Origin of the sequence: Maritimibacter harenae (assembly GCF_009882975.1) — a bacterium.
Classification (GTDB): Bacteria; Pseudomonadota; Alphaproteobacteria; order Rhodobacterales; family Rhodobacteraceae; genus Maritimibacter; species Maritimibacter harenae.
Genome location: NZ_WTUX01000011.1, coordinates 237,356 through 458,133, shown reverse-complemented (window position 1 = coordinate 458,133; position 220,778 = coordinate 237,356). Strand labels below are relative to the sequence as shown.

Sequence of the window (220,778 nt, the reverse complement as noted above, 5' to 3'; positions counted from 1 at the left end):
GTGGCGCAGGAACAGAAAGAGCGGCACGGTGCACACGATGAAGCCCGCGAGCCGCACCTCGGGGTCGCGGGTGAACTTGACCATCTCCGCGCCCTGCCCTTCGCGCGAGAACGACAGGCGCGAGACCGCGAAGATCAGGAACACCGCGATCATCACCTCGCCGCCATAGCCGCCGCTGCCGCCCGACGGGCCGCCCACCGGCGTGATGCCGGAGGTCGACATGGTCGACATGGCGTGACAGATCGCCACGAAGGGCGTCTCGCCCACCAGGATCTGCCCGAGCCAGAGCATCGCCGTGAGCCCCGCGTAGATCGGCAGGAGACCGACCGCGTAGGTGCGCACCCGCGACGACAGGTCGGCCACCTTCTCGATCTGGGTGATCTGCGCGCCCGCGGTCGCGATCCGGCGCGCGCGCACCTCGAAGCCGCCAAGCGCCATCGGCGCGAGCACGGCGATGGCGCTCACCCACATGATGAGCCCGCCGATCCACCCCACCGTGGCGCGCCACAGGTGGATCGAGGGGGCGAGCCGCCCGGGCTCGGGAAAGAGCGTGGCCCCCGTGGTCGTGAGCGCCGAGACCATTTCCACGTAGGCGTTGAGGAACGTCGTGTTGCGCACGGCCTGCTGGAACGGGATCGCAAGCAGCAGCGGCAGCACCACGAAGATGAAGAAAAGCCCAGCGATATGGCGGCGCGGCCGGTCGGCGCGCGTGCGCCCGGCCATCGCGACCGCAAGGAGCAGCGCGAGGATCGCGGACAGGAGCGCCCAGAGAAAGAACGTGCCCGCCACCCAGCTGTCCCCGATGGCCAAGGCATGGGCGCCCGGCAACAACATCGCGAGCGCGGACAGGCCGATCACTATGACCAGGAGGGGAAGCTTGGCGAGCGCGTCCAGCACGGGTCGCGATCCGGCCTAGAAGTAGTCGATCGAGACCTGAAGCAGGCGCTCGACCTCGGGCACGTCGCCGGACATCGCGAACATCACGACCACGTCGTCTTCGTCGATCCGCGTCGAGCCCTCGGGTTTGACGTAGGTGTCGCCCTTCAGGATACCGCCGACCAGAACGCCCTCGGGGAAGTCGATATCGCGGATGCGCTGGCCCGCGATGGGGCTCGTGGACAGAACCTGCGCCTCGATCACCTCGGCCTCGGCGTCGCCCACCGAATAGACGCCGCGCACCCGCCCGTGGCGGATGTGGCGCAGGATCGAGGACACGGTGGTCTGGCGCGGGTTGATGTAGGCGTCGATCCCGAGCGGGTCCATCAGGGGCACGAGCGACGGGTCGTTCACCAGGCAGATCGACATCGGGCAACCCATGTTGTGGGCGCGCACGGCGGCCAGCATGTTGACCTTGTCGTCCGAGGTCACGGCGAGCACCGCATCGGCACGCCCGATCCCGGCCTCTTTCAGAATCTCCCGGTCCATACCGTTGCCGTGCAGAACCACGGTCCGCTCCAGTGCGTCCGCCGCGCGTTCGGCCACGGCACGGTCGAGCTCGATGATCTTGGCGCGCACCCGGTCGGTCCGCGTCTCCAGCGCCTCGGCCACCGCAAGGCCCACGTTGCCCCCGCCCAGGATCACCACGCGGTCCTGCCGGCGCACCTGCTTGCCGAAGATCTCCAGAGTGCGGTTCACGTCCTTGGTTTCCGAGAAGACGTAGATCTGGTCACCCGGGAAGAGCTGGTCGTTGGGCTCCGGTGCGAAGAGCGTGCCCTCGCGGCGCACGCCCACGACGAGAGCGGACAGGGTCGAGAACAGGTCGGTGAGCTGGCGCAGCGGCGTATTCACCACCGGACAGTCTTCCTCCAGCGCGATGCCCAGAAGCGTCGCGCGGTCATTCAGGAACCGTTCCGTGTCGAAGGCCGTCGGAGCCTGGAGGCGGCGCAGCGCAGCCTCGGCCACTTCCCGTTCGGGGCTGATGACGACGTCGATCGGCAGGTGATCCTGCCGGTAGAGATCACGGTAGATCGCGTTGAGGTAGCTCTGCGCGCGCAGGCGCGCGATCTTGCGCGGCACGGCGAAGACCGAGTGGGCCACCTGGCAGGTGACCATGTTGACCTCGTCCGAGTGGGTCGCCGCGATCACCATGTCGGCATCGCGCGCCCCCGCGTTGTCAAGCACGTCGGGGTATGAGGCGAAGCCGGTAATCCCCTGAACATCCAGTGTTTCCGTCGCGCGGGCGACGAGATCGGGATTGTTGTCGACGACCGTGACGTCGTTCTTTTCCCCCGACAGGTGGCGCGCGATCTGCCAGCCGACCTGACCTGCGCCGCATATGATGACCTTCATACCGTCTTTCCCGGTTGCCGTCCGTCAACCCTTGGCAGCATTGCGCGGGCCCGTCAATCAGGAGGCCTCGGCATCCTCGTCCGAGACGTAAGCCACCCGCGCGCCCGACTTGTTGCCGGTCACGATACCCAGCGACTTGAGCTTGCGGTGGAGCGCGGAGCGCTCCATCCCGACGAAGTTCGCGGTGCGCGAGATGTTGCCCCCGAAGCGGTTGATCTGCGTCATCAGGTATTCGCGTTCGAACGCCTCGCGCGCCTCGCGCAGCGGCAGGGTCGCAAGCGCCGTGGGCAGGACGATCCCACCACCCGGCCCGACGCCGCCGTCGCCGCCTTCCGCACCCGGAAGCTCCGTCGCCTCGATCGGTCCGGTGCCATCGCCCAGGATCAGCACCCGTTCGACCATGTTCTTGAGCTGGCGCACGTTGCCCGGCCACGTCATGGATTGCAGCACCGCGACCGCCTCGTCCGACATGTCGCGCAGCGGCAGCCCCTGCGTGGCGTTGAAGACCTTCACGAAATGCCCGACGAGCGCCGGAATGTCCTCGCGCCGGTCGGCCAGCGGTGGCACGTTGATCGGCACCACGTTGAGGCGATGGTAGAGTTCTTCGCGGAAACGCTTGGCCTCGATCTCGGCCATGAGATCGCGGGTCGTCGACGAGATCACGCGCACGTCCACCTCGATCTTGTCGCCGCCACCGACGCGGGTGAAGCTCTGTTCGACCAGAACGCGCAGGATCTTGGACTGCGTGCCGGGCGGCATGTCGGCCACCTCGTCGAAGTAGATGACGCCCCCGTTGGCCTGTTCGAGAAGCCCTTCCTCGACGCCGCGTTCGCTGCTTTCGCGCCCGAAGAGCACCTCTTCCATCTGGTCGGGCTCGACGGCCGCCGAATTGACGATGACGAAGGGCGCGCCCGCACGGTCCGATCCGGCGTGGATCGTGCGCGCGGCCAGCTCCTTGCCGGATCCCGCAGGCCCCGTGAGAAGCACCCGGCCGTTCGAGCGCATGACCTTTTCGAGGTTCGATTTCAAGGACTTGAACGCCGCGCTTTGCCCGATCATCTCAACCGGCCCGCTGCCCTGGCGCTTGAGCTCCACGTTTTCGCGGCGCAGGCGCGAGGTCTCCATCGCGCGCCCGATCACGACCATGAGCTGGTCGATGTTGAAGGGCTTCTCGATGAAGTCGTAGGCGCCCTGCTTGATGGCCGCGACCGCGATCTCGATGTTGCCGTGGCCCGAAATGATGACCACCGGCACCTCCGGGTGCTCACGCTTCACGGCCTTCAGGATGTCGATCCCGTCCATCGAGCTGTCCTTGAGCCAGATGTCGAGGATCATCAGCGCCGGCGGCTGGCTGGAGACCTCCGCCATCGCCTCGTCCGACGTGCCCGCCTTGCGGGTGGTGTAGCCTTCGTCTTCGAGAATGTCCGCGATCAATTCGCGGATGTCGCGTTCGTCGTCAACGATCAGAATATCGGTCATGGGGTCCTCAATCTGGTCATTCCGCCGCGCGGGATGCGCCCGCCGCGGTCGGTACAGGTAATGTGATGACAGCCATCGCGCCGCGATGACCCGTGCCGAAATCCGGCGCGTCGGTGAGGACAAGGCTGCCGCCGTGCTCCTCGATGATCTTCTTCACGATGGGCAGGCCCAGCCCGGTGCCCTTGTCGCGCGTCGTCACGTAAGGCTCGAAGAGCCGCGCGCGGTCCTCCGGCAGGCCGATACCGTTGTCCGCGATGGTGATGCGCGCCTCTTCTTCGTCCACCGACAGGGCGACGCGGATTTCGGGACGGAACCCCTCCGGCGCACCTTTTTCACGAAGACTTTCAATGGCTTCACCCGCATTTTTCATGAGGTTGGTGAACGCCTGCCCGATCATCGTCTCATCGAGCTCGGCCTCGACCGCCTCGGTGGTGATGTCGGCGGTGAAGGTCACGCCGTCCTGCCCGGCCTCCTGCAGGGTCACGGAATCACGCAGCAGCTTGGCTAGGTTGGTGGGCCGCTTCTCGGGTTCCGGCATGCGCGCGAATTTCGAGAACTCGTCCACGATGCGGCGCAGGTCCTCGGTCTGGCGGATGATCACGCCGGTGAGGCTTTCGAGGTCGGCCGCCGCCGCGTCGTCCATCTGGCGCCCGAACTTGCGGTTGATGCGTTCGGCCGAAAGCTTGATCGGGGTGAGCGGGTTCTTGATCTCGTGCGCGATCCGGCGCGCAACGTCCCCCCAGGCCGCAAGGCGTTGGGCGGAGACAAGGTCGGTCACGTCGTCGAAGGCGATCACGAACCCCTCGAGTTCGCCGTCGTCCGAATACCGGCGTGCGATGCGCACCAGAAGCCGCTCGCCCTTGCCCATCCGGGTCAGCCCCAGTTCTTCCTGCACCTGGCTGCGCGCCTCGTTGCGCAGGCGGTCGAAGAGCGGGCCGAACTCCGGCACAAGAAGCGAGAGCGGCACGTTGGACGGATCCGGCCCCGCGAGGTCCAGAAGCTTCGCCGCCGCGCGGTTGAGGAAGGTCACCTTTCCTTCCGCGTCGAGCCCCACGACCCCCGCCGTGACCGAGGACAGCACGCTGTCGAAGAGCCGGCGGCGCGTCTCGATCTGGTCGGCGGAATGCACCAGGGTGTCGCGCTGCGCCTTGAGCTGGCGGGTCATCGCGTTGAACTGGCGGCCCAGCGTGGCGATCTCGTCGTCGCCGTCCTCTTCCAGAACCTGGACATCCAGGTCCCCTTCGCCCACCCGCTGCGCGGCGCCCGCGAGCCGGCCCACGGGGCGCGACAGGCGTTCGGCGAACCACATGCCGAGCCAGGTCGCGGCCAGGATCAGGATCGCGGCGAAGCCGAGATAGACGAGGCCGAACTCGAACAGCACGCGGCCGCGCTGGTTCTCCAGCTGTTGGTAGAAGCGCACGGTTTCCTGCGTTTCGTCGAGAAGGCTCAGAACCTCTCCGTCGACGGTGCGCGAGACGTAGAGAAGGTGATCGGGAAAATCCTCGAGCCGCACGAGCGCGCGGAACTCGTTGATGTCCCAATCCTCGATCACGACCGTCTCGCCGTTCATCGCGCGCTCGATCTCGGCCTGGCTGGGTTCTTCGTAATCGAAGAGGTAGGAGCGTTCGCCCCTCACCCGGATCTCTCCGTCGCTGTCGATCACGAAGGCTTCGCGCAGGCCGCGCTGGATCTGGGTCTGCGCCGATTGCAGCGCCTGACGGAGCTGGGCGCCGGTCAGGAACCGGTTGGCTGCACGCGCGAGGTCGAGATAGGCCGCGAGCGCATCCGCATCCTCGATCAGCCCCTGCCGGTGCTCCTGCTCATAGGCCTCGGCGGCCTCGAGCGAGTTGCCGACCACCCGGCTCACCCGGTCGGAAAACCAGCCCTCGAGCCCGACGTTCACCGTGAGCACGGCGAAGACTGCGACGAGCACGGTGGGAATGAGCGCGATGATCGCGAAGACGCCGGTCAGGCGCAGGTGCAGGCGGGAGCCGGCCGACTTCTTGCGCCGCGCGGCCACCATCCGCATGACGCCGGAGAGCACCAGCGCGGCCACGGCCAGCACGTAGACGAAATCGGCAAGCAGAATCAGGCGGAGCGCGTTGCTGGTCGCCCCCTGGTCGAGGGGGCCGAGCACAAGGTAGGTCGCAACGGCGAGGACGGGGCCGAGGATGACCACGCCGATCGTCGCGAAAGACTGCATCCGCCGCAGCCGACGCAGCCGGGCGAGCCGGTCCCAGGTCCATTTTCGCTTTGCGCCACGCGGGGCCATCGCTTCACTGCTCCGAAATCGGGCAGGACCTTGAACTGGTCCACTTCGCCCGTCCCGCGCCGGGACTGTGCCCGAATGGACACCAGGACCGCCGCGGCTGTGGCAGTTTTACATCAACTTGCGCCGCCGTGTCACCTCGATTCCCAATTCGGTAATCTTCTTTCGCAGTGTGTTCCGGTTGATGCCCAGCAGGTCGGCGCATTTCGCCTGGTTGCCTCCGGTGGCATCGAGCGCGATCTCGATCAGCGGAACCTCGATTTCCTTGAGCACACGCTGGTAGAGGCCGGGGGGCGGCAGCGTGCCGCCGTGCAGGTCGAAATACCGGCGCAGATGGCGCGCGACCGACGACGACAACTTCTCGCCCTCGTCCGCGGCCGGCACGGGACCGCCGGCAGGCGCGCCCAGCGTCGCCTCGACCTCCGCCCGGCTGATCTCCGCCTCGGACCCCGTGACCATGAGCCGCTGCACGGTATTCTCCAGCTGGCGCACGTTGCCCGGCCACGGATAGGCGCGCAGGACCTCGGTCGCTTCCTTCGACAGCACGCGCGGGGTCATCCCGTCACGCTCGGCGCGCGCCAGGAAATGCTCGGCGAGCGAGGGGATGTCCTCGAGCCGCTCGCGCAGCGCGGGCACCGGGATCGTGACACCCCCGAGGCGGTAGTAAAGATCCTGGCGGAACCCGCCCTCCTTGATGCGCCCCGACAGGTCGCCCTGCGACGTGGCAATGATGCGCGGCGCCGGGTCGGTGAGGCTGTCGAGCATCCGGGTGATCCGCGCCTGCGCCTCGAGGTCGAGATCGCCGATCTCGTCGAACAGCACCGTGCCCTGCCCGGCCTTCGACAGCACGCGGCTCGGTCCGTCGATGGGTGTCAGGTCGTCCGGTGTCACCACCACGAACGGCAGGTTGCGCCGATCCGAGAAGTCGTGGATCGCCCGCGCGATCAGGCTTTTACCGGTGCCGCTTTCGCCGGTGATCAGCACCGGAAGCTCGGTGTTCATCACCCGCGCGACAAGCCGGTAGAGCGATTGCATCGCCGGTGTGTGACCCACGAGCGGCAGGTCGCTGCCCCCTTCGGGCGCCTCGTTGCGCGGGGCCGGCGCGCGGCGTTTCTGTTCCAGCGCGCGCGCGGCGCGTTTCATCAGGTCCGGAAGGTCGAAGGGTTTCGGCAGGTAGTCGAACGCCTCCGCCTCGGCCGCCTGGATCGCGGTCATGATCGTGTTCTGCGCCGAGATCACGATGACCGGCAGATCGGGCCGCATCTCGGCAATCTCCGGCAGCGCGTCGAGCCCGTTGCCGTCGGGCATCATCACGTCCGAGATCACCAGGTCCCCGCGCCCCTCCTCGACCCAGCGCTTGAGCGTCACGAGCGAAGACGTGGCGTGCACCCGGCAGCCTGCCCGCGTGAGCGCCTGGGTCAGAACCGTGCGGATCGTGCGGTCGTCGTCCGCGACCAGAACCGTGCCGTCCATTGGGCCTTACTCCTTCTCTTTCGGGGCGACCGGGAGCGAGATCCGGAACACCGTCTTGCCGGGGACCGAATCCACCGACACCCAACCGTCGTGGTCGGAAATGATTTTCGACACGAGCGCGAGACCGAGCCCCGTCCCGTTCTCCCGGCCGGACACGAAGGGCTCGAAGATCTGGTCGATGATCTCCGGCGGGATGCCCGGGCCGTTGTCGATGATCTCGACCTGCAGCGGCAGCTGGTTGCCCGTGCCGTCCGACCGGCGCAGGCGCAGGCCGTGGTCGTAGAACGTACGGATGCGGATCGTGCCGCCGTCGTCATCGGCCACCTGGGCCGCGTTCTTGAAGAGGTTGAGGAAGACCTGCATCAACTGGTCCGGGTCCACGTAGGTGGGCGGCAGCGAGGGGTCGTAATCCTCGGTGATCTTCATCTTGGCCGCGAACCCGAGCTCCGCCGACTTCTGCGCGCGGTCCAGAAGGTCGTGCACGTTGACCTCTTTCTTCTCCGGCGGGCGCAGGTTGCCGAACTGTTCGACTTGTTCGAGAAGCGCGACGATCCGGCGGCTTTCGGCCACGATCAGGTCGGTGAGTTCGAGATCCTCGGACGAGAGGTTCATCGACAAGAGCTGAGCGGCCCCGGTGATGCCCGCCAGCGGATTCTTGATCTCGTGGGCCAGCATCTCGGCCATGCCGATGGCCGAGCGCGCGGCGGATTTCACGCCCTGCGCCTTGCCCATCCGGTCGGCCAGCTTGCGCGGTTCCATCAGCATCAGGAGCTTCTCGCGCGCGTGCATGATCGGGGAGAGCTGGATGTTGCACTCGGCCGGCGCGCGGCTGCCGGTGCCCACGTCGACCGAGTTGATGAACATCGCACCCTGGTCGCGGCGCACCCGCTCGAATGCGCCTTCCATGTTGGTGGCGATCGCCAGCTGGTCGAGGATCGGCTTGCCCACGAGGCTCTTGGTGGAGGCGTTCAGGAACGCCTCGGCCGCCGAGTTCGCGTCCTCGATCACGTCGTTCCCGTCGATGATGAGCGCCGGCACGGGCAGCGAGTTCCACAGCGTGTCCGTGTCCATCAGGCGGCCTCCTCAACGGGGTCGAGCGCATGGGGGATGAGGTCGATGACGCGCGCCGGATCGGGCTCCGACAGCACGCGCTTGCGCATGTCGGGAGGCGTGCCCGCCTCGTCCATGTACCAGCCCAGGTGCTTGCGGATCACGCGCTTGCCCAGGTCATCGCCGTAGAAACGCAGGGACGCCTCGTAATGTCCGCGCACCATGTCGGCCAGGTCGTCACCCTCGGGGATCACCGGCGCCGCGTGGCCGTGCAGCGCCGCCGCGATCTCGGCGATGAGCCAGGGGCGCCCGCCGGTGCCGCGCCCGACCATGACGCCGTCGGCACCCGAGGCGGCGAGCGCGGCGCGCGCATCATCGACCGAGCAGATGTCGCCGTTGGCGACCACCGGGATCGACACGGCCTCTTTCACCGCCCGGATCGCGGCCCAGTCGGCGCAGCCCTTGTAGAACTGGCAGCGGGTGCGGCCGTGGATCGTGATCATGCGGATGCCCGCCCCTTCGGCGCGCCGCGCAAGCTCGGGCGCGTTCATCAGGTCGTCGTCCCAACCCAGCCGCGTCTTCAGCGTCACCGGCACGTCGACCGCTTCGACGACCGCTTCGATCAGCGACAGCGCCAGCGGCAGGTCGCGCAGAAGTGCAGAGCCGGACAGCCCGCCCACCACCTTCTTGGCAGGACAGCCCATGTTGATGTCGATCATGCGCGCGCCGTTCGCCTCGACCATCCGCGCGGCTTCCCCGATCCAGTAGGGATCGCGGCCGGCAAGCTGGACCGAGGTATTGGCAAGCCCGATGCCCAGTTCCGCGCGCTCGCGCGTGCCGGGCTTGGCCTGCACCATTTCCTGGCTCGCGACCATCTCGGACACGACCAGCCCGGCCCCGAAGGAGGAGACGAGGTCGCGGAACGGCAGATCGGTGATGCCCGCCATGGGCGCGAGGAAGACGGGCGGGTCCAACGTCAGGTTGTCGGCGAGGCGAATGGCCACTGCTTAATCCTTGTGCATTTGCCCTCGATATAGGACGCACTGGAAAAGAGCGCAAATAAGTGGCGCCCGCGACGGTGCGAAATCACTGTTTGCCTGCTTTTTGTGCAGTTTCGCGGACAGGGAAGCCCGCCATTGTCCTCCAATCGGGCAAAGCGTAAACGATCTTCATGGATATCGCAGCCATCATCGTCGCCGCCGGACGCGGCACCCGCGCGGGCGGTGACGTGCCCAAGCAGTGGCGCATGCTCGCCGGACGCCGGGTCGCCGACTGGACGCTCGCCGCCTTCGCCGCGCACCCCCGCGTGGGCCGGATCGTGGTGGTGCTGCACCCCGACGACCTGGGCCAGGCGGATGCCTTCGAGTCGTGCCTGATCGCCACCGGTGGCGCGAGCCGCCATGCGAGCGTGGCCGCCGGGCTCGAGGCGCTGGCGGGCGATCCGCCGGACAAGGTGCTGATTCATGACGTGGCGCGCCCGCTGGTGACGCCCGCGATCCTCGACGGCGTGATCGACGCGCTCGACCATGCCGCGGGCGCCGCCCCGGCCCTTGCCGTGACCGATGCGCTCTGGACCGGGGCCGAGGGCCGCGTCACCGGCACGCAGGACCGCACCGGGCTTTTCCGCGCCCAGACCCCGCAGGGCTTCCGCTTCAAGGCCTACCGCGACGCCCACCGCGCCCATCCCGGCGAGGCCGCGGATGACGTTGAGGTCGCCCGCGCGGCCGGGCTTGACGTTGCCATCGTCGCGGGCGACGAACGCAACCTGAAAATCACCGGCCCGGACGACTTCGCCCGCGCCGAGCAGCTTATGGGAGGCCGCGTGGACATACGCACCGGCACGGGATTCGACGTGCACGCCTTCACCGACGGTGACGCCGTGACGCTTTGCGGCGTGACGGTGGCGCATGACCGCGCGCTCAAGGGCCATTCCGACGCCGATGTCGGAATGCACGCGCTGACCGACGCGATCTACGGCGCGCTGGCCGACGGCGACATCGGCCAGCATTTCCCGCCGTCCGATCCAAAATGGAAGGGCGCGGCCAGCGACATCTTCCTGCACCACGCCATCGAGCTCGCAGGGTCCAAAGGCTATACGCTGTCGAATTGCGACGTGACGCTGATCTGCGAACGCCCCAAGATCGGGCCCCACGCCGGCGCCATGCGCGCCGAGCTTGCCCGGATCATGAACGTCGACCCGGACCGGGTGAGCGTGAAGGCGACCACGTCCGAACGGCTCGGCTTCACCGGGCGCGAAGAAGGCATCGCGGCGCAGGCCGTGGCCACGCTGGTGCGCCCATGAGCCGGATCATCGCCACCTTCCTCTTCGTGGGCTACCTCCGCCCCGCCCCCGGCACCTGGGGCTCGCTCGCGGCCCTGCCGCTGATCTGGGCGCTGCACCAGCTGGGCGGCCCGTGGCTCGTCCTTGCCGGGATCGTCGCGCTCTTCGCGGTGGGCACATGGGCCACGGCGGACGTCATCCGCGACGGCGACGACCACGACCCCTCCGAGATCGTCATCGACGAGGTGGTGGGCCAGGCGCTTGCCATCCTGCCCGTCTCGGTCGGCGCCTACGGGGTCGGCGTGGACGTGCTGAAACTCTACCCGGGCTGGATCCTTGGCTTCGCGCTCTTCCGGCTCTTCGACATCTGGAAACCGTGGCTCGTGGGCTGGGCCGACCGGCGCGGCGGCGCGTTGGGCGTGATGCTCGACGACGTGATCGCGGGCATCTTCGCGGGCATCGGGGTGATCGCGCTCGCCGCCCTCGCCCACCTGATCGTGATGGTGTGACAATGGGACCTGCGGCCGTTCTCGACCTCTACCGCGCCAAGGGCTGGACCATCGCCACGGCCGAAAGCTGCACCGGCGGCATGGTGGGCGCCGCGCTCACCGACATCGCCGGGTCCTCGGACGTGTTCGAGCGCGGCTTCGTCACCTATTCCAACGCGGCCAAGACCGAAATGCTCGGGGTCGGTGCCGACACGCTTCAAGCCCACGGCGCGGTCTCGGAAGAGGTCGCACGCGAAATGGCCGAGGGGGCGCTCACCCATTCGCCGGCCCAGGTCGCCGTGTCGATCACCGGGATCGCGGGCCCCGGCGGGTCCGAGCACAAGCCCGAGGGCCGCGTCTGCTTCGCCATCGCGGGCCAGGGCGCGACACTCACCGAGACCGTCGACTTCGGCGCGCTGGGGCGCACCAAGGTGCGCCGGGCGGCCACCGATCACGCCATCGCGCTCCTCGCGATCCGCGCCAGCGCCTGAGTTCGCAAACTGCCGCTTTTTGGGGCAGCTTTCCGGAATCCGCGCCCATTTAATGTCCCGTTCGGGAACTGCGCGCTTTTTGCGCAAGCCGCACAGCCCGTAGGCTTGCGCCCTGCCCTGAGCCCCCTAAACCCCGCCCAACCATTCAAGAGGAGGGGAACATGAACGGGGCAGATACAGCCTGGATCATCGTCGCGACCGCACTCGTGCTTTTCATGACACTGCCGGGGCTCGCGCTTTTCTACGGGGGCCTCGTGCGCGCACGCAACGTGCTCTCGGTCTTCATGCATGTCTACGCGATCGCCGCCTTGATGAGCATCCTGTGGCTCGCCTTCGGCTATACCATCGCGTTCGGCGACGCGAATTCCGTCTGGGGCGGACTGGGCAAGATGTTCCTCATCGGCATCGACGCCGAGACGCTGGCGGGCACCCTGCCCGAGGTTCTCTTCTTCGCCTTCCAGATGACATTCGCGATCATCACCCCGGCGCTTATCGTCGGCGCCTACGTGGAGCGCATCGGCTTCGGCTTCGTGCTCACCTTCTCGGGCCTCTGGATGCTCCTGTGCTACGCGCCGGTGGTCCACTGGATCTGGGGCGGCGGCTTCCTGTCCGACGGCGGCATTTTCGGTGAGATCGGCGCGCGCGACTTCGCGGGCGGCATCGTGGTGCACCAGACCGCCGGTCTCGCCGCGATCCTGATCTCGGTCTTCCTCGGCCCGCGCCGCGACCAGAAGAAACCGCCGCATTCGCCCGGTTTCGTGATGATCGGCGCCTCGATGCTCTGGGTCGGCTGGTTCGGCTTCAACGGCGGCTCGCAGCTTGCCGCCGATGGCGGGGCCGCGATGGCGATCACCGTGACGCACATCTCGGCCGCGGCCGCATCGCTCACCTGGGCGCTGTGGGAGAAGATCAAGTTCGGCCGCGCCTCGCTCGTGGGCATCGTGACGGGGACCATCGCGGGCCTCGCATCGATCACCCCGGCCTCCGGTTTCGTCGGCCCCCTCGAGGCGCTGGTGATCGGCGGCGTCGCGGGCATCCTGTGCCAGGAAGCGGTGAACTTCATCCGCAACCGCCTGAAAATCGACGACACGCTCGACGTCTTCGCGGTGCACGGCGTGGGCGGCATCTTCGGCACGATCATGATCGCCGTCTTCGGCGCCGGAAGCTGGGCCGCGCAGCTGGGCTCGCTCGCCATCGTCGGCGTCTTCACGGTGGTCGTCACCTACGTGCTGATCAAGGCGATCTCGCTCGTCACCCACCTGCGCGTGGATGCCGAGACCGAGACGAACGGCCTCGACCTCACCGTCCACGGCGAACGGGCCTACGACATCGTCTCGTAAGAGCCGCACGACCGGTCAGGCGCCGCTCCCCGCCCGGGGGGCGGCGCTTTTCATGTCTGCCGTGCCGAGACCTTGAGCCAGATCCCGTCGCGCCCGCGCACGGTCAGGTGCGCCACCGGCACCGCCGGTTTGTCGGCCACCAGATCGAACCGGCAGGCGCGCACCAGCATGGCAAGGAGCAGCGGCCCCTCCACCATCGCGAACCCGGCCCCGGTGCAGACCCGCGGACCCGCCGAGAACGGCATGTAGGCCTCGCGCAGGCAACGCTTGCCGTTCTCGCCCGCAAACCGCCCCGGGTCGAAATCGTCGGGCCGCTCCCAGAGCCGTTCGTGCCGGTGCTGGTGCCAGGGGCTGAGCACGATGGGGCTGCCGGGCTTCACGTCGCGGTCGCGGAATTGCTCCGGGCAACGCGCCTCGCGTACCATCATCGGGACCGGCGGGTAGAGCCGGAGCGCCTCCCGGAACACGTCGCGCGCCACGGTGAGCTTCGAGACCACGGCGAAGTCCGGCCGTTCGCCCAGCTCGGCCGCCTCTTCGGCGACCCGCTCCTGCCACTCGGGAAACATGGCAAGAAGGTAGAGCGTCCAGGCCAGCGCCGAGGCCGAAGTCTCATGACCCGCGAGAAAGAAGATCGCGACCTGGTCCACCATCTCCTCGGTGTCGAACCCCGCGCCCGTCACCGGGTCGCGCGTCGTCATGATCTTGGTGGCAAGGTCGTCGGGCGCGGTGCCCGCCGCGATCGCCGCCTGCCGGTCCGCGGTCAGCCGGGTGATCAGCGTCCGGATCTCGCGCGCCGTGCGCCGGGTCGAGCGCCGGTGAAAGCGTGGAAACCACGCGGGCAGCGGCAGAAGCGCGCCCAGGTTCAGAAGCGGCTGCGCACGCTGGTGATCACGGAACCTGTCGAAGACCTGCCGGGCGATGTCGTCCTCGATCGGGATCGAGAACAACGTGCGGAAGATCACGTCCGCCGCGGCGTGCGACGTCTCGGGCTCCACGTCGAGCGTATCGCCATCGCGCGCGGCCATGCGCGCCGCCGCCGCCTCGCCCGCCGCCCACATCGCCGGGAAGGTGTCGCGCAATCGCCCTCCCTCGAACGCCGGGTCGATGATGCGGCGCTGCCGCTTCCAGGTCTCGCCGTTGGTCAGGAACACGGAATTGCCCAGGAGCGGCGCCAGCCCCTCGCGCGCCCGCGCCGATTTCGGGAAATCGTCGGGCCGCTCCTTCAACACCAGCTTCGTGAGGGCCGGGTCGTTGCACAGGTAGGAGCTGAAGAAGGGCGTGCGGAACTCGGCCATCCAGGCCCGGTAGAGCCGTGCGGGCTGGGCCGACAGGATGTCGCGGCGGAACAGCCGCAGGTAGCGGCGCAGGCTCACCCGGTCCGGGCGCGGCGTGGGCTTCGGCGGCCGGGTCATGGCGCCGTGTCGGTGTATTTCGACGCCGCCCGGGTGATCCGGCTCTTCGAAGCCCGGCGGCCCGCGAAACGCGCGGCCAGCGTCTTCGGCCCCGCCGTGATGCGGAAATAGTCGTAATCTCCCGGCCGGTCGAAGGCGCACAGGTACTGGAAATGCAGCCGGAAGAACCGCCACCGGAGTGCCGCCCACCGCTCGGGGCTCAGGGTCTGCGTGAAGGCGGCCGAGATCACCAGCGGCCAGCGTTGCCCCTCGGGCGCCACGCCGGAGACCGCCACGGGGTCACAGAGCGCGAAGGCGCAGCCGTCACCGGGGGCCGTCACGTCGAGCCAGAAGATCCGGTCGCTCACCGAAAGCGCGCGCAGGTCGCGCCGCAACCGGCCCGCGTCGGGCAGGAAGGACACCATCGGCACCACCTGCCCCAACGTGAGAAACCCCAGCGCGGGCCCCGTCTCCGGAATGCGACCCGCGCGCGCCAGGTCGGCCAGCACGGACACGCCGATATGCGCGCCGGAGGAATGGCCCACCACGAGCACCTCGTCCACGTCGCCGCGCAGAGCCTGCGCGATCGCGTCCGCGAAGTCGGCCATCCGCGCCTCGAGCTCGGGCGGATTGGCCCCGCGTGAGCGCGCCGAATAGGCGTAGTCGTGCATCAGGTAGTAGACGAAAAGCCTGTTGTCGATCCGGCGGAACGCGCGCAGCACGACGACGGCCACCGTCACGAACGCGGCCCAGAAAACCGCCAGCCCCAAGGCAGGCAGGACCAACGCCACGGCCCAGGCCAGAAGCGCACCCGACGCCCAGCCCAGGAGCCCCGCGACCAGTGCCTGCACGATCAGCATCCCGACCGGGTAGAGCGCCGCAATCACCGGCCCCTTGCGCAGCCGCATGAGCCGGCCGAGCGTGCCCGTGGCGATATAGGTCCAGGCGGTGCGCGCCATCAGCAGGTAGGTCTGCGCGATCCCCAGTTCCATCGAACCGCGCACGATGTCCGACCAGACGAGCACGTCGAACTCCGCCTCGACCTTGCCGCCCTCGATCGCGCCCGTGACCTGCCACCCGTAGGTGCCACCGCCCTGCCGACCGCGCAGCGCGACCTCGTAGCCCGAGATCTCCGCCTGCGCCGCCCCTTCGGCGCGGTAGAGCTCGCGGTAGCGCCGCGGATGAATCGGGTCATAGCCGGGGATGTAGAATACCCGGCGCCGCCTGACCTCCTGTCCCTGCCCGTCTGCCATCTCGTCCTGCCCTTCGACGAAAGCCTACAGGCAATTTCGGGCAACATTAAGCAAACACTGGGGCCACCCGGCCCTTCATCGTTCCGCAAATACTTCGGGGGGTTCGGGGGGCTGGCCCCCCGACGGGTCGCCGCGCCCCCGGCGCGGCGACAGCGCTCAGCCCAGGACCGCGAGACCGGGGAAGGTCTCGAGCAGCCAGTAGGAGAAGGCCGAGAAGCCGCCGGTCAGCATCAACAGCCCGATGGTCCACAGCAGCAGCCCCATGATCCGCTCGATCCGGTCCATGTGCCGCTTCATCCAGCCCATGAGCCCGCCCAGGCGCGGCAGGAAGGCCGCGACCAGCAGGAAGGGGATGCCCAGGCCCGCGGCATAGACGGCGAGCAGGAAGGTGCCCCGCGCCACGTTCGCCTCCGAGGCCGCGAGCGACAGGATCGCACCCAGCTGCGGGCCGATGCAGGGGGTCCAGCCGAAGGCGAAGGCGAGGCCCAGGAGGTAGGCGCCGAAGGCCGAGCCCCCCTGGTCGCCCGCGTCGAGCCGCGCCTCGCGGTTGAGGAAGGGAATGGTGAAGATGCCAAGGAAATGCGCGCCGAAGACCATCACCACGATGCCGGCCACCGCGTTGAACACGGTCTGGTTCTGCAAAAAGAACGCCCCGAAGGCCGAGGCCGCGAATCCCATGAACAGGAACACCGTCGACAGGCCCAGCACGAAGAAGACCGCGGAAAGCGTCGCCTTGCGTGCCGCCTCCCGTCCGGCGGAAAGCTCGGTGACGGAAACCCCGGACATGTAGGCCAGGTACGGCGGCACGATCGGCAGCACGCAGGGGCTGAGGAAACTCAGAAGGCCCGCGGCCAGCGCGATGAAAAGCGCGGGCAGAAGGCTCGCGTCGATGAGGTCTATCCCGAACATGTCTTCCCTCTAACGCGGGGCGCGCGCAGGGTCACGTGCCAAAGCGTCACATCCGGGCGATGGACATGTAACACGCGGCGCGCTACTGGCCTGTCCCATGGATTTCGACGTTGAGATCGACGCGATCGGGCTTCTGTGCCCGTGGCCTGTGCTGAAGGCGGGCAAGGCGCTGCGCGGCATGCGCGCGGGCCAGGTGCTGCGCCTCGCGGCGACCGACCCGGTGGCGGTGGTCGACGTGCCGCATTTCTGCGCCGAGCAGGGCCACGACCTGGTCGCGACCGCCGAACAAGCGGGCGCGACCCTGTATTTCATCCGCAAGGGCTGAGCGCCCCCTGTCTCAGGTCCAGTGGGCCTCGATGTGGTCGGCGGCCCCGGCCTCCACGGCCATGTCGTACATCATCTTGGCGTCGACCACGGCCGCGATGGTGCCGTCGGGGTTGTAGCCCACGATGGGCCCGTGCGTGATCGCGAACATGACGCAGCCGTTGGGGCTGTCGGGCTTGTGGATCGCGGCCGGCTCTTCGCGGATGTAGTCGCCCTTCTTGCCGACATCGTCATCGTAGCCGAAGCCGCCCTCGAGGATCACGCCCTGCACGCCCCCGATGTGGCCGTGCGGCGGTGCCTCGGTGCCCGGGTCCACCTTGAGAAAGAGCGTGAACCCGCCCGAGCGCACGTCCACGTCCATGAGCCGGAAATGGGTGCCCTCCATCACCCAGGGGTTCCACGGAATGGTCTCCGGGTCGATGAAACCCGGGCGCTCGTGCTTGGTGATCGTCAGCGTGGCATAGTCGCCGGTGTTCGCATGGTCGTCCATGTCGTCCTCCCTTGTGTGCCCCACTACGCTAGGGCGCGGCCCGTGCCCGGTCTTGAACGTGATTGCCAAACAGGAACGGCGTTGCGATGATCTGCGCATGGAGGAGGAGGTCGCTCAGGCCCGGCTGGCGCCCGTCGAGGCGATGCGGCAGGTGTGGCACATGGACACGCGCTGGGAATTCGGCGCGGCCAACGGCATTTGCGGCGTGGTCTGGGACTGCGCGCGGCCCGACCTGCGCCACCTGCCCTCGAACCTGCCCGACGACCTGCTCGTCGTCTCGCTCCACCGCACGCCCGTGGATTGCGTCGAGGTCCGGCTCGACGGTGCGCCCTGCCACAACGGGCGCCTCGCGGCCGGCTCCTGGATGGTGGTGCCCTCCTCCGGCGCGCCCGAGGCGCTGACCGAGGGGGTGTTCTCGCTTCTCCATCTCTACGTCTCGCGCGGCCTTCTGCGCGACGTGGCGGCGGAGTACGACATCGACCTTTCGCCCGCCCGCATGGACGAATGCCGCACCGGCCGGTTCGATCAGCACACGCTGGCGGCCACCTGCCAGCGCATCGACAGCGGGGCCGCGATCGAGAGCGACGCGCTGGCGCGACTGTCGCGCGACCGGATGGCGCAGGCGCTGGTCGCCGACATGGTTGCGCTCTTCGCCGAGGACGCAGGCGCCCCGAGCGGACCCGAAACCCTGACCGGGCCGCGCGCACGGCGTGTCGAGGCGCTGGTCGCCGCGCGGTTGGGCGAAGCGATCACGCTCGACGACATGGCCGGCGCCGCCGGACTGTCCCGGTCGCATTTCCTGCGGGCCTACAAGGCCCGGTTCGGCGAGACGCCGATGGCGCGGCTGCGTCACCTGCGGCTGGAGCGCGCGATGACGCTGCTGAGAACAACGGACGCATCCATCGGGGAGATCGCGCTGGCCACGGGCTTCGCCGACCAGAGCCACCTGTCGCGCCACTTCAAGCGCCTCTACGGACGCCCGCCCGGCGCGATCCGCTCCGAGATCCGCGCGACGCGCCGCTAGCGCACCTCGCGCATCGCACGAGCCTCCTCGCCCAAACACTTGGAATTATGGAGAAATTTTCAGCTCCCTCGCCCCGAGTACGATGGACTTTGGCGCGGACCCACGAAAGAAAATGGGGCGCCCGCAGGCGCCCCAGTTTCGCTGATAGGGCTCGTCATTGTACCGCCCGGTTTGTTTTCTGCCTGCGGCCCTATCCGCGTCAGGGGCGAGCGCACCCGCCCCGTGTCTCTATGCTCTCTTGCGAAGTGCCGGCACCTCGCCCTCGGTCAGGAAGTAGGCCACCCCCTGCGCAAGGTCGAATTCCCGCACCACCATCGTGATCTCCTCGCCCGCGTCCGTGACGAAGGTAAGCGGCCCGTCGGTCTCGATCCCGATCATCGCGGGGGGCACGCGGAACGCGCCCGACCCGTGGGTTTCACCACCCCCGACGGTGAGCAGGATCCGCAGGTCCATCCGGTCGGTCTGGCGACCGTCGATCCGGAACGACCCGCGGAAATCTCTCAGCTCCATCGCCCGCTCCTCAGCTGCAGCCGCTCGTCGAGCCGCAGGTGTTGCACTTCATGCAGGTGCCGTTGCGCACCAGCGTGTAGTTGCCGCACTCGCCGCAGGCTTCGCCCTCATAGCCCTGCATCCGGGCCTTGGCGCGCGCGTCCATCGGCGCGACCGATCCGGTGGCGGTCGTGGTCGAGGCCGGCTCGGCGACCATCGTGCCGCCCGCCATGTTGCCCGCCGTCTCGGGCACCAGGGTGCTGAGCGCGCTCATCGGGTCGGTTCCGGTGGCTTCCGCCCCGCCCTGCAGCACCACCAGCTCCTGCGGCAGACGCTTGCGCAGGTAGCCGGTCGAGGAGACCTGCTTGAGCACCTCGAGCGACCGGTTCGCGGCGCTCTCGGACATCTCGCGCACGTTGGCCACGCCCTCGTCCTGTCCGCGCCCGATGTCGTCGAAGGCGGCGCCTTCGGGCTTCACGTGGGCCAGGTCCGTCCGGTCGAGGTAGCTCACCGCCAGCTCGCGGAAGATGTAGTCGAGGATCGAGGTCGCGTTCTTGATCGAGTCGTTGCCCTGGACCATGCCGGCGGGCTCGAACTTGGTGAAGGTGAACGCGTCCACGAACTCCTCGAGCGGCACGCCGTACTGGAGCCCCACGGACACGGCGATGGCGAAGTTGTTCATCATCGCGCGGAAGCCCGCGCCTTCCTTGTGCATGTCGATGAAGATCTCGCCCAGCGTGCCGTCGCCGTATTCGCCGGTGCGCAGGTAGACCTTGTGACCGCCGACGACCGCCTTCTGGGTGTAGCCCTTGCGGCGCTCCGGCATCTTCTCGCGGCCCGCACGCGCCACTTCCTTGATGACCACCTTTTCGATGATCTTCTCGGCCAGCACTTCCGCCTTTTCCTGCGGCGTGCCGGTGGCGAGCACCTCTTCGGCCTCCTCGTCGTCCTCGACGAGGGCGGCGGCGAGCGGCTGGCTCAGCTTGGAGCCGTCACGGTAGAGCGCGTTGGCCTTGATGCCGAGCGACCAGGACAGTTCGTAGGCGCGCTGGCAATCCTCGATGGTGGCATCGTTGGGCATGTTGATCGTCTTGGAGATCGCGCCCGAGATGAAGCTCTGCGCCGCGGCCATCATGTAGATGTGCGCATCGGTCGACAGGAAGCGCTTGCCCTTCTTGCCGCAGGGGTTGGCGCAGTCGAACACGTGGTAGTGCTCTTCCTTCAGGTGCGGCGCGCCTTCCAGCGTCATGGTGCCCAGGACGTGGTCGTTGGCCGCGTCGATGTCGCCCTTCGAGAAGCCCAGGTGCTTGAGCATGTCGAAGGTCGGGTCGTTGAGCTGCGCGTCGGTGAGACCGAGGTCGTCCTTGCAGAACTCTTCGCCCAGCGACCACTGGTTGAACAGGAAGCGGATGTCGAAGGCCGAGGCGAGGCCCTTCTCCAGCTTCTGGATCTCGGCATTGCCGAAGCCCTTGTTCATCAGCGACTGGGTGTTGATCCCCGGCGCATTGCCCAGGCTGCCGTGGCCCACCGCGTAGGCGATGATTTCCTCGATCTGGGCCGAGGAATAGCCGAGCTTCTCGAGCGCTGCCGGAACTGAGCGGTTGATGATCTTGAAGTAGCCGCCACCGGCGAGCTTCTTGAACTTCACCAGCGCGAAGTCCGGCTCGATGCCCGTCGTGTCGCAATCCATCACCAGGCCGATCGTGCCGGTGGGCGCGATGACCGAGACCTGCGCGTTGCGGTAGCCGTGCTTCTCACCCAGCGCCAGCGCCTCGTCCCAGCTCGACATCGCGATGTCGACGAGCTTGGGGTCCGGGCAGTTGGCGTGGTCGAGCGGCACCGGCTTGATGTCCAGCCCTTCGTAGCCGTCCGCCGCGCCGTAGGCCGCGGTGCGGTGGTTGCGGATCACGCGCAGCATGTGATCGGCGTTGCGCTTGTAACCGTCGAAGGCGCCGAGCTCGCCGGCCATCTCGGCCGAGGTGGCATAGGCCACGCCCGACAGGATCGCGGTCAGCGCGCCGGTGAGCGCCCGGCCCTCCTTGGAGTCGTAGCCGAAGCCCATGTTCATCAGCAGGCCGCCGATGTTGGCGTAGCCCAGGCCCAGCGTGCGGAAGTCGTAGGAGAGCTGCGCGATCTCCTTGGACGGGAACTGCGCCATCATGACCGAGATTTCCAGCGTCACGGTCCACAGGCGGGTGGCGTGCATGTATTCCTCGGCCTGGAACTCGCCGTCCTTGAGGAAGGACAGCAGGTTCATCGAGGCCAGGTTACAGGCGGTGTCGTCCAGGAACATGTACTCCGAGCACGGGTTGGAACCGCGGATCGGGCCGTCTTCCGGGCAGGTGTGCCAGGCGTTGACGGTGTCGTGGTACTGGATGCCCGGATCGGCACAGGCCCAGGCGGCGTGCCCGATGGTTTCCCACAGGTCGCGCGCCTTGATGGTCTTGGCGACGGAGCCGTCGGTGCGCCGGATCAGCTCCCAGTCGGCATCTTCCTCGACCGCCTTCAGGAAGGCGTCGGTGACGCGCACGGAGTTGTTCGAGTTCTGACCCGAAACCGAGGCGTAGGCTTCCGAGTCCCAGTCGGTGTCGTAGGTGGGAAACTCAATGGACGCATAGCCTTGGCGGGCGTAGTCGAGAACGCGCTTGATGTAGGTCTCCGGGATCGCGACCTTCTTGGCGGCGCGCACGGCTTCCTTCAGCTGCGGGTTCTCCTTCGGGTCGGTGGCCGCGGCAATGTCGCCGTCCCAGCCGTGGATCGCGGTGAAGATGTCGTTGAGGTGACGCTCGTGCATCTTCGAGCCGGCCACCAGCGAGGCGACCTTCTGCTCTTCCTTGACCTTCCAGTTGATGTATTCCTCGACGTCCGGGTGATCGGCGTCGACGATGACCATCTTGGCCGCGCGCCGCGTGGTGCCGCCCGACTTGATCGCCCCGGCCGCCCGGTCGCCGATCTTGAGGAAGCCCATGAGGCCCGACGACTTGCCGCCGCCCGAGAGCTTCTCGCCCTCGGCGCGCAGGCTCGAGAAGTTGGTGCCGGTGCCGGAGCCGTACTTAAACAGGCGCGCTTCGCGGACCCAGAGGTCCATGATGCCGCCGTCACCCACCAGGTCGTCGCCGACCGACTGGATGAAGCAGGCGTGCGGCTGCGGGTGCTCGTAGGCGGAGGCCGACTTGGTCAGCTCCTTCGTTTCGTGATCGACGTAGTAGTGGCCCTGGCTCGGCCCGTCGATGCCGTAGGCCCAGTGCAGGCCGGTGTTGAACCACTGGGGCGAGTTCGGCGCGGTCATCTGGCGGGCCAGCATGTAGCGCATTTCGTCGTAGTAGGCGCGCGCGTCCTCCTCGGTCGAGAAGTAGCCACCCTTCCAGCCCCAGTAGGCCCAGGCGCCGGCGAGCCGGTCGAACACCTGCTTGGACGAGGTCTCGCCGCCGATGCGCTCGTCCTCGGGGAGTTTGGCGAGCGCTTTCTCGTCGGCCACGTGGCGCCACAGGAATTCCGGCACGCCGTCTTCCTTGACGGGCTTGAGCGCGGCGGGGACGCCGGCCTTGCGGAAGTACTTCTGCGCGATGACGTCGGAGGCCACCTGGCTCCAGCTTTCGGGGATTTCGATGTCGTCCAGCTTGAACACGATCGTGCCGTCCGGATTGCGGATCTCGGAAGTCGTGCGCGTGAACGCGATCGTGTCGTACGCGTCTTTACCTGCCTCGGTGAACTTGCGGTCGATCTTCATTTTGGCCCCTACGTCTAATTCGCCCGGTATTCGTGCGGGCCCCTGCTCACGCGGGCCCGCGGTTCAATTCGTGCTGGTGGGGGCGACGGAGACAAAAACCCGCCCGATCGGCCAAACGAGTTGCCCGACAGGACACGCGGTCCCTGGATTGGGGTCCGAACTGTGGTTAACTATCCCTACCTGTCGACCGCCACTATATGTTGTGGCTTCCCGACCAGCACCAACAAAGTGACGCGTGAACCCATATCGGTCAACGGGATTTCAGGCCCCCGAACGCTGTTTTTTCCGTTGACAGGTGCACCCCCGAGTCGCCCCCCGGGAATGGACGATTCCGTCCGAGAAAAAAGGGCACGTTTTTTCAGGCTTTTCCGTCATCAAACTGTCAAAGAGGTTGAGACGCGGCCGACGCGCGGGGGCCCGGGCGGGGTTATGGCCCGAAAGACACAGTCCAGACCCCGATGTTCGAATCCGGATCGAATCGCACAAATTTCGCGCCGAACGCGCACCACATATATTGGGTTCGGAGGGGCACGCTCACCACATCTGGATGAGATTTGGCGTGATGGTCGGGGCGGCGAGATTCGAACTCACGACCTTCTGTACCCAAAACAGACGCGCTACCAGGCTGCGCTACGCCCCGACGAGGGCCTCTCTACAAAGAGCGGCGGATGATGGAAAGTCCTATTGCGCGGCGCAGGGCCAGGCGGCCTCATCCCCGAAGGCGGGATGGCGCATCTCCGCCCCCGCCTCAATCCCGATAGCCCCGGCCAGCCCGCCGCGGATTTCGAGCACGGCGAGGATGTCATCGCCGCCCCGGATCGGGGTCAGGTCGCCGGGCACGGCGTTGGCATGGACGGTGTCGACCACCCCGTCGGGCCCCACGAAGATCATGTCGAGTGGAATGAGCGTGTTCTTCATCCAGAACGAGGCCACGCGCGGCGCATCGTAGACGAAGAGCATCCCCTGCCCGGACGGCAGGCTTTCGCGGAACATCAGCCCCTTGGCGCGCTCCGCATCATCATCGGCGATCTCGACCCCGAACCGCGCGGTCCCGAAGTCGCCGCGGATGTCGACCCGTGCTTCGTCGCAGACTTGCGCGACGGCGGGTCCGGCCAACACCAGGGCCAGGACGAAACTCGTTACTTTCAAGATCACTCTCCGTTCAATGCCGCGTCCCACGCGGTCACCAATAACGCCATGCGCCCGCGTTCGCCATCGGCTGCGCGCAGGCCGATCGCCTCGCCCGCCTGGAGGTCGGCCAGTCCGGAACGGCGCAGCACCTCGATGTGGATGAACACGTCCTCGGGACGACCGAAGGCATTGGCGAAGCCGAACCCCTTTGTCTTGTCGAACCACTTCACCCGGGCAGGCTCCAATGGGTCGGCGCGAGTCAGGTCCAGGTCCTCGGTGAAATTCGACATGACGGGCACGTCTTCGACGGGCGCCGCGATACGCAGCACCTCGACCGCCTGCATCCCGCGCGGGGTGGTCTGGACGACCACCTCGATCTCCGCGCGATCCGCGACCGATCCCTGTCCGAAATTCCGCAGCACGTTCGCGTGTAGCAGAATATCCGGACCTCCGTTTTCCGCCACGACGAACCCGAACCCCTTTGCGGGGTCAAACCACTTGACGAAGCCACGCTGTACACACCGGTCCGACGTCCCCTGATCGTCAGTCATTCGAACGCCTTCATGGACAACATTCATCCACAAGTCTTACCGATCATGCCTTTTCACACAAGGCACGATGACCCGTCCGTCACAAGAACGTCAGCAACAACCGGCTCAGGGATAGAGGCGCTGGACCGACCACGGGTCCGTCAGCTTCTCGCGCGTCCAGCGGAAGCGGTCGTGAAGGCGGAACGCGCCGTCGGCCCAGAACTCGATTTCGAGCGGCCGAATGCGGTAGCCGCCCCAGAACGGCGGACGCTCCGGGTGGGTGCCGTGACGGGCAGTGACGCGCGCTACCTCGGCCATGAGCGTGGCCCGGCTTTCGAGCGGCTGGCTCTGGTGCGACGCCCAGGCCCCCAGCCGGCTCTTGAGAGAGCGCGATTCGTAGTAGGCGTCCGCCTCCGGCCCCGCGGCCCGTTCCACGAGCCCGCGCACGCGCACCTGCCGGCGCAGGCTTTTCCAGTGCATCACGAAGGCCGCGCCGCCGGCCGCGTCGATTTCCTGCGCCTTCACGGAGCCGTAGTTGGTGTAGAAGACGAACCCGTCGGGCTCGATGTCCTTGAGAAGCACCATCCGCACGTTGGGCAGGCCGTTCGCGTCCACCGTGGACAGCGCGATGGCGTTCGGGTCGTTGGGCTCGCTCGCTTCCGCCTCGGCCAGCCAGGCCCGCGTGATGGCGAACGGGTCGTCGCCCGCGAAAAGTTCACCCCTGTCCGACATCCTGCCCCCGTCCTGTCTGCGTGTCGATCGCGCCCGTCTTGCGGGCAGAGCGCCCGGTCAGCAGGCTTGAAGCGCCCTTGGCAATCTCATAAACGGGGCTAACACGATTTCCAAGGGACGGGGAACAGGCAATGGCGGCTGGATTGATGGAAGGCAAGCGCGGGCTGATCATGGGGCTCGCGAACGACAAGTCCATCGCCTGGGGGATCGCCCGGGCCTGTGCGGAGGCGGGCGCAGAGCTCGCCTTTTCCTACCAGGGCGAGCAGATGAAGAAGCGCGTGCTGCCGCTGGCCGAGCAGCTGGGTTCGAGCTTCGTGGTGCCCTGCGACGTGAGCGAGGAGGAGTCGATCGACGCGCTCTTCGCCAAGCTCGAAGAGGAATGGGGCACGATCGACTTCATCGTCCACGCCATCGGCTTCTCCGACAAGTCGCAGCTGCGCGGCCGCTACGCCGACACGACGCGCGACAATTTCACCATGACGATGGACATCTCGGTCTATTCCTTCACCGCCGTGGCGCGCCGGGCGGCCGCCCTCATGCCCAACGGCGGCTCGATGGTGACGCTCACCTACTACGGCGCCGAACAGGTCATGCCGCACTACAACGTCATGGGTGTCGCCAAGGCCGCGCTCGAGGCCTCGGTGCGCTACCTGGCCGAGGATTTCGGCAAGGACGGCATCCGCGTGAACGCGATCTCCGCCGGCCCGATCCGCACGCTCGCCGCCTCCGGCATCGGCGATTTCCGCTACATCCTGAAGTGGAACGAACTGAACTCGCCGCTCCGGCGCAACGTGACGACCGACGACGTGGGCAAATCGGCGCTCTACCTTCTGTCCGACCTGGGCTCGGGCGTGACGGGCGAGACGCACCATGTCGACGCGGGCTACCACGTGGTCGGCATGAAGGCCGTGGACGCCCCCGACATCGACGCCACCAACTGACGGACAGGACCCCCAGACACATGATCGACAACCAACTGCCGCACGAAAAAGGGTTCCACGTGAGCTGGGACCAGCTGCACCGCGACAGCCGGGCGCTGGCCTGGCGGCTGGACGGACAGGGGCCCGAAGACGGCGGCTGGACGGCAGTGGTCGCGATCACGCGCGGCGGGCTCGCCCCGGCGATGATCATCGCGCGCGAACTGGACATCCGCATGGTCGATACGATCAGCGTGAAAAGCTACAACCACCAGACCCAGACCGAGCCACAGGTCATCAAGTCGCCGGACATGGACGTGGTCGGCGACGGCACCGGGGTTCTGGTCATCGACGACCTGGTGGACACCGGCAAGACCCTAGAGGTCGTGCGCGCGCTGATGCCGAAGGCCCATTTCGCCACCGTCTATGCCAAGCCCAAGGGCAAGCCGATGGTGGAAAGCTACATCACGGAAGTGAGCCAGGACACCTGGATCTTCTTCCCCTGGGACATGGCGCTGCAATACGTCGAGCCCTACCGCGGAACGGACTGAGCGCGGGCTCAGAAATAGAATTTCGCGTTTTGCTTCAGGCGCTTAGCCGATCTTCTTCAGACCCGACCTGAACCGGCGCATGTTGTGCTGGTAATGCTCGGCCGAGGCGATGAGGCCCTGCTTCGCCGCCTCGTCCAGCTCGCGCACCACCTTGCCCGGCGCGCCCAGAACCATCGCACCGTCCGGGATCTCCTTGCCTTCGGTGACCAGCGCGCCCGCCCCGATCAGGCAGCCCTTGCCGATCTTCGCGCCGTTGAGGATCGTGGCCCCCATCCCGATGAGCGACCCGTCCCCCACGGCACAGCCGTGCAACATCGCCTTGTGACCGACGGTCACGTTCTCGCCCAGCGTGAGCGGAAAGCCCGGGTCGGTGTGGAAGACGCAGTTCTCCTGCACGTTGGAGCCGCGCCCCACGGTCAGCCGTTCGTTGTCCCCGCGCAGGGTGCAGCCGAACCAGACGCTCGCCCCCTCCTCGAGCTTCACGTCGCCGATGAGGTTCGCGTCCGGGGCGACCCAGGTGTCTTCGTGGATCGTCGGAGAAATCCCGTCGAGTTCGTAGATCATGTGTCGGCCTCTTCGAATTCGGTCTGCAGGCGGCGGATGAAGGGAAAGAGGTCCGGCTGCTGCGCCTGGCGCAGGCGCTCGGCCTCGATGATGGTCTTGAGCTTCTCGAAGGTGACGTCGAGGTCGTCGTTGACCAGCACGTAATCATAGCCGTGCCAGTGGCTGATCTCGTCCCAGCTCTTCTGCATCCGCTTGGTGATCGTCTCGGGCGTGTCCTTGCCCCGGCTCACGAGCCGGCGGTGCAGCTCCGCGATCGAGGGCGGGAGCACGAAGATCGACAGGACGTGGTCCTTGAGCGCCGACATCTTGATCTGCTCGGCGCCCTGCCAGTCGATGTCGAAAAGCACGTCGCGCCCCGCCTCGATCGCCTCGCGCACGGGTTCTTCGGGCGAACCGTAGAAATGGCCGAAGACATGGGCATGTTCGAGCATCTTGCCGTCGTTCACGAGCGCGCGGAACGAGGCGTCGTCCATGAAGCGGTAATCCTTGCCATCCACCTCGCCCTCGCGCGGGGCGCGCGTGGTGGCGGAGACGGAAAAGGCCAGCGTCGGATCCCAGTCCATCAGCCTGTGCGCCAGCGTGGATTTCCCCGCACCCGAGGGCGAGGACAGGATGATGAGAAGACCGCGACGCTGCATGGGAACCACCTTATTCGATATTCTGAACCTGCTCACGCATCTGGTCGATCAGCGCCTTGAGGTCCAGCCCAATCCGCGTGAGCGGCTGGAACCCGGCCTTGGAGCACAGCGTATTGGCCTCGCGGTTGAACTCCTGCATCAGGAAATCCAACTTGCGGCCGCGCGGTTCGTCCCCCGCCAACAGGCTGCGCGCCTGGTCCACGTGCGCCGCCAGGCGGTCGAGCTCTTCGCGCACGTCCGATTTCACGGCGATCAGGGCGAGCTCCTGCTCGACCCGGTCGGCGTCGATCCCGTCGGTGTTGTCCGTGACCCGCGCGAGCGCGGCGCGCAGCGTTTCGCGCTGTGCCTCGCCGCGCGCCTCCATCAGGCCTTCGGCCTGTTCCACGAGCGATGCGAGCTCGGCGAGCTGGGCTTCTATCACCTCGCGCAGTGCCTGCCCTTCATGGGCGCGCATGTCGTTGAAGGCGGCAAGGAGCCCCGGCAGGTCGGCGATCAGCGCCTTGGCCAGCGGCGCGGTATCCGCATCGCCCTGCGCCGTGTCGATCACCCCGCGCATGGAGGCGATCTCGGCCGCCGACACATGCGCCAGCGGCAGCCCGTTGCGCGCGGCGGTCGCGTTGATCTCGGCCAGCATGCGAACGGCGTGCTCGAGGGCCGCGGGGTTCACCGCGACGTTGCCCTCGTCGGTTTCGCGCGACACGCGCAGCGACACGGTCACGTTGCCGCGCGCCACCGCGTCGGACACCGCCTTGCGCACGGCCGGTTCCAGTCCCTCGATCCAGTCCGGCACACGAATGCGCATGTCGAGCCCGCGGGCGTTCACCGACCGGATGTCCCAGCTCCAGCTCCACGGCGCCAGTTCACCCTTGAGCGTCGCGAATCCCGTCATGGAGTTGCTCAAGCGTTAACCCTTTCTTCAGGTTTTTCGCCAAATTCGCATCGAATGTGGCAGATTAAGAACTCGTTAAGGAACATCGCTCATTCGTTAACAGGGGTTTCCGTGCTGGGCAACAAAGCCGGACCAAGGGGGTTGGCATGAACATCGGGCATGATGAGCCGTCCAACGTCATTCCGCTTGCGACAAGCCGGGCCGAAATGCGGTTTCCGGCCATCGCGCGGGTTGAGACGTACTGGGAGGCGCTGCGCGATGGTCGCAGGATGCCCGCGCGCGCCGAAGTCGATCCGCGCGGCATCGCGGATGTGCTCGAATACGCCTGCATCCTCGAGACCGTCGCCCCCGGCGTGGCGCGGATGCGGATTGCCGGGATGCATCTCAACGACCTCATGGGCATGGACGTGCGCGGCATGCCGGTCAGCGCGATGTTCCTGCCGGCAACGCGGGCCGACCTGGAGGGCGTGCTCGACGCCGTTCTTGATAGCCCCGCGAAGGCCCACCTGACTCTTGGCACCGACAGCAGCACCACCTTGCCTCGGCTGTCGGCGCAGATGCTGCTTTTGCCGCTCAGGGATGACCGGGGCCGGCCGACGCGCATTCTCGGCGCGCTCCAGTCACGCGGCACCATCGGGCGCGGACCGCGCCGGTTTCGCTGCCTCGACGAGGCGATCGAGCCGATCCGCGCGGCGCAGGAAACGACCTATCCCTTGCCCGAGGACGTGCCCCCCGCGCCTGTCGCGGCGGCCGAGGACCAGGCGCCCTTCGTTCCGCATCTCAGGCTGGTCCACGACGCGGACGATTGACCCTGCCAACGGAAAAACCCCGGACCAGCGGCCCGGGGCTTTCATCGTTCCGGCTTGGATCGGCGTCAGGCCGTGGCGGCCGCCGCGTCCGAGCGGCCCCGGTTCGACAGCTCCTCGGCCACGAGGAATGCGAGTTCCAGCGACTGCGAGGCGTTGAGGCGCGGGTCGCAGGCGGTGTGGTAGCGGTCCGACAGGTTCTCGTCCGTCACGGCGCGCAGGCCGCCCGTGCACTCGGTCACGTCCTGGCCGGTCATCTCGAAATGCACGCCGCCGGGGATCGTGCCCTGGTCGCGGTGGACCGCGAAGAATTCCTGCACTTCCGCCAGCACGCGCTCGAACGGACGGGTCTTGTAGCCCGAATCCGACTTGATCGTGTTGCCGTGCATCGGGTCGCAGGACCATACCACGTTGGCGCCCTCGGATTTCACCGTCTCGATGAGGCGCGGCAGGTGTTCGGCCACGTTGCCCGCGCCGAAGCGCGCGATGAGCGTGAGGCGCCCGGCCTCGTTCTCCGGGTTCAGCTTGGACATCAGCACCTTGAGGTCTTCCGTATCCATGCTGGGGCCGCACTTGAGCCCGATCGGGTTGAGCACGCCGCGGGCGAACTCCACATGCGCGCCGTCGGGCTGACGGGTGCGATCGCCGATCCAGATCATGTGGCCTGAGCCCGCGACCCACTGGCCGGAGGTCGAATCGAGCCGCGCGAGCGCTTCTTCGTATTCGAGCAGGAGCGCCTCGTGCGAGGTGTAGAAATCCACGGTGGACAGTTCGTGGTTCACGTCGGACGTCAGGCCCGCGGCCCCCATGAAGTCGAGCGCGTCCTGGATCCGGTTGGCCAGGTCGCGGTATTTCTCGGCCTCGTCGCTTTCCGTGAACCCGAGCGTCCAGGAATGGACCCGGTGAATGTCCGCGAAACCACCCGTGGAAAAGGCGCGCAGCAGGTTCAGCGTCGCGGCCGACTGGGTGTAGGCCTGAAGCATCTTGCGCGGGTCCGGGATGCGGGCGCTTTCGGAGAAGTCGAGCTCGTTGATGATGTCGCCGCGGTAGCTGGGCAGCTCGACGCCGCCCACCGTCTCGGTCGGGGCCGAGCGCGGCTTGGCGAACTGGCCCGCCATGCGGCCGACCTTCACCACCGGCACCTTCGCGCCGTAGGTGAGCACCATCGCCATCTGTAGCATGACCTTGAACGTGTCGCGGATATTGTCGGCGGAGAACTCCGAGAAGCTTTCGGCACAATCACCGCCCTGGAGCAGGAACCCCTCGCCGCGCGACACCGCGCCGAGTTCGGCCTTCAGGCGCCGGGCCTCGCCCGCAAAGACGAGCGGCGGATACTTCGAAAGCTGCGCCTCCACCTCGGCCAGACCGGCCGCATCGGTGTAGTCCGGCATCTGCACCCGCGGTTTCGCGCGCCAGGCCGATTTGCTCCATTCCGTCATCTTTCTCTCCATCGCTCGGTGTCCCGGGCTTCATGTTAGCGTCACCATGTCCGGGAAACAGGGGCGGTATAGCTGCCGGGGCCAAGGTTGGCAAAACAAACTTGCCCCGGATCGCTTGCCGCCACTGGGCAAAAATGCTCCAAATGCGTCAACCAGCGGACCCCGCGTAAAGTCAGAGGCTTCCATGCCCGCACCGTCCCCCGAAAAGGCCCTTTCCCGGCGCTTCGTTTTCGTCCTGATGCCGGAGTTCACGCTCCTGAGTTTCGCAGGCGCGCTCGACGCGCTTCGGCTCGCCAACCGGCAGCTCGGATTCGAGGCCTATTCCTGGCGCCTGCTGGGCGAAGGCGGCGGCACGGCCGAATGTTCGGCAGGCTCGCGTTTCCAGCTCGACGGGGATCTCGAGGACCTGCACCATGACGACACGGTGATCCTGTGCGCGGGCACCAATGTCAGCCGTCACGCGACGCCCAAGCTGATCTCATGGCTCCGGCGCGAAGCGCGACGCGGCGTGACGATCGCGGGGCTTTGCACCGCCGCCCAGGTGCTGGCCAGGGCCGGGCTTCTCGACGGCAAGCGCGCAACGATCCACTGGGAGAACCACGACGGCTTCCTCGAGGATTTCCCGGAGATCGACCTCACCAAGTCGGTCTACGTGATCGACGGCAAGGTGATCACCACCGCGGGTGGCACGGCCTCGATGGACCTCATGCTGAACCTGCTCGCGCGCGACCACGGTTCCGAGGTCGCCAACGCGGTGGCCGACCAGCAGATCTACACCTCGATCCGCACCGACCGCGACACGCAGCGCCTGTCGGTGCCCACCCGCATCGGGGTGCGTCACCCCAAGCTCGCCGCAGTGATCCAGAAGATGGAATCGCATATCGAGGACCCGATCAGCCCGGCGACGCTGGCGCAGGAGGTGGGGCTCTCGACCCGGCAGCTCGAACGGCTGTTCCGCCGCTACCTCAACCGCTCGCCCAAGCGCTACTACATGGAACTGCGCCTGTCGCGGGCGCGCAATTTGCTGATGCAGACCGACATGAACGTGATCAACGTGGCGTTGGCCTGTGGCTTCACGAGCCCCTCGCACTTCTCGAAATGCTACCGCACCCAGTACGGCACGACGCCCTACCGCGAACGGGGCAGCCAGCCGGGCGAGAAGGCGACCGGCTGAGGCTCACTCGGCCGGGGCGAGCCGGTAGATCGCGCCCCGATCCTCGGAGATGAACCAGATCGCGCCGTCCGGCGCCTCGATCACGTCGCGGACGCGGGCCGTTTCGCGGGTGCGGATGCGTTCTTCCGTCCAGTCCGACGGATCGAGCACCGAGAGGTAGTCGAACTTGAGCGATCCCACGAAGAAATGCCCCTCCCACTCCGGGATCATTTCCCCGGAGTGGATCGCCATGCCCGACGGCGCGATCGACGGGTCCCAGTAGTATTCCGGCTGCGCCATGCCCGGAGCCTCGGTCCCCTGCCCGATCTTCGAGCCGTCGTAGTTCGTGCCATAGGAGATTTCCGGCCAGCCGTAGTTCGTGCCGGGTTCGATCCGGTTGATCTCGTCCCCGCCGCGCGCGCCGTGTTCGACGGTCCAGAGCTGGCCCGCGTTGTCCAGCGCTGCGCCCTGCGGGTTGCGATGACCGTAGGACCAGATCTCGGGCAGCGCGTCCTCGCGCTCCGCGAAGGGGTTATCGTCCGGCACCGATCCGTCGCGGTTCACGCGCACCACTGTGCCGTTGTGGTGGTCGAGCGCCTGGGCGAGCGGTGCCCGGCCCCGTTCGCCCACCGTGACGAAAAGCGTGCCGTCGGGTGCCTCGACCACCCGGGAGCCATAGTGGCGCGTGGTGTTGCCGCCCTCGCGCATCTCGAAGAGAAGCCGAACATCGGTGAGCGCGTCACCCGCCTCGTTCAGCCGGGCCGCCCCCAGCGCGGTGCCCGCGCCGCCGGGCTGCGCCTTCGAATAGGTGAAGAAGATCTCGCGGCTGTTAGCGAAATCGCGTGCCACGGTCACATCGAGCAGCCCGCCCTGCCCCTGGGCCACCACCTCGGGCACGCCGGATACCTCGATGCGCGCGCCGTCGGGACCGTAATGCCAAAGCCGTCCGCCGATCTCCGTGACCACGAAGCCGCCCCCGGGCAGCACGTCGACCGCCCATGGACCATCCAGGTCGTCCGTGATCTCCGTGATCGACATGGGCCCGGCGTTGGTCTCGACCGTCGCGGCCGCGAGGGGCGCCGCGACGAGGCACAGGAGGGCGGCGAGGCGGGGGGCTGTGAGCGCTTGTTTCATGGACCCGAGGATGCGGTCCACCACGCGCCGCGGCAATCGTCCCCACGCGAACGTGACTTGGCGTCAGGCAGGCACCGGGCCCGGATTGCCGGCCTTGCCCCCCTTTTCATTCCCGCAAACCGCGCTAGGGTACGGATCAGGACAACGTTCCAACAGGGAGATTACCAATGAAAAAACTTCTACTTGCATCCGCCGCGACCGCGCTGGTCGCCTCGGCTGCGTCGGCTGAAAGCCACATGTCGGAGGTCAAGTTCGGCATCCTTCTCGGCTTCACCGGCCCGATCGAATCGCTCACGCCGATGATGGCCGACAGCGCCGAGCTCGCCCTGAGCGAGGTCAACGAGTCCGGCAACTTCCTCGAAGGCGTGACCCTGTCGGCCGTACGCGGCGACACCACCTGCGTGGACGCCTCGGCCGCGACCGCCGCCGCCGAACAGCTGGTTTCCGAAGGCGCGATCGCCATCATGGGCGCGGCCTGCTCGGGCGCCTCGACCGCCGTGCTCGCCAACGTGGCGATGCCGAACGGCGTGCCGATGATCTCGCCCTCCTCGACCTCGCCGGCTCTGTCGACGGTCGAAGACAACGACCTGTTCTTCCGCACCGCGCCGTCCGATGCCCGCCAGGGTGAGGTTCTCGCCCAGGTCCTGATGGACAAGGGCGTGGAATCGGTCGCCGTGACCTACACCAACAACGACTACGGCAAGGGTTTCTCGGATGCCTTCGCGGCCTCCTACGAGGGCATGGGCGGCTCCATCACCGCCAACGTCCCGCACGAGGACGACAAGGGCGACTACTCGGCCGAAGTCGGCTCGCTCGCCTCGGCCGGCGGCGACGCGCTCGTCGTGCTGGGCTACGCGGACTCCGGCGGCAAGGGCGTGATCCAGTCGGCTCTCGACACCGGCGCTTTCGACACCTTCGTCATGGGTGACGGCATGTACGCCGACTCGCTCGTCGCCGATCTCGGCAGCAGCATGGTCGGCTCCTACGGCACCGTGCCGTGGTCCGAAGGCGAAGGGGCGGACGCGTTCGCCGAGATCACCTCGGCGGCCGGCATCAACGGCGAAAGCTCGTTCACCCGCGAGAGCTACGACGCGATGGCGCTGCTCGCGATGGCCGCGATGGCCGGTGGCGAAGCCACGTCGGAAGCGATCGCCGCCAACATCATGGACGTGGCCAACGCGCCGGGCGAGAAGATCCTGCCGGGCGAACTGGGCAAGGCGCTCGAAATCCTCGCTGACGGTGGTGACGTGGACTACGTCGGCGCCACGGGCGTCGAGCTGGTCGGCCCGGGTGAAGCCGCGGGCTCGTACCGCGAGTACGAGATCACCGAGGACGGCTACGAGACCGTTCAGTTCCGGTGATATCCGCCATCACGGATTGACAAGAACGCGGCCCGGGGGCATTCCCCCGGGCTGCACACTATCGGGGCGTCCGGACAGTCTTGGGGGATTTCGCGTGATCACGGTCGACAACCTGCACAAGCATTTCGGCGGCTTTCACGCCGTGGACGGGGCCAGCCTGACGATCGAGGCCGGCTCGATCACCGGGCTGATCGGCCCGAACGGCGCCGGGAAGACGACGCTCTTCAACGTCATCGCCGGGGTGCTCGACCCCACCTCGGGCCGCGTGACGATGGAAGGCGAGGACATCACCGGCCTTCCGCCGCACGAGCTTTTCCACAAGGGCCTTCTGCGCACGTTCCAGATCGCGCATGAATTCGGCTCCATGACCTGCCGCGAGAACCTGATGATGGTTCCCGGGGACCAGGCCGGCGAACGGCTCTGGGATACCTGGTTCGGCCGCAAGCGGATCGCCGAACAGGAGCGCGCGCTGCGCGCCAAGGCCGACGAGGTGATGGAGTTCCTCACCATCGAGCATATCGCCGACGAACGCGCCGCGCAGGTGTCGGGCGGGCAGAAGAAGCTGCTGGAACTGGGCCGCACCATGATGGTCGACGCGAAGATCGTCTTCCTCGACGAGGTCGGCGCGGGCGTGAACCGCACGCTTCTCTACACCATCGCCGACGCGATCAAGCGCCTCAACGAGGAGCGCGGCTATACCTTCGTCGTCATCGAGCACGACATGGATTTCATCGAGCGCCTGTGCGACCCGGTCATCTGCATGGCCGAGGGCAAGGTGCTCGCCGAGGGCACGCTGTCCGAGATCAAGGCCAACGAGCACGTGATCGAGGCATATCTGGGCACGGGCCTCAAGAACAAGGAGCAGGTGGGCGCATGAGCGACGCGTACGGCGACCGCGGCAACAAGGACCGCTCGATCACCAAGGAAAGCAAGGCGTCGATGCAGCCGGGCCCGCAGCACGGCGAGGCGCACCCGGCCCCCGGTGGCCCCTTCCTGATCGGCGACACGATGACCGGCGGCTACGGCAGCGGCCCCGACATCCTGCATGAATGCACCATCGCCGTGGACGAAGGCGAGATCGCGGTGATCGTCGGCCCCAACGGCGCGGGCAAGTCGACCGCCATGAAGGCGCTCTTCGGCATGCTCGACGTGCGCGCGGGCCACGTGCGGCTCGCGGGCCAGGACATCACCGAGCTCACGCCCCAGGACCGCGTGAAACAGGGCATGGGCTTCGTACCCCAGACGCAGAACATCTTCACGTCGATGACGGTGGAAGAGAACCTCGAGATGGGGGCCTTCATCCGCACCGACGACATCCGCCCGACGATGGAGCAGGTCTACGACCTGTTCCCGATCCTGAAGGAAAAGCGCTACCAGGCGGCCGGCGAGCTGTCCGGCGGCCAGCGCCAGCAGGTCGCCGTGGGCCGCGCGCTCATGACGCGTCCCAAGGTCCTGATGCTCGACGAGCCCACCGCGGGCGTGTCGCCCATCGTGATGGACGAGCTCTTCGATCGGATCATCGAGGTCGCGCGCACCGGCCTTCCGGTCCTCATGGTCGAGCAGAACGCGCGCCAGGCGCTCGAGATCGCCGACAAGGGCTACGTGCTCGTGCAGGGCCGCAACGCGCATACCGGCACCGGCAAGGAGCTTCTCGCCGATCCCGAAGTGCGCCAGAGCTTCCTGGGGGGCTGAGGATGCGAACCGCGCTCCTCCCGTTCGCGCTCGCCGCGCCGATCACCGCCCAGGCCGAGGGCGCGAAGCTCGCGCTCGATTGCACGGGCCCGGACGGCGCGACCCACAGCTTCCTTTTCGCCCCCGTCGAGACCGATGACACCGGCATGGGGCTGGTCACCGTGGGCGACGACGCCACGCCGGGGATCGCGGGCGGCTTCTTCGGCCCCTGGAGCTGGATCCGGGACGAGGTGAAATACACGCTCATGGTCGATGGCGATGCCACCGACGCGGGCGTCCCGATGCTTCTTCACGCGCTCGACACGACATCGGCGCCCTTCACATCAACCCTTGAAAACATGACCTGCGAGGCCCCGTTTTGATCGATGTGCTGAACGCGATCGTCGCGTTTTTGAATTTCGTCTTCATCCCGGCCGCCGCCTATGGCAGCCAGCTCGCCCTGGGCGCGCTCGGGGTCACGCTGATCTACGGGATCCTGCGGTTCTCGAACTTCGCCCACGGCGACACGATGTCCTTCGGGACGATGGTGGTGATCCTGTTCACATGGGCATTCCAGAGCTGGGGCATCAGCCTTGGTCCCCTGCCCGTCGCGCTGCTCGCGCTCCCGCTGGGCATCGTGATCACCGCGTTGATGGTGCTGGCGTCGGACAAGGTGGTCTATTCCTATTACCGGCGGGTGAAGGCCAAGCCCATCGTGCTCGTCATGGCGTCGATCGGCGTCATGTTCGTGCTGAACGGGGTCGTGCGCCTGATCATCGGTCCCAGCGACCAGCGCTTCGCGGACGGCGAGCGCTTCATCATCAACGCGCGTGAATTCAAGGAATGGTCGGGGCTGGCCGAAGGGCTCGCGCTCAAGACGACGCAGGGGATCACGGTTGTCACCGCGGCCATCGTCGTGGCGATCCTGTTCTGGTTCCTCAACCGCACCCGCACCGGCAAGTCGATGCGCGCCTATTCGGACAACGAGGATCTGGCGCTCCTGTCGGGCATCAATCCCGAGCGCGTCGTGATGATCACCTGGATCATCGTGGCCGCCCTCGCGACCATCGCGGGCACGCTCTACGGGCTCGACAAGGTGTTCAAGCCCTTCACCTACTTCCAGCTCCTGCTGCCGATCTTCGCCGCCGCCATCGTGGGCGGGCTGGGCTCGCCGCTGGGGGCCATCGCGGGCGGTTTCGTGATCGCCTTTTCCGAGGTCATGGTCACCTATGCCTGGAAGAAGGTCGTCACCTACCTCGTGCCGGAGAACCTCGAGCCCTCCGGCCTGCTGCAGCTTCTGTCGACCGACTACAAGTTCGCGGTTTCGTTCGCGATCCTGGTGATCGTGCTTCTGTTCCGGCCAACGGGTCTTTTCCGGGGGAAATCGGTATGAGTGTGAACTGGCGCAACATCGGCCTCTTTGCCCTGATGGCCGTCCTGATCCTGGGCACGGGGATGCTGCAAAGCTGGAACCTGGCGCTCACGATCGTGAACATGGGCCTCGTCTCGGCGATCATGGCGCTCGGCGTGAACATGCAATGGGGCTATGCCGGCCTCTTCAACGTCGGTGTGATGGGCTTCATCGGCCTGGGCGGCCTCGCGGTCGTCATCACCTCGGTCCCGCCGGTGGGCGAGGCCTGGCAGGCCGGCGGCCTGCAGGTGATCTTCGCGCTCCTCGTGGGGATCGGCGTGATCCTGGGCGGCGTCCAGATCTACAAGCGCATGGCGCCCGGACGGATGCGCACGCTCGCGCTGATCGCCTTCCTCGTGGCAGGCTTCTTCATCTACCGCGCGCTGTTCGACCCGGCCGTCGACTCGATCGAGGCGGTGAACCCCGCGTCGACCGGCTTCCTCGGCGGGCTCGGCCTGCCGGTGGTGCTGGCCTGGCCGATGGGCGGGCTGCTGGCCGCCGCGGCGGCCTGGGCGATCGGCAAGACCGCGCTGGGGCTGCGCTCGGACTACCTCGCCATCGCGACGCTGGGGATTTCGGAAATCGTCATCGCCATGCTCAAGAACGAGGAATGGCTGGGCCGCGGCGTGAAGAACGTGGTCGGCCTGCCCCGGCCGGTGCCCTACGAGATCGACCTGCAGCAATCGGAAAGCTTCGTCACCTGGGCGCAGAACTGGGGCTTCGACCCGGTCACCATGTCCTCGGTCGTGGTCAAGCTGGGCTACGCGGGCTTCTTCGTCGTGGTCCTGCTGATCCTCATCTGGATGTCCGAGATGGCGCTCAAGTCGCCCTGGGGCCGGATGATGCGCGCGATCCGCGACAACGAAGTCGCTGCCGAGGCGATGGGCAAGGACGTGACGCGCCGCCACCTTCAGGTGTTCATCATCGGCTCGGCCGTCGTGGGCCTGGGCGGCGCGATGATGACCACGCTCGACGGCCAGCTCACCCCGGCCTCCTACCAGCCGCTGCGCTACACCTTCCTCGTATGGGTGATGGTGATCGTCGGCGGCTCCGGCAACAACTGGGGCGCGGTGCTGGGCGGTTTCCTGATCTGGTTCTGCTGGGTGCAGGTGGAGCCGCTGGGCGGCGTTCTGATGGAGACCATCACCTCCGGCATGCCCGACGGTGACCTGAAGGATCACCTGCTCGACTCCGCCGCGCACATGCGTCTGCTCACGATGGGGCTCATCATGCTCCTGGTCCTGAGATTCAGCCCACGCGGGCTGATCCCGGAAAAATGACGCCGGTCGCGCTCCCGGTCCTGATCCTGGCGGCGGGCGCGTCGTCGCGGATGGGTGGGCGTGACAAGCTGATGGAAGAGGTCGACGGCGTTCCGCTCCTGCGCGACAGGATCGAGGCGGCGCTGGCCACCGGGCAGCCGGTGCTGGTCACCCTGCCGCCGCGCGAAGCCGCACCGGCCCGCTGGGACCTGATCGACGCGCTGCCGATCGCGGCCGTCGAGGTGCCGGACGCGGACCAGGGCATGGCCCGCTCGCTCGCCGCCGGGATCACGGCGCTGCCGGAGGGCGCGATGGCGGTGATGGTGGTCTTGGCCGACATGCCGGACGTAACCACCGACGACATGCGCCGCGTGCTTGCCGAATTCGACGGGGACATGATCCTGCGGGGCGCCACGGCGGACGGGAAGCTGGGCCACCCGGTCGTGTTCCCGGCGCGCGACTTCGCGGCGCTGCGGTCACTGGAAGGGGACGAAGGGGCGCGCACGCTCATCGAGGACAACCAGGACCGGATCCGACCGATCAGCCTGCCCTATGCCCATGCACGCACGGACCTCGATACACCTGAAGATTGGAAAAACTGGCGCGCGGGCCAGCCAAGCTGAACCGTCGGCTCAGGCGGCGTCCATCATGCGCGCTTCGCGGGCGTCCAGCGTCATGCGCGGCGTGATGTAGTTCGCTTCACCGTTCTCGTAACGCAGGCGCGGCAGGCATTCGGTGATGTCCGCCCATTGCTCGGGAAACCCGATGCGCATGGCCCACATGTCCGGCGCAAAGCTTTCCACCCAGATGCCGTTCGCGCGCACCAGTTCGTGCGTGTCGAGCAGCACGTGACGGAAGCGCATGACCGAGCGCGGGACGACGTCGACACCATCGAGGTGCGTCAGGTCGCCGATGGCCGCGATCACCTCGTCGGTGCCGAAGTAGAGTTCGTTGAGCGGGTTGCGCACGAGCACGCGGTGTCCGGCGTTCAGGACGACGTTGCCAGCATCGGGATCGGTCCCGAGCGCGCCGGCCTTCACCCGAACGGGGCCGCGCGGCGAGCCGTCCTCGGCCGCGTCGCCGTCGTAGACTTCCATGCTCTCGCCAACCCAGCGCACCGGCACCAGCCCGTGGTCGCGGGTGATGATCTTGTCCCCCGGCTCCAGATCCCGTGCCAGCACGCTGCCGCGCGCGGTGTCGATCACCACGGACGGCGCGAAGCCGGTGGTCGAAAAGGTAGACAGGGGTGATGTGCTGCGGCCGTCCCGGGCCTCGGTCAGGCCAAGGCCCAGATCCGTGTCGCTGTCTGCGGCAGGAGAGCGGAAATACAGCATGGGGCGTCCTTGGGTTGAGGAACGGGTCAGGGGGTATTCTTTTGATCCACGCTACCCGCGAATGGTGCCCGAAATATGATGCAAAATGGGAAAATTATGCGGGACTACCCTTGGGGAAACCCCTTGTTTCACAGGGCACACGGCGCGGCTCGCCACGCTTTTGCCGCATTTTCGCCCGAATTACGCCCCGCTCGCGGCAGTCTCCGAACAGGGCGATCAAACGGAATTTTCCTTTTGTTTTCAATATATAATGCGCCTACTTGACGCTCATTGATCACGTTTAGGCACCAATACCGACGGTGTCCCGTTGCCAGACGCGCAACGCGAACCGGGCGGGCGCCCACGGGCGTAGCCTGCACCGCGACAATGGCCCCCGCGACAAGAACAACCCCGCGGCGCTGCCACGGGGTTGTCCGTTGAACCCTGAAACGACGAACTTGTTAACAATGCTCGACCGCGATCCGACATGGACCGGGGGCAGCCCCTCCCCTTTCAGGTTAGGCGCCGGCCGGGGCCTCCCTTCCCCGGCCGACCGCTGCCTCAGCCGCGAAGCATTTTCGCTTCGTGCTTTTTCAGGATCCGACGCGCGGCAGTGAAATCATCGATCCCCTCGCGCGTTTCCAGTTCGGGGAACAGCTCGAACAGCTCCTGGCGCTGCGCGTTGCCGATCCCCTTCAGCGAGTAGTCGCCCGGCTGGAAGCTCTCCGACCACGTGCCGTCCGACAGCACGACCTCGTGGTGATCGAACAGGAAGTGGATGTAGGTCACGTCCCGGACGTCGACGGTCTGGACGCCCTTGTTGTCCACCAGGTGCTTGGCAGACGCCAGGACCTCGCGCTCGTCGAAGTAGAGCGCGGTGCGGTCGTTGGCGACCAGCATCCGGTGGTTGGGCGACACGAGCATGTCGCGCTCGGGCAGGTTGTTGCCCAGGCTGCCGGCCTTGATCAGCACCGGCTTGAGATGCTGGTGGCGGTTGAGGAGCTTCCAGTCCATCGTCTTGTGACCGATCCAGCGGATCGCCTGGATGCCGTTGTCACGGGTGATGATCCGGTCGCCCTCGCGCAGCTCTTCCACCGGCACTTCGCCCTTCGGCGTCGCGATCAGCGTGCCGGGTGTGAAGCAGGGCACCACGTCCTCGATGTTGACGAAGCGCATCGTGCCCGTGGATTCGCCGGCCGCGTTGAAGAACTCGACGTAGCCGTTTTCCTCGTTGTCGGCATCCTTGGTGATCTCGAGGCGCCCGTCCTCGGGCCGCGAGCCGCGCAGGTCCAGCGTATCCCAGTCGTCGCCACCCTCGCCGCCGTCGACGAAGTCGTCCGGGTTGACGTTGATGAAGAGGTCCCGATCGTCGCCACCGAACGCCTCGTCGGCCCCGGCCCCGCCGTCGATGAGATCCTGGCCCTTGTTGCCGTAGAGGACATCGTCCCCTTCGCCGCCGTAGATCTCGTCGTCGTCGATCCCGCCATCGATGAAGTCGTTGCCGGCATCGCCGTAGAGCACGTCATCGTCGTCCTGGCCGTAGATCACGTCGTTGCCGTCGCCGCCGTGGATCACGTCGATGCCGTTGTTCGGCCGCGGGTCCAGGAAGGACGGGATCGGGCTGGTCGGATCGTTGGCGTCCGCGTCGCCGTAATCGTCAACCGGGTAGGCGTCGTCCTCGAGGTTGAGGATGTCCGGCGTCGAGGGGCCGAGTCCGCCGTAGATCTCGTCGTTGCCCGCGCCGCCATCGATGGTGTCCGAACCGTGGCCGCCGATGATGTAATCGTCGCCCTCGTTGCCTTCGATGTCGTCGTCGTCGAGGCCACCGTCGATGTTGTCGTTGCCGGTCCCGCCCTTGATGATGTCCGCGTCGTCGCCGGTGCGGATGAGGTCATCCCCCGCGCCGCCATCGACCACGTCCTTGTCGTTGTCGGGATCGTCGTCCACCGGCACGAGCTGCGCCGGGGTGAGCGGGCTGAACGGCCAGTTGTCGACCGTCTCGCCGGGGGCGAAGCCGTAATCGGAAGCCTCTGTGGCCGCCGAGGTGTCGATGACGTCGTTGCCGTCGCCACCGCTTACCGTGTCCGACCCGTTGCCGCCGTAGATTTCATCGTCGCCGGCTTCGCCGAAGACCACGTCGTCCCCGTCGCCGGCGTAGACCTCGTCATCGCCCTCCCCGGCGTGGATCGTGTCGTCGCCGCCGTAGGCCTCGATGATGTCGTCGTCTTCGGCCTTGCCCGGGAAGATGTTGTCCCCGGCGTCGACCATGTCGCCCTCCGGATCACCTGTGTAGGTGGTGTCGATGTCGTCGTCGCCGGCCGTGCCCTCGACGATGCCGTCGTTGACCAGCACGGTGACGGTCGCCGTGTCGGTCAGCCCGTCCTCGTCCTCGATCGTGTAGTCGATGGTCACGTAGCCATCCACCGTGGGCGTATAGGTCAGCGTGCCGTCCGAGTTGACCACGACGGAGCCTTCCGACGCGGTCGCATCGGTGACCACGAGGTTGGCGTCGTCGCCGTCCGGGTCGCTGTCGTTGGCGAGCACCGGGATCACGACCGAGGCGTTGATCGGCGTCTTCGCGGTGTCGTCACGGGCCACCGGCGGCTGATCCTCGCCGCCGCCGTCCGGGCGCACCACGATGGTGACGGTCGCGGTGTCCGTGCCGCCGTTGCCATCGGTGATCGTGTAGTCGAACGTGTCGGTGCCTTCGAAATCGGTATCCGGCGCGTAGGTGTAGGTACCGTCCCCGTTGTCGGTGAGCGAGCCGTTCGTCGGCGTGCCGATCGTCGTGACCGTGAGCGTGTCCCCGTCGGCATCGGTGTCGTTCACCCTGGGATCGAAGGTCACGGGCGTGTCCGCGTCGGTGACGCGCACGTCATCCTCCGCATCCGGGTCGTCGTTCACCGGGGCCACGTCGATCGTCACCGTGGCCGTGTCGGTCGCCCCCTGGGCGTCCTCGACCGTGTAGGTGAAGGTGTCGGTGCCGCTGAAGTCCGGGTTCGGCATGTATTTCACCGTGCCGTCGGCCAGGAGCGTCGCCGTGCCGTTGGCGGGCGTGCCGACCGAGATCACGTCGAAGTCGTCGCCCTCGGGGTCGGAGTCGTTGGCGCGCAGGTCCACGATCAGCGTCGTGTCCTCGTCGATGCCATAGCTGTCATCGACCGCGTCGACCGAGTTGGGCGCGCCCATGTCGACCGAGACGGTGACCGTCGCCGTGTCCGTCGCCCCGCGATCGTCCTCGATCGTGTAGGTGAAGCTGTCGGTCCCGGTGTAGCCCGCGTCGGGCGTGTAGGTGAACGTCCCGTCGCCATTGTCCACGACCGTGCCGTTGGACGGGTCGGTGTTCGCGATCACGCCGAAGCTGTCGCCGTCCGGGTCCGTATCGTTGGCCAGCACGTTCACGACCACGTCGGTGTCCTGGGTGGTCGTCGCCGTGTCGTTGATCGCATCGACGGTGTTCACGCCGTCGGCCGTCACCTCGACCGTCACGGTGGCGGTATCGGTCGCGCCCTGATCGTCCTGGATCGTGTAGGTGAACTGGTCGGTGCCGGTGAAGCCCTCGTCGGCCGTGTAGGTGAAGGTGCCGTCCCCGTTGTCGGTCACCGAGCCGTTGGACGGATCGGTGTTCGAGACCACGCTGAACGTGTCACCCTGCGGGTCCGTATCGTTGGCCAGCACGTCGATGACGACCGGGTCGGTCTCGACCGTCTCGTCGCTGTCGTTGCGCGCGACGACCGAGTTCATGCCGCCGTCGCCGTTCACCACCACCGTGACGGTCGCCGTGTCGGTGCCGCCGTTGCCGTCGGTGATCGAGTATTCGAACGTGTCGGTCCCGACGAAGTCCTCGTCCGGATCGTAGGTCACGGTGCCGTCGCCGTTGTCGACCACGGTGCCGAAGCTCGGCGTGGTGACATCGGTCACGGTCAGCGTGTCGCCGTCCGCATCCTTGTCGTTGGCGATCACGTCGATCACAAGCGGATCGGTGCTGTCGGTGACGCGCACGTCGTCTTCCGCGTCCGGCCGATCGTTCACCGGCTCCATCGACAGGGTCACGGTGGCGGTATCTGTCGCCCCGTTCTCGTCGGTCACGGTGTAGGTGAAGCTGTCGGTGCCGGTGTAATCCGGGTTCGGCTTGTAGGTCACCGTCCCGTCCGCGTTCAGCGTCGCGGTGCCGTTCGACGGGGTGCCGACCGAGGTGACCTCGAAATCGTCGCCCTCTGGGTCCGAGTCGTTCGCGGTCAGGTCCACGATCAGCGTCGTATCCTCGTCGATCTCGTAATTGTCGTCGACCGCGTTCACCGTGTTGGGGGTCTCGCCCTCGTTCACGACGACCGTGACGGTCGCCGTGTCGGTGCCGCCGTTTCCATCGCTCACCGTGTAGGTGAAGGTGTCGGTCCCGGTGAAGCCGCCGTCGGGCGTGTAGGTGAAGGTTCCGTCACCGTTGTCCGTGACGCTCCCGTTCGACGGGTCGCTGTTGTCGATGACGGTCAGCGTGTCGTTGTCCGGGTCGCTGTCGTTGGCGAGCAGGTCGATCTCGACCGCGTTGTCCTCGGTCGTGGTCGCGGTGTCGTCCACCGCGTCCGGGTCCTCGTTGTAATTGCCGAAGATGACCTCTTCGATCTCCTCGAACTCCATTTCGCCGGTGACATTGCCGTCGCCGTCGAGGAATTCGATCGTGCCGGAGATGGAGTCGCCGTCCGCGTCGTTCGTGACGGTGCCGTCCTTGAAGCGCGCCGGGCCGCTGTCGGACAGGTCGAGCGTGTCGAAGTCGTCGCCCTCGGTGTTGCCGTGGACGTAGTCGCCATCGTTGCCGCCGATGAACGTGTCGCGATCCGCGCCGCCATAGGCGGTGTCCACGCCCTCGCCGCCGATGATCGTGTCATTGCCGCCTTCGCCGTAGATCAGGTCGTCACCGGTGCCGCCGAGGATCGTGTCATCGCCGTCCGGGCCGGCTTCGCAATCGTCGCCGTCGGTGGTGTAGACCAGGTTGTCGAGCGCGGCGGAGCCCTCGAGCGTCACCGTCATCTTCGTCACGCCGGAGACGCCGATGGTCTGCACGAGCTGCGCCTCGGGCGCGGTCGGGCCCGAAGAGATCGCGGGCGCCACCACGTTGCCGTCGGCATCGTAGAACTCGATGATTGCCGGGCCCTCGTCGTTGTCGAGGAAGGTCAGGCTGTCGACGGTCACGGGGCCGTCGAATTCGAAGACCAGCGTGCCGCCGCCCTGGTTGTCGTCCGGATCGCTGGAATCGCCGTCCTCCGACAGGATGAGCACGTTGCCCAGGTTGTCCGTCGCCAGGTCCTCGTCGCCGCCCGTCGCGTTGTCGGTGTCGAAGATCATCGCCGGGTTGGCGCCCGACGTGCTCGAGATGGTGAGCCCGTCATACTGGTTCGACACCAGGTCGCCGGAGGACAGGTCGTTGAAATCGATCGTGATCGTCTCGGGCGTGCCGCCGCCGGGCCCGCCATTGTCACCGTAGAGGATGTCGTCGTCCGCGCCGCCGTCGATGTAGTCGTCGCCGCCTTCGCCGTAGATCGTGTCCTCGCCGTCGCCGCCGAGAAGCACGTCGTTGCCGGCGTTCGAGGTGACTTCGCAGCCATCGCCGCCCACGTCGCCCTCGCGCGTTTCGCTGTCGCCGCGGATCAGGTCGTCGCCCGCGCCACCCTCGGCGTAGTCGTCGCCCGCGCCGGCGTAGACCTCGTCGTCGCCCGCGCCCGCATAGATTTCGTCATCGCCGCCCATCGCGTAGACGATGTCGTCGTCCCCCACCTCGCCGGGCAGGAGCGCATCATCGTTGTCGATGAAGTCGCCGTCCGGATCGCCATCGTAGGATTCGTCGATCACGTCGCCGTCGTCATCGTTCTGCACGATCCCGTCGGGGACGGTCTCGCAGGCATCCGGTGCGTTGAAGCCCAGGTCCGTGACCAGGATCTTGCCGCTTTCCGGCGCGTCCGAGCCGTTGTCGTGCAGGATGACCAGCTTCACGATCGGGCCGGCGATGTGGACCGTCACGTTGTCGCCGTCGGTGCCGCAGTAGGCGTCCGGGTTGCCGTCGCCCTCGACCGAATTACCGTCCACCTCGTGCGCCCAGGTCGTGTCGAAGGTGACCGGAACCAGGTTGCCCTGCGCGTCGTAGGCCAGGATCGTGATCTTGTCGTCGAAATCGCCCGACCCGCCGCTGATGCTGCTGTCGACGTCCTCGATCTGGAAGTTCACGTCCGTCACGCCGGTGTCGAAGGTGATTTCCGTGCGCGCCTCTTCGGACCCGTTGTCGCGGCTTTCGAGCTTGCCGCCGGTGAGCGAGAATTCCTGCCCCGCCCCGTTCTGCGGGGTCGAGACGGTGACCTCCACGTCCCCGTCCGCGGTGGACGAGACAAGGGTTGCGGACCCGTCCGAACCGGTGAGATCCCAGTCGAGAAGATAATCACCGGTCGGTTGCCAGGTGGTTTGGCTGTAGTTGGTCATTTCAGTATTCCCCTTGCTCAAATCCGCGGCGGGCGTGGCAGGCCGTCGGCGCGTTGATGTTCGCGGCAGTGCCGAAACCATTAAAATGTCGGAGACTCGGGAAACGCGGGCCGGGTGAACCGGCACGCGTTGCGCGGGCGATCAAAATCACTTCCGTCAAAGACAGCATTGTCTTCTATGTCCCCTTACCAATGGCGTTCCTACCCGCCCAAGCGACGTGCGACATCGCGGAGCCACGGATTGAACCGCACACCCTTGGCCACCCTGCCGTAATGGGGAAAGATCAGGCCCTTTCGGAACCTGGCAGGACCTGACGTGTGTGACGAAACCCCCCGATCCCGCACGCGCGTCCGCCCTGCTCGCTGACCGTCGAAGGACGATCGGCGCACACCTTCACCCCACGGCGAACCGTGGATTTCGTGTGCGGCCGCCCCCGTGGCCTTGCAGACATCGCCCCCCAGTTGGGCTTCTTGACGGTAGCCCCAACCCCGTGACCGAAAAAGGGAATTCTCACGCGGCTTTCACGGAGCATTGGACGAAACGGTGAATGCAGCTCTCGGCGGCGTGATCGAGGCAGAGCGGCGCGCGGGACCGTTGTTTCCCGTTGCGCACAAAATTCTACCTTCACGTGTGGGGGCAGCCGGCGCGGCATACCCCACTTTTCACAGTGATTGTTGAAATTCGGGCCATCCCGCACAGGAACCGCACCCGCCCGATTGTTTCACTTTTCGCAACACTTGGAGCCCCGCGGCGCGTCGACGGGAAGGATTTCCGGCCCTTGCACGGGCCATGCCAGCCGAACGTGCGAAAGTTTACAACTGGTTATCAATCCGCGGATTCCGCGGCCACCTATTCGGATTCGTTGCCCACCCGAACGGCAGTGGGCCGAATCAAGGCCCGGGAAACGGGCATCCGCGCGACCAAATGGCACGCACGGCCCGCGCGCGCAGGTTGCATCGGGGATCAAGGCGTGGGTGGTGCCCGAGGTCGGACTCGAACCGACACGGTATTGCTACCGGGGGATTTTGAATCCCCTGCGTCTACCATTCCGCCACTCGGGCACAGCGTTTCCTGTAGCCGCGCCGGGCGATGCCGTCAACGCCGCGCGGACTTGCGCGACACAAGCGCTTGTGACGGCGCCCGGTCCGGGCTTCGACTTGACCGTCGCGGCGTTTTCGGTGCTTGTGGCCCCGAGACGGGAAACAGGCCATGCTGAAGAAACTTTACGACTGGACCTTGGGGCTGGCGCGCTCGCCCTACGCGATGTGGGGGCTGGCCTTCGTGGCTTTCGTGGAGAGCTCGGTCTTCCCGATCCCGCCCGACATCCTGATGATCCCGATGATCATCGCCATGCCGCACCGCGCCTTCCTGATCGCGACCGTGGCCCTGGCCTCATCGGTCGCGGGCGGGGCTCTGGGGTACGTGATCGGCTGGGGGCTGTTCGAGAGCGTCGGGCGCCCCGTGCTCGAGTTCTACCACATGACCGACAAGTTCGGCGCCTTCGCCGAACGCTACAACGAGTTCGGACCCTGGGCCGTCCTGATCGCGGGCGTCACGCCCTTCCCCTACAAGGTCATCACCATCCTGTCGGGCTCCACCGGGCTCAACTTCTGGGTCTTCATGGTGGCCTCCCTGATCGCGCGCGGGCTGCGCTTCTACGTCGTGGCCGCGCTTCTTTGGAAATTCGGCGAACCGATCCGCGACTTCATCGAACGGCGCCTTGGCCTCATGTTCGTGCTGTTCGTGATCCTGCTGATCGGCGGCTTCTACGCGGTGAAATACCTATGACGCTTACGTTCCGACACTACGTCCTGATCGCGGCCGGCGGGTCGCTCGCGCTCCTGGCCGGGGCCTTCGTGTTCCAGGCCCTCGGCTACGCGCCCTGCAAGCTGTGCTACTGGCAGCGCTACCCGCATGCCGTGGCCATCGCCATCGGGCTTGTCGCGCTCGCGGTCCCGCGCCGTTTCCTGGCCTGGCTCGGTGCGATTGCGGCCGCGACCACCGGGGCCATCGGGATCTATCACTCCGGCGTGGAGCGAATGCTCTGGGAAGGTCCGTCGAGCTGTACGGGCGGCTCCACCTCCGGCTTGTCGACCGACCAGCTGCTGGACCAGATCATGACCGCGCCGCTCATCCGCTGCGACGAGATCCCGTGGGAGATGTTCGGGGTGACGATGGCGAACCTGAACGCCGTGTTCTCGCTCGGCCTCGCGGTGATCTGGGTGCTGGCTGCCCGGCGCCTGGCGCGGGGCTGATCCCGAAAGGGCCCGGCGCCCCGTCCGGTCCCGGACGACATCACCGAGGCAAGGATCAGCCGCGTCTGCGGAAGATCTGGCGCAGCATGCCGTGGAACATCTGCACGTCCGCGCGGGTGAGCTGGAGACGGCTCCACGCGTTGCGCAGCACGAGCTTCATGCCGGGCGCCTTGTCCTCGGGGAAGAAGTAGCCCACCTCGTCGAGCCGTTCCTCGTAATGGCGGGCGAGCGCCTCGACCTCCACCTGCGTGGCGAACTCGGTCTTGGCGAGGTTCACGACCTCGGGCGCCGCGTCGATCGTCTGGCGGCCGTATTCGTAGGCGGTGAGCAGCACCGACTGGGCGAGGTTCAGCGATGCGAACTCCGGATTCACCGGCACCGTGATGATCGCGTTGGCGCGCGCCACGTCATCGTTCTCGAGTCCCGCGCGTTCGGGACCGAAGAGCACCGCCACGCGCTTGCCCTCTTCGCGCATCGCCCGCGCTTCGGCCATCGCGCGTTCCGGCGTACGCACGGGCTTGGCAAGCTCGCGCGAACGCGCGGTGGTGGCATAGACGTAATCGCAATCCTCGAGCGCGGCAGGCAGGTCGTCATAGACCGCGGCCCCGTCCAGCACCCGCCCCGCGCCCGAGGCCATCGCTACGGCCTTGGGATTGGGCCAGCCGTCACGCGGGCCCACCACGCGCATCCGCTCGAGCCCGAAGTTCAGCATCGCGCGCGCGGCCGCGCCGATGTTCTCGCCCATCTGGGGCCTGACCAGCACGAAGGCGGGCTGCGGTCCGGTGTGATCGTCGTCCAACATGGCGGCCCTGTTACTCCGCCCGGCGCGGGCGGGCAAGCGGGGAGCGCATCACCGCGACATAGCCTTTTGGCCCAAAGACTTGTAGAAGACCGCGACTCGCAACCGAGGACGTGCCATGGCCGACACAGACCTGCCCCAGCTTTATCTCGTCACCCCGCCGAAGGTGGAGCTTTCGAGCTTCCCCGACCAGCTCGCCCGCGCGCTGGACGCGGTCGAGATCGCCTGCCTGCGGCTGGAGCTCGCCACGCGCGACGAGGACGAGATCGCGCGCGCCGCTGATGCCTGCCGCGAGGTGGCCCATGCCCGCGACATCGCCATCGTGATCGCCGATCACGTGCTGATGGTGGAACGGCTCGGACTCGACGGGGTGCATTTCACCGACGGCGCCCGCCAGGTGCGCAAGACGCGCGCCGACCTGGGCGGGGACGCGATCGTGGGGGCGTTCTGCGGCACCTCGCGTCACGACGGGATGACTGCCGGCGAACAGGGCGCGGATTACGTGTCCTTCGGCCCGGTGGGCGAGAGCAACCTGGGCGACGGCAGCGTGGCCGAGCGGGACCTTTTCGCCTGGTGGAGCGAAATGATCGAGGTGCCGGTGGTGGCCGAAGGCGGGCTGACCGCGGCGCTGGTGGCCGACCTAGCGCCGGTCACGGATTTCTTCTCGCTGCGCGATGAGATCTGGTCCGCCGAGAACCCGGTCGCCACGCTGGAACGCCTCGCGGCCGCGCGCGGTTAATCCGCCAGCGCCGCCTCGACCGGCCCGCGCACGGCCGCCTCGCAATAGGCGGCAAGCGCCTTGCGATCCTTGAAATCGGCGACCCGCACGGGCGCGTGGAACACGACCTCGGCGGTGCCCTGCGGCATCGTGCCCAGCACGGCCATGAGGTGCGGGCCCAGGTCCATGTCGCCCCACCAGCCGTAGAAACGCGGATCATGCCCCTCGGGCGCGTGGTAGAGGATGGTGACAGGCTGCACCTTCATCACGTCGCGCAGGCTGTCGTCGAAATAGGCAGCGAAGAGCGTGGTCTTGAACGGTACCACCCGCTGTCCGTCGGTCGATGTGCCCTCGGGAAAGAACATCAGCTTGTGGCCGGACTGCAGGTGGCCCAGGAACAGGTCGATCTGGGCGCGTGCCTCGCGCCGGTCGCGCTTGATGAAGACGGTTCCGGCCAGCCGGACCACGATGCCCACGCCGGGCCAGCGCGATACCTCGTCCTTGGCGACGAAGGTCACGCGCATGAGGGAATTCAGCACCAGGATGTCGAGCCACGAGACATGGTTCGACACCAGCGCCCCGCCGCCGCGCATCGGCCGGCCGCGTTGCTTCAGCCGCACCCCGGTGATGAGAAGCGCGGTGCGCAGGGTGAGACGGTTGAGCCCGGGCGACACGGGGCGAAACAGCGGCCCGCCGGCCCGTTCGATCAGCCGCACGATCCCGACGACGATCACCGCGAGGACGAGCACAAGTACGATACCGATGGCGCGCAGTGTGGCCAGGACCCGGGCCCCCGGCCCGATCCGCAGGTCCGGCTTGGGCCGGTCGTCATCCCAGGTCGCGCTCACCCGCGCCCCTCCCGCAGGGCGAGCTTTTCATAGGTCGCGCGCTGTTTCGGGGGCACCTGGTGCAGGTCCACGATGATGCAGACATCGACCGTGTTGAACGCGTGGTCGATGAACGCGCCCTCGCCGATCTTGCCGTTGAGCCGCAGGTAGGCCCGGATCAGGGGCGGCATCTCGCGCATGGCGGCGCGCGGGTCGATCCGGTCCGCCGGCATCCGGTCGGCCGAGGTGAAATGCGCGGGCAGCACGCGGGTGCGCAGCTCCTCGGGCGCGAGATGGGAATGATGCAGGTGCGACAGGGGCAGCGCGATGGCATCCGGATCGGTGCCGTGAAAGCTCGCCACCCCGAACAGGATGTCGATCTCCAGCGCGTCGGAATACTTCATCAGCCCCACCCAGAGCTGCGACAGGGCCGAGCCGCCACGGTAATCGGCGTGAACGCAAGAGCGCCCGAGTTCGAGCAGCTTGCGCCCCGAGGTCTTGAGCGCGGTGAGGTCGAATTCCGTCTCGGTGTAGTAGTTGCCGAAGGCGGCCGCCTGGTCCTCGCGCATCACGCGGTAGGCGCCCACCGCCTGGTCGCCCGCGGGCCGGTTCCGGTCGTAGAGGATCAGGTGATCGCAGAACGGGTCATAAGCATCGCATTCCAGCCGCGCGGCATGGTCCACGTTCGCGCCGTCGGCCCCGAGCTCTTCCACGAACACCGTGTAGCGCAGCCGCTGCGCGTCGCGAATGTCGTCGTCGGTCTCGGCGATCCGCAACTCGTAGCATGGACTGCTCTTTGGCATGGGTCGGACCCGCTCCTGACTTTTTCGCGGTTCTAGGGGGCCGTGCGTCGATTGGCAACAACGGCGCACTTCCGATCTCCCTTCGGTTGTGTTATGCATCAGTCTACACGTATCGCGGTCATTCGTCGTCGAAGACCGGCATGATTTCGACCTGTGAGACATCGATGACCTTCTTGCCTGCCTCCCGGAAATTCACCGTGACCTTGCCCCCGATGTTGGACTGGACCTGGCCGGTGCCCCAGTCGGGCTGGCTGGGCAGGCGCACGAGCATGCCGGGTTCGAGCAGGGAAGCAATCGGGTCCATGATGGAACTCCTCGGTCAAGGTCCGGGTCGGTGAGCCGCGACGACGATCTCGTCGCCCTGGTCGGCTCGCGGATTTGCCACGATCTGGTGAGCCCGTTGGGCGCGATCGGCAATGGGGTGGAGCTTATGACGCTGACCGGGGGCGAGGAAACCCCGGAGTTGGACCTGGTGCAGGAAAGCCTCGCCAACGCCCGTGCACGCATCCGGTTCTTCCGCATCGCCTTCGGCGCCGCACCGCCCGAAGCCGTGGTACGCCGGGCCGAACTGGCCGAAGCGCTCGCGGCCGGCGAACGGCGCGCCGCGCTCGATTGGCCCCTGCCCGACCACCTCCCGCGCATGGAGGCGAAGCTCGCCCTCCTCGCGCTCGCTTGCCTGGACGCGGCCATGCCCTTCGGCGGAACCGTTCGCGTCACCACCTCGGAGTGCCTCGAGATCACCGGCACGGCCGAGAGGCTCCGGCTCGACGAGGCCGCCTGGCGCCTGCTCGACACCCCGCACGCCCCGGCCACGCCCGACACCGTGCAATTCGCACTCCTGCCACGCGCCGCCGCGGCCGCGGGTCGGACCCTCGGCATCACGCGTGACCCGGGCCGCATCCGCATGCGGCTCTGACCTTCATCGTTCCGGAAATACTTCGGGGAGGTGTGGAGGGGCAGCGCCCCTCCACCTGCCGCGCGGGGTCCGCCCGCGCAACCTGCGTTCAGGTCCGCGTCGTCCCGTCACCCTCGACGATATACTTGAACGAGGTCAGCTGCTCGGCGCCCACCGGCCCCCGCGCGTGCATCTTGCCGGTGGCGATCCCGATCTCGGCGCCCATCCCGAATTCGCCGCCATCGGCGAACTGGGTCGAGGCGTTGCGCATCAGGATCGCGCTGTCGATCCGCTCGAAGAAGCGCGCGGCGGCCGCATCGTCCTCGGTCATGATCGCATCGGTGTGGGAGGACGAATAGGTCCGGATATGGTCGATCGCCGCGTCGAGATCGTCGACGACCTTCGCCGCGATGATGGAATCGAGGTACTCGGTCCCCCAATCGGCCTCCGTCGCCGGCACGCTCCCGGCAAGCCCCTCGCCCGCGCGCACCTCGACACCTGCCGCCGTGAGCGCATCGATCACCGCCTGGCCGAGCTCCAACGCGTCGCGGTGGATCAGCAGGCATTCGGCGGCACCGCAGATGCCGGTGCGCCGGGTCTTGGCGTTCAGCACCACGTCCATCGTCTTCTGCGGATCGGCCGCCTTGTCGATGTAGATGTGCACGATGCCCTCGAGATGGGCGAAGACCGGCACACGGGCCTCGCGCTGGACGAGCCCGACGAGCCCCTTGCCACCGCGCGGCACGATCACGTCGACGTAGTCGGTCATGGTGAGCAATTCGCGCACCGCGTCCCGGTCGCGGGTGGGGACGAGCTGGATCGCGTCCGCGGGCAGGCCCGCGGCCTTCAGCCCTTCGACGAGGCAGCCATGGATCGCGCCGGAGGAGTGGAAGCTCTCCGAGCCCCCGCGCAGGATGACTGCGTTGCCGGATTTCAGGCACAGCGCCCCCGCATCCGCCGTCACGTTCGGGCGGCTCTCGTAGATCACGCCGATCACCCCCAGGGGTGTGCGCACGCGCTTGATGTGCAGCCCCGTCGGGCGGTCCCATTCCGCCATCACGGCGCCCACGGGATCGTCCTGCGCGGCCACGGCGCGCAGCCCGTCGCAGATGCCCTGGATGCGCGTCTCGTCAAGCATGAGCCGGTCCATCATCGCCGGGCTCAGGCCCTTGTCGCGCCCGAAGTCGAGATCCTTGGCATTGGCCGCGATGATCTCGTCCCGGCGCGCCCACACGGCGTCCGCAGCCGCCTCGAGCGCGCGGGTCTTGGCTTCCGATGGCGCGAAGGCCAGCTCCTGAGCGGCCGCCTTGGCCTTCCGGCCCAGGTCCTGCATCAGCTCGTGGATGGTCTCAGCGTCTTTCATCGGTGCCTCCATTTCGGGTGCGCGAGTGATACGCCCAAGGCGGTGCGCCGTCAAAACCTGATGTGCGGAGCGGTGCACAAATCGCGCAGGGTCGCCATGCGGCGCGGCGGCCCTCGGGAACTCTAGAATCCTAGAATCCTAGAATCCTAGAATCCTAGAATCCTAGAATCCTAGAATCCTAGAATCCTAGAAAAGTGGAGCCACGGACCCGCAGCACAAACAAGCACTTGGCTCGCCCGGCCACCCGGAATTCACCCTTTGGCAACCATGTCCGGCGCCCGCTCAGAGCGCCATGTCATCCCGGTGGATGAGTGCCGCGCGCCCCGGGTACCCCAGCGTCGCCTCGATCTGGTCCGATCGTTTGCCGACGAGTTGCCGGGCCTCCTCGGACGTGTAGCGGCTGAGCCCTGCCCCGATATGCGCCCCTTTGGGCCCCAGGATCTCGACCGGATCGCCGCGCCCGAAGCGCCCCGTGACCGCCGTCACCCCGGCCGGCAGCAGCGACTTCCCGCGCCCCAGCGCCGCCTGGGCCCCGGCGTCGAGCGTCACGGCGCCTTTCGGCTTCATCGACCCGATCCAGTGCTTGCGCGCGGCCTTCGGATCCTCGCGCGCCACGAAGAGCGTGGCCCTGGCCCCGGCCTCGAGTGCGGAGAGCGGCGAGACGGGGCTGCCCTCGGTGATGATCAGCGAACAGCCCGCCGCCATCGCGGTCTGGGCGGCCATGAGCTTTGTCTTCATCCCGCCCTTCGACAGGCCGGTGCCCGCATCGCCCGCCATCGCCATCATTTCCGGCGTGATCTCCTCGATCACCGGGTAATGCGTGGCCGTGGGGTCGAGCTTGGGGTTGCCGGAATAGAACCCGTCGACGTCCGACAGGAGCACGGTCATGTCCGCACCGATCGTCACCGCCACCTGGGCGGCCAGCCGGTCATTGTCGCCGTACCGGATCTCGTCGGTGGCCACCGTATCGTTCTCGTTCACGATCGGCACCACGCCGAAGGTCAGAAGCTGCTCCAGCGTGGCGCGCGAATTGAGGTAACGGCGCCGGTCGGCGCTGTCCTCGAGCGTGACCAGCACCTGCGCGGTGGTGATCCCCTTGGGTGCCAGCACCTCTTCATAGGCACGCGCGAGCCGGATCTGCCCGACGGCCGCGGCCGCCTGCGATTGCTCGAGCGCGAGCCCGCCGGCCGGCAGGCCCAGCACGCCGCGCCCCAGCGCGATCGAGCCGGAGGACACCAGCACCACGTCCGTCCCGCGCGCCTTCAGCCGTGCCACGTCTTCGGCGAGCCCCATGAGCCAGTCCGAGCGCAGCGCGCCCGTCGCGCCGTCCACCAGGAGCGCCGAGCCGATCTTCACGACCAGCCGACGCGCATCCGACAGCTTCAGGGTTGCCAAGGCGCCTGCTCCTCGTCCGCCTCGTCGGCCTTCTTGCGCCGGTAGCGGTCCGCCCCGATCTCGGCCTTGAGCGCGCGCAGAACCTGCGTGACCCCCTCCTTCGCGACCCCCGACATCTCGTAGATCGTGCCGCCCGAGGCTTCCTCGAGCGCCGCGCGCTTCTCGGCGCGCTCCTCGTCCAGAAGCGCATCGACCTTGTTCAGCACGGTCACGCGCGGCTTGCCCGCAAGGATGCCGCCATAGGCCTCGAGCTCGTGAACGATGGTCTCGTAATCGGCGACCACGTCCTCGGCGGTGCCGTCGACGAGGTGCAGAAGCACCGCGCAGCGCTCCACGTGGCCCAGGAACTGGTCGCCCAGCCCCCGCCCCTCGTGCGCGCCCTCGATGAGGCCCGGGATGTCGGCCACCACGAATTCGACATTGTCGACGCCCACGACACCCAGGTTCGGAACCAGCGTGGTGAAGGGATAATCCGCAATCTTCGGCCGCGCGTTGGACGTGGCGGCGAGGAACGTGGATTTGCCCGCGTTGGGCAGGCCCAGCAGGCCCACGTCCGCGATCAGCTTCAGGCGCAGCCAGATCGTGCGCTCGATCCCCGGCTGGCCGGGGTTGGCATGGCGCGGGGCCTGGTTGGTGGCGGTCTTGAAGTGCAGGTTACCGAAGCCGCCGTTACCGCCACGCGCGAGCACGAGCCGTTCGCCCACCTCGGTGAGGTCCGCGATCACGGTTTCCTCGTCCTCGTCGAGCACCTCGGTGCCCACGGGCACGCGCAGGACGATGTCCTCGCCCGAGCGGCCGGTGCGCTGGCTGCCCTGCCCCGGCTGGCCGTTCTTGGCAAAGAAATGCTGCTGGTAGCGGAAGTCGATGAGGGTGTTCAGCCCGTCCACGACCTCGATCACCACGTCGCCGCCGCGCCCGCCGTCGCCGCCGTCGGGGCCGCCGTATTCGATGAACTTCTCGCGTCGGAACGAGATGCACCCGTTCCCGCCGCTTCCGGACCGGACATAGACTTTGGCGAGATCGAGGAATTTCATGGCTCTGGCTTTCGTTCGCTTTGGGGTTGCCTAGAGCGGATTCGCGGCGCGCTCAAGTCGCAAGACGGCGACCGGGCATGCCGGTCGCCGAAGGGGTCAGGGCCGCAGGCGCTTCAGCGCATGCGGCGGGAATAGGTCCACGTCGGCACCGTGGCGTTGCGCGCAAGGCAGAATGCCTCGCTGTCGCCGACATAGGCGAAGCCCGCGTTGGTGAGCACCCGGGCGCTCGCCGGGTTGTCCTGGAAGACCTCGGCGAAGAGCGTGTCGTTGCCCATCGGGTTGGCCTGCACCAGCGCCTGCACGGCTTCCGAGGCGAGCCCGGTGTTCCAGAACGGCGGCGCGACCCAGTAGCCCAGCTGGGACTGGTTGCGGTCCATCCGGGTCAGGCTGATGACGCCCAGCACCTCGTGCCCGCCGTCGCCGCCCTCGACCGTGGAGCCGTCCATGATCCAGACGTCCTCGATCCGGTCCGCCTTCATCGCGCGGCGCACGAAATCCTCTGTCACGCCGGGCGGCAGCGGGTGCGGGATCGAGCGGGTTTCCTCGGCCACGCGCCGGTCGCCGGAGTAATGGGCCAGAAGACCCACGTCCGAGCCCTTGGGCGGTCGCAGGATGAACCGCTCGGTCTCGATCACTGCCTGGTTCGTGTCGAATGCTTGTTCGGCCGTCATTCGCTTCCCTCCTCGAAAGCGCGGGTCCCCTTGCGCCGGCACATCGGCCACGTGGCTCGGACCCGATCTGGTCAGGGCTTCGGCGCAATCCTCCCCCACGCCGAAAAAGACGAAGGGGGACCGGCCGCGCCGATCCCCCTCTATCTTGCATTGCCGGGTATCGGCTTACTCTGCGGCCTCCGCCATCGGGAGTACCGATACGAAGGTGCGGCCCTTGAGGCCCTTGGCGAAGGTCACGCGGCCTTCGGCAGTCGCGAAGATCGTGTGATCGCGGCCCATGCCGACGCCTTCGCCCGGCCAAACCTTGGTGCCGCGCTGACGCACGATGATGTTGCCCGGAATGACTTCCTGGCCACCGAATTTCTTGACGCCAAGGCGACGACCGGCTGAGTCGCGGCCGTTACGGGAGCTACCACCAGCTTTTTTGTGTGCCATTTCGCTCTCTCCTTACTTCGCCAGTTTCGCGGCTTCTTCCACCCATTCGGGCTTCACGTTGACCGCGTCGAAGGTTTCGGGGTCCACTTTCGCCAGAGCGGCGAAGGTGGTGATGCCGGCCTCGACCAGCTTCTTCTGCATCGCCGGGCCCACGCCGTTGATCTGCGTCAGGTCGTCGGCAGCGCCCGCGTCGGCTTTCGGCGCGGCGGCCTCGGCCTTGGCTTCGGTTTTCTTCGGGGCGGCGGCCTTCTTGGCCGGCTTCGCCGCAGCCGGTGCACCGGCGACGGAGCCCGCGCCCACGGCGGCCTTGACGCCCGACTTGTCGGCGCCCTTCTCGAGGATGTCGGTCACGCGGAGCAGCGTGAGCTGCTGGCGGTGGCCCTTCGTGCGCTGCGAACCGTGCTTCCGGCGGCGCTTGACGAAGTGGATGACCTTCTCACCCTTGATCTGGTCGATGACCTCGGCCTGCACACCGGCACCTTCCACGAGCGGGGTGCCAAGGGTCGTGCCGACCATCAGGACATCGTTGAACTGAACTTTTTCACCGGCTTCAGCCGCAAGCTTCTCCACACGGAGCACGTCGCCCGCCTGGACCTTGTATTGCTTGCCACCGGTCTTCATGACCGCAAACATATGGTCTTCCTTCGTTTCCCGCGTTCTGTGGCCCCGACCCTGCCGGCGTTGGCGGGGTGTCCCCCGGCCTCGAACAGCGCGCCCTGTCACGGGCGTCATTACATGGATTTTGCCCCGCGAAAGGGAATCCCCTCCGCAAGAGCCGCGTATATCGGGGTATTCGCCCTGCAAGTCAAGGAAAACAATGCCGGGAAATGGCCCCGGCGCCGGGTTTCTCACGGCTCTGCACGCGGCTTTGACCCGCATGAGCGAAAACGCCACGTCCCCCTTGCCCGTCCCCGCGATCCGGGGAAGTCTCCGGCCCGAGGGAGGACCGGATGAGCACACAGACACAGAAGAACATTTCGCGCGCCGGGCGCAACACGATCGCGGACGCGCTGACCCGGGCCGCGCGCCGCTACGGCAGCCGCACGGCGCTTCATTTCGCGGACCGCGCCTGGACGTTCGAGGAAATCCACGAGGGCGCCGGGCGCATCGCCGCGCGGCTCCTGGACGAAGGACTCGCCCCGGGCGACCGGGTGGCCGCCTACGGGCGCAACTCGGACGCCTACCTGCTCCTCTACCTCGCCTGCTGCCGGGGCGGGTTCATCCACGTGCCGATCAACTATGCGCTGGTGGGGCGTGAGCTTGGCTATATCCTCGACAATTGCGGGGCGGACGCATTGTTCGTCGACCCCGCGCTGCGCGAAATGGCCGACCCGGTGCTGGCGGAGATGGAGGGCCCGCGCGTCGTGGGTTCCACCCATTCGGGCGACGGGCTCGACATCCTCACGGTCGCACGCGACGCGGGCCAGGCGGTGCCCGGCGACCTGGGCGAAGGGATCGACCCCGAGGACCTGGTCCAGCTTCTTTACACCTCCGGCACCACCGCCGCCCCCAAGGGCGCGATGATGAGCCACCGGGCGCTGCTGGCGGAATACACGAGCTGCATCGTCGAGCTTGAGCTGTCGTCCAGGGACCGCGCCCTCGCGGGGCTGCCTCTGTACCATTCCGCCCAGATGCATGTCTTCACGGTGCCGCAGTTCCTGGTCGGTGCGACGACGTGGCTGATCGAGGCCCCGGCGCCCGAGCATTGCCTCGGCCTGATGGAACGCGAGGGCATCACCTCGTTCTTCGCGCCGCCGACGGTCTGGATCAGTTTCCTGCGCAGCCCCGCCTTCGACGCGCACGACCTGTCGAGCCTCGAATACATCTACTACGGCGCCTCGATCATGCCGGTGCCGGTCCTGCACGAACTGCGCGAGCGCCTTCCGGGCGCGCGCCCCTTCAACTGTTACGGGCAGAGCGAGATCGGGCCGCTGGCCACCGTGCTCTACCCGCATGAGCACGACGCGCGCCCGGCGTCCTGCGGGCGGCCAATCTACAACGTGGAAACCCGGCTCGTGGACGAGGAGATGAACGACGTGGCTCCGGGCGAGCAAGGCGAGATCGTCCACCGCTCCCCGCAGCTCCTGTCGGGCTACTGGGACAAGGCCGAGGCGACGGAAGAGGCCTTCGCCGGCGGCTGGTTCCATTCGGGCGACGTGGGCGTGATGGACGAGGCGGGCTACATCACCGTGGTCGACCGCACGAAGGACATCATCAAGACCGGCGGCACGATGGTCGCCAGTCGCGAGGTCGAGGAAGTTCTCTTCACCCACCCGGCGGTGAGCGAGGTGGCGGTGATCGCCCTGCCCCATCCGAAATGGGTGGAGGCGGTTACGGCCGTGGTCGTGCTGCGCGAGGGCGCGCAGGCGAGCGAGGACGACATCCTGGACTTCGCAAAGGGCGAACTCGCCGCCTTCAAACGGCCCAAGCGGGTGCTCTTCGCCGACGAGCTGCCGCGCAACACCGCCGGCAAGATTCTCAAGCGAAGCCTGCGCGACATGCACGAAGACCTCTACGCCTGACGGGCGGGCGCCTCAGATATCGGTCTGGGGCGCCACGTCGGCCAGGCGGGTGGCGAGCTCGGCATAACGCTCGCCCATGATCTCGTTCTGGATGCCGTTCAGGATCTCGTAGACCTGCTGCATCTCCGGCGCTTCAAGCGCCTCGCGGTAGGCCACGATCTCGGAATCCTCGAAATCGCGGTAGACGTAGGCGGCGGCGAGCACCGAGCTCGTTTCGATGGATTGCTCGAGCCTGTCGGACTGGCGGTTGAGAATCTCGCGCAGCTCGCTTTCGGAGAAGCGGATATCCGAGGCACCCGCGTTCGCCGAGGCCATCAGGTAGCGCACCTGGACCTCGATGATCGCGCGCGCCGATTGCTCGGGCCCGCCGATCGCCTCGTTCATCAGCCGGTACTCGTTCAGCCGCGCCGGGTTTTCGTCGACGAGCTCCGTGACGATCAGCTCTCCCTCGGCCAACTGTTCGTCGCCGGCCACGCCCTGCGCGGCATTCTCGGCGGCGACCAGCCGCTGGCCCAGGGGCGAGCCGTAGAACGCGATACCGTGGTCGACCAACTCCTGCGGCATGATGGCTTCCATCATGTCGAGCGTCTGGTCGATCATCGCCTCGGGCTCGAACACCTCTTCGGCGAGGCGTTCCCATTGGTAGCCGAACTGGTCCGGATCCGCCCCGGCGATTCCCGGCCCGTTCATCGCCGACTCCTGCATCGAGGTGATGGCGACGTCGAACCCGGTCACCTCGAGGAATTCGCGCGAGGTGTCGCGGTCCGCCGCGACGAGCGCGGCGCCGAAACACAGGGCGGCCACGGCGACCGCGCCGCCGGTCATGAGACGTTGGAAGGTCATGCGATGCTGTCCTTTCCGGTTATGGCAACACCCCGAACTCTATGCTTTCGAAGGCTGCCCCACAAGGAACGCTCCCGTGACCGGCCGGGCACCGGCGAAGGGGCGCCTGCAATTTCTTCAAACGATGGGTTGCACCCGCCCGCGGCTTCCACTAAATCGCCCGTCGACCCCCGCGGAGAGGTGCCGGAGTGGTCGAACGGGGCGGTCTCGAAAACCGTTGATCCTTCACGGGATCCCAGGGTTCGAATCCCTGTCTCTCCGCCACTAAGTCCCCCGCACGATTGCGCGAGTTCGGCCCCGACGGCTGGACATCCGGCCCGAACGCCCCACATCTGGCGCAAAACCGGAGGACACTATGGCGAAATACGAAAAGAACCCCGACGTCGTGGCCGCGCTGGACGAGATGTCCTACTACGTCACCCAGCAATCGGGCACCGAACGGCCGGGCACGGGCAAGTATCTCGACAACAAGGATCGCGGGATCTACGTCGACATCGTCTCCGGCGAGCCGCTTTTCGCGTCATCCGACAAGTACGAGTCGGGGTGCGGCTGGCCGAGCTTCACCAAGCCCATCGAACCCGCCCACGTGACCGAGCTTCAGGACCGCTCCCACGGGATGATCCGCACCGAGGTGCGCTCGGCCCACGGCGACAGCCACCTGGGTCACGTCTTCCCCGACGGCCCGCCCGACCGCGGGGGGCTGCGCTACTGCATCAACTCCGCCGCCCTGCGCTTCATCCCCCTCGAGGAGATGGAGGCCGAGGGCTACGGCGCCTATACCGACCAGGTCGAGTAAGACAAAGCACGCGACGCGGGGGCGCTGCCCCCGCACCCCCGGCGTATTTCCGGAAAGATGAAAGGGTCAGCCGCGAAAGCCCGTGGCGACCACGAATTTCTCGGAGGAATCCGAGCGCGACGCGGGCGGCTTCATGTTCACGACCTTGGTGAACTTCTGCTTGAGCAGTTTCTGAAGGTCGCCTTCGGCCCCGCCCGCGAGCACCTTGGCCACGAAGGTGCCGCCCTCTTCGAGCACGTCGAAGGCGAAATGGGCCGCGGTTTCACAGAGTGCGACGATGCGCAGGTGGTCGGTCTGCTTGTGGCCCGAAGACGCCGCGGCCATGTCGGACATCACCACGTCGGCCTTGCCGCCGAGCCAGCCCTTCACCTTCTCGTCGGCGTCATCCTCCATGAAGTCGAGCTGGTAGGCCTCGGCGCCCGCCACCGGCTCGACCTCCTGCAGGTCGACGCCCAGCACCGTGCCGATCGCCTTGCCCTTCTTCTCGCCGAGCGCGTTGACGCGTTTCACCGCGACCTGGAGCCAGCCGCCCGGCGCGCAGCCCAGGTCCACGACGCGCGCGCCGGGGACGAGGAAGCGGAACTTGTCGTCGATCTCCAAGATCTTGAACGCCGCCCGCCCGCGGTAGCCCTCGTCGCGGGCCCGCTTCACGTAGGGGTCGTTGAGCTGCCGTTCGAGCCAACGGGTCGAGGAGAGCTTGCGCCCCCGCGCCGTCTTCACCTTCACGCGAAGGTCGCGCTGGCCCCGTCCGGAGCTGCCTTTGTTGCCGGGTTTCTTCGCCATGACCTCAGATCGAGTCTTCCAATACGCCGTCGGACGACATCTGCGCGTAGAGGAGCCCCTCGCGCAACCCCCGGTCTGCCACGGAAAGCCGATCGGTGGGCCAGACGCGCAATAGCGCCTGCAGGATCGCGGCGCCCGACATGATGAGCGCCTGGCGGTCCTTGCCGATGCGCGGGTCGCGCCGCCGCCCCTCGGGCCCGGCCGCCAGGTAGCCGCGGATCACCGTGTCGATCTGGTCCGTGGTCATACGCAGGCCGTCGACCTTGTTGCGGTCGTAACGGCGCAGGCCCAGGTGGGTGGCCGCGACCGTCGTGACGGTGCCGGAGGTGCCGATGATCTGGAACCCCTCGCGCGCCTGTTCCTTGTGGAACGGGCTGAATTCGCCGAGTTGTTCCTCGAAATACCAGCTCATGAGCGCGAAGCGCGCGCTGTCGTCGTCCACGTCGTCGAATTGCTCGCGCAGCGTGGCCACGCCCAGCGGCACCGAGATCCAGTCGACCACCCGCGCCACGGGGAACGGCCCGGGGTCGCCCGCGAAGCCCGCGTGGAGCCGCATGATGGACTTCTGCCGGTCCTGGGGCGGGACCTTGGACAGGTCGAGCCAGACCAGTTCGGTCGAGCCGCCGCCGATGTCCACCACGAGCAGCTGCTCGGTCTTCTTCGACACCAGCGGCGCGCAGGAGATGACCGCGAGCCGGGCTTCTTCCTCGGGCTTGATGATCTCGAGCCCGAGGCCCGTTTCGCGTTCGACGAAGCGCATGAAATCGCGGGAATTGGCCGCCCGCCGGCAGGCCTCGGTCGCAACCAGCCGCATGCGGCTCACGTCATGTTTCTGCAGCTTGCGCTGGCAGATCCGGAGCGCCTGCACGGTGCGCGCCATCGAGGCGCGCGACAGCCGCCCGGACCCGCCGAGGCCCTGGCCCAGCTGGACAGACTTCGAGAAGCTGTCGACCACGTGAAACTGATTGCCCTTGGGTTGGGCGATCAGCATGCGACAACTGTTGGTGCCGAGATCCAGCGCGGCATAGAGGCTGTCTGGATCCGGCTTGACCGGCGCGGGGGGCTCAACCGCCTTGGGGAACGCGCCCGCACCTTTCGGACGCCTGGGCGCCATGAGACACGCCCTCCATTTCGAGTTGCTTCAAAGGTAGTGCCGCCCCGGTGATCTGGCAAGCTCTGTCGGATGCGAAGATGATCATGCGAAACTTTCATCTCGGCAGGCTGGCCCGGCGCACGATGGGCCGCTATCACGCGCGAAGATGTCGCAATCCGGCCCGCATGGGCCTCCGAATGCGATATGGGAGGTCAAACGGAGGGCACATGGCTCAGGTTACCATCGTCTACTGGCGCGACATCCCCGCGCAGGTCATCGTCGGCCGCGGCCGCAAGGCGGCCAAGCAGCCCCTGCCCGAGCGCTTCGAGCAGGCGATCGACCGGGCCGCGATGACCACGGGCCTGTCGGGTACCGACGCCTACCTCGCCGAATGGCGGCGCGCGGCGCCCTACGAGGTGGAGGGCGAGGACCGGGCCGTGGCCGAGGCGGAAGCCGCCCGCATCGACGCGGAATACGACAAGGATCGCCTCAAGGCATTGATTTCAAACGGAGGCCGCGCCTGAGACGCGGACAGGAAAAGGACAGACCATGACACGTACCGTGCTCGAGAGCGCCACCAAGACCGTCACGATCGGCTTCGACGAGCCGTTCTGCGTGATCGGCGAACGCATCAACCCCACGGGGCGCAAGAAGCTCGCCGCCGAGCTGGAGGCGGGAGATTACTCGACCGTCGAGCGCGACGCGGTGGCGCAGGTGGCCTGCGGGGCGACCGTGCTCGACGTGAACGCGGGCGTCGTCTACAACTCCAACCCCAACCCGAACGAGACCGAGCCGCCGCTGATGACGGCGATCCTGGAGCTCGTGCAGGGGCTGGTGGACGTGCCGCTCTGCATCGACTCCTCCGTGCCCGCCGCCCTCGAGGCCGGCCTCAAGGTCACAAAGGGCCGCCCGCTGGTGAACTCGGTCACCGGCGAGGAGGAGCGGCTCGATTTCGTCCTGCCGCTCATCGCGAAATACAACGTGCCGGTGGTGGCGATCTCGAACGATGACACGGGGATCTCCGAGGACCCGGACGTGCGCTTCGCGGTGGCCAAGAAGATCGTGGAACGGGCCGCCGACTTCGGCATCCCGGCGCATGACATCGTGGTCGACCCGCTGGTCATGCCGATCGGCGCGATGGCGACCGCCGGCAAACAGGTCTTCACGCTGGTGCGCCGCCTGCGCGACGAGCTGGGCGTGAACACCACCTGCGGCGCCTCGAACATCTCCTTCGGCCTGCCCAACCGGCACGGGATCAACAACGCCTTCCTGCCGATGGCCGCCGCCGCCGGGATGACCTCGGCGATCATGAACCCGCTCGCCCTGCCCGTTCCGCAGGCAAAGATCGCCGAGAAGAAGGCCGAGGTGGAGGCCGCCGGGATCGTCCTGCCCGAAGGGATGGACGACGAGACCTTCGTCACGCTCTTCGGACTGGGGTCCACGAAGTACAAGCCGGGCAAGGAGATGGAAGCGATCCGCGCGGCCAACATGCTGCTCGACAACGACCCGCACGGCGCGGAGTGGATCAAATTCAACTCCGCCAACCAGGGCGCCGCGGGCGCGGCCGGCGGGCGGCGCGGCGGGCGCAACCGGCGCCGCGGCTGATGGCAGCCGGTGCGCGCCCCGGGCGCGCACCGGTCCTGCGCCGTCCCGCTTCCGGCAGGCCGGCGCCAAGCGCGGGTGCGCGCACCTGCACCCCCGGCGTATTTCGCGAAAGATGTAAGGGGCTGCGGCCTTCAGCCGAACCCGTGGCCGGGGTCGCCCGGGGCGGTGCGGATGAGGCGAGAGGTCTGCACGGCGGCCTGCCGGTGGACCATCGCGTCGCGGTAGACCGGGTCCTTGATCATCTCGACGAAGGCGTCGACCGAGGGGTATTCGGCGATGAAGCAGAAATCCCACTGCTCGTCCGACGGGCCGATCAGCATGAACTCCATCGTGCCGGACCAGACGATCCGCCCGCCCACGCGCGTGAACACGGGCGCGCTGTCGCGGCCGTAGGCGTGATAGGCCTCGACCCCCGGGCAGGTGCGCCCGTCCGGGTAGGTGGCCGTGTCCTTCACCTTCACGAGGTTGAGCATGTGGATCGGGCCATCGCGGTCGATGGCGCGGAACTGGGCGAAAGCGTCGCCCTCGAAGCCGGTGTAGTCGGTCATGGTGTCCTCCCTGCTCCGACCCTAGCACCGGGCAGGAAAAAGGCCGCCCCGGAAGGCGGCCTTTCACGCAACGTCATGCGGGGACGGCTCACGCGTCGTCGAGCGCGTCCACGGCTTTCTGGAGCTCTTCCTTCGAGACTTCCTTCTCGGTCACGTCGGCCTTCTCGGCGATGTGGTCGACCACCTTGTCCTCGAACAGCGGCGCCTGGATCTGCTGGCGCATCTGCGGGTTCTGCTGGACGAAGTCGAAGAACTGGCGCTCCTGCCCCGGGTACTGGCGCGCCTGGTTCATCACCGCCTGGGTGAACTCGGCGTCCGTCACCTCGACCTCGGCCTTCTGGCCGATGTCGGCCAGCAGCAGGCCCAGGCGCACGCGGCGCTCGGCGAGCTTGCGGGCGTCGTCCGTCACCTCGATCTCGGGGTGATCGTGGCCTTCTACGTCGGGGTTCTCCTCGTGCCACAGCTGGTGGGCGATCTGCTTGGCCTCGGCGTCGACGAGCGAGGGCGGCAGGTCGAAGGAGACCTTGCCGTCGAGCTCGTCCAGCAGGCCGCGCTTCATCACCTGGCGGGCGGCGCCGTTGTACTCGGCCTCGAGCCGCTCGGTGACCTGCTCCTTCAGCGCGTCGAGGTTCTCGGCGCCGTATTTCTGGGCGAGGTCGTCGTCGATCTCGGCCGGCTTCGGCTCCTTCACTTCCTTGATGGTGCAGGAGAAGACGGCTTCCTTGCCCGCGAGGTTCTCGGCGCCGTATTCCTCGGGGAAGGTCACGGTGACGTCCTTTTCTTCACCCGCCTTCACGCCGACGAGCTGCTCCTCGAAGCCGGGGATGAACTGGCCCGAACCCAGCACGAGCGGGAAATCCTCGGCCGCACCGCCCTCGAACGCCTCGCCGTCCACGCGGCCGACGAAATCGAGCACGACCTGGTCGCCGTCCTTGGCCTTGGAACCCTTCTTGCGGTCCTCGAAGTTCTGGGCGTTCTCGGCGAGGCTCTGAAGCGCTTCCTGCACTTCTTCGTCCGAGGCCTTGACGACCATCTTCTCGAGCTTGAGATCGGACAGGTCGATGTCGGGGATCTCCGGCAGCGCCTCGTAGGACATCTCGACCTCGACGTCGTCACCCTCTTTCCAGTCCTCGTTGGTCATCTTGACCTCGGGCTGCATCGCGGGGCGGTCGCCGGTCTGCTCGAAGTGGTCGTTCATGGCGCCGTCGACGGCTTCCTGCATGGCCTCGCCCATCAGGCGCTGGCCGAACTGCTTCTTCAGGAGCGCCATCGGCACCTTGCCCTTGCGAAAGCCCTTCATTTCGACTTCGGGCTGGGCCTCGGCCAGTTTCTCGTTCACCTTCGCGTCCAGATCGGAGGCAGGCACCACGATCTTGTAGCCGCGCTTGAGGCCTTCGTTCAGGGTCTCGGTAACGCTCATTTTCGCTTCCTTCATACGGGGTCGAGGGCGCGCGAAACGCACCCCGGCAAATTTTCACGCCCTTCTATTTGCGCGATGGCGTCGGTGCAAGCGCTTTGCCGGGGATTTCCGGCCCAGCGGCACGCGATGGCCCGATGCGAGCGCTCACCCCGCCCCGAGACGGCGCGCGACCGCAGCGCGCAGGCGCGGCCGGGTGCGACGTTCGACGGCGACATGGACGCTGGCCGCGATCGCGCCGATGCACAGGAGCGCGAGCATCACCGCCATAGTGTCCGGCAGGCGCGCAGCGAAGAGATCGCTGAGCGTGAGCCCCACGACCTGGTGGACGAGGTAGAGCGGGTAGCTCACCCCGCCGGCGAAAATCGCCGCGCGCGCCATCTTACGCGATCCACGCGACATCGGCAGGAAAACGGCGAGACCGACCAGCGCGAAGCAGCCGGACGGGATGAGGCCGCCGACCCAGACCGGAGAGCGGACCCCGTCCTGCAAGTCGATGATGGCCATGCCGTACCATGTCCCGATGCCCGCACAGTAGAGATGCAGCGCGGCCACGGCGACCGCGAAGGCGCTGACCCCCCGGGTGCGGACATGGCGCAGGAGCACCCCGAGGGCGAAGTAGCTGGCATGCGGAAACAGGAGCCAGCCCAACCACGGATCGCCCAGCCCGAAAAGCGCAAGCGACGTCGCGGATACGGAGAAGACCGTGAGCAGAAGCAGCAGGCGGTGGGACACGCCCAGGAGCAGCAGGACGAGAACCAGCAGGTAGAAGCGCAGCTCCACCACGATCGACCAGTAGGCCGGGTCGATCTGCCCGATCCCCGCGACCAGCGGCACGAAAAGCCAGTCGGCCACCAGGTTGATCGCCCCCGGCACGGCCTGCATGTCGTCGCGCGCGAGGATCGCCAGGAAGGTGAGCGAGGCACAGAGCACCAGCGCAGGGTAGAGCCGCGATACGCGGCTCGCCACGAAGTCCGCCGCGCTCCGGCCCACCATCGAAAACGCGATGACGTAGCCGCTGATGATGAAGAACGCCTCGACGCCGAACCGGCCATACATCAGCCAGTCGGGCCCCATCGGGCCCGCCCCAGCGACGCCGCGCAGCGGCAGGTACCAGAAGAAGTGATACACCACCACGCCCGCGGCGAGGAGCAGCCTGAGCCATTCGATCGACAGGTTCTTGCCCGAAGGGGCCACCATCCGTTCGCGCTCCCCCTCGAGAGTCATCGCGGCAGCCGCGCCGCGGTCGGTGGAGTGATCGTGGTCGGGACATGGTGCGGGTGAGAGGACTCGAACCTCCACGCCTCGCGGCGCCAGAACCTAAATCTGGTGCGTCTACCAGTTCCGCCACACCCGCACGATGGCCGATTTAGCACCACGGGCGGACGGTGGCGAGGGGAGAAAGGCGCCCGAACAACAAATTCCTTGGTGATTTGGGCCCCGAACGGGTATGCTGGGACAAAATAAAAAGCAGGCAACCAGAGCAGGTTAACCAATGACCCAGATCATGTCGCGGGTCGCGCCGGGCCAGTCCGTGCGCGTCACGATCCCCTTGTGCCCGTCCGGGCTTGGCATCGGCACACAGGTGATGACCACGGACGGGGCCATTCCCGTCGAATTCCTCTGCCCCGGCGACGGGATCGTCACCCGCGACGCGGGCGTCATGCGGCTGAAGGACATCGCGGTGCGCACGCTCCCGATGGCGCAGCTGGTGCGCGTGCGGCCCTCCGTGCTCGACGAGCTCGGCGACGGGCGCGACATCGTGCTGGCGGCGCGCCAGAAGCTCCTGATCCGGGACTGGCGGGCGCGGGCGATGTTCGGCACCCGGGCCGCCCTGGTCGAGGCCCGGCGCATGGCCGACGGGGCCTACGTCACCCGGCTGGGCGGGCGCGCGCCGATGCGGGTCTTCCAGCTGACCTTCGCGGATGGACGGCACCTCGTGCAGATCGGCGGCGGGCTGACCGTCACCTCGGCCAAGATCGACAAAAGCGCATCCGTTTCAAAGGGTTGACGCCCTGCCCTGATGCGAGGGTCGCCTCGGCCAGCCGGGGCGTCACACCAGCGGCAGCTGGGTGGTGAACTTGATCTCCTCCATCGACAGCAGCGCGGTCACGTTGAAGATCTTCACCTCGGAAATCAGCGCCTGGTAGAACTCGTCGTAGGCGCGGGCATTGGCCACGCGCACCTTGAGGATGTAGTCGATCTCGCCGGCCAGCCGGTGCGCCTCGAGCACCTCGGGACGGGCCCGCAGCGTGCGCAGGAACCGGTCCTGCCAATCGGCCTCGTGTTCGGACGTGCGGATCAGCACGAAGAAGCACGCCTCGAACCCCAGCTTCTCGGCGTCCACGATCACGGTCTGCGCGCCGATCACGCCCGCCTCCCGCATCTTGCGAATCCTGTTCCAGACCGGGGTCTTCGAAGACCCCACCTTGCCCGCGATCACGTCCAACGACTGGCTCGCGTCGGCCTGCAATTCGTTGAGGATCTTCCGGTCTATGTCATCCAGCCGTAACGCCATCCTGTTAGCCTCCGTTCACGCAGACAGATTATCCGGTTCGGCGGGAAGAGTGGAACGTTTTTCCTTATTTCCCCGGCCACCTAGCCCGGTTTCGGGACAATGTCCTATATCTATGCCCAACGAAAGCCAAGTCGAGAAGAGGCAAGAACAATGGCCAAACGCTTCCAGCCCGGGATCGTCAGCGCGAACGACCTCCTGTCGGGCGCCGTGATCTATCTCGCCGAGAACGGCAACTGGGTCTCGACCATGTCCGAGGCCGAATTCATCACCGACGCGGACCGCGCCGAGGAGCGCCTGAGCTTCGCCGAGCGCCAGCCGGAAATCGCCGTGGGCCCGTACATCGCCCCCGCCGACAACACCGACGCCGGCCCGGTTCCGAACCATTTCCGCGAAACCTTCCGTGCCCAGGGCCCCTCGGCCCCGGCGCGCAAATCCTGGGGCGGCGCCAATGCTTGATGCACAGACCAACGTCACCCGCACCTATCTCGACCGCCGGGTCGAGGAGTTCCGCGCGCAGGTGAACCGCCGCATCGACGGCTCTCTCACCGAGGACGAGTTCCGCCCGCTGCGCCTGATGAACGGGCTCTACCTGCAACTGCACGCCTACATGCTGCGCGTGGCGATCCCCTATGGCACGCTGAATCCCGACCAGCTGGACGTGCTGGCAGAGATCTCGGAGCGCTGGGACCGCGGTTACGGCCACTTCACGACGCGCCAGAACCTCCAGTACAACTGGCCCAAGCTGCCGGACGTGCCGGACATGCTCGCCCGCCTGGCCGACGTGAACCTCCACGCGATCCAGACCTCGGGCAACACGATCCGCAACGTGACCGCCGATCCGCTGGCCGGCGCCCATGCCGACGAGCTTCTGGACCCGCGCCCGGTGGCCGAGCTGATCCGGATCTGGTCGACCGACCATCCGGAGTACCAGTTCCTCGGCCGCAAGTTCAAAATCGCCGTCACCGGGTCGCCCGCCGACCGCGCCGTGACCAAGGCACATGACCTCGCGGTGCGCATCGTCGAGCGCGATGGAGAGATCGGGTACCAGATCCTCGTGGGCGGCGGCCTGGGCCGCACGCCGGTCGTGGGCCGCGTGATCCGGGATTTCCTGCCGCAGGCGGACCTGCTGCCCTACCTCGAAGCGGTGCTGAGCGTCTACAACCTCGCCGGCCGGCGCGACAACAAGTACAAGGCGCGCATCAAGATCACGGTGAACGAGATGGGGCTCGAGGAATTCTCGGCCCGCGTCGACGAAGCCTTCGCCCGCATCCGTCCCGAATTCACCGGCGCCGACCAGGACCTGCTGGCCGAGCTTCAGGCCGGGTTCGAGCCGCCGGCGCTCGAGGCGCGCGACACGGCCGCCTTCGACGCCGCCCTGGCCGAGGATCCGGTCTTCCGCAGCTGGGCCGACATCAACCTGCGCCCGCATTTCCGCGACGACCACGCGATCGCGATGATCTCGCTCAAGCCGCATGGCGGCGTGCCGGGTGACGCGAGCGCGGACCAGATGCGCATCGTGGCCGACCTCGCGCGCATCTACGGCAACGACGAAATCCGCGTGACGCAGGAGCAGAACCTGGTTCTGCCCCATGTCGCCAAGGCGGACCTGCCGGCGGTCTTCGGGGTGCTGAAGGCCCACGGGCTGGCCACCGCGAACGCGGGGCTCGCCTCCGACATCATCGCCTGCCCCGGCATGGATTACTGCGCGCTGGCGACCGCCCGCTCGATCCCGATCGCCCAGCAGATCGCCGAGGCGCTGGCCGACTACGAGGTCGAGGTGGGCGAGATGGCCATCAAGATCTCCGGCTGCATCAACGCCTGCGGTCACCATCACCTGGGCGACATCGGAATCCTCGGCCTCGACCGGGCCGGCGTGGAGAACTACCAGATCACGCTGGGCGGCGACGCCGGGTCCGACATGAAGATCGGCGAGAAGACCGGCCCGGGCTTCGGCTACGACGAGGTCGTGGGCGCGGTCGAACGCCTGATCCACGCCTACCTGGACCTGCGCGAGGACGGCGAACGGTTCCGCGACACGATCGCGCGCACCGGGGCCGAGCCCTTCAAATCCGCGCTCTACGACGAAGAGGCGAACCGAGATGCCGCTTGAAGCCTACAAGGTGCCCCGCCCCGAGGATATCGCAGCCACGCTGAATGACGGCTTCGACGACAAGGACGCGCCGGGCCTGCTGAAACACGCGCTGACCGAGTATGGCAATATCGCGCTGGTGTCGTCCTTCGGGACGGAATCGGTGGTGCTGTTGCACATGATCTCGAAGATCGACCGGAACGCGCCGGTCCTGTTCCTCGAAACCGGGATGCTCTTCCCGGAAACGCTGGAGTACCAGCGTACGCTGGCGGGCGAGCTGGGGCTCACCAACATCCAGGTCGTACGCCCGGCGGCCGAGGACCTGGCCGCGCGCGACCCCCGGGGCGTGCTGCACCAGACCGACACCGATGGATGCTGCGACATCCGCAAGGTGCTCCCGCTCGAGCGCGCGCTGACGCCGTTCGCGGGCTGGATCACCGGACGCAAGCGCATCCACGGCGGTCAGCGCAAGGCGCTGGACCTGGCCGAGGTCGAGGGGCCGCGGCTCAAGATCAACCCGCTGGCGCATTGGACCGGCGAAGAGGTGCGTGGCTACATGGACTTCTTCGAGCTGCCCAAGCACCCGCTCGTGACCCAGGGCTATGCCTCGGTCGGCTGCGCGCCCTGCACCTCGCCCACGAAGGCGGGCGAAGACCCCCGTGCCGGACGCTGGCGCGGGCAGGACAAGGAAGAATGCGGCATTCATTTCATCGACGGAAAGGTGGTGCGCGGATGACGACCCTCGTGACCGACACGGGCTTCGGCCCCGACGATTTCACCGGCGGCTTCGTGGCGCTGGAAGGCATCTCCGCGGGCGCGGGCTGCGACGATTGCGGGATCGACGTGTCCCCCTCGGACGACCTCAACGCCCACCGCGAGCTTCTGCTGGCCGCCCCGGCGATCCGCATCTCCTTCGGCTCCTTCGCCGACGGGCGCGGCTTCACCACGGCCAAGTCGCTCCGGCTCATGGGCTACACCGGCCGCCTGCGCGCCGGTGCCGGGCTCATCGCGGACCAATACGCAATGGCGCGCCGCGCGGGCTTCGACGAGGTCGAGATCACCGAGGACCTCGCGCGCCGTCAGCCGGAGGAGCAATGGCTCTTCCGCGCCGATTGGCAATCCTACGACCATCAGTCGCGCCTGCGTGGGTAGCCCCGCGCCGCGACCTCCTGTATACGCCAGATCAGAGGACGGGGGCCGTGGCCCCTGTGAATGTTCATGAATGACCAGGCCCCCGTGACCGAAGCACAGAAAATCCGCCCCGTTCCCACCCTGCCCGACGCCCAGACCGTGACCGAGGTCAAGCACTGGACCGACCGGCTGTTCTCGTTCCGCGTGACCCGGCCCGCATCCCTGCGCTTCCGCTCGGGCGAATTCGTCATGATCGGGCTGATGGGCGATCCGGACCCCAAGACCGGCAAGCAGAAGCCGCTTCTGCGGGCCTATTCCATCGCCTCGCCCTCCTGGGACGAAGAGCTCGAGTTCTACTCGATCAAGGTGCAGGACGGCCCGCTCACCTCGAAGCTCCAGCACATCCAGCCGGGTGACGAGATCATCCTGCGCCCCAAGCCCGTGGGCACGCTGGTGCATGACGCCCTGCTGCCCGGCAAGCGCGTGTGGTTCTTCGCCACCGGCACCGGCATCGCCCCCTTCGCCTCGCTCCTGCGCGACCCGCAGACCTACGAGGATTACGAGGAGGTCATCATCACGCACACCTGCCGCGAAGCGGGCGAACTGCAATACGGCGCCGAGCTGATTGAGAACATCAAGTCGGACGAACTGCTGCGCGAGCTGATCGGGGACGAGAACCTCGCCAAGCTGCGTTATTACCCGACCACCACCCGCGAGGAGAGCCCCAAGATGGGCCGGATCACCGACCTGATCCGCTCGGGCGAGCTCTACAAGGACCTGGGCGTCGAGCCGCTGTCGCCGGAAACCGACCGCGCGATGATCTGCGGCAACCTGGCGTTCAACTTGGAACTCAAGGAATTGCTGGAAGAGGCCGGGCTCGAAGAAGGTGCCAATTCGGACCCGAAACACTACGTGGTCGAGAAGGCCTTCCTCGACTGAACGGGGCCCACACCCCTGGATTTGAACGCCGCCGCAGCTTCTGCGGCGGCGTTTCGCTTTACTCGTTCATCGCCGCTTCGATATCCGCGATCACGTCCGGTACGAGGCTGTCGTCGCGCGACGCGGCTTCGATCTTGGCCTTGAGCGAGGCTTTCTGAACCTCGTCGAGGTCGGACTCCTCGATCCGTTCGGCGACCACCTCCGCATCGAAGGTTTCCGGCGTCAGGTAGTAGTCGAGCGGTCGATCCTCTGCCGCCATGTCGCTTTCGGCCGCATCCTCCATCGTCTGGGCGGCCTCTTCGGTGCCCGCTTCGACCGCGTCGGCCCCGTCCTCGGCCATCTGGCCCAAGTCCTCGGCGGCCTGGTCGAGCGCCTCGCCGGCGGCCGCTGCGGCCTCTTCCGTGCTCTCGGCCATCGATTCCACGGTCTCGCTCGCCTGGTCGGCCATCTCGCCGGCGGCCCGGTCCATGTCCTCGGCGGCGGCATCGAGATCCTCGGCGGCCGCGTCCATGTCGGCCTCCGCCTCCGCGGACATGTCGGCCTCGGCCGTGTCCGCCTCGGTCGCGGCCGCGTCCGCGTCTTCCTCGACGCCGTCCATCGTGTCGGACACCGCGTCGCCCACGTCCGAGGCCGCTTCGCTCGCGTCGTCGAGCGCCGCCTCGGGGTCGCCGTCATTTATGAAAAGATAATATCCACCGACCGCCAGAACGGCGATCACGATGATTGCCAATACTCCGCGCATGTCATTCTCCCAGTTGTGGCGGGGCAACACGCCCCTCTCCATGATAAGGGGACCTGTCCGGAAAACTTCAACCATAACGCCGATTTGGCCCGAACACGGCAGATATTGGCTTGAAAGCACCCCGGGCGGGCTTTACGTTCCGGAGCCAAACTTCCAAGCCAACAACCGAAGGAATGCAACCATAGCTCGCAGACCCCACAACGCGCCCCCGACGCGCGATACCGGCCCCCGTGTTAACGAAAAGATCCGGGCCCCTGAAATCCGGCTGATCGGCGCAGAAGGCGAAAACGTCGGCGTCGTCACCCCCGAACGCGGGCGTGAACTGGCCGAACAGGCCGGCCTCGACCTGGTCGAGATCTCGCCCAACGCGACACCGCCGGTCTGCAAGATCATGGATTTCGGCAAGTTCAAGTACGAACAGCAGAAGCGGGAATCCGAGGCGAAGAAGAAACAGAAGACCATCGAGGTCAAAGAGGTCAAGTTCCGGCCGAACACCGACGTGCACGACTACGAAGTGAAGATGAAGAACGTCGTGAAGTTCCTCGAGAAGGGCGACAAGGTGAAGGTCACGCTGCGGTTCCGCGGCCGCGAGATGGCCCACCAGAACCTGGGCCGCGAGCTGCTCGAGCGCGTGGCGGAGGACGTCAAGGAACTGGGCAAGGTCGAGAACATGCCCAAGATGGAAGGCCGCCAGATGGTCATGATGATCGGGCCGCTGACCAAGTGATCCGCGCCCCAGCGCGCAAACGAAAGCCCCGCCGGTTCGGCGGGGCTTTTTTGATGTCCGCGGGTTATTCCGCCTCGCCGGAGAGCCCGGCGTAGCGGATCCGCGTCAGGTCGGCCATGTCGCGGCTCCAGGTCGTGATGTCGCGCTGCGAGAACTTCGACAGCGCGTCATGCCCGCAGGCCCGCGCCAGCGCCTGCATGAGCTGCGTGCTCGCCCCGAAGAAGGTGGCAAGCCGGGTGGCCCCGACCTCGACGTCGAGCCGCTTGCGCAGGTGCTCTTTCTGGGTCGCGACCCCGCTGGGGCAGTTGTTGGTGTGGCACATGCGTGCCGCCACGCAGCCCACCGCCTGGATCGCGGTATTGCCGAGCGCGATCGCGTCCGCCCCCAGCGCCAGGGCCTTCACGAAATCCTCCGGCATGCGCAGCCCGCCTGTGATGACGAGCGAGACGTCGCGCCCGGCGCGCCGGTCGAGATGCGCCCGCGCCCGCGCCAGCGCCGGGATCGTGGGGATCGAGATGTGGTTGCGGAACGCCAGCGGAGCCGCGCCGGTGCCGCCCCCGCGCCCGTCGAGGATGATGTAATCCGCCCCCGCTTCGAGCGCGAAGTCGATGTCGTCCTCGATGTGGTTGGCCGAGAGCTTGAACCCGATCGGGATGCCGCCCGTGCGTTCGCGCACCTCGTCGGCGAGCTTCGCGAAATCCGCGGGCGTCTCGAGATCCGGGAAGGCCGCCGGCGAAACGGCGTCCTCGCCTTCCTTCAGTCCGCGCACCTCGGCGATCTTGTCGGTGACCTTGTTGGCCGGAAGGTGGCCCCCGATGCCGGTCTTGGCCGCCTGCCCGCCCTTGAAGTGGAAGGCCTGCACCTTCTCCACGATCTCCGGGCGCCAACCGAACTTGCCCGAGGCGAGCTCGTAGAAGTAACGCGAGTTCTCCGCCTGCTCCTCGGGCAGCATGCCGCCCTCGCCCGAACAGATGCCCGTCCCGGCGGCCTCGGCCCCCTTGGCGAGCGCGATCTTGGCCTCGGGCGACAGCGCACCGAAGCTCATGTCTGTCACGAAGAGCGGGATCGACAGGGTGAGCGGTTTCTTCGCCTGCGGGCCGATCACGGTTTCGGTGTCGACCTCCGCATCGTCCATCAGCGGCCTGCGCGCCACCTGTGCGGGCAGAAGAAGGATGTCGTCCCACTTGGGCAGCTGGTCGCGCGGCACGCCCATCGCGTCCATCTCGCCATGCGCGCCGGCAAGCCCGTTCTTCGCGATCTCGTGGATGCGCGCGACGTTGGGCTCCTCCGGCGTCGCCTCGGCCTCGGGCGCTTCGTTCCGGTCTTCTTCGTCCGGCACGGGGGACGGATCCCCCACCTTCCGGTCGTCGCCGATCTTGGAATGGGTGCCGTCGCAATAGGGCTGATCATGGGTCGCCTTGCAGCGGCAGAGATAGGCGGTCCCGCTTTCCTCGGCGGTGAACTTCACCGGCGTGATCCCGGTGCCCTTGTGGGAGCCGTCGCAGAACGGCTGGTTCGAGGAGCGTCCGCATCGGCACCAAAGGTAGGTTTCGCCTTCTTCGAGCTCGACACCGGCGGGCGACTTGGCGGCGATGATGGGGACCTCGTCCTTGGCCATCTGGATCTCCTTTCCTTTTGTCCGTTCTAACAGCTTACGCACAAAAAGGGCGCGAAGATCATCTCTTCGCGCCCAATCTCTTTGTTTTTCAGCCGCTTATTGCAGGAGCGGCGTGATGTTGCGCACGTTGGCGCGGCGGTTGGCACGCTCGGGCCCGGTGGTCATGACCTTGAGCTCGCTCTCGCCGTAGCCTTGCGTGATCAGGTTTTCGGGCGGCACGTCGAAGTACTCGGTCAGCGCCAGCGCCACGCTTTCGGCGCGCCGGTCCGACAGGGCGAGGTTGTAGGCCGCGCTGCCGACGGTGTCGGTGTGACCTTCGACGAGGAAGACCGCGTCGGGCCGCTCCTCGATCACCTCTCGGATCGCCTGGCCAAGGGCCGTGAGCTCTTCCGCCTGGCTCGCCGTGATGACGGCCGAGCCGGTGTTGAAGGTGATGTTGTCGACCTCGATCACCGGGGCCAGATCACGCACGCCGGAATACTGGCGCACCTGGCGCAGCGAATAGGTGCGGCCCGGATCACGGTCCATCGACGCAAGCAGCGCCTGGCGCAGCGCGCGTTCGTCCGACGTGTCGGTTTCGATGTCTTGGATCGGCTCGTAATCCGCCACGTCTTCGCGGCTCACCGGTTCAGCGGTCTGCGTGTCGTCGAAGAGCACGTAGCGGTCGCCGTTCGGCAGCACGCGCGTCCGCTTGAGAACGGTGCCGTCCGCCGCCCGGATGGTCACGATGCGCACGCCGTTTTCACGTTCGACCACGGTGCGGGTCGAACCGTCATCGTAGCTCTTGGTCGAGACGACCGAGCCGGGGCGGCGCAGGATCTCGTCATCGTTCTTGAGCACGCTGTAGCTGCCATCGGGGTTCTGGACCACGATGCGATCACCGGTGTTCGACACGATCTCGTCGCCATTGGCGAGAATGGTGCCCACGGCAATACCGCCAAGGCCGGCCAGGACCAGCTTCTCGAAGTCGGTCAGCTGACGGTTGAAGCCGGTGTTGTTCTCGCCGTCACCCGCTTCGCGCGTCTCCGCCTGGGCTTCAGCTTCGGCTTCGCCGGTGACGGTGACTTCGGTTTCGAACTCTTCGTTCGAGGAGCGCGCCTCGGCTTCGGTGACGCGTTCGACGGTCACGTTCTCGCCTTCCGGCATTTCCTCTTCGACGGTGACCTCGGCATCGGCGGCCGCGGCGGCTTCCGGTGCTTCGTCCTCGGTCGGCTCGTCCGGCATCGCCGGCGCCTGAGCGGTTTCAGCCGAGGTTTCCGCCTCGACCCGCTCGCCCGCGGTCATCTCTTCCTCGGTCTCGCCGTCAAGCGCGTCGGCGAGGTCCTCGGTCGTCTCTTCGACGGCATCGGCCGCGGTCTGGTTGTCTTCCTCTTCGGTCACCTCGGCTTCCGCGGCAGCTTCGGCTTCGGCCTCGGCGGCAGCTTCGGCTTCAGCCTGCGCTTCGGCTTCGGCTTGCGCGTCGGCTTCGGCGTTCGCCTCGGCCTCTTCAGCGGCTTCTTCCGGGAGCGTGTCCGCAAGGTCCTCGGCCGTCTCTTCGGTGGCCTCGGCCGCGTCTTCGGCGGTGTCCTCGACCTGCTCTTCGGCCGTATCGGCGGCTTCCTCGGCGGTCTCTGCGGTCTCATCGACCTGTTCCTCGGCCGCATCGGCAGCGTCTTCGGCAGTCTCTTCCGTCTCGTCGACCTGTTCCTCGGCCGCGTCACCGATCGCGTCGACGGTTTCCTCGACCTGCTCGGCGGCATTCTCGCCGGTTTCGGTCAGGTCTTCGGCAAGGTTCTCGACCAGGCCGTCCTCATCGTCGTCGCTGGCCTCGGCGTTCGCGTCGGCATTGGCATTGGCCTCGGCATTCGCGTTCGCTTCGCCCTGCGCGTTGTCCCGGGCGTTCTCGTTCGCGTTCTCACTGGGCCCCTGGCCATTGCCCTGGCCGTTGCCTTGCGCCTCTTCCTGCTCGCCGTCTTCACCCGGCAGCAGCGTTTCGCGGGCCAGCTCCACGGCGTTCTCGACCCGCGTGCCGTCTTCGGTCACGCAGGGAAACGGGCCGGTGACACCGCATTCCTCGAGGTTCTCCTCCTCGTTCTGGGCAAACACCGGCGGCGTCATAAGCGCGGTGCACAGCGCCAGGACCGAGGTCGATTTCATCGCGTTTTTCAGCATCGAACAGATCTCCAATTTCCGCCCATTCTTTGGGCAACGTTGGTCGCAGAACGCCCCGCCGGCGCTCCCGGTTCCGACCACAAGGAGAAATGCACGCGGGGCGGGTATCCTCCCCGCCAATCGCGCAGCACCGCAATCCAAAGAAAAACCGCGCCCCCGAAGGGACGCGGCCAGGAGGATAGGGTCTGGCGGGGCTCAGCCGGCCTTGGCCACCGCTCGCTTGGTGATCACGCCCACGAGGTGGGCCCGGTATTCCGGGCTTCCGTGCAGGTCGCCGATCATGTCGTCGGCGGGCAGCGTGAGCCCGTCGACCGCGTCGGGCGAGAAGTTGCCGTCCAGCGCCTTTTCCGCCTCGCTCCAGCGGAACACGCCGCCCTCGGAGGCGCCCGTCACCGCCACGCGCACGCCGTCAGCGGTCTTGGCCACGAACACGCCCACCAGCGCGAAGCGCGACGCGGGCTGCTCGAATTTCACGTAGGCCGCCTTCTCGGGGATCGGGAACTTGACCGCGGTCACGATCTCGCCCTCGTCCAGCGCCGTCTCGAACAGGCCGGTGAAGAAGTCGTCGGCCCCGATTTCGCGGTTGTTGGTCACGATCGTCGCGCCCGACCCGAGCGCGGCCGCGGGGTAGCAGGCCGAGGGGTCGTTGTTGGCGATCGAACCGCCGATGGTGCCGCGATTGCGCACGTGCGGGTCGCCGATATGGCCGGCCAGGTCCGACAGCGCCGGGTAGGAGCCGTCCCGCGCGACCGCTGCGTGGGTGGTCGCCGCCCCGATGGAGAGCGTGCCGCCCTCGTTCTTGATGCCCTTGAGCTCCTCGATCCCGGACAGGGAAACGAGGGTCGAGGGCATGGCGAGCCGCTGTTTCAGCGTCGGGATCAGGGTCTGCCCGCCCGAGAGCGGCTGGGCGTCTTCTTCGCCCAGGGCCTTGATCGCATCGGCCAGCGAGGTCGGCCGTGTCAGTTCGAATGCGTACATAGCGCGTCCTCCTTACTGGTTCATCGCGGCCCAGACCCGCGACGGGCTGAGCGGCATGTCGATGTGAGTCACGTCCTTGCCGGCGCGCTGGAGCGCGTCGACCACGGCATTGACCACCGCCGGCGGCGAGCCGATGGCCCCGGCCTCGCCGCAGCCCTTCACCCCGAGCGGGTTGTGGGTGCACGGCGTCTGGCAGGAATGGTCCACGTCGTAATACGGCACGTCATCGGCGCGCGGCATGGCGTAATCCATGTAGGAGCCGGTGAGAAGCTGGCCGTCCTCGTCGTAGGCGCAGCCCTCGAGCAGCGCCTGCCCGATGCCCTGGGCAAGCCCCCCGTGCACCTGCCCCTCGACGATCATCGGGTTCACCACGTTGCCGAAGTCGTCGGCGGCGGCGAAGCGTTCGATCGTGACCTTGCCGGTCTCGGGGTCCACCTCGACCTCGCAGGCATAGGCGCCCGCCGGGTAGGTGAAGTTGGCCGGATCGTAGAAGGCCGTTTCCTCGAGACCCGGCTCGATCTCCTCGAGCGGGTAGTTGTGCGGCACGTAGGCGGCGAGCGTCACGTCGCCCCAGGCGACCGACTTGTCGGTGCCCGCCACACTGAACGCGCCGTCCTTGAGCTCGATGTCCCCTTCCGAGGCTTCGAGCAGGTGCGCCGCGATCTTCTTGGCCTTGTTGATGATCTTCTCGGTCGCCCGCACCATCGCCGAGCCGCCGACCGCGAGGGAGCGCGAGCCGTAGGTGCCCATGCCCATCGGGGTGTTGGCGGTGTCGCCGTGGACGATCTCGACCATCGAGGGGTCGATCCCGATCATTTCCGCGATCACCTGCGGGAAGGCGGTCTCGTGCCCCTGCCCGTGGCTGTGCGAACCGGTCATCACGGTGAGCCCGCCGGTGGCGTTCACCCGCACGGTGGCGCTTTCGTAAAGCCCCGCCCGCGCGCCGAGCTGACCGACGAGGTTCGACGGCGCGATGCCGCAGGCCTCGATGTAGCAGTTCACGCCCAGACCACGCAGCTTGCCGTTCTTCTTGGACTCCGCCAGACGCGCCTCGAAGCCGGACAGGTCGGCGATCTCGGACAGCTTGTCCATCGTGGCGTTGTAGTCGCCGGTGTCGTATTCCACCGCGACCGGCGTGGCATAGGGGAACTCCGTGACGAAGTTCTGCCGGCGCAGGTCGATCGGGTCGACGCCCAGCTCGCGCGCCGCCTTGTCGATCACGCGCTCCAGCTGGTAGGTCGCCTCGGGCCGCCCGGCGCCCCGGTAGGCGTCCACCGGCACCGTGTTGGTGAAGACGGCCTTCACGTTCACGTAGATGAGCGGCGTCTTGTAGTTGCCGGCCATCAGCGTGCCGTGAAGCCACGTCGGCACCGACGGCGCGAAGGTGGAGAGATACGCCCCCATGTTCGCGAAGGTTTCCGTGCGCAGCGCGGTGAAGTTGTTGTCGCCGTCGAGCGCCAGTTCGATGGTCGTGACGTGGTCACGGCCGTGGGCGTCGGACATGAAGGCTTCCGAGCGGCTCGAGGTCCATTTCACCGGGCGCTTGAGCTGCTTGGCCGCGAAGGTGCAGAACGCTTCCTCGGCGTAGTGGAAGATCTTGGTGCCGAAACCGCCGCCCACGTCCGGTGCGACCACGCGCAGCTTGTGCTCCGGGATGCCCAGCACGAAGGCGCCCATCAGGAGCCGGATCACGTGCGGGTTCTGGCTGGTGGTGTAGAGCGTGGAGTTGTCGCCGGCCGGGTCGTAATCCCCGATCGCGACGCGCGGCTCCATCGGGTTGGCCACCAGACGGTTGTTCTTGAGCTCCAGCCGGGTGACATGGGCGGCCTTTTCGAACGCCTCGTCCACGGCGGCCTTGTTCTCCTCCACGAAGCCCCAGTCGTAGCAGAGGTTCGACGTCAGGTCGTCATGGACCTTCGGCGCGCCCTCTTCGACGGCTTTCTTCATGTCGACCACGGCCGGCAGATCCTCGATGTCGACCTCGATGGCCTCGGCCGCATCACGCGCCTGGTCCGGCGTCTCGGCCACGACCGCAGCGATCGGGTCGCCCACGTGGCGCACCTTGCCCTGGGCCAGCACCGGGTGGGCGGGCTCCTGCATCGGCTGACCGTGCTTGTCGGTCACCTGCCAGCCGCAGGGGATGCTGCCGACGCCTTCGAAATCGGCCCCGGTGAAGATCCGCACGACGCCGGGCATCTTCGCGGCCTCCTCGGTGTTCACCGACTTGAGCCGTCCATGCGCCACGTTGGAGCGCAGGAAATGAACATAGGCCTGGCCGGGCCGGTTGAGATCGTCCGTGTAGCGGCCGGTCCCCGTCAGGAACCGAATGTCCTCGCGGCGCTTCATCGGTGCGCCGATACCTCCATCTGCTGGCATGTCTATCCTCCCTGGATATGTGCTGGCTTGGGCCTGCTTATTCGGCGGCGATGCGGCTCACGTCCTGCCCGGACGCCGCCATGATCGCCTTGACGATGTTGTGGTAGCCCGTGCAGCGGCACAGGTTGCCCGACAGGTAACCGCGCACCTCCTCCTCGGTGGGCGTCGGGTTCTCCTTCAGAAGCGCGGCCGCGGTCATCACCATGCCCGGGGTGCAGAAGCCGCACTGAAGCCCGTGATGGTCCTGGAACGCCTGCTGGATCGTCGACAGCGACCCGTCGTCGTTGGCCATGCCCTCGATCGTCGTGACCTCGGCCCCGTCGGCTTCCAGCGCGAACATGTTGCAGCTTTTGACCGACTCGCCGTTCACGTGAAGCGTGCAGGCCCCGCATTGCGCGGTGTCGCAGCCCACGTGCGTGCCTGTCAGCCCCGCCTGTTCGCGGATGAACGACGACAGCAACGTGCGGCCCTCGACCGTGCCGGACACGGACCGCCCATTGATCGTCATGGTTACGTTCGTCATGTGATCCTCCCTTGTTCTGTCTTTCAGTAGAGCACCGGACGGGGCGCCTGGGAAGCACCGCTCCGCGTGTCGTTTGGCCCCGAGTAGGCAAGATTCCGTGAGCACCGGCTATAGTCCTTTGGTGTCACCCCGCCCTTGGCTGCTTGCGCGTCGGGATTTCCTTGAGCAGCCCGCCCACACCCATCCGGCCGATCTCGGTCCGGTCGGGCGGGTGGCCGGCGGCAAGCCGTTCGAGCACCCAGTCCGCGCCGTTGAGCGCGGGCGAGCGCGCACAGCCGGGAAGGCCGATCACCGGGCGCCCGTCGCCCAGCGTGCCGTAGAACAGCAGGTTGCCGGGGTCGACCGGCATGCCGAAGCGCGTGACCTGCCCTCCCGCAAGGCGCACCGCGTCCGGCCCCACGTCGCGCGGGTCGGAGGTGGCCGAGGCGGTGAGGATCAGGACCATCGCACCGATGGCACGCCCGATCGCCTCTGCCACCGCGTCCGCATCATGGGCCACGCGTTCGGTCGCACGAAGCTGCATCCCGAGCGCGTCGAGCCGCCCTTCGATGGCCTTCAGACCCTTGCCGGTCTCTTCGCTCGACCCGGCGTCATGGGTCGTCACGATGAGCGTCGCGTCGGGCGTCACCACCGGCGCCAGTGTCACTGCGCCACGCCCGATCTCGGCCGCCTTTTCCACCGAGGCGCGCGGCGCCCCGTAGGAGATGACCTTGACCGTGCCGACCATGCCCCCCTCGCCCATCCGGTGCCACGCCGGCACCGTGGCGAGCGTCACCATCTCGTCGACCGCGTTGACGGCGTGCAGCCGCTCCACGTCGAGACGGGCAAGACCGACGCCGGTCGCGTGGATGTTGACCCGGCCGGTGAAGGGCTTGGAGAGCCGGAGGCCCTGCCCCCCCTCGACCAGCGCCCGGGCCAGCATCAGTGCCGCCTCGTCCTCGCCCATGTCGTCGGGACCGAGCCGCGCGACGGTCACGCGGGTGATCCCGGCCGCCTCCAGGCGCGCGACCTCGTCGGGCGAAAGGACGCGACCCTTCTTGAGCTTGCCGTCGGGCAGCGCGACGGAATGGGCCAGCACCGCCCCGGCCGCCTGCGTCACGGGGACCGCGCCGAACTCCATCAGCCCTGCCTCAACGCCTGCGTGACCTGCGCCATGACCGAAATCGCGATCTCGGCGGGCGACTTCGACCCGATATCGAGCCCGACGGGCGCATGGATGCGCGCGATCTGCTTTTCGGTATAGCCGCGCTCCTTCAGCCGATCGACGCGCTTGGCGTGCGTGCGGGTGGAGCCGAGGCAGCCAAGGTAGAAGCATTCGGAGGCCAGCGCCGCCTCGATCGCCGGATCGTCGATCTTGGGGTCGTGCGACAGCGTGACGACGGCGGTGCGCGCGTCGAGCCCGACCTCGGGCAACACCTCGTCCGGGTAATCCTCGCGGATGTCCTCGCCGGGGAAACGGTGATCCTGCGCGAAGGCGCCGCGCGGGTCGATGATCAGCGGGTCATAGCCCGCGAGCCGCGCCATCGGGACCAACGCCTGGGCGATGTGGACGGCCCCCACCACGACCATGCGCAGCGGCGGGTTGTGGATCGCGACGAAGGTTTCCTCGTCTTCCTCGAACCCGGAGCGGTCGCCGCGGAAACGGTCGGCGAAGTCCGCGCGCCCGGCCAGCCGGCGCGTCCAGCTCCCAACGTTCACCACGTAGGCCACGGGGGCACGCGCAGCGCGCTTGTCGACTAGCTCGGCCAGCATGTCTTCGGGGATCGCCTTGCCCACCGGCTCCACCAGCACGCGTATGGTGCCGCCGCAGGCCAGCCCGACCGCGAAGGCCTCGTCATCCGAAACGCCGAAGGTCAGAAGCCGGCTTTCGCCGTCCTCGACCGCTTCAAGCGCCTCGACGATCACCGCGCCTTCCACGCAGCCGCCCGACACGGACCCCTGGATTTCACCGTCACCGGAGACTGCCAACTGGCTGCCCACCGGCCGGGGCGCCGAGCCCCAGGTCTGCACGACCGTGGCCAGCACGGCGCCCTTTCCGGCCCGGTGCCAGTCCAGCGCCATTTCGGGGATGTTGTCGAACCGCTCTGACATGATGTTCCTCCGCCAGCGGAGCCTGAACCCGTGCCGCGCCGAGGGCAAGTCCCTCTGTCCTTCACGCCCTCACACCAAAGTATGAGCCATGCGCCGGTCCGTGCACAATTTGCCCATGCTCGCTTGCCCAAGCCAACGCCCGCGCGTAAACCGGGCGCATGACCAACGTGCTCGACAAGATCAAGGCCTACAAGCTCGAAGACGTGGCCGCGCGCAAGGCGCGCCGGCCGCTTTCCGAGGTCGAGGCCGCCGCCCGCGAGGCAAGCCCGACGCGCGGCTTCGCCACCCGTCTGACCCAGGCTGCGGAAACCGGCTACGGCCTCATCGCCGAGATCAAGAAGGCCTCCCCGTCCAAGGGGCTGATCCGCCCGGATTTCGATCCGCCGGCGCTTGCGAAAGCCTATCAGGAGGGCGGCGCGACCTGCCTGTCGGTGCTGACCGACACGCCCTCGTTCCAGGGCGCCGACGAATTCCTCGTGGCGGCCCGCGCGGCGACCACCCTGCCCGCGCTGCGCAAGGATTTCATGTACGACCCCTACCAGGTGGCCGAGGCGCGCGCGCTGGGCGCGGACTGCATCCTGATCATCATGGCGAGCGTGTCCGACGCGCAGGCCGCCGAGCTTGAACAGGCCGCCTTCGGCTGGGGCATGGACGTGCTGGTCGAGGTGCACGACGCCGAGGAGCTGGAGCGCGCCACCGCGTTGAAATCGCCCCTGCTCGGCATCAACAACCGGAACCTCAAGACCTTCGAGACCACGCTCGACACGACGCGCGAGCTGTCCAAACTGGCTCCGAAGGACCGGCTTCTCGTCTGCGAATCCGGTCTCTTCACCGCCGCCGACCTCGCCGAGATGGCCGCCGTCGGCGCGCGCGCTTTCCTCATCGGCGAAAGCCTGATGCGCCAGGACGACGTGGCCGCCGCCACCCGCGCGATCCTCAAGGACCCGGTCCCGGCATGAGCGGAAAGCTGACCCATTTCGACGCCGACGGGCAGGCCCACATGGTCGACGTGTCCGACAAAGACGTCACCGACCGCACCGCCATCGCCACCGGCCAGGTCATCATGACCCCCGAAACGCTGGCCCTCGTGACCGAGGGGACGGCGAAGAAGGGCGACGTGCTGGGCGTGGCGCGGCTTGCGGGCATCATGGGAGCGAAGAAGACCTCCGACCTGATCCCGCTGTGCCATCCGCTCCCCGTCACCAAGGTTTCGCTGGATCTCGAGCCGGACGCGGACCTGCCCGGCGTGCGCATCACCGCGACGGTCAAGACCTCGGGCCAGACCGGGGTCGAGATGGAGGCGCTCACTGCCGTTTCCACCGCCGCGCTCACGGTCTACGACATGCTCAAGGCCGCCGAGAAGGGCATGCAGATCGAGGGGATCAAGCTTCTCGCAAAGACCGGTGGAAAATCGGGCAGTTACGAGGCGAAGCCGTGATTTCGGTGGAAGAGGCGCAGGCCCGGATACTCGACCTGGTCGAACGCATGGACACCGAAACCGTGCCGCTGGCCCAGGCCGCCGGCCGCTTCGCGGCCGCCCCGGCCACCGCCACGCGCGACCAGCCGCCCTTCGCGGCCTCCGCGATGGACGGCTACGCGCTCAAGGGGGTCGAGGCCGAAGCGGACGCGATGTTCAAGGTGATCGGCGAGGCCAAGGCGGGCGAGCGCTTCGCGGGCCGCGTCGGCGCGGGGCAAGCCGTGCGCATCTTCACCGGCGCGCCGGTGCCCGAGGGCGCCGACCGCGTGATCATCCAGGAGGACGTGACGCGCAGCGGCGATCTCATCACCCTGGGCCGCGACCTGTCCTCGGGCGACAACATCCGCGCGGCGGGCAACGATTTCCGCGCGGGCCAGGTGCACGAGATGGGACGCATCTCGTCCAAGGACGTGGCGCTTCTGGCCGCGATGAACGTGCCGCAGGTGCCGGTCTACCGCCAGCCTGACGTCGCCGTGATCGCCACGGGCGACGAGCTCGTGATGCCCGGCGAAACACCGGGCGAAGACCAGATCATCGCGTCCAACACCTTCGGGCTGAAGGCGATGTTCGATGCCGCCGGCGCGCGCGCGCGGCTACTGCCCATCGCACGCGACAATCCCGACAGCCTGCGCTTCGTCCTGGGGCTCGCGGCCGATGCCGACTTGATCGTGACCGTGGGCGGCGCGTCCGTCGGGGACCACGACATCGTCGGTGCCGTGGCGGGCGAGCTGGGGCTCGATCAGAGCTTCTACAAGGTCGCGATGCGCCCCGGCAAACCGCTGATGGCCGGCCGGCTGGGCCGCGCGCCGCTGATCGGCCTGCCGGGCAACCCGGTGTCGGCGATGATCTGCGGAAAGATCTTCATCTTGCCCGCACTCGCCCGGATGCTGGGCGACGACAGCGACCCGGCCGCACCCGAACAGGTGTCGCTGACCGTCGACCTGCCCCGGAACGGGCCGCGCCAGCATTACATGCGCGCCGTGCGCAGCGCGGACGGCGTCGCGCCGATGGACCGCCAGGACAGCTCGCTCCTGTCGATTCTCGCCAAGGCCGACGCGCTCATCGTGCGCCCGCCCGACGACCCCGCGCGGCGCGTGGGCGACCCCGTGGACGTTCTGCCCCTCTGACGCACGCGTTGACACGAAACGGGAACACGGGTAGAACTTTACCCGAACAGACCCGGTCGTGGTCGGGAACATAACGGGCAGCCGGAGGGCGAGCGATGCTGACGAAGAAGCAACTGGACCTGCTGGAATTCATCCACAAGCGCATTCAGCGCGACGGGGTGCCGCCCAGTTTCGACGAGATGAAGGAAGCGCTGAACCTGCGCTCCAAGTCCGGCATCCACCGCCTCATCACGGCACTCGAAGAACGCGGATACATCCGCCGCCTGGCCCACCGGGCCCGCGCGATCGAGATCACGCGCCTGCCCGACTCGCTCGACAGTTCCGGCAAGGCTGGCTTCGAACCGCGCGTCATCGACGGCGATCGGCCGGACGAGCGCCCGGGCACCGCGATGCCGCTCGAAGGCGCCGCGATGGACCTGCCGCTCCTGGGCCGCATCGCCGCCGGCACCCCGATCGAGGCGATCGAGGACGGGCAGACCCAAGTGTCCGTACCCGGCGCGATGGTCGGCAAGGGGCGTCACTATGCGCTGGAGGTGAAGGGCGACTCGATGATCAACGCCGGGATCAATTCCGGCGACGTGGTGATCATCCGCGAAACCTCGCAGGCCGACAACGGCGACATCGTGGTGGCACAGGTCGATGGTTACGAGGCAACGCTCAAGCGCTTCCGCCGCGCGGGCGAGATGATCTCGCTCGAAGCCGCCAACCCGGCGTTCGAGACCCGCATCCTGCCGCAGGGCCAGGTGAAGGTGCAGGGCAAGCTCGTCGGGCTGATCCGCACCTACTGAAACCCGCCAAGGGCCTCGAGAACCGGAACCGGCGCGACGTGGTCGCGCCGTATTCCCGTCCAGGGCCGGTGTCCTGACCGCTGTGCGGTGGTGACGACGCGCAGCCCCTCCCCCTCGACATGAAGCGCAAGCGGGCCGGTCTGCGCCAGAAGCCCGCGGTCGATCACATGGCAGTGCTCCGGGTAACTTTCCAGCACCGGGGCGGAATAGAGGATCACGTCGGCCCGCCCGCAGGCCGCGGCCACCCGATCCGACGCGCCGCGCCCTGCCACCTGCACCAGCGTCACGCCTCCCAACTCGAACACCGGGTCGCGCCCGCTCGCCAGCCGCGCGGCCGCGGCCGGCTGGTCCGCCGCGTCACCATAGTTCTCCAACCAGCTCCGAGCCGCGAAGGATTCGCCCCGCGCCTTGGTGAGGGCGCGACCCTCGGGCCCCATCACGCCGATCAGCCCCCCGGACGGCGAGATCAGCATGTCGGGGCGCTCCGCCTGCGACCAAAGCGCCAGGGCGCCCAGCAGCGCGACGCCGCCACCGATCCGCCCGGCGCCGCGCAGGAGCACCATCGCCAGGCCACCCAGCGCCACCATCGGCAGCACCCCCGGCTGCGGTGCGATCACGTGGCCCACCGCCCCGTCGAGCGCCGCCACGGAGCGCGCGACCCACAGGATCCACTCGATCGGCCAGCGCATCAGGTCCAGCGCCACGCCGCTGAGGCCCAGGGGAGCGAGCAGTGCGGCCAGTACCGCCAGCGGCATCACGAGCAGCCCCATCACGGGCACCGACACCACGTTCGCGATCAGCCCGTAATGCGCCACCCGGTTGAAGATCGCGGCCGAGAACGGTGCGGTCGCGAGCCCGGCGACAAGCGACGACAGGACCACCGCGAAGACCGGGCGCGCCCATTTCGGCAGTCGCCGCCCCTGCACATCGCGCAGCGCGCCGAAGACGGCGACGAGCGCGGTGGTCGCGGCGAAGGACATCTGGAAGCCCGCCTCGACCAGCGTCTCGGGCTTGAGCAGAAGCAGGATGAGCGCGGCCACCGCGACCGCGCGCAACGTCAGCGCCCGCCGCCCCACGAGGATCGCGACCAGCATCACGCCGACCATCGCGAAGGCGCGCGACGTCGACACGGTGCCGCCCGACAGGGCGAGGTAGGAGGCCCCCGCGACAAGCGCGACCAGTGCCGCGATCTTGCGCACGTCCGTCGCCGCGCCCACCGCCGGGATCATGGCGAGCCCGAGCCGGACGCTGCCGAAGACGAAGCCGACGAGAAGCCCCATGTGCAGCCCGGAAATGGCCAGCAGATGCGCGAGGTTGGAGGCCCTGAGCGCCTCCAGCGTGTCGCGCCCCATCGCCGCACGGTCGCCCGTGGTGATCGCGGCGGCGAAGGCGCCCGCCTCGCCCGGGATCTCGTCCTGCACCGCCGCCGAGATCGCCTTGCGCAAACGGTTGAGCGGCAGCGCCCCCTCGGGTCGGGCCAACGGCAGCGCGGGCGTGCGGGCATACCCCACCGCGCCGATGCCGCGAAACCACGCCATGCGCCGGAAGTCGAACCCGCCCGGCTCCACCGGTCCGGAGGGCCCGGACAGGTAGGCGGTCACGGCGATGCGCATCCCCGGCACGGGGTCGAGCACCGGATCGTCCGCGTGAAGCGACACACGCACCCGGTCCGGCACCTTCCACGGCGCCACATCGTCGAGGCGCACCTCGTCCAGCGTGAGCCGCACCGCGTCCGACTGGCTCCGGTCGATGATGACGACCCGCCCCTCGACCGCCCCGAAATAGTGGAATGGCAGAACCGGTGCGGCGACCCGGGCGCTGCGCGCACCCGCGACGCAAAGCCCTGCGGCCACGGCACCCGCGGCGAGGACCGGCAGTCCGAGACCCGGCCACCGCGTGCGGCCCAAGCAGAGGCCCGAACCCAGCGACAGGAATGCGACGCCCGCGATCACCGCCCAGCCGATTGGCCCGGGCTCCTGCATCAAAGCGAAGTAAAGGCCGATCCCGGCCCCGAGGCCCACCGGCGCGAACAGGATCAGCCGCCCGCGCAGACGCTCCAGCCGGTCCGAGATGGCGTTGGCCAAGGCCACTCTTGTCCTCCAACCCCGACCCGTCTATCCCTCCCGGCGAAGCTAGGCTTCCAATGGTTTCCGAAAGGTTAACGCGCGCATGTCCCACCCTCCCGTCGTCACCCGTTTCGCCCCTTCGCCCACCGGATATCTGCATATCGGCGGTGCCCGTACGGCCCTGTTCAACTGGCTCTACGCCCGCGGCCGGGGCGGCAAATTCCTGCTGAGGATCGAAGACACCGACCGCGCGCGCTCGACGCCCGAGGCCACGGCTGCGATTTTCGACGCGATGGAATGGCTGGGTCTCGATTATGACGGCGAGCCGGTGAGCCAGGCGGCCCGGGCCGAGCGACACGTCGAAGTGGCCGAGGAAATGCTGGCGGCCGGGACCGCCTACAAGTGCTTTTCGACCCAGGAGGAGATCGAGGCGTTCCGCGAGGCCGCGCGCGCCGAGGGCCGCTCCACCCTGTTCCAGTCGCCCTGGCGCGACGCCGATCCCGCGACCCATCCGGACGCGCCCTACGTGGTGCGCGTGAAGGCGCCGCGCGACGGCGACACGGTGATCGAGGACAAGGTGCAGGGCAAGGTCACGATCCGCAACGACCAGCTCGACGACATGATCTGCCTGCGTTCGGACGGCACGCCCACCTACATGCTGGCCGTCGTGGTGGACGATTTCGACATGGGCGTGACCCACGTGATCCGGGGCGACGACCATCTCAACAACGCGGCCCGCCAGATGCTTGTCTACCGCGCGATGGGCTGGGACCTGCCGGTCTTTGCCCACATCCCCCTGATTCACGGGCCGGACGGCAAGAAGCTGTCCAAACGCCACGGCGCGGCCGGGGTCGAGGAATACCGCGCGCTGGGGTACCCGGCGCCCGCGATGCGCAACTACCTGGCCCGGCTGGGCTGGAGCCACGGGGACGACGAGGTCTTCACCGACGAGCAGGCGATCGCGTGGTTCGACCTCGACGGGATCGGCAAGGGCGCGGCCCGTCTGGACTTCAAGAAGCTGGACCACGTGTCGGCCCAGCACATCGCCATGATGGAGGACGAGACGCTCCTTTCGCAGGTGCAGGAATTTCTTGACGCGACGTCGCAGCCAATGTTGACGGATGCACAGATGGACGGCCTGCGCGCCGCGCTGCCCTTCGTGCGCACCGGCGCCAAGACCCTGCCCCATCTCATTGAAAAGGCGCGCTTTATTCTGGCCTCCCGCCCGCTTGACGTGGAAGAAAAAGCCGCCAAGGCGCTCGATGATGTATCCCGTGGTATACTGTCTGAATTGACGCCGCAGTTGCAAACTGCTAGCTGGAAGCGCGAAGATTTGGAGACTATTCTCAACACAGCGGCGGACGCCCACGGCATGAAATTCGGCAAGCTCGCCGCACCTTTGCGTGCCGCGCTCGCCGGGCGGGCTGCGAGCCCCAGTGTGTTTGACATGATGCTGGTCCTCGGGCGGGACGAAACCATCGCCCGCCTCGAAGAGGCCAGCCAGTAACCAGCCCAGCCAGTGGCGGGCCCCAACAGAGGGATATGATGAATGGCGAACCAGACAGGTACGGCGAAGCTGAGTTTCGGTGACAAGGAACTCGAACTGCCGATCTACTCCCCGACCGCCGGCCCGGACGTGATCGACATCACCAAGCTCTACGCGCAGGGCGGCGTGTTCACCTACGACCCCGGGTTCACCTCGACCGCGTCCTGCGATTCGACGATCACCTTCATCGACGGCAACAAGGGCGAGCTTCTGCACCGCGGCTACCCCATCGACCAGCTGGCCGCGAAGTCGCATTTCCTCGAGGTCTGCTTCCTGCTGCTCTACGGCCACCTGCCGACCGCGGACGAGATCGACGATTTCGAATTCCGCGTGACGCGCCACACCATGGTGCACGAGCAGATGACCAAGTTCTACTCGGGCTTCCGCCGTGACGCACACCCGATGGCGATCATGGTGGGCGTGGTCGGCGCGATGTCGGCCTTCTACCACGACTCGACGGACATCTCGGACCCGTGGCAGCGCGAAGTCGCCTCGATCCGCATGATCGCGAAGATGCCGACCATTGCCGCGATGGCCTACAAGTACACGATCGGCCAGCCTTTCGTGTATCCGCGCAACGACCTGGATTACGCCTCGAACTTCCTGCACATGTGCTTCTCGGTCCCGGCCGAGAACTACGAGGTGAACCCGATCCTGAGCCGCGCGATGGACCGGATCTTCACGCTGCACGCGGACCACGAGCAGAACGCCTCGACCTCGACCGTGCGTCTTGCGGGCTCGTCGGGTGCGAACCCCTTCGCCTGTATCGCGGCCGGCATCGCCTGCCTGTGGGGCCCGGCGCATGGCGGGGCGAACCAGGCCTGCCTCGAGATGCTCAAGGAAATCGGCACCGTCGACCGCATTCCGGAATTCATCGCGCGCGCCAAGGACAAGGACGACCCGTTCCGCCTGATGGGCTTCGGTCACCGCGTCTACAAGAACTTCGACCCGCGCGCGAAGGTGATGAAGCAGTCGGCCGACGAGGTGCTCGATCTCATGGGGATCGAGGACAACCCGACGCTCCAGGTCGCCAAGGAGCTGGAAAAGCAGGCGCTCGAGGACCCCTACTTCACCGACAAGAAGCTGTTCCCGAACGTCGACTTCTACTCGGGCATCATCCTCGAGGCGATGGGCTTCCCCACCTCGATGTTCACCCCGATCTTCGCGCTCTCGCGCACCGTCGGCTGGATCTCGCAGTGGAAAGAGATGATCGGCGACCCGGGCCAGAAGATCGGCCGCCCGCGCCAGCTCTACATGGGCGAGACGCTGCGTGACTACGTGGACGTCGAGGACCGCTGAGCATGTGAGCCAGTGGAAAAGAATTGACGACCGCCGGCGACGCTTGGCGGTCGTTTCTTTTCAGGTCCATTTCGAAGTCCCGGAAAATTCCGCCTTGCTTCGGCGTATGGGCCGTCAAATACTCTTCCAGTCATGTTCCGAGCCAGAATTCCCTCCAGGAAGGTGCGATCTTGAAATTTCTCCGTCTTTCCGGAAATCGACGCAAGCGCAAGGAACTCGTCCTTCATATCGGTGCGCACAAGACCGGGACGACGACCATACAGATGGCGCTGTTTCAGAACCAGGACGCTCTGAACGCTCAGGGCGTGACCTACGTGCGGACCGGTCACCTTCCAAATCTCCACACGGTGCTGGGCTTCGCCCGCGACGATTTCGAATTCGTTCCCGATGGATTTGCCCTGCTCGACCCGGACACGTTCCGTGAGGCGCTGTCGGCGGCCACGACCGATCGAGTCATCGCATCGTCAGAAAACTTTTCGTTCTTCACGGATCCCGCGCGGATCGACGAACTCGCGGAGGTCGTTGAGCCTCTTTTTTCCAAGATTAAGATCGTGACCTATCTGCGACGCCAGGACTCCCACGCGGTGTCGCACCACCAGGAAGGGGCAAAGCCCAACCGTTTGGCGGAAGAGCGGCTTTTCGGCTACGACACCACGGCCATGCCGCACAGTGCGCGCAACCTTGACCTCTACCTCGACTATGAAACCCGCATCGGTCGCTGGATGGATCGCTTCGGCGACGAGAACGTCGAGGTCCGCATCTTCGACCGCGCCAAACTTGCGGGCGGGGACGTATGGCCGGATTTCCTTGAAACGGTCGGGTTGGACAGCACCGGTATGCGGGCAATCGAGGAACAGAACACGTCGTTCGGACTGAGCAAATCCAAGGTCGGGCACCTGATGAACCAGAGAGGCCTTCGAACCTCTCTGAAACACGACGTTCTCGAAGCCGTGCCTGACGACAGTCGCCAGTTGCCTTCACGCCAGGAAGCGGAAGCTTTCTACGAGAAATATCGCGACGGGAACATCGCGCTCAAAAGGCGCATGGGCGCGACCGACGGCAGCGACCTGTTCCAGGTTGATTTTTCCTCGTATTCAGACGAGCCGCGGGAACTTTGGAGCGAAGACCAGGCCAACGCCGCGATTGGCGGCCTTCTGGACGCGCTCAACACCCAGGACAGGCGGTCTCCGGGGGCGGACAGGATGCGCGACCTGGCCCTCAATGCCGAGGCGGCCGGGGAAGTGGAATTGGCATTAAAACTGATGAAGGTCGCTGCCTGGCTGCGACCGGAAGGCCCACTGATCAACCAGAAACTCGAAGAATACCGGGCGGCGCTTGCCACCCAAGCTGAAGAGGCCCCCTCACCGCCCCTCGAATGAGGCCCGGCGTTTCTCGCGGAAGGCCAGCACGCCTTCCTTGAAGTCGCGGGTATTGCCGCAGGTGCCCTGGAGGCGCGCTTCGAGGTTGAGTTGTTCGTCGAGATCGTTGTCGAGAGAGGCGCGCAGGGCTTGCTTCATGGCGCCATAGGCCTGCGTGGGGCCGTGGGCCAGGGCCTCGGCCCGGGCGCGCCAACCGGCCTCGAAGACCTCGTCGTCGTAGACTTCCCAGATCATGCCCCAGTCGAGCGCCTGGTCGGCTTCGATCTTCTCCGCAAAGAGCGCCGCGCCCATCGCGCGCTGGAGCCCGACGGTGCGCGGGAGCGTGTAGGTCCCGCCGGCATCCGGCATGAGCCCGATGCGCCCGAACGCCTGCAGGAAATAGGCCGACCGCGTAGCGATCACGATGTCGGCCATGAGCGCGATGTTGGCGCCCGCCCCGGCCGCGGGGCCGTTCACGGCCGCGATGACCGGCACAGGCGCCTCGGTGATCCAGCGGATGATCGGGGCGTATTCGTCACGCAGCACCCGCTCGAGGTCGACCGCAGCCGCCGTCATCCCCTCGCCCAGGTCCTGGCCGCTGCAGAAGGCCTGTCCGGCGCCCGTGAGCACGATCACCCGCGCCTCGCCCGCCGCCCGTTTGAGCGCGTCGGTCAACTCGGCCCGCATCTGGGGCGTGAGCGCGTTCATCTTCTCGGGGCGGTTCAGGGTGATGGTCGCGATCCCGGCGTCGAGATCGTAGAGAATCGTGTCGTAGCGCATGGGGCCTCCCGCTGTTTGCGCCGACCCTAAGGGGCGCGGCGGGGAAGGAAAGCGAAACGCTCCGTCAGCCGCGGTCCCCCAGAAGCTCGTCGAGCCGGGCCTGCTCCTCCGGGCTGAGCTTCTCACCCTCGGATTGCGCCTGCGACCGGCGGCGCAGGTAGACCAGCGCACCGATGGCCGCGATCAGGAACAGCGCCGGGCCCGCGCCCCACAGGATCAGGTTCGCGCCCCCGGTACGGGGCTTCATCAGGACGTATTCGCCGTAGCGATCCACGATGAATTGCACGACCTCCTCGTCCGTGTCGCCCGCCACCAGACGCTCGCGCACCAGAAGCCGCAGGTCGCGCGCGATCGAAGCGTTGGATTCGTCGATCGTCTCGCCCTGGCACACGACGCAGCGCAGGCCCGTCGAGATCTCGCGCGCCCGGGCCTCGAGCGCCGGGTTGTCGAGCACCTCGTCCGGGGTCACCGCGACCGAGGGTCCGATGGGGGCGAGCAGCAGGAGAAGCGCGAGGAGAAGCCGTTTCATTCCGCCGGCACCCCCTGTTGCCCCTGCCCACCGGCGCGCTGGCGCGCGGCACCGGCGGCGACGCGGTAGCGGCGGTCCGACAGGCTCAGAAGCCCGCCAAGCGCCATGATGATCGCGCCGGCCCAGATCCAGTTGGCAAAGGGCTTGATGAAGGTGCGCACGGCATAGCCGCCGTTGTCCTGCGGGTCGCCGATCACGACGTAGATGTCGCGCCAGAACCCGCTGTGGATCGCGGCCTCGGTCGTCGGCATCGCCTGCACCGGGTAGACGCGCTTTTCGGGCTGGAGCAAGGCGATCCGCTCACCGTTTTCGTCGCTGACGACGACATCGGCCATGGTGGTCAGATAGTTCGGTCCTTCTTCCTGGCGGACTTCGTTCATCACGACCTGGATGTCGGCGACCTGGTACGCCTCGCCGGTCTGGGCCACGCGGATATCCTCGATCTGCCAGGCCATCAGCCCGGAAATCCCCATGAAGATGATGCCGAGCCCGGCATGCGCCGTCACGCGACCCAGGTCGGCGCGCGGCAGGCGCGCCAGGCGGCCCAGACGGCCCGAGATCGCACCGCGCCCCAGCCGGCTCCACAGGTCGGTGAGCGCACCGCCCACGAGCCAGGCGCCCAGCAGGAACCCGATGGGTCCGAGGATCGTGCGCTCGGTCTGGATGGTCCAGGCCAGCAGCGCCACGACGAGTGCCAGGATCATCGCGGGCACCAGCGGGCGCACGAGCCGCCCGACCTTGCCGCGCTTCCACGGGATCATCGCGCCGAACGGCAGGGCGATGGCGAGCACGACCATGAAGGGCGTGAAGGCCGCCTCGAAGAAGGGCGCCCCGACCGAGAGCTTCCGGTCGAAGACCATCTCGGCCACGAGCGGCCAGATGGTGCCGATGAAGACCACGATGGCCGACACCGCGAGCAGGATGTTGTTGAACACCAACGCCGATTCACGGCTGAACATGGAAAAGACGCCCTTGGCTTCCATCGCGTGGGCGCGCGCCGCGTAGAGCATGAGCGCGCCGCCGGTGAAGATCCCCAGGATGAGCAGGATGAACACTCCGCGCTCCGGGTCGTTGGCGAAGGCATGGACCGAGGTGATCACGCCCGAGCGCACCAGGAACGTGCCGATCAGCGAGAAGCCGAAGGCAAGGATGGCGAGCAGGATGGTCCAGCTCTTCAGCGCCTCGCGCTTCTCGACCACGATGGCCGAGTGCAGGAGCGCGGCGGCGAAGAGCCAGGGCATGAAGGACGCGTTCTCGACCGGGTCCCAGAACCAGAAGCCGCCCCAGCCCAGCTCGTAGTAGGCCCACCAGGACCCCAGCGCGATGCCGATGGTGAGGAAGATCCAGGCCGCCAGCGTCCACGGCCGCACCCAGCGTGCCCAGGCCGCGTCGACCCGCCCCTCGATCAGGGCGGCGACCGCGAAGGAGAAGGACATCGAGAGCCCGACGTAGCCTAGGTAGAGAAACGGTGGGTGGAAGGCGAGCCCCGGGTCCTGCAGGAGCGGGTTCAGGTCCTGCCCGTCGAACGGCGGCTGCGCGAGGCGCAGGAACGGGTTCGAGGTGAGCAGGATGAAAAGCAGGAAGGCCACGCCGATCGAGGCCTGCACCGATAGCACCCGCGCCTTCAATCGTGGCGGGAGTCCTTCGCCGAACCACGCGACCATGGCGCCGAAGAGCGACACGATCAGGATCCACAGGAGCATGGACCCTTCGTGATTCCCCCAGGTGCCGGAAATCTTGTAGAGCATCGGTTTCGCGCTGTGCGAGTTCATCGTCACGAGCCGGAGCGAGAAGTCCGATGTCACGAAGGCGTGCATGAGCGCCGCGAAGGCCGCCCCGACCAGCAGGAATTGAAGGGTGGCCGCGGGCACCGCCGTTGCCATCCATCCCGACCAGCGCTTTTGCGCCCCGATGAAGGGTACGATGGTCTGCACCACCGCGACCCCGAGCGCCAGTACCAGCGCCACATGTCCAAGCTCAGCAATCATGCCTCATCTTCTAGACCCTTTGACCGCGTCCGCCAATGGCGTGCGCCCCGATGTCGCGCAATTGTAAACGTCGGCAGAATGGTGCCGGTGCGCGCGATGCATTGCCGATCGTCATAGCGCACACGGAACAGTGCTTTGCATTGTGCATTGAGGGGATGTTGCATGAGCGCGCACGGTCCCGGGGCGGGCCGGCGCCGTGCGCCGAAACACCAAGAGGAGGTCACATGAACCGCTCACTCAAGACCATCGCACTCGGCCTCGGGCTCGCCATGGCCGCCGCCGGAACTGCCGCCGCGCAGGATTTCGACGGCTTCTACCTTGGCGCCTACGGCTCGGGCGATTTCACGACGTCGCCGAACACCTACGGCTTCGGCGCGAACGCCGGTTATCTCTATGAATTCACACCGGGCGGCTACGTCGGCGTCGAGGGCGACGCCTACTTCCCGATGTCGAACCCGAACATCTACACCGCCTCGGCGCGGCTGGGCTATGACTTCGGCACGCCGTTCATGGTCTACGGCCAGGTCGGCGCCGGCATGGACAGCACGGGCGCGAGCCTGTGGACCGTCGGCGCGGGCGGCGAATATGCCGTCGGCGGCAACACCTCGGTCCGGCTCGGGGTCGATCGCTACCAGCCCTTCTCGGGCGGTCCGGCGAACTACGTGGCCAAGGTCGGCCTGAACTACCGCTTCTGATGGAGCGTGGCGCGGCGGGCTGGCCCCGCCGCGCCGTACGCGTCATTCTCACCGCATGATCAGGCAATTCGCTCTCGCCGCGCTCCTGGCGCTTCCCGTCCCGGCCACCGCGCAAACGGTTTCGGGCGGAAAAGAACAGCCGAACCTGTTCGGCTGGCCCGCGCGTCCCTCGATCATGGCGCGTGACGCGGGCCGTGAAGACCGGCGCGAGGACCTGCGCCCGCGCAGCGCCGCGCGCACCCCGGCCTCGAAGACGCCGCGCGAGGCCCCGGATCTGGAAATCGGCATATCCGGCGAAATCTGGACCGGCGTGGTCGTGAAATTCTGAAACGTCGCGGCCATCTTGTCTTAACCCGAAATTAACTCCTTTGAGCACACCCTGGGCCATTGCTTGGGGCGAGGGCGCATCCCGGGAGGATGGCGCCATGCGAAAAAAAATTCTTGCAGCCGTGCTGGTCGCACTGACGGCCTCTGCCGCCGCAGCGCAGGACTTGTCCGGCCCCTTTGGCGGGCTCTACCTGCGCCTCGACCTCGCCCCTTACGCCATCACGCGGCGCATCGACGGTGCCGCGGGCGGCTTCGCGGGCTACGCCGAGCGCTTTGGAGACCATATGGTCGTCGGCGTCGAGGGCGACATCACCTACGACTGGCGCAACACCAACCTCACCCCGGCCACCCGCACCGTGACCGGCACGGCCCGCCTGCGTGCCGGCGTCGACACGGGGCCGGGCGCCCTGCTCTACGGCACCGGCGGCTTCGGGTTCGAAACGGGCGGCGTCGGCCCGGTATGGGAACTGGGCGCGGGGTTCGACATCGGGCTTGGCCAAGGGCGGTTCCTGCGCACCGAACTCACCCGCCAGGCGCCTTTCACGGCCCCAAGCGCGCCGCGCACGAACGCGGTGGTGGGCATCGGACTGCGGTTTTGAGCGCCGAGATCACCCGAATAACAACATGAGAATGGGAATATATTGCGAAAAAGGCGGCCAAAAACGTGTGAAACTGTAGCGAATTAACAACCATTTGGTGTCATCCGTCTCGTTTGGACGCTAGAACCTTGCCGAAGGACTCCTGAATTCGGCAGGGTTCGGAAAAACGTGCAACGTCACGACATTGATTTAGGAGACGACGATGAGCAGCAATCTTCGTAAATTCGCCACCGCAGCGACTTTCGCCCTTTTCGCGGGTGCGGCCACCACCGCCACCGCACAGTCGCACGACGGTTTCTACGCCGGTGCGCTGATCCAGAACGATTTCAGCGTGCCCTACCTCGACGGCGCGCTCGGCGTCTTCGCCGGTTACAACTACGGCGTCAGCTCGGGCTTCGTGCTCGGCGCGGAAGTCGAAGCGCAGTACGACTGGGCCACCAATGTGGTTCCGGCCGGCTCCGCCTTCACGGGCCTCGCCAACGTGCGCGCGGGCTACGCCCTGGGCAACGACTTCCTGCTCTACGGCAAGGTCGGCGCGGGCGTGATGACCGGCGCCGGGTTCATCTACAACTACGGCATCGGCGGCGACCTGAGCGTTTCCGACAAGTACCTGCTGCGCGGTGAGATCATGCGCGTCAGCGGCACCGGCATGGCGCGTTCGCGCACCGATTTCAAATTCGGCGTCGGCTACCAATTCTGATCCGGCTTCGCGTGGGGCCCGCCGGGCCTCACGCAACCACCCCGTAAACGGCTCCCGACACGACGAGCGCCGCCACCGGCGGCCATAAGAAGTGCGGACCGTGGCAGCCGAGGCTGCGTTGCATCACGGCGAAGTGCAGGATCGACCCCACGATCGGCAGCGCCAGCACCCCGAAAATCACCGGACCGCCCGCCTCGGGCTGCGTGCCGTCGCCCAGCATCTCACGCCACCACCCGGCGGCGAGCGCGGCCATGCCCGCCCAACTCATCACCATGCCCGTGGCCAGCGGCGTCGTCCGCTCGATCCAGAGCCACAGGAAGGTTCCCGCAATCATCGCCGCCATGAGCGCGATCGCGCCATAGACCACGGTCGCCACGGGGCGCACGCCCGCGACCTGGAACCCCGCCTCAAGCGCCAGAATCGTCAGACCGGTGAGGAGGATCGCCTGTTTCATGCCCAAGAACCTCTCGCACGGCATGATCCAGAAGATCCGCCGCCCGCTGATGCCGCTCCAGCGCACGGAAGAGACGCCGTCCCGCCAGCCAGTCCCTGACCCGGACCAGCCCCGTTGCCACGCCCGCCGTCATGGCGCCCCGCCCCGGCCGGGCAGCCGCTCACGGATGATGGTGGTGATCTCGATCAGCACGGCGGAATTCTTGTCGAGCACCGCGCGCGTCGCCTGGTCCTTCTGCAGGTCACGCCACAGCAGGTAGAAAACGAGCAGCACCCAGGGACCGTGATCGGCCAGCAGCCGGACGAAAAGCTCAGCCCTCATTGCGCACCCATGCCTCGAGGGCCGGGTTGGCGTCGCCTGCCGCACGCCGTCCGGCCTCGAGCGCGTCCAACGACGCGATGTTGCGCAGGACCGTCCCGGTCGCGACCGTGGTCCTGGCCAGCGCCCGACGGAAGTCATGTGCCTTCGCCTGGTGGCGCGCGCCGAAATAGAAGCTCACGATCGCGCCCATGAGCCACCAGAGCGGCTCCGGCACCAGCGCGATCCCGTTCATGCGGGCCGCGAACCAGACCGGGTCGACCATCGCCGCGACGAAAAGCCCCAACGTGCCAAGCGCCAATGCAGGACGCGGCAGCCGGTTCACCCCGTCGATCAGCCGGTCGAAGGCGCTGCGCCGCGCCCCCGCGAACTCCGCGGCGAACTGGTCCAGGGCGGCCCGCTGGCGCGCCGCGTCGCGCGCCGCCTCCGCCTCGGGGCTTTCCCAGAACGCCCCGGCGGTGTCGCGCAGCACGTTGCGCCCCTCGCCGAACAGAAGCCGCAGGGTCCCGTCGATCAGTCCCATGCGGCCACCCGGGCGCGATGCTCGGCCTCCGTGAGGTGGTATGTCCCGGAGATGAACGCCTCGGCGCGCCGGATCCAGCCGCCCTTGCCCCCGTCCCGCCTGCGCGCGTACTTGCGGCTGGCCGGGCGCCGGTCGGCAAGGCGGTAGTAGTAGTTGCGCCGCGCGATACCGTAGGCATCGGCCAGGTGTCCGGGTCCGCGCTCCGCCGCGGCAGCCGCGGCCGCCCGTGTCTGCGGCCCAATGACCCCGTCGACGGCACAGCCGAAGCCCATCCGCCCCAGGAGCCGCTGGAGAATGCGCACCGCCTCGCCCCCGGCGTTGACGTACATGTCGAAGACCGAGGGCTGGAGCACCTCCGGAAGACCAGAGATCCCCGGTGCCTCGAAGTAGTGCTCAATGAAGATGTCGGTGGCGAGACCGGGGGTGAGCGCGTGGACATCCTCCACCGTCACCGCCCCGTCCCCATCGAGATCCCGGCCCAACCGGCGCATCGTCCCGATGGTGACCCCATGTTTCGTCGCCCCGCCCGGATCGTCCGGGTCGTTCACGTAGCCGCCTTCGCGCGCCACGATGCTTTCGGCGATCTCCCGAACGCTCTGCATGCTCTCGACCTCCGCACCTGGAATGCGAAGACGAGGCTCGGTTCAAAGCGTTAAGGAGCCGGTAATCAGGAGTTCGGCTCGACGTAGACGCCCTGTTCCTTCAGCGTGTCGAGCACTTCCTTGGGCATGTATTCCTCGTCGTGCTTGGCCAGGATCTCGGTCGCCCTGAACACGCCGTCGACGTAGCTTCCGGTGCCGACCATGCCCTGGTTCTCGCCGAACAGGTCCGGCAGAACGCCCGTGTAGGACACCGGCACCCGGTTCGCCCCGTCGGTCACGGCGAAGGTCACGGTTTCGCCCTGCCCGCGCACGATCGAGCCTTCTTCGACGAGCCCGCCGATCCGGAACACCTCGTTCGGCGCCGGCGGCTCCTCGGCCACCTGCGTGGGCGAGCGGAAATAGTTGATCCCGTCGCGGAACGCGTAGCCGATCAGACCGGTGGCCAGTATCAGCGCGGCGAAGGTGACCAGGATGATCTGGACCCGCCTGCGTTTCTTCAACCCTTTCATGCCCGCCATCGCGTGGCCCTCCTTAAAGATGCGCGGACCCTAACAGGGCGCCGCGCCGGCAACCTTGATCCCCGTCAAGGAAAGACGGGGGCCAGCATCAGCCCCGTCGTCTCGTCTTCCCCGAGCATGAGGTTCGCGTTCTGCATCGCCTGCCCGCTCGACCCCTTGCACAGGTTGTCGAGCGTGGAGACCACCAGCGCGCGGCCCGGCACCCGGTCCCCGATCACGCCGATATGGCAGAAATTCGATCCCATGACATGTCCCATGCCGGGCGCCTGCCCGAAGGGCAGCACCTCGATGAACGGCTCGGCCTCGTAACGTGCGACCAGCGCGTTGTGGATCGCCTTGGGGTCCCCCTCGACATAGCAGTCGGCGAGGATCCCGCGGTTCACCGGCACGAGATGCGGGGTGAACATGATCTCCACCTTGCGGCCCGCGATCCGGCTGAACTCCTGGTCGAACTCGCCCAGGTGGCGGTGCTTGCCGCCCTGGGCATAGCCCTGGACATCGGTCGAACGCTCGGCGAAAAGCATGTTTTCCTTCAGGCTGCGCCCCGCCCCCGACACCCCGTTCTTGAGGTCGCAGATGATCCGGTCGAGGTCGATCAACCCCTCCTCGATCAGCGGACGCAGCGCGAACTGCACGGTGGCGGCATTGCAGCCGGTCCCGGCCACGAGACGCGCGTCCCGGATGCGGTCGCGGTTGAACTCGGTCAGCCCGTAGACGGCGGTTTTCTGAAGCTCCGTGGCCTCGTGCGCGTTGCCGTACCACTTGGTGTAGTCGTCCGGATCGGCCAGCCGGAAATCGGCGCCGAGATCCACGACCTTCACCCGCTCCGGCAGATCGCGCACCAGCGCCTGGGACAGCCCGTGGGGCAGCGCGGCGAAGCACAGGTCGACCTGGTCGAAGTCGATCTCGTCCATCGTCACCAGCCGCGGCAGGTCGAGGTGGCGCAGCTGCGGATAGACCTCCGCCATCTCCATCCCGGCCTTGCGGTCCGCCGACAGCGCCACGATCTCCATCGACGGATGGGTCGCGATCAGCCGGACGAGCTCCGCGCCGGTGTAGCCGGACGCACCGAGAATGGCGATTTTATGGGTCATTCAAACCTCGGAATAAGTTGGAAAGGATGTAGGGCTTTTCGCCCCGGCGTTCAATTCACGCCGACTCGAAGGTGATCTTACGTCGCAGGAAGCGCGTCGCGCCGCCCGACACCTTGACCGGGTTGCCGGTGGTCAGGAACTTTGTCTCGGTCCCCGGCCCGATCATCTTCGGGTGACGCTCGAGATAGTCGGCCAGGCTCTCGGCCACGAGGTTCGCCTGGCTGTAGACCGCCACGTCGGGCCCCAGCGCATCCTGGAACACGTCTTCCATCAACGGGTAATGCGTGCAGCCCAGGATCGCGGCCTCCGGCGTGGGCATCTTGCGCTTGAGCGCCTCCACGTGGCTGCGCACCAGCGCCTCGGCGAGGATCATGTCCCCCTCCTCGATCGCGTCCACAACGCCGCCGCAGGCCTGCGCCTCGACATCGACCCCGATGGCGCGGAAGGCCAGTTCCCGCTGGAACGCGCGGCTCGCCACGGTCGCCGGCGTCGCGAAGAGCGCCACGTGCTTCACCGCCACTTCGCGCGGCGGGCTGTTGTCGCCCCACTTGCGCTCGGTCAGCGCCTCGATCAGCGGCACGAAGACGCCCAGCACGCGCTTGTCGGCCGGAATCCAGCTCTCCTGCATCCGGCGCAGGGCCGCGGCGGAGGCCGTGTTGCACGCCAGGATCACGAGGTCGCAGCCCTCCTCCCACAGCCGCGACACCGCGCTGGTGGTGAGCTGGTAGACGTCTTCCGCATCCCGCACCCCGTAGGGTGCGTGGGCGTTGTCACCGAAATAGACGAACGGCACGTCGGGCAGCCGCTTCGTCACCGCGTCCAGAACCGTGAGCCCGCCGAGCCCCGAGTCGAAAATCCCTACCGCCATGGGCGATCACGCCTTGTGCCGTTCCTCGAAGTCATGCCCCGTGACGCCACGCGCCACGGGTATCGGCGACAAGGCATATGTTTGTTCCCGCAGGAAATCCATCATGGAATCGGGCTCGGCACGAAATTGCAGGCCCCGACGGTGACGGTCCCCGACAGCGGGTCCCTTCTCTGTTTCGAAAATACCTCAGGGGGGGGTCGCGCCACGGCGCGACGGGGGACGGGTCCCCCTGCCGCCGCGCGGGCGGGCGCAGCCCGGCCGCGCGGCTCAGGCAAGCGCGCGCGCCAGCGCGCTCCTTTTGCTCACTCGGCCGCCTGGGCCGCCGGTGCATCGCCCGCGTGGAAGGCTGCCAGGAGCTCTTCACGGCGCTTCGCGGCCTTCTCGGCGTTTTCCGCCTTCACCGGCCCGAAGCCCCGGATGGTGAGCGGCAGGTGCGCAAGCTCGACGGCGGCCTCGTGGTTGCCTTTGTCGTAACCGTCGATCACGGCCTTCATGTCGGCCTCGTATTCCGCGATCAGCGCCCGCTCCATGCGCCGCTCCTCGGAGCGCCCGAACGGGTCGAACGGCGTGCCGCGCAGCACCTTCATGCGCGGCAGGATGCCCATCGCCTTGACCGCGCCCTCGCCGAAGGCGCGCTTCTTCGGGCGCCCGTCCGGGGCTGTGCCGTTCATGATCGGCGGCGCGAGATGGACCTTCAGCTTCAGGTCGCCGTCGAACGCCGCCTCGGCCTTGGCCCGGGTGTCGCGCATCAGGCGGGCGACCTCGTACTCGTCCTTGTAGGACAGGAGCTTGTGGTAGCCGAGCGCGATTGCCTCGCGCATCGCCTCGTCCGGCGCCCGGTCCACGAGCTTGCGGTACCGCTTGGCCAGCCGCTTGTTCTGGTAGGCCGTAAGGTGATCCTCGCGGAACGCGATTTTCTCGTCCAATGTCAGGGGCTTGTCGACCACTTTCGATCCGCCGGCGCGAAGTGCCGCGTCGCGGTCGATGACCACCCAGCGGCCGATGTCGAAGGCGCGGCGGTTGCGCTCCACGGCCTGACCGTTGAGCTCGATCGCCCGGTCGATGGCCTCACCGCTGATCGGAACGAGCCCTGCCTGCCAGGCGGCGCCCAGCACCATCATGTTGGAATAGATCGAGTCGCCCATGAGCGCCTCGGCCAGTTCGGTCGCGTCGAACAGCGTCAGCCTTTCCTTAAGCCGTGCCTCAAGAGACAGCTCCAAACGGTCGCCCGGAATACGGAATTCCGTGTCGCGGGTGAAATCGCCGGTGACGGTCTCGTGGCTGTCCACCACGCCGCCGGTGCGCCCGGTGGTCATCAGCCCGAGCGTCTTGGCATCCGCCGACACCACCAGTTCACCGCCGATCAGAGCGTCGCATTCCCCGGTCGCGACCCGGATCGCCGAGATGTCCTCCGGCGTCTCGGCCACGCGCAGGTGGACCAGCACGGCACCGCCCTTCTGGGCAAGCCCGGCCATCTCCATCATCCCCGCGCCCTTGCCGTCGATATGCGCGGCCTGCGCCAGGATCGCGCCGATGGTCACGACGCCCGTGCCGCCCACGCCGGTGATCACCATGTTCCAGGTGCCGTCGATCGCTGGAAGCGCCGGGGCCGGCATTTCCGGCAGCGCGACATCCGAGGCCGCGCGCTTCTTCGGCGTGCCGCCCTCGACCTCGATGAAGCTCGGGCAGAAGCCCTTGAGGCAGGAGTAATCCTTGTTGCAGGCCGACTGGTCAATGGCGCGCTTGCGCCCCAGTTCCGTCTCCACGGGCGTGATCGCGACGCAGTTCGACTGCACCCCGCAATCGCCGCAGCCCTCGCAGATGTCGGTGTTGATGAGGATGCGCTTGTCGGGGTCCGGAAACGCGCCCTTCTTGCGCCGCCGCCGCTTCTCCGCCGCACAGGTCTGCACGTAAAGAAGGACGGATACGCCCTTGATTTCGCGCAATTCCTCTTCGATGTTGATCAGCTCGTCGCGGTCATGAACGCTCACGCCCGCCGGCATCTTCGCCGGGTCCACGCCCTCCTTGGGATCGTGGACGACCACGAGCTTCTCGACACCCGCCGCCTTCATCTCGGCCGCGATCCGGTAGGGATCGAGCCCGCCCTCGTTGGGCTGGCCGCCGGTCATGGCGACGGCGTCGTTGTAGAGGATCTTGAAGGTGATGTTGGTGCCCGCCGCGATGGCCGCGCGGATCGCCTGGATGCCGGAATGGTTGTAGGTCCCGTCGCCCAGGTTCTGAAACACGTGCTGGCGGGTGGAGAACGGGGCCTCCCCGATCCAGTTCACGCCCTCGCCACCCATGTGGGTGAAGCCGACGGTGTCGCGGTCCATCCACTGCACCATGTAGTGGCAGCCGATCCCGGCATAACCGCGCGAGCCCTCGGGCAGCTTGGTCGAGGTGTTGTGCGGGCAGCCCGCGCAGAAATACGGCAGCCGTGCCGCGATCTGCTCGGCATTGTCGGCCTTCTTGGCCTCGGCCACCTTGGCGAGCCCGCCCCGGATCGCATCCGTGTCACGGCCCTCCTCGATGAAGATCTCGCCCAGCTTCTCGGCGATCATCACGGGGTCGAGCGCGTAGCGCGTGGGAAACAGCTCGAGCTGGCGCCCGTGCTCCCAGGTGTCGCCCTTGTGCCAGCCATAGACGCGGCGGCCGCGCCGGTCGTCGAAGATCGCCTCCTTGATCTGCACCTCGATCAGCTTGCGCTTCTCCTCGACCACGATCACGAGATCGAGGCCCTCGGCGAACTCGTGGAAGCTCGTCATGTCGAGCGGCCAGGTCTGGGCAACCTTGTAGGTGGTGATGCCAAGGCGTTCCGCCTCGGCCTCGTCGATGCCCAGAAGGCTCAGCGCGTGGGTCAGGTCGAGCCAGTTCTTGCCGGCCGCCACAAGGCCGATCTTGGCCCCCGGCTTGCCCCACATGCGCCGGTCGATCCGGTTCGCGCGGGCATAGGCCTCGGCCGCGAAGCGCTTGTAGTCGATCATCCGCGCTTCCTGCGCTATCCGGTCGTCGATCAGCCGGATGTTGAGCCCACCGTCGGGCATCACGAAATCCTCGGGCGTGACCAGCGACATGCGCGCGGGATCGCCATCGACCACCGCGGTCGCCTCGACCGTGTCCTTCATCAGCTTCAGGCCCGCCCAGAGCCCGGAAAAGCGCGACAGGCCGTAGCCGTAGACGCCGAGGTCGATGATTTCCTGCACGCCCGCCGGCGACAGCACCGGCATGTAGGCATCGACCATCGCCCAGTCGGACTGGTGCAGCACGGTCGAGCTTTCGCCGGTGTGGTCGTCGCCCATCGCCATCAGCACGCCGCCGTTCGGGCTGGACCCGGCCATGTTGGCATGGCGCATCACGTCGCCGGAGCGGTCCACGCCCGGCCCCTTGCCGTACCAGAGCCCGAAGACCCCGTCGTACTTGCCCTCGCCGCGCAGTTCGGCCTGCTGGGCGCCCCAGAGCGCGGTGGCCGCCAGGTCTTCGTTCAGCCCGGGTTCGAAGCGCACGTTCGCGGCCTCGAGGTCCTTGGCCGCGCGCATCATCCAGCTGTCGACACCGCCCAGCGGCGAGCCGCGGTAGCCCGTGACGTAGCCTGCCGTATTCAACCCCGCCGCCCGGTCGCGTGCCGACTGGATGAGCATCAGGCGCACCAGCGCCTGCGTGCCGTTCAGAAGAACCGGGCTCTTGGCCAGGTCGAATCGATCGTGCAGTGAAACATCCTGCCGCATTGGCGCGCTCCTGTGGCTAGCTTTTGGGCATCTCGAGGTTAGGTCAAATTGATTGACCTGTAAAAGACAAACCTCGTGAAACACTTCCTTGGCATTTCACGACTACATGATGATAAGAAGCGCTCGAATTTGCGCGAAACAGGATAAGATGTGACCGGGATGGACTGGGACAAGCTCAGAATCTTTCACGCCGTGGCGGATGCGGGCAGCCTCACCCATGCCGGGGAGGCGCTCAACCTCAGCCAATCGGCGGTCTCCCGCCAGATTCGCGGGCTGGAGGAGAGCCTGAATGCCACCCTCTTCCACCGCCACGCGCGCGGCCTGATCCTCACCGAGCAGGGCGAACTGCTGTTCGACGCGACCCGCGCGATGGTCCAGCGCCTCGACGCCGCCGTGGCACGCATCCGCGATTCCAAGGAAGAGGTGTTCGGCGAACTGCGCGTCACCACCACGACCGGCTTCGGCTCGCTCTGGCTCGCCCCGCGCCTGCCCAAGCTCTACGAGCAGCACCCCGAGCTCAAGATCGACCTGATGCTCGAGGAGCGCGTGCTCGACCTGCCGATGCGCGAAGCCGACGTCGCGATTCGGCTCAAGGAGCCGTCCCAGGCCGACCTGATCCGCAAACGGCTGATGGGCGTGAACATGCGCCTCTACGCCAGCCCCAGCTACCTCGACACCTACGGACGGCCCGAAACGCTGGCCGATCTCAGCAACCACCGCATCATCTGCCAGAACACGAACTCAGCACAGGTGAGCGCGGGGGCCACCTTCACGCAGGACATCCTGACGAACAACGTCGCCTCGCTTCTGACCGTGAACAACTACTTCGGCGTGCTCCAGGCGGTGCTCAACGGCCTCGGCATCGGCATCCTGCCCGACTACATCCTGCAGGACTTCCCCGAGGTCGAGCGCGTGCTGCCGGAAGAGGAAAGCCGCGAAATCCCCGTCTTCCTCGCCTACCCCGAGGAACTGCGCCACTCCAAGCGCATCGCCGCCTTCCGCGATTTCGTGACCGAGGAAATCATGAACCACCGCAAACGCGCCGCCGAAACCGGCGCGGATTAGGGGAACTGCTTGACGGCAAAGCGTCTGCCACGTGACATCGTCCGGAAAACAGGGCGAGCGGCATGAAGTTTCTGAAACGGCAAAAGAAGTTCCCCGGACGGCTGATCGTTCACATCGGCGACCACAAAGCCGGATCCTCCACGATTCAGCGCGCACTCGGCCGAGGCGACGTGACGCTGAAGGATGGGACGATCTGTTATCCCCTTGTTGAAGACATGTGGCACCACAATGGTCTGCAGCCTTCATTACGCGCAGAGATGCGAACCGGCGGTCCTCCGAAGATGCACCTGGACCGGTTTCGTCAGCTCAGCATGATCGCTCGGAAAGAAAACGCCGACGTGACGATATTGTCGGCCGAGGCGCTGGAATATATCGACAAGTCCAGGTTGTTGGAGAAGATCGAGAAAACGTTTGGCGCGACACCGGATCAGATCCAGTTCGTTACATACCTACGGCCACATTTCGAACGCTTCCAGTCCACGCTTGCCGAGCGGATCAAGATCGGGTGGCTGCCTTGGGATATAAGGTCCCATTATGCCGATAACTTTGACGAATTTCCCGGCAAGCTTATCCTGTACGCGGACCGTCTGGCCGCCGCACGAAATGCGTTGGGAGACAGCTACATCGTTAGACCGATGGTGCGGCGCGAACTTCACGACGGTGATCTGCTGACCGACTTCTTTGCCTGCACCCTGGGCCCTGACAGAATAAGCTTCACCGACACGACCCGTGCAAACGAATCCCTCTCCATTCAGGACCTGATGCGCCTTCACGTGATGCATCACGCGCTGCCGGAGCTGAGCAAGCATCAACATCTCGCGTTGGGCTGGGCATTGTCTTCCCTGTTCCCTGTTTCCGGACCGGCGAATGAAACGCCGGCGCGTCTCCAATTGCCGAAAGAGATGGCCGAAAGAACACATAAGACGTGCCTCGAAGATGCACGCCGTGTCGACGTGGAATGGTTCGACGGGCGGAAGATCATGGAAGATGCATTGGACCGAGCCGTCGAGAAAGCTCCGACAGAGACGCAATCCCTCTTTCCAGAGGATTGGCTGTCAAGCGAGGAGATCCGCACGATCCGGGCGTTTGCGAAGTCGCTCGGAGAACTGGCGGATGGTACCGGACGGTGGATAACGCAAATCGACCGTATAACAACGCGCGCGCAACTCAGCTGACGCGTGCCCCCATCCGTCGACTCTCCCACCCAAACCGGCAATAAGGCCCCCGGGCCCTGCGGGCCCCGCGACGGCATCGGGCGGATTTCATGAGCATGGCGACGAAACGACGACTGATCATCCATGCCGGCCAACACAAGACCGGCAGCACATCGATCCAGAACGCGCTTTTTCGTCCCGACCTTGAGGTCGCGGGGCAATCCTGGCGCTACGCGACCCTGCCCCGTACGCAGGATCACCATGCGCTCTACCGCATGATCGAACACGGCTACGGCAAGTCCAACCCGTTCGCACGTGCCGGGGTCGCCGGCATGCGCGCCTGGATCGCGGGGCAGCGTGGCGATACCGTCATCCTGTCGGCCGAAAGCTTCTCCGAACTGCCGCCACGCCACCTGGCTCGGGCCCTCGCCCCACTCATGCGCAGGTTCGATGAGACGCGCGTGTTGCTCTACGTTCGCCCCCATCTCGGGGCCTTCACCTCTCTCTTCGTCGAACACGTCAAGATGGGCACCCTTTTCTGCGGCCTCGAAAAGTACGCCGAGCTCGAGGGCGACCGCTTCGAATATGCCGGCAAGCTCGCGCGCTGGCGCGACGCCTTCGGCGACCGGCTCACCGTGCGCCCGTTCATCCGCGACCGGCTGTCGGGCGGGTCCGTGATCGAGGATTTCCTCGCCCAGGCCTTCCCGGACACCACCGCGCGCCATCACGGCGCGCCGGAGAAGAACGTGGCCCTCGGCATGCATGACCTCATGCGTCTCAAGGTGTTCCACCGGACACTGGCGCGCCACGGCATCGGCGCCCGTCACCACCTGGGCTGGCCGCTCGCCGACCTGATCTCGCCCGGCGCACCACGCGACACGGTGAAACTGCAACTCCACCATGGGCTGGCCGACACGCTTGCCACGCGCTACGCGCCGGACGCCGCGCGAGTGGACCGCGAGGTCTTCGACGGGGAGCCGGTCTTCTCGGACGCGCTCGCGCGCGAGCGGGCCCGGGCGGTGGACACCCCGTTGTCCCTGCGACCCGGCGAATGGATCGCGGCCGACGAGATCAACACGCTCAAGGCGCTGGCGACCGTCTTCGCGCAATCGCACGGGAAAAGCCCAATGTGGCGCTTGCGCCTGCACCTGCGGCACCTCGAGAGGCAAAGCGAAAACAACGCCTGACCACAGCCATGCGCCGCGCGCATACCAGACATGTTCACGCATTGCTTGCGCGACAGGCACTTTGCCCATAAATGCCGCCTCGAAGCCGGTCGACACACAGTCTGATCGTCTTCACCTCCCTGTTGGACTTAGGCCGGGCCTCGTGCCCGGCTTTTTTTTGCCCGGTCCCGGGCGCGCCTCGCCCCTTCCCTCCGGCCATCGCATCCCTTATGAGGCGGACAAATGCCACGAGGGGACCCGCGCATGACCACCGAGCCTGAGATCACCGAAGAGATCATCGAGGCACACGGGATCAAACCCGATGAATACGCCGACATCCTGCGGATTCTGAACCGGGCGCCGAATTTCACGGAACTCGGCATCTTCTCGGCGATGTGGAACGAGCACTGCTCCTACAAGTCCTCCAAGAAATGGCTGCGCACGCTGCCCACCGAGGGGCCACAGGTGATCTGCGGGCCGGGCGAGAACGCGGGCATCGTCGACATCGGCGACGGCCAGTGCGTCGTGTTCAAGATGGAAAGCCACAACCACCCCTCCTACATCGAACCCTACCAGGGCGCGGCGACGGGCGTGGGCGGCATCCTGCGCGACGTGTTCACGATGGGCGCACGGCCCATCGCGGCGATGAACGCGCTGTCCTTCGGCGAAACCTCGCATCCCAAGACCAAGCGCCTCGTCCACGGCGTGGTCGAAGGGATCGGCGGCTACGGCAACTGCTTCGGCGTGCCCAACGTGGGCGGCGAAGTGCGTTTTCACCCCGCCTACAACGGCAACTGCCTGGTGAACGCCTTCGCGGCGGGGCTCGCGGAGACCGACAAGATCTTCTACTCCGCCGCCTCCGGCGTGGGCATGCCGGTGGTCTACCTCGGCGCCAAGACGGGCCGTGATGGCGTGGGCGGCGCGACGATGGCCTCGGCCGAGTTCGACGACACGATCGAGGAAAAGCGCCCCACGGTGCAGGTCGGCGACCCGTTCACGGAAAAGCGCCTGATGGAGGCGACGCTGGAGCTCATGGCCACCGGCGCCGTCATCTCGATCCAGGACATGGGGGCCGCGGGCCTCACCTGTTCGGCGGTCGAGATGGGCGACAAGGGCGAGCTCGGCATCCGGCTCGACCTCGACGCCGTGCCGCAGCGCGAAGAGAACATGACGGCCTACGAGATGATGCTCTCGGAAAGCCAGGAGCGCATGCTCATGGTCCTCAACCCTGAGAAAGAGGCCGAGGCGCGCGCGGTGTTCGAGAAATGGGACCTCGACTTTGCCATCGTGGGCGAGACCCTGCCAGAGGACCGCTTCGTCATCATGCACCAGGGCACCTGCCGCGCCGACCTGCCGCTGCGCGCGCTCTCGGGCAACGCGCCCGAATACGACCGGCCGTGGGAGGAAACGCCCGAGGCCGAACCGCTCGCCGACGTGCCGCAGATCGACGCGATCGACGGGCTGAAGGGGCTCATCTCCTCGCCCAACTACGCCGCGAAGCAGTGGGTCTACGAACAATACGACCACATGGTCATGGCCGACACGGTGCGCCGCCCGGGGCTGGGCGCCGGGATCGTGCGCGTCCACGGCACCGACAAGGCCGTCGCCTTCACCTCGGACGTGACGCCGCGCTACGTGCGCGCCAACCCGCTCCAGGGCGGCCGGCAGGCGGTGGCGGAAGCCTACCGCAACCTGACGGCCGTGGGCGCCACGCCCCTCGCCACGACCGACAACATGAACTTCGGCAACCCGGAAAAGCCCGAGATCATGGGCCAGTTCGTGGGTGCGATCAAAGGGATCGGCGAAGCGGTCTCCGCGCTCGACATGCCGATCGTGTCGGGCAACGTCTCGCTCTACAATGAAACCGACGGTGTCGCGATCCTGCCCACGCCGACCATCGGCGCGGTGGGCCTGCTCCGGAACCTCGAGACCGACCTGATCGGGGGCGAGGCGCGCGACGGTCACGTCGCCCTCCTGGTGGGCGAAACCGACGGCCACCTGGGCCAGTCCGCGCTTCTCTACGAGGTCTTCAATCGCGAGGACGGCGACGCGCCGCACGTGGATCTCGCCGCGGAGAAACGCAACGGCGACTTCATCCGCGCCAACCGCGAGATGATCAAGGCCTGCACCGACCTTTCCGACGGCGGCCTCGCGCTCGCCGCCTTCGAGATGGCCGAGGCCGCGGGCGTGGGCGTCCATCTCGACAGCGACGAGACCGCCTACCTCTTCGGTGAAGACCAGGCGCGCTACCTCGTCGCCTGCAACTTCGATCAGGCCGAGGCGCTGATGATCGAGGCCGGGCGCGCGGGCGTGCCGATCCAGACGGTCGGGCGCTTCACCGGCGACATCGTGCGTTTCGGCGCCTCCGAGGCCCCGCTGGCCGAACTCGCGGGCATCTACCGCACGAGCTTCGAGGCCACCGCGACCTGACCGGCTTCATCGTTCCCGAAATACTTCGGGAGAGCGCGAGAGGGCAGAGCCCTCTCGCCCCCCGCGCCGCGTGACAGCGCGGCGCAAGACCTGCGCGGGCGCAGCCCGCACATTGTGCCGTCCATCCCCCTTGCCTCGCGCGCCCGCCGCGCGCACATATCGCGCATGGCCCGAATCCCCGACATGACCTCCGATTGCGCCAATTGCGCCGCCCTGTGCTGCATCGCCCTCGCCTTCGACGCGGGCGACGAATTCGCCATCGACAAGCCGGCGGGGCTGCCCTGCCCCAACCTCGCACCCGACATGGGCTGCTCGATCTACAGCCGGCTCGAGGACGAGGGGTTTTCGGGCTGCGTCACCTACGAATGCCGCGGCGCCGGGCAGCGGGTGACACAGGAAATCTTCGAAGGGCGTACCTGGCGGCGTCACCCCGACATCACGGGCCCGATGCTCGACGCCTTCTCGACGATGCGCAAGGTGCACGACGGGATCGAGCTCCTGCTGACCGCCGAGCGTCTCGACCTGCCCGACAGCTACGAGGAAGAGCGCCTGGCGCTGCTCGAGCTCTACGCGCCCGAAGAGCCGTGGACCGAGGACCGCCTCGCCGCCTTCACCGCCTCGGACGCGCAGTCCCGCTTCGCCGCGTTCCTGCCCCGACTGCGCGATTTCGTGTAGCCACCTGCCCTTGCGGCCACCCGCTCCCCCCTCTACATCTGGGGAAAGATCAGACGGGAGACACGTGTTCATGGCCATGGAAGGATCGGAAATCGAAGCGCTCATCCGCGAGAGCTTTCCGAACGCCCAGATCACCATCACCGACCTTGCCGGGGACGGCAATCATTGGGCGGCCGAGGTGATCGACGAGAGTTTCAAGGGGATGAACCGGGTGCAACAGCAGCGCGCTGTCTATGCCTCGCTCAAGGGCAAGATGGATGGCCCGCACGGCGACCTGCACGCGCTTGCCCTGACCACCAAGGCGCCCGCCTGAGCGGCGCGACAAGGAAAGACCAATGACCGCAGAACAGACCATCAAGGAAACCGTCACCTCGAACGACGTGGTGCTCTACATGAAGGGCACGAAGGAAATGCCGCAGTGCGGGTTCTCCTCGCGCGTGGCCGGCGTGCTGAACTTCATGGGCGTCGACTTCACCGACGTGAACGTGCTGGCCGACGACTCGATCCGCCAGGGCATCAAGGATTACTCGGACTGGCCGACGATCCCGCAGCTCTACGTGAAGGGCGAATTCGTGGGCGGCTGCGACATCATCACCGAGATGACGCTCTCGGGCGAGCTCGACCAGCTGTTCGACGACCAGGGCATCACCTATTCCAAGGACGCGGCGGAGAAGATCCGGGAAGCCAACGGCTGACCCGACGCCGCGACGGCACATGAAAAAACGCGCGGGAGGGCGACCTTCCGCGCGTTTTCCTTTTCCTGGAGCCCTCGGGGCGCTCAGCCGGTCTTGCCGTCCACCTGGTCGGCGATCGCCTCGGCCCGGGCGGCCAGTTCCGACAGCGTGTCGCTGACGCCCGGCGGGGCCTCGTTCGCGGCGGCGCGCGCCTCGGCCAGTTCGGCCTCGAGCTGCGCGATCTTCTTGTCGGCGATCTTGAGGTTGTCCTCCATGCCGGCGGTCTTGTCGGCGAGCATCAGCCCGGCCATGAGCAGCATCCGGCTTTCGGTCAGGTGGCGGATCTGGTCGACCAGCACCTGGGCCTCGTTGTCGAGCATCGCGGCGGCCGATTGAAGGAAGTGCTCCTCGCCCTCGGCGCAGGCCACTTCGAATTCGCGGTTGCCGATGGTGATCTTCACGTCAGGCATCCCCGGCACCTCCCTGTTCGACCGCGTCGATCATCTGGTCGAGTTCGCCCAGCACCGCGTCGATCTCGGCCCGGTCTGCGGCCTGTGCCGCGCGCAGGGCGTCAAGCTCGGCCATCATCGACTTGTTCACGAGATGCGGTTCGGCCACCCCTTCGGAAATCGCGTCGCGCAGCGCGGTGTTGTTGGAGCGCAGCTCCGCGTTCACCCGCGCGAGCCGCGCGACGGTCTCTTCCTGCGTGGCCAGGAGCCGCGTCAGCCGGTCGACCTCGCCCGCCAGCCGTTCGACGGTGGAATCCTGTTTCTCCTTGATCGTGCGCACGCGGTCCTCGAGCTGGGCATTCGCCGTGCGCTCTTCTTCCAGCTGGGTGCGCAGGGCGACGACCTCGGCCGTGTCGCCGGCCGCTTCCTCGGGCGCGGGTCGTTCCAGGTGCTCGATCCCGGACCCGATCCGGTCGAGCGCGTTGGCGATGCGCGCCTGAAGCTCGGAAATATCGCTCATGCTCCGCCTGTCCTTCATTGTCCTTTTGCGGACTTTGCCTGCGCGCCGCGGGTTGTGCAACCTCACCACGAATCGCCCGTGACGCGCCCTCGGACCGATCCTATCCCATGCCTTGGCCGATTGCGCCCCCTTTGCACTCAACCACTTGGCTTGCGTGCTTGATCTTGCCGGGATGGCTGTTAAGAGACCCGGGAGCGCAAACATCACGAAAAGGACGGCCCACGTGGAACTTCAGGCCCTTCGCGACACGCACCCCGAACACTGGATGAAAGCCGCCGCGATCCGGATGCTCGCCGTCGACGCCGTGCAGGCGGCGAACTCGGGACATCCCGGCATGCCGATGGGCATGGCGGACGTGGCGACCGTGCTCTTCGAGAAGCACCTCAAGTTCGACCCCTCCCGCCCCGACTGGCCCGACCGCGACCGGTTCGTGCTGTCGGCCGGCCACGGCTCGATGCTGCTCTACGCGCTTCTGCACCTGACCGGCTATGCCGACATGACGATCGAGGAGATCGAGAACTTCCGCCAGTGGGGCTCGAAAACCGCCGGGCACCCGGAATTCGGCCATGCCGAGGGGATCGAGACGACGACCGGCCCGCTGGGCCAGGGCATCTCGACCGCCGTGGGCATGGCGATGGCCGAGGAAATGCTGCGCGCGCGCCTGGGCCGCAAGGTGCAGGACCACTACACCTACGTCATCGCGGGCGACGGCTGCCTCATGGAAGGCATCAGCCAGGAAGCCATCGGGCTCGCCGGCAAGCTGAAGCTCTCGAAGCTGATCGTGATGTGGGACAACAACTCGATCTCCATCGACGGTGACGTGAAACTGTCGGACATCACCGATCAGAAGAAGCGTTTCCAGGCGTCGGGTTGGCAGGTTCTCGCCTGTGACGGCCACGACCCCGAGGACATCGACCGCGCGCTGACCGAGGCGAAGCGCTCGAAGAAGCCCACGATGATCGACTGCAAGACGCACATCGGCTTCGGGTCCTCCAAGCAGGACACCGCCAAGGCGCACGGCTCGCCGCTGGGCGAGGACGAGATCGCCAAGCTGCGCGAAACCTATGGCTGGCCGCACCAGCCCTTCGTGATCCCCAACGCCGTGGCCGCCCAGTGGAAGGCCATCGGCGAACGCGGGGCCGAGGATCGCGCGGCCTGGGAAGGCCGCGTCTCGGAGCTTTCCGAGCAGCGCCAGAAGGAAATCGCGCGCATCTTCGCCCGCGAGGCGCCGAAGAAGCTGTCGGCGCGCATCAAGGCGCTGAAGAAGCAGATCAGCGAAGAACAGCCGAAGGTCGCGACCCGCAAGGCCTCCGAGATGGTGCTCGAGGTGGTGAACCCGATCATGCCGGAAAACATCGGCGGCTCGGCGGACCTCACCGGGTCCAACAACACGCTGACCGCGGACCTGGGCATCTTCGACGACAAGAACCGCAAGGGCCGCTACGTCCATTACGGCATCCGCGAGCACGGCATGGCCGCCGCGATGAACGGGCTCGTCCTGCACGGCGGCATCCGCCCCTACGGCGGCACGTTCATGTGCTTCACCGACTACGCGCGCGGCGCGATCCGCCTGTCGTCGCTCATGGGCATCCCGGTCACCTACGTGATGACCCACGATTCCATCGGGCTCGGCGAAGACGGCCCGACGCACCAGCCGGTCGAGCACCTGGCGATCTGGCGCGCGACGCCCAACACCTGGACCTTCCGCCCCTGCGACACCGTCGAGACGGCCGAAGCCTGGGAACTGGCGCTGACCTCGACGGACCGCCCGTCCTGCCTCGCGCTCAGCCGCCAGGGCCTGCCGACGCTGCGCCGTGAGCACAAGAACTCCAACCTCACCGCCAAGGGCGCCTACGTGCTGGCCGAGGCCGAGGGCAAGCGCCAGGCGATCCTGATCGCCACCGGCTCGGAGGTCGAGATCGCGATGGCCGCGCGCGACATCCTGCAGGAAGCCGGTATCGGCACCCGCGTCGTCTCCATGCCCTGCATGGAGCTCTTCGCGGCGCAGGACGAAAGCTATCGCCGCAAGGTGCTGCCGGCCGGCCCCGTGCGCGTGGGCATCGAGGCGGCGCTGCGCGCCGGCGGCTGGGACCGCTGGCTCCTGGGCGAGCGCGGGCGCGACGCCCGCCAGGCCTTCGTGGGCATGGAGAGCTTCGGCGCCTCCGCACCGGCCCCGAAGATCTACGAAGAGATGGGCATCACGGCGGACAACGTCGCCAAGACCGTCCGCGACCTGCTGGGCTGATCGCCCCGGGACGAGACATGAAAAGGGCGCCCGTCGCGGCGCCCTTTTTCTTTTGGTCGTGTCCGCGGATCAGGCGGAGGCGAGCGACAGGATCGCGGGGATCGACACGATCACCAGAAGGTAGGTCGCCAGCCCGAAGATCAGCGCCGCGCGTTCGCCACGCGGGTCCGGCCCCTCGCGTTTCTCGAACATCCGCCACAGGAGCGCGACCAGGCCGAAGGTGCCGATGATGAGCATCACCATGCGCGCGCTGTCGACGCCCAGCCGGTCGGTCATCTGGAGCGGACCGAAGAGCAACCCCTGCCCCACGAAGAGCACGGCGGCGGCGATGAGCGCGGCGGCCATGCCCGTGTTCTGTCCCAGCTTGCGCCAGCCGAGGTAGGCGAAGACGAAGGGCAGCGCCACGACATAGGCGAAGATCGCCCCGAGCCCGATCATGATCATGTCAGTGCGCCTCCTTGTCGCCGCCGGTGACGGCCGCGATGGCCGGCCCGATGAGGCGCGTGCCGATCGGGATCAGCACGAGCCCCAGCGCGAAACCCAAGACGCCGTCCTGCGCGGCGGTGGCGGTCCATTCGACCGTCCCGCGCCAGGCCGGGCCCACCATCTCGCCCAACGCGACCGCGTTGTGATGCACGAAGTCATAGATCGGGTCCCAGCCCATCTCGTGCAGCCCGTGCACGATGATGTTGCCCCCGACCCAGAGCATCGCGGCGGTGCCCACGATCGTCAGCAGCTTCATGAACCCCGGCATCCCCTTCACGAGCCCCCGGCCCGCCGCGCGGGTGATCGAGAGCCGTCCGGCGGTGGCCATGCGCAGGCCCACGTCGTCCGCCTTCACGATCAGCGCAACGGAACCATAGACCGCCACGGTGATCCCCAACGCCACCAACGCGAGAGAGGCGGCCTCCATCCAGACGGTGGAGGCCGGCAGCGCCGAGAGCGCGATGGTCATGATCTCGGCGGAGAGGATGAAGTCGGTCTTGATGGCGCCCTGCACCTTCTGCGTCTCCAGGTGGGCCGGGTCGCCCACCGAATGCTCGGCCGCGTCGAACGTGTGCTCGCCCGGGAACAGCGCGTGCCAGATCTTCTCGGCCCCTTCGAAACAGAGGTAGCCGCCGCCCAGCATCAACAGCGGCGGTATCAGCCAGGGCGCGAAATTGGCCAGCAGCAGCCCCGCGGGCAGCAGGATGATCAGCTTGTTGCGAATCGACCCCAGCGCGATCTTGCCCACGATGGGCAGCTCGCGGCTCGCGTCGAAGCCGGTGAGATACTTGGGCGTCACCGCGGCATCGTCGATCACCGCGCCCGCCGCCTTCGACCCGGCCTTGAAGGCCTGGGCCGCGATATCGTCCACCGACGTCGCCGCCACCTTGGCAATCGCCGCCACGTCGTCGAGTAGCGCCAGAAGTCCGCTCATGCTGTCTCCGCTTCCTGTTCCGGGGGAGCGTAGTGGACCCACCCGCCAAGGCAAGCCGCGAATCCCCCGCGCGCAATCGGCATACATCCGCACACTGCGTTACCGATAGCGTTGGCGCTAACGCCCAGTTTTGCCGCATGTTTTCGCTAACATGTTGTCAGCTAACACGAATTTCAGTGGCCCCTTCCGGCGCAAGTCCGTATAGGACAGGCATCATCGAAACAGGCGCGCGGGTGGTGCGCAAGACATGAGAGACCGTGAAGGGGGATCGGACATGACCGTCACCGTCGGCATCAACGGCTTTGGGCGCATCGGGCGTTGCACGCTGTCCCACATCGCGCAATCCGGGCGCAACGACATCCAAGTGGTCAAGGTGAACGCCACCGGGCCGCTCGAAACGACCGCGCACCTGCTGAAGTACGACTCCGTCCACGGTCGCTACCCGGACGAGATCAAGATCGCCGGCAACACGATGGACGTGGGCCGCGGCCCGATGGAGATGATGTCGACCTACGACATGGACGAGCTCGACTGGTCCGGCTGCGACGTCGTTCTGGAGTGCACCGGCAAGTTCAACGACGGCGAGAAGGCCAAGGCCCACCTCGGGCGCGGCGCGAAGAAGGTCCTGATCTCGGCCCCCGCCAAGAACGTGCAGAAGACCATCGTCTTCGGCGTCAACGACGAGATGCTGGCGTCGTCCGACTACATGGTCTCGAACGGCTCGTGCACCACCAACGGTCTTGCCCCGATCGCCAAGGTCCTGAACGACGCGATCGGCATCGAGCGCGGCGTGATGACGACGATCCACAGCTACACCGGCGACCAGCCCACGCTGGACCGCCGCCATGACGACCTCTACCGCGCCCGCGCCGCCGCGATGGCGATGATCCCCACCACCACCGGTGCGGCCAAGGCGCTCGGCGAAGTGCTCCCCGAACTCGCCGGCAAGCTCGACGGCACCGCGCTGCGCGTGCCGACGCCGAACGTGTCGTGCATCGACCTGACCTTCGAGGCGGGCAAGGACGTGACCGTCGACGACGTGAACGAGATCATGCGCGAAGCGGCCGCGGGCAACATGAAGAAGGTGCTGGCCTACGACCCCGAGCCCAAGGTGTCGGTCGACTTCAACCACACCGAGTACAGCTCGATCTTCGCCCCGGACCAGACCCGCGTCGTGGGTCGCACGGTGCGCGTGCTGGCCTGGTACGACAACGAATGGGGCTTCTCGGCGCGCATGGCCGACGTGGCCGCGGCGATGGGCCAGGCCTGAGCCAAGCCGCCCCGAGACGGATCGAAGCCCCGCCGCCGGCGGGGCTTTTTTCTTGCCCGCCTCCCCCGGATCGGCAACAAACCCGGCATGACGAACCGGCTTGCGCTGATCCTCTTTGTCCTCATCGTGGCCGCCTTCGCGGCCGACTTCGCGGTGAACGCGGGGCGCGCGTCGCTGTTTCTGGCCAAGGAACTGTTCGAATTCCTCCACTGGCTGGCCTTCTGGCGCTGAAAAGACGGGCCACCCCTTGACGTTCAGCGCATGATGTTGATGTTAGCGTTAACGCCGCGGTAGCGTCCAGAATGTCGCATCGTGTCCTGCCACACGCGCACAAGGGAGCACCCCATGACCGTGAAACTCGCCATCAACGGATTTGGCCGCATCGGCCGCAACGTCCTGCGCGCCCTCTACGAACAGGGCCGCACGGATATCGAGGTGGTCGCGATCAACGACCTCGGTCCGGTGGAGACCAACGCCCACCTCCTCCAGTTCGACAGCGTCCACGGGCGTTTCATGAACGAGGTGATCGCCTCGGGCTCGACCATCGACGCGGGCCGCGGCCCGATCGAGGTCACGGCGATCCGCGACCCCGCCGAGCTGCCCTGGGGCGATGTCGACGTCGTGCTCGAATGCACCGGCATCTTCACCGGCGACAAGGCCAAGGTGCACCTCGACAACGGCGCCTCGCGCGTCCTGGTCTCGGCCCCCTCCTCGGGCGCCGACAAGACCATCGTCTACGGCGTGAACCACGACACGCTGACCTCGGACGACCTGCACGTCTCGAACGCGTCGTGCACCACGAACTGCCTCGCCCCCGTGGCGAAGGTCCTGCAGGACAGCTTCGGCCTGAAGCGCGGGTTCATGACGACGATCCATTCCTACACGGGCGATCAGCCGACGCTCGACACGATGCACAAGGATCTCTACCGCGCCCGCGCGGCGGCGATGAGCATGATTCCGACCTCGACGGGTGCGGCCAAGGCCGTGGGGCTCGTCCTGCCCGAACTCAACGGGAAACTCGACGGTGTCGCGATCCGCGTGCCCACGCCCAACGTGTCGTGCGTCGACCTGACCGCCGAGCTCGACCGAGACGTGACGGTGGACGAGATCAACGCGGCCATGAAAGCCGCCGCCGAAGGCCCGCTCAAGGGCATCCTCGGCATCACCGACCGCAAGCTCGTTTCGATGGACTTCAACCACGACCCGCACAGTTCCACCTTCGCCACCGACCAGACCAAGGTGATGGACGGGAATTTCGTGCGGATCCTGAGCTGGTACGACAACGAGTGGGGCTTCTCGAACCGGATGCTCGACACGGCCGCCGAGATCGGCAAGCACATCTGAGCCAGACCTCTGACGTCGCGTCAGAGATAGCGAAACGCCGTTCCGCAAAACCTCCCCGCGCCCTAGTCTCGGCCGGGGAGGTTTTTTCATGGTTTTTCAGGTTATCGTCATCGTCGTCCTGCTCGCGCTTGCGGGCATCGGGATCTACCTGCTCGTGCAGAAGAAGAAGACCAGAACGCTCGCGGCCCGGGCCGAGGCCGCCGTGCCCCCGTTGGGACGGTTCCTCGACATCTCCACGGGCCGGCTTCACTACATCGACAAGGGCGAAGGTCAGCCGATCGTGATGGTGCACGGACTGGGGGCGCAGATGCGTTCGCTCACGATGGCGCTGCTCGAACCGCTGTCGAAGGACTTCCGCGTGATCGCCATCGACCGGCCCGGCATGGGCTATTCCGACCGCCCCGAAAGCGCGTCGGCCCGGATCGACGACCAGGCGGGCTACGTCGAAGAGGTGATCGACGCGCTGGGGCTGGAGCGCCCCATCGTGCTGGGCCATTCCCTGGGCGGGGCCATCGCCGCCGCGCTCGCCCTGCGCGCACCGGACAAGGTCGCGGGCCTCGCGCTGGTCGCGCCCCTGCTGCAACGGTCCACCCGCTCCGTCGACAGCTTCGCGCCCCTGGGCGTCACCGACCCGGGGCGCCGTCGCTTCATCGCCCACACGCTGGCGGTGCCCGCGAGCGCCAGGAACTCGGAACAGACGCTGGCCGAGGTCTTCGGGCCCGAGGCGGTGCCGGACGGCTACGCGGTCGCCGGCGGCGGGCTCATGTCCCTGCGCCCGAACGCCTATCTCAACGCCTCGCGTGACTATTGCGCGGTGAACGAGGTGATCCGGAAACAGTCCGACCGCTACGACGAGATCACCTGCCCGATCCACGTGCTCTACGGGACCGAGGACCGCATCCTCGACTACCGCGAACAGGGCACGGCCATCGCCGAGCGCTATCCGCATATCCACCTGGAGACGGTAGAAGGGGCCGGTCACATGCTGCCGCTCACGCGGCCCGACCGCGTGATCGAGCTCGTCCACGGCGTGGCGCGCGCCCTCTGACCGCTTTGCATCGACCGCATGGCGGTTATCGCTAACCGTCAATTGTGCTGCAACGCAGCATCCCTATGTTCCGTCCTGAAACGAACGGAACAGGAGGCTGACATGGCTGCCTACACGAAACTGCGGACCGCGCTCGCGAAACGCGCCCAATACACCCGCACCCGCCGGGCCCTGGCCGCGCTGCCGCCGGAGCTTGCGATCGAGGACCTGGGCCTCAACCCCTACGACGCAAAGACCATCGCGCGCCGCGCGGTCTATGGCTGACCGCGCTCAGGACCGGCCAAGCTTTTCGTAGAGCTGGTCCTTGACCTCGGGCGTGACGAATTTCGACACGTCCCCGCCCAGCCGGGCGATTTCCTTGACCAGCTTCGAGGCGATCGCCTGGTGCTTGAGGTCGGCCATCAGGAACACGGTCTCGACCGAGCTGTCGAGCGCCCGGTTCATGCCGACCATCTGGTATTCGTACTCGAAATCCGTGACCGCGCGCAGGCCGCGCACGATGATCGAGGCGCCCACGTCATGGGCGCAGTCGATCAGCAGGTTCTCGAACGGGTGCGCGACGATCTCGGTTCCCGTCTGGGCCGACAGGGCGGCACATTCCGCCTCGACCATCTCCTTGCGCTCCTCAAGCGTGAACATCGGCCCCTTGTCGCGGTTGATCGCGACGCCGATGACAAGCCGGTCGACCAGGGCGCAGGCGCGCTTGATGATGTCGATATGGCCGATGGTGATGGGATCGAACGTCCCGGGATAAAGTGCGACGCGCATGCCCTGCCCTCCTCATTCCGGCGCACGCAACAATATTGCGTCGGCAAATGCAACCGGATCGGTGCGGATTTTGCACGCCGAGCACGCAGACGCGCGCGACCGGCGCGCCGCTCAGTAGCCCATGATCATCGACTTGAGGGACTCGGCCTGCTGGCTCAGCTCTTCGAGGCGCGCCTTGACCACGTCGCCGATCGACACCAGTCCGACCATCTTGTCGCCTTCCATGACCGGCATGTGGCGGAAGCGCCCTTCGGTCATCTTCTGAAGCACCGAAATCGCCCGGTCGCCCGGTTCGCAGCCGATCAGCTTCTCGGTCATGAGCGCCGACACGGGGTCGGTGAGGCACCCGGTGCCACGGGCGCCCAGTTCACGCACGATGTCGCGCTCCGAGACGATCCCCTGCACATGCACGCCATCCTCCGACACGATGACCGCGCCCACCTTCTCCTTCGACAGGAGCGCGGCGGCATCGGCAACGGTGGTGTCCTTGGTCACCGTCAGAACGCCCTGGGTGGCCTTCTCTTTCAGGATCTGGCTGACGAGCATGGTTTTCCTCCTTGTTGGCGCTAACTCCACGACGCGCAAGTTCAGCGTCACTCCAACGGCGACGCGCTGTCAAGTCAGACCTTCCAGCCGTGCGATCTCGGCCTTGAGCCCCGCCATCAACATGTCGGCCACCCGCGTCATGCGTTCGATGCGCGCATCGCCCGCGTGCCGCACGAGGTAGAAGCTGCGCGTGAGCGAAACGTCGCCGGGCAGCACCTTTTCGAGGTTGGGCGCGTAGGGCAGCGCGAAATCATGCGCGATGCCAAGCCCCGCGCCTTCGCGCAGGAAGCCCAGCTGGACCGAGACGGAATTGGAGGCGAGCGACACCGCCTCGGCCCCGATCTCGGAGAGGTAGTCGAGTTCCTTGTCGAAGATCATGTCGGGGATGTAGCCCACGATGGAATGGCCCGAGAGATCGTCCAGCGTCCGGATCGGCGGGTTCTGGTCGAGGTAGTCGCGCGCGGCCACCAAATGCAGGTGATAATCGGTGATCTTCTGCACGGTCAGCCGCCCGGTCGCCGGCGGCGACACCGCGATGGCAAGGTCGGCCTCGCGCTTGGACAGGTTGATGACGCGCGGCAGCGCGACGATCTGAAGTTCGAGCTCGGGATGCTCGGCCGCGATCCGGGCGCAGACCTGTGGCAGCAGGAAGTTCGCACAACCGTCCGGCGCGCCGATACGCACCTGCCCCGACAGCCCGCCGGTGGTGCCCGCGAGCTCCTCGGTCCCGCGCGTCACCGCCTGCTCGGCCTCCTCGGCATGGGCCATCAGCCGCGCGCCCGCGTCCGTGAGCCCGTAGCCCTGCGGCGAGCGCGCGAAGAGCGGCGCCCCCACCACCTCCTCGAGCCGCGACACCCGCCGCCCGACCGTGGCCGGATCGCGTTTCAGCACCCGCCCGGCCGCCGAGAGGCTTTCGCCCCGCGCCACGGCGAGAAAGATCTTCAGATCGTCCCAGTCGAGTTCCATCACGCCGCGCCCCCTCCGCTGCCTCCCGTATTGCATTTTCGCAATGCGTTTTGAAAGGTTGCCGCTTTCAGCCGCAAATTTGCAAGAGTATTGTGGGGAGGACCTATGAGGAGGATCACCATGTACGAAGTGACGAACTGGATCGACGGCAAGAAGGTGGCGAGCGCCTCCAGCCGGTCGAGCGACATCTTCAACCCCGCCACGGGCGAGCTCCAGGGCAAGGTCGCGCTGTCGAGCGCGGCGGAGCTGGACGAAGCGGTCGCGAAGGCCGCCGAAGCACAGAAAGCCTGGGCCGCGACCAACCCGCAGCGCCGGGCGCGCGTGATGATGAAATTCGCCGAGCTCATCAACCGCGACATGGACAAGCTGGCCGAGGCGGTGAGCCGCGAGCACGGCAAGACCCTGCCCGACGGGCGCGGCGACGTGCAGCGCGGGCTCGAGGTGATCGAGGTGTGCATGGGCGCGCCCAACATGCTCAAGGGCGAGTTCATGGATTCCGGCGGCCCGGGCATCGACCTCTACTCCATGCGCCAGCCGCTGGGCGTGGTCGCGGGCATCACGCCGTTCAACTTCCCGGCCATGATCCCGCTGTGGAAGATGGGCCCCGCGCTGGTGTCGGGGAACGCCATGATCCTCAAGCCGTCCGAGCGCTGCCCGACCACGTCGATGATGCTGGCCGAGCTTTTGCAGGAAGCGGGCCTGCCCGACGGCGTGCTCCAGGTCGTGAACGGCGACAAGGAAGTGGTCGACGCGATCCTGGACAACGAGACGATCCAGGGCGTGGGCTTCGTGGGCTCCACCCCGATCGCGCAGTACATCTATGGCCGCGCGGCCACCAACGGCAAGCGCGCCCAGTGCTTCGGCGGCGCCAAGAACCACATGATCGTCATGCCCGACGCGGACCTCGACAAGGCCGCCGACGCGCTGGTCGGGGCGGGCTTCGGCGCGGCCGGCGAACGCTGCATGGCGATCTCGGTCGCGGTGCCGGTGGGCAAGGAAACCGCCGACCGCCTGATCGAAAAGCTCACCCCCAAGGTCGAGGCGCTGAAGGTCGGTCCCTACACCTCGGAAGAGGACGTGGACTACGGCCCCGTCATCACCGCGCAGGCCAAGGAGCGGATCGAGGGGCTGATCTCCTCGGGCGAGAAACAGGGCGCGACGCTCGTCACGGACGGCCGCGGCTTCTCGCTCCAGGGCTACGAGGACGGCTTCTACGTGGGCCCGACGCTCTTCGACAACGTGACCGAAGACATGGACATCTACCAGGAAGAGATCTTCGGCCCGGTGCTCTCGACCGTGCGCAAGGACAGCTACGAGGACGCGCTCGAGCTCGTCATGAAGAACCAGTACGGCAACGGCACGGCGATCTTCACCTCCGACGGCGACACGGCGCGCGACTTCGCCAGCCGCGTGAACGTGGGCATGGTGGGCATCAACTTCCCGATCCCGGTTCCGCTGTCCTACTTCACCTTCGGCGGCTGGAAGAAGTCGGCCTTCGGCGACCTCAACCAGTACGGCCCCGATGCGTTCCGCTTCTACACCCGGACCAAGACCGTGACCGAGCGCTGGTTCTCGGGCATCAAGGAAGGCGGAGAATTCGCTTTCAAAGCGATGGACTGACGATGTAGTCTGACCCTGCGCCCCGGCCGTCCGGGGCGCAGGATTTTTTTCGGGCATTCTTTCCGGAACGACGTTGGGTACGAGTTCGCAACCGATATTTGAAAGCGCGCGAACATGTCGATCAGCATCTTCACCTCTCCCCAGAGCCACGCGCAGTTCGTGCGCTGCTCCGACGTCCTCACCCTCGAAGAGATGGTCACCCAGGTCTCGCGGTTCCTGGACGACCCCGTCGACAATGCCACGATGCGCTGCGTCGTGGACCTGAGCCCGGTGGTCGACTTCGACCTCACCTTCGCGGACATCCAGCGTTTCCTGCCCTACCTGCAACGCCTCGCGCGCTCGAACGCCGCGACGCTCGACCTGGCGCTCGTCTCGCCGCGGGCGGCGGCGCGGGCGATCTCGATGGTCTTCCAGATCCTCACCCGACGCGACCCGAACATCACCGTGACGGCCCACCGCACGGTGCCCGCCGCGATCCGTGCCGTCGGCATGTCCCGGCGCGACCTGACGGACCGCGTCTGGCTCGACGCGAGCTGATCACATCGGCTTGATCCTGCCGATACGTCCGCAAAGTTCAATTGATCGACGGCGCGCCTGCGCTAGAACGGGCGGACACAGGCAGAATACAGGTTTCACCATGACACGCACGCTGACCCGCCGGGGGCTTCTGGCCGCCGCCTCCGCACTCCCGTTCGTCGCCCCCGCGATCCTGCGCGCGCAATCGGCCGAGGCCGAGATCGTCGGGGCCGACGACGAAACCACGAACACCGTGGTCCGCCGCAACGCCTCCTCGTTCCGCACGATGGACTGGCGCGATCATTTCGAGACGCTCGGCAAGGGCGCGATCGTCTGTGACACGGTTTCGCGCGCGCTGCATTTCTGGAATTCGGACGCCTCGATCTACAAGCTCTACCCGACCTCCGTGCCGCGCACCGACGAGCTGACCAAGCGCGGCTACACCGAGGTGGTGCGCAAGAAGGTCGGCCCGACCTGGACGCCCACGCCCTCGATGCACGAGCGCTTCCCCGACCTGCCCGACGTCATGCCCGCCGGCCCCGACAACCCGCTGGGCACACACGCGATGTACCTGGCCTGGCCGGCCTACCTGATCCACGGCACCCACGACACGCGCAAGATCGGGCGCCGGTCGTCGGACGGCTGCATCGGGCTTTACAACGAGAAGATCGCCGAGCTCTTCGAGCTGACCGAGATCGGCACGCAGGTGCGGCTGGTCTGACCCTTTCGTCGGGGGTGGAGGTTACGCCCCGCTTCGGTATCATGGACGCCCGGCAGCCGATCTGGTGCGCCGGGCGTTCGTTCTTCAAGGGGGAGCCATGCCGGCCCATTACCGGATCATCGCCGCGCGCAACCTGGTCTACGTGCGCTACGACGGTGTCGCCACGCTTGCGCAGGCCGAGATGCTCCAGACCCGCTACGTGAACGACCCCGACCGGCGCGCCGGTCAGCGCTACCTCATCGACCTGTCCCCGATCACCGACTGGGAACGCGATTTCCTGGGCCTGATGAAATTCCAGGCCGCGACCGCCCGTGAACTCGTCGTGGGGCAGGATGCGGCGATGATGATGGTCTTCTACGTGCGCCCGGGGCCGTCGATGGACCTCGCGCGCCACATGACCCAGACCTGGGAGGGCGTTCCCGAGACCATGGTGACCTTCCAGACCACGCAGGAAGACGCGCTGTCGATCCTGGGGCTGAACGAAACCTCCTTCGACGATCTTCTCGCCACGGTCGAGTGATCGCGGCTTGCGGCAAATGCCGTTTGCGCGCAGGCTTGGAGCGTCGGAGATCGGGAGGGGCGGATGGCGAAGGAACTGCCAAGCTTCAGCATCGGTATCGAAGAGGAATACCTGCTGGTCGATACCGCCACCTTCGACCTGGCCGAACCGCCCCGCGCCCTGATGGCGGCCTGCGAGGACGAGCTCGACGACCAGGTCAGCCCCGAATTCCTGCAATGCCAGATCGAGATCGGCACCCATGTCTGCGCGGGCGTGTCTGAGGCGCGCGACGACCTGCGCCACCTGCGGCAGGTGGTGGCCAAGCACGCCGCCGACCACGGGCTCGCCCCGATCGCGTCCGGTTGTCACCCGTTCTCGGACTGGAAGCGCCAGCATCACACCGACAAGGAACGCTACAACGACCTGCGCCGTGACCTGGGCGGTGTCGCGCGCCGTCTCCTCATCTGCGGCATGCATGTCCACGTCGGCATCCCGGACCCCGAGGACCGGATCGACGTGATGAACCAGCTGTCCTACTTCCTGCCCCACATCCTGGCTCTGTCGGCCTCCTCCCCCTACTGGCAGGGTGAGGATACGGGGCTTGCCTCCTACCGGCTCACCGTCTTCGACAACCTGCCCCGCACCGGCCTGCCGCCCAAGCTGTGGAGCTGGGCGGAGTTCCAGCGCACGGTCGATGCCATCGTCGAGCTTGAGCTGATCGAGGACGCCTCGAAGATCTGGTGGGACCTGCGGCCCTCGGCCAAATTTCCCACGATCGAGACGCGGATCTGCGATGTCTGCCCCGACATCGAGACCGCGCTGACGCTGGCCGCGATCGTCCAGAGCCTCGCGCGGTACCTGTGGCGCATGAAGGAGCGCAACCAGCGCTGGCGCATCTACGACAATTTCCTGATTTCCGAGAACCGCTGGATGGCGCAGCGCTACGGCGCGTCGGGGGGCCTGATCGACTTCGGCCGGCGCGAGATCGTCCCCCTGCCCGACCTCGTCGAAGAGCTGATCGAATTGCTCACCGAGGACGCCGAGGCGCTGGGATGCCTGACCGAGCTCGAAGCCGCCCGCGCGATCCTGGCCAAGGGCACCTCGGCCACCCGCCAGCGCCGGGTCTTCGCCGACTCCGTGGAGGCCGGGCTGACGCGCGAGGAAGCCTTGCGCGAAGTGGTCCGGTCGCTGACGGAGGAGTTTCACGAGGGGCTCTGAGGGCCCCACCGCTTTGCACTGATGCAAAGGCCCTTTGGGGAAATGACCCTTGTGCTTTGCGAAAGTCTTGGCACACTCCGCAATTGAACCAGTGTTCATTTCCAGCCGGGAGGAGAGGATGGATTTCGCGCTCACGGAAGAGCAGGAGGCCATTTTCGAAATGGCCCACGGCTTCGGCCAGGACAACATCGCACCCCATGCCCAGGAATGGGAACAGCAAGGCACCATTCCGAAGGATCTGTGGCCCAAGGTGGCCGAGCTCGGGCTGGGCGGCATCTACGTCTCCGAGGAGCACGGCGGCTCGGGCCTGAGCCGGCTCGACGCGACGCTCGTCTTCGAAGCGCTCGCGATGTCCTGCCCCTCGGTCGGCTCGTTCCTGTCGATCCACAACATGTGCGGCGGCATGATCGACAAGTTCGGCACGGACGAGGACAAGGCCCGGTGGCTGCCCGACCTGTGCGCGATGACCAAGGTCTTCTCCTATTGCCTGACCGAACCCGGTTCGGGCTCCGACGCGGCCGCGCTGCGCACGAAGGCCGAGAAGACGAACGAAGGCTGGAAGCTCAACGGCACCAAGGCGTTCATCTCCGGCGGCTCCTATTCCGACTGCTACCTCAGCATGGTGCGCACCGGCGACGACAGCCCCAAGGGGATCTCGGCGATGGTGATCGAGGACGGTGCGCCGGGGCTGTCCTTCGGCGGGCTCGAGTCGAAGATGGGCTGGCGTTCCCAGCCCACCGCGCAGGTGCAGTTCGACGACTGCCTCGTGCCGCACGAGAACCTCATGGGCGAAGAAGGACGCGGCTTTTCCTACGCGATGGCCGGGCTCGACGGCGGGCGCCTGAACATCGCGGCGTCCGCCTTGGGCGGCGCGCAGGCGGCGCTCGACATGACGCTGGCCTACATGGGCGAGCGCAAGGCCTTCGGAAAGACCATCGACCAGTTCCAGGCGCTCCAGTTCCGGCTTGCCGAGAACGAGATCAAGCTCCAGTCCGCGCGCACCTTCCTGCGCCAGGCCGCCTGGAAGCTCGACCAGGGCACGCGCGACGCGACCAAGTTCTGCGCGATGGCCAAGATGTTCGTGACCGACGCAGCCTTCGACGTGGCCAATGACTGCCTCCAGCTTCACGGCGGCTACGGCTACCTGGCCGACTACGGGATCGAGAAGATCGTGCGTGACCTGCGGGTGCACCAGATCCTCGAGGGCACGAACGAGATCATGCGGCTCATCGTCAGCCGCCAGATGCTGGCCGACCGGGGGTAATATGACCGAAGTATCCATCCGCAAGATGGGCCGCGCCGGCCGGATCACCCTGACCCGCCCCAAGGCGCTGAATTCGCTGAGCTACCAGATGTGCCTCGACATCGAGGCGGCGCTCGACGACTGGCGCGAAGACGACGCGGTCGACCTCGTGGTGATCGACGCCGAGAGCGACAAGGCGTTCTGCGCGGGCGGTGACATCCAGGCGATGTACGAACACGGGCTCAAGGGCGACTATGCGTTCGGCCGCACGTTCTGGCGTGACGAGTACCGGATGAATGCCAAGATCGCGGAATACCCGAAACCCATCGTCGCCTTCATGCAGGGCTTCGTCATGGGCGGCGGGGTCGGCGTGGGCGGCCATGCCCGCATCCGCGTGGTGGGTGAGACGACACAGGTCGCGATGCCCGAAACCGGCATCGGGCTCGCCCCCGACGTGGGCGGCACCTACCTGTTGTCGCGCGCGCCGGGCAAGCTGGGCGAATACCTGGGCGCCACGTCCCTGCGCATGAACGCAGGCGACGCGATCCACGCGGGCTTCGCCGACCACTACATCGAGCGCGAGTTCTGGCTCGACCTGATCGCGCAGCTCGAGGAGACCGGGGACGCGGGCCTCGTGGCCCCGGCCGCGACCACCCCGCCCGAGGCGCCCCTCAAGCGCGCGCAGGAAGAGATCGACCGGCTCTTCGACGGCACCCCCGTCGAGATCGCCGCCAAGGTCGACGCCGCCGACACCGAGTTCGGCCAGTCCGCCGCCAAGGCGCTGCGCCGTGCCTCGCCGTTGTCGGTGTGCTGCACGCTGGCCAACATCGCGCGCGCACGTAACGTGGACACGGTGCGCCAGGTCCTGGCCTTCGAATACGAATACACCTACCGCTCGATGGAACACGGCGACTTCCTGGAAGGAATCCGCGCCCAGATCATCGACAAGGACCGCGATCCAAAGTGGCGCCACGCGCGCATCGAGGACGTGAGCGAGGAGGACGTGGCCCGCATGCTCGCCCCGCTCGGCGAGGACGCACTCAGCATCTGAGGGAGGATGACATGAAGATCGGATTTATCGGACTGGGCAACATGGGCGGCCCGATGGCCGCCAACCTGGCCGCCGCCGGACACGAGGTGACGGGCTTCGACCTCGCCGCCCCCATGCCCGAGGGCGTGACCAAGGCGGACACCGCGGCGGATGCCGCCAAGGGCGCCGAGGTGGTGATCACGATGCTCCCCAACGGCGACATCCTGCGCAAGGTCGCGGCCGAGATCATCCCGGTGATGGACAAGGGCGCCTGCCACGCCGATTGCTCGACCGTCGACGTGGACAGCGCGCGCGCCGTGGCCGACCAGGCGATAGAGGCCGGGCTCCTGGCCGTCGACGCGCCCGTCTCCGGCGGTGTCGGCGGCGCGGCCGGCGGCACGCTCACTTTCATGGCGGGCGGCTCCGAGGAGGCGTTCGACAAGGTCAAGCCGCTCTTCGACATCATGGGCCAGAAAGCCGTGCATTGCGGCCCTTCGGGCAACGGCCAGGCCGCGAAGATCTGCAACAACATGATCCTGGGCGCGACCATGATCGTCACCTGCGAGGCCTTCGCGCTGGCCGACAAGCTGGGCCTCGACCGGCAGGCGATGTTCGACGTGGTCTCGACCTCGTCCGGCCAGAGCTGGTCGATGAACACCTACTGCCCGGCCCCGGGCGTCGGACCGAAAAGCCCCGCCGACAACGACTACAAGCCGGGCTTCGCCTCCGATCTCATGCTCAAGGACCTGCGCCTTGCCATGCAGGCCGCCGAGAGCGCCGATGCCGACACGCCGCTGGGCGAAGCAGCGATGGAGCTCTACGCGCGGTTCGTGGAGCAGGAAGACGGCGCGGGCACGGATTTCTCCGCCATGCTGCCCCGGTTCGAAAAACGCGGACATGGCTGAGCCTGCGCGCAGATAACACATGCAGGATCATGAATTATCGTGCTATCCTGAAGACGCGCGGGCGTTTTCAGGAAAGGACCTGTTCATGTTCAAGACCAATGAGGGATCGCTGGACCGGATCATCCGGGTGGCGCTGGGTGTCATCCTTGTCGGTGTCTTCATCGCCTACCAGGGCACCACGCTGGGATGGGTGGCCCTTGTCGTGGGGGTCGTGGCACTTTTCACCGGGGTGACCGGATGGTGCGCGATCTATTCGGTGCTGGGCATCTCGACCTGCAAGATGAAGACCTGAGGGCGATCGTCCGCTGACGCAGGCGACCCGGGCGGGGGCGTTGCCCCCGCAATCCCGGCGTGAACGGGATCGGAAAGATCATGCGCCCTGAGCGCGCAGGACTGCCGGGAGGGTTTCGGGAAGGTCCTCGGCGATGAGGCCGGGGCCGAAGCGGCGCGCGGCCTCGACATGCAGCCAGGCGGCCTGCGAGGCGGCCGTGAGCGGGAAGAGACCCCGCGCGAGGAGACCCGCGATGAGCCCCGTCAGAACGTCACCCGCCCCGGCGGTGGCAAGCCAGGGCGCCGCGCGGTCATAGGCGGCGCAATGGATGCGCGCGGCCCCGGTTTGGGACGCGATCACGGTGTCCATCCCCTTGTATAGCACGGTGCACCCGGCCCGCGCCGCCGCCTCGCGCGTGGCATCGAGCTTGGAATAGGCCGGGCCGCGTTCCGCAGGCGCAGAAAGCCTGTCGGCAAGGTCCGGGAAGAGCCGCGCGAACTCGCCCCCGTGCGGCGTGAGCACGCAGGCCGGGTGAAGCTGCGCGAAGAGCGCGTCGGGGTCGTCCGCGAAGGCCGTGAGCGCGTCGGCGTCCAGGACGGTGGCGCGCCGCGCCTCCAGCGCGGCGATGGCGAGGTCGCGGGCGCGGTCGGGACCAAGGCCGGGGCCGAGCGCGAGCGCGTTCAGACGGTCGTCGCCGAGCATCTCGGTGAGGGCCGCGCCGTCTTCCACGTCCCTGAGCATGATCGCGGTGAGCTGCGCCGCGCATTCTGCCATCGCGTCGCGTGGCGCGCCCAGCGTGACCAGGCCCGCCCCCACGCGCAGCGCGGCCCGCGCGGCCAGGCGGGCGGCGCCCGTGCGGGTCGCCGGACCGGAAAGGACCAGCGCGTGGCCGTGGCCGTACTTGTGGCCCTGGTGTTTCTGAAACGCCCGCGGGTCGGGGGTGACGAGCCCGGTCTCCCCGCCGCCCGACGGCAGGCCTATGTCGTGGACCACAAGCGCGCCGCAGGCGGCCGGCCCCTCTGCCAGAACATGGCCCAGCTTGCGGGCGTGGAAGGTCACCGTGAGGTCGGCACGCATCAGCGCGCCCTGCCCGATCCGGCGGCCCGAGTCGGCGCAGAGCCCCGTGGGAATGTCCACCGCGACGACAGCCGGCCCATCGGAGAGGTCGGGCAGCGGCAGGGCAACGGGGCGCGTGAGCCCGGTGCCGAAAAGCGCATCGATGGCGAGCTCGTAGCGCGCGACGTCGAGGCCGCGCTCCAGCGCCTGTTCGAGGTCATGCGTCTCGCCCAGCTCCGACCAGCGCTGCGCGTTCGCCTTCGCATCCGGCGGCAGCTTCTCGGGACTGCCGAAGAGGAACAGGTCGACCTGCCATCCGGCCGTCTTCAGCAGCCGGGCGATGACGAACCCGTCGCCCCCGTTGTTGCCCGGCCCCGCCAGAACGAGCGCACGCCCCGGCGCGGCCGCACGGTCCGGCCAGCGTGCGCGGATCGCGTCCACCACGCCCTGCCCGGCCCGTTCCATGAGCGTGAGTCCGGTGACCGAACCGGCCTCGATCGCCTCGGCTTCGATGGCGCGCATTTGGGCAGCGGTCAGGGTCTCGTACATGGCAGGCGCCCGTATTGTTTGCAGATCGCCCGGAGATGGAGCAGATTGCACAAATATTGTGCAACTGCACTGGAATCCGCTCCGCGCTTGGTTTACCCCGAGCCTATCCAATTGTCGCCCACAGTGAGAAGTGGTCAGTGGGCGTCGAACCTGATTTCCGGAGGGGGAGCCCATGAAAAAAATCGAAGCCATCATCAAACCCTTCAAGCTCGACGAAGTGAAAGAAGCGCTCCAGGAGATCGGCGTACAAGGTCTTTCGGTGATCGAGGTGAAGGGCTTCGGTCGGCAGAAAGGGCACACGGAGCTCTACCGCGGTGCCGAATACGTCGTGGATTTCCTGCCGAAAGTGAAGATCGAAGTGGTGCTTCCCACCGATCAGGTCGACAGCGCCATCGAGGCCATCGTCGGCGCCGCCAAGACCGACAAGATCGGCGACGGCAAGATCTTCGTCTCGCCCGTCGAGCAGACGATCCGCATCCGCACCGGCGAAACCGGCCACGACGCCATCTAACCCGCTGAATTTCTCAACAACTCAACACAGGGGAAAGAGAACCACTATGAGCAACGCTGACGTTCTCAAACTCATCAAGGACGAGGATATCGCCTACGTCGACATCCGCTTCACCGATCCGCGCGGCAAGCTGCAGCACGTGACCGTGATGTCCGACCAGGTCGACGAAGACTTCCTCGAAGAAGGCTTCATGTTCGACGGTTCGTCCGTCGCCGGCTGGAAGTCGATCGAAGCCTCGGACATGAAACTCATGCCCGATTCCGAAAGCGTGTACATCGACCCGTTCTACGCCGAGAAGACGCTCGCCGTGCACTGCTCGATCGTCGAGCCCGACACCGGCGAACCCTACGAGCGCGACCCGCGCGGCACCGCCGAGAAGGCCGAAGCCTACCTGAAGTCCTCGGGCATCGGCGACGCCGCGTTCTTCGGCCCGGAAGCCGAATTCTTCCTGTTCGACGACGTGAAATACTCGGTCGCCCCGAACAAGGTCGGCTACGAGATCGACGCCGACGGCGCCGCCTGGAACACCGACACCGACTTCGAGATGGGCAACCTGGGCCATCGCCCCGACTACAAGGGCGGCTACTTCCCGGTGAACCCGTCCGATGACGGCCAGGACATCCGCTCGGAAATGCTGACCACGATGAAGATGATCGGCATGAAGGTGGACAAGCACCACCACGAGGTCGCGACGACCCAGCACGAGCTGGGCCTGATCTTCGACTCGCTGACCAAGCAGGCCGACGAGCTTCAGAAGTACAAGTACGTCATCCACAACGTGGCCCTGTCCTATGGCCGTTCGGCGACCTTCATGCCGAAGCCGATCAAGGGCGACAACGGGTCCGGCATGCACGTGAACATGTCGATCTGGAAGGACAACAAGCCGCTCTTCGCCGGTGACAAGTACGCCGACCTGAGCCAGGAGGCGCTCTACTTCATTGGCGGCATCCTGAAGCACGCCAAGACGCTGAACGCCTTCACCAACCCGTCGACCAACTCCTACAAGCGCCTGATCCCGGGCTTCGAAGCCCCGGTCCTGCGCGCCTACTCGGCCCGCAACCGTTCGGGCTGCGTGCGGATCCCGTGGACGGAATCGCCGAAGGCCAAGCGCGTGGAAGCCCGCTTCCCGGACCCGGCCGCGAACCCCTACCTGTGCTTCGCCGCTCTCCTGATGGCCGGCCTCGACGGCATCAAGAACAAGATCGACCCGGGCCCGTCCTCGGACAAGAACCTGTACGATCTTCCGCCGGAAGAGCTGCAGGGCATCCCGACGGTCTGCGGCTCGCTGCGCGAGGCGCTGGAATCGCTGGCCGACGACCACGACTTCCTGCTGGCCGGCGACGTCTTCACCAAGGACCAGATCGAGGGCTACCTCGAGCTCAAGTGGGAAGAAGTCTACGAGTTCGAGCACACCCCGCACCCGATCGAGTACAAGATGTACTACAGCTGCTAACCCATTCGGGTATCAGCGAAAATTCGAAGGGCGCCCCCGTCGGGGCGCCCTTTTTTCGTGCCCGCGGGCGCGCGGAATGTGTCAGGCGTGGCGCGAAAAGGCCCGCAAGCGTGCCGAATGTCTCCCCACTGGCGCCACGGTCGCGCGGCAGGGTCCGGGCCATAGAACAGGCCACAAGGCCGCGACACGAGCAGAACAGGCATGATCAAGACCCCGCACAGCGCCCCCGCGCGCAGCGCCACCGCGCCCGGCTGACCGGCCGCCGCCCGAAGCGATTCCCGGCTCTCGTCCGGGGCCTCACAGGCGGCGAAAGGACCGGCCCACGCGCGATGAAATGTGGCGAATTAAGGCAGTTGACGCCGCGTCTCCCCGCCGAAAGACGGTAGGGTTATCCCCACCTGTGTCTGAATATGGGCGGCAACAATCCGTTTCCGCCAAGTTTCCACCGTCTCGCAACCGCATTGAAATCCGATAAAGGTCTTGTTCGAGAGAACATGGTCAGGAGGGCGCAACGTCCGACCAGGCAATCCACAGGGCCTTGGTCGACGCACCCTCATTTCTTGGGCGATCCGCGCGGACAGCGCTGGATCGCCCCTTTTTTTCAGTCGTCGGAAAAGGTGTAGCGCGCCCAGACGCCCCAGTGGTCGGAGCCGAGCCTGGGCAGGCGCTCGGTCACGCCCGCGGCTCCGGAGGCGAGCACGTGGTCGATCTGCACGCGCAGGAGCCCGCCCACGGCCGCGAAGGTCACGAAGCTGCGGCCCACCCGGCGCACGTCGGCCGCGCGCGCGAAGACGTCCACGCTTTCGGCCCAGGGCACCACGTTGAAGTCGCCGCCCACCGCCTTGGGCCCCTCCAGAGCGGCCAGTTTCGGGGCCATCGCCTCCACCTGCCGGGCGTTCGGGTAGGGATAGACCCACCGAAGATGCACGGTGAGTACCCAGAGCGGCCCGTCAGGCCCCTCGACCTGCATCCCGCCCAGCTGCCCGTCGCAGAACGCCGTGCCCTCGATCATCGGCCAGCGCGCGTAGGCGGCGATCCCGACGCCGTCGGCGCAATGCACATGGGCCGGGTAATCGCGGGCGAGTTCATCGAGGATGTTGGCGGAGCGTCCCTTCGCCTCCTGGAAGGTGATGATGTCGGGCTTGCGGGCGCGCACGTCGTCGAGCACCTCGGAAGGGTCGTCGTTATGGAATTGCAGGTTCTTCTGGTAATGGGTCACGACCGGACCGGCGCCGTCGAGCGCGGCGGCGTCCTGGTCGATCACCGGCAGGATTCCGGCGGTCGCGACCACGCCGAGCCCGACCACGAGGTTCAGGCCCCCGGCCTGGCGTTGCCCGAAATAGAGCATCGCCGCGCCCAGCACGATGAGCGGGCCGGCGAAGTAGAGCCGAAACACCGCGATGGTGTCGCCCACGGGGTGCAACCGTCCCAGGTAGCCCGCGAGGATCAGCACCAGGCAAACCCCGGCGACCGCGCGCGGCACGATATGCCATGAACCTTTCATGGTCTTTGAATACGACGCCCCCTGCCCCAAGAAAACGCGAAATCGCGTGATGGCGGCGCGGCTTGCGCATCGGCGCGCCGCCCGGCACGCTGCGCCCGACACGACACCGCAGGGAGGCGCCCGTGACGACCGAGAAATTCACCTTCGAGGGCCATGACGGATCGCAGCTGGCCGCCCGGCTCGACCTGCCCGCGGGCAAGGTCCGTGCCACCGCGCTTTTCGCGCATTGTTTCACCTGCTCGAAGGATATCCTGCCCGCTCGCCGCATCGCGCGCCGCCTGACCGCAGCCGGCATCGCCGTGCTGCGTTTCGATTTCACCGGGCTGGGCCACAGCGAGGGGGAGTTCGCCAACACCACCTTCACCTCGAATGTGAGCGATCTCGTGAAAGCCGCGCAGGCGTTGGGGGAGCGTGACCTCGCCCCCACGATGCTCATCGGGCACTCGCTGGGCGGTGCGGCGGTCCTGAAGGCTGCGCACGACATCGGCGGCGTGCGTGCCGTGGTCACGCTGGGCGCGCCCTTCGCGCCGGACCACGTGACCCACAACTTCGCCGACAAGCTCGACGAGATCACCCGCCACGGCAAGGCGGAAGTCGACCTGGGCGGGCGCACCTTCACCATCGGTCACGACTTCGTCGAGGACATCCGGGCCGAGAAACTCACGCCCGCGATCCGCGACCTGAAGGCCGCGCTTCTCATCATGCACGCGCCGCGGGACGAGGTGGTGGGCATCGAAAATGCCGAGGCGATCTTCCGCGCCGCGATGCATCCGAAAAGCTTCGTGACGCTCGACGACGCCGATCACCTGATCTCGCGCGGGGACGACGCGGAATACGCGGCCTCGGTGATCGCGGCCTGGTCGGCGCGCTACCTTGGCGCCCCGGAGACCGACACCTCCGAGACCGTGCCCGAGGGCGTGGTGCGGGTGCGCGAGGCCGACCCGGACGGGTTCCTGCAGGACGTGACTCACGGGCCACATCACCTGCTGGCCGACGAACCTGTGGATTTCGGCGGCACCGACCGGGGCCTGTCGCCCTACGGTTTCCTGTCGGCCGGGCTCGGGGCCTGCACCTCAATGACGATGCGGATGTATGCGCGGCGCAAGGGCTGGCCCGTCACCGACATCCAGGTCGACGTGAGCCACGCGAAGGTGCATGCCAAGGACGCCGAAGAGGGCAGCGCGTCGCAGAAGGTCGACACCTTCCGGCGCGAGATCCGGCTGTCGGGCGACCTGACCAATGAGCAGCGCGACCGGCTGATCGAGATCGCCGACAAATGCCCGGTTCACAAGACCCTGCACCAGGGCAACCGGATCATCACCGAGACCGTGGAATAGCCGGTCCCCCGGCTGCTCGCGCTTTCAGCTTGACCTTGCCGCGCGGCGCGGACAAACCACCGCGCATGGGCACCGGAAGACTGACAATCGACCTCGACGCGCTGGCCGCCAATTGGCGTTCGCTGGACGCGAAAACCGCGACGAACGTGCAGACCGCCGCCGTGATCAAGGCGGACGGCTACGGTCTGGGCGCGGACCGCGTTGCGCGCACACTGGCGGCTGCCGGCGCACGGCGTTTCTTCGTGGCCGTCGCCGAGGAAGGCGCCAAGGTGCGCGAAGCGCTGGGACCCGGCCCCGAGATCTCGGTCTTCGGCGGCCACATGGCCGGCGACGCGCAGATGATCGCGGACCTCGGCCTGATCCCGATGCTGAACTCGGTCGACCAGCTGACCCGGCATTTCGAGGCGCTTCCGAACCACCCGTTCGGCATCCAGCTCGACTCGGGCATGAACCGGCTGGGCATGGAGCCCGCCGAATGGGCCGCGGTGCGCGACATCGCGCTGGCCGCGCAGCCCCGGCTGATCATGTCGCACCTCGCCTGCTCGGACGAGCCGGGACACGACATGAACCCGCAACAGCTGCAGGCTTTCATCGAGATGACGGCGGAGACCGGCGTGCCGCTGTCGCTGGCGGCGACCGGTGGCATCCTCTTGGGCCCCGACTACCATTTCGACCTGACACGCCCGGGGATCGGTCTTTACGGCGCGCGCCCCTTCGAGGACGCGCAGCTCGTAGTCTACCTCGATATCCCGGTGATCCAGGTCCGCGACCTCGTCGCCGGGGAAACCGTCGGCTACGGCAACAGCTGGACCGCCGACGGGCGCCGGCGCATCGCCACGGTCGCGGGCGGCTATGCCGACGGGATCACGCGTCACCTGTCCAACACGGGCGTGTTCTTCCACGGCGACGTGCCCTGCCCGATCGTGGGCCGTGTGTCGATGGACCTGATCGGCGTGGACATCACCCATCTCGAGGACACGCCCGAGGCGCTGACGCTGCTGGGACCGCACCAGACCGTGGACGACATCGCCGACACGACCGGCACCATCGGCTACGAGATCCTGACCGAGCTGGGGCACCGCTATGCCCGCAGCTACCACAGAGGGCAATCGTGACCCGGGGGCTCCTGCCCCTTGCATGGATCGGGCGCGCGGCCCTCGGGATCACGCGCCGCATCGGATCGGTCACCCTCTTCTTCCTCGCCGCCCTCGTCCGCATTCCCGCCACGGTGCGCTACCCGCGCGAACTGGCGCGCGCCTTCCTCCAGGTGGGCTGGCTGTCGCTGCCCGTCGTCGGGCTGACGGCGGTCTTCACCGGCGCCGCGCTCGCGCTCCAGATCTACGCCGGTGGCGCGCGCATCTCGGCCGAGGCGGTGGTGCCCCAGATCGTGGCGATCGGGATCGTTCGCGAACTGGGCCCCGTCATGGTCGGCCTGATGATCGCGGCGCGCGTCACCTCCTCCATCGCCGCCGAGATCGCCACGATGAAGGTGTCCGAACAGGTCGACGCGCTAACCACGCTGTCCACCGACCCGATGACCTACCTTACCGCGCCCCGCCTGCTCGCGGGCCTCGTCACCGTGCCGATCCTCGTGGCCATCGGCGACGTGCTGGGGCTGTTCGGCGGCTTCGCGGTGGCCACCGGGCAGCTCGGCTTCTCGGGGCCGTCCTACGTCACCACCAGCTGGAATTTTCTCGACCCGATCGACATGGTCCTGTCTCTCACCAAGGGCGCCGTGTTCGGGGCCATCGCCGTGACGCTCGCCTGCCACGCCGGTCTGAACGCGGGCCGCGGGGCGCAGGGCGTGGGGCTCGCCACGAAATCCGCCGTGCAAGCCGCCGCGATCCTCGTGCTCGCGGCCAACGTGGCGCTCACCGGGGCGTTCTTCGGCCAATGATCGCGCTCGAGCATATCTCCAAGCGCTTCGGCGAGAAGCAGGTGCTCGACGACATCTCGTTCGAGTTGGCCGACGGACGGAGCCTTGCGGTGCTGGGGCGTTCGGGCACCGGCAAATCGGTGCTGACGCGCATCATCCTGGGCCTCATCGCGCCGGACACGGGGCGGGTCACCATCGACGGGCAGAAGCTTACCCGCCGACGCCGGGCGACATTCCTCGAACAGACCGGCGTGCTGTTCCAGGGCGCGGCACTTTTCGACAGCATGAAGGTCTGGGACAACGTGGCCTTCCGCCTGCGCAACGGCCGCAAGCGGACGGGCCGGGCCGAGGCGCGCGACCGCGCGGTCGCCGCACTCGCACGGGTCGGGCTCGAGGAGCGCGTCGCCGATCTCTACCCCGCCGACCTGTCGGGGGGCATGCAGAAACGCGTGGGGCTCGCCCGGGCCATCGTGGGTGAGCCGAAATACCTGTTCTTCGACGAGCCGAACTCGGGCCTCGACCCGGTGACGGCAACCGACATCGACGCGCTGATCCGCGAACTGGTGACCGACCTCGGCGCCACCGCGATCACGATCACGCACGACATGGCCTCGATCCGGGCCATCGCCGACGAGGTGCTGCTGCTCGACGCGAGCCGCGCACGCTGGCACGGGCCGGTGGCCGACCTCGAGGGTGCCCAGGACGAGCTGCTGGCGCGCTTCCTGGCACGCTGAGGCTCTCGCAAACGCGCCGCCCCGCGCCTATCTGACCCCGATGCGCTGGACCCTCGCCCTCAACCTCGCCCTTCTCGTGCTTTTCCCCATTGCCTGGGTCGCGCCGCTCCTGCGGGCGGGGCTTAAACTACCGCTTCTGGGTCTCGACGAGATCAGCGTGATCTCGGGTCTCGTGGCGCTGTGGGACACCGACCGGCTCCTGGCCCTTCTCGTCGCGCTCTTCGCCGTCGTGGCCCCCGTCGCCAAGATCGCGCTGCTGGTGGCCGTGCAGGCCGGCAGGCTGGGGCCGCGCGCCCTGCCCGTGCTGCACTGGCTCGGCAAGCTCGCGATGGCCGACATCTTCCTGATCGCGCTCTACGTGGTCGTCATCAAGGGCGTGGCCATGACCCGGGTCGAGGTGGGCTGGGGGCTCTACCTCTTCACCTTCTGCGTCCTGGCCTCCCTCGCCCTGTCGTTCGGCGCGCGCCGGGGCTGAGCCTCAGAGCTTCGCCAGGGGCAAGGCCCGCGCCTGCCGGATCCAGTCCCGAAACCGCGCCTCGTCCAGCGGTTCGGCCTCGAACACATGCAGGTAGCGCACGTCGGGCTGTTTCGAGCCGACGGGCGGCAGTGGGTCCAGCGCGGCCCCCTGGAAGAAAGTCACCTTCACGTAGCGCGTCATGCAGTGGAAGGCGGTGAACCAGCCGTCGCCCGCAAAGCCGTAGAACGGCGTGTTCCACTTCACCGCCTTGTGGACCTCCGGCACCTCCGCGCAGATCAGCCGGTCGAGCTGTCGCCCGACATCCTGCTTCCACCCGGGCATCGCCGCCAGGTAGGCCTCGACCACCGCCGCGCCCTCGCCCTTGGCGATCCGGGGGTTGCCGCCCGACAGGCGTTTGGTTGTCTGCGTCATGGAATGCCTCCGATATCCGGAACCTAGCTTGCGCCCCCTGCCCGCCCAAGGCAAAACGACCGCATGGCCAAATCCACGACCACCTTCGTCTGCCAAGCCTGCGGCGCGACCACATCCAAATGGTCCGGGCGTTGCGATTCCTGCGGGGAATGGAACTCCATCGTGGAGGAAAAGCCGCTCTCGGCGGGTCCCGCGTCGAAATCGTTGGGGGCCGCGCGCGGGCGCACCGCCCCGCTCACGGACCTCTCGACCGAGGAAACGCCGCCGCCGCGCACGCTGTCGGGGCTCGATGAATTCGACCGGGTGCTGGGCGGCGGGCTCGTCCCCGCCTCCGCCGTCCTGGTGGGCGGCGATCCCGGTATCGGCAAATCCACGCTGCTCCTGCAGGCGGCCGCGCAATTCGCGCGAAGCGGGCTGAAAACGCTTTACGTTTCGGGCGAGGAAGCCTCGGCCCAGGTCCGGATGCGCGCCCAACGGCTCGGCCTGTCGGACGCGCCGGTGAAGCTCGCCGCGGAAACCAACCTGCGCGATATCCTCACCACGCTCGAGGAAGAGCGGCCCGGACTGGCCATCATCGACTCGATCCAGACCATGTGGGCCGACAACGTGGACAGCGCCCCGGGCAGCGTGAGCCAGGTGCGCGCGGCGGCCCACGAGCTCGTCACCTTCGCCAAGCGGCGGGGAATGGCCGTGATCCTGGTGGGCCACGTCACGAAGGAGGGCCAGATCGCCGGCCCCCGCGTGGTCGAGCACATGGTCGACACCGTGCTTTATTTTGAGGGCGAGCGCGGTCACCAGTTCCGCATCCTGCGCGCGGTCAAGAACCGCTTCGGCCCGGCCGACGAGATCGGGGTGTTCGAGATGACCGGCGGCGGGCTTTCCCAGGTCGCCAACCCCTCGGCCCTGTTCCTGTCGGACCGCGAAGAGCCGGCGCCGGGTGCGGCGGTCTTCGCCGGAATCGAGGGGACGCGGCCCGTTCTCGTGGAATTCCAGTGCCTTGTGGCGCCATCTTCACTCAGCCAGCCAAGACGATCGGTGCTGGGATGGGACGGCGGACGGCTGGCGATGATCCTTGCCGTGCTGGAGGCGCGCTGCGGAATCCCCTTCGCCGGCCTCGACGTCTACCTCAACGTGGCCGGGGGCCTGCGCGTGTCGGAACCGGCCGCCGACCTCGCCGTGGCCACCGCGCTCCTGTCGGCGCGCGAGGACGTGGCGATCGCGCGCGATATGGTCGTTTTCGGTGAAATCTCGCTCTCCGGGGCCCTGCGCCCGGTGGGCCAGACGGAAAACAGGTTGAAAGAAGCGCAAAAACTTGGTTTCACAACGGCGATCGCGCCCGCGCGGTCCAAGGCCGGCGACAAGCCCGGCCTGGCATTGAAATCGTATCCGGATCTGGCCGGTTACGTTGGCGACATGTTCGGCGCGGGTTGAGCGCGAGGGATAGGGGACACATCATGGACGGCTTCACGATTGTCGACGGTATCGTCGCACTGGTCATCCTCGTCTCGGCCGTCCTCGCCTATTCCCGCGGCTTCGTGCGCGAGGGCATGGCGATCGTCGGCTGGGTGGTCGCGGCCATCGTCGCCTACCTCTTCGCGCCCAAGTTCGTGCCGCTGATCAAGGAAATCCCGGTCCTGCGCGATTTCATCGCCGAAAGCTGCGAGCTGTCCGTGATCGCGAGCTTCGCGGGCGTCCTTGCGCTCGCCCTCGTCGTGGTTTCGCTCTTCACGCCGCTCTTCTCCAGCGTCGTGCAACGCTCGGCGCTTGGCGGCGTCGACCAGGCACTGGGATTCGTCTTCGGCGTGCTGCGTGGCATCCTGCTCGTGGCCGTGGCGCTCATCGTCTACGACAACGTGGTGACGGCGGACACGATCGCGGCGGTGGACAATTCGCGCTCCGCCAAGATCTTCGCCCGCACCACCGACAACCTCGACAACCAGATCCCCGAGGATGCCCCCGGCTGGATCGTGGCGCGTTACGAGGAACTGGTGTCGACCTGCACCACTCCCGCCACGAGCGAGTGAGGCGCGCGCGACACGCCCTCCGGGGCCTGTTTTCTCGCCTGCGGACATAAATCCGTTACAAATCACCCCACGCCCCGTGACACTACGGCAACCCTGCTCTAAGTAGGGGTCACTCCGCACACGGATTCGGATCTCTCGCCCATGTCTGCTGCCCGCCAGCCCGCCATGCCGCCCGCCCATCCCTTCGATGACGACAAGCTCAAGGAAGAATGTGGCGTTTTCGGTGTGATCGGCCTTACCGATGCCGCGAACTTCGTGGCCCTCGGCCTTCACGCATTGCAACACCGCGGGCAGGAAGCCGGCGGGATTGTCGCGCATGACCCCGAACAGGGGTTCAACTCGGCCCGCCGCTTCGGCTACGTCCGCGACAACTTCACCAAGCAATCGCTCATGGAAACGCTGCCGGGACCGCTTTCGATCGGTCACGTGCGCTACTCCACCGCCGGGTCGAAAGGCGCCGTCATCCGTGACGTGCAGCCGTTCTTCGGCGAGTTTTCGATGGGCGGCGCCGCGATCGCGCACAACGGCAACATCACCAATGCCGAGGAGCTGCGCCGCGAGCTGATCGAGCGCGGCTCGATCTTCCAGTCCTCCAGCGACTCGGAATGCATCATCCACCTGATGGCGCGCAGCCTGCAGAAACATGCCGCCGAGCGGCTCGAGGACGCGCTGCGCCGGGTCGAGGGGGCGTTCTCCGTCGTGGCCATGACGCGCACCAAGCTGATCGGCGTACGCGACCCGTTGGGCGTGCGCCCGCTGGTGCTGGGCCGGCTCGGCGACGGCTGGGTCCTGTCGTCGGAAACCTGCGCCCTCGACATCATCGGCGCCGAGTTCGAGCGCGAGATCGAGCCGGGCGAGATGGTCGTCATCACCGACAAGGGCGTGGAAAGCCGCCACCCCTTCCGGCCGCAGAAGTCGCGCTTCTGCATCTTCGAACACGTCTATTTCTCGCGCCCCGACTCGATCATCGGGGGCCGCTCGGTCTATGAGACGCGCCGCCAGATCGGCGTGGAGCTCGCACGAGAGAACCCGGTGGATGCCGACCTCGTCTGCCCCGTGCCCGACAGCGGCACGCCGGCGGCCATCGGCTTCAGCCAGGAATCGGGCATTCCCTACGCGATGGGGATCATCCGCAACCAGTACATGGGCCGGACCTTCATCGAGCCGACCGAGCAGATCCGTAACATGGGTGTGCGCCTCAAGCTCAACGTGAACCGCGCCCTGATCCGCGGCAAACGCGTGATCCTGGTCGACGACTCGGTCGTGCGCGGCACCACCAGCCGCAAGATCAAGGACATGATCCTCGATGCCGGGGCGAAGGAGGTGCATTTCCGCATCGCGAGCCCGCCGACCGCTTGGCCGTGCTTCTACGGCGTCGACACGCCGCAGCGCGAAAAGCTCCTGGCCGCCAACATGTCGGAAGACGAGATGTGCGACTACCTGGGCGTCGACAGCCTGCGTTTCATCTCGCTTGACGGGCTCTACCGGGCCGTGGGCGAGGCGCAGGGGCGTGACCCGGCATCGCCGGCCTATTGCGACGCCTGCTTCTCGGGAGAATACCCGGTCGCGCCGCGCGACATGCTGGCCAAGGGTTTCGAACTGAAAGCCGCCGAATAACCTTCAAAACAACGGCATGACGGTGCCCTGTCGGCATCTTTCTGCGCATGCGAATGGACGGGATGGGCCAATTGCAGCCCATCCGCCGAAGCCCCCCTTTTCTCCGGCGTGAACGTGGTGTTTACCCCACGCCGCTAGTTTCGAGCGAGATCCACTCCCTCGCAGAACCAGAGGTACAAAGATGGCAAACACCACCGCGTCCCACACCGGGGACGGGACCGCTCCCCTCGTGGCGCAACATGCGACCAAGGCGGGCGAACTTCGGCTCGACCAGATCCAGCTGATCGGCATCGCGGGCAAGCCCGGTGAGATGACCGCGCTCTTTCGCATGACGAAAGGCGACATCATGCGCGTGTCCGAGGGCGATGAAAGCCCCATCGGCAGCATCCACGAGATCAGCGATGCGGGCGTCGTCGTCACCCGGTCGAACGGCAATTCCATCTTCATCCCGCCGATCCCGGTGGGCTGACCCCTTTGGGGGTCGCGCTGGGGCCGCAGGAATTCACACCTGCGGCCCTGCCACGCACTGGACAGCCTCCAACACGAATGAGATACCGCGGGCAAACGTCAACGGAGTGACGCATGCCCGACAAGATCGCCCTCATCACCGGCGCCTCGCGCGGCCTTGGCGCCGCCCTGGCGCTGGAACTGGCCCCCACCCACCACGTCGTCGCCGTGGCGCGCACCACCGGCGCGCTCGAGGAACTCGACGACCGCATCAAGGCGGCCGGGGGCGAGGCGACGCTGGCGCCGATGGACGTCACGAACGGCGAAGCGATGGCCCAGCTCTGCCGCGCGATCCACGATCGCTGGGGCCGGGTCGACCTCTGGGCGCACACGGCGATCGAAGCGCAGCAGCTCATGCCCACCGATCACGTCGCACTGGCCGAGAAGGACTGGGAGAAATCCGTGGCGGTCAACCTCGACGCCACCGCGCGGCTGATCGCCTTCGTCTCGCCGCTCCTTGGCGAACAGGGCACCGCGGCCTTCTTCCACGACAACCACGCGGGCGAGAAGTTCTTCGGTGCCTACGGGGCGACCAAGGCCGGGCAGATGGCGCTGGCGCGCAGCTGGCAGGCGGAGCGCGAGAATATCGGACCCTCCGTGCGCATCCTGGAACCCGCGCCGCTCGCCACCGCCATGCGCGCGCGTTTCCACCCCGGCGAGGACCGCGACACGCTCACGAAACCGGCCGACGAGGCCAAAAGGCTGTTGCCCGAGCTCCTCGCCTGATCACGCATTGCGCACCTGTCTTGTGACCGTTCCAAGCCTGACCTATTGAGAGATCAGGGCTAACGGGGGCACCATGCGCATTCTCATCACGAACGACGACGGCATCAACGCACCGGGGCTTGCCGTGCTCGAGGCGATCGCCACCGAGGTCGCGGGAGCCGGGGGCGAGGTCTGGACCGTCGCGCCCGCCTTCGAGCAATCCGGCGTCGGCCATTGCATCAGCTATTCGCGCCCCATGCTGGTGGCCGAGCTCGGCCCCCGCCGTTTCGCCGCCGAAGGCAGCCCCGCCGACTGCGTGCTGGCGGGCATTGGCGACATCCTTCCCGAGCCGCCCGACCTGGTCCTCTCCGGCGTGAACCGTGGCAACAACGCGGCCGAGAACGTGCTCTATTCCGGCACCATCGGCGGCGCGATGGAAGCCGCGCTCCAGGGCCTGCCGGCCATCGCCATGTCGCAGTTCATCGGGCCCGAGAACTACGACCTCGAAAACCTCTTCGAAGCCGCGGCCGAACACGGCGCGGCCACGGTCAAACGGCTCCTCGACGCGGCCCCTTGGCAGGAAACCGCCGACTACCGGCTGTTCTACAACGTCAATTTCCCGCCCGTCCCCGCATCCCGCGTGAAGGGCATGCGCGCCGGCGCGCAAGGCTGGCGGGAGGACACGTTCTTCGGCACCGAGCCCACGACGTCGCCCTCCGGGCGGCGCTTCATCTGGATCAAGGGCGGCCGGCAGCACAAGCCGACGGCGCCCGGCACGGACGCCGCCCTGAACCTCGACGGTTACATCGCGGTGACCCCGATGCGGGCCGATCTCACCGCGCACGACATGCTGTCCGACCTCGAACAGGCTCTGGAATGAGCGACCCGAACGACCCCATCGCCGCACGCAAGATGCAGTTCCTGTTCCACCTGCGCTCCAAGGGGGTCACCGACACCCGTGTTTTGAACGCGATGGAGACCATCGACCGGGGGCGGTTCGTGCGCGGCGTCTTTTCCGACCGCGCCTACGAGGACATGCCGCTGCCCATCGCGAGCGGCCAGACGATCAGCCAGCCCTCCGTGGTCGGGCTCATGACCCAGGCGTTGAACGTGCAGCCGCGCGACAAGGTGCTCGAGGTCGGGACCGGCTCCGGCTACCAGGCCGCGATCCTCGCCAAGCTCGCGCGCCGGGTCTACACCGTCGACCGCCACCGCCAGTTGGTGCGCGCCGCGCGCGACGTCTTCGAAGAGCTGGGCCTGCACACGATCACCGCGATCACCGCTGACGGGAGCTTCGGCCTGCCCGAACAGGCCCCCTTCGACCGCATCATCGTGACCGCCGCGGCCGAGGACCCGCCCGGGCCCCTATTGGCTCAACTGGCGATCGGCGGTATCATGGTGTTACCGGTGGGGCAGTCGGACCACGTGCAGAGCCTGATCAAGGTGACGCGCAGCGAAAGCGGGTTCGACTACGACGAAATCCTGCCGGTCAGGTTCGTTCCGCTCGTCGAAGGTCTGGGACAAGACTAGGGCGGCAAAGGCGCAAAGACCCGGGGACACGGGTCGGACAAGAGGTCGGCAGTATGGAATTCGCACAGCACACCCGCGCGCGCATCAGGCGGAGCCTGGTGCTCGGCACCACCCTCGTGACCCTGGGGGCCTGCTCCGGCACGGTCTCGGACGACGGGTGGCTGGACTTCGACCTCGACGCCGACCTGCGCGGCCTGTCGGACGGGTTCACCACCGCCGACGCGGCGCGCCAGGCGCGCGGCGCGGCCCGGCCCGAGCCGGACGCACGCGGCATCATTTCGTATCCCACCTACCAGGTCGCCGTGGCGCGCGAGGGCGACACGCTCACGTCGCTCGCCAACCGCGTCGGCCTGCCGGAGGCCGAGCTCAGCCGCTACAACGGCCTGAACGCGGGCGCGCGCCTGCACGAGGGCGAAATCGTCGCCCTGCCCCGCAAGGTGGGCAACGCGGGCAGCGTGGACGTGGAATCGCTCGCCGGCAACGCGCTCGACCGCGTCGGCAACACCCAGTCCGGACAGAACGCCGGCACGCAGAGCGGCGAAGAGCCGATCCGTCACCAGGTCGTGCGCGGCGAAACCGCCTACTCGGTCGCGCGCCTCTACGGCGTGTCGGTGCGGGCGCTGGCCGAATGGAACGGTCTCGACGGGTCGCTCACGGTGCGCGAGGGGCAGTACCTGCTGATCCCGCCGAAAAGCGCGGACACGCAGCCCGCCAACACGCGGACCGGCGAGAACTCGGCCCCCGGCGTCGGCACGCCCACGCCACTGCCGCCCTCCTCGTCGGCCCCCCTGCCCGAAGAACAGCAGACGGCCGCCAACACGGCGACCCAGACCCCGCAATCGCCCAACCTCGGCAACGAGCGCACGAGCAACGCCCAGATGGCCATGCCGGTCGACGGGCGGATCGTGGGCGCTTACGTGCGCGGGAAGTCGGACGGGATCGATATCTCCGCAAGCCCCGGCACCACGGTGCGCGCCGCGCGGGCCGGAACCGTCGCCGCGATCACCCGCGACACGAACGACGTGCCGATCCTGGTGCTGCGCCACGAGGGCAACCTGCTGACCGTCTACGCGGGCATCTCCGATATCGCGGTGTCCAAGGGCGACACGGTCGCGCGCGGCCAGCAGATCGCCAAGGTCCGCGCGAGCGACAACCCGGCGCTGCACTTCCAGGTGCGCCAGGGCACGTCCAGCGTCGATCCGATGGAATACCTGAACTAGGCACGCAAAGGCCTGCGGCGGGGGCCACGCGGCCCCTGCCCGGTTCTCAGCTGTCCGCCCGGCCCTTGCCCAGGTGCTTTCGCAGCCGCGAAGGCGTCGACTTCGTCTTGTTCTTGTAGGGGTTCTTGTCGGCCTGGCTGCGCATGTGCAGCCGGATCGGCGTTCCCGGCATGTCGAAATCGTCGCGCAGCCCGTTGACCAGGTAGCGCGTGTAGCTTTCGGGCAGCTTCTCCGGATTCGAACACATCACGACGAACCCCGGCGGCCGGGTCTTCACCTGCGTCATGTAGCGCAGCTTGATGCGCCGGCCCGACGGCGCGGGCGGCGGGTGCTGGGCGACCATCTCGGCAAGCCAGTCGTTGAGCTTCGCGGTCGGGATGCGGCGGTTCCACACCTCGTGGGCGCGCACCACGGCGGCGTGCAGGCGGTCGAGCCCGCGCCCCGTCTTGGCCGAGATCGTCACCAGCGGCGCCCCGCGCAGCTGCGGCAAGAGCGTTTCGAACCCGTTGCGCAGATGCTTGAGCTTCTGCTGCTTCTCGGGCTCCACGTCCCACTTGTTCACCGCGACCACGACCGCACGGCCCTCGCGCTCGGCAAGGTCGGCGATGCGCAGGTCCTGCTGTTCGAACGGGATCGCGGCGTCGAGCAGCACCACCACGACCTCGGCGAACTTCACGGCCCGCAGCCCGTCGGCCACCGACAGCTTCTCGAGCTTTTCCTGCACCTTGGCGCGCTTGCGCATGCCGGCGGTGTCGAAGATCCGCGTGGGCGTGCCGTCCCAGTCGAAGGCGAGCGAGATCGAATCGCGGGTGATCCCGGCCTCGGGGCCCGTCAGAAGCCGCTCTTCGCCGATCAGGGCGTTGATCAGGGTCGACTTGCCGGCGTTGGGCCGGCCGATCACGGCGACCTGGAGCGGCTTTTCACGCGTGGGCACGCGCGGCTGGCCGTCTTCCACGTCGACATCCGTCTCGGCCTCGCCCGTCGGACGGTCGGCGGTCGCCTCGGCCACCGGGACCAGGGCGGCGGCGAGATCGCCCATGCCCTCGCCATGCTCGGCCGAGAGCGCGATCGGTTCGCCCAACCCGAGCCCCCAGGCCTCGATCATGCCGGCCTCGCCGGCGGAGCCTTCGGCCTTGTTGGCCGCGAGGATCACATGCGCGTTCTTCTTGCGCAGGATGTCCGCGAAAATCTCGTCCGTCGGCAGAACGCCGGCGCGCGCGTCGATCAGGAACAGGCAGGCATCGGCCATTTCCACCGCGCGCTCGGTCAGCCGCCGCATCCGGCCGGGGAGCGAATCGTCGGTCGCGTCCTCGAGCCCGGCGGTGTCGATCACGGTGAAGCGCAGCTCGCCCAGGCGCGCGTCGCCTTCGCGCAGGTCGCGCGTGACGCCGGGCTGGTTGTCGACCAGCGCCAGCCGCTTGCCCACCAGACGGTTGAACAGCGTTGATTTGCCCACATTGGGCCGGCCCACGATGGCGAGGGTGAAAGTCATCTCATGTCTCCGGACGTGAAGCCGCCCGCATAGAGATTAGCGCGCCTTAACGCAAGGCCATCAGCGTGCCCGCGTCGCTCACGATGTAGGCGACCCCGCCCACGATCACCGGGCGCGAGGCCGCACCGGCGGGCAGTTCGACCGACGTGACGAGCGCGCCGCTCGCCGGATCGAAGGCGCGCAGCATGTTGTCGCCCGAGGCAACCCAGAGGCGGCCACCGGCCAGCGTCGGGCCATAGCTCGGGTAGATGGCGCTCTGACGGCGCACGCGGTCCTTGACGTAGCCCGGAAGCGGCACGCCCCAGATGCGTTCGCCGGTCCCGGCGTCAAGCCGCACGAGTTCGAGGTCATCGCCCACCATGAAAAGCGATCCGCCGGCCACGACCATCGGCCCCACGGCGCCTTCAACGGCGCTCCAGCGCTGCTGGCCGCTCGTGTTCAGGGCGACGGTCTGGCCCGCGATGGTGCCCGCGTAGATGCTGCGGCCGTCCACGACCGGCGCGCCCGTGATCTCGGAGACCTGCGCCAGCGCTTCGCCGGGGCGCACGCCCTTGATCGGCAGGACCCAGCGCGGTTCGCCCGCGTTGATGTCCACGCCCACGAGCGAGGTCAGCGAGAAGGGCATCACCACGGTGTTGCCGGTCACGGCCGGGGTCGAGGACCCCAGAACGCCCGGCTGCTGCGGCGTGCCCGGCAGTCTCCACTTGAGGCGGCCGTTCGCCAGATTGACCGCGTGGCCCACGTTGTCGGTCGACAGCACGTAGACGGTGCCGCCCGATACGGTCGGCGCGCCCGAGCCCGGGGCGCCCAGGTCCTGGCGCCAGCGTACCGCGCCCGTGGACGCGTCGAGCGCGACCAGTTCGCCGAAGCCCGTGGAGGCCAGGACGAGTCCGTCGGCATAGGCCAGCCCGCCCCCCGACGCCTCACCCGTGCGTTCGCCCGGCGGCGTGAGGTCGGTGGTCCAGCGCCGCTCGCCCGACGTCGTCAGGGCCGACAGGCTGAGTTCGGAATCCATCACGTAGACGGTGCCGCCGGCCACGACCGGCTCTGCGGTGATGGTGTGCTTGCGGTCGTTGCCCGCGCCGAAGCGCACGTTGAAGATCACCTGCGGCGACGCCGAGAACTGCACATGCGGGGCGTTGTTTTGGGCGTTGCCCGCGACCTGCGACCAGGACCCGAGCGAGGTCTGGCGCGGCAGCGACACGGCACGCGTCACGTTTTCCTTCGTCTCGGAGAAGCTGGCGGCCTGCGCCTCGCCCACCACTTCGGGGTCGGGTGAGAAGATGCTCGAGCGTTCGCCCTGAAAAATCACTTCGCGCCGGTCGCAGGCGCTCACGGTCGCCACGACGCCCATCAGTGCGAGGCCGATCCATCCATTGCGTGTCACGCGCGTGTCCCCCAAACTGTGCCCGTTTCTGTCAGGGGCGGCCCGGCCGCGCCCGTCCGATCACTCCACCGTGCCGCCAAGCGCCACGATCAATTGCGCCGCACGGTCGCGCAGCGCACGCCCGGCATCCGCATCGTCCATCAAGCCCTGCAAACGTGCAAGGGCTGCGTCGTTGTCGCCCATCGCAATTTCCGCAAGTGCGGCCTGTTCCTCGGCCAGAACGCGGAATGGCGCGCCCGGCGTCATCAGCGGCTCGAGCGCGGCAAGACGTTCCTCGGCGCTGAGCTGCGTCTCGGGCAGCATCACGCGCTTCATCGTGGCGAGGTCACGGTAGATGGTCGGGAATTCGGCGTTGCCCTCGACACCGGCGAGAATCTCGTCGGCGCGGGCGGCCTCCTCGGCCTCGGCCGCCTTGAGCAGCGCGAGCGCCGCCTGGGCGTCGCCGCTGGCCGGCGCTGCGTCCAGCGCGTCGATGCGGGCTTCGGGTGTCTCGGCCTCCATCGCGGCCAGCACGGCGTCACCGGCGGCCTGCGCTTCGCGCGCCTCGCGGGCTTTCAGGTATTCGTTCACGGCAGCGCCGCCGACGATCGCGATCACGGCGACGGCCCCGACCCAACCCCACTTGCGGAAGAAGGCGAACAGCCGGTCACGGCGAACTTCTTCGGTGACCTCGTCGATGAAACTTTCGGGATTGCTCAATTCGCCGGCCCCCAGGCGCCTGTATCGTCATTTTGACCTCTTCTTTACCGGAAACCCGCAAGCTTTGCCAAGGGGCGCGGCAAAAGTGATCCAATTCTTCTTCAATACCGCATAAGGTGGTGAACGTATCTTGTGGCGCAAGGTATGCGGTTCTATGTGACGGCTAATTAACGAGCCGGGACAGCGAGATTAAGACATGCGGCCCATTCCGATCCTGACGGCGTTGCTCACTGTGGCGGTCCTTTTCATGCTGGTCTTCCAGCGCGAGACCGTGCGCGATTTCATCGGGGTCGAAGGGCCCGCCGCCGAGGCGGACGAAGCCGCCGAAACCACGACGGACGAAGATGCGGCCGTCTCGGTGATCGCGCAGCGCTCGAACGCCCGCCAGATCGACAGCGCCGTGGTCCTGCGTGGCGAGACGGAGGCCACGCGCCAGGTCAACCTGATGTCGGAGACGTCGGGCCGCGTGATCGCCGCGCCGGTCGCCAAGGGCACCCAGGTCGACGAAGGCGACGTGCTGTGCGAACTCGACCCGGGCACGCGTGAAGTGAGCCTGAAACAGGCCCAGGCCCAGCTTGCCGAGGCGCGCAAGAACCTCGACGCGGCCGAACGTCTGTCCGAGGACGGGTTCGCCAGCGAAACCCGCGTGCTGTCCGCGCGTTCCGCCTTCGAAGCCGCCCAGGCGGCGGTCGAACAGGCCCGATCCGCGCTCGACGACCTCGAGATCACAGCGCCGTTCGGGGGCGTGGTCGAGGACGACACCGCCGAGATCGGCCAACTGCTTCAACCCGGCGCGCTCTGCGCCACCATCGTCCAGCTCGATCCGCTCGTGCTCGTGGGCTACGTGCCCGAGATGGACGTTTCGCGCGTCGAGCTTGGCGCGCAGGTGGGCGCACGCCTGACGACCGGCCAGCAGCTGATGGGTGAAGTCACCTTCATCGGACGTGCCGCCGACCCCGTGACCCGCACGTTCCGGGTCGAGGCCGAGGTCGCCAACCCCGACCTCGCGATCCGCGACGGTCAGACCGTCGAGATGTACATCGCCGCCGCCGGGCGCGCCGCGCACCTGGTGCCGCAATCGGCGCTCACGCTCAACAACGCGGGTGACCTGGGCGTTCGGGTGGTCGGCGAAGGCGACGTGGCACGCTTCATGCCGGTCGAGCTCGTGCGCGACAGCACCCAGGGCGTCTATGTCGCGGGCCTGCCCGACGAGGTGGCGATCATCGTCGTCGGCCAGGATTACGTCACCGACGGCGTGGCCATCGCGCCCTCCTACCGGGAGCCGGGCACATGAACCGCGTCGTCGACTGGGCCGCCGCGCGGGCGCGCATGGTCGCGGCCTTCATCACCCTGTCGCTCGTGGCAGGAATCGCGGCCTATGTCGGCCTTCCGAAAGAGGGTGAGCCGGACATCGAGATCCCGGCCCTCTTCGTGTCGGTCCCCTTCCCCGGCATCTCCGCGGAGGACAGTGAAAACCTGCTCGTGCGCCCGATGGAGCAGGAGCTCGCCGACATCGACGGGCTGAAGAAGATGACCGGCACGGCGGCCGAGAACTACGCGGGCCTCGCGCTCGAGTTCGAATTCGGCTGGGACCGCACCAAGGTCATCGCCGACGTGCGCGACGCGATGAACGCGGCCGAGGCGAAGTTCCCCGAGGGCTACGAGAAATACTCGGTCAACGAGATCAACTTCTCCGAATTCCCCATCGTCGTCGTCAACTTCACCGGCGATGTGCCCGAGCGCACGCGCGTGCGCCTCGCCCGCGAGATGCAGGACGAGATCGAGGCGCTGGAACCCGTGCTCGAAGCCCAGCTCACAGGCGCGCGCGACGAGATGATGGAGGTCCTGATCGACCCCCTCAAGCTCGAGGCCTACAACGTCACGGCCGGGGAGCTGATCCAGGTCGTGACCAACAACAACCAGCTGATCGCGGCCGGCCAGATCACCACGCCCTCGGGCGCCACCTCGATCAAGATCCCCTCGTCCTTCAACGACGTGCAGGACATCTACGCCCTGCCCGTGAAGGTGAACGGCGACCGCGTCGTGACGCTGGGCGATCTCGCCGAGATCCGGCTGGCCTTCGAGGACCGCGCCGGCACCGCGCGCTTCAACGGGGACACGACGGTGTCGCTGCAGGTGGTCAAGCGCAAGGGCTTCAACCTGATCGACACCGTGGCCGAGGTGAAGGAGACCGCCCGCGCCGTTCAGGCCGAGTGGCCCGACGAGCTCAAGCAGGCGGTCCAGCTCGAGTTCTCCAACGACCAGAGCCACGTGGTCGACTCGATGGTGCGCCAGCTCGAAGGCTCGGTGATCACCGCGATCGCGCTGGTGATGATCGTGGTGCTCGCCGCCCTCGGCATGCGCTCCGCCCTGCTCGTGGGCTTCGCGATCCCGACCTCGTTCCTGCTCACCTTCGCCCTCTTCGCCGTGCTCGGGGTGGCGATCAACAACATCGTCATGTTCGGCCTGATCCTCGCCGTGGGGATGCTGGTCGACGGCGCCATCGTCGTCGTCGAATACGCCGACAAGCGCATCTCCGAGGGCGTGGGGCCCATGTCGGCCTATACCGAGGCCGCCAAGCGGATGTTCTGGCCGATCATCTCGTCCACCGCCACGACGCTCTGCGCCTTCCTGCCCATGCTGTTCTGGCCGGGGATCCCGGGCGAGTTCATGGGGATGCTGCCGCGCACGCTGATCTACGTTCTGACCGCCTCGCTTCTCGTGGCGCTGATCTACCTGCCGGTGATGGGCGGCGTCGCGGGGCGCCTGTCGCGCTCGCTCGACCGGGCCGCGCAGACCCTGCGCCCCTGGCCCTGGGTCCTGCGCGCGGTCCTGCTCCTGGCTGCCCTCGCCCTGCTCCTGGGCGCCGCGATGCAGATCGCAAACCCCGACTACCTCTTCGACCGGGCGGGCCTGGGCCCCAACCCGCTCGACGGGCCGGTCGCGATGATCCCGGGCGTGGTGGTCTTCCTCGTCATGGCGATGATCACCACGATCCTCATGGACGCCGTCAAACCGCAGCGCAAACCGAAGAAGGTCCAGGTCACGTACCGGCGCACGGGCTTCGGCGTGATCATCCACGCGATCGTCGGCAACCCGGTCATGCCGATCGTCACCATCGCCGCGGTCATCGCGCTCGTGGCCGGGATCGGGATGGACTACAGCCAGAACAACCGGGGTGTCGAGTTCTTCGCGGACACCGCCCCGGAGCAGGCCATCGTCTACGTGCGCGGGCGCGGCAACCTGTCGATCGAGGAAAAGGACGACATGGTCCGCCGGATCGAAGACGTGGTCATGTCGGTCCCCGGCGTGAAGAACGCCTTCTCCTTCGCCGGCGACGGCGGGCTGAACCAGAACACCGGCGGCGCGGCGGGCCCGCGCGACACCATCGGCCAGGTCCAGATCGAGATCGCCACCTTCGAGGAGCGCCCCGCCTACGAGGTCGAGGACAGGCTGCTCGGCATCATCCCCTACACCCGCACGGTGCGCGACGACAGCTATGACGGCAAGGTCGTGGTCGAGGCGCTCAAGGACCGCCTGGCCGAGGTCGATGGCATCCCGACCGAGGTCGCCGCCATCGCCGGCGGCCCGGCCTCCACCAAGCCCGTGAACCTGCGCCTGAAGGGCGACGACGGCGACACGCTGCTCGCCGCGACCGAAGAGGTGCGCCAGTATTTCGACGACCTCCCGGGCCTCGCCCAGGTCGAGGACACGCGCCCCCTGCCCGGCATCGACTGGGAGGTGAACATCGACGTGGAAGAGGCCGGGCGCTACGGCACCGACGTCGCCACCGTGGGCGGCATGGTGCAGCTCGTCACCACCGGCCTCCTGCTCGACACCATGCGCATCGAGGGCAACGACGAAGAGGTCGAGATCCGCGTGCGCTTCCCCGAAGAGGACCGCGTGCTCTCCACGCTCGACACGCTCAAGGTGCGCACCCAGCAGGGGCTCGTCCCGCTGTCGAACTTCGTGACCCGCGAACCGGTGCCGACGCTGGCCCAGATCGACCGGATCGACCAGAGCCGCTATTTCGACGTGAAAGCCGCCGTCGACCCGGGGCTGGTCAAGCTCTCGGGGCCCGAGGGCGACCGCGGCGTCATGCCGGCCGCCGAGGCCGACCGCATCATCGCGCGCGCGGACACCCCGGAAGCCTTCACCAAGACCCCCGTGACCTCGACCGAGCGGATCAACACGATCACGCAATGGCTCGACTCGGGCGTGCTCCCCACGGGCGTGGATTACGAATGGGCCGGCGACTTCGCCGACCAGTCCGAATCCACCGCCTTCCTGGGCAAGGCCTTCGCGGGCGCGCTCTTCCTGATGTTCATCATCCTGCTCGCGCAGTTCAACAGCTTCTACAACTCGGTGCTGGTGCTTCTGGCCGTGGTCCTGTCGTCCGCGGGCGTCCTCTTCGGGATGCTCGTGATGGGTCAGCCCTTCTCGGTGATCATGACCGGTACCGGGGTCGTGGCGCTCGCCGGGATCGTGGTGAACAACAACATCGTCCTGATCGACACCTACCAGGAGTACGCGCAGTACATGCCGCGGCTCGAGGCGATCACGCGCACCGCGGAAAGCCGCATCCGACCGGTGCTCCTGACCACGATCACCACGATGGCCGGGCTCGCGCCGATGATGTTCGGACTCAGCTTCGACTTCATCAACGGCGGCTACTCGGTCAACGCGCCCACGGCGCTGTGGTGGGTCCAGCTCGCCACAGCCGTGGTCTTCGGCCTCGGCATCGCCACCATCCTGACGCTCGTCTTCACCCCCTCCATGCTCGCGCTGCGGGTCTGGGTCGGCGCGGGCGCCTACCGCTCGGTCGCGGGGCTGAAGTCGCTCACGCTGGGCCGCGACTCGCGTGCCGCGCGCGACCTCGCGCTCCAGAAGAAGGCGCGCCGCACCCCGGTGGACGAGGTGCAGTGGGACTTCGAGGAACCGGCGATCGAAGCGGACGACGGCGATGACGCGCCCACGGCGGACGAGCTCGACTACCTGCTCACCACGCGCCGCTCTGCAGGCGACGGGATCGACGCGGACACCACCGACGACGACAAGCCCGGCCCGCACATCAAGGCGGCCGAGTAACCCGTTTCATCTTTCCGGAAATACGCCCGGGGGGTTCGGGGGGCTGGCCCCCGATTTGGCCTGTGGTTCGGGGGGCTGGCCCCTCGATCTGGCCTGTGCTTCGGGGCGCTGGCCCCCGGCCACCGCGCCGGCCTGCCGCAGGCAGGGCGGCGCAAGACCTGCGCGCGGGCGATGCCCGCGCACCTTTGGCCCGATCAGGCCGCCTCGTCTTCCTCGACCGCCTGGCGCGCCCACATCGCCGCGTACTTGCCGCCACGCGACAGGAGCTCTTCGTGGCGCCCCTCCTCGATCACCTGGCCCGCCTCGAGCACGACGATGCGGTCGGAATCGGCGATGGTGGACAGGCGGTGCGCGATTGTCAGCACCGTGCGCCCCACCCCCATCGCCTTCAGCGACACCTGGATGTCGCGTTCGGTCTCGGTGTCGAGCGCGCTCGTCGCCTCGTCGAGCAGCAGGATCGGCGGGTTCTTGAGAAGCGTGCGCGCGATCCCCACGCGCTGTTTCTCACCGCCCGACAGCTTCAGCCCGCGCTCGCCCACCTGGGTGTCGTAGCCCTCGGGCAGCGACATGATGAAGTCGTGGATGCGGGCGGCCCTGGCCACCGCCTCGATCTCCTGGAAGGTGGCCCCTTCCTTGCCGTAGCCGATGTTGTAGCGGATCGTGTCGTTGAACAGCACCGTGTCCTGCGGCACCACGCCGATCGCGTCGTGCACGCTGTCCTGCGCCACGTCGCGCAGGTCCTGACCGTCGATGCGGATCGCGCCGCCGGTGACATCGTAGAACCGGAACAGGAGCCGCCCGATGGTCGACTTGCCGGAGCCGGACGGGCCGACGATGGCCACCTTCTCGCCGGCGGCGGCGCGGATCGAGACGCCGTGCAGGATCGGGCGCGTGGGATCGTAGCCGAATTCCACGGCGTCGAGTTCGACCTCGCCGCCCTTGATCTCGAGGTCCGGCGCACCGGGCTTGTCCTTCACCTCGGGGGGCTGTTCGAGCAGGTCGAACATCTCGCCCATGTCGACCAGCGCCTGCCGGATCTCGCGGTAGACGGAGCCCAGGAAGTTCAACGGCATGGTGATCTGGATCATGTAGGCGTTGACCATGACGAAATCGCCGGTGGTGAGCGTGCCGTTCTGCACGCCGATGGCGGCCATGACCATGACGGCGACGAGCCCGGCGGTGATGATGAAACTCTGGCCCGCGTTGAGGAAGGCCAGCGACTGCGAGGTCTTGATCGCCGCGGCCTCGTAGCCTTCCATCGCGCCGTCGTAACGCCGCGCCTCGCGCTTCTCGGCGCCGAAGTACTTCACGGTCTCGAAGTTCAGCAGGCTGTCGATCGCCTTCTGGTTCGCGTCCGTGTCCTGGTCGTTCATCTGCTTGCGGATCTTCACGCGCCACTCGGTCACGGCGTAGGTGAAGCGCACGTAGACAAGGATCGTGCCAACGACGACGGCGAAGTACCAGGCGTCGAAGGCGAAGAGGAAGATGCCCGCCACCAGTGCAAGCTCGATGAAGAGCGGGACGATGTTGAACAGAAGGAACCGGAGCAGGAATTCCACGCCCTTCACGCCCCGCTCCATGATCCGGCTGAGCCCGCCGGTCTTGCGCGTGATGTGGTAGCGCAACGACAGCGCGTGGATGTGCCCGAACGTCTCGAGCGCAAGCGCACGCAGCGCGCCCTGCGCCACCTTGGCGAAGACCGCATCGCGCAGCTGCTGGAACCCGACGGAGAAGAAGCGCGCCATGCCGTAGGCGACGGTTAGCCCGATCGCCCCCACGGCCAGCATCCAGGCCGCGTTGTCGCCGCCCTCGCCCGTGAGCCCGTCGACGGCGGCCTTGTAGAAGACCGGCGTGATGACGGCGACGACCTTGGCGAAGAGCAGAAGCCCCATCGCCACGACGACGCGGAACCGGGCCTCGGGGTTGTCGCGCGGCCAGAGATAGGGCGCGACGCGCCGGATCGTGGCAAGCCCGCGGCCGTCCTGCGTGCCGTCGAACCGTGCCGAGCTTACCGTCGTCTTTCCGCCCTGTCTCATCCTGGTCCCCCGCGTCCGTGAGCCCTTCACCTAAGGCCGGAGACGCCAAATGACCAGAGCTAGCGGCCTTTCACGGTCCCCAGCTCGGGCAGCGCGAAGACCTGTCCCGGGTAGATCAGGTCCGGGTCGCGGATCTTGTCGCGGTTCGCTTCGAACACCTCGACGTAGAGGATGCCCTGCCCGTAGCGCTCGCGCGAGATCGCCCAGAGGGTCGAGCCGGGCTGCACCGTGATGGCCGAGATCATCGGCTCCGGCGCCGGGCTCTCGAGCGCGTCCGCCCCCGCGGGCGGTTCGGGCTGGCCTTCGGGGGCCGGCGTTTCCCCGGCGACCTCGACGCCGGCGTCCCCGGACGGTTCCGGCTGTGCGGGTGCCTCGATCCCCGGCGTCTCGGCCACTTCGGGCTCGATCGGCGGGGTGGCATCCGTCGCGCTCTCTTCCGGCGCCGGCTGGGGCGGCGTCGCGGCGGCCGGCTCGGTCGTGGTGTCCGGGTCGCTCTCCGGGCGCGGCGGGGCGTCGGCGTCCTCTGCGGGCGGCTCCACCGCCTCCGGGACCTCGGCCTCGGCGACCTCGACGCTCTCTCCCGTCTCGGGGGCCTCGGCGGGCGCTTCCGCTTCGGGCTCGGGCACCTCGGGCGTGCCCTGCCCCAACGCGGCGGCGAGCGCCTCCGGCGCTTCCCGCTTGAACGGGGATTCGACGCGTGCGGTGACCTGGCCGTCCTCGCCCAGCTCGTCGACGCGCAGCGTGTAGATGCCCGGCTCGACGCTGCCCGGCAGGGTCAGACGCCACTGGCCGTCATCGTCGACCGCGGCATCGCCGATGAGCGCATTGTCGAGGTAGAGGCGCACCTGGCGCCCGGGTTCGCCCCGGCCCGAGATCGTGACCGCCCCGTTTTCGTCATAGGCGATGGCATCGAGCGAGAGCGCGGGCATGTCGGGCGCGCGCGGCTCTTCGACAACCGTGATGCCCTCGCTGTCGGCCTCGAGGACGCGCGGCCCCGTGGTCTCCGGCGTGTCCTTGGCGACGGGCTCTTCCGCTTCGGGCTTCGTCGCCTCCGCGACCTGCGGTTCCGGCGCGGGTGCCGGTTCCGGCGCGGCCTGGGCGACGTCCGCCTCGGGGGCGGGTTCGGGCGATCCGGGCTGGGCGGGCTCTGAAGGTACGGGCGCGGGTTCGAGCTGTTCGGGAGCCGCCGGGGCCTCGGCCACGTCCGCCTCCGGCTCCCGCGTGATCTCCGGCGCCGGTTGCGGCACGGGTGCCGGCGCCTCGGCGGGCTCGACCTGCGGCGCGCCGGTGTCCGTGTCGTCCGACGTGGCCGCCTCCGGCTCCGGGGTCGTCGCCGGGGCCTCGGCCTTCGGCACGTCCGCCTGCGCCATATCAATCGGCTCGTCCTGCCGGGTGGGCTCGTCCGTGGCCTGCGCGTCCGCGGTCTCCGTTGTGTCCGGTGCCTCGCTGGTCCCGGCTGTCTCGGCGGGTTCGGGCGTCGCGGCGGGTTCGGGCGTTTCCTCGGCCTCGGCCACCTGCGCGGGCGTACGCAGCGGCTCCACGATCCGGCTGCCGTCGGAATAGACCAACGCATCCTCCCCGGGCCGGCGCGCGGCGAGGCGCAGGACGCGGGGCTTCTCGGACAGCTCCAGTTCGAAGACGGCGGCGAAATCGCCGGCCCTATTGGCCTCGGTCTCGGCGACCGTTTCGCCATCGACGAGGATCGAGACGACCGCGCCGGGTTCGGCCGTGCCGGCCACGACCGCCATGCCCTCGGCCGGGAAGCGCAGGTTGCCGAACGCGGGCGGCGTCATCGGACCGGGCGCCTCGGCGCTCTCCTGTCCGTCCACGTCCGTGGCGTCGGGGGCCTGCGCGACCTGCTCCTGGTTGTCCCCGGGCTGCTCTTGCGCGGGCTCCGCCGTTTCGGTGGCCTCGTCCTCGGGCGCCTGCGTCTCTTCGCTGGGGGCTTCGGCGGCCTCCGTCTCGGGCGCGGCATCCGTCTCGGGCGCGGGCTCCGGCTCGGGCTGCGCGGCATCTGACGTGGCAGCGTCCGACCCTTCCCGGGCGGCGTCGGATGTATCCTGCGCCCCCTGTGCCGCGCTGTCCTGCGCGCTTTCCTCGACCGGCGATGTCTCCTGTCGGTCGGCCGGGTTCTGCCCGGTCAACACGATGGCCACCACGGCCGCGATGCCGACGCCGACCGCACCAAGCGCCCAGCCGAGCCAACCTCTCAGCAAGCTGATCATCCTTACCCTTTCACCGTCCCCCAAAAGCCCCTTGTGCACGGAGCTTGAGCGACCTTACCAACCGGGGTATCAGCGGTCAAAACACTTTGCCGGAGGGGCAACCATGACTTCGCCCAACGCCTCGGTCTGTGTCTTTTGCGGCTCACGCCCCGGAAAGGACCCCGCCTACGAGGCAGATGCACAGGCGGTCGGCACGCTGCTGGCCGAACGCGATTGGCAACTCGTCTACGGGGCCGGCGATGTCGGCCTCATGGGCACGGTCGCGCGCGCGGCGCAGGCCGCGGGCGGCGCGACCTTCGGGGTGATCCCGACCCACCTTCTGTCGCTCGAGGTCGGCAAACGCGATCTCAGCAGTTTCGTCGTCACCGAGAACATGCACGAGCGCAAGAAGGTCATGTTCATGAATTCCGACGCCGTCGTGGTGCTGCCCGGCGGTGCGGGATCGCTCGACGAGTTTTTCGAGGTGCTGACCTGGCGCCAGCTGGGCCTGCACGAAAAGCCCGTGGTGCTGCTCAACACCGGCGGCTACTGGGGGCCGCTCCTCGCGCTGATGCAGCACGTGATCTCCGAAGGGTTCGCGGATGCCTCTCTGCTCGACTACGTCATCGTGGCCGACGATGTCGCCTCGATGGCGCGCAGTCTCGAGGCCGCCCTCTCCTCGCGCAGCGTCACCCAGGAATAAAGCGCGAGCGCCATCCAGATCAGGGGCAGCGCCACCAGGTGCCAGCGCGTCACCGGTTCGAGGAACAGGAAGGTGGCGACCAGGAACTGGAGCGTCGGGTTGATGTACTGCAGGAGCCCCACGAGCCCGTAGCCCAGCCGCCGCGCGGCGTAGGAAAACAGGATCAGGGGCAGCCCGGTCAGCGGGCCCGAGAACATCAGGAGCGCGGTGTCGCGCCAGTTCGACCCGAACGCGCCCAGGTTGCGGCCGACAAGCCCTTCGGCCCCGAAGCGGTGCACCATGACGAGCCACCCCAGCGCGAGCGGCGCGAGCAGCACCACCTCCGCCGTGACACTGGCCACCGGCCCCGCGTCGAGCCCTTTCTTGACCACACCGTAGAGCCCGAAGGTCGTGGCCAGCGTGAGCGAAATCCACGGCGCGGCCCCGAGCCCGATGGTCAGGACCAGCACCGCCACCCCGGCCAGCGCGACCGCCAGGCCGCGCAGAAGGCCCAGGGTTTCGCGAAACACGATCACGCCCAGTAGCACGGCCACGAGGGGGAAGATGTAATAGCCCAGCGACGCATCGAGCGCGCGTCCCGTCTGCACCGAGAAGATGAAGAAAAACCAGTTGGTCGAGATCGTCACCGCGGCCAAGGCCACGAAGATCGCCCGGCGACTGAGCAGAAGCCCCCGGATCTCGCCCAAGCGCCCGCGAAAACCCATGATGGCGCCGAAGAAGACCATCGACCAGAGCGTGCGGTGGGACAGGACCTCGAGCGGCGGGACATGCGAGAGCGTCTTGTAGAAGATCGAGGACAGCCCCCAGATCACGCAGGCCGCCGTCATCGCCGCCAGCCCCTTCCCCGTTTCGCCCATGTCTTGACTCCGCAACTCGTGAACCCCCGTCGGGTGCCAGACGGGGCCCGCGCGGTCAAGCCGAGGTCAAAACGAAAACGGCCGCCGGAATGGCGGCCGCCTTGGTCGGAAAAGCCGTGCGGTGTCAGGCCGCTTCCAGCTCTTCCTTCAGGATCGCTTCCATCTTGTCGAGGGGATGGTTGGTCAGGAGCTTGTGCACCTCTCCCACCACGCGGCTCGACACTTCCTTGTGCAGATCCCGGCGCAACTCGCCCAGAAGCTGGGGCGGACAGGCGATGATGATGCGGTCGAATTCGCCGCGATGCGCCTTCTTGTAGAGGATTTCGGACAGCTCCGCCGCGAAGCGTTCCTTGGCCAGCTCGTGCCAGTCGGTGTCATCCAGCGCCGAGCGCTGCTGCACGCCGGTGTCCTGCATCCGGCCCGGACGGTTCGCCGATTGCGACCTGTCGGAAGGGTTTTCCTGCTCTTCCTCGCGGATCACCACGAGATGCGGGTTCTGCGCGTCGGCGACGTTTTCGAGAAACAACGCCTTCTCGCTGTCGGCCACGAGCACCCAGGTTCCGTTGTGAAGTTCGTTCATCACACCTTCTCCTTGTCGCCGCTGTCATCCTCGTCGCCGCCCAGCGGACGGGTGTTGCCTGCCGATGTCTCGTCCACGCGCTTCTCTTCGTCGCGCGTGCCGACCTTGCGTTGCAGGTTGCCGCCCTTGGCGCCTTCCTGCGCGGTCTCATCGAGCTTTTCGGGACGCCCCCCGAGGATGTCGCGGGTTTCGCTGCGACCGTCCTTGGAACGATGTCTCTCGGCCATGAAAAGCCTCCTTTCATCTCTTTGGGACAAAACGCCGATCCGCCCCCGCCAGTTCCACCGATCCGCGGCCCGGAACGCAAAACGGCCGCCCCTTCGGACGGCCGTTCGCAGGATCTTGCTGAGGTCGGTCTCACATGCGCGAGGCGACGTTTTCCCAGTTCACCAGCTTGTCGAGGAAGTTCTGCAGGTAGGCCGGGCGCTTGTTGCGGAAATCGATGTAGTAGGAGTGCTCCCACACGTCGCAGCCCAGAAGCGCGGTCTGGCCGAAGCACAGCGGGTTCACGCCGTTCTCGGTCTTGGTGACCTTGAGCGACCCGTCGGTGTCCTTGACCAGCCAGGCCCAGCCCGAGCCGAACTGGCCGGCGCCGGCGGCAGCGAAGTCTTCCTTGAACTTGTCGACCGACCCGAAGGCCTCGGTCAGCGCCTTTTCAAGCTCGCCGGGCATCTTCTTGTTGTCGCCCGGGCCCATCATTTCCCAGAACTGGTTGTGGTTCCAGTACTGCGAGGCGTTGTTGAAGATGCCGTTCTGGGCAACGGCGTTGGCATCGTAGGTGCCCTTGATGATTTCTTCGACCGACTTGCCTTCCCACTCGGTCCCGGCAATCGCCTTGTTGCCGTTGTCGACGTAGGCCTTGTGGTGGATGTCGTGGTGGTATTCCATCGTCTCCCGCGACATGCCGAGGCTCTCGAGAGCGTCGTGTGCGTAGGGAAGGTCGGGAAGTTCAAAAGCCATTGGGATATCCCCCTGTTCTGCGTGTCGGTTGGCCTTTAGATGGGCCGTCAGCCCCGTGAAGGTCAAGGGGCTGGGACCACCGCTTTGTTATTATTCACCGATTTGCCGGCACAGGGGATGTGCGCACCGCGCGCCTCTCAGAGGTTCAGTTCGCTGCCCGGCCGCGCCGCGTTGCACAGGAGGGTCCAGACATACTGGCCCTCGGAGCGGAAACACATGACCTCGAAAAGTCCCGGCCCGGTCATCCAGAAGGCCCCGGCGGATTGCGCCAGCCGCGTGCGCCGGATCGTGCCGACCTGGGCCCCGTCCAGCCGGGCGGGCGTGAGCTTGCGCAGCACGTCGGCGGCGTCCGGTCCGTCGAGCCGGTAGATCGCGCGCGCATCCGAAACGACCGCCACCAGCGCGTGCGCGCCCGCCACGGCTGCCTCGGCTTTCCCGGCCAGCCCGGGGGCCGCATCGTAGTCGCAGAGCACCATGAGCTCGTCCGGCGACATCCAGGCCAGCGTGACCGGCCCCTTGGCGGTCATCGACAGCGGCTCCGGCAGGTCCGGTCCCAGCGCCTTGGCCATCCTGGCCAGCTCCTCGGGCGCGCCGCGCAGCGTGATCATGCCGCGCGGACCGGTGTCGGAGACGGTCACGAAACCCTCGAAGGTCGCGCCATTCATCGGGGAGACGGCATCAGACATCGGCCTTGGCTCCTTCCTCGTCATAGAAACAGGTGCCGCGCAGGCGCGCCTTGATCACCGTGCCGGTGCCGTCGAGCGTGGCGAAATCCACCACCTCGCCCAGCCGTTCGGGTCCGCGTTCGATCAGCCCCATCGCGATCCCCTTCTTCAGGGTCGGCGAATAGTAGGTCGAGGTCACGCGCCCGATCATGTTGCGCTGCCCCTTGTCGTTCAGCCCCTCGCCCACCGCGTAGGCGCCATCCGGGATCACCGAGCCGTCCAGCGTTTCGAGCCCGACCAGCCGCCAGCGATCCTCGCGCGCCATGTCGGGACGCTGCTGGGCGCGTTTGCCCAGGTAGTCCTCTTTCTTCTTCGAAATGACCCAGGACATGTCGAGATCCTGCGGAATCACCGTCCCGTCGGTCTCGTCCCCGATCATGATGAAGCCCTTCTCGGCGCGCATGATGTGCATCGCTTCCGTGCCGTAGGGCTGGATACCGTGCGCGGCGCCCGCTTCGCGCACCTTCTCCCACAACTCCGCGCCCCGGTTCGCCGGCACCGCGATCTCGTAGCTGAGTTCGCCGGTGAAGCTGATCCGGTAGACGCGCGCCGGGATGTCGGCAAGCGTGCCGTCGGCCCAGGTCATGAAGGGCATCGCCTCTTTTGAGACGTCCATGCCCCCCAGGGCTTCGAGCACCTTGCGCGCCTTCGGCCCCGCGACCGCGACCTGCGCGTATTCCTCGGTCAGGCTGGCGGTGTAGACCTTCCAGTCCCACCATTCGCACTGGAGCCAGTCCTCCATGTGCCCGTGGATGCGGTCGGCCCCGCCGGTGGTGGTGTGGCAGAGCCACGTGTCCTCGGCCAGCCGGACGACGACGCCGTCATCGCTGACGAACCCGTTTTCCGAGCACATCAGGCCGTAACGGCATTTGCCCACCGGGATCGTCGACATCATGTTCGTGTAGAGCATGTCGAGGAACTTGCCCGCGTCCGGCCCTTTCACGAGGATCTTGCCCAGCGTCGAGGCGTCGAGCATGCCGACGTTCTCGCGCGTGTTCAGGATCTCGCGGTTGACCGCCTCCTCGTCGCTCTCGCCCGCTTCGGAGAAACAGAACGGGCGGCGCCAGTGGCCCACCGGCTCCCACACCGCGCCGGCCGCATCATGGATGGCGTGCATCGGGGTGCGCCGGATCGACTGGAAGAGTTCGCCGCGCGCTTCGCCCGCGATCGCGCCCATGCTGATCGGGGTATAGGGCGGGCGGAACGTGGTCGTGCCGGTCTGCGGGATCGGTTGACCCAACGCATCGGAAAGCACGGCCAGCCCGTTGATATTGCTGAGCTTCCCCTGGTCCGTCGCCATGCCCAGCGTGGTATAGCGCTTGGCGTGCTCCACGCTCTGGTAGCCCTCGCGGGCGGCCAGCTGGACGTCCGACACCTTCACGTCGTTCTGGTAGTCGAGCCACATCTTCATGCGCTTCTCCGGACCGGCGCCGGCGGGCATGATCCAGACGGGCTTGAGCGGCTGACGCTCCGTCTCGTTCGCCTTGGGGGCGGCCTTGCGGGTGAGCGTGCCGCCCGCGGCCTTGGCGGCCCGGCGTCCGGCCTCGTGGGCATCCGCGAGCGCCTCGGCCAACCCCAGCGCGCCGGAGGCGGCCCCGGCGGTCGCCACGAACCCCTGCCCGTCCGCGCCCAGCGGCGGGCGCTCGGGATCGGGTTTGAAGAGCGCCTCGCCCTCGTCCCACAGAAGCTTTCCGCCGCAATGCGACCACAGGTGCACGACCGGCGACCATCCGCCCGACATCGCGATGGTGTCGCACTCGATCGCCTCGCCGGTGCCCTTGCCCGCAAGATCCGTCACCAGCGCGGCCTTCACGCCCGAGCGCCCCTTCACGCCCGCCAGCGCCTTGCCGGTCATGAGCCGGATCCCGGCCTTGCGCGCGCGCTCGGCCAGCGGGCCGGTCAGGGTCGGGCGAACGTCCACGATCCCCGCGACCTCGACCTTCGCGGCATGGAGCGACAGCGCGGTGAGGTAGGCGTCATCGTTGTTGGTCACGATCAGCGCCCGCTTGCCCGGCGCCACGCCCCAGTTCTCGACGTAATCGCGCACCGCGGAGGCGAGCATGACGCCCGGCAGGTCGTTGCCCGGGAAGGACAGCGGACGCTCGATCGCGCCGGTGGCGGTCACGATCTGCCTGGCCCGGATGCGCCACAAGCGGTGGCGCGGACGGTCGTCGCCGGGGGTCGTGTCGGCGACGCGCTCGTATCCCAGGACGAAACCGTGGTCGTAGACGCCCGCGCCCATGCAGTTCAGGCGCAGGGTGACATTTTCCGCCTTTTCAAGTTCTTCGACGGCGCTCTTCACCCACGCATCGGGATCGGTCCCGTCGATCTCGCCCCCGTCGACCGGCGCCCGCCCGCCCCAGTGCGGGGTCTGTTCGAGCACGGTGACGCTGGCGCCGCCGGCCGCCGCGGCGCGCGCAGCGGCGAGCCCGGCCACGCCGCCGCCGATCACCAGCACGTCGGTGTGGTGGTAGGCGTATTCGTAGCGGTCCGCGTCCGGCTCCTTCGGCACGGCGCCCAGCCCCGCGGACTGGCGGATGAAAGGTTCGAACAGGTGTTTCCACGCCACGCGCGGGAACATGAAGGTCTTGTAGTAGAAGCCCGCCGGCAGGAACCGCGCGCCCAGATCGTTCACCGCCCCGATGTCGAATTCGAGCGTCGGCCAGTGGTTCTGGGTCTTCGCGGAGAGCCCGTCGAAGAGGGCCGTGGTGGTGGCGCGCTGGTTCGGCTCGAACCGCCCGCCCTCGCCGATCCCCATGAGCGCGTTGGGCTCTTCCACGCCCGAGGCGACGGCGCCCCGCGGGCGGTGGTACTTGAAGCTCCGGCCCATCACCATCTGCCCCGCGCCCATCAGCGCGGAGGCGAGCGTGTCGCCCGCGTAGCCGGTCATCGGCTTGCCGTTGAAGGTGTAGCGCAGCGTTTTCGACCGGTCGATCAACCGGCCCTTGCCCTCGATGCGGTGGCTCATCCCCGGCCCTCCCAGTCGGGCAACCGTTTCTTCACGGCAGCAATGATGTCTTTCGGTGGTTCGGGCGTCTGGGCGGGATACGTGCCGTAGACCTCGAGCGTGACGGTGTGGCGCGCGGCCAGGAACCACTTGCCGCAGCCATAGGCATGCCGCCAGCGCTCGAAATGGACGCCCTTGGGGTTCTCGCGGGCGAACAGGTAGGCCTCGAACGCTTCGTCGCTGTCGCCGACGGTGGCACGCTTGAGATGCGCCTCGCCGCCGGGGGCGAGCTCGGTCTCGTCCGCCTCCACGCCGCAATATGGACAGGTGAGGATCAGCATGGCGCGCCTCCGTTTGCCGTGGCGGAGGCGCCACGCATGCGACCGGCCCACGCCCCGAAGGGACGCAGGCCGGTCAATTCAAGTTGTGGTGCGGCGTTACTGGGCTGCCTCTTCAGCAGCGCCTTCGACGGCCTGGGCCGCCTCGCCGATGGATGTGGCCGCATCTTCGACAGCCTGTCCGGTGTCCCCCCCGGAGCCGCCGATCGTGATGCTGAGGCTCTGGCTCGCATTGCCGGTCTGTTCGCCGAAGACGAACCAACCGATGACGGCCACGGCCGCCACGAGAAGGCCGACGATGACGGCCAGTCCGGTGTTGCCGCCCGAGGATTGCTCGTTCTGAGCGCGGGGCGGTTCGTAGCTGTGTTCAGCCATTGTTGATCTCCCGTGCAAATCCAAGTTGCACAGCCAACGCCGATACGTCCGAAAGAGTTCCGCGAAAATTGCTTGGGTTCCATCAATGCGCCACCCCTGCGGCCACGCTTTCGTCGATGAAGCGGCCTTCGCGGAACCGTTCCATTCCGAATGCCGCCGCGAGCGGCCCCGGCGCATCCTTGGCGACGAGCTCGGCCATCGCCCAGCCGGAGCCGGGAATCGCCTTGAACCCGCCCGTGCCCCAGCCGCAGTTCACGTAGATCCCGCCCACGGGCGTCTTCGAGATGATCGGGGATCGGTCCCCGGTCATGTCAACGATCCCGCCCCACTGGCGCAGCATCTTGAGCCGCGAAATGATCGGGAAGGTCTCCACCAGCGCGCGCACGGTCTCCTCGATATGGTGGAACGACCCGCGCTGGGTGTAGTTGTTGAACCCGTCGGTGCCCCCGCCGATGACCATCTCGCCCTTGTCGGACTGGCTCATGTAACCGTGCACGGTGTTGGCCATCACGACCACGTCCATGCAGGGCTTGATCGGCTCCGACACCAGCGCCTGGAGCGCCACGCTTTCGATCGGAAGCCGGAAGCCCGCCATCTCGGCCAGGTCCGAACTGTGACCCGCCACGACCAGCGCGAGCTTGCCGCATTCGATCCGGCCCTTCGACGTGTTCACCGCCCTGACCTGTCCGCCCTCGGTCTCGACACCCTCGACGGCGCAGTTCTGGATGATGTCCATGCCCATGTCCGTGCAGGCCCGGGCATAGCCCCAGGCGACCGCGTCATGGCGCGCCGTGCCCGCGCGCGCCTGCCAGAGGCCGCCCAGGACCGGGTAATGCGGCCCCTCGATGTTGATGATCGGAACCAGCCGCTTGACCTCCTGGGGGCCGATGAAGGTCGTGTCCACGCCCTGCAGCGCATTCGCGTGCGCCGTGCGCTGGTAGCCACGGACCTCGTGATGGGTCTGGGCCAGCATGATGACGCCACGCGGGCTGAACATGACGTTCATGTTCAGGTCCTGGCTCATCGTCTCGTAGAGCGACCGCGACTTCTCGTAGATCGCCGCCGAAGGGTCCTGCAGGTAGTTCGAACGGATGATCGTGGTGTTGCGTCCGGTGTTGCCGCCGCCCAGCCAGCCCTTCTCGATCACCGCCACGTTGGTGATTCCGAAGTTCTTGCCCAGGTAGAAGGCCGTGGCGAGCCCGTGGCCCCCCGCGCCCACGACGATCACGTCATAGCGTTTCTTGGGCTCCGGGTTGCCCCAGGCACGCTCCCACCCGCTGTGGTAGCGCAGCGCCTCGCGGGCGATGGCGAAGGCCGAATACCGTTTCATGCGACTCCCCGACGACAGGTTCCGGGAGGCACCATATCAAGCCCGCCCCCGGGGCCAATGCGGCAACCGGCACCACGCGATGCAAATGCGACATCAACTTGTCGCGGGCAGCCAGCGTGGCGTTGTCGCAGGGGCTTTTTCACCGTGCCGCGAACCGCTAGATGGAGGGAACCATTTCGCGGAGGAACAATGGGTTTTTGGATACTGGTGGCGCTGGCGGCGCTTTTCATCGTGCTCATCCTGGGCTACGCGCTCTTCGCCCCGGCGCATCGCACGGCGCAGGCCAGCGCCGACTTCGATGTCGCGATCTACCGCGACCAGTTGAAGGAGCTCGACCGCGACGTGGCACGCGGCGTGATCACCGAGGCCGAGGCAGCCCGCGCGCGCGTCGAAATCTCGCGCCGCCTGCTCGAGGCCGACAAGGCCGCGCAGACCAGCACCGGCGCCCACCGCGCCCCGCGCGCGGCCAGCATCGCCGCGGTGGCCTTAATCGCCGCGATCGTGGCCGGCGGCGGTTACCTGCTCTACGGACGGTTGGGCGCGCCCGGCTACCCGGACCTTCCGCTCGACCTGCGCAAGGAACTGGCCGCCGAAACCCGCGAAAACCGCCCCGACCAGGCCACGGTCGAGGCGCGCACGCCTGCCTGGGACGGCCCCGACGCCTCGGTCCCGCAGGATTACGTCGACCTGGTCGAACAACTGCGCACCGCCGTGGCGCGGCGCCCGAACGACCCCCAGGGGCTCGCCCTCCTGGCCCAGCACGAGGCCGCCCTCGGCAATTACCGGGCCGCCTACCGGGCGCAGGGCCGCCTGATCGCGGCGAAGGGCGACGCGGCCACCGCGCAGGACCATGCCGACCATGCCGAGCTGATGATATCGGCCGCCAACGGCTATGTCTCGCCCGAGGCTGAGGCGGCGCTCGAGCGCGCGCTCCGGCTCGATCCCCAGAACGGCGTCGCGCGCTATTACTCGGGGCTGCTCTTCGCCCAGATCGGCCGCCCCGACCTGGCCTTCCGCCTCTGGCGCACGCTCTACGAGAACTCGCCGGACAGCGCGCCGTGGATGGAGGCGATCGGCAACCAGATCGGTGAACTGGCCCGCGCGGCCGGCGTCGACTACACCCCGCAGCGCCCGGCGCCGGGCATCCCCGGCCCCTCGGCCGAGGACATGGAGAACGCGGCCGACATGAGCGCCGAGGACCGCCAGGCGATGATCGAGGGCATGGTCCAGCGCCTGTCCGACCGCCTGGCCGAATCCGGCGGCCCGGCCAGCGACTGGGCCCGCCTGATCCGCGCCCTGGGCGTCATGGGGGACACCGACAGGGCGCAGGCCATATGGGACGAAGCGCGCGCGCTCTTCGCCGAGAACCCGGAAGACTACGCGCTGGTCGAAAGCGCGGCGCGCGATGCCGGGGTGGCTCAGTGATCTGCGAAGAGATCTCCGACTTCGCCGCGGCCCTCCCGCCGATGACGGCGCTCGCCGGACTCGACTACGGCGACAAGACGATCGGCGTGGCGGTCTCCGACGGGATGCGCCAGGTGGCGACGCCGCTCGAGACGATCCGGCGCGGCAAGAAATTCACCGCCGACGCCGAGAAGCTCCTGGCCATCCTCGAGGCGCGCCGGATCTCCGGCATCGTCCTAGGCCTACCGCGCAACATGGACGGCTCCGAGGGCCCACGCTGCCAGAAGACCCGCGCCTTCGCGCGCAACCTCGCGCGCCTCACCGAACGCCCGATCACCTTCTGGGACGAACGCCTGTCCACCATCGCCGCCGAACGCGCCCTGATCGAGGCCGACACGTCGCGCGCCAAGCGCGCGGGCGTCATCGACCACGTGGCGGCGGGCTACATCCTCCAGGGCGCGCTGGACCGCATGAGGCACCTATGATCGACGACGTCTGGGTCCGCGACGAACCCCTCTCGCCCTGCACGAAGGTCTGCCAGATCCACCCGGAGATGCGGATCTGCATCGGCTGCTACCGCACGATCGACGAGATCGCCCGATGGTCGCGCTTCACCGACATGGAACGACGCGAGATCATGGAAGCCCTTCCCGCCCGCGCCCCCATGCTGGCCAAGCGCAAGGGCGGCCGCGCCCGCCGCCACTCCTGAACGGCGCGCGCCTGCGGCGCGCACATGATGAGCCCGGCCCGATCCTTGCGGATCGCACCGGGCGATGTGCGTATTTGGGGAAAGATGAAGGGGGGCCCCTTCTTCGTTTCGGAAATACCTCGGGGAGGTCTGGAGGGGCAGAGCCCCTCCAGCGGGTCGACCCGGGCGCACGCCCGGGGCGACATCAGAGATAATCGGCGCGCTGCAACCCGTACTTGGCCATCTTCTCGTTCAGCGTCCGCCGCGGCAGGCTGAGTTCTTCCATCACGCCCACGATCGAACCCTTGTGGCGGCGCATCGTGTTGTCGATCAGCATGCGCTCGAAGGCCTCGACATATTCCTTGAGCGGCTTGCCCTCGGTCGTCACCACGGGCTGCACGTCATCGTGGTCGTTCATCAGGAGCGAGGCGATGGTGCCGGTGCCCCGCCGACTTTGCAGCACGGCACGCTCCGCGATGTTGATCAGCTGGCGAATGTTGCCCGGCCACGGCGCCTGGAGGAGCTGGGCGGCTTCCTGGGCGGTGACGCTGGGGGCGGCGCAGCCGTATTCCTCGGCGAACTGGTCGGCGAAGCGGGTGAAGAGCATCAGGATGTCCTCGCCGCGCTGGCGCAGCGGCGGCAGGGTGATGGTCATGGTCGCGAGGCGGTAGAACAGGTCCGGGCGCAGCATGTCCTCGCAGGTCTTGCCGGCCTCCTGCAGGTTCGAGATCGCCACCACGCGGGTCTCGGGCGGCGTGCCCTGGTCGTTGATCCAGCCCAGGAGCTTGGCCTGGACGCTGTCGGGCAACGCCTCGATGTCCTCGAGCACCAGCGTGCCGCCACGCGCCTCTTCCACCAGCGGCAGGCGCCCGCCCTCGTCCATCGGGCCGAAGAGCTTGCGGGCGAGTTCGTCCTCGTCCTGGCCCGCGCAGCGCACCACGACGAACTTGCGGCCCGCCTTGGCCCCGACCGCGTGAAGCGCGTGCGCCACAAGCGTCTTGCCGGTCCCGGTTTCGCCGTCGATCAGCACGTGACCGTCGGCCTGGCCGATGTCGAGGATATCCTCGCGCAACCGTTCCATGAGTGGCGAGGCACCCACGAGCTTCTTCATGATGGTCGTGCCGTCGCCCAGTTCGCGGCGCAGGATGCGCGCGTCGAGCGTCATGCGCCGGTTCTGCGTCGCCTTCTTGGCGAGCGCCGTCATCTTGTCGGGATTGAAGGGCTTTTCGAGGAAATCGTAGGCCCCGACCCGCATCGCCTCGACCGCCATCGGCACGTCGCCGTGGCCCGTGATCATGATGACCGGGAGCGCGCTGTCCACGCTCATCAGCTTCTTGAGGAACTGCATCCCGTCCATGCCGGGCATGCGGATGTCGGAGATCACGACACCGGGGTAATCGGTGCCAACGTTCTTCAGGGCCTCTTCGGCCGACGGGAAGGTTTCGGTGTCGAACCCTGACAGGGCCAGCCACTGGCTGATCGACTGGCGCATATCCTGTTCGTCATCGACGATCGCGATTTTCATTGCCTGTGCCATTCTTCTTGTACCCTCCGGCCCCCTTCGGGCCTGAAATGACCGGACCCATCCCGTCCGGCCGGCCGCCCCGCAGCTTATTCCGCTGCTTGAACGTCCGCGTTATCCTTGTCGTTGTTCTTCAAGATAGGAAGTTCTACCTCGAATACAGCCCCCCCGGCGGTTCCGTTGCGCGCCGTGAGGCGCCCGCCGAAGTCGTTCACGATGCCCGAGGAGATCGCCAGGCCGAGCCCGACCCCGTCCCCGGGCGCCTTGGTGGTGTAGAAAGGCTCGAACAGCTGGTCGAGGTCTTCCACACCCGGCCCGTTGTCCCGCACGGAGATGACCACCTGCTCGCCGCCGGTGAGCAGGATGTCCACCTGCGGGTCGTCCACCGACTTGGTCGCGTCGATGGCGTTTCTGAGCAGATTGATCAGAACCTGTTCGAGGCGCACGTTGTCGCCCATGATCATCACCGGCTCGCGCGGGATGTTGCGGGTGATGCGCACCTGGCGGCGCTTGAGCTGCGGCTCCATCATGGAGAGCGCCATCGACACCGACTGGCGCACGTCCATCGCCTGGAAGGCGTCGCCGCCCTTGCGGGCATAGGATTTCAGTTGCTTGGTGATCAGCCCCATCCGTTCGATCAGGTCGTCGATCCGCTGGAAGGAGGACAGCGCCTCTTCCGAACGCTTGCGCTGGAGAAGCAACTTGGCGCCTGCAAGGTAGGTCTTCATCGCCGCGAGCGGCTGGTTCAGCTCGTGGCTCACCGCGGCCGACATTTCGCCCAGGGCCGCGAGCTTCGAGCTCTGTGCCAGCGTCTGCTCGGCCACCTCGAGGTTCTTTTCCGCCTTCTGGCGTTCGGCCACCTCGCGCTGGAGCGCGTCGTTGAGCTGGCGCAGTTCCGCGCTTTCGAGCTGGAAGAACCGGCTCGCGGTCGTGGCGCGACGGCTGACCACGTAGAAGCCGAGCGTCAGCAGGATGGCGAAACCCATGATTTCGAGCGCGAGCACGCCGTTCACCCGTTCGCGCACGGAACCGTAGGTGGTGAACGAGGTCATCTGCCAGCCCTGGAACGGGATGCGCGCGGTCTGCCGGATCACGTCGTCGCCGGCGAAGAACGCCTCGGACGGGAGCGCGGCCCATTCGGCCGTGCGCTCCAGGGCGCGCTCGATCGCGGTCGGCGGCGGCAGCGTGTCCATCGCCTCGCCTTCAGGCAGGCCGCGCCAGCGCGGTTCGGTGGTCAGGATCACCCGGCCCTCGCTGTCCGTGACGTAGACCGCGTCGGAAATGCCCGCCCAGCTTTGCTCGAACTTTTCGAGGTCCACCTCGACCACGATCACGCCGATCAGCTCGGAGCCGTTCAGGATCTTGCGGGCATAGGTGAACTGGAAGCCGCCCGCCTCGGTCTGGACGGTGGTGAAGACGGTATCGGAGGAGCGCAGGGCATCCACGAAATACCGCGCGGAGCGGTGGTTGGAGCCCAGACGTTCGCGGTCGGTCGCGGCCACCGCGCGCCCGGACTGGTCGAGAAGCAGGAGCGACTGGGCCCCGATCTCGTCGCGGTAGGAAATCAGGCGCTGCGAGGAGTTGACGAAATCCTCCGTGTTCAGCGCCGAGATGAAAGCGGGATCGCGCGACAGGAGCAGCGGGACGACCGAGCTTCTCTGCAGTTCGGATTGCAGGTTGCCCGAGTAGAGGGCGAGCCTGAGTTCGGCACGCGAGCGGGTGCTTTCGGTGTAGCGCTGGGTGAGAAGTTCGTTGGAGATCCAGATCACGGCGATGGCCGCCGCGATGAAGAGCACGAGCACGACACGGCCCACCAGCCCGAAGGCCGGCGACCGGGGCGGACGCTGCCCCTCGTTCGGGTTGTCGATCTCCGTCATGGATCGGTTTTACGCGCCGGCGCCGCGGCGCTCAAGTCACGCGGTTTCGAGACTTGCGACCAACGAGCGGAACATTGCCACCCCGTCGGTGCCCCCATGGGCCGCGTCAACGGCGCGCTCGGGATGCGGCATCATGCCCAGCACCCGGCGGTTTTCCGACAGGACGCCCGCGATATCGGCGGTCGAGCCGTTGGGGTTGTCGACATAGCTGAAAGCGATCCGGTCCTGGTCGCGCAGGGTGGCAAGCGTTGCGTCGTCGACGGTGTAATTGCCGTCGTGGTGGGCCACCGGGATCGAGATGACCTGCCCCGCGTCATAGTCGGACGTGAAGTCGGACTGCGTGGTTTCCACTTTCAAATCAACGGGTTTGCAGACGAACTTGAGGTTCGCGTTGCGCATCAGCGCGCCCGGCAGAAGCCCGGTCTCCGTGAGCACCTGGAAGCCGTTGCACACGCCCAGCACGTAGCCCCCACGCTCTGCATGGGCCTTGATCGAGGCCGAGATCGGCGATTTCGCGGCGATGGCGCCGCAGCGCAGGTAGTCACCGAAGGAAAAGCCGCCCGGAACGCCCACGATATCCACGTCGTCGGGGAGCGCGGTGTCCTTGTGCCAGACCATCGAGACCTGCGCGCCGGCGCGCTCGAAGGCCACGGCCATGTCGCGGTCGCAGTTGGAACCCGGGAAGACGATGACGGCGGCTTTCATGGCGAAACTCCGGTGGGGTGGATCCACCGCGCTCTTAGAGCCGGGGTGCCACAGGGTCAAGTGGAGCGCGCGGCCCTTTTCCCGATTGCACGGGCGCGGGGCCGTCTCTACCCTCGTGCCCGATTGCACACTCACCCCACGGCCCCCGACATGACCGACACGCCCCCGCTGCCGCCGCGGCCGGACCGGAACGAGGAGCGCCTTGCCGCGCTCCATGCGCTCGACGTCCTCGACACGCCGGCGGAGGCCGGTTTCGACGATGTCACCGCATTCGTGCGCAAGCTGTGCGACGTGCCCACCTCGCTCGTGTCGCTGGTCGACCGGAACCGGCAGTGGTTCAAGTCCGCCGACGGGTTCGACGCGCCGGAGACGGGGCTCGAAAGTTCGGTCTGCGCCTACGTGGTTCATGCCGATGAATTCATCGAGATCTCGGACCTTTCCAAGGATCCGCGCACCGCGCGCAACCCGCTGGTGGCCAAGCCCGGCGGCATCCGGTTCTACGCCGGCGCGCCGCTGCGCCTGTCCTCGGGCCACGTGGTGGGGTCGCTCTGCGCGATCGACACGCGGCCGCGCACGCTGTCACCGCTCGAGCGGGAAACGCTGACCGTGCTCGCCGCCCAGGTCGTCGCCCAGCTGGAGCTGAAACAGGCGCTCGCCCAGGCCGAGCTTCTGCGCAAGGAGATCGACCACCGGGTGAAGAATTCGCTGCAATCCATCTCCGCCCTCACCCGCATCCAGGCCCGCAAGGCCAAGGACGACAACGTGCGCGACGCGCTGCGCCAGGTGCAGGCGCGGGTCGAGATGGTGGCGGCCCTTCACGAACAGCTCTACCGGAGCTCCGCGACACGCGCGGTGGATCTGGCCGATTTCACCGACAAGGTCGCCGCGATCCTGAACGGGACGAGCCCCAAGAACGTGCGCATCGCCACCGATATCATCCATTGCCGCGTCACGGCCGAGCAGGCGTCGGCCATCGGCGTGATCATGAACGAATTCGCCTCGAACTCGATCAAGCACGCCTTTCCGGACGGGCGCGCGGGACTGGTGACGTTCCGGGGGCGCGAGCGCGACGACGGCACGCTCGAGATCGTGCTGGCCGACGACGGGGTCGGCATGGGCGCGGTGTCGCAGACCTCGGGCCTCGGGCTTGCCGTGATCGAGGCCTCGGTCGCCCAGCTCGGCGCGGCCTGGGAGCCGCTGGTCGCGGACCACGGCACTTCGGCGCGGCTGATCATCCCCCGCGCGCGCCTGGACGAAAAAAGCCGCCCCGGGGGCGGCTTTTGACATCTCTTTCGGCCGGCGGGTCAGCCCATGTGGATGCGGTAACTTTCGATCACCGTGTTGGCGAGCAGCTTCTCGCACATCTCCTTCACGGTGTCCTCCGTGGTGCCGTCGGCCAGTTCCAGCTCGATCACCTTGCCCTGGCGCACACCCTCGACCCCGTCGAAGCCGAGGCTGCCCAGGGCGTGGCGCACGGCCTCCCCTTGCGGGTCCAGAACGCCGGTCTTCAGCATCACGTCAACGCGCACTTTCATCGCGGGGGTCCTTTCAGTTGATCAGCGTCGGCTTGGTGGCGTGGGTCACGTTCGAGGGCAGCACGCCCAGGCGCTTGGCCACCTCGGTGTAGGCGTCGTTCAGGCTGCCCAGGTCCTGGCGGAACACGTCCTTGTCCAGCTTCTGGCCCGTCTCGATGTCCCACAGCCGGCAGCTGTCCGGGCTGATCTCGTCGGCCACGATCAGGCGCATGTAGTCGCCTTCCCACACCCGGCCGATCTCGATCTTGAAGTCGACCAGCTTGATGCCGACGCCGTGCATGACGCCCGACATGAAGTCGTTCACGCGCAGCGCCAGCGCCACGATGTCGTCGAGGTCCTGCTGGCTCGCCCAGCCGAAGGCGATGATGTACTCTTCCGGCACCAGCGGATCGCCGAGCGCGTCGTCCTTGTAGGAGAACTCGACGATCGGGCGCGGCAGCGTCGCCCCTTCCTCGAGCCCGAGGCGCTTGGCCATCGAGCCGGCGGCGAAGTTGCGCACGATCACCTCGAGCGGGATGATCTCGACCTGGCGGATCAGCTGCTCGCGCATGTTGAGGCGCTTGATGAAGTGGTTGGGCACGCCGATGCGGCTGAGCCCGGTCATGAAGAACTCGGACAGGCGGTTGTTGAGAACCCCCTTGCCCTCGATCACGTCCTTCTTCTGGGCGTTGAAGGCGGTCGCGTCGTCCTTGAAGTACTGCACCAGGGTCCCGGGTTCCGGGCCTTCGTAGAGAATCTTCGCCTTGCCCTCGTAGAGCTTCTTGCGTCGTGCCATGAAAAATGGGCCTTTCGAGTGGGCGGACACCTGCCCGCCATTTCCACGCGCTATAGTGCATTGCCCCCGCCCCCGCAAGGACGCGCGGGGGTTGCCTGACGGGCCGCGAGGGGGCATATGGAAGCAAACAGGCCACAGCTGGGATCAACGCACCATGACGACCTTCGACGATCGCGAAAACGCCTTCGAAAACAAGTACGCCCACGACGAAGAGATGAAGTTCAAGGCCGAGGCCCGCGCGAACAAGCTTCTCGCCATCTGGGCCGCCGGCCTGATGGGCAAGACCGAGGGCGACCTGGACGCCTACATCAAGGACGTCATCAAGGCCGATTTCGAGGAAGCCGGCCATGAGGACGTCGTGCGCAAGGTCGCCGGCGACCTGGGCGACAAGAGCTCGGCCGACGAAGTTCGGGCGCAGCGCCTGGCGCTTCTGGCCGAAGCCAAGGCGCAACTGATGGGCGAAATCTAAGCCCCTCTTGCAAAAGCATTTTTTTCGGAAAGGCACCCGCATTGCGGGTGCCTTTTTGTGTGTCTTCCATCACCAAAAGGCGTTTTTGGTGAAACCCGGACGGCGTTTCCGCGTTGGAGACACGACCGAAACGGAGAGAAGAAATGCACAAGACCGGCATGAAAATCCATGTCGGCGGAGCCGCGTTGCACGTTCAGATCATGGGTGACGCCTCCGCCCGACCGATACTGTTCCTGCACCGCGGCGCGGGCAGCCTCGCGGACTTCGAATACCTGCTGCCCGAGCTCGACCAGCATTGCTGCGTGCTGTTGGACCTGCGCGGCCACGGCCAATCCACCCTGGGGCGCGACACGATGAGCTATCCCCGGCTCGCCGCCGACATCGAGGCGGTGATCGGCAAACTCGACATCGACGCGCCCGTGCTTCTGGGCCACGCCGACGGGGGCACGGCCGCCCTCGAGGTCGCCGCGCGCGGGCGCGCACCGATCAGCGGCATCGTCACGCTCGCCGCCCGGGCCTGGCGCCCGAGCGACCAGGTGATCGCCACCCATATCGGCAAGGCCACCCCCTCCTTCTGGCGCAGCTGGTTCCCCGAGGACGTGGCGCTTTTCGAGGCCCACAACCCCGAGCCCGACTTCGACCGCTTTTTCGGACAGGTCGCCGGCATGTGGCGCAACGTGGCCGACACCAACTACCCGGGCCCGCGCGTGCGTGAGATCCAGTGCCCGACGCTCGTGCTGGGCGGTGAACACGACCACCTCGTCTCGGTCGACGAGACGCTCGACCTCTGGCGCGCCGTTCCGAACGCGCACCTGGGCGTGCTGCCCTATGCCAGCCACATGGTCCATTGCGAGGAACCCGATCAGGTCGCGCCCTTCGTCGACGACTTCATGGGCTTTCTCGACGACGACGCGACGCCCTGCACCTCGGGCGCGCTGGACGCGGTGCGCTGATCCCGGACTGTCGTCACGGGGGCGCCGCCAAGATGCGTTAAAGCCCGCCCGCGCCACCTGCGCCGGGCCGCCTTGCCCCTGTTGCGTAGGCAACGCACACGGGCCGGCGGGGCCGTCAATTGCACATCGGGCGGATTTCTGTCACATCACCCGTTGATCGCACAGGAAAGACCCGACCCCATGTCCCAAGACGCGCTTTCGACCCTTCTCGACACCCGTGAATGGCTGCTGGCCGACGGGGCCACCGGCACCACCCTGTTCAACATGGGCCTCACCTCGGGCGACGCGCCGGAGATGTGGAACGTCGACCACCCCGACCGCGTGCGCGCGCTCTACCAGGGGCCGGTTGACGCGGGCTCGGACCTGTTCCTGACCAATACCTTCGGCGGCAATGCCTCGCGCCTGAAGCTGCACGAGGCACAGAACCGCGTGGGCGAGCTCAACCGCGTCGCCGCCGAACTGGGGCGCGAGGTCGCCGACAAGGCCGGTCGCCCGGTCATCGTCGCGGGCTCGATGGGCCCGACCGGCGAGATCATGGAGCCCATGGGCCCGCTCTCCTTCGACGGCGCGGTCGAGATGTTCCACGAACAGGCCGACGCGCTGAAAGCCGGCGGCGTCGACGTGCTCTGGGTCGAGACGATTTCCTCGCCCGACGAATACAAGGCCGCCGCACGCGCCGCCGAACTGTCGGGCATGCCCTGGTGCGGCACGATGAGCTTCGACACCGCCGGGCGCACGATGATGGGCCTGACATCGGCCGACATGGTCAAGCTGGTCGACGGCCTGCCCAACCCGCCCATCGCCTTCGGCGCGAACTGCGGCGTGGGCGCCTCGGACCTCCTGCGCACGGTGCTGGGCTTCGCCCAGACCGGGACGGAACGCACGCTGATCGCCAAGGGCAACGCCGGCATCCCGAAATACGTGGAGGGCCACATCCACTACGACGGCACGCCCGAGCTCATGGCGGACTACGCCGTCATGGCCCGCGACTGCGGCGCACGCATCATCGGCGGGTGCTGCGGCACCACGCCCGAGCACCTGCGCCACATGCGCGAAGCGCTGGAAACCCGTCCGAAAGGCCCGGCGCCGACTCTGGAGGCGATCGCGGAAGCACTCGGCGGCTTCTCGTCGGCCTCGGACGGCACCGACGACAAGGGTCCGGCCCGGCGCGAACGGCGCGGCCGCCGCCGGGGCTGAACCCCCTTCAGAAAAGTGACAGCTGATCGCCCGCACGCGGCGGCACGCGAAAGAGGTCGGTGCGCAGCGCCGGCAGGTCGCGGCTGAGCCCGAGCCGTTTCAGCGCCACCCGAAAGCGCATGTCCAGCATCTCGGCATAGGGGCCCGTGCCCCGCATCCGCTTGCCCCACTCGGCCTCGTAGAGGGCGCCCCCGTGCATGTCGCGCAGGTGGCCCAGCACGCGGCCCGCGCGGTCCGGGTAATGCTCCTTGAGCCAGTCCTCGAACAGCCCCGCCACCTCGCGCGGCAGGCGCAGCATGATCCAGCTGGCCGCCTGCGCCCCGGCCTCGGCCGCCTCCGACAGGATGCGCTCGAGTTCGCTGTCCGTGAGCCCCGGCACCATCGGCGAAGCCATGACCCGCACCGGCACCCCGGCCTCCGCCAGCGCCCGGATCGTGGCGATCCGGCGGGCGGGCGCTGGCACCCGGGGCTCCATGCGCCGTGACAGCGCCGGATCCAGCGTGGTGACCGACACCCCGACATGCACGAGCCCCTGCCCGGCCATCTCCGACAGGATGTCGAGGTCACGCTCGATCAGCGTGCCCTTGGTGACGATGCCCACCGGGTGGCGGTGCTCGGCCAGCACCTCCAGCACCTCGCGCATCACGCGGTGGCGCCCCTCTATCGGCTGGTAGGGATCGGTGTTGGTCCCGATCGCGATGGTCGCGGGGCGGTAGGAGCGCCGCGCGAGCTCGCGCGCCAGCACCTTGCCGATCCCTGGCCGCGCCACCAGCCGCGTCTCGAAATCCAGCCCGGCGGACATGCCCAGCCAGGCGTGGCTCGGGCGCGCGAAGCAATAGATGCAGCCATGCTCGCAGCCCCGGTAGGGATTGATGGAGCGGTCGAAGGGCACGTCCGGTGAACTGTTGCGCGTGATCGCCGAGCGCGGGGCCTCCAGCCGCACCTCGGTGCGGATCGTGGCGGGCGAATCAGGCGCCCAGCCGTCCGACACGTCCACCCGGTCGAAGCGCTCGAACCGCCCCGCCCGGTTGGTCGATGCCGCGCGTCCGCGACGCCGCTCATGATCAATATGAATGAATTCGTCGGACATGAGAACATTAATAGAACATTTACACCGCCGTGCAAAGGTCGCTCTCACATTTCGATATGTCGCAAATTGTCAGCATTGCGCGGTCAATTTGCCGCATATACAGGTCAACCAAGCGCGAACCGCCTGAAAGGACAAGCCAATGGCCGAGGAAGAAGACGACATCATCCTCTCCGAACTCGACGACGAAGAGCTTGTCGCCCAGATGATGGACGATCTCTACGACGGGCTCGCCGAAGAGATCGAGGAAGCGACCAACATCCTGCTGGAACGCGGGTGGGAGCCCTACCAGATCCTGACCGAGGCGCTGGTCGCGGGCATGACCATCGTGGGCCACGATTTCCGCGACGGCATCCTGTTCGTCCCCGAGGTGCTTCTGGCCGCCAACGCCATGAAGGCGGGCATGTCGATCCTGAAGCCGCTTCTGGCCGAAACCGGCGCCCCGACGATCGGGCGCATGGTGGTGGGCACCGTGAAGGGCGACATCCACGACATCGGCAAGAACCTGGTCTCCATGATGATGGAAGGCGCCGGGTTCGAGGTGGTCGACCTCGGCATCAACTGCGAGGCGGAGAAATACCTCAACGCGCTCGAGGCCGAGAATGCCGACATCCTTGGGATGTCCGCCCTGCTGACCACCACGATGCCCTACATGAAGGTCGTCATCGACGAGATGGTGGCCAAGGGCATGCGCGACGATTACATCATCCTCGTGGGCGGCGCGCCGCTGAACGAGGAGTTCGGCAAGGCGATCGGCGCCGATGCCTATTGCCGGGACGCCGCGGTGGCCGTCGAAACCGCCAAGGCGTTCATGGCGCGCAAGCACAACCAGGCGTCCGCCGGCTGATCCGGGTCGCGGCGCCGCCCGGGACATCCACGTTCCGGGCTCCGACCGAACCGGGGACGAGATGACGATGCGCCGTATCCTGCTGGGCCTGATGGCCGCCGCGACCGCCGGGCTCGTCCTCTTCGTGCTGGGCAGCGCCCTGGTGGCCGGCAAGCTCACCGGACAGGTGTTCGTGGCCGTCCTGCCGCTGGTGATCCTGTTCACCTTGGCCTGGAACGGCCTCACCCGGCCCCGGGACTGAAGCACCCGCGCTTGCGCGCCCCACGCCGCGCCCCCATCTTTCCGGCATGGAAGGAGACCCGTATGCCGCTTGACAGATTCGTGCTGATCCTCGTCGTCGTCATCGCCGCGGCCGGCGTGACCGTCGCCCTGGGCACCTGGATTGCCGCCTCGGTGTCCGTGCCGCTGGGCTGGGCCGGCGTGATCCCGGTCGTGCTCGTCCTCAACGTCGCCTGGCGCGTCCTGGCCGAACGGCTGTCGAACCGCGACGACGACCATTACGACCGGATCGAGAAGTGATGCTCGTGCTCACCACCGACACCCTGCCCGGGCGCAGCGTCGAGCCGCTGGGGCTCGTGCGCGGCTCCACCGTGCGCGCCAAGCACATCGGCTCCGACATCGTGGCGAGCCTGCGAAACCTGGTGGGCGGCGAAGTGCGCGAATACGCGGCGCTCCTGGCCGGGGCGCGCGAACAGGCCATCGACCGCATGATCGAGGAGGCCCGCGCGCTCGGCGCCGACGCGATCATCGGGGCGCGGCTGGAAACCTCGACCATCTCGCAGGGCGCGAGCGAAATCCTCGCCTACGGCACAGCGGTGAAGCTCACGTGACCCCGGACGACGCGGCCCTCACCTGCTCCGGGCTGCCTCCCCGCGGGCGCGGCCGGATCCTGATCATCGGCTGCGGCGCGCTCGCGCGCGAAATCCTCGCGTTGATCGAGCTCAACGGGCTGTCCCACGTGGACCTCACCTGCCTGCCCGCGATCCTGCACAACCGCCCCGAACGCATCGCCCCGGCGCTGGAAGAGGCGATCACCCGCCACGCCGAGACCTACGACCGGATCTTCGTGGCCTATGCCGATTGCGGCTCCGGCGGCGCCGTCGCCGCAGTTTGCGAACGCCACGGGGTCGAGATGATCCCCGGCCCCCATTGCTACAGCTTCTTCGAGGGCAACGCGGAATTCGCAGACCGTGGCGAGGTGACGGCCTTCTACCTCACCGACTTCCTCGCGCGCCAATTCGATACCTTCGTGACCGAACCCCTGGGCCTCGACCGGCACCCGGAACTGCGCGACGCCTATTTCGGCAATTACGAAACGCTGGTCTACCTGGCCCAGACCGACGACCCCGCGCTCGATGCCCGCGCGCGCGCGGCGGCCGACCGCCTCGGGCTCGCCTACGAGCGCCGGATGACGGGCTACGGCGACCTCGCCACGGCGCTCGCGGCCCTCTGACCTTCATCGTTCCCCAAGTACTTCGGGAGAGCGCGAGAGGGCAGAGCCCTCTCGCCCCCGCGCCGCGTGACAACGCGGGCGCAAGACCTGCGCGGGTGCAGCCCGCCCCTTTTCGTCAAAAACGCCTCAGGCGGCTTCGACGGCCAGCTTGTTGATGCGTTGGATCATGGCCTTGAGCCCGTTCGAGCGCTGCGCGGACAGGTGATCCTCGAGCGACAGGCGCCCGAGCTCGGCCTTCGCGTCGATCTTCGTGACCTGGTCGACCGGCACGCCGTTGTAGAGCGCGGCCAGCACGGCGATGATCCCGCGCACGATCAGCGCGTCGCTGTCGCCGCGGAACCGGAAGGTGCCGCCTTCGATCTCGGGCAGCAGCCACACCTGAGAGGCGCAGCCCTCGACCTTGGTCGCGGGCACCTTGAAGGCGTCCTCGAGCGGGTCCATCGCCTTGCCCATGTCGATCACGTGGGCGTAGCGGTCTTCCCAGTCATCCAGGAATTCGAAATCTTCGACGATCTCTTCGAATGCGTCCGTGGCCATGCTGCCCTCCTTTGGCTCCCACCTAGGCGCACGGGCAACAAACGTCCAGCCCCGCGCGCCTCACGATCACGATCCGGGTTTTCAAATCCGCCGCTATGAGCTAGTCCAAGACAAGCACAGGGGGACGCTCATGATTTTCCGCATCTTCGGCGCAATTCTACTCACGGTGGGCCTGTCGGGGTGTTCGAACGGCGTGAGCCTCAATCCCCTCAACTGGTTCGGGCCCGACGACGGGGTCGAAATGGTGACGCTGGAACCCGAAGAAGGCTGGGATTTCGCGGGCGAGGATTACCGGGGCCCGGTGGCCCAGGTGACGCGCCTCTCGGTCGAACGTGCCTCGGGCGGGTACGTGATCCGCGCCGTGGGCCTGCCGCCCCGCCAGGGGTACTGGGAGGCCGACCTCGTGCCCGAGAACGACGAGAAGCCGGTCGATGGCGTCATGAGCTATACCTTCGTGGTGGCGCCCCCGCTCTGGGCCACGGCACAGTCGCGCCCGCGGGCGCGTGAAATCCACGTGGCGCATTACGTGTCCGACATCCGGTTGGGCAGCGCATCGCGCATCCGCGTGATCGGCGCGACCAACACCCTGACCGCCGGGCGCTGACGCGCCCGGGGCGCGCCTCAGATCTCGATGACCTTCACGTTCTGACCCTGCACGCCAAGGGCCAGGTGCCCCTCGCACAGCCGCAGCGCGTCCTTGCCGAACACCTCGGCCCGCCATCCCTTGAGCGCGGGCACGTCGCGCTTGCCGGCGGCCAGCACGTCGAGGTCGGCGGCCGATGCGATCAGCTTCTGCGCCACGCCGGTCTGTTCGCAACGCGCCTTCAGGAGCACGCGCAGCAGGTCCGCGAGCGCCGGGTTGACCTGGAGCTTGTCGCGTCCCGGCTTGTCCACCTTCGGCATGTCCTCGGGGGCGACCTCCTGGCCGATGCGCACGGCCTTGAGGATGCCTTCCGCGATCTCGCCCTTGCGCGCTTCGCGCAGGAGCAGGCGGGAGCGTGACAGCTCGCTCATGTCCTTGGGCTTGGTGGACGCAAGCTCCATCAGCGCGTCGTCCTTGAACACGCGGCTGCGGGGAATGTTTCGCGCCTGGGCATAGCCTTCGCGGAACCGCGCCAGTTCGCGTACGATGGCCAGGAACCGGCCCGAATGCGTGCGCGTCTTGACCCGCTTCCAGGCCTCGTCCGGGTCGACCACGTAGGTCGCCGGATCGGTCAGCGCCGACAGCTCTTCGCGCACCCACTTGTGGCGGCCGGACTGTTCCAGCTCGGCCTTCAGGTATTCGTAGATCACCCTGAGATGCGTCACGTCGCCGATGGCGTATTTCTTCTGCGCATCCGTCAGCGGCCGGCGCGACCAGTCGGTGAAGCGCGACGACTTGTCGAGCTGCGCCTTGGCGATCTTGCGCACCAGGGTCTCGTAGCCGGCCTGGTCGCCGAAGCCGCAGACCATGGCGGCGACCTGCGTGTCGAAGAGCGGCTCGGGGATCACGCCCGCGTCGACGTAGAAGATCTCCAGATCCTGGCGTGCGGCATGGAACACCTTGACCACGCCCTGGTCGCGGAAGAGCTCGTAGAGCGGCTCGAGCGACAGGCCCTCGGCCAGCGGATCAACGAGGACCGCGTCCTCTGCGTCGTCGTCGCCCGCGACGGCGAGCTGCACGAGGCAGAGCTTCGAGTAATACGTGCGCTCCCGCAGGAATTCCGTGTCCACGGTCACGTAGGGAAATTCGGCGGCCCGCCGGCAATATTCGGCAAGCGCTTCGGTAGTGGTGATTGTTTTCATGTCGCCGTCTTTTCTGCGCGTCGCGGCCCCGTCTACCGGGATTTGACGACGAGAGGAAGGGGTCAGGGCAAGGCCACCGGTGTGCGGTCGCCGGTGACGAAACGCGCGAGCACCGCGGGGTAGAGTCGATGCTCCATCGGAAGCACCCGCGCGGCCAGCGTTTCGGCCGTGTCGCCCGGTTCCACCGGTACGCGCGCCTGGCCCAGGATCGGCCCGCCGTCGAGCTCCGCCGTGACCTCGTGCACCGAACAGCCTGCCTCGGCATCCCCGGCGGAGAGCGCGCGGGCATGGGTGTCGAGCCCCTTGTATTTCGGCAGGAGCGAGGGGTGGATGTTGAGGATCCGCCCCGCGTAATGGTTGATGAAACGCGGCGTGAGGATACGCATGAAGCCCGCGAGGCAGATGACGTCCGGTGCGGCCGCGTCGAGCCGCTCGATCAGCGCCGCCTCGAAGGCCTCGCGGTCGCCGGGATAGGCCTTGTGATCCACGACGGCGGTGTCGATCCCCCGCGCCTCGGCCTTCGCAAGCCCCCCGGCGCCGGGCACGTTCGACAGGACCAGCACGGGGCGCGCCGGATGGTCGCCCGTCATGCTGTCGGCCAGCGCCACCATGTTGGAGCCGGACCCGGAGATCAGGATCGCGACGCGTTTCACCCGAGCGATCCGAGGTATTCGACACCCTCGCCCAGCCCGATACGCCCGATCTGATGGACCGTCTCGCCCGCGCCCTCGAGCGCGGCGGTCACGTCACGCACCTTGTCGGCGGCGACGACCAGCACCATGCCGATCCCGCAGTTGAAGGTCTTGAGCAATTCGCCCTGCTCCATGCCGCCCGTGGTGGCGAGCCAGTCGAAGACCGGCGGCAGCGTCCAGGCGTCGAGATCGACCAGCGCCTTGCCGCCCTCGGGCAGCACGCGCGGCAGGTTCTCGGTCAGCCCGCCGCCGGTGATGTGAGCCAGTGCGTGCACGCCCCCCGCCTCGATCGCCGCCAGCGCGGGCTTCACGTAGAGCCGCGTCGGGGCCAGCAGTGCCTCGCCCAGCGTGCCGTCGCCGAAGGGGCTGTCCGCGTCCCAGCCCAGCCCGGACACCTCGACCAGCTTGCGCACGAGGCTGTAGCCGTTCGAGTGCACGCCGCTGGAGGCAAGTCCCAGGAGCACGTCGCCCTCGGCCACGTCGGCGGGCAGCGCCCCGCCCCGCTCCATCGCGCCCACGGCGAAGCCCGCGAGGTCGAAATCGCCGTCGGCATACATACCCGGCATCTCCGCCGTTTCACCGCCGATCAGTGCGCAGCCCGACTGCGCGCAACCCTCGGCGATCCCCTCCACGATGCGCGCGGCATCGGAGACGGCGAGCTTCCCGGTGGCGAAGTAGTCGAGGAAGAAGAGCGGCTCGGCACCCTGGCAGACCAGGTCGTTCACGCACATGGCCACGAGGTCGATCCCGATCGTGTCCACGTTGCCCGTGTCGATCGCGATTCGCAGCTTGGTGCCCACGCCGTCGGTCGCGGCCACCAGGACCGGATCGGTGTAGCCCGCGGCCTTCAGGTCGAAGAGCGCCCCGAAGCCCCCGAGCCCGGCCATCACGCCGGGACGGTTGGTGCGCTTGGCGGCCGGCTTGATCCGTTCGACCAGTTCGTTGCCTGCGTCGATGTCGACGCCCGCGTCGGCATAGGTGATCCCGTTCGTCTTGTCGGTCATGGCAACAGCCCCCTCGCGTGGTTGCGCCTGCGCCTACCCCAAGGGCAGGTGAAAGGCAACGGCGCTTGACGCCTCACGAGCGCCCGTCTACTCAAATCGCCACGGTGGGCCTGTAGCTCAATTGGTTAGAGCAGAGCGCTCATAACGCTTTGGTTGCGGGTTCAAGTCCTGCCGGGCCTACCAACGCCCCCCACCTGCGGCGTGCGACAGCACAAGCCTTTGACATCGCACGCTTTTCCGGGCGCCGCGGCTTCGGGCTTGCCAAAGCCGCGGCAAGGGGGTTTCGTGCGCGCATGGAAATGCCGCCCGACATGCCCGCCCACGGGGAAATGGTCCCGCTCGAACCCGGCCTGCGCCGGATCATCGCCCCGAATCCCTCGCCCATGACCTACTGGGGCACGAACACCTTCGTGCTGGGCGAAGGCCGTGTGACCGTGGTCGACCCCGGCCCCATGTTGCCCGACCATCTCGAGGCGATCCTCGCGGGCCTCGCCCCAGGCGAAACGATCGACCGGATTCTCGTGACCCACAGCCACGTGGACCACTCGCCCCTCGCCCGCCCGCTGGCCGAGCGCACCGGCGCGCCGGTCCTGGCCTTCGGGAACGCGACCGCGGGCCGCTCGCCGGTGATGGCCGATCTCGTGGCCCAGGGGATGACCTCGGGCGGTGAAGGCGTTGACCACGATTTCGTCCCGGACGAGATCCTGGGCGACGGGGACCGGCTCGACATCGGCGGCGGGCTGACGGTCGAGGCGATCTGGACCCCGGGCCACTATTCCAACCACCTGAGCTTCGCGATGGGCGACCTGGTGCTGGTGGGCGATCATGTGATGGCCTGGGCCTCGTCGCTGGTGTCCCCGCCCGACGGGGACCTCACCGCGTTCATGGCGTCCTGCGACCGGCTGATGGCCCGGGACGAGCGTATCCACTACCCGGCCCATGGCCCCGCGATCGAGGACCCCAAGGCACGGCTCACCTGGCTCATCGAGCACCGCAAGGGGCGCGAGGCGCAGATTCTCGCAGCGCTCACGAACGGTCCGGCCACCGCCGAGGCACTGACCCGCGCAATCTACACGGACGTGGACCCCGCGCTCCTGCCGGCCGCCGAGCGCAACGTCTTCGCCCACCTCATCGACCTTGCCACGCGCGGCCAGGTCACCGCCGATCCCGCCCTTTCCCCCGACGCCACCTTCGCCCGGACCTAGGTCGAAAAATTTGTGTCGATTTCCTCTGGACGGGGCAAAATCACGTTGCTATATCGCCCCCCGTGTTCCGGCGTAGCTCAGCGGTAGAGCAGTTGACTGTTAATCAATTGGTCGTAGGTTCGATCCCTACCGCCGGAGCCAAAACTTCCTCTGAAAAGCGATAGAATCGGCTTTCTGCCTGCTTGGCAGCAGGGGGTCTTGGCGCGTGCGCCTACCCGCCCTTGAGATGTTCGCGGTCCGGCGTGACGGGGGCGTGGCTGGGCGCCGTGTCGTGGCTTTCGCGGGTGTCGAGCCGGACGAAACCGGCCTTCGTGCGGGTGAAGATGTCCCGGTCGATATCGTACCAGAAGGTCGGCGGGTCGAAGGTGCCGCCGGCGACGGCGATGGCGTCATCGAAGAGCTCGATCTGCCAAAACAGCGTCGTGCCGCAGATCGGGCAGAACCGGGTCGTGAAGCTGCGGCCGCTTTCCGTGGTGAAGCTGTAGTCCGTCAGCCGGCCCGACAGGATCTCCACCCGGTCCGCGTCGAAATAGACCGAGATGCCGAAGGCGCTGCCGGTGCGCGTCTGGCAATAGCGGCAGTGACAGATGCCCGCCGTGTTGGGCTGCCCCGTGGTGCGGTAGCGCACGGCGCCGCAGTGGCAGCCGCCCTCGTGTGTGTCGTCCATCCGGTCCCCCTGGACCACCAGCTTCCCCGATCGGCAGCGGGCTGGCAACAGGTGGCCCCGCGCCGCGATCGGCCGGTCTCCGCCCAACGCCGTGTGGCGCGCATGGGGCCACGGATTCGCGCTTGCCGACTGCCCCATTTTCGCCGCATTTGCGCCCTGCCCGCGCCCGATTCCCGGTCGACCCTGACCGGCAGACCCGCGTCAAGACGGGATCGGGGTGGATCAACCCACCGGTGGTTCGCGGAAGACGGACCGCCACCACATGAAGGACGAGGCAGATGGCAAGTTACAAGGATCCGCGCGACGAGTCGCGCGAGTCAGCCGCGAGCCGTGAGACGACTCCCAAAACGACCGAGCGCACGTCGCAGACCAAGGCGGAGGCCAAGGCGCCCCCGGCCCCCGCGCCGGTGATCACCGACTGGGCGTCGATCTGATCCGGTTCCGGTGGCGGCGCAGGCCGCCGCCCGGTCAGACAGCCCCCTGGGCGTAGACGGCGTAGTAGGTCGGTGCGGCCGGATCGGCGCAGAGCCGGGCACGGCCCGCGACCTCCATCCCGATCTGTTCCAGCCGGACCAGCGTGTCGCCCAGCGGCAATGGGCGCTCCAGGATCACCATCGGCTCCACGAAGGCCGTGGACACCTCCCGCACGGCAAAGTGTTGGGCGATCCGTGCGACGTGGTCGTCGCGGGTGACGGAAATCGCATCGACATCAGGCATGAAAACTCTCCCGGTTGCCGCACCAGGCTGCCGGGCAGAGATTGAGATCCGGTAAACGGGCGGCGGCGCATGAAAAAGGCCGCGCCCCGGGGGCGCGGCCTGTCGGTCTTTTGCGGTGAGAGCGCTGGCTCAGCCGACGAGCTCGAGGCCCGAGAAGAAGTAGGCGATCTCGACGGCGGCGGTGTCCTCACCGTCCGAGCCATGCACCGAGTTCTCGCCGATCGAGAGGGCGAATTCCTTGCGGATCGTGCCCTCGGCGGCTTCCTCGGGGTTGGTCGCGCCCATCACTTCGCGGTTCTTCGCGATGGCGTTCTCGCCCTCGAGAACCTGCACGACGATCGGCTCGGACGACATGAATTCGCACAGCTCGTCATAGAAGGGACGCTCCTTGTGGACGGCATAGAAGACGCCGGCCTGCTCTTTCGTGAGCTGGATGCGCTTCTGGGCCACGATGCGCAGGCCGGCGGCCTCCAGCTTGGCGTTGATGGCGCCGGTCAGATTGCGCTTGGTGGCGTCGGGCTTGATGATCGAGAAAGTGCGTTGAATGGCCATGTCGGTCCCTCTGTTTTCGTCGGGCCTGCGCCCGGTTGCAAACGTCGCGCGGCGGATAGCATGGGGGTGCGATGGGGAAAAGGGGTTTCGTCGTGCGCGGCACGCCGAGCCGCTGGAGGGGGCTGTCTGCCCCCTCCAGACCACCCCCGAGGATATTTGCGGTCCGAAGAAGGGCTGGAATTGACCTCGCGCGGGGCTTCGGGCAGTCAGGCGCTCATGTTGAAGATCGACGATATATCCTACTCGGTCGAGGGTCGGCCCCTGATCGAGCACGCTTCCTGCGTGATCCCGGAAGGTCACAAGGTCGGCCTCGTGGGCCGCAACGGCACCGGCAAGACCACGCTCTTTCGGCTCATCCGCGGCGAGCTCACGCTCGAGACCGGGCGCGTGTCCGTGCCGAAGGGCGCCAAGATCGGGGGCGTGGCGCAGGAGGCGCCGGCGAGCGACGTGTCGCTGCTCGAGACCGTGCTGGCCGCCGACACCGAGCGCGCGGCCCTGATGGCCGAAGAGACCGAGGACGCGGGCCGGATCGCCGAGATCCAGACGCGGCTGGCCGACATCGACGCCTGGAGCGCGGAGGCGCGCGCGGCCTCGATCCTCAAGGGGCTCGGGTTCGACGATCCGGATCACGCCCGCCCCTGCTCGGATTTCTCCGGCGGCTGGCGGATGCGCGTGGCGCTGGCCGCCGTGCTCTTTTCGCAGCCCGACCTGCTGCTTCTGGACGAACCGACCAACTACCTCGACCTCGAGGGGGCGCTGTGGCTGGAAAGCTATCTCGCACGCTACCCGCACACGGTGATCGTGATCTCCCACGACCGGGGTCTTCTGAACCGGGCGGTGGGCTCGATCCTGCATCTCGAGGACCGCAAGCTCACGCTCTATCGCGGCAATTACGACACCTTCGCGGAAACGCGGGCCGCGCGGCTCGCCGTGGCCGAGGCCGAGAACAAGAAGAACGAGGCGCGGCGCGCGCACCTGCAGAGCTTCGTGGACCGGTTCCGCGCCAAGGCCACCAAGGCGCGGCAGGCGCAGAGCCGGCTCAAGATGATCGAGAAGCTGAAGTTCACGGCAACGCCGCAGGAAGCCGCGCTGCGCAAGTTCAGCTTTCCCGAGCCCGAGGAGCTGTCGCCGCCGATCGTTGCGATCGAGAGCGGGTCGGTGGGGTATGACGGCACGCCGGTTCTCAAGAAGCTCGACCTGCGCATCGACCAGGACGACCGCATCGCCCTTCTGGGCAAGAACGGCGAAGGCAAGTCGACGTTGTCCAAGCTGATCGCGGGGCGCCTGCCCGCGATGGGGGGTCGGGTGACCACGTCCTCGAAGTTGCGGGTGGGCTATTTCGCCCAGCACCAGATGGACGAGCTCTACCCGGACGAGACGCCGATCGACCACCTGCGCCGGCTGCGGCCGAACGAGACGCCGGCGCGTCTGCGCGCGCGGCTGTCGGGCTTCGGGTTGATGGCCGAGCAGGCCGAGACCGAGGTGGCGCGGCTGTCCGGCGGGCAGAAGGCGCGGCTCACGCTGCTCATCGCCACGATCGACGCGCCGCACCTGCTGATCCTCGACGAACCGACCAACCACCTCGACATCGAGAGCCGCGAGGCGCTCGTCGAGGCGCTCACCGAATACACCGGCGCGGTCGTGCTGGTGAGCCACGACATGCACCTTCTGAGCCTCGTGGCGGACCGGCTGTGGCTGGTGAAGGGCGGACGGGTGACCGCGTTCGAGGAGGACCTCGAGGCCTATCGCAAGCTGCTCCTGTCCTCCGACGCGCCGCAGAAGCCCGCGAAACCCGCCCCCAAGCCCAAGAAGGCCAGCCGGGACGAGATCCAGGCCCTCCGCTCCGAACTGCGCAAATGCGAGGCGCGGGTCGAGAAGCTGGAGGACATGCGCGAGAAGCTGGCCAGGAAACTCGCCAACCCGGACTTGTACGAGAAGGACAAGGTGGGCGAGATGGAAGTGTGGCAGAAGAAGTATGCCGAGGTGATGGACGGGCTCGAGCGGGCCGAGGCGCTGTGGATGGCAGCGCAGGACAAGCTCGACCGGGCCCAGGCGTGAGGATGTGACACGATGATGGACACCGCGGCCCTGCTGCCCGCCTTCGTCACGCTCTTCGTGATCATCGATCCGATCGGGCTGGCCCCGGTGTTCCTCGCCCTCACCCGCGACATGACCGCCGGGCACCGCTTCGCGGTGGCGCTGCGCGCCGTCCTGGTGGCCGGGGTGATCCTCACGATCTTCGGGCTGGCGGGCCAGAGGGTGCTCGACCTGTTCGGCATCTCGATGGCCGCGTTCCGGATCGCGGGCGGCGCCCTTCTGTTCCTGACCGCGCTCGACATGCTGTTCGAGCGGCGCAAGCAGCGCCGCCAGAGCCAGAGCGCGGCCTCTGCGCTGGACCCGGCCGACGACCCCAGCGTCTTTCCCCTCGCCATGCCGCTCATCTCGGGCCCCGGCGCGATGGCGACGATGATCCTGCTGATGGGCGAGGCCGACGAGGTGGTGGTGAAGCTCTCCATCCTCGGCGTGATGGTGTCGGTGCTCATCTGCGTCTTCGCCTTCTTCCTGGCCGCCGGGACGCTGGGGCGTTACCTCAAGGAAAGCGGCATCAACGTGGTGACCCGGCTCCTGGGCATGCTGCTGGCCGCACTCGCGATCCAGTTCATGATCGACGGGCTGGCCGATACAGGGCTCTTCGGCTGAGCGTTGGAAAACCCGGGCGGGGATGCCTATCTGTTGGGCATGGAAGCTTATGATTTCGGACGCCTGACCTACCTTGTCCTTCTGGGGGCCGCGGTCATCGCGTCATTCTTCATGATGAACAGGGCCAATCTTGGCCGCAGCCTGCAACAGGCGTCGATCTGGGCGCTGATCTTCGTCGGCGCGATCGCGGCCTATGGCCTCTGGACCGACATCCAGCGCGATGTCATGCCGCGCCAGTCGGTCATCGACAGCGGCGTGATCGAGGTGCCGCGCCGCCCCGACGGGCATTTCTACCTCACCGCCGGCGTGAACGGGACGCCCGTTGAGTTCGTTGTCGACACGGGCGCGACGGAAGTCGTGCTGACCACGGAGGATGCCGAGAGGGCGGGGATCGACCTCGACCGGCTGGATTTCATCGGAACGGCGATGACGGCGAACGGGTCGGTGCGCACCGCGCCCACGCGGGTGGACGAGATCACGCTGGGCGACATCTCCATGTCGAACGTGCGCGTCTACGTGAACGAAGGGCAGATGGACCGCTCGCTCCTGGGCATGTCCTACCTGCGCCGGTTCGAGCGGATCGAGATCGCGGACGACCAGTTGATCCTGACCCGATGAAAAAGGCCGCCCCCGGGAGGGCGGCCCTTCATGGTCACGCAATGGGCGAGGCTTACTTCGGCGCCATGCGGATCGCGCCGTCGAGGCGGATCACTTCACCGTTCAGCATCGAGTTCTCGACGATGTGGCGCGCCATCGCGGCGTATTCGTCGGGGCGGCCGAGGCGCGAGGGGAACGGCACCTGGGCGCCGAGGCTTTCCTGCGCTTCCTTGGGCAGACCTTCCATCATCGGGGTGAGGAACAGGCCCGGCGCGATGGTCATCACGCGGATGCCGTTCTTCGACAGGTCGCGCGCCATCGGCAGCGTCATGCCGGCCACGGCACCCTTTGACGCCGAGTAGGACACCTGGCCGATCTGACCGTCGAAGGCCGCCACGGACGCGGTGTTGATGATCACGCCGCGTTCGCCGTCCTCGGTAACGGGGTCGGACCCGGTCATGCCCAGCGCGGATTGCGAAGCGCAGTTGAACGTGCCCGCGGTGTTCACCATGAGCGTCTTGACGAAGAGCTTCGGATCCAGCGCTTCGCCGCGCGACACGGTCTTGCCGATCGTGCCGATGCCGGCACAGTTGACCATGATCCGCTCCTGGCCGTTCTTGGCGCGCACCGTCTCGAAGCCCGCGGTGACGCTGTCCGGATCGGACACGTCGACCTTGGCGAAAACACCACCCAGCTCCTTGGCCAGCGCTTCGCCGGCCTCTTCGTTCAGGTCGAAGATCCCGACCGGCGCCCCTTCAGCCGCCATCGCCCGCGCGACGGCCGCGCCGAGGCCCGATGCGCCGCCGGTGACGACGACGGGGGTGTCCTTGGAAATCTGCATTCTGTCCTCCCGGTTAACCTGCCGTGGAGGTAACAGCACCCTCGGCGGGGCGCAACGGAAAGGTATGGCGTATCATCATCGGACGTTGCGGCACGCCCTGCCCCGGCGTCAGCCGCGCGTGGTCTGGACGTAATCGACGAGCATCCGGGTGGACGGGTCCTTGTCCGCCCCGTCCGTCTCGCCCGCAAGCACCGGGGCCAACGCCTTGGCCAGTTCCTTGCCCAGTTCGACGCCCCATTGGTCGAAGGAATTGATGCCCAGAACGACCCCTTCCACGAAGACGCGATGTTCGTAGAGCGCGATGATCCGGCCCAGCATGCGCGGCGTGAGCTGAGGGTAGACCAGCGTCGTGGAGGGACGGTTGCCCGGGAAGACGCGGTGGCGCGCCTGGCGCTCGAGCTCGTCGCCGGTGAGCCCGGCCTCCGCCATGATCGCGCGTGCCTCGTCCAGCGAGCGGCCCTTCATCAGCGCCTCGGACTGGGCCAGGCAATTGGCCACGAGCAGCGCGTGCTGGTGCGCGAGGTCGGGCTCGTGCCCACGGGCGGCGACAAGGAATTCGCACGGCACCACCTCGGTCCCCTGGTGGATGAGCTGGTAGAAGGCGTGCTGGCCGTTGGTGCCCGGCTCGCCCCAGACGACGGGACCGGAGGGAACGGTGAGCGTGGACCCGTCCATCGCAACCGACTTGCCGTTGCTCTCCATCTCCAGCTGCTGGAGGTAGGCGGGAAGCCGCGACAGGCGCTGGTCGTAGGGAAGCACGGCGCGCGTCGGGTGGCCGCAGACCTGCCGGTGCCAGATCCCCACGAGGGCCAGCATGAGCGGCATGTTCTCGGCCCCCTCCGCCGTGCGGAAATGGGCGTCCATGTCGTGCCCGCCCGCCAGCATCTCGCGGAAGGGCTTGGGGCCGATGGCGATCATCAGCCCAAGGCCCACGGGCCCCCAGAGCGAATAGCGTCCCCCGACCCAGTCGGCGAAACCGAAGACCCGGCTCGTGTCGATGCCCCATTGGGCGGTCTTGTCCACGGCGGAAGAGACGGCGGCGAAATGGCGGCCCACTTCGTCATCCCCGATCGCGTTCACCAGCCAGCGGCGCGCGGTGTCCGCGTTGGTCATCGTCTCGATGGTGGTGAAGGTCTTGGAGGCCACGATCACCAGCGTCGTCTTCGGATCGAGCCCGTCCAGCGTGTCGTGGATATGCGCCCCGTCCACGTTCGAGACATAGTGAAGCCGCGGCCCGTCGTGCCACGGGGCCAGCGCCAGCGTCGCCATCGCTGGGCCCAGGTCGGAGCCGCCGATGCCGATGTTGACCACGTCGGTGAACCGCCCGCCGTTCACCGGGCGCACCTTGCCGGTGCGCAGGCCGTTGGCGAACTCCTCCATCCGGTCGAGCGTGGCGTGCACCTCGGGGAGCACGTCCTGCCCGTCGACGCGCGCGCCACTCGGTCCCGGATCGCGCAGCGCGGTGTGGAGCACCGCCCGCCCCTCGGTCTCGTTGATCGGTTGCCCCGAGAACATCGCGTCGCGCCGCGCGGTCACGCCCGCCTCCCCGGCAAGCTCGAGCAGCAGGTCACGCGCGCCCTGGTCCACAAGGGTCTTGGAGTAATCCAGCACCATGTCGTCCATCCGGACCGAGAACGCCTCGGCGCGCCCCGCGTCTTCCATCAGTTCGGCGATGCGCAGGTCGCCCTGCTGTTCACGGTGCCCGGTCAGTGCATTCCAGGACATCGGGTTTCCCTCTTGGCTCGCGATGGCTTGGTCCCGATCCACCCGGACCGGGACGATGGATGGCCCCTACTCGGCCCAGTGGACGACAATATCCTTGAGCACGGAGCGCACGGGCGCGGCGTGGGCGTCTTTCGTCTTAGCCGCCCGTTCGAGCGCCTCGCGCTTGGCCGCGCCGGTGATGACGAGATGCTTGGACATGGCGTCGTTCAGCACGCGCGCGCTCAGCGTCACGCGCGGCTCCGGCGCCCCGTCGGCCCGCATCGCCACAAGGGCCGGGGCGCGCGCGGACAGCGCCTCGTCCAAACGGTCGGCCCCGGGAAAGAGGCTCGCCGTGTGCATGTCCGTCCCCATGCCCAGCAGAACGACGGAAAGCGGCAGCGCCGCCTCGACCCCTTCGCTCAGCCGGTCGAGCGATTCCTCGGGCGTCTTCGTGTCCCCGTAGAGCGGCACGAGATGCGCGGCCTCCGCACGGTCGCGAAAGAGCCGCGTCTTGAGAAGCCGTGTGTTCGAGCGGTCGCTGTCCTCGGGCACCCAGCGCTCGTCGGTCAGCATCACGTCGACGCGGTCCCAGTCCAGGTGCACCGCCGACAACGTGTCGAAGATCGGCCCCGGAGTGGATCCTCCCGGCACGGCCAATGATGCGCGGTCGTCCTGCGACAACGCGCGGCGCAGTTCCGATGCGATGAGATCGGCAAGATCCATCATCATCAGCTCGCGATCGGGGTATTCCTTCAACTCGTAGGTCATGCACGCAACTCCCGCCACCGGCGCCGGTCGCGATGCATCAGGATCATCGCTTCCTCCGGACCGGTGGATCCCGGTTCATAGGGATAAGGCCGATCCTCCCGCCGGGTCCAGTCCTCGATGATCGGATCGGTCCAGGCCCAGGCCGCCTCGACCTCGTCACCGCGCATGAAGAGCGTCTGGTTGCCGCGGATCACGTCCATGATGAGACGCTCGTAGGCGTCCGGCACGTCCGCGGCCTCTTCGCCCAGGGCTTCGGCGAAAGTCATGTCGAGCGGCACGTCGATCAGGCGCATGCCCCCCGGGCCCGGTTCCTTGATGGTGACGGTCAGGTCCATGCCCTCGTTGGGCTGGAGCCGGATGGTGAGCTCGTTGGCGCTCTGCCCCGTGTCTTCCTCGAAGATCGAGTGCGGCGGTTCCTTGAAGCGCACGACGATCTCCGACACGCGTTCCTTCATCCGCTTGCCGGTGCGCAGGTAGAAGGGTGTGCCGTTCCAGCGCCAGTTGGCGATCCGCACCTTCATCGCGATGAAGCTCTCGGTGATCGAGCCGGGGTTGTCCACGTCCTCGAGATAGCTTTCCTCGCGCGACTTGTACTGGCCGCGCACGATGTCGTCGTGCCCGGTCGTCTCGAGCGCGCGGATGACCTTGAGCTTCTCGTCCCGCACCGCGTCGGGATCGTATCTCGAGGGCGGTTCCATCGCCGTCAGGCACAGAAGCTGCATCAGGTGGTTCTGTACCATGTCGCGCATCGCGCCGGATTTGTCGTAGTACTCCCCGCGCCCGCCGACGCCCACCGTCTCGGAGACCGTGATCTGGATGTGGTCGACGTATTGCGCGTTCCAGAGCGGTTCGAACAGCATGTTGCCGAAACGCACGGCCATCAGGTTCTGGACCGTCTCCTTACCCAGGTAATGGTCGATCCGGTAGATCTGCGTTTCGTCGAAATGCGCGGCCAGCGTGGCGTTGAGCGCGCGCGCGGTTTCGAGATTGTGGCCGAAGGGCTTCTCCACGACGATCCGCGCGTCGTCATCGGTGATGCCGTGTTCGTGAAGCCGGTCGGCGATGTCGCCGAACAGCGCGGGACCCACGGAGAAGTAATAGGCCTTCACCACCCCGTCGCGCATCGTCTTGGCCAGCGCATCCCAGCCCCCGGTGCCCTTCGCGTCCACGGCGACGTAGTCGAGCTTGGCCAGGAAGGCGTCGACCATCTTCTTGTCGTGGCGCTTCGTCACGAATTCGTCCAGCGCGCCGCGCACGAAGTCGCGAAACCCGTCCGCGTCCATCTCGGAGCGTGCCGCGCCGATGATGCGTGCCTCCTCCGGCATCTGGCCGTCGTAGTAGCGCCGGTAGAGGCCCGGCAGGATCTTGCGGCGGGCAAGGTCGCCGGTGCCGCCGAAAATGACGAGGTCGAATGGATCGACCGGGATGACGCGCGAAACCATCTATCTCTCCGTTCCGGCCGGGGGTGGCGACGCTGTCTGTTAGCGCTAACCGACCTGCGGCGCCTTGTTATCGCGACGCCCCGCCCGAGTCTAGCATCCTCGGGTTACATCACAACCGTGTCACGCCTGCGCCACGCGGGCTTTCCCCCGGCGCCACCGTGGGTTAGCCACGATGAAACGGAGTGAGACGACATGAACCAACGCGTGACCATCGCCAACGCGGGCAAGTTCCGGGACCCGCAGACCACCGCCGACGGCAGCCCGCGCGCCACCGTGGCGCTGACGCAGCCGACGACGCTGTGGTTCAACACGGGAACGCTGTGCAACATCGCCTGCGAGGGCTGCTACATCGAAAGCTCGCCCACGAACGACGCGCTGGAGTACCTCACGGCCGCCGAGGTGGCGCGCTACCTCGCCCAGATCAACGAACGCGGCTGGCCGGTGACGGAGATCGGGTTCACGGGGGGCGAGCCCTTCATGAACCCGGAGTTCATCGCGATGATGCGTGACGCGCTCTCGGCCGGTCACGAGGTGCTGGTCCTGACGAACGCGATGGCGCCGATGATGCGCCCGCAGGTGCGCACCCGGCTTGCCCAGCTCATCAAGGCGCATGGCGCGCGGATCACCCTGCGCGTCTCCCTGGATCACTGGACCGCCGGGGGCCATGACGCCGTGCGCGGGGCCGGTGCCTTCGCCAGGTCGCTCGAAGGCCTCGACTGGCTGCGCGACCAGGGCGCCACCATCGCCGTGGCGGGCCGCGCGCGGTGGCAAGAGACGGAGGCCGAGGCACGTGCGGGCTACGGCGCGCTTTTCGCCGAGCGCGGCTACCGGATCGACGCGAACGACCCCGGCGCGCTGGTCATCTTTCCCGAGATGGACCTTTCCGTGGAAGTCCCGGAAATCACCACCTCGTGCTGGGGCATCCTCGACAAGTCGCCGAAGGACGTGATGTGCGCGTCGTCGCGGATGGTGGTCAAGCGCAAGGGCGCGCAGCCCTCGGTCGTGTCCTGCACGCTCCTGCCCTACGAGGACGCGTTCGACATGGGACCGACGCTTGCCGACGCCGAGCGGCCGGTCGCGCTCAACCACCCGCATTGCGCCAAGTTCTGCGTGCTGGGCGGGGCGTCCTGCTCGGGCTGAGCGGCGCGCAGGCTCAGGCTTCCAGCTCGGCGTCCCAGTAGAGGAAGTCCATCCAGCTTTCGTGCAGGTAGCCCGGCGGGAACTTGCGCCCCATGTTGCGCAGCTCCTCGGCCCCCGGTTGCCGCGGCGGCTTGCGCAGGCTGAGCCCGGACTGGTGCAGATGCTTGGAGCCCTTGCGCAGGTTGCACTTCGAGCAGGCTGCGACCACGTTCTCCCAGCTCGTCACCCCGCCCCGGGCGCGCGGCACCACGTGGTCGAAGGTCAGATCGCCCTTCGAACCGCAGTATTGGCAGCGGAATTCATCCCTCAGAAAAAGATTGAAGCGCGTGAAAGCCACGCGCTTCTGGGGTTTGACGTAATCCTTGAGAACCACGACCGAGGGGATCCTGAGCTCCATGCTGGGGCTTCTGACCACCTCTTCGTACTCGGCGATGATGTTGACCCTGTCCAGGAAGGCCGCCTTCACCGCCTCCTGCCAGGGCCACAGTGACAGGGGGTAGTATGACAAGGGGCGGAAGTCCGCGTTCAGAACCAGGGCCGGATGCGACCTGGGGTTACTGTGTTCTCTTACGAAATGTGTCCTGAAATCGCCGTCCATCGGAAGTGACTCCGCCCTCGCCCTGTGCCTCGATCGCAGGGCGGGGACATCCCGCCCCGTCTGATACTCATCATGGACTATATATGGGTCAGAACCCCTGACAAGCCCCATGATCTGGGCGCAGTCTGACCCGGTTGCGTATCAGCCATGTGACGGCGTGGCGGCTGCGGAAATGTTCGCCTTCCGTTCGCCCCGCTTGTCCGATCGCGACCCGGCATGCCAACCGCGGGCGCGCGACCCGCGGCACAGGCTGGCGATCCAAGGCGCGCGTCTCTGCCTGCTGCGCGGTTCGTGCTTATCCGTTGAAAGGTATAGCGTTTTCCCAGGCTGCCTGCGGCTGTCCTCGCGGCCCCGGGCACGGCACCCGGCTGAACCGCCGCGCGTCGAGGCCCATATCCGCAAGGGAAAACGACAGCGCACCCGGCGCCCATCCGCCTCCCGCCAAAGTGATACATTCGCAACGCCTGACCCGACCCCGAGACCGGGGACCCGCGCCCTAGCCGCGGTCGAGGGCGATTCCCAGCCGGTCGGCCATGAACGACAGTGCCACCGACAGCCCGGCGGGCGCGATGCCGTGGCCCGTGCCCTCCTGGACGTGACCGTAGACGGTGAAACCCGCGCCGGTCAGGATGTCCCCGGATTCCTGGAAATGCGCGACCGGCACCATGTCGTCGGCGTCGCCGTGCACCAGCAGGACCGGCGGGCGCACTTTCACGGTCTCGGCGTAGTTCTCCGTGTCGAGGATTCGGCCCGAGAACGCGACGATCCCCGCGATCTCGGCATCGCGCCGGGGCACCACGCGCAGGGACATCATCGTGCCCTGGCTGAACCCGAAGACGATGAGCCGGTCGGGCGTGATCCCCTCTTCGGCGATCACCATGTCGAGGAAGGCGTCGATGTCCTCGTGGGCCGCGTCCGCACCCTGGCGCGCGGCCTCCTCGCTCGACCCATCGAGCCACGGGATCGGGAACCACTGGAAGCCAAACGGGTTGCCGGAGCATTTCTCCGGCGCGTCGGGGGCATAGAAGGCGGTATCGGGCATGTGCGGCGCCAGTGGATCCGCGAGCCCCAGAAGGTCCGCTCCATCCGCGCCGTAGCCGTGCAGGAACACCACCACCGAGTCGGTCTTGCCCGATGCCGCGTCCTTTTTCTTGTAGGCCAGTTCCCGTGCCATCAACGCACCCCTTCCCTGTTCTTCGCCACCCGGTAATAGGCCCACAAGGCCCGGGCCGCAACGCCACGCCACGGGGACCATTCCTCGGCCATGCTGCGCATCGCCGCTTCGCGCGGGCGTTCGTGCAGGTCGAAGAGGATGCGCGTGGATTCCTGGAGGGCCAGATCGGCGGGCGCGAAGATGTCGGCGCGGCCAAGCGAGAACATGGCGTAGATCTCCGCCGTCCAGCGCCCGATGCCCGGCACGGCGGTGAGTTCCGCCACCACCTCGTCGTCCGGCAGATGCGCGAGCGCGTCGAAATCGATGCCCGCCTCGGCCAGCGCGCGGGCATAGCGGATCTTCTGGCGCGAAAGGCCGACCTCGCGCAGCACCTCGTCCGGTGCCTCCGCGATCGCGGCCGCGTCGTCCAGCCCCGCCGTCTCCATCCGGCCCCAGATCGTGGCCGCCGCGGCGACCGAGAGCTGCTGGCTCACGATCGCCGACAGGAGCTGGTCGAACCCTTCGGGCTTGCGCCGCAACGGCAGAGGCCCGGTCTGCTCGAGCGCATGGGCGAAGCGTGGCTCGGTCTTCGCCAGCCACGCGGCCCCTTCGGCCACGTCCTCGGGGCCGTGAATGATGCGCCCCACGCTCATAGCCGCTCCACCCAGTCGAGCGCGGCCTCGACCGTCTCGGCCTTCTCGCCGGGCGGTTGCGGGGGGCGGTCGATCATCACGACCGGAAGGCCCAGGGCGCGCGCGGCCTCCAGCTTGGCGAAGCCGCCGGCGCCGCCGGCGTTCTTGGTCACGAGGATATCCACACCTGCCTGCCGGAACGTCTCGACCTCGTCCTCGACGGAGAACGGGGGCCGGCCGATCAGCCATTCGCCGTTGTCGTGCGGATAGGGTGTCTCGGCCGCGTCGATGCGGCGGCAGAGCACATGCGCCACGGGCAGCCGCCCCATCGCCGCGACCGAGCCCGGCCCGGTGGCGAGGAAGACGCGCATGTTCGCGGCCAGTTGGCCGGGCACGCCCGCCTCGGACGTGACCATGCGCCAGTCGTCGCCCGGCCCGGGCGCCCAGCCGGGACGCAGAACCTGCACGTAGGGCACGTTCAGGGCGGCGCAGATCATCTGCGTGCGCGCCGAGATACGGGCCGCGAAGGGATGCGTTGCATCAATTACGCCGTCGAAGCCATTGTTCATGATATAGTTTTGCTGTTCGACCTGTCCGCCGAAACCACCCACGCGCACCTCGCCGTCGAGCGGCAGTGGCACCCGCGTCGCACCGGCGAGCGAGGCCGTGACCTCAAGCCGCCCATCCCGTCCGAGCCGCTGCGCGATCTGGCGCGCCTCGTAAGTGCCTGCGAGGAGAAGGATTCTCATGGTCCGCTCCGTGCGATGATGGTGCCCCCTCGGTCAATGACAACGATGTCGACGGCAAGGTCGTTCCCGAAGCGCTCCCGGATCACCCCGAGCGCCCGGTCGGCCACGGCCTGTGCCAAAGGTTGTCCAACGATTTCATAAGCTTCCAGCGCAGTGTTCGCGTCGCGCACGCGCGGATCGCCCACCCAATCGGCCAAGACGTCGAAATCCACCTGCGCGCGCTTGGAGTGAAGATCCATCGCACCCTGCGCCAGCTTCGTGATCTTGCCGATGCCGCCCCCGATGGTGACCCGCTCCACGGGGTGGCGGACGAGGTATTTCATCATCCCGCCCACGAAGTCCCCCATGTCGAGCATCGCGCTGTCGGGCAGATCGTGGAGTGCCTGCACCACCTTCTCCGAGGTCGCCCCGGTACAGCCCGCCACGTGGGTCAGGCCCTCGGCGCGCGCCACGTCGATGCCGCGGTGAATGGACGCGATCCAGGCCGCGCAGGAAAACGGGCGCACCACGCCGGTGGTGCCCAGCACGCTGAGGCCGCCTGTGATCCCGAGCCGCGGGTTCCAGGTCTTTTGCGCGATCTCTTCGCCACCGGGAATGGACAGGGTGATGAGCGCGTCGCCCGGCCGGTCATGGACCTGCGCGAGCTCCTTGACCTGCCCGCGCATCATCTGGCGCGGCACCGGATTGATCGCGGGCTCACCGGGCGCGATCGGCAGCCCGGGCTTGGTGACGGTCCCCACGCCCGGCCCGGCCGCGAAGCGCACGCCGGTTCCCCCCGGCGCCACCCGCGCGATGATGAGCGCGCCATGGGTCACGTCCGGGTCGTCGCCCGCGTCCTTCACGATCCCCGCCTCGGCCCAGCCGTCGCCCTCGGCGCGGTGGGCCAGTTCGAAGGTCGGGGTTTCGCCCTTGGGCAGCGTGATCGTCACCGTTTCGGGAAAGGCCCCGCCCCAAAGGCGCAGAAGCGCCGCCCGCGTCGCGGCGGTGGCACAGGCCCCGGTGGTCCAGCCCCGGCGCAGTTCCTTTGCGGGCGTGTCGTCCATCGGGGGCACTATAGTCGCGATCCGCCAGGGCGAAAGGGCCCGCGCGCCGCAGGCGGGGAACGATGCGTCGCCCCGCGGCTTCTCATCGCGGCCGGGGGGGTGCATAACGCGCGGGATGACCGACTCGATGCACCTCCCCCCCGGCGACTGGCCGGTGATGCAGCCCGGCTGGGTCTGGCTCTGCGGCGCCGGTCCCGGCGACCCCGGGCTCCTGACGCTCCACGCGATGAACGCGCTGATGCAGGCCGACGTGATCGTGCATGACGCGCTGGTCGACGACCGCATCCTCGACTGGGGCAACCCGGCGGCCGAGCGGATCTATGCCGGCAAGCGCGGGGGCAAGCCTTCGGCCGAGCAGAAGGACATCTCGCTCCAGCTGATCGACCTCGCCCGCGAGGGGCGCAAGGTTCTGAGGCTGAAGGGGGGCGACCCCTTCGTCTTCGGGCGCGGCGGCGAAGAGGGGCAGACGCTCGTGCAGCACGGCGTGCCGATCCGCATCATTCCCGGCATCTCCGCCGGGATCGGCGGGCTCGCCTATGCCGGCATCCCCGTCACCCACCGCGACGTGAACCAGGCCGTGACCTTCGTCACCGGCCATGACCGGCAGGGCAAGGTCACGGGCGTCGACTGGGCCGCCGTCGCCAAGGGCTCCGGCGTGATCGTGATCTACATGGGGATGAAGCACCTCGCCGCCATCGCCGAGGACCTGATCGCCGCCGGGCGCGGGCCGGAAGAGCCGGTCGCCATCGTCTCGGACGCGACCCTGCCGCACCAGACGGTGCTCGAAACCACGCTCGCCACCTGTGCGGCCGACGCCGAGACGCAGGGTGTGGGATCGCCCGCCGTCATCTGCGTCGGGCGCGCGGCGCTCCTGCGCCAGGCGCTGGACTGGCAATCGCTCGCGATGGGCACGCCGATGCGCAACACGGACCCGCTGTCGCTGGGCCGCCCCGTCGAAGACGGATGAGCGGGCGCGGCCTGATCCTCGCCGCCCCCGCCTCGGGCAGCGGCAAGACGACGGTGACGCTGGGGCTTTTGCGTGCGCTCGCACGGCGGGGCACGCCGGTGCGCGGGGCCAAGTCCGGGCCGGACTACATCGACCCGCGCTTTCACGCCGCCGCCTGCCACGCGCCCTGCCTGAACCTCGACGCCTGGGCGATGTCGCCGGAGCGGATCGCCGCGCGCGCCGCCGGTGACGGGCTTTTGCTGATCGAAGGCGCGATGGGGCTTTTCGACGGCGCGCCGCCCGAGGGCCGGGGCGCGACGGCCGACCTTGCCCGGCACCTGCGCCTGCCCGTGGTGCTGATCGTGGACGCGGCCAAGACCGCGCAGAGCATCGCGCCGCTGGTCGCGGGCTTCGCGGGGCACGATCCCGAGGTGCGCATCGCGGGCGTGATCCTGAACATGGTCGGCTCCCCGCGCCACGAAGCGATGCTGCGCGCGGCCCTCGCCCCCCTCGGCCTGCCCGTGCTGGGCGCGCTCCACCGCGACCGGACCATGGCGCATCCCTCGCGCCACCTCGGACTTGTGCAGGCGGAGGAGCGGGCCGACCTCGACACCTGGCTCGACGCCGTGGCGGACAAGGTGGCGGGAGCCGTCGACCTCGACACGCTCTCGGCACTGGCCGCGCCCCTGCCCGACCCGGCACCCGGCACGCCGCCCGCCCCACCGGGGCAGCGCATCGCGCTGGCGCGTGACGAGGCCTTCGCCTTCTCCTATCCGCACATGATCCACGACTGGCGCGCGGCGGGGGCGGAGGTGCTGCCGTTCTCTCCGCTGGCCGACGAACCGCCCGACCCGCGCGCCGACATCGTCTTCCTCCCCGGCGGCTACCCAGAGCTTCACGCGGGCCGGATCGCCGCCGCCGCGCGCTTCCGCGCCGGGATGGAGGCGGCCACCTGCCCGGTCTACGGCGAATGCGGCGGCTACATGGTGCTGGGCGAGGCATTGACGGACGCGCAAGGCACGCGCCACCGGATGCTGGGTCTGCTGGGCGTCGAGACGAGCTTCGCCACCCGCAAGCTGCACCTGGGCTACCGGAGCGTGACCACGACCGAGGGCCCCTTCGCGGGTCGCTGGGCCGCGCATGAATTCCACTACGCCACGACCGTGTCCGAAACCGGCGCGCCGCTTTTCACGGCCTCGGACGCCGAAGGCGCGGCGCTTGTCCCGATGGGCCTTGTGCGCGACAACGTCTCGGGATCCTTCGCGCACCTGATCGAACGCGCATAACACTCTTTCCTTTTTGAATATGTCGGGGTAAGCCGCTGCCATGACTGACGCCGTCTACACACAGCCCGACGACCGCAAGGCGAAACGCAACGTGGCGATCCTCGTAATCGCGCAGGCGCTTCTCGGCGCGCAGATGCCGATGATCTTCACGGTCGGCGGCCTGGCCGGGCAGTCGCTCGCCCCCAACCCCTGCCTCGCAACGCTGGCGATTTCGGCGATCGTGCTGGTCTCCATGCTGTCGGCCAACCCGATGTCGTGGATCATGCAGCGCTTCGGCCGGCGCGCGGGGTTCTGGACGGGCACGCTGGGCGGCACGATCGGCGCGGTCGTCGCGGCCTACGGCCTCAGCCAGGCGAGCTTTCCGATCTTCATCGCGGGCTCGGCGTTCACCGGCATGTACATGTCCGCGCAGGGTTTCTACCGCTTCGCCGCTGCCGATACGGCGTCCGAGAGCTTCCGGCCCAAGGCGATCTCCTACGTCATGGCCGGCGGGCTGGCGGCCGCGATCATCGGCCCCCAGCTCGTGAAGGCGACCGTGGACGTGAGCGTGGTCCCCTTCCTTGGCGTCTACGCGGCGATCATCGTGCTGAACGTGGTCGGCTCGCTCCTCTTCCTCGCGCTCGACATCCCCAAGCCGCCCAAGCCCAGCGTCGACGCGCCGCGCGGGCGCACGGTGTGGGAGATGCTGACGACCCCGACCATCGCGGTGGCGATCATCGTGGCGATGGTGAGCTACGCGTTGATGAACCTCGTGATGACGTCGACCCCGCTCGCGGTCGTGGGCTGCGGGTTCGAGAAGACCACCGCTGCCGACATCGTCTCGGCCCACGTGCTGGCGATGTACATCCCGTCCTTCTTCACCGGACACCTGATCGCGCGCTTCGGCACGCGCAAGATCATGGCGACCGGCCTCACGATCCTCGCGGCGGCCGGCGTGGTGGCGCTCCAGGGTGTCGACCTGGAGAATTTCTTCATCGCGCTCGTGCTGCTCGGCATCGGCTGGAACTTCGGCTTCATCGGGGCGACCACCATGCTCGCCGGTGCCCACGAAGCGCATGAGCGTGGCCGCATCCAGGGCATGAACGACATGATCGTCTTCGGCGGCGTGACCGTCGCCTCGCTCGCCTCCGGCGGCCTGATGAACTGCTCCGGCGGCTCGCCGCAGGACGGCTGGATGGCGGTCAACCTGGCGATGGTGCCGTTCCTGGCGCTGGCCGGGGCCGCGCTGATCTGGCTGGTGATGCGCCCGAGCGAGGACTGAGCGTTACCAGCGCCCCCGCAGCGTCTTCCACAAAAGACCGCCGCGGCGGGCGAATTCGCTTTCGGAGAGCCGCCCCTCGGCGATCGCGTTCGGATCGGCCTTGGCCCGCTTGAGGATGCCCTTCGCACGCCACGCGACACGGGCGGCAGGCGTGGCCGGACCGAACCGGGTGCCACGCAGGCCCTTCAGCTCGGAGAGCGCCGTGTCGATCATCTCGGGATAGAGCGACAGGTCGGCCGCGCGCCAGCCATGCGCCTCGAGCGCCGGCTGCGCCTCGAGCCAGGCGGCGAGCCCGTGGACCCGTCCCAGCACCCGCGCCTCGGATTCCCGCGTCCCGCCAAGTGCGGCGACAGAGGCGAACATCAGCCCTCCTGCGCCTTCATTGATGTAATCCCAGAGCGCGGCGGGCGTGGCGAAGGGTTCGCGGGCGATGTCCGCGCGGCGCGCGTCGATGAGTGCACGCAGTGGCGCCAGCGGGATGGCGCGGGCGTGGACGGCCGCCGTGAGCGGCGCGGCCACCTCGTGCGCGCGCGGCTGGGCCCCCTGCTCGATCTCGTCGAGCACGTCGCGCCAGAACTGGAGCCGCATCTCCGCGATCAGCGGCTCGGCCGTCACCCAAGGGGCGCGCGCGATTTCCAGGTTGAAGGCGAAGAGCGGGAACAGCGCCTCGCGCCCCGGCACGTCGGCCGTCATGGTCGCGAGGAAGCGGTCGGGATCGCCTTCCTGGACGATTTCTGCACAGGCCGAAACGCTCATGCCGGGCGCGCCACCGCCAGGGCATAGCCGAACTGGTTGCGATGGGTGCGCCAGAGATCGATCTCGGCCCGCGCCGCGTCGATCACCTCCTGCAACGCGGGGTCCGCGTCCGCCTCAAGCGCATCGCAGCGTGCCTCGAGCGGTCCGTAATAGGCCTCCCACGCCTCGTCCGGCAGGATGCGCACGCCCAGCACCTCGTACCCGGCCGCCTCGATCCGCTCCTCGAGCGTGATCGGCCCGCCGATGCGCGGATACTCGGCCTCCAGCGTCTCCCTGAGCTCCGGGGCGGGCGTGTCGACGAGGAAGACGAGCTCCGAGAAGGCCACCGCGCCGCCGGGGGCGAGCGCGGCGCGCCACGTCTTGAGACCGTCCGTGATCCCGAGGAAGTAGAGCGCGCCGGCCGACCAGATGAGGTCGTAGGGCCCGCCGGGCCGGGCCATGTCGCCTTCGCGCACCGTCAAGCGAGGCTCGTGGCGCAGGCGCGCGCGCGCCTGCGCCACGAAGCCTGCATGGGCGTCGAGCGCCGTCACGTGGCCCTCGGGCACATGGGCCAGAAGTCCGGCGATGTCGGCGCCGGGACCACAGCCCGCGTCGAGCACACGGGCCTCCCGCGCCACCCCGGCCAGCTTCAGCGCCCAGTCGAGGCTCGCGCGGTCCCCCGGCCCCTCGCGGGGCAGATCTTCATGCAGCCTGAAGAAGGCGTCGGTCATGCCACACTCGTCTTGTCGTCCAACAGCTTCCAGACCACCGCGTCGAGCAGCGCCTCGAAGCTCGCATCCACTATGTTGGCGGAAACGCCCACGGTGGACCATTGTTGCACGCCGTCGGTGAAATCGATGATCACGCGGGTCACGGCCTCGGTCCCGCCCTGGGTGATACGGACCTTGAAGTCTGTGAGCTTCACGGTCTCGATCGCCCCCTGGTAGGGGCCGAGATCGGCCTGCAACGCCTGCCACAGCGCGTTGACGGGGCCGTCGTCGGACATTTCATGGGCATGCTCGTTCTTGAAGAACGAGGTGCGCTCCGCCCCGTCGGGGTAGCGCACGGCCACCATCGCCTCGGATTCGACGACGATGCGCCCCTTGGCGTTGCGCCGGCGCTCGGAGATGACGCGGTAACGCTCCACGTCGAAGTAGTTGGGCAACGTGCCCAGGATGCGCCGCGCCACCAGCTCGAACGACGCCTCGGCGCTGTCGTAGGCATAGCCCTCGTCCTCGCGCGCCTTCACGGCGTCGAGGATCTCGCCCAGCCGGGGGTCGCCCTTTTCGAGCGAGATGCCCACCGCCTCGAGCCGGGCGCGCAGGTTCGATTGCCCGGCCTGGTTCGACATCGGCACGACCCGTTCGTTGCCCACGATGGCCGGGTCGATGTGTTCGTAGGTGGTCGGGTCCTTGAGGATCGCGCTCGCGTGGAGCCCCGCCTTGTGGACGAAGGCAGAGCCACCGACGTAGGGCGCGCTCTTGACCGGCACGCGGTTGAGGATGTCGTCGAGCTGGCGCGACACGCGGGTGAGCGTGACGAGCGCCTCCTGCGGCACGCCGATCTCGTACTCGCTGCGGTAGGGTTCCTTCAGCATCAGCGTCGGGATGAGCGTGATGAGGTTGGCGTTGCCACAGCGTTCGCCCAGCCCGTTGAGCGTGCCCTGAATCTGGCGCGCGCCCGCGTCGACGGCGGCAAGCGAATTGGCCACGGCGTTGCCGGTGTCGTTGTGGGTGTGGATGCCGACGTGATCGCCGGGGATGCCGGAGGCGACGACCGCGCGCGTGATCTCTTCGACCTCGCGCGGCAGCGTGCCGCCGTTCGTGTCGCACAGCACCACCCAGCGCACGCCCGCGTCGTAGGCGGCTTTCACGCAGGCCAACGCGTAGTCGGGGTTGGCCTTGTAGCCGTCGAAGAAATGCTCGGCATCGAACAGCGCCTCGCGCCCCTCGCGCACCAGGTAGGCGATCGAGGCCGAGATGTTCTCGACGTTCTCGTCGAGCGTGATGCCGAGCGCCGTGGTGACGTGGAAGTCATGCGTCTTGCCCACGAGACAGACCGCGGGGGTCTGCGCCTGGAAGACCTGCGCGAGCACGTCGTCGTTCTCGGCCGAGCGCCCGGCGCGCTTGGTCATCCCGAAGGCGGTGAAGGTCGCGCGGGTTTCGGGGCGGGCCAGGAAGAATTCGCTGTCGGTCGGGTTCGCGCCCGGCCAGCCGCCCTCGATGTAGTCGATGCCGAGTTCGTCGAGCGACTTGGCAATGGCCATCTTCTCGGGCGTCGAGAACTGCACGCCCTGCGTCTGCTGCCCGTCGCGCAGCGTGGTGTCGAAGAGGTAAAGGCGCTCAGTCATGGCGGCCCCCGTTCGTGGATGTTGTCTCGCGCGCTCCCGCGACCGTCGCGCTCACCGTTTCGGTTGCACGTGTCATTGCAGCCCCTCCAGCTTGCCGGCATCGAAGCCCTTGCCGGGCACGAGGTCCACGTTGTCCTTCGACATGCGCACTTCCACGCCCGCCGCCACCAGGGCCGCCTTCATCTCATCGACCTGCGAGAAGTCCTTCGAAGCCTTCGCCTCTTCCCGAAGCGTGAAAAGCTTGCCCGCCAGCCCCGACAGGTCCACCTGCGCCCAGTCGGGCACATCGTCGCCCATGAGCCCAAGGAACTGCAGGGCGTGCCGAAGCCCGACCACATCGTCGGCCAGCGACAACTGGTGGAGTTCGGCGATCGCCCCGGCGGTATTCAGATCGTCGGCCAACGCGTTGACCACCCCGTCATGGGGCGTGCCGTGTCCCGTTCCCTGGGCGGCCTGCGCATACCACTTCCTGAGCGTCGCCTCCGCCTCTTCCCGCTTCTTCTGGGTCCAGTCCATCGGCTTGCGATAATGCGTGCCCAGGAACACGAAGCGGATCACCTCGCCCGGAACGCCCTGCTCCAGCAGATCATGCACGGTGAAGAAGTTGCCCAGGCTCTTGGACATCTTCTTGCCCTCGACCTGCAGCATCTCGTTGTGCAGCCAGTAGCGCGCGAAGCCGCCGCCGGGGTGGGCGCATTTCGACTGGGCGATCTCGTTTTCGTGGTGCGGGAACATCAGGTCATTGCCGCCGCCGTGGATGTCGAAGCTCTCGCCCAGCAGCTCGTAGGACATCGCCGAGCACTCGATATGCCAGCCCGGGCGCCCGCGGCCCCAGGGGCTGTCCCAGCCCGGTTCGTCATCCTGGGCGGGCTTCCACAGGACGAAATCCATCGGGTTCTTCTTGTAGGGCGCCACCTCGACGCGGGCGCCCGCGATCATGTCGTCCACCGACCGGCCCGAAAGCTTGCCGTACTCCTCGTAGCTCTCCACGGCGAAGAGCACGTGGCCCTCGGCGGCATAGGCGTGACCGCTCTCGATCAGCCCCTCGATCATGCGGATCATGTCGTCGATGTGCTGGGTCGCGCGAGGCATCGCGGTGGGCTCGAGCGCCCCGAGCGCGCCCATGTCGTCGAGATACCACTGCGTCGTTTCCGCCGTGATCCGGTCGATCGGCGTCCCGCTCTCCTCGGCGCGCTTGATGATCTTGTCATCGACGTCGGTGAAGTTGCGCACATAGGTGACGTGGTCGGGGCCGTAGACATGGCGCAGGAGCCGGTAAAGCACGTCGAAGACCACGACCGGGCGCGCGTTGCCCAGGTGGGCGCGGTCATAGACGGTGGGCCCGCAGACATACATGCGCACGTTGTCCGGGACCTCCGGGATGAAGACCTCTTTCTTCCGCGTCGCCGTGTTGTGCAGCTTGATCTCGACCATTTCGTCCTCGCGCGCAATTCTCCCGCGGCGGACCTAGCAGCTTCGATCTGGATGAGGAATAGAAGAACGGTCCGCCTGACGATGTCAGCGGGTAATGCAGCCAATGATGATGTTGCGGTTTCCGTTCATGGGGGCGTGATAGCAGGCTTCGCCGGCTCTGCCAAGCGTGATAGCCTTCGCCCATGTCGCGCGCATTGGTCAACGAAATCTGCCGGACGTTTCCCGGAGCCGAAGTCTCGGACCCGTGGGGCGGCGGACATGACGCGTGGAAGGTGGGCGGCAAGATGTTCGCCTGCATCGGCGCGATGGGCGCAGGCGTCGCGGTGAAATGCCCCGACGTGGAGACCGCCGACATGCTCAAGGATGCGGGCGTCGCGCAGAAGGCGGCGTATTTTCATCGCTCCTGGGTGCTGCTGCCCTTCGGACCGACGAACGCGGACGAGCTCCGCCACCGGCTGACGGTGTCCTACGACACGATCCGCGCGAAGCTTCCCAAGAAGGTGCAGGCGGAGCTCGGAGACGCCGGGTGAAATCGCTGCCGCGGTTGGCCGCCACGGAGGCTCTATGGGCGCGCGCCGGGGTCTTGGGCCTATGGTCCTCTGGAATCCTAGGATTCTAGAGAAGTGGAGCTGCGGCGCCGGGCCGCCCTGCCCTTCGCCGTCACCCGCCACGCCCCGGCTCTCACACCTGCGCGGCGTTGGTCTTGGCCGCCAGCGTCCCCTTGCCCCACATCTGGACGACCTTCCACGCGATGACCGGGATCATCAGCGTCGCGGCCACGAGCGCGAGGCCCCCGATGATCCGGAACGCCTCGCCCTGCCCGGCCGCGCCCAGGAGCTGGTAGAGCCCCGCGAAGGCCGCGAGCGGAAAGGTGAAGGCCCCCCAGAGCGGCGAGAACCCGGCCGCCGTCACCCAGCGGGCCCGCAGGAGGAGGAGCGCCAGCAGCAGCCCCGCGAACAGGCCGAACCCCTGCGCGATCTCCGCCTGCCCGATGAGCAGCGCGACGGTGCCCAGAAGGCTCGCGGGCGCAAGGTGGATCGCCAGCAGCGGGCGCAGCGGCGCGGGCACGTCCTGGCGCAGGAACTGCACCAGGGAAACGGCCCAGATCGCGACCGCCGCGGCGAGCGAGCCCCAGAAGGCGGCCTGCGACCACGCCGTCCAGCCCAGCGGCATGGCGGCCAGCGGGCTCACGATGAAGCCCACGAAGGTCAGGTGCCAGACCGGCGTGACCCGCCGCGCCTCGGCCGGGCCCATGAGCAGCGCGCGCAGGACCAGCACCAGCAGGATCGCGTGAAGACCGATGGCGAGCGCCAGCACCGTCTGCGCGAGCGCCGGGGACAGGTGGATGAACCCCAGCGCCATCAGCATGCCGCCCAGGCTCATCGCGGCCAATCCGGCGCGTCCGGGCAGCACCCGCAGGTCCTCGACCACGACGCCGGGGCGGCGTACGACCTTGGCGCCGTAGGCGACCAGGAGGAACAGGTAGAGCAGCGTCACCGCGCCGAAGAGAAGCTCCCCCGGCCAGGGCGGCGCCGCGAAGGCGTCCGCCGCGCGCCGCCAAGCCGCCGCGAGGCCGAAGAGTCCGAAGACGGGCGTGAAAAGCGCCGGGGGCGTGCGGCGCCAGAGGCCAGGTTTCGGGGCGGGTTGGCCGAAGCGGGGCGGTTGCATGGGCGGTCTCCTTCTTCGCGATGCTATGCCCCGCGGCGCGCCCCGCCAACATGCGCCCCGTGGTCGCGGGGGCTCAGCCCAGAAGCGCCTTGCGCAGCATGTTGCCCGCGACCAGCAGCAGGAACACTCCGAAGGCGCGCTTGAGTGGCTTGGGGTCGAGCGCATGGGCGATTCGAACCCCGAGAGGCGCCGTGAGCGTCGTGGCGAAGATCACGATCAGGAAGGCCGGCACGTTCACCGCCCCCAGCGTGTAGGGCGGCGCGCCCGCCACGTCGACGAAGAGGAACGCGATGACCGAGGGCACGGCGATCACCAGCCCGAAGCCCGCCGCGGTCGCCACGGCCCGATGGATCGGCAGGCCGTGCAGCGTCATGATCGGCACGCCGAAGCTGCCGCCGCCGATCCCCATCAGGACCGACAGGAACCCGACGAGCGGGGACAGGATCGACCGGCCGACAAGGCCCGGCATTTGGTCGGCGATCTGCCACTCGGACTTGAAGAACAGCATGTAGAAGCTGATCACGATGCCGATCGTGCCGAAGATGGCCTGCAGCGTCGGGGTGCGCAGGCCCGAGGCCACCAGCACGCCGATCACCGCGCCGATCATGATCCCCGGCGCCCAGGCGCGCAGGATCGGCCATTCGACCGCACCCTTCTTGTTGTGCGAGGTGACCGAGCGGATCGAGGTGACGATGATCGTGGCGAGCGAGGTGGCGAGACAGACCTGCATCAGCTCGGGCCCGCCGTAGCCCAGCCCGGCGAAGGCGTAGTAGAAGGCGGGCACCAGCACGATCCCGCCGCCCACGCCCAGAAGCCCCGCGAGGATGCCCGCGAAGCCGCCGATCACCAACAAGAGACCGCCCATCGTGGCGAGTTGCACCATGTCCATGCCCGTCCCCTTTCGCCCCTCCCTTAGCCGATGCACAGGACCTGCGCCAGCGGTGCGTTGACAGGGGCGCGGCGCGGGGACAGGGTGCGCGCCTGACCGCGACGCGGTTCACCCATCTGCCCGGAGATCCGTCATGCAATCCAGCCTTTTTCGAACGGCGCTCGTCCTCGCGCTCATGTCGATGGTCGGGCCCTTCGCGATCGACATGTTCCTGCCCGCCCTGCCCGCCATCGCGGGCGACCTGAGGGTTGCGGAGCCGGTGGCGCAGAACACGATCACCTTCTACTTCCTGGCCTTTGGCGTGTCGCAGCTGGTTTATGGCCCGGTGTCGGACATGGTGGGACGCAAGGCCCCGATCTTCGCAGGCCTCGCGATCTTCGCCGCCGGGTCGGTCTGGGCCGGACTCGCCGGGTCGATCGAGGCACTGGTCGCGGCGCGTTTCGTGCAGGGGATCGGGGGCGCGGCCGTCATGGTGATCCCGCGCGCGATCATCCGCGACATGTACACCGGGCACGAGGCGACGCGGCTCATGTCGCTCATCATGCTGGTGATCTCGGTCTCTCCGATGCTCGCGCCGCTGGCCGGGTCGGGCGTCATCGCGCTGGTGGGCTGGCGCGGCGTGTTCGTGTTCATGGCGCTGGCCTCGGTCGCCTGCATCGCGATGGCCGCGACGCTCCAACCCGAAACGCTGCCCGCCGACCGCCGCGTGCCGGTCAACCTGCGCGCGCTCTGGGCCGGGGCGCGGACCCTGATGCGCTCGGGCCCGTTCCTGGGCCTCACGCTGATCGGGGCCTTCGGGATGGCGAGCTTCTTCGTCTTCATCTCCTTCGCGCCCTTCGTCTATGTCGAGACCTTCGGGCTGACGCCGACGCAGTTTTCGCTCTTCTTCGCGATCAACGCGGGCGGCTTCTTCGGCGCCTCGCAGCTGGCGGGCCCGCTGGGCCAGCGTTTCACGGCGCGCCGGGTGATGCTCTGGGGCACACTGGGTTTCGCGGCGTTCACCGTGGCGCTCTTCGTCGTGGGCAGCCTCGGCGGGGCGACGCTGGCGGCGATCACGGCATTCCTGTTCATGGGCAACGGGTTCATGGGGCTGGTGATCCCGACGTCGATGGTCATGGCGCTCGAGGAGCACGGCGAGATCGCGGGGCTCGCGAGTTCGCTCGGGGGCACGCTCCAGATGCTGGTGGGCGGGTTGGCCGTGGTGGCAGCGGGGCCGTTCTTCGACGGGACAGCGCTGCCCATGCTCGCCGCGATCGCGTTGTGCGCCACCGCCTCGGTCGCCCTGGCGCTGGTCACCCTGCGGGCCGCGCCGGCCACGGCCTGAGGCGCGCCACGGCGGGCGCGCCGAGCCGCCAAGCGCGATCCGGGCNNNNTT

The 220,778-nt window shown here is 67.6% G+C and carries 218 protein-coding genes, 6 tRNA genes and 1 pseudogene (1 of these 225 cut by a window edge); 110 read left to right on the top strand and 115 right to left on the bottom strand.

What is annotated here, in order from left to right:
* The 7 genes from GQE99_RS08960 to dusB form a co-directional block, all read right to left on the bottom strand.
* Positions 1-897, bottom strand: partial view of a TrkH family potassium uptake protein gene (locus tag GQE99_RS08960; RefSeq protein WP_161351250.1) — the 5' portion only. The gene continues 630 nt to the left of window position 1, outside the view; the window shows 897 of its 1,527 coding nt (coding positions 1-897); it begins with the start codon at positions 895-897; its stop codon lies beyond the left edge, outside the window.
* Positions 898-912: 15 nt separating this feature from the next.
* Positions 913-2,289 (bottom strand): Trk system potassium transporter TrkA, encoded by a 1,377-nt coding sequence (gene trkA, locus GQE99_RS08955; RefSeq protein WP_161351249.1) that lies wholly within the window; start codon positions 2,287-2,289, stop codon positions 913-915.
* A 57-nt stretch (positions 2,290-2,346) separates the two neighbouring features.
* Complete coding sequence (gene ntrX / locus GQE99_RS08950) at positions 2,347-3,768, bottom strand: nitrogen assimilation response regulator NtrX (RefSeq protein ID WP_161351248.1); 1,422 nt, start codon at positions 3,766-3,768, stop codon at positions 2,347-2,349.
* Between the two features lie 16 nt (positions 3,769-3,784).
* Complete coding sequence (locus tag GQE99_RS08945; protein WP_235917162.1) at positions 3,785-6,040, bottom strand: sensor histidine kinase NtrY-like; 2,256 nt, start codon at positions 6,038-6,040, stop codon at positions 3,785-3,787.
* Positions 6,041-6,148: 108 nt separating this feature from the next.
* Positions 6,149-7,510 carry a response regulator gene (locus GQE99_RS08940; RefSeq protein ID WP_161351246.1) on the bottom strand — a complete coding sequence of 454 codons (1,362 nt, stop codon included), beginning with the start codon at positions 7,508-7,510 and terminating at the stop codon, positions 6,149-6,151.
* 6 nt (positions 7,511-7,516) lie between these two features.
* Positions 7,517-8,581 (bottom strand): two-component system sensor histidine kinase NtrB, encoded by a 1,065-nt coding sequence (locus tag GQE99_RS08935; protein WP_161351245.1) that lies wholly within the window; start codon positions 8,579-8,581, stop codon positions 7,517-7,519.
* Positions 8,581-9,564, bottom strand: coding sequence for a tRNA dihydrouridine synthase DusB (dusB, locus tag GQE99_RS08930; RefSeq protein ID WP_161351244.1), 984 nt, complete (start codon positions 9,562-9,564; stop codon positions 8,581-8,583). Before dusB ends, GQE99_RS08935 begins: the two co-directional genes overlap by 1 nt.
* A 167-nt stretch (positions 9,565-9,731) precedes the next feature.
* On the opposite strand from dusB, the gene GQE99_RS08925 reads away from it, so the two are divergent.
* From GQE99_RS08925 to GQE99_RS08910, 4 genes are all read left to right on the top strand, one after another.
* Positions 9,732-10,862, top strand: a complete 1,131-nt coding sequence (locus GQE99_RS08925; RefSeq protein WP_161351243.1) for a bifunctional 2-C-methyl-D-erythritol 4-phosphate cytidylyltransferase/2-C-methyl-D-erythritol 2,4-cyclodiphosphate synthase — start codon at positions 9,732-9,734, stop codon at positions 10,860-10,862.
* Positions 10,859-11,350, top strand: coding sequence for a phosphatidylglycerophosphatase A family protein (locus tag GQE99_RS08920; protein WP_161351242.1), 492 nt, complete (start codon positions 10,859-10,861; stop codon positions 11,348-11,350). The genes GQE99_RS08925 and GQE99_RS08920 overlap by 4 nt, the downstream gene beginning before the upstream one ends.
* A 2-nt stretch (positions 11,351-11,352) precedes the next feature.
* Complete coding sequence (locus GQE99_RS08915; protein ID WP_161351241.1) at positions 11,353-11,820, top strand: CinA family protein; 468 nt, start codon at positions 11,353-11,355, stop codon at positions 11,818-11,820.
* Positions 11,821-11,981: 161 nt separating this feature from the next.
* Entirely contained in the window at positions 11,982-13,160 is a 1,179-nt protein-coding gene (locus tag GQE99_RS08910) for an ammonium transporter (protein WP_161351240.1), read from the top strand.
* 50 nt (positions 13,161-13,210) lie between these two features.
* Here GQE99_RS08910 and GQE99_RS08905 read toward each other — a convergent pair whose 3' ends face one another.
* From GQE99_RS08905 to GQE99_RS08895, 3 genes are all read right to left on the bottom strand, one after another.
* Positions 13,211-14,572 carry a cytochrome P450 gene (locus GQE99_RS08905; protein ID WP_161351239.1) on the bottom strand — a complete coding sequence of 454 codons (1,362 nt, stop codon included), beginning with the start codon at positions 14,570-14,572 and terminating at the stop codon, positions 13,211-13,213.
* Positions 14,569-15,804: a hypothetical protein gene (locus tag GQE99_RS08900; protein WP_161351238.1), complete on the bottom strand. Its 1,236-nt coding sequence runs from the start codon at positions 15,802-15,804 to the stop codon at positions 14,569-14,571. The genes GQE99_RS08905 and GQE99_RS08900 overlap by 4 nt, the downstream gene beginning before the upstream one ends.
* A gap of 156 nt (positions 15,805-15,960) precedes the next feature.
* On the bottom strand, positions 15,961-16,713 hold the full coding sequence (locus GQE99_RS08895) for a cytochrome c biogenesis CcdA family protein (protein ID WP_161351237.1): 753 nt from the start codon (positions 16,711-16,713) through the stop codon (positions 15,961-15,963).
* Positions 16,714-16,810: 97 nt separating this feature from the next.
* Between GQE99_RS08895 and GQE99_RS08890 the strand changes: the two genes are divergently transcribed.
* On the top strand, positions 16,811-17,038 hold the full coding sequence (locus GQE99_RS08890) for a sulfurtransferase TusA family protein (RefSeq protein WP_161351236.1): 228 nt from the start codon (positions 16,811-16,813) through the stop codon (positions 17,036-17,038).
* A gap of 12 nt (positions 17,039-17,050) precedes the next feature.
* Here GQE99_RS08890 and GQE99_RS08885 read toward each other — a convergent pair whose 3' ends face one another.
* Positions 17,051-17,527, bottom strand: a complete 477-nt coding sequence (locus GQE99_RS08885) for a 2,4'-dihydroxyacetophenone dioxygenase family protein (protein WP_161351235.1) — start codon at positions 17,525-17,527, stop codon at positions 17,051-17,053.
* A 97-nt stretch (positions 17,528-17,624) separates the two neighbouring features.
* Between GQE99_RS08885 and GQE99_RS08880 the strand changes: the two genes are divergently transcribed.
* The gene (locus GQE99_RS08880; RefSeq protein WP_161351234.1) at positions 17,625-18,551 is read left to right on the top strand and encodes a helix-turn-helix domain-containing protein; all 927 of its coding nucleotides are present in this window, start codon (positions 17,625-17,627) and stop codon (positions 18,549-18,551) included.
* Between the two features lie 228 nt (positions 18,552-18,779).
* On the opposite strand, the gene GQE99_RS08875 is transcribed toward GQE99_RS08880, so the two are convergent.
* The 6 genes from GQE99_RS08875 to pdxH all read right to left on the bottom strand — a co-directional run bounded on the left by GQE99_RS08875 (position 18,780) and on the right by pdxH (position 25,163).
* Positions 18,780-19,061: a hypothetical protein gene (locus GQE99_RS08875; RefSeq protein ID WP_161351233.1), complete on the bottom strand. Its 282-nt coding sequence runs from the start codon at positions 19,059-19,061 to the stop codon at positions 18,780-18,782.
* 10 nt (positions 19,062-19,071) lie between these two features.
* Positions 19,072-22,770: a vitamin B12-dependent ribonucleotide reductase gene (locus GQE99_RS08870; RefSeq protein WP_161351232.1), complete on the bottom strand. Its 3,699-nt coding sequence runs from the start codon at positions 22,768-22,770 to the stop codon at positions 19,072-19,074.
* A 563-nt stretch (positions 22,771-23,333) separates the two neighbouring features.
* A tRNA-Pro gene (locus tag GQE99_RS08865) sits at positions 23,334-23,410 on the bottom strand.
* A gap of 41 nt (positions 23,411-23,451) precedes the next feature.
* Positions 23,452-23,919: a DUF192 domain-containing protein gene (locus GQE99_RS08860; RefSeq protein ID WP_161351231.1), complete on the bottom strand. Its 468-nt coding sequence runs from the start codon at positions 23,917-23,919 to the stop codon at positions 23,452-23,454.
* Positions 23,920-23,921: 2 nt separating this feature from the next.
* Entirely contained in the window at positions 23,922-24,452 is a 531-nt protein-coding gene (locus tag GQE99_RS08855) for a cold-shock protein (protein WP_161351230.1), read from the bottom strand.
* 105 nt (positions 24,453-24,557) lie between these two features.
* A complete protein-coding gene (gene pdxH, locus GQE99_RS08850; RefSeq protein ID WP_161351229.1) occupies positions 24,558-25,163 on the bottom strand; it encodes a pyridoxamine 5'-phosphate oxidase in 606 nt (201 codons plus the stop codon).
* Positions 25,164-25,294: 131 nt separating this feature from the next.
* On the opposite strand from pdxH, the gene fabI reads away from it, so the two are divergent.
* Complete coding sequence (fabI, locus tag GQE99_RS08845) at positions 25,295-26,104, top strand: enoyl-ACP reductase FabI (RefSeq protein ID WP_161351228.1); 810 nt, start codon at positions 25,295-25,297, stop codon at positions 26,102-26,104.
* A gap of 20 nt (positions 26,105-26,124) precedes the next feature.
* A complete protein-coding gene (gene gpt / locus GQE99_RS08840; RefSeq protein ID WP_161351227.1) occupies positions 26,125-26,631 on the top strand; it encodes a xanthine phosphoribosyltransferase in 507 nt (168 codons plus the stop codon).
* Between the two features lie 42 nt (positions 26,632-26,673).
* Here the strand turns inward: gpt and GQE99_RS08835 are convergent, their stop codons facing one another.
* Genes GQE99_RS08835 through GQE99_RS08825 form a run of 3 tightly spaced genes read right to left on the bottom strand, consistent with a single transcriptional unit; the run spans position 26,674 to position 28,722 of the window.
* Positions 26,674-27,195, bottom strand: a complete 522-nt coding sequence (locus GQE99_RS08835; protein WP_161351226.1) for a gamma carbonic anhydrase family protein — start codon at positions 27,193-27,195, stop codon at positions 26,674-26,676.
* A complete protein-coding gene (gene gmk / locus GQE99_RS08830) occupies positions 27,192-27,833 on the bottom strand; it encodes a guanylate kinase (RefSeq protein ID WP_161351225.1) in 642 nt (213 codons plus the stop codon). Before gmk ends, GQE99_RS08835 begins: the two co-directional genes overlap by 4 nt.
* Before the next feature lie 10 nt (positions 27,834-27,843).
* Positions 27,844-28,722 carry a YicC/YloC family endoribonuclease gene (locus tag GQE99_RS08825; RefSeq protein WP_161351224.1) on the bottom strand — a complete coding sequence of 293 codons (879 nt, stop codon included), beginning with the start codon at positions 28,720-28,722 and terminating at the stop codon, positions 27,844-27,846.
* Positions 28,723-28,868: 146 nt separating this feature from the next.
* On the opposite strand from GQE99_RS08825, the gene GQE99_RS08820 reads away from it, so the two are divergent.
* Positions 28,869-29,531: a PAS domain-containing protein gene (locus GQE99_RS08820; RefSeq protein ID WP_161351223.1), complete on the top strand. Its 663-nt coding sequence runs from the start codon at positions 28,869-28,871 to the stop codon at positions 29,529-29,531.
* Positions 29,532-29,596: 65 nt separating this feature from the next.
* Here GQE99_RS08820 and GQE99_RS08815 read toward each other — a convergent pair whose 3' ends face one another.
* Entirely contained in the window at positions 29,597-30,967 is a 1,371-nt protein-coding gene (locus GQE99_RS08815; protein ID WP_161351222.1) for a class II 3-deoxy-7-phosphoheptulonate synthase, read from the bottom strand.
* Positions 30,968-31,151: 184 nt separating this feature from the next.
* Here GQE99_RS08815 and GQE99_RS08810 point away from each other — a divergent pair, with 184 nt between their 5' ends.
* A complete protein-coding gene (locus tag GQE99_RS08810) occupies positions 31,152-32,141 on the top strand; it encodes a GlxA family transcriptional regulator (RefSeq protein WP_161351221.1) in 990 nt (329 codons plus the stop codon).
* A 3-nt stretch (positions 32,142-32,144) separates the two neighbouring features.
* Here the strand turns inward: GQE99_RS08810 and GQE99_RS08805 are convergent, their stop codons facing one another.
* Positions 32,145-33,254 carry a PQQ-dependent sugar dehydrogenase gene (locus GQE99_RS08805; RefSeq protein WP_161351220.1) on the bottom strand — a complete coding sequence of 370 codons (1,110 nt, stop codon included), beginning with the start codon at positions 33,252-33,254 and terminating at the stop codon, positions 32,145-32,147.
* Positions 33,255-33,421: 167 nt separating this feature from the next.
* On the opposite strand from GQE99_RS08805, the gene GQE99_RS08800 reads away from it, so the two are divergent.
* From GQE99_RS08800 to GQE99_RS08770, 7 genes are all read left to right on the top strand, one after another.
* On the top strand, positions 33,422-34,615 hold the full coding sequence (locus GQE99_RS08800; protein WP_161351219.1) for an ABC transporter substrate-binding protein: 1,194 nt from the start codon (positions 33,422-33,424) through the stop codon (positions 34,613-34,615).
* Between the two features lie 94 nt (positions 34,616-34,709).
* A complete protein-coding gene (locus GQE99_RS08795) occupies positions 34,710-35,492 on the top strand; it encodes an ABC transporter ATP-binding protein (protein ID WP_161351218.1) in 783 nt (260 codons plus the stop codon).
* Positions 35,489-36,307 carry an ABC transporter ATP-binding protein gene (locus GQE99_RS08790; RefSeq protein WP_161351217.1) on the top strand — a complete coding sequence of 273 codons (819 nt, stop codon included), beginning with the start codon at positions 35,489-35,491 and terminating at the stop codon, positions 36,305-36,307. The genes GQE99_RS08795 and GQE99_RS08790 overlap by 4 nt, the downstream gene beginning before the upstream one ends.
* Positions 36,308-36,309: 2 nt before the next feature.
* Complete coding sequence (locus GQE99_RS08785) at positions 36,310-36,669, top strand: hypothetical protein (protein WP_161351216.1); 360 nt, start codon at positions 36,310-36,312, stop codon at positions 36,667-36,669.
* Complete coding sequence (locus GQE99_RS08780) at positions 36,669-37,679, top strand: branched-chain amino acid ABC transporter permease (protein WP_161351515.1); 1,011 nt, start codon at positions 36,669-36,671, stop codon at positions 37,677-37,679. The genes GQE99_RS08785 and GQE99_RS08780 overlap by 1 nt, the downstream gene beginning before the upstream one ends.
* The gene (locus GQE99_RS08775; protein ID WP_202530625.1) at positions 37,676-38,977 is read left to right on the top strand and encodes a branched-chain amino acid ABC transporter permease; all 1,302 of its coding nucleotides are present in this window, start codon (positions 37,676-37,678) and stop codon (positions 38,975-38,977) included. The genes GQE99_RS08780 and GQE99_RS08775 overlap by 4 nt, the downstream gene beginning before the upstream one ends.
* Entirely contained in the window at positions 38,974-39,579 is a 606-nt protein-coding gene (locus tag GQE99_RS08770) for a nucleotidyltransferase family protein (protein ID WP_161351215.1), read from the top strand. The genes GQE99_RS08775 and GQE99_RS08770 overlap by 4 nt, the downstream gene beginning before the upstream one ends.
* A gap of 9 nt (positions 39,580-39,588) precedes the next feature.
* Here GQE99_RS08770 and GQE99_RS08765 read toward each other — a convergent pair whose 3' ends face one another.
* The 3 genes from GQE99_RS08765 to GQE99_RS08755 all read right to left on the bottom strand — a co-directional run bounded on the left by GQE99_RS08765 (position 39,589) and on the right by GQE99_RS08755 (position 47,795).
* On the bottom strand, positions 39,589-40,290 hold the full coding sequence (locus GQE99_RS08765) for a Hint domain-containing protein (protein WP_161351214.1): 702 nt from the start codon (positions 40,288-40,290) through the stop codon (positions 39,589-39,591).
* Positions 40,291-40,830: 540 nt separating this feature from the next.
* Positions 40,831-46,734, bottom strand: a complete 5,904-nt coding sequence (locus tag GQE99_RS08760) for an Ig-like domain-containing protein (RefSeq protein ID WP_161351213.1) — start codon at positions 46,732-46,734, stop codon at positions 40,831-40,833.
* A 975-nt stretch (positions 46,735-47,709) separates the two neighbouring features.
* A tRNA-Leu gene (locus tag GQE99_RS08755) sits at positions 47,710-47,795 on the bottom strand.
* A 148-nt stretch (positions 47,796-47,943) separates the two neighbouring features.
* Between GQE99_RS08755 and GQE99_RS08750 the strand changes: the two genes are divergently transcribed.
* A complete protein-coding gene (locus GQE99_RS08750) occupies positions 47,944-48,522 on the top strand; it encodes a YqaA family protein (RefSeq protein WP_161351212.1) in 579 nt (192 codons plus the stop codon).
* Entirely contained in the window at positions 48,519-48,989 is a 471-nt protein-coding gene (locus tag GQE99_RS08745) for a disulfide bond formation protein B (protein WP_161351211.1), read from the top strand. Before GQE99_RS08750 ends, GQE99_RS08745 begins: the two co-directional genes overlap by 4 nt.
* A 55-nt stretch (positions 48,990-49,044) precedes the next feature.
* On the opposite strand, the gene GQE99_RS08740 is transcribed toward GQE99_RS08745, so the two are convergent.
* Positions 49,045-49,791 carry an RNA methyltransferase gene (locus GQE99_RS08740; protein ID WP_161351210.1) on the bottom strand — a complete coding sequence of 249 codons (747 nt, stop codon included), beginning with the start codon at positions 49,789-49,791 and terminating at the stop codon, positions 49,045-49,047.
* A 115-nt stretch (positions 49,792-49,906) separates the two neighbouring features.
* Between GQE99_RS08740 and GQE99_RS08735 the strand changes: the two genes are divergently transcribed.
* Positions 49,907-50,527 carry a thiamine phosphate synthase gene (locus tag GQE99_RS08735; RefSeq protein WP_161351209.1) on the top strand — a complete coding sequence of 207 codons (621 nt, stop codon included), beginning with the start codon at positions 49,907-49,909 and terminating at the stop codon, positions 50,525-50,527.
* Here the strand turns inward: GQE99_RS08735 and GQE99_RS08730 are convergent.
* The 3 genes from GQE99_RS08730 to GQE99_RS08720 form a co-directional block, all read right to left on the bottom strand.
* Complete coding sequence (locus tag GQE99_RS08730) at positions 50,524-51,354, bottom strand: lysophospholipid acyltransferase family protein (RefSeq protein WP_161351208.1); 831 nt, start codon at positions 51,352-51,354, stop codon at positions 50,524-50,526. The genes GQE99_RS08735 and GQE99_RS08730 overlap by 4 nt on opposite strands.
* Complete coding sequence (locus GQE99_RS08725) at positions 51,351-52,136, bottom strand: GNAT family N-acetyltransferase (RefSeq protein WP_161351207.1); 786 nt, start codon at positions 52,134-52,136, stop codon at positions 51,351-51,353. Before GQE99_RS08725 ends, GQE99_RS08730 begins: the two co-directional genes overlap by 4 nt.
* A 118-nt stretch (positions 52,137-52,254) precedes the next feature.
* The gene (locus tag GQE99_RS08720; protein ID WP_161351206.1) at positions 52,255-52,440 is read right to left on the bottom strand and encodes a DUF3553 domain-containing protein; all 186 of its coding nucleotides are present in this window, start codon (positions 52,438-52,440) and stop codon (positions 52,255-52,257) included.
* Positions 52,441-52,470: 30 nt separating this feature from the next.
* Here GQE99_RS08720 and GQE99_RS08715 point away from each other — a divergent pair, with 30 nt between their 5' ends.
* On the top strand, positions 52,471-53,052 hold the full coding sequence (locus GQE99_RS08715; protein WP_161351205.1) for a histidine phosphotransferase family protein: 582 nt from the start codon (positions 52,471-52,473) through the stop codon (positions 53,050-53,052).
* Positions 53,053-53,140: 88 nt separating this feature from the next.
* Here the strand turns inward: GQE99_RS08715 and GQE99_RS08710 are convergent, their stop codons facing one another.
* From GQE99_RS08710 to GQE99_RS08685, 6 genes are all read right to left on the bottom strand, one after another.
* Complete coding sequence (locus tag GQE99_RS08710; protein ID WP_161351204.1) at positions 53,141-54,394, bottom strand: glutamate-5-semialdehyde dehydrogenase; 1,254 nt, start codon at positions 54,392-54,394, stop codon at positions 53,141-53,143.
* A 282-nt stretch (positions 54,395-54,676) separates the two neighbouring features.
* A complete protein-coding gene (gene proB, locus GQE99_RS08705) occupies positions 54,677-55,789 on the bottom strand; it encodes a glutamate 5-kinase (RefSeq protein WP_161351203.1) in 1,113 nt (370 codons plus the stop codon).
* On the bottom strand, positions 55,777-56,823 hold the full coding sequence (gene obgE / locus GQE99_RS08700) for a GTPase ObgE (RefSeq protein WP_161351202.1): 1,047 nt from the start codon (positions 56,821-56,823) through the stop codon (positions 55,777-55,779). Before obgE ends, proB begins: the two co-directional genes overlap by 13 nt.
* Before the next feature lie 113 nt (positions 56,824-56,936).
* Positions 56,937-57,494, bottom strand: a complete 558-nt coding sequence (locus tag GQE99_RS08695; protein WP_161351201.1) for a GNAT family N-acetyltransferase — start codon at positions 57,492-57,494, stop codon at positions 56,937-56,939.
* Positions 57,495-57,659: 165 nt separating this feature from the next.
* Positions 57,660-57,929 (bottom strand): 50S ribosomal protein L27, encoded by a 270-nt coding sequence (gene rpmA, locus GQE99_RS08690; RefSeq protein ID WP_161351200.1) that lies wholly within the window; start codon positions 57,927-57,929, stop codon positions 57,660-57,662.
* 12 nt (positions 57,930-57,941) lie between these two features.
* Positions 57,942-58,562 carry a 50S ribosomal protein L21 gene (locus GQE99_RS08685; protein WP_161351199.1) on the bottom strand — a complete coding sequence of 207 codons (621 nt, stop codon included), beginning with the start codon at positions 58,560-58,562 and terminating at the stop codon, positions 57,942-57,944.
* Between the two features lie 317 nt (positions 58,563-58,879).
* On the opposite strand from GQE99_RS08685, the gene GQE99_RS08680 reads away from it, so the two are divergent.
* Positions 58,880-60,451, top strand: coding sequence for a fatty acyl-CoA synthetase (locus GQE99_RS08680; RefSeq protein ID WP_161351198.1), 1,572 nt, complete (start codon positions 58,880-58,882; stop codon positions 60,449-60,451).
* A 12-nt stretch (positions 60,452-60,463) separates the two neighbouring features.
* Here GQE99_RS08680 and GQE99_RS08675 read toward each other — a convergent pair whose 3' ends face one another.
* On the bottom strand, positions 60,464-61,294 hold the full coding sequence (locus tag GQE99_RS08675; protein ID WP_161351197.1) for a DUF2059 domain-containing protein: 831 nt from the start codon (positions 61,292-61,294) through the stop codon (positions 60,464-60,466).
* A gap of 174 nt (positions 61,295-61,468) precedes the next feature.
* Between GQE99_RS08675 and GQE99_RS08670 the strand changes: the two genes are divergently transcribed.
* A tRNA-Ser gene (locus tag GQE99_RS08670) sits at positions 61,469-61,558 on the top strand.
* A 91-nt stretch (positions 61,559-61,649) separates the two neighbouring features.
* Entirely contained in the window at positions 61,650-62,090 is a 441-nt protein-coding gene (gene msrB / locus GQE99_RS08665) for a peptide-methionine (R)-S-oxide reductase MsrB (RefSeq protein ID WP_161351196.1), read from the top strand.
* 66 nt (positions 62,091-62,156) lie between these two features.
* Here msrB and GQE99_RS08660 read toward each other — a convergent pair whose 3' ends face one another.
* The gene (locus GQE99_RS08660) at positions 62,157-62,873 is read right to left on the bottom strand and encodes an RlmE family RNA methyltransferase (RefSeq protein WP_161351195.1); all 717 of its coding nucleotides are present in this window, start codon (positions 62,871-62,873) and stop codon (positions 62,157-62,159) included.
* Between the two features lie 4 nt (positions 62,874-62,877).
* The gene (locus tag GQE99_RS08655; protein ID WP_161351194.1) at positions 62,878-63,987 is read right to left on the bottom strand and encodes a Ppx/GppA phosphatase family protein; all 1,110 of its coding nucleotides are present in this window, start codon (positions 63,985-63,987) and stop codon (positions 62,878-62,880) included.
* A 206-nt stretch (positions 63,988-64,193) separates the two neighbouring features.
* Between GQE99_RS08655 and GQE99_RS08650 the strand changes: the two genes are divergently transcribed.
* The gene (locus GQE99_RS08650; protein WP_161351193.1) at positions 64,194-64,490 is read left to right on the top strand and encodes a virulence factor; all 297 of its coding nucleotides are present in this window, start codon (positions 64,194-64,196) and stop codon (positions 64,488-64,490) included.
* A gap of 25 nt (positions 64,491-64,515) precedes the next feature.
* Complete coding sequence (locus GQE99_RS08645) at positions 64,516-65,571, top strand: methyltetrahydrofolate cobalamin methyltransferase (RefSeq protein WP_161351192.1); 1,056 nt, start codon at positions 64,516-64,518, stop codon at positions 65,569-65,571.
* Between the two features lie 131 nt (positions 65,572-65,702).
* Here GQE99_RS08645 and GQE99_RS08640 read toward each other — a convergent pair whose 3' ends face one another.
* From GQE99_RS08640 to GQE99_RS08625, 4 genes are all read right to left on the bottom strand, one after another.
* On the bottom strand, positions 65,703-66,119 hold the full coding sequence (locus GQE99_RS08640) for a DUF1330 domain-containing protein (protein ID WP_161351191.1): 417 nt from the start codon (positions 66,117-66,119) through the stop codon (positions 65,703-65,705).
* Between the two features lie 88 nt (positions 66,120-66,207).
* Positions 66,208-67,539 carry a trigger factor gene (tig, locus tag GQE99_RS08635; protein ID WP_161351190.1) on the bottom strand — a complete coding sequence of 444 codons (1,332 nt, stop codon included), beginning with the start codon at positions 67,537-67,539 and terminating at the stop codon, positions 66,208-66,210.
* Between the two features lie 144 nt (positions 67,540-67,683).
* Entirely contained in the window at positions 67,684-68,763 is a 1,080-nt protein-coding gene (locus GQE99_RS08630) for an acyltransferase family protein (protein WP_161351189.1), read from the bottom strand.
* Positions 68,764-68,808: 45 nt separating this feature from the next.
* A tRNA-Leu gene (locus tag GQE99_RS08625) sits at positions 68,809-68,893 on the bottom strand.
* Positions 68,894-69,031: 138 nt separating this feature from the next.
* Between GQE99_RS08625 and GQE99_RS08620 the strand changes: the two genes are divergently transcribed.
* The gene (locus tag GQE99_RS08620; protein WP_161351188.1) at positions 69,032-69,547 is read left to right on the top strand and encodes a Hint domain-containing protein; all 516 of its coding nucleotides are present in this window, start codon (positions 69,032-69,034) and stop codon (positions 69,545-69,547) included.
* 42 nt (positions 69,548-69,589) lie between these two features.
* Here GQE99_RS08620 and GQE99_RS08615 read toward each other — a convergent pair whose 3' ends face one another.
* Complete coding sequence (locus GQE99_RS08615; RefSeq protein ID WP_161351187.1) at positions 69,590-70,054, bottom strand: Lrp/AsnC family transcriptional regulator; 465 nt, start codon at positions 70,052-70,054, stop codon at positions 69,590-69,592.
* Between the two features lie 150 nt (positions 70,055-70,204).
* Here GQE99_RS08615 and GQE99_RS08610 point away from each other — a divergent pair, with 150 nt between their 5' ends.
* From GQE99_RS08610 to GQE99_RS08590, 5 genes are all read left to right on the top strand, one after another.
* Positions 70,205-70,510, top strand: a complete 306-nt coding sequence (locus tag GQE99_RS08610; RefSeq protein ID WP_161351186.1) for a DUF2849 domain-containing protein — start codon at positions 70,205-70,207, stop codon at positions 70,508-70,510.
* A complete protein-coding gene (locus GQE99_RS08605) occupies positions 70,503-72,164 on the top strand; it encodes a nitrite/sulfite reductase (RefSeq protein WP_161351185.1) in 1,662 nt (553 codons plus the stop codon). The genes GQE99_RS08610 and GQE99_RS08605 overlap by 8 nt, the downstream gene beginning before the upstream one ends.
* A complete protein-coding gene (locus GQE99_RS08600; protein ID WP_161351184.1) occupies positions 72,154-72,879 on the top strand; it encodes a phosphoadenylyl-sulfate reductase in 726 nt (241 codons plus the stop codon). Before GQE99_RS08605 ends, GQE99_RS08600 begins: the two co-directional genes overlap by 11 nt.
* On the top strand, positions 72,876-73,295 hold the full coding sequence (locus tag GQE99_RS08595; RefSeq protein ID WP_161351183.1) for a DUF934 domain-containing protein: 420 nt from the start codon (positions 72,876-72,878) through the stop codon (positions 73,293-73,295). The genes GQE99_RS08600 and GQE99_RS08595 overlap by 4 nt, the downstream gene beginning before the upstream one ends.
* Positions 73,296-73,361: 66 nt before the next feature.
* Complete coding sequence (locus GQE99_RS08590) at positions 73,362-74,213, top strand: ferredoxin--NADP reductase (protein ID WP_161351182.1); 852 nt, start codon at positions 73,362-73,364, stop codon at positions 74,211-74,213.
* Positions 74,214-74,271: 58 nt separating this feature from the next.
* On the opposite strand, the gene GQE99_RS08585 is transcribed toward GQE99_RS08590, so the two are convergent.
* On the bottom strand, positions 74,272-74,955 hold the full coding sequence (locus tag GQE99_RS08585) for a hypothetical protein (protein ID WP_161351181.1): 684 nt from the start codon (positions 74,953-74,955) through the stop codon (positions 74,272-74,274).
* On the opposite strand from GQE99_RS08585, the gene infC reads away from it, so the two are divergent.
* The gene (gene infC, locus GQE99_RS08580; protein ID WP_328794080.1) at positions 74,933-75,682 is read left to right on the top strand and encodes a translation initiation factor IF-3; all 750 of its coding nucleotides are present in this window, start codon (positions 74,933-74,935) and stop codon (positions 75,680-75,682) included. The two genes, GQE99_RS08585 and infC, sit on opposite strands and share 23 nt — an antisense overlap.
* A 64-nt stretch (positions 75,683-75,746) precedes the next feature.
* Here the strand turns inward: infC and GQE99_RS08575 are convergent, their stop codons facing one another.
* The 7 genes from GQE99_RS08575 to GQE99_RS08545 form a co-directional block, all read right to left on the bottom strand.
* The gene (locus GQE99_RS08575; protein WP_161351179.1) at positions 75,747-77,300 is read right to left on the bottom strand and encodes a glutamate synthase-related protein; all 1,554 of its coding nucleotides are present in this window, start codon (positions 77,298-77,300) and stop codon (positions 75,747-75,749) included.
* 96 nt (positions 77,301-77,396) lie between these two features.
* The gene (locus GQE99_RS08570) at positions 77,397-79,451 is read right to left on the bottom strand and encodes an OmpA family protein (protein WP_161351178.1); all 2,055 of its coding nucleotides are present in this window, start codon (positions 79,449-79,451) and stop codon (positions 77,397-77,399) included.
* Between the two features lie 195 nt (positions 79,452-79,646).
* Positions 79,647-80,429: an FAD binding domain-containing protein gene (locus GQE99_RS08565; RefSeq protein WP_161351177.1), complete on the bottom strand. Its 783-nt coding sequence runs from the start codon at positions 80,427-80,429 to the stop codon at positions 79,647-79,649.
* A gap of 12 nt (positions 80,430-80,441) precedes the next feature.
* The gene (locus GQE99_RS08560) at positions 80,442-82,805 is read right to left on the bottom strand and encodes a xanthine dehydrogenase family protein molybdopterin-binding subunit (RefSeq protein ID WP_161351176.1); all 2,364 of its coding nucleotides are present in this window, start codon (positions 82,803-82,805) and stop codon (positions 80,442-80,444) included.
* Between the two features lie 37 nt (positions 82,806-82,842).
* Positions 82,843-83,328: a (2Fe-2S)-binding protein gene (locus tag GQE99_RS08555; RefSeq protein WP_161351175.1), complete on the bottom strand. Its 486-nt coding sequence runs from the start codon at positions 83,326-83,328 to the stop codon at positions 82,843-82,845.
* A 124-nt stretch (positions 83,329-83,452) separates the two neighbouring features.
* Positions 83,453-84,448, bottom strand: a complete 996-nt coding sequence (locus GQE99_RS08550; protein ID WP_161351174.1) for a molybdopterin-binding protein — start codon at positions 84,446-84,448, stop codon at positions 83,453-83,455.
* A complete protein-coding gene (locus tag GQE99_RS08545; RefSeq protein ID WP_161351173.1) occupies positions 84,448-85,419 on the bottom strand; it encodes an XdhC family protein in 972 nt (323 codons plus the stop codon). The genes GQE99_RS08550 and GQE99_RS08545 overlap by 1 nt, the downstream gene beginning before the upstream one ends.
* A gap of 158 nt (positions 85,420-85,577) precedes the next feature.
* On the opposite strand from GQE99_RS08545, the gene trpC reads away from it, so the two are divergent.
* From trpC to lexA, 4 genes are all read left to right on the top strand, one after another.
* A complete protein-coding gene (gene trpC, locus GQE99_RS08540) occupies positions 85,578-86,378 on the top strand; it encodes an indole-3-glycerol phosphate synthase TrpC (protein ID WP_161351172.1) in 801 nt (266 codons plus the stop codon).
* Positions 86,375-86,857, top strand: coding sequence for a cyclic pyranopterin monophosphate synthase MoaC (gene moaC / locus GQE99_RS08535; protein WP_161351171.1), 483 nt, complete (start codon positions 86,375-86,377; stop codon positions 86,855-86,857). Before trpC ends, moaC begins: the two co-directional genes overlap by 4 nt.
* On the top strand, positions 86,854-88,023 hold the full coding sequence (locus GQE99_RS08530; RefSeq protein ID WP_161351170.1) for a molybdopterin molybdotransferase MoeA: 1,170 nt from the start codon (positions 86,854-86,856) through the stop codon (positions 88,021-88,023). Before moaC ends, GQE99_RS08530 begins: the two co-directional genes overlap by 4 nt.
* A 95-nt stretch (positions 88,024-88,118) precedes the next feature.
* Positions 88,119-88,811 carry a transcriptional repressor LexA gene (lexA, locus tag GQE99_RS08525; protein WP_161351169.1) on the top strand — a complete coding sequence of 231 codons (693 nt, stop codon included), beginning with the start codon at positions 88,119-88,121 and terminating at the stop codon, positions 88,809-88,811.
* Here lexA and GQE99_RS08520 read toward each other — a convergent pair.
* The gene (locus GQE99_RS08520) at positions 88,805-90,901 is read right to left on the bottom strand and encodes a ComEC/Rec2 family competence protein (RefSeq protein ID WP_328794079.1); all 2,097 of its coding nucleotides are present in this window, start codon (positions 90,899-90,901) and stop codon (positions 88,805-88,807) included. The genes lexA and GQE99_RS08520 overlap by 7 nt on opposite strands.
* 79 nt (positions 90,902-90,980) lie before the next feature.
* Between GQE99_RS08520 and gltX the strand changes: the two genes are divergently transcribed.
* The 3 genes from gltX to GQE99_RS08505 all read left to right on the top strand — a co-directional run bounded on the left by gltX (position 90,981) and on the right by GQE99_RS08505 (position 95,101).
* Positions 90,981-92,384: a glutamate--tRNA ligase gene (gene gltX, locus GQE99_RS08515; protein WP_161351168.1), complete on the top strand. Its 1,404-nt coding sequence runs from the start codon at positions 90,981-90,983 to the stop codon at positions 92,382-92,384.
* 42 nt (positions 92,385-92,426) lie between these two features.
* A complete protein-coding gene (gene gltA, locus GQE99_RS08510; RefSeq protein WP_161351167.1) occupies positions 92,427-93,722 on the top strand; it encodes a citrate synthase in 1,296 nt (431 codons plus the stop codon).
* Positions 93,723-93,892: 170 nt separating this feature from the next.
* Complete coding sequence (locus tag GQE99_RS08505; RefSeq protein WP_161351166.1) at positions 93,893-95,101, top strand: hypothetical protein; 1,209 nt, start codon at positions 93,893-93,895, stop codon at positions 95,099-95,101.
* Here GQE99_RS08505 and GQE99_RS08500 read toward each other — a convergent pair.
* The 3 genes from GQE99_RS08500 to GQE99_RS08490 form a co-directional block, all read right to left on the bottom strand.
* A complete protein-coding gene (locus GQE99_RS08500) occupies positions 95,084-95,860 on the bottom strand; it encodes an enoyl-CoA hydratase-related protein (protein WP_161351165.1) in 777 nt (258 codons plus the stop codon). The two genes, GQE99_RS08505 and GQE99_RS08500, sit on opposite strands and share 18 nt — an antisense overlap.
* Before the next feature lie 64 nt (positions 95,861-95,924).
* Positions 95,925-96,389 (bottom strand): cytochrome c-type biogenesis protein, encoded by a 465-nt coding sequence (locus tag GQE99_RS08495; RefSeq protein WP_161351164.1) that lies wholly within the window; start codon positions 96,387-96,389, stop codon positions 95,925-95,927.
* The gene (locus GQE99_RS08490; RefSeq protein WP_161351163.1) at positions 96,386-98,377 is read right to left on the bottom strand and encodes a heme lyase CcmF/NrfE family subunit; all 1,992 of its coding nucleotides are present in this window, start codon (positions 98,375-98,377) and stop codon (positions 96,386-96,388) included. Before GQE99_RS08490 ends, GQE99_RS08495 begins: the two co-directional genes overlap by 4 nt.
* Positions 98,378-98,601: 224 nt before the next feature.
* Between GQE99_RS08490 and GQE99_RS08485 the strand changes: the two genes are divergently transcribed.
* The 4 genes from GQE99_RS08485 to GQE99_RS08470 all read left to right on the top strand — a co-directional run bounded on the left by GQE99_RS08485 (position 98,602) and on the right by GQE99_RS08470 (position 100,698).
* Positions 98,602-99,072, top strand: a complete 471-nt coding sequence (locus tag GQE99_RS08485) for an outer membrane protein (protein ID WP_161351162.1) — start codon at positions 98,602-98,604, stop codon at positions 99,070-99,072.
* A 55-nt stretch (positions 99,073-99,127) separates the two neighbouring features.
* Positions 99,128-99,400 carry a hypothetical protein gene (locus GQE99_RS08480; RefSeq protein ID WP_161351161.1) on the top strand — a complete coding sequence of 91 codons (273 nt, stop codon included), beginning with the start codon at positions 99,128-99,130 and terminating at the stop codon, positions 99,398-99,400.
* A 97-nt stretch (positions 99,401-99,497) separates the two neighbouring features.
* On the top strand, positions 99,498-99,998 hold the full coding sequence (locus tag GQE99_RS08475) for an outer membrane beta-barrel protein (RefSeq protein WP_161351160.1): 501 nt from the start codon (positions 99,498-99,500) through the stop codon (positions 99,996-99,998).
* Between the two features lie 202 nt (positions 99,999-100,200).
* Entirely contained in the window at positions 100,201-100,698 is a 498-nt protein-coding gene (locus tag GQE99_RS08470) for an outer membrane protein (RefSeq protein ID WP_161351159.1), read from the top strand.
* A 28-nt stretch (positions 100,699-100,726) separates the two neighbouring features.
* Here the strand turns inward: GQE99_RS08470 and GQE99_RS08465 are convergent, their stop codons facing one another.
* The 8 genes from GQE99_RS08465 to GQE99_RS08430 all read right to left on the bottom strand — a co-directional run bounded on the left by GQE99_RS08465 (position 100,727) and on the right by GQE99_RS08430 (position 108,800).
* Positions 100,727-101,152, bottom strand: coding sequence for a hypothetical protein (locus tag GQE99_RS08465; RefSeq protein WP_161351158.1), 426 nt, complete (start codon positions 101,150-101,152; stop codon positions 100,727-100,729).
* Between the two features lie 129 nt (positions 101,153-101,281).
* Positions 101,282-101,473 (bottom strand): hypothetical protein, encoded by a 192-nt coding sequence (locus tag GQE99_RS08460; protein ID WP_161351157.1) that lies wholly within the window; start codon positions 101,471-101,473, stop codon positions 101,282-101,284.
* Positions 101,463-101,993: a holin family protein gene (locus GQE99_RS08455; RefSeq protein ID WP_161351156.1), complete on the bottom strand. Its 531-nt coding sequence runs from the start codon at positions 101,991-101,993 to the stop codon at positions 101,463-101,465. The genes GQE99_RS08460 and GQE99_RS08455 overlap by 11 nt, the downstream gene beginning before the upstream one ends.
* Positions 101,984-102,595, bottom strand: coding sequence for a holin-associated N-acetylmuramidase (locus GQE99_RS08450; protein ID WP_161351155.1), 612 nt, complete (start codon positions 102,593-102,595; stop codon positions 101,984-101,986). The genes GQE99_RS08455 and GQE99_RS08450 overlap by 10 nt, the downstream gene beginning before the upstream one ends.
* A gap of 65 nt (positions 102,596-102,660) precedes the next feature.
* The gene (ccmE, locus tag GQE99_RS08445) at positions 102,661-103,104 is read right to left on the bottom strand and encodes a cytochrome c maturation protein CcmE (RefSeq protein ID WP_161351512.1); all 444 of its coding nucleotides are present in this window, start codon (positions 103,102-103,104) and stop codon (positions 102,661-102,663) included.
* A gap of 74 nt (positions 103,105-103,178) precedes the next feature.
* Complete coding sequence (argC, locus tag GQE99_RS08440) at positions 103,179-104,207, bottom strand: N-acetyl-gamma-glutamyl-phosphate reductase (RefSeq protein ID WP_161351154.1); 1,029 nt, start codon at positions 104,205-104,207, stop codon at positions 103,179-103,181.
* A gap of 55 nt (positions 104,208-104,262) precedes the next feature.
* Positions 104,263-105,075, bottom strand: coding sequence for a glutamate racemase (murI, locus tag GQE99_RS08435; protein WP_161351153.1), 813 nt, complete (start codon positions 105,073-105,075; stop codon positions 104,263-104,265).
* A 302-nt stretch (positions 105,076-105,377) separates the two neighbouring features.
* On the bottom strand, positions 105,378-108,800 hold the full coding sequence (locus tag GQE99_RS08430; RefSeq protein WP_161351152.1) for an indolepyruvate ferredoxin oxidoreductase family protein: 3,423 nt from the start codon (positions 108,798-108,800) through the stop codon (positions 105,378-105,380).
* 159 nt (positions 108,801-108,959) lie between these two features.
* Between GQE99_RS08430 and GQE99_RS08425 the strand changes: the two genes are divergently transcribed.
* The 7 genes from GQE99_RS08425 (at position 108,960) to grxD (ending at position 115,985) form a co-directional block, all read left to right on the top strand.
* Entirely contained in the window at positions 108,960-109,865 is a 906-nt protein-coding gene (locus GQE99_RS08425) for a LysR family transcriptional regulator (RefSeq protein ID WP_161351511.1), read from the top strand.
* A 62-nt stretch (positions 109,866-109,927) separates the two neighbouring features.
* On the top strand, positions 109,928-111,040 hold the full coding sequence (locus GQE99_RS08420; protein ID WP_161351151.1) for a hypothetical protein: 1,113 nt from the start codon (positions 109,928-109,930) through the stop codon (positions 111,038-111,040).
* Between the two features lie 89 nt (positions 111,041-111,129).
* Positions 111,130-112,206 carry a hypothetical protein gene (locus tag GQE99_RS08415; RefSeq protein ID WP_161351150.1) on the top strand — a complete coding sequence of 359 codons (1,077 nt, stop codon included), beginning with the start codon at positions 111,130-111,132 and terminating at the stop codon, positions 112,204-112,206.
* A gap of 243 nt (positions 112,207-112,449) precedes the next feature.
* Entirely contained in the window at positions 112,450-114,615 is a 2,166-nt protein-coding gene (gene purL, locus GQE99_RS08410) for a phosphoribosylformylglycinamidine synthase subunit PurL (protein ID WP_161351149.1), read from the top strand.
* A 165-nt stretch (positions 114,616-114,780) separates the two neighbouring features.
* Positions 114,781-115,290 (top strand): hypothetical protein, encoded by a 510-nt coding sequence (locus tag GQE99_RS08405; RefSeq protein WP_161351148.1) that lies wholly within the window; start codon positions 114,781-114,783, stop codon positions 115,288-115,290.
* Positions 115,291-115,360: 70 nt separating this feature from the next.
* The gene (locus GQE99_RS08400; RefSeq protein WP_161351147.1) at positions 115,361-115,603 is read left to right on the top strand and encodes a BolA/IbaG family iron-sulfur metabolism protein; all 243 of its coding nucleotides are present in this window, start codon (positions 115,361-115,363) and stop codon (positions 115,601-115,603) included.
* Positions 115,604-115,625: 22 nt separating this feature from the next.
* Entirely contained in the window at positions 115,626-115,985 is a 360-nt protein-coding gene (gene grxD, locus GQE99_RS08395; RefSeq protein ID WP_161351146.1) for a Grx4 family monothiol glutaredoxin, read from the top strand.
* 83 nt (positions 115,986-116,068) lie between these two features.
* Here the strand turns inward: grxD and GQE99_RS08390 are convergent, their stop codons facing one another.
* Both GQE99_RS08390 and GQE99_RS08385 read right to left on the bottom strand, forming a co-directional pair.
* Positions 116,069-116,434 (bottom strand): cell division protein ZapA, encoded by a 366-nt coding sequence (locus GQE99_RS08390; protein WP_161351145.1) that lies wholly within the window; start codon positions 116,432-116,434, stop codon positions 116,069-116,071.
* The gene (locus GQE99_RS08385; protein WP_161351144.1) at positions 116,427-116,933 is read right to left on the bottom strand and encodes a hypothetical protein; all 507 of its coding nucleotides are present in this window, start codon (positions 116,931-116,933) and stop codon (positions 116,427-116,429) included. Before GQE99_RS08385 ends, GQE99_RS08390 begins: the two co-directional genes overlap by 8 nt.
* Positions 116,934-117,156: 223 nt before the next feature.
* Between GQE99_RS08385 and tkt the strand changes: the two genes are divergently transcribed.
* Positions 117,157-119,178 carry a transketolase gene (tkt, locus tag GQE99_RS08380; RefSeq protein WP_161351143.1) on the top strand — a complete coding sequence of 674 codons (2,022 nt, stop codon included), beginning with the start codon at positions 117,157-117,159 and terminating at the stop codon, positions 119,176-119,178.
* Positions 119,179-119,247: 69 nt separating this feature from the next.
* On the opposite strand, the gene GQE99_RS08375 is transcribed toward tkt, so the two are convergent.
* Entirely contained in the window at positions 119,248-119,622 is a 375-nt protein-coding gene (locus GQE99_RS08375) for a hypothetical protein (protein ID WP_161351142.1), read from the bottom strand.
* 1 nt (position 119,623) lies between these two features.
* Positions 119,624-120,598: a DUF808 domain-containing protein gene (locus GQE99_RS08370; protein WP_161351141.1), complete on the bottom strand. Its 975-nt coding sequence runs from the start codon at positions 120,596-120,598 to the stop codon at positions 119,624-119,626.
* 274 nt (positions 120,599-120,872) lie between these two features.
* Between GQE99_RS08370 and gap (GQE99_RS08365) the strand changes: the two genes are divergently transcribed.
* The 5 genes from gap (GQE99_RS08365) to GQE99_RS21260 all read left to right on the top strand — a co-directional run bounded on the left by gap (GQE99_RS08365) (position 120,873) and on the right by GQE99_RS21260 (position 124,524).
* The gene (gene gap / locus GQE99_RS08365) at positions 120,873-121,868 is read left to right on the top strand and encodes a type I glyceraldehyde-3-phosphate dehydrogenase (protein ID WP_161351140.1); all 996 of its coding nucleotides are present in this window, start codon (positions 120,873-120,875) and stop codon (positions 121,866-121,868) included.
* A gap of 87 nt (positions 121,869-121,955) precedes the next feature.
* Entirely contained in the window at positions 121,956-122,099 is a 144-nt protein-coding gene (locus GQE99_RS08360; RefSeq protein ID WP_161351139.1) for a glyceraldehyde-3-phosphate dehydrogenase, read from the top strand.
* Positions 122,100-122,213: 114 nt separating this feature from the next.
* On the top strand, positions 122,214-123,212 hold the full coding sequence (gap, locus tag GQE99_RS08355; protein WP_161351138.1) for a type I glyceraldehyde-3-phosphate dehydrogenase: 999 nt from the start codon (positions 122,214-122,216) through the stop codon (positions 123,210-123,212).
* 88 nt (positions 123,213-123,300) lie between these two features.
* On the top strand, positions 123,301-124,260 hold the full coding sequence (locus GQE99_RS08350; protein ID WP_161351137.1) for an alpha/beta fold hydrolase: 960 nt from the start codon (positions 123,301-123,303) through the stop codon (positions 124,258-124,260).
* 102 nt (positions 124,261-124,362) lie between these two features.
* Positions 124,363-124,524: a hypothetical protein gene (locus GQE99_RS21260; protein ID WP_202530621.1), complete on the top strand. Its 162-nt coding sequence runs from the start codon at positions 124,363-124,365 to the stop codon at positions 124,522-124,524.
* A gap of 6 nt (positions 124,525-124,530) precedes the next feature.
* On the opposite strand, the gene coaD is transcribed toward GQE99_RS21260, so the two are convergent.
* The 3 genes from coaD to GQE99_RS08335 form a co-directional block, all read right to left on the bottom strand.
* On the bottom strand, positions 124,531-125,028 hold the full coding sequence (coaD, locus tag GQE99_RS08345; protein ID WP_161351136.1) for a pantetheine-phosphate adenylyltransferase: 498 nt from the start codon (positions 125,026-125,028) through the stop codon (positions 124,531-124,533).
* A 111-nt stretch (positions 125,029-125,139) separates the two neighbouring features.
* On the bottom strand, positions 125,140-125,574 hold the full coding sequence (locus GQE99_RS08340; protein WP_161351135.1) for a CBS domain-containing protein: 435 nt from the start codon (positions 125,572-125,574) through the stop codon (positions 125,140-125,142).
* A 69-nt stretch (positions 125,575-125,643) separates the two neighbouring features.
* On the bottom strand, positions 125,644-126,540 hold the full coding sequence (locus GQE99_RS08335) for a LysR family transcriptional regulator (RefSeq protein WP_161351134.1): 897 nt from the start codon (positions 126,538-126,540) through the stop codon (positions 125,644-125,646).
* A 120-nt stretch (positions 126,541-126,660) separates the two neighbouring features.
* Between GQE99_RS08335 and GQE99_RS08330 the strand changes: the two genes are divergently transcribed.
* The 9 genes from GQE99_RS08330 to GQE99_RS08290 all read left to right on the top strand — a co-directional run bounded on the left by GQE99_RS08330 (position 126,661) and on the right by GQE99_RS08290 (position 134,584).
* Positions 126,661-128,160 carry a CoA-acylating methylmalonate-semialdehyde dehydrogenase gene (locus GQE99_RS08330; RefSeq protein ID WP_161351133.1) on the top strand — a complete coding sequence of 500 codons (1,500 nt, stop codon included), beginning with the start codon at positions 126,661-126,663 and terminating at the stop codon, positions 128,158-128,160.
* A 114-nt stretch (positions 128,161-128,274) separates the two neighbouring features.
* A complete protein-coding gene (locus GQE99_RS08325) occupies positions 128,275-128,697 on the top strand; it encodes a hypothetical protein (protein ID WP_161351132.1) in 423 nt (140 codons plus the stop codon).
* A 100-nt stretch (positions 128,698-128,797) separates the two neighbouring features.
* On the top strand, positions 128,798-129,397 hold the full coding sequence (locus GQE99_RS08320) for a L,D-transpeptidase (protein WP_161351131.1): 600 nt from the start codon (positions 128,798-128,800) through the stop codon (positions 129,395-129,397).
* Between the two features lie 97 nt (positions 129,398-129,494).
* Complete coding sequence (locus GQE99_RS08315; protein WP_161351130.1) at positions 129,495-129,917, top strand: hypothetical protein; 423 nt, start codon at positions 129,495-129,497, stop codon at positions 129,915-129,917.
* Between the two features lie 63 nt (positions 129,918-129,980).
* Positions 129,981-131,114 (top strand): carboxylate-amine ligase, encoded by a 1,134-nt coding sequence (locus GQE99_RS08310; protein ID WP_161351129.1) that lies wholly within the window; start codon positions 129,981-129,983, stop codon positions 131,112-131,114.
* A 118-nt stretch (positions 131,115-131,232) separates the two neighbouring features.
* Positions 131,233-132,378 carry an acyl-CoA dehydrogenase family protein gene (locus GQE99_RS08305; RefSeq protein ID WP_161351128.1) on the top strand — a complete coding sequence of 382 codons (1,146 nt, stop codon included), beginning with the start codon at positions 131,233-131,235 and terminating at the stop codon, positions 132,376-132,378.
* Position 132,379: 1 nt separating this feature from the next.
* Positions 132,380-133,408 carry an enoyl-CoA hydratase/isomerase family protein gene (locus tag GQE99_RS08300; RefSeq protein ID WP_161351127.1) on the top strand — a complete coding sequence of 343 codons (1,029 nt, stop codon included), beginning with the start codon at positions 132,380-132,382 and terminating at the stop codon, positions 133,406-133,408.
* Between the two features lie 11 nt (positions 133,409-133,419).
* Complete coding sequence (mmsB, locus tag GQE99_RS08295) at positions 133,420-134,292, top strand: 3-hydroxyisobutyrate dehydrogenase (protein ID WP_161351126.1); 873 nt, start codon at positions 133,420-133,422, stop codon at positions 134,290-134,292.
* Between the two features lie 85 nt (positions 134,293-134,377).
* Positions 134,378-134,584 carry a YgaP family membrane protein gene (locus tag GQE99_RS08290; protein ID WP_161351125.1) on the top strand — a complete coding sequence of 69 codons (207 nt, stop codon included), beginning with the start codon at positions 134,378-134,380 and terminating at the stop codon, positions 134,582-134,584.
* A 78-nt stretch (positions 134,585-134,662) separates the two neighbouring features.
* Here the strand turns inward: GQE99_RS08290 and GQE99_RS08285 are convergent, their stop codons facing one another.
* Positions 134,663-136,168 carry an NAD(P)H-hydrate dehydratase gene (locus GQE99_RS08285; RefSeq protein ID WP_161351124.1) on the bottom strand — a complete coding sequence of 502 codons (1,506 nt, stop codon included), beginning with the start codon at positions 136,166-136,168 and terminating at the stop codon, positions 134,663-134,665.
* Between the two features lie 172 nt (positions 136,169-136,340).
* Between GQE99_RS08285 and GQE99_RS08280 the strand changes: the two genes are divergently transcribed.
* Positions 136,341-136,679 carry a P-II family nitrogen regulator gene (locus GQE99_RS08280; RefSeq protein WP_161351123.1) on the top strand — a complete coding sequence of 113 codons (339 nt, stop codon included), beginning with the start codon at positions 136,341-136,343 and terminating at the stop codon, positions 136,677-136,679.
* A 46-nt stretch (positions 136,680-136,725) separates the two neighbouring features.
* Complete coding sequence (glnA, locus tag GQE99_RS08275) at positions 136,726-138,132, top strand: type I glutamate--ammonia ligase (RefSeq protein ID WP_161351122.1); 1,407 nt, start codon at positions 136,726-136,728, stop codon at positions 138,130-138,132.
* A gap of 601 nt (positions 138,133-138,733) precedes the next feature.
* On the opposite strand, the gene GQE99_RS08270 is transcribed toward glnA, so the two are convergent.
* Positions 138,734-139,636 (bottom strand): endonuclease/exonuclease/phosphatase family protein, encoded by a 903-nt coding sequence (locus GQE99_RS08270; protein WP_161351121.1) that lies wholly within the window; start codon positions 139,634-139,636, stop codon positions 138,734-138,736.
* A 122-nt stretch (positions 139,637-139,758) separates the two neighbouring features.
* Here GQE99_RS08270 and GQE99_RS08265 point away from each other — a divergent pair, with 122 nt between their 5' ends.
* The 5 genes from GQE99_RS08265 (at position 139,759) to GQE99_RS08245 (ending at position 144,058) form a co-directional block, all read left to right on the top strand.
* Positions 139,759-140,973, top strand: a complete 1,215-nt coding sequence (locus GQE99_RS08265) for a bifunctional alpha/beta hydrolase/OsmC family protein (RefSeq protein ID WP_161351120.1) — start codon at positions 139,759-139,761, stop codon at positions 140,971-140,973.
* A gap of 65 nt (positions 140,974-141,038) precedes the next feature.
* On the top strand, positions 141,039-142,088 hold the full coding sequence (gene alr, locus GQE99_RS08260) for an alanine racemase (RefSeq protein WP_161351119.1): 1,050 nt from the start codon (positions 141,039-141,041) through the stop codon (positions 142,086-142,088).
* A complete protein-coding gene (locus GQE99_RS08255; protein WP_328794077.1) occupies positions 142,085-142,870 on the top strand; it encodes an MlaE family ABC transporter permease in 786 nt (261 codons plus the stop codon). Before alr ends, GQE99_RS08255 begins: the two co-directional genes overlap by 4 nt.
* Positions 142,867-143,583: an ABC transporter ATP-binding protein gene (locus GQE99_RS08250; RefSeq protein WP_161351118.1), complete on the top strand. Its 717-nt coding sequence runs from the start codon at positions 142,867-142,869 to the stop codon at positions 143,581-143,583. The genes GQE99_RS08255 and GQE99_RS08250 overlap by 4 nt, the downstream gene beginning before the upstream one ends.
* Positions 143,584-143,623: 40 nt before the next feature.
* Positions 143,624-144,058 carry a paraquat-inducible protein A gene (locus tag GQE99_RS08245; RefSeq protein WP_161351117.1) on the top strand — a complete coding sequence of 145 codons (435 nt, stop codon included), beginning with the start codon at positions 143,624-143,626 and terminating at the stop codon, positions 144,056-144,058.
* A 3-nt stretch (positions 144,059-144,061) separates the two neighbouring features.
* On the opposite strand, the gene GQE99_RS08240 is transcribed toward GQE99_RS08245, so the two are convergent.
* Positions 144,062-144,472 (bottom strand): DUF1801 domain-containing protein, encoded by a 411-nt coding sequence (locus GQE99_RS08240; protein ID WP_161351116.1) that lies wholly within the window; start codon positions 144,470-144,472, stop codon positions 144,062-144,064.
* 63 nt (positions 144,473-144,535) lie between these two features.
* Here GQE99_RS08240 and radA point away from each other — a divergent pair, with 63 nt between their 5' ends.
* The 8 genes from radA (at position 144,536) to GQE99_RS08200 (ending at position 152,075) form a co-directional block, all read left to right on the top strand.
* Positions 144,536-145,903 (top strand): DNA repair protein RadA, encoded by a 1,368-nt coding sequence (gene radA / locus GQE99_RS08235; RefSeq protein ID WP_161351115.1) that lies wholly within the window; start codon positions 144,536-144,538, stop codon positions 145,901-145,903.
* A gap of 23 nt (positions 145,904-145,926) precedes the next feature.
* Positions 145,927-146,496: a CvpA family protein gene (locus GQE99_RS08230; protein WP_161351114.1), complete on the top strand. Its 570-nt coding sequence runs from the start codon at positions 145,927-145,929 to the stop codon at positions 146,494-146,496.
* 165 nt (positions 146,497-146,661) lie between these two features.
* Positions 146,662-148,113, top strand: a complete 1,452-nt coding sequence (gene purF / locus GQE99_RS08225; protein ID WP_161351509.1) for an amidophosphoribosyltransferase — start codon at positions 146,662-146,664, stop codon at positions 148,111-148,113.
* Positions 148,114-148,294: 181 nt separating this feature from the next.
* Positions 148,295-148,582 carry a hypothetical protein gene (locus tag GQE99_RS08220; protein ID WP_161351113.1) on the top strand — a complete coding sequence of 96 codons (288 nt, stop codon included), beginning with the start codon at positions 148,295-148,297 and terminating at the stop codon, positions 148,580-148,582.
* A gap of 113 nt (positions 148,583-148,695) precedes the next feature.
* The gene (locus GQE99_RS08215) at positions 148,696-149,346 is read left to right on the top strand and encodes an SDR family NAD(P)-dependent oxidoreductase (RefSeq protein ID WP_161351112.1); all 651 of its coding nucleotides are present in this window, start codon (positions 148,696-148,698) and stop codon (positions 149,344-149,346) included.
* 73 nt (positions 149,347-149,419) lie between these two features.
* The gene (gene surE / locus GQE99_RS08210; protein WP_161351111.1) at positions 149,420-150,205 is read left to right on the top strand and encodes a 5'/3'-nucleotidase SurE; all 786 of its coding nucleotides are present in this window, start codon (positions 149,420-149,422) and stop codon (positions 150,203-150,205) included.
* Positions 150,202-150,855 carry a protein-L-isoaspartate(D-aspartate) O-methyltransferase gene (locus tag GQE99_RS08205; protein ID WP_161351110.1) on the top strand — a complete coding sequence of 218 codons (654 nt, stop codon included), beginning with the start codon at positions 150,202-150,204 and terminating at the stop codon, positions 150,853-150,855. Before surE ends, GQE99_RS08205 begins: the two co-directional genes overlap by 4 nt.
* Before the next feature lie 53 nt (positions 150,856-150,908).
* A complete protein-coding gene (locus GQE99_RS08200) occupies positions 150,909-152,075 on the top strand; it encodes a M23 family metallopeptidase (RefSeq protein ID WP_161351109.1) in 1,167 nt (388 codons plus the stop codon).
* Positions 152,076-152,121: 46 nt separating this feature from the next.
* On the opposite strand, the gene der is transcribed toward GQE99_RS08200, so the two are convergent.
* From der to GQE99_RS08185, 3 genes are read right to left on the bottom strand one after another with little or no spacing between them, the layout of a single operon-like run.
* On the bottom strand, positions 152,122-153,567 hold the full coding sequence (gene der / locus GQE99_RS08195) for a ribosome biogenesis GTPase Der (protein WP_161351108.1): 1,446 nt from the start codon (positions 153,565-153,567) through the stop codon (positions 152,122-152,124).
* Between the two features lie 46 nt (positions 153,568-153,613).
* A complete protein-coding gene (locus tag GQE99_RS08190; protein ID WP_161351107.1) occupies positions 153,614-154,954 on the bottom strand; it encodes a PQQ-like beta-propeller repeat protein in 1,341 nt (446 codons plus the stop codon).
* A 60-nt stretch (positions 154,955-155,014) separates the two neighbouring features.
* Positions 155,015-155,653, bottom strand: a complete 639-nt coding sequence (locus GQE99_RS08185) for a hypothetical protein (protein ID WP_161351106.1) — start codon at positions 155,651-155,653, stop codon at positions 155,015-155,017.
* A 196-nt stretch (positions 155,654-155,849) separates the two neighbouring features.
* On the opposite strand from GQE99_RS08185, the gene GQE99_RS08180 reads away from it, so the two are divergent.
* Positions 155,850-156,947 (top strand): efflux RND transporter periplasmic adaptor subunit, encoded by a 1,098-nt coding sequence (locus GQE99_RS08180; protein ID WP_161351105.1) that lies wholly within the window; start codon positions 155,850-155,852, stop codon positions 156,945-156,947.
* The gene (locus tag GQE99_RS08175) at positions 156,944-160,741 is read left to right on the top strand and encodes an efflux RND transporter permease subunit (protein WP_161351104.1); all 3,798 of its coding nucleotides are present in this window, start codon (positions 156,944-156,946) and stop codon (positions 160,739-160,741) included. Before GQE99_RS08180 ends, GQE99_RS08175 begins: the two co-directional genes overlap by 4 nt.
* Before the next feature lie 194 nt (positions 160,742-160,935).
* Here the strand turns inward: GQE99_RS08175 and GQE99_RS08170 are convergent, their stop codons facing one another.
* Together GQE99_RS08170 and GQE99_RS21960 are read right to left on the bottom strand one after the other, a co-directional pair.
* Positions 160,936-162,777, bottom strand: coding sequence for an ABCB family ABC transporter ATP-binding protein/permease (locus tag GQE99_RS08170; protein ID WP_161351103.1), 1,842 nt, complete (start codon positions 162,775-162,777; stop codon positions 160,936-160,938).
* Positions 162,778-162,836: 59 nt separating this feature from the next.
* Positions 162,837-163,019 (bottom strand): annotated as a pseudogene (locus GQE99_RS21960) (LysM peptidoglycan-binding domain-containing protein); the annotation flags it as partial.
* Between the two features lie 2,086 nt (positions 163,020-165,105).
* Between GQE99_RS21960 and GQE99_RS08160 the strand changes: the two are divergent.
* Complete coding sequence (locus GQE99_RS08160; protein WP_161351102.1) at positions 165,106-165,684, top strand: LOG family protein; 579 nt, start codon at positions 165,106-165,108, stop codon at positions 165,682-165,684.
* On the opposite strand, the gene rarD is transcribed toward GQE99_RS08160, so the two are convergent.
* The 9 genes from rarD to GQE99_RS08115 form a co-directional block, all read right to left on the bottom strand.
* The gene (gene rarD, locus GQE99_RS08155) at positions 165,600-166,541 is read right to left on the bottom strand and encodes an EamA family transporter RarD (RefSeq protein ID WP_161351101.1); all 942 of its coding nucleotides are present in this window, start codon (positions 166,539-166,541) and stop codon (positions 165,600-165,602) included. The two genes, GQE99_RS08160 and rarD, sit on opposite strands and share 85 nt — an antisense overlap.
* Before the next feature lie 124 nt (positions 166,542-166,665).
* The gene (locus GQE99_RS08150) at positions 166,666-167,121 is read right to left on the bottom strand and encodes a host attachment family protein (RefSeq protein WP_161351100.1); all 456 of its coding nucleotides are present in this window, start codon (positions 167,119-167,121) and stop codon (positions 166,666-166,668) included.
* Entirely contained in the window at positions 167,121-167,348 is a 228-nt protein-coding gene (locus tag GQE99_RS08145) for a hypothetical protein (protein WP_161351099.1), read from the bottom strand. The genes GQE99_RS08150 and GQE99_RS08145 overlap by 1 nt, the downstream gene beginning before the upstream one ends.
* 130 nt (positions 167,349-167,478) lie before the next feature.
* On the bottom strand, positions 167,479-168,081 hold the full coding sequence (locus GQE99_RS08140; protein WP_161351098.1) for a superoxide dismutase: 603 nt from the start codon (positions 168,079-168,081) through the stop codon (positions 167,479-167,481).
* 137 nt (positions 168,082-168,218) lie between these two features.
* A complete protein-coding gene (locus GQE99_RS08135) occupies positions 168,219-168,767 on the bottom strand; it encodes a sarcosine oxidase subunit gamma (RefSeq protein ID WP_161351097.1) in 549 nt (182 codons plus the stop codon).
* Entirely contained in the window at positions 168,760-171,774 is a 3,015-nt protein-coding gene (locus GQE99_RS08130) for a sarcosine oxidase subunit alpha family protein (RefSeq protein WP_161351096.1), read from the bottom strand. Before GQE99_RS08130 ends, GQE99_RS08135 begins: the two co-directional genes overlap by 8 nt.
* Positions 171,771-172,094, bottom strand: coding sequence for a sarcosine oxidase subunit delta (locus GQE99_RS08125; protein WP_161351095.1), 324 nt, complete (start codon positions 172,092-172,094; stop codon positions 171,771-171,773). The genes GQE99_RS08130 and GQE99_RS08125 overlap by 4 nt, the downstream gene beginning before the upstream one ends.
* A gap of 96 nt (positions 172,095-172,190) precedes the next feature.
* Positions 172,191-172,466: a hypothetical protein gene (locus GQE99_RS08120; RefSeq protein ID WP_161351094.1), complete on the bottom strand. Its 276-nt coding sequence runs from the start codon at positions 172,464-172,466 to the stop codon at positions 172,191-172,193.
* 82 nt (positions 172,467-172,548) lie between these two features.
* Entirely contained in the window at positions 172,549-173,796 is a 1,248-nt protein-coding gene (locus tag GQE99_RS08115; RefSeq protein ID WP_161351093.1) for a sarcosine oxidase subunit beta family protein, read from the bottom strand.
* A 189-nt stretch (positions 173,797-173,985) separates the two neighbouring features.
* Here GQE99_RS08115 and ccmI point away from each other — a divergent pair, with 189 nt between their 5' ends.
* Genes ccmI through GQE99_RS08100 form a run of 3 tightly spaced genes read left to right on the top strand, consistent with a single transcriptional unit; the run spans position 173,986 to position 175,909 of the window.
* Positions 173,986-175,221, top strand: a complete 1,236-nt coding sequence (gene ccmI / locus GQE99_RS08110; protein WP_161351092.1) for a c-type cytochrome biogenesis protein CcmI — start codon at positions 173,986-173,988, stop codon at positions 175,219-175,221.
* Positions 175,218-175,685 (top strand): Holliday junction resolvase RuvX, encoded by a 468-nt coding sequence (gene ruvX / locus GQE99_RS08105; protein ID WP_328794076.1) that lies wholly within the window; start codon positions 175,218-175,220, stop codon positions 175,683-175,685. The genes ccmI and ruvX overlap by 4 nt, the downstream gene beginning before the upstream one ends.
* Positions 175,682-175,909 carry a DUF1289 domain-containing protein gene (locus tag GQE99_RS08100; RefSeq protein ID WP_161351090.1) on the top strand — a complete coding sequence of 76 codons (228 nt, stop codon included), beginning with the start codon at positions 175,682-175,684 and terminating at the stop codon, positions 175,907-175,909. The genes ruvX and GQE99_RS08100 overlap by 4 nt, the downstream gene beginning before the upstream one ends.
* Before the next feature lie 184 nt (positions 175,910-176,093).
* Here the strand turns inward: GQE99_RS08100 and GQE99_RS08095 are convergent, their stop codons facing one another.
* From GQE99_RS08095 to purQ, 3 genes are all read right to left on the bottom strand, one after another.
* The gene (locus GQE99_RS08095) at positions 176,094-177,425 is read right to left on the bottom strand and encodes a sigma-54-dependent transcriptional regulator (protein ID WP_161351089.1); all 1,332 of its coding nucleotides are present in this window, start codon (positions 177,423-177,425) and stop codon (positions 176,094-176,096) included.
* Positions 177,426-177,499: 74 nt separating this feature from the next.
* A complete protein-coding gene (locus tag GQE99_RS08090) occupies positions 177,500-179,287 on the bottom strand; it encodes a sensor histidine kinase (protein WP_161351088.1) in 1,788 nt (595 codons plus the stop codon).
* 36 nt (positions 179,288-179,323) lie between these two features.
* Entirely contained in the window at positions 179,324-179,992 is a 669-nt protein-coding gene (purQ, locus tag GQE99_RS08085; protein WP_161351087.1) for a phosphoribosylformylglycinamidine synthase subunit PurQ, read from the bottom strand.
* Between the two features lie 150 nt (positions 179,993-180,142).
* Here purQ and GQE99_RS08080 point away from each other — a divergent pair, with 150 nt between their 5' ends.
* Positions 180,143-181,276 (top strand): histidine kinase dimerization/phosphoacceptor domain -containing protein, encoded by a 1,134-nt coding sequence (locus GQE99_RS08080; protein WP_161351086.1) that lies wholly within the window; start codon positions 180,143-180,145, stop codon positions 181,274-181,276.
* A 20-nt stretch (positions 181,277-181,296) separates the two neighbouring features.
* On the opposite strand, the gene purS is transcribed toward GQE99_RS08080, so the two are convergent.
* Positions 181,297-181,527 (bottom strand): phosphoribosylformylglycinamidine synthase subunit PurS, encoded by a 231-nt coding sequence (purS, locus tag GQE99_RS08075; protein WP_161351085.1) that lies wholly within the window; start codon positions 181,525-181,527, stop codon positions 181,297-181,299.
* Positions 181,528-181,540: 13 nt separating this feature from the next.
* Positions 181,541-182,302, bottom strand: a complete 762-nt coding sequence (gene purC / locus GQE99_RS08070; protein WP_161351084.1) for a phosphoribosylaminoimidazolesuccinocarboxamide synthase — start codon at positions 182,300-182,302, stop codon at positions 181,541-181,543.
* A 154-nt stretch (positions 182,303-182,456) separates the two neighbouring features.
* Here purC and GQE99_RS08065 point away from each other — a divergent pair, with 154 nt between their 5' ends.
* The 3 genes from GQE99_RS08065 (at position 182,457) to bmt (ending at position 184,921) form a co-directional block, all read left to right on the top strand.
* Positions 182,457-182,771 carry a DUF1476 domain-containing protein gene (locus GQE99_RS08065; protein WP_161351083.1) on the top strand — a complete coding sequence of 105 codons (315 nt, stop codon included), beginning with the start codon at positions 182,457-182,459 and terminating at the stop codon, positions 182,769-182,771.
* A 143-nt stretch (positions 182,772-182,914) separates the two neighbouring features.
* Positions 182,915-183,724, top strand: coding sequence for an alpha/beta fold hydrolase (locus GQE99_RS08060; protein ID WP_161351082.1), 810 nt, complete (start codon positions 182,915-182,917; stop codon positions 183,722-183,724).
* Between the two features lie 180 nt (positions 183,725-183,904).
* Positions 183,905-184,921, top strand: a complete 1,017-nt coding sequence (bmt, locus tag GQE99_RS08055) for a betaine--homocysteine S-methyltransferase (protein WP_161351081.1) — start codon at positions 183,905-183,907, stop codon at positions 184,919-184,921.
* A gap of 7 nt (positions 184,922-184,928) precedes the next feature.
* Here bmt and GQE99_RS08050 read toward each other — a convergent pair whose 3' ends face one another.
* Positions 184,929-186,011, bottom strand: a complete 1,083-nt coding sequence (locus GQE99_RS08050; RefSeq protein WP_161351080.1) for a PA0069 family radical SAM protein — start codon at positions 186,009-186,011, stop codon at positions 184,929-184,931.
* Between the two features lie 139 nt (positions 186,012-186,150).
* Between GQE99_RS08050 and GQE99_RS08045 the strand changes: the two genes are divergently transcribed.
* The 5 genes from GQE99_RS08045 (at position 186,151) to GQE99_RS08025 (ending at position 188,308) form a co-directional block, all read left to right on the top strand.
* The gene (locus GQE99_RS08045; RefSeq protein WP_161351079.1) at positions 186,151-186,855 is read left to right on the top strand and encodes a corrinoid protein; all 705 of its coding nucleotides are present in this window, start codon (positions 186,151-186,153) and stop codon (positions 186,853-186,855) included.
* A 67-nt stretch (positions 186,856-186,922) separates the two neighbouring features.
* Entirely contained in the window at positions 186,923-187,096 is a 174-nt protein-coding gene (locus GQE99_RS08040) for a hypothetical protein (protein ID WP_161351078.1), read from the top strand.
* A 62-nt stretch (positions 187,097-187,158) separates the two neighbouring features.
* On the top strand, positions 187,159-187,374 hold the full coding sequence (locus tag GQE99_RS08035; protein WP_161351077.1) for a hypothetical protein: 216 nt from the start codon (positions 187,159-187,161) through the stop codon (positions 187,372-187,374).
* On the top strand, positions 187,374-187,685 hold the full coding sequence (locus GQE99_RS08030; protein ID WP_161351076.1) for a YbjQ family protein: 312 nt from the start codon (positions 187,374-187,376) through the stop codon (positions 187,683-187,685). Before GQE99_RS08035 ends, GQE99_RS08030 begins: the two co-directional genes overlap by 1 nt.
* Positions 187,682-188,308, top strand: coding sequence for a DUF1638 domain-containing protein (locus GQE99_RS08025; RefSeq protein WP_161351075.1), 627 nt, complete (start codon positions 187,682-187,684; stop codon positions 188,306-188,308). Before GQE99_RS08030 ends, GQE99_RS08025 begins: the two co-directional genes overlap by 4 nt.
* A gap of 126 nt (positions 188,309-188,434) precedes the next feature.
* On the opposite strand, the gene GQE99_RS08020 is transcribed toward GQE99_RS08025, so the two are convergent.
* Positions 188,435-188,845 (bottom strand): SufE family protein, encoded by a 411-nt coding sequence (locus GQE99_RS08020; protein WP_161351074.1) that lies wholly within the window; start codon positions 188,843-188,845, stop codon positions 188,435-188,437.
* Between the two features lie 130 nt (positions 188,846-188,975).
* Here GQE99_RS08020 and GQE99_RS08015 point away from each other — a divergent pair, with 130 nt between their 5' ends.
* Positions 188,976-189,449 carry a hypothetical protein gene (locus GQE99_RS08015; RefSeq protein ID WP_161351073.1) on the top strand — a complete coding sequence of 158 codons (474 nt, stop codon included), beginning with the start codon at positions 188,976-188,978 and terminating at the stop codon, positions 189,447-189,449.
* A gap of 17 nt (positions 189,450-189,466) precedes the next feature.
* On the opposite strand, the gene rnd is transcribed toward GQE99_RS08015, so the two are convergent.
* The 3 genes from rnd to purM all read right to left on the bottom strand — a co-directional run bounded on the left by rnd (position 189,467) and on the right by purM (position 192,326).
* A complete protein-coding gene (rnd, locus tag GQE99_RS08010; RefSeq protein ID WP_161351072.1) occupies positions 189,467-190,630 on the bottom strand; it encodes a ribonuclease D in 1,164 nt (387 codons plus the stop codon).
* 62 nt (positions 190,631-190,692) lie between these two features.
* A complete protein-coding gene (purN, locus tag GQE99_RS08005) occupies positions 190,693-191,283 on the bottom strand; it encodes a phosphoribosylglycinamide formyltransferase (protein WP_161351071.1) in 591 nt (196 codons plus the stop codon).
* Complete coding sequence (purM, locus tag GQE99_RS08000) at positions 191,280-192,326, bottom strand: phosphoribosylformylglycinamidine cyclo-ligase (protein ID WP_161351070.1); 1,047 nt, start codon at positions 192,324-192,326, stop codon at positions 191,280-191,282. The genes purN and purM overlap by 4 nt, the downstream gene beginning before the upstream one ends.
* 106 nt (positions 192,327-192,432) lie before the next feature.
* Here purM and GQE99_RS07995 point away from each other — a divergent pair.
* The 3 genes from GQE99_RS07995 to GQE99_RS07985 all read left to right on the top strand — a co-directional run bounded on the left by GQE99_RS07995 (position 192,433) and on the right by GQE99_RS07985 (position 193,672).
* Positions 192,433-192,509 (top strand) — tRNA-Ile (locus GQE99_RS07995).
* A gap of 110 nt (positions 192,510-192,619) precedes the next feature.
* On the top strand, positions 192,620-193,531 hold the full coding sequence (locus tag GQE99_RS07990; protein ID WP_161351069.1) for an MBL fold metallo-hydrolase: 912 nt from the start codon (positions 192,620-192,622) through the stop codon (positions 193,529-193,531).
* Between the two features lie 66 nt (positions 193,532-193,597).
* Positions 193,598-193,672: transfer RNA gene (locus GQE99_RS07985), tRNA-Asn, on the top strand.
* A 70-nt stretch (positions 193,673-193,742) separates the two neighbouring features.
* Here GQE99_RS07985 and GQE99_RS07980 read toward each other — a convergent pair.
* The gene (locus GQE99_RS07980; protein ID WP_161351068.1) at positions 193,743-194,198 is read right to left on the bottom strand and encodes a GFA family protein; all 456 of its coding nucleotides are present in this window, start codon (positions 194,196-194,198) and stop codon (positions 193,743-193,745) included.
* Between the two features lie 278 nt (positions 194,199-194,476).
* On the opposite strand from GQE99_RS07980, the gene GQE99_RS07975 reads away from it, so the two are divergent.
* Complete coding sequence (locus GQE99_RS07975) at positions 194,477-194,632, top strand: hypothetical protein (protein WP_161351067.1); 156 nt, start codon at positions 194,477-194,479, stop codon at positions 194,630-194,632.
* A gap of 34 nt (positions 194,633-194,666) precedes the next feature.
* On the opposite strand, the gene GQE99_RS07970 is transcribed toward GQE99_RS07975, so the two are convergent.
* Both GQE99_RS07970 and ndk read right to left on the bottom strand, forming a co-directional pair.
* Positions 194,667-194,915: a hypothetical protein gene (locus GQE99_RS07970; RefSeq protein WP_161351066.1), complete on the bottom strand. Its 249-nt coding sequence runs from the start codon at positions 194,913-194,915 to the stop codon at positions 194,667-194,669.
* Between the two features lie 129 nt (positions 194,916-195,044).
* Complete coding sequence (ndk, locus tag GQE99_RS07965; RefSeq protein ID WP_161351065.1) at positions 195,045-195,467, bottom strand: nucleoside-diphosphate kinase; 423 nt, start codon at positions 195,465-195,467, stop codon at positions 195,045-195,047.
* Positions 195,468-195,683: 216 nt separating this feature from the next.
* Here ndk and GQE99_RS07960 point away from each other — a divergent pair, with 216 nt between their 5' ends.
* Genes GQE99_RS07960 through GQE99_RS07950 form a run of 3 tightly spaced genes read left to right on the top strand, consistent with a single transcriptional unit; the run spans position 195,684 to position 198,785 of the window.
* Complete coding sequence (locus GQE99_RS07960) at positions 195,684-197,525, top strand: ABC-F family ATP-binding cassette domain-containing protein (RefSeq protein ID WP_161351064.1); 1,842 nt, start codon at positions 195,684-195,686, stop codon at positions 197,523-197,525.
* Positions 197,526-197,540: 15 nt separating this feature from the next.
* A complete protein-coding gene (locus GQE99_RS07955) occupies positions 197,541-198,167 on the top strand; it encodes a MarC family protein (protein ID WP_161351507.1) in 627 nt (208 codons plus the stop codon).
* A 39-nt stretch (positions 198,168-198,206) separates the two neighbouring features.
* Positions 198,207-198,785 carry a retropepsin-like aspartic protease family protein gene (locus GQE99_RS07950; RefSeq protein ID WP_161351063.1) on the top strand — a complete coding sequence of 193 codons (579 nt, stop codon included), beginning with the start codon at positions 198,207-198,209 and terminating at the stop codon, positions 198,783-198,785.
* 52 nt (positions 198,786-198,837) lie between these two features.
* Here the strand turns inward: GQE99_RS07950 and GQE99_RS07945 are convergent, their stop codons facing one another.
* From GQE99_RS07945 to zwf, 4 genes are all read right to left on the bottom strand, one after another.
* Positions 198,838-199,605 (bottom strand): SDR family NAD(P)-dependent oxidoreductase, encoded by a 768-nt coding sequence (locus tag GQE99_RS07945; protein ID WP_161351062.1) that lies wholly within the window; start codon positions 199,603-199,605, stop codon positions 198,838-198,840.
* Between the two features lie 108 nt (positions 199,606-199,713).
* The gene (gene pgi / locus GQE99_RS07940; protein ID WP_161351061.1) at positions 199,714-201,330 is read right to left on the bottom strand and encodes a glucose-6-phosphate isomerase; all 1,617 of its coding nucleotides are present in this window, start codon (positions 201,328-201,330) and stop codon (positions 199,714-199,716) included.
* A 66-nt stretch (positions 201,331-201,396) separates the two neighbouring features.
* Complete coding sequence (gene pgl, locus GQE99_RS07935; RefSeq protein WP_161351060.1) at positions 201,397-202,077, bottom strand: 6-phosphogluconolactonase; 681 nt, start codon at positions 202,075-202,077, stop codon at positions 201,397-201,399.
* A complete protein-coding gene (zwf, locus tag GQE99_RS07930; protein WP_161351059.1) occupies positions 202,074-203,519 on the bottom strand; it encodes a glucose-6-phosphate dehydrogenase in 1,446 nt (481 codons plus the stop codon). The genes pgl and zwf overlap by 4 nt, the downstream gene beginning before the upstream one ends.
* Positions 203,520-203,711: 192 nt before the next feature.
* Here zwf and GQE99_RS07925 point away from each other — a divergent pair, with 192 nt between their 5' ends.
* Entirely contained in the window at positions 203,712-204,659 is a 948-nt protein-coding gene (locus tag GQE99_RS07925) for a radical SAM protein (RefSeq protein ID WP_161351058.1), read from the top strand.
* A 13-nt stretch (positions 204,660-204,672) separates the two neighbouring features.
* Here GQE99_RS07925 and GQE99_RS07920 read toward each other — a convergent pair whose 3' ends face one another.
* The 5 genes from GQE99_RS07920 to GQE99_RS07900 all read right to left on the bottom strand — a co-directional run bounded on the left by GQE99_RS07920 (position 204,673) and on the right by GQE99_RS07900 (position 208,834).
* Positions 204,673-205,257: an HNH endonuclease gene (locus GQE99_RS07920; protein ID WP_161351057.1), complete on the bottom strand. Its 585-nt coding sequence runs from the start codon at positions 205,255-205,257 to the stop codon at positions 204,673-204,675.
* Between the two features lie 496 nt (positions 205,258-205,753).
* Positions 205,754-206,431: an alpha/beta hydrolase gene (locus tag GQE99_RS07915; RefSeq protein ID WP_161351056.1), complete on the bottom strand. Its 678-nt coding sequence runs from the start codon at positions 206,429-206,431 to the stop codon at positions 205,754-205,756.
* On the bottom strand, positions 206,431-207,063 hold the full coding sequence (locus tag GQE99_RS07910; RefSeq protein WP_161351055.1) for a DNA-3-methyladenine glycosylase family protein: 633 nt from the start codon (positions 207,061-207,063) through the stop codon (positions 206,431-206,433). The genes GQE99_RS07915 and GQE99_RS07910 overlap by 1 nt, the downstream gene beginning before the upstream one ends.
* Complete coding sequence (locus tag GQE99_RS07905) at positions 207,060-207,791, bottom strand: cobalt-precorrin-6A reductase (protein WP_161351054.1); 732 nt, start codon at positions 207,789-207,791, stop codon at positions 207,060-207,062. The genes GQE99_RS07910 and GQE99_RS07905 overlap by 4 nt, the downstream gene beginning before the upstream one ends.
* Positions 207,788-208,834, bottom strand: coding sequence for a cobalt-precorrin-5B (C(1))-methyltransferase (locus GQE99_RS07900; protein WP_161351053.1), 1,047 nt, complete (start codon positions 208,832-208,834; stop codon positions 207,788-207,790). Before GQE99_RS07900 ends, GQE99_RS07905 begins: the two co-directional genes overlap by 4 nt.
* A 115-nt stretch (positions 208,835-208,949) precedes the next feature.
* On the opposite strand from GQE99_RS07900, the gene cobA reads away from it, so the two are divergent.
* From cobA to GQE99_RS07885, 3 genes are read left to right on the top strand one after another with little or no spacing between them, the layout of a single operon-like run.
* Entirely contained in the window at positions 208,950-209,801 is an 852-nt protein-coding gene (gene cobA, locus GQE99_RS07895; protein ID WP_161351052.1) for a uroporphyrinogen-III C-methyltransferase, read from the top strand.
* A complete protein-coding gene (locus GQE99_RS07890; protein WP_161351051.1) occupies positions 209,798-211,066 on the top strand; it encodes a cobyrinate a,c-diamide synthase in 1,269 nt (422 codons plus the stop codon). Before cobA ends, GQE99_RS07890 begins: the two co-directional genes overlap by 4 nt.
* A gap of 40 nt (positions 211,067-211,106) precedes the next feature.
* A complete protein-coding gene (locus tag GQE99_RS07885) occupies positions 211,107-212,327 on the top strand; it encodes an MFS transporter (protein ID WP_161351050.1) in 1,221 nt (406 codons plus the stop codon).
* A gap of 3 nt (positions 212,328-212,330) precedes the next feature.
* On the opposite strand, the gene GQE99_RS07880 is transcribed toward GQE99_RS07885, so the two are convergent.
* The 4 genes from GQE99_RS07880 to cysS form a co-directional block, all read right to left on the bottom strand.
* A complete protein-coding gene (locus GQE99_RS07880; protein WP_161351049.1) occupies positions 212,331-213,083 on the bottom strand; it encodes a squalene/phytoene synthase family protein in 753 nt (250 codons plus the stop codon).
* Positions 213,080-213,793, bottom strand: a complete 714-nt coding sequence (locus GQE99_RS07875) for a class I SAM-dependent methyltransferase (RefSeq protein ID WP_161351048.1) — start codon at positions 213,791-213,793, stop codon at positions 213,080-213,082. The genes GQE99_RS07880 and GQE99_RS07875 overlap by 4 nt, the downstream gene beginning before the upstream one ends.
* On the bottom strand, positions 213,790-215,412 hold the full coding sequence (gene cimA, locus GQE99_RS07870; protein WP_161351047.1) for a citramalate synthase: 1,623 nt from the start codon (positions 215,410-215,412) through the stop codon (positions 213,790-213,792). Before cimA ends, GQE99_RS07875 begins: the two co-directional genes overlap by 4 nt.
* A gap of 72 nt (positions 215,413-215,484) precedes the next feature.
* On the bottom strand, positions 215,485-216,846 hold the full coding sequence (gene cysS / locus GQE99_RS07865) for a cysteine--tRNA ligase (RefSeq protein ID WP_202530619.1): 1,362 nt from the start codon (positions 216,844-216,846) through the stop codon (positions 215,485-215,487).
* A gap of 182 nt (positions 216,847-217,028) precedes the next feature.
* Here cysS and GQE99_RS07860 point away from each other — a divergent pair, with 182 nt between their 5' ends.
* Positions 217,029-217,376, top strand: coding sequence for an MmcQ/YjbR family DNA-binding protein (locus tag GQE99_RS07860; RefSeq protein WP_161351046.1), 348 nt, complete (start codon positions 217,029-217,031; stop codon positions 217,374-217,376).
* 151 nt (positions 217,377-217,527) lie between these two features.
* Here the strand turns inward: GQE99_RS07860 and GQE99_RS07855 are convergent, their stop codons facing one another.
* Both GQE99_RS07855 and GQE99_RS07850 read right to left on the bottom strand, forming a co-directional pair.
* Positions 217,528-218,514 carry a TDT family transporter gene (locus GQE99_RS07855; protein ID WP_161351045.1) on the bottom strand — a complete coding sequence of 329 codons (987 nt, stop codon included), beginning with the start codon at positions 218,512-218,514 and terminating at the stop codon, positions 217,528-217,530.
* A 73-nt stretch (positions 218,515-218,587) separates the two neighbouring features.
* Positions 218,588-219,403, bottom strand: coding sequence for a sulfite exporter TauE/SafE family protein (locus tag GQE99_RS07850; protein ID WP_161351044.1), 816 nt, complete (start codon positions 219,401-219,403; stop codon positions 218,588-218,590).
* 133 nt (positions 219,404-219,536) lie between these two features.
* Here GQE99_RS07850 and GQE99_RS07845 point away from each other — a divergent pair, with 133 nt between their 5' ends.
* Positions 219,537-220,727: a multidrug effflux MFS transporter gene (locus GQE99_RS07845; protein ID WP_161351043.1), complete on the top strand. Its 1,191-nt coding sequence runs from the start codon at positions 219,537-219,539 to the stop codon at positions 220,725-220,727.
* The last annotated feature ends 51 nt before the right edge of the window (positions 220,728-220,778 follow it).

Excerpts from the sequence above, each read along its gene's own strand:
- trkA (WP_161351249.1), bottom strand. The coding sequence starts at position 2,289 with ATGAAGGTCATCATATGCGGCGCAGGTCAGGTCGGCTGGCAGATCGCG.
- ntrX (WP_161351248.1), bottom strand. The coding sequence starts at position 3,768 with ATGACCGATATTCTGATCGTTGACGACGAACGCGACATCCGCGAATTG.
- GQE99_RS08945 (WP_235917162.1), bottom strand. The coding sequence starts at position 6,040 with ATGGCCCCGCGTGGCGCAAAGCGAAAATGGACCTGGGACCGGCTCGCC.
- GQE99_RS08940 (WP_161351246.1), bottom strand. The coding sequence starts at position 7,510 with ATGGACGGCACGGTTCTGGTCGCGGACGACGACCGCACGATCCGCACG.
- GQE99_RS08935 (WP_161351245.1), bottom strand. The coding sequence starts at position 8,581 with ATGGACACGGACACGCTGTGGAACTCGCTGCCCGTGCCGGCGCTCATC.
- GQE99_RS08925 (WP_161351243.1), top strand. The coding sequence starts at position 9,732 with ATGGATATCGCAGCCATCATCGTCGCCGCCGGACGCGGCACCCGCGCG.
- GQE99_RS08920 (WP_161351242.1), top strand. The coding sequence starts at position 10,859 with ATGAGCCGGATCATCGCCACCTTCCTCTTCGTGGGCTACCTCCGCCCC.
- GQE99_RS08915 (WP_161351241.1), top strand. The coding sequence starts at position 11,353 with ATGGGACCTGCGGCCGTTCTCGACCTCTACCGCGCCAAGGGCTGGACC.
- GQE99_RS08910 (WP_161351240.1), top strand. The coding sequence starts at position 11,982 with ATGAACGGGGCAGATACAGCCTGGATCATCGTCGCGACCGCACTCGTG.
- GQE99_RS08905 (WP_161351239.1), bottom strand. The coding sequence starts at position 14,572 with ATGACCCGGCCGCCGAAGCCCACGCCGCGCCCGGACCGGGTGAGCCTG.
- GQE99_RS08900 (WP_161351238.1), bottom strand. The coding sequence starts at position 15,804 with ATGGCAGACGGGCAGGGACAGGAGGTCAGGCGGCGCCGGGTATTCTAC.
- GQE99_RS08895 (WP_161351237.1), bottom strand. The coding sequence starts at position 16,713 with ATGTTCGGGATAGACCTCATCGACGCGAGCCTTCTGCCCGCGCTTTTC.
- GQE99_RS08890 (WP_161351236.1), top strand. The coding sequence starts at position 16,811 with ATGGATTTCGACGTTGAGATCGACGCGATCGGGCTTCTGTGCCCGTGG.
- GQE99_RS08885 (WP_161351235.1), bottom strand. The coding sequence starts at position 17,527 with ATGGACGACCATGCGAACACCGGCGACTATGCCACGCTGACGATCACC.
- GQE99_RS08880 (WP_161351234.1), top strand. The coding sequence starts at position 17,625 with ATGGAGGAGGAGGTCGCTCAGGCCCGGCTGGCGCCCGTCGAGGCGATG.
- GQE99_RS08875 (WP_161351233.1), bottom strand. The coding sequence starts at position 19,061 with ATGGAGCTGAGAGATTTCCGCGGGTCGTTCCGGATCGACGGTCGCCAG.
- GQE99_RS08870 (WP_161351232.1), bottom strand. The coding sequence starts at position 22,770 with ATGAAGATCGACCGCAAGTTCACCGAGGCAGGTAAAGACGCGTACGAC.
- GQE99_RS08855 (WP_161351230.1), bottom strand. The coding sequence starts at position 24,452 with ATGACTGACGATCAGGGGACGTCGGACCGGTGTGTACAGCGTGGCTTC.
- pdxH (WP_161351229.1), bottom strand. The coding sequence starts at position 25,163 with ATGTCGGACAGGGGTGAACTTTTCGCGGGCGACGACCCGTTCGCCATC.
- fabI (WP_161351228.1), top strand. The coding sequence starts at position 25,295 with ATGGCGGCTGGATTGATGGAAGGCAAGCGCGGGCTGATCATGGGGCTC.
- gpt (WP_161351227.1), top strand. The coding sequence starts at position 26,125 with ATGATCGACAACCAACTGCCGCACGAAAAAGGGTTCCACGTGAGCTGG.
- GQE99_RS08835 (WP_161351226.1), bottom strand. The coding sequence starts at position 27,195 with ATGATCTACGAACTCGACGGGATTTCTCCGACGATCCACGAAGACACC.
- gmk (WP_161351225.1), bottom strand. The coding sequence starts at position 27,833 with ATGCAGCGTCGCGGTCTTCTCATCATCCTGTCCTCGCCCTCGGGTGCG.
- GQE99_RS08825 (WP_161351224.1), bottom strand. The coding sequence starts at position 28,722 with ATGACGGGATTCGCGACGCTCAAGGGTGAACTGGCGCCGTGGAGCTGG.
- GQE99_RS08820 (WP_161351223.1), top strand. The coding sequence starts at position 28,869 with ATGAACATCGGGCATGATGAGCCGTCCAACGTCATTCCGCTTGCGACA.
- GQE99_RS08815 (WP_161351222.1), bottom strand. The coding sequence starts at position 30,967 with ATGACGGAATGGAGCAAATCGGCCTGGCGCGCGAAACCGCGGGTGCAG.
- GQE99_RS08810 (WP_161351221.1), top strand. The coding sequence starts at position 31,152 with ATGCCCGCACCGTCCCCCGAAAAGGCCCTTTCCCGGCGCTTCGTTTTC.
- GQE99_RS08805 (WP_161351220.1), bottom strand. The coding sequence starts at position 33,254 with ATGAAACAAGCGCTCACAGCCCCCCGCCTCGCCGCCCTCCTGTGCCTC.
- GQE99_RS08800 (WP_161351219.1), top strand. The coding sequence starts at position 33,422 with ATGAAAAAACTTCTACTTGCATCCGCCGCGACCGCGCTGGTCGCCTCG.
- GQE99_RS08790 (WP_161351217.1), top strand. The coding sequence starts at position 35,489 with ATGAGCGACGCGTACGGCGACCGCGGCAACAAGGACCGCTCGATCACC.
- GQE99_RS08785 (WP_161351216.1), top strand. The coding sequence starts at position 36,310 with ATGCGAACCGCGCTCCTCCCGTTCGCGCTCGCCGCGCCGATCACCGCC.
- GQE99_RS08775 (WP_202530625.1), top strand. The coding sequence starts at position 37,676 with ATGAGTGTGAACTGGCGCAACATCGGCCTCTTTGCCCTGATGGCCGTC.
- GQE99_RS08770 (WP_161351215.1), top strand. The coding sequence starts at position 38,974 with ATGACGCCGGTCGCGCTCCCGGTCCTGATCCTGGCGGCGGGCGCGTCG.
- GQE99_RS08765 (WP_161351214.1), bottom strand. The coding sequence starts at position 40,290 with ATGCTGTATTTCCGCTCTCCTGCCGCAGACAGCGACACGGATCTGGGC.
- GQE99_RS08760 (WP_161351213.1), bottom strand. The coding sequence starts at position 46,734 with ATGACCAACTACAGCCAAACCACCTGGCAACCGACCGGTGATTATCTT.
- GQE99_RS08750 (WP_161351212.1), top strand. The coding sequence starts at position 47,944 with ATGCTGAAGAAACTTTACGACTGGACCTTGGGGCTGGCGCGCTCGCCC.
- GQE99_RS08745 (WP_161351211.1), top strand. The coding sequence starts at position 48,519 with ATGACGCTTACGTTCCGACACTACGTCCTGATCGCGGCCGGCGGGTCG.
- GQE99_RS08740 (WP_161351210.1), bottom strand. The coding sequence starts at position 49,791 with ATGTTGGACGACGATCACACCGGACCGCAGCCCGCCTTCGTGCTGGTC.
- GQE99_RS08735 (WP_161351209.1), top strand. The coding sequence starts at position 49,907 with ATGGCCGACACAGACCTGCCCCAGCTTTATCTCGTCACCCCGCCGAAG.
- GQE99_RS08725 (WP_161351207.1), bottom strand. The coding sequence starts at position 52,136 with ATGCCAAAGAGCAGTCCATGCTACGAGTTGCGGATCGCCGAGACCGAC.
- GQE99_RS08720 (WP_161351206.1), bottom strand. The coding sequence starts at position 52,440 with ATGGACCCGATTGCTTCCCTGCTCGAACCCGGCATGCTCGTGCGCCTG.
- GQE99_RS08710 (WP_161351204.1), bottom strand. The coding sequence starts at position 54,394 with ATGAAAGACGCTGAGACCATCCACGAGCTGATGCAGGACCTGGGCCGG.
- obgE (WP_161351202.1), bottom strand. The coding sequence starts at position 56,823 with ATGAAATTCCTCGATCTCGCCAAAGTCTATGTCCGGTCCGGAAGCGGC.
- GQE99_RS08695 (WP_161351201.1), bottom strand. The coding sequence starts at position 57,494 with ATGACGGCCGAACAAGCATTCGACACGAACCAGGCAGTGATCGAGACC.
- rpmA (WP_161351200.1), bottom strand. The coding sequence starts at position 57,929 with ATGGCACACAAAAAAGCTGGTGGTAGCTCCCGTAACGGCCGCGACTCA.
- GQE99_RS08685 (WP_161351199.1), bottom strand. The coding sequence starts at position 58,562 with ATGTTTGCGGTCATGAAGACCGGTGGCAAGCAATACAAGGTCCAGGCG.
- GQE99_RS08680 (WP_161351198.1), top strand. The coding sequence starts at position 58,880 with ATGAGCACACAGACACAGAAGAACATTTCGCGCGCCGGGCGCAACACG.
- GQE99_RS08675 (WP_161351197.1), bottom strand. The coding sequence starts at position 61,294 with ATGACCTTCCAACGTCTCATGACCGGCGGCGCGGTCGCCGTGGCCGCC.
- msrB (WP_161351196.1), top strand. The coding sequence starts at position 61,650 with ATGGCGAAATACGAAAAGAACCCCGACGTCGTGGCCGCGCTGGACGAG.
- GQE99_RS08660 (WP_161351195.1), bottom strand. The coding sequence starts at position 62,873 with ATGGCGAAGAAACCCGGCAACAAAGGCAGCTCCGGACGGGGCCAGCGC.
- GQE99_RS08655 (WP_161351194.1), bottom strand. The coding sequence starts at position 63,987 with ATGGCGCCCAGGCGTCCGAAAGGTGCGGGCGCGTTCCCCAAGGCGGTT.
- GQE99_RS08650 (WP_161351193.1), top strand. The coding sequence starts at position 64,194 with ATGGCTCAGGTTACCATCGTCTACTGGCGCGACATCCCCGCGCAGGTC.
- GQE99_RS08645 (WP_161351192.1), top strand. The coding sequence starts at position 64,516 with ATGACACGTACCGTGCTCGAGAGCGCCACCAAGACCGTCACGATCGGC.
- GQE99_RS08640 (WP_161351191.1), bottom strand. The coding sequence starts at position 66,119 with ATGACCGACTACACCGGCTTCGAGGGCGACGCTTTCGCCCAGTTCCGC.
- tig (WP_161351190.1), bottom strand. The coding sequence starts at position 67,539 with ATGAGCGTTACCGAGACCCTGAACGAAGGCCTCAAGCGCGGCTACAAG.
- GQE99_RS08630 (WP_161351189.1), bottom strand. The coding sequence starts at position 68,763 with ATGACTCTCGAGGGGGAGCGCGAACGGATGGTGGCCCCTTCGGGCAAG.
- GQE99_RS08620 (WP_161351188.1), top strand. The coding sequence starts at position 69,032 with ATGACCCAGATCATGTCGCGGGTCGCGCCGGGCCAGTCCGTGCGCGTC.
- GQE99_RS08615 (WP_161351187.1), bottom strand. The coding sequence starts at position 70,054 with ATGGCGTTACGGCTGGATGACATAGACCGGAAGATCCTCAACGAATTG.
- GQE99_RS08610 (WP_161351186.1), top strand. The coding sequence starts at position 70,205 with ATGGCCAAACGCTTCCAGCCCGGGATCGTCAGCGCGAACGACCTCCTG.
- GQE99_RS08605 (WP_161351185.1), top strand. The coding sequence starts at position 70,503 with ATGCTTGATGCACAGACCAACGTCACCCGCACCTATCTCGACCGCCGG.
- GQE99_RS08600 (WP_161351184.1), top strand. The coding sequence starts at position 72,154 with ATGCCGCTTGAAGCCTACAAGGTGCCCCGCCCCGAGGATATCGCAGCC.
- GQE99_RS08595 (WP_161351183.1), top strand. The coding sequence starts at position 72,876 with ATGACGACCCTCGTGACCGACACGGGCTTCGGCCCCGACGATTTCACC.
- GQE99_RS08590 (WP_161351182.1), top strand. The coding sequence starts at position 73,362 with ATGAATGACCAGGCCCCCGTGACCGAAGCACAGAAAATCCGCCCCGTT.
- infC (WP_328794080.1), top strand. The coding sequence starts at position 74,933 with ATGATTGCCAATACTCCGCGCATGTCATTCTCCCAGTTGTGGCGGGGC.
- GQE99_RS08585 (WP_161351181.1), bottom strand. The coding sequence starts at position 74,955 with ATGCGCGGAGTATTGGCAATCATCGTGATCGCCGTTCTGGCGGTCGGT.
- GQE99_RS08575 (WP_161351179.1), bottom strand. The coding sequence starts at position 77,300 with ATGGCCAAGGACGAGGTCCCCATCATCGCCGCCAAGTCGCCCGCCGGT.
- GQE99_RS08570 (WP_161351178.1), bottom strand. The coding sequence starts at position 79,451 with ATGCTGAAAAACGCGATGAAATCGACCTCGGTCCTGGCGCTGTGCACC.
- GQE99_RS08565 (WP_161351177.1), bottom strand. The coding sequence starts at position 80,429 with ATGTACGCATTCGAACTGACACGGCCGACCTCGCTGGCCGATGCGATC.
- GQE99_RS08560 (WP_161351176.1), bottom strand. The coding sequence starts at position 82,805 with ATGCCAGCAGATGGAGGTATCGGCGCACCGATGAAGCGCCGCGAGGAC.
- GQE99_RS08555 (WP_161351175.1), bottom strand. The coding sequence starts at position 83,328 with ATGACGAACGTAACCATGACGATCAATGGGCGGTCCGTGTCCGGCACG.
- GQE99_RS08550 (WP_161351174.1), bottom strand. The coding sequence starts at position 84,448 with ATGGAGTTCGGCGCGGTCCCCGTGACGCAGGCGGCCGGGGCGGTGCTG.
- GQE99_RS08545 (WP_161351173.1), bottom strand. The coding sequence starts at position 85,419 with ATGTCAGAGCGGTTCGACAACATCCCCGAAATGGCGCTGGACTGGCAC.
- trpC (WP_161351172.1), top strand. The coding sequence starts at position 85,578 with ATGACCAACGTGCTCGACAAGATCAAGGCCTACAAGCTCGAAGACGTG.
- moaC (WP_161351171.1), top strand. The coding sequence starts at position 86,375 with ATGAGCGGAAAGCTGACCCATTTCGACGCCGACGGGCAGGCCCACATG.
- lexA (WP_161351169.1), top strand. The coding sequence starts at position 88,119 with ATGCTGACGAAGAAGCAACTGGACCTGCTGGAATTCATCCACAAGCGC.
- gltX (WP_161351168.1), top strand. The coding sequence starts at position 90,981 with ATGTCCCACCCTCCCGTCGTCACCCGTTTCGCCCCTTCGCCCACCGGA.
- gltA (WP_161351167.1), top strand. The coding sequence starts at position 92,427 with ATGGCGAACCAGACAGGTACGGCGAAGCTGAGTTTCGGTGACAAGGAA.
- GQE99_RS08500 (WP_161351165.1), bottom strand. The coding sequence starts at position 95,860 with ATGCGCTACGACACGATTCTCTACGATCTCGACGCCGGGATCGCGACC.
- GQE99_RS08495 (WP_161351164.1), bottom strand. The coding sequence starts at position 96,389 with ATGAAACGGCTTCTCCTCGCGCTTCTCCTGCTGCTCGCCCCCATCGGA.
- GQE99_RS08490 (WP_161351163.1), bottom strand. The coding sequence starts at position 98,377 with ATGATTGCTGAGCTTGGACATGTGGCGCTGGTACTGGCGCTCGGGGTC.
- GQE99_RS08485 (WP_161351162.1), top strand. The coding sequence starts at position 98,602 with ATGAACCGCTCACTCAAGACCATCGCACTCGGCCTCGGGCTCGCCATG.
- GQE99_RS08480 (WP_161351161.1), top strand. The coding sequence starts at position 99,128 with ATGATCAGGCAATTCGCTCTCGCCGCGCTCCTGGCGCTTCCCGTCCCG.
- GQE99_RS08475 (WP_161351160.1), top strand. The coding sequence starts at position 99,498 with ATGCGAAAAAAAATTCTTGCAGCCGTGCTGGTCGCACTGACGGCCTCT.
- GQE99_RS08470 (WP_161351159.1), top strand. The coding sequence starts at position 100,201 with ATGAGCAGCAATCTTCGTAAATTCGCCACCGCAGCGACTTTCGCCCTT.
- GQE99_RS08465 (WP_161351158.1), bottom strand. The coding sequence starts at position 101,152 with ATGAAACAGGCGATCCTCCTCACCGGTCTGACGATTCTGGCGCTTGAG.
- GQE99_RS08460 (WP_161351157.1), bottom strand. The coding sequence starts at position 101,473 with ATGAGGGCTGAGCTTTTCGTCCGGCTGCTGGCCGATCACGGTCCCTGG.
- GQE99_RS08455 (WP_161351156.1), bottom strand. The coding sequence starts at position 101,993 with ATGGGACTGATCGACGGGACCCTGCGGCTTCTGTTCGGCGAGGGGCGC.
- GQE99_RS08450 (WP_161351155.1), bottom strand. The coding sequence starts at position 102,595 with ATGCAGAGCGTTCGGGAGATCGCCGAAAGCATCGTGGCGCGCGAAGGC.
- ccmE (WP_161351512.1), bottom strand. The coding sequence starts at position 103,104 with ATGAAAGGGTTGAAGAAACGCAGGCGGGTCCAGATCATCCTGGTCACC.
- argC (WP_161351154.1), bottom strand. The coding sequence starts at position 104,207 with ATGACCCATAAAATCGCCATTCTCGGTGCGTCCGGCTACACCGGCGCG.
- murI (WP_161351153.1), bottom strand. The coding sequence starts at position 105,075 with ATGGCGGTAGGGATTTTCGACTCGGGGCTCGGCGGGCTCACGGTTCTG.
- GQE99_RS08430 (WP_161351152.1), bottom strand. The coding sequence starts at position 108,800 with ATGCGGCAGGATGTTTCACTGCACGATCGATTCGACCTGGCCAAGAGC.
- GQE99_RS08425 (WP_161351511.1), top strand. The coding sequence starts at position 108,960 with ATGGACTGGGACAAGCTCAGAATCTTTCACGCCGTGGCGGATGCGGGC.
- GQE99_RS08420 (WP_161351151.1), top strand. The coding sequence starts at position 109,928 with ATGAAGTTTCTGAAACGGCAAAAGAAGTTCCCCGGACGGCTGATCGTT.
- GQE99_RS08415 (WP_161351150.1), top strand. The coding sequence starts at position 111,130 with ATGAGCATGGCGACGAAACGACGACTGATCATCCATGCCGGCCAACAC.
- purL (WP_161351149.1), top strand. The coding sequence starts at position 112,450 with ATGACCACCGAGCCTGAGATCACCGAAGAGATCATCGAGGCACACGGG.
- GQE99_RS08405 (WP_161351148.1), top strand. The coding sequence starts at position 114,781 with ATGGCCCGAATCCCCGACATGACCTCCGATTGCGCCAATTGCGCCGCC.
- GQE99_RS08400 (WP_161351147.1), top strand. The coding sequence starts at position 115,361 with ATGGCCATGGAAGGATCGGAAATCGAAGCGCTCATCCGCGAGAGCTTT.
- grxD (WP_161351146.1), top strand. The coding sequence starts at position 115,626 with ATGACCGCAGAACAGACCATCAAGGAAACCGTCACCTCGAACGACGTG.
- GQE99_RS08390 (WP_161351145.1), bottom strand. The coding sequence starts at position 116,434 with ATGCCTGACGTGAAGATCACCATCGGCAACCGCGAATTCGAAGTGGCC.
- GQE99_RS08385 (WP_161351144.1), bottom strand. The coding sequence starts at position 116,933 with ATGAGCGATATTTCCGAGCTTCAGGCGCGCATCGCCAACGCGCTCGAC.
- GQE99_RS08375 (WP_161351142.1), bottom strand. The coding sequence starts at position 119,622 with ATGATCATGATCGGGCTCGGGGCGATCTTCGCCTATGTCGTGGCGCTG.
- GQE99_RS08370 (WP_161351141.1), bottom strand. The coding sequence starts at position 120,598 with ATGAGCGGACTTCTGGCGCTACTCGACGACGTGGCGGCGATTGCCAAG.
- gap (WP_161351140.1), top strand. The coding sequence starts at position 120,873 with ATGACCGTCACCGTCGGCATCAACGGCTTTGGGCGCATCGGGCGTTGC.
- GQE99_RS08360 (WP_161351139.1), top strand. The coding sequence starts at position 121,956 with ATGACGAACCGGCTTGCGCTGATCCTCTTTGTCCTCATCGTGGCCGCC.
- gap (WP_161351138.1), top strand. The coding sequence starts at position 122,214 with ATGACCGTGAAACTCGCCATCAACGGATTTGGCCGCATCGGCCGCAAC.
- GQE99_RS08350 (WP_161351137.1), top strand. The coding sequence starts at position 123,301 with ATGGTTTTTCAGGTTATCGTCATCGTCGTCCTGCTCGCGCTTGCGGGC.
- GQE99_RS21260 (WP_202530621.1), top strand. The coding sequence starts at position 124,363 with ATGGCTGCCTACACGAAACTGCGGACCGCGCTCGCGAAACGCGCCCAA.
- coaD (WP_161351136.1), bottom strand. The coding sequence starts at position 125,028 with ATGCGCGTCGCACTTTATCCCGGGACGTTCGATCCCATCACCATCGGC.
- GQE99_RS08340 (WP_161351135.1), bottom strand. The coding sequence starts at position 125,574 with ATGCTCGTCAGCCAGATCCTGAAAGAGAAGGCCACCCAGGGCGTTCTG.
- GQE99_RS08335 (WP_161351134.1), bottom strand. The coding sequence starts at position 126,540 with ATGGAACTCGACTGGGACGATCTGAAGATCTTTCTCGCCGTGGCGCGG.
- GQE99_RS08330 (WP_161351133.1), top strand. The coding sequence starts at position 126,661 with ATGTACGAAGTGACGAACTGGATCGACGGCAAGAAGGTGGCGAGCGCC.
- GQE99_RS08325 (WP_161351132.1), top strand. The coding sequence starts at position 128,275 with ATGTCGATCAGCATCTTCACCTCTCCCCAGAGCCACGCGCAGTTCGTG.
- GQE99_RS08320 (WP_161351131.1), top strand. The coding sequence starts at position 128,798 with ATGACACGCACGCTGACCCGCCGGGGGCTTCTGGCCGCCGCCTCCGCA.
- GQE99_RS08315 (WP_161351130.1), top strand. The coding sequence starts at position 129,495 with ATGCCGGCCCATTACCGGATCATCGCCGCGCGCAACCTGGTCTACGTG.
- GQE99_RS08310 (WP_161351129.1), top strand. The coding sequence starts at position 129,981 with ATGGCGAAGGAACTGCCAAGCTTCAGCATCGGTATCGAAGAGGAATAC.
- GQE99_RS08305 (WP_161351128.1), top strand. The coding sequence starts at position 131,233 with ATGGATTTCGCGCTCACGGAAGAGCAGGAGGCCATTTTCGAAATGGCC.
- GQE99_RS08300 (WP_161351127.1), top strand. The coding sequence starts at position 132,380 with ATGACCGAAGTATCCATCCGCAAGATGGGCCGCGCCGGCCGGATCACC.
- mmsB (WP_161351126.1), top strand. The coding sequence starts at position 133,420 with ATGAAGATCGGATTTATCGGACTGGGCAACATGGGCGGCCCGATGGCC.
- GQE99_RS08290 (WP_161351125.1), top strand. The coding sequence starts at position 134,378 with ATGTTCAAGACCAATGAGGGATCGCTGGACCGGATCATCCGGGTGGCG.
- GQE99_RS08285 (WP_161351124.1), bottom strand. The coding sequence starts at position 136,168 with ATGTACGAGACCCTGACCGCTGCCCAAATGCGCGCCATCGAAGCCGAG.
- GQE99_RS08280 (WP_161351123.1), top strand. The coding sequence starts at position 136,341 with ATGAAAAAAATCGAAGCCATCATCAAACCCTTCAAGCTCGACGAAGTG.
- glnA (WP_161351122.1), top strand. The coding sequence starts at position 136,726 with ATGAGCAACGCTGACGTTCTCAAACTCATCAAGGACGAGGATATCGCC.
- GQE99_RS08270 (WP_161351121.1), bottom strand. The coding sequence starts at position 139,636 with ATGAAAGGTTCATGGCATATCGTGCCGCGCGCGGTCGCCGGGGTTTGC.
- alr (WP_161351119.1), top strand. The coding sequence starts at position 141,039 with ATGGGCACCGGAAGACTGACAATCGACCTCGACGCGCTGGCCGCCAAT.
- GQE99_RS08250 (WP_161351118.1), top strand. The coding sequence starts at position 142,867 with ATGATCGCGCTCGAGCATATCTCCAAGCGCTTCGGCGAGAAGCAGGTG.
- GQE99_RS08245 (WP_161351117.1), top strand. The coding sequence starts at position 143,624 with ATGCGCTGGACCCTCGCCCTCAACCTCGCCCTTCTCGTGCTTTTCCCC.
- GQE99_RS08240 (WP_161351116.1), bottom strand. The coding sequence starts at position 144,472 with ATGACGCAGACAACCAAACGCCTGTCGGGCGGCAACCCCCGGATCGCC.
- radA (WP_161351115.1), top strand. The coding sequence starts at position 144,536 with ATGGCCAAATCCACGACCACCTTCGTCTGCCAAGCCTGCGGCGCGACC.
- GQE99_RS08230 (WP_161351114.1), top strand. The coding sequence starts at position 145,927 with ATGGACGGCTTCACGATTGTCGACGGTATCGTCGCACTGGTCATCCTC.
- purF (WP_161351509.1), top strand. The coding sequence starts at position 146,662 with ATGCCGCCCGCCCATCCCTTCGATGACGACAAGCTCAAGGAAGAATGT.
- GQE99_RS08220 (WP_161351113.1), top strand. The coding sequence starts at position 148,295 with ATGGCAAACACCACCGCGTCCCACACCGGGGACGGGACCGCTCCCCTC.
- GQE99_RS08215 (WP_161351112.1), top strand. The coding sequence starts at position 148,696 with ATGCCCGACAAGATCGCCCTCATCACCGGCGCCTCGCGCGGCCTTGGC.
- surE (WP_161351111.1), top strand. The coding sequence starts at position 149,420 with ATGCGCATTCTCATCACGAACGACGACGGCATCAACGCACCGGGGCTT.
- GQE99_RS08205 (WP_161351110.1), top strand. The coding sequence starts at position 150,202 with ATGAGCGACCCGAACGACCCCATCGCCGCACGCAAGATGCAGTTCCTG.
- GQE99_RS08200 (WP_161351109.1), top strand. The coding sequence starts at position 150,909 with ATGGAATTCGCACAGCACACCCGCGCGCGCATCAGGCGGAGCCTGGTG.
- der (WP_161351108.1), bottom strand. The coding sequence starts at position 153,567 with ATGACTTTCACCCTCGCCATCGTGGGCCGGCCCAATGTGGGCAAATCA.
- GQE99_RS08180 (WP_161351105.1), top strand. The coding sequence starts at position 155,850 with ATGCGGCCCATTCCGATCCTGACGGCGTTGCTCACTGTGGCGGTCCTT.
- GQE99_RS08175 (WP_161351104.1), top strand. The coding sequence starts at position 156,944 with ATGAACCGCGTCGTCGACTGGGCCGCCGCGCGGGCGCGCATGGTCGCG.
- GQE99_RS08170 (WP_161351103.1), bottom strand. The coding sequence starts at position 162,777 with ATGAGACAGGGCGGAAAGACGACGGTAAGCTCGGCACGGTTCGACGGC.
- GQE99_RS08160 (WP_161351102.1), top strand. The coding sequence starts at position 165,106 with ATGACTTCGCCCAACGCCTCGGTCTGTGTCTTTTGCGGCTCACGCCCC.
- rarD (WP_161351101.1), bottom strand. The coding sequence starts at position 166,541 with ATGGGCGAAACGGGGAAGGGGCTGGCGGCGATGACGGCGGCCTGCGTG.
- GQE99_RS08150 (WP_161351100.1), bottom strand. The coding sequence starts at position 167,121 with ATGAACGAACTTCACAACGGAACCTGGGTGCTCGTGGCCGACAGCGAG.
- GQE99_RS08145 (WP_161351099.1), bottom strand. The coding sequence starts at position 167,348 with ATGGCCGAGAGACATCGTTCCAAGGACGGTCGCAGCGAAACCCGCGAC.
- GQE99_RS08140 (WP_161351098.1), bottom strand. The coding sequence starts at position 168,081 with ATGGCTTTTGAACTTCCCGACCTTCCCTACGCACACGACGCTCTCGAG.
- GQE99_RS08135 (WP_161351097.1), bottom strand. The coding sequence starts at position 168,767 with ATGTCTGATGCCGTCTCCCCGATGAATGGCGCGACCTTCGAGGGTTTC.
- GQE99_RS08130 (WP_161351096.1), bottom strand. The coding sequence starts at position 171,774 with ATGAGCCACCGCATCGAGGGCAAGGGCCGGTTGATCGACCGGTCGAAA.
- GQE99_RS08125 (WP_161351095.1), bottom strand. The coding sequence starts at position 172,094 with ATGCTGATCCTCACCTGTCCATATTGCGGCGTGGAGGCGGACGAGACC.
- GQE99_RS08120 (WP_161351094.1), bottom strand. The coding sequence starts at position 172,466 with ATGGCTGAACACAGCTACGAACCGCCCCGCGCTCAGAACGAGCAATCC.
- GQE99_RS08115 (WP_161351093.1), bottom strand. The coding sequence starts at position 173,796 with ATGAAACGGTATTCGGCCTTCGCCATCGCCCGCGAGGCGCTGCGCTAC.
- ccmI (WP_161351092.1), top strand. The coding sequence starts at position 173,986 with ATGGGTTTTTGGATACTGGTGGCGCTGGCGGCGCTTTTCATCGTGCTC.
- GQE99_RS08100 (WP_161351090.1), top strand. The coding sequence starts at position 175,682 with ATGATCGACGACGTCTGGGTCCGCGACGAACCCCTCTCGCCCTGCACG.
- GQE99_RS08095 (WP_161351089.1), bottom strand. The coding sequence starts at position 177,425 with ATGGCACAGGCAATGAAAATCGCGATCGTCGATGACGAACAGGATATG.
- GQE99_RS08090 (WP_161351088.1), bottom strand. The coding sequence starts at position 179,287 with ATGACGGAGATCGACAACCCGAACGAGGGGCAGCGTCCGCCCCGGTCG.
- purQ (WP_161351087.1), bottom strand. The coding sequence starts at position 179,992 with ATGAAAGCCGCCGTCATCGTCTTCCCGGGTTCCAACTGCGACCGCGAC.
- GQE99_RS08080 (WP_161351086.1), top strand. The coding sequence starts at position 180,143 with ATGACCGACACGCCCCCGCTGCCGCCGCGGCCGGACCGGAACGAGGAG.
- purS (WP_161351085.1), bottom strand. The coding sequence starts at position 181,527 with ATGAAAGTGCGCGTTGACGTGATGCTGAAGACCGGCGTTCTGGACCCG.
- purC (WP_161351084.1), bottom strand. The coding sequence starts at position 182,302 with ATGGCACGACGCAAGAAGCTCTACGAGGGCAAGGCGAAGATTCTCTAC.
- GQE99_RS08065 (WP_161351083.1), top strand. The coding sequence starts at position 182,457 with ATGACGACCTTCGACGATCGCGAAAACGCCTTCGAAAACAAGTACGCC.
- GQE99_RS08060 (WP_161351082.1), top strand. The coding sequence starts at position 182,915 with ATGCACAAGACCGGCATGAAAATCCATGTCGGCGGAGCCGCGTTGCAC.
- bmt (WP_161351081.1), top strand. The coding sequence starts at position 183,905 with ATGTCCCAAGACGCGCTTTCGACCCTTCTCGACACCCGTGAATGGCTG.
- GQE99_RS08050 (WP_161351080.1), bottom strand. The coding sequence starts at position 186,011 with ATGTCCGACGAATTCATTCATATTGATCATGAGCGGCGTCGCGGACGC.
- GQE99_RS08045 (WP_161351079.1), top strand. The coding sequence starts at position 186,151 with ATGGCCGAGGAAGAAGACGACATCATCCTCTCCGAACTCGACGACGAA.
- GQE99_RS08040 (WP_161351078.1), top strand. The coding sequence starts at position 186,923 with ATGCGCCGTATCCTGCTGGGCCTGATGGCCGCCGCGACCGCCGGGCTC.
- GQE99_RS08035 (WP_161351077.1), top strand. The coding sequence starts at position 187,159 with ATGCCGCTTGACAGATTCGTGCTGATCCTCGTCGTCGTCATCGCCGCG.
- GQE99_RS08030 (WP_161351076.1), top strand. The coding sequence starts at position 187,374 with ATGCTCGTGCTCACCACCGACACCCTGCCCGGGCGCAGCGTCGAGCCG.
- GQE99_RS08020 (WP_161351074.1), bottom strand. The coding sequence starts at position 188,845 with ATGGCCACGGACGCATTCGAAGAGATCGTCGAAGATTTCGAATTCCTG.
- GQE99_RS08015 (WP_161351073.1), top strand. The coding sequence starts at position 188,976 with ATGATTTTCCGCATCTTCGGCGCAATTCTACTCACGGTGGGCCTGTCG.
- rnd (WP_161351072.1), bottom strand. The coding sequence starts at position 190,630 with ATGAAAACAATCACCACTACCGAAGCGCTTGCCGAATATTGCCGGCGG.
- purM (WP_161351070.1), bottom strand. The coding sequence starts at position 192,326 with ATGACCGACAAGACGAACGGGATCACCTATGCCGACGCGGGCGTCGAC.
- GQE99_RS07990 (WP_161351069.1), top strand. The coding sequence starts at position 192,620 with ATGGAAATGCCGCCCGACATGCCCGCCCACGGGGAAATGGTCCCGCTC.
- GQE99_RS07980 (WP_161351068.1), bottom strand. The coding sequence starts at position 194,198 with ATGGACGACACACACGAGGGCGGCTGCCACTGCGGCGCCGTGCGCTAC.
- GQE99_RS07975 (WP_161351067.1), top strand. The coding sequence starts at position 194,477 with ATGGCAAGTTACAAGGATCCGCGCGACGAGTCGCGCGAGTCAGCCGCG.
- GQE99_RS07970 (WP_161351066.1), bottom strand. The coding sequence starts at position 194,915 with ATGCCTGATGTCGATGCGATTTCCGTCACCCGCGACGACCACGTCGCA.
- ndk (WP_161351065.1), bottom strand. The coding sequence starts at position 195,467 with ATGGCCATTCAACGCACTTTCTCGATCATCAAGCCCGACGCCACCAAG.
- GQE99_RS07960 (WP_161351064.1), top strand. The coding sequence starts at position 195,684 with ATGTTGAAGATCGACGATATATCCTACTCGGTCGAGGGTCGGCCCCTG.
- GQE99_RS07955 (WP_161351507.1), top strand. The coding sequence starts at position 197,541 with ATGGACACCGCGGCCCTGCTGCCCGCCTTCGTCACGCTCTTCGTGATC.
- GQE99_RS07950 (WP_161351063.1), top strand. The coding sequence starts at position 198,207 with ATGGAAGCTTATGATTTCGGACGCCTGACCTACCTTGTCCTTCTGGGG.
- GQE99_RS07945 (WP_161351062.1), bottom strand. The coding sequence starts at position 199,605 with ATGCAGATTTCCAAGGACACCCCCGTCGTCGTCACCGGCGGCGCATCG.
- pgi (WP_161351061.1), bottom strand. The coding sequence starts at position 201,330 with ATGTCCTGGAATGCACTGACCGGGCACCGTGAACAGCAGGGCGACCTG.
- pgl (WP_161351060.1), bottom strand. The coding sequence starts at position 202,077 with ATGACCTACGAGTTGAAGGAATACCCCGATCGCGAGCTGATGATGATG.
- zwf (WP_161351059.1), bottom strand. The coding sequence starts at position 203,519 with ATGGTTTCGCGCGTCATCCCGGTCGATCCATTCGACCTCGTCATTTTC.
- GQE99_RS07925 (WP_161351058.1), top strand. The coding sequence starts at position 203,712 with ATGAACCAACGCGTGACCATCGCCAACGCGGGCAAGTTCCGGGACCCG.
- GQE99_RS07920 (WP_161351057.1), bottom strand. The coding sequence starts at position 205,257 with ATGGACGGCGATTTCAGGACACATTTCGTAAGAGAACACAGTAACCCC.
- GQE99_RS07915 (WP_161351056.1), bottom strand. The coding sequence starts at position 206,431 with ATGGCACGGGAACTGGCCTACAAGAAAAAGGACGCGGCATCGGGCAAG.
- GQE99_RS07910 (WP_161351055.1), bottom strand. The coding sequence starts at position 207,063 with ATGAGCGTGGGGCGCATCATTCACGGCCCCGAGGACGTGGCCGAAGGG.
- GQE99_RS07905 (WP_161351054.1), bottom strand. The coding sequence starts at position 207,791 with ATGAGAATCCTTCTCCTCGCAGGCACTTACGAGGCGCGCCAGATCGCG.
- GQE99_RS07900 (WP_161351053.1), bottom strand. The coding sequence starts at position 208,834 with ATGGACGACACGCCCGCAAAGGAACTGCGCCGGGGCTGGACCACCGGG.
- cobA (WP_161351052.1), top strand. The coding sequence starts at position 208,950 with ATGACCGACTCGATGCACCTCCCCCCCGGCGACTGGCCGGTGATGCAG.
- GQE99_RS07890 (WP_161351051.1), top strand. The coding sequence starts at position 209,798 with ATGAGCGGGCGCGGCCTGATCCTCGCCGCCCCCGCCTCGGGCAGCGGC.
- GQE99_RS07885 (WP_161351050.1), top strand. The coding sequence starts at position 211,107 with ATGACTGACGCCGTCTACACACAGCCCGACGACCGCAAGGCGAAACGC.
- GQE99_RS07880 (WP_161351049.1), bottom strand. The coding sequence starts at position 213,083 with ATGAGCGTTTCGGCCTGTGCAGAAATCGTCCAGGAAGGCGATCCCGAC.
- GQE99_RS07875 (WP_161351048.1), bottom strand. The coding sequence starts at position 213,793 with ATGACCGACGCCTTCTTCAGGCTGCATGAAGATCTGCCCCGCGAGGGG.
- cimA (WP_161351047.1), bottom strand. The coding sequence starts at position 215,412 with ATGACTGAGCGCCTTTACCTCTTCGACACCACGCTGCGCGACGGGCAG.
- cysS (WP_202530619.1), bottom strand. The coding sequence starts at position 216,846 with ATGGTCGAGATCAAGCTGCACAACACGGCGACGCGGAAGAAAGAGGTC.
- GQE99_RS07860 (WP_161351046.1), top strand. The coding sequence starts at position 217,029 with ATGTCGCGCGCATTGGTCAACGAAATCTGCCGGACGTTTCCCGGAGCC.
- GQE99_RS07855 (WP_161351045.1), bottom strand. The coding sequence starts at position 218,514 with ATGCAACCGCCCCGCTTCGGCCAACCCGCCCCGAAACCTGGCCTCTGG.
- GQE99_RS07850 (WP_161351044.1), bottom strand. The coding sequence starts at position 219,403 with ATGGACATGGTGCAACTCGCCACGATGGGCGGTCTCTTGTTGGTGATC.
- GQE99_RS07845 (WP_161351043.1), top strand. The coding sequence starts at position 219,537 with ATGCAATCCAGCCTTTTTCGAACGGCGCTCGTCCTCGCGCTCATGTCG.